This window comes from Streptomyces marincola, assembly GCF_020410765.1.
In the GTDB taxonomy this organism is placed as follows: Bacteria; Actinomycetota; Actinomycetes; order Streptomycetales; family Streptomycetaceae; genus Streptomyces; species Streptomyces marincola.
This window is the reverse complement of sequence record NZ_CP084541.1, coordinates 2837305-3040000: the sequence shown is the minus strand read 5'-3', so window position 1 is coordinate 3040000 and position 202696 is coordinate 2837305. Positions and strand designations below refer to the sequence as shown.

Sequence of the window (202696 nt, the reverse complement as noted above, 5' to 3'; positions counted from 1 at the left end):
AATGGTGAAAAGTACCGCGGGAGCGGAGTGAAAGAGTACCTGAAACCGTGTGCCTACAAGCCGTGGGAGCGTCGCATACCGGGCTTGCCCGGTGTGTCGTGACTGCGTGCCTTTTGAAGAATGAGCCTGCGAGTTTGCGGTGTGTTGCGAGGTTAACCTGTGGTGGGGAGCCGTAGCGAAAGCGAGTCCGAAGAGGGCGATTCTAGTAGCATGCCCTAGACCCGAAGCGGAGTGATCTAGCCATGGGCAGGGTGAAGCGTGGGTAAGACCGCGTGGAGGCCCGAACCCACCAGAGTTGAAAATCTGGGGGATGACCTGTGGTTAGGGGTGAAAGGCCAATCAAACTCCGTGATAGCTGGTTCTCCCCGAAATGCATTTAGGTGCAGCGTCGTGTGTTGCTTGCCGGAGGTAGAGCACTGGATAGGTGATGGGCCTTACCGGGTTACTGACCTTAGCCAAACTCCGAATGCCGGTAAGTTGAGCGCGGCAGTGAGACTGTGGGGGATAAGCTCCATGGTCGAGAGGGAAACAGCCCAGAGCATCGACTAAGGCCCCTAAGCGTGTGCTAAGTGGGAAAGGATGTGGAGTCGCAGAGACAGCCAGGAGGTTGGCTTAGAAGCAGCCACCCTTGAAAGAGTGCGTAATAGCTCACTGGTCGAGTGATTCTGCGCCGATAATGTAGCGGGGCTCAAGTACACCGCCGAAGTCGTGTCGCCGCACCTTGTGTGTGGTGGGTAGGGGAGCGTCGTGTGCTGGGTGAAGCAGCCGCGGAAGCGTGTTGTGGACGGTTCACGAGTGAGAATGCAGGCATGAGTAGCGATTCACACGTGGGAAACGTGTGCGCCGATTGACTAAGGGTTCCTGGGTCAAGCTGATCTGCCCAGGGTAAGTCGGGACCTAAGGCGAGGCCGACAGGCGTAGTCGATGGACAACCGGTTGATATTCCGGTACCCGCCGTGGAGCGCAAGCGCTGAATCTTCTGATGCTAAGCCCGTGAAGCCGCCTGGTGGTGTCTTTGACACTTCTGGGAGTGGTGGAGCCGGTGACCCGAGGGGGTAGTAGGTGAGTGATGGGGTGACGCAGGAAGGTAGTCCAGCCCGGGCGGTGGTTGTCCCGGGGTAAGGGTGTGGCCCGTCGTGCAGGTAAATCCGTGCGACATGAGGGTGAGACCTGATGCCGAGCCGATTGTGGTGAAGTGGACGATCCTATGCTGTCGAGAAAAGCCTCTAGCGATGTTTCATGGTGGCCCGTACCCGAAACCGACTCAGGTAGTCAGGTAGAGTATACCGAGGCGTTCGGGTGAACTATGGTTAAGGAACTCGGCAAATTGCCCCCGTAACTTCGGGAGAAGGGGGGCCGCTTCTGGTGATGGGCTTTACGCCTGGAGCTGGGGGTGGCCGCAGAGACCAGCGAGAAGCGACTGTTTACTAAAAACACAGGTCCGTGCGAAGCTGTAAGGCGATGTATACGGACTGACGCCTGCCCGGTGCTGGAACGTTAAGGGGACTGGTTAGCTGTCTTTCGGGATGGCGAAGCTGGGAACTTAAGCGCCAGTAAACGGCGGTGGTAACTATAACCATCCTAAGGTAGCGAAATTCCTTGTCGGGTAAGTTCCGACCTGCACGAATGGCGTAACGACTTCTCGGCTGTCTCAACCATAGGCCCGGTGAAATTGCAGTACGAGTAAAGATGCTCGTTTCGCGCAGCAGGACGGAAAGACCCCGGGACCTTTACTATAGCTTGATATTGGTGTTCGGTTCGGTTTGTGTAGGATAGGTGGGAGACTGTGAAGCTCGGGCGCCAGCCTGGGTGGAGTCGTTGTTGAAATACCACTCTGATCGTGCTGGATGTCTAACCTGGGTCCGTGATCCGGATCGGGGACAGTGTCTGGTGGGTAGTTTAACTGGGGCGGTTGCCTCCTAAAGAGTAACGGAGGCGCCCAAAGGTTCCCTCAGCCTGGTTGGTTATCAGGTGGTGAGTGTAAGTGCACAAGGGAGCTTGACTGTGAGACTGGCGGGTCGAGCAGGTGCGAAAGCAGGGACTAGTGATCCGGCGGTGGCTTGTGGGAGCGCCGTCGCTCATCGGATAAAAGGTACCCCGGGGATAACAGGCTGATCTTCCCCAAGAGTCCGTATCGACGGGATGGTTTGGCACCTCGATGTCGGCTCGTCGCATCCTGGGGCTGGAGTTGGTCCCAAGGGTTGGGCTGTTCGCCCATTAAAGCGGTACGCGAGCTGGGTTTAGAACGTCGTGAGACAGTTCGGTCCCTATCCGCTGTGCGCGTTGGAGTCTTGAGAAGGGCTGTCCCTAGTACGAGAGGACCGGGACGGACGAACCTCTGGTGTGCCAGTTGTTCTGCCAAGGGCATGGCTGGTTGGCTACGTTCGGGAGGGATAACCGCTGAAAGCATCTAAGCGGGAAGCCTGCTTCGAGATGAGGACTCCCACCCACTTGATGGGGTAAGGCTCCCTGGAGACGACAGGGTTGATAGGCCGGAGATGGAAGCCTGGTGACAGGTGGAGTTGACCGGTACTAATAGGCCGAGGGCTTGTCCTCAGATGCTCGCGTCCACTGTGAATTCTCGGCCGGCGGCTGGTGCCCTTTCAGGGTTCCGGTGGTCATGGCGGAGGGGAAACGCCCGGTTACATTCCGAACCCGGAAGCTAAGCCCTCCAGCGCCGATGGTACTGCATGGGGGACCGTGTGGGAGAGTAGGACGCCGCCGGACAATACGTTGTATGCGGGTAAGGCCCGTCGCCTGGTGCGACGGGCCTTATTCGTTTTCCGGGGCTTGAGGCCAGGGGCGTGGAATTCCTCTCCCTTAGGCGGCCCGGGAAGAAGGACGTTGCGGCGTGCGGGGCGCGGTGCGACCATCGGCGCATGGTGTACACCATCCGTCAGACGCGCCGCGAGGACTGGCAGCTGCTGCGCGACCTGCGCCTCGCCGCCCTCAAGGACCCGGTCGCCCCCGTCGCGTTCTTCGAGCCGTACGACGAGGCGCTGGCGCTGACGCGCGGCGACTGGGAGCGCAGGGCGTCCGGCCGGGCCCGGGTCACCTTCATAGGGGAGACGGAGTCCGGTGTGTGGGGCGGGATGGTCGGCGCCTTCGTCCGGGACGACCACGTCTGGGTCGTGGGCGTCTACATGCGGCCCGAGCACCGCGGCACGGGCCTGGCCGGGGCGCTGATGCGGGCCGCGATCGACTGGGCGGGCGGGCGCGAGACCCGGCTGCGGGTGCACGAGAACAATGCGCGGGCCGCCAGGTTCTACGCCTCGCTCGGCTTCCGCCCGACCGGCGGGGCCGAAATCGATCCCCGGGACCCGGCGTTGAAGGCGTACGAGCTGGTCTTCACGCCGCGGGCGCCCGGCACGGCGGCGCCTTCGGGCGAGAGGGCGGAAGCGTGAGCGCACGGCACGAGCCGCCGGCGTACCTGCGTGCCGACTGCGGCAGTTGCCAGGGGCTCTGCTGTGTCGCGCTGCCCTTCGCCGCCTCCGCGGACTTCCCCGTGGACAAGCCCGCCGGCCGGGCGTGCGCGAACCTGGCGGACGACTCCAGCTGCCGCGTCCACGCCCACCTGCGGGAGCGCGGTTGGACGGGCTGCACTGTCTTCGACTGCTTCGGCGCGGGACAGCGGGTGTCGCGCGAGACGTTCGGCGGTCGCGGCTGGCGGGGCGATCCGGCGGTGGCGGGACCGATGTTCAGGGTCTTCCCCGTGGTGCGGGCCCTGCATGAACTCCTGTGGTACGTGCACCAGGCGCTGGCCATGGAGGCCGCGGCCCCCGTGCACCCCGGGCTGCGGCGCGCGGCCGTCGACCTGGACCGGCGCGCGGGCGCCGACCCGGGCGACCTCGCCGCCCTCGACGTCACCGCGGTCAGGGACGAGGTCAACCCGCTGCTGCTGCGGGCCGGCGAGCTGGTGCGGGCCGGGGTGCCGGGCCCGCACCGCGATCACCGGGGGGCCGATCTCACCGGGGCCAGGCTGCGCGGCGCGGCCCTGCGGGGTGCGAGCCTGCGCGGCGCCCGGTTCCTGGGTGCCGACCTCACCGGCGCCGACCTGCGGGTGGCGGACGTCACCGGCGCGGATTTCCGTGACGCCGACCTGAGCGGCGCCGACCTCACCGGGGCCCTGTTCCTCACCCAGGCCCAGCTGACCGCCGCGCGCGGTGACGGCGCCACCCGGTTGCCGGACGGGCTCGTCCGCCCCGGCCACTGGTCCCGCGGGCGGACCGCCGCCGTCCGCCCGGCCCGGCCGCACGGGCGGCGTTCCGGCCGGCGGGGCGCGGCGCGGCGGCGCTGAGGACGCGGGTGGCGGTCAGCGGGAATCGCAGCCGGCGTACGCCTCGGCGCAGTCCTCGTACGCCTCGGCGGCGCAGTCCCCCGCCGGTGCGCTCCCCGGCGCGGCGTCCGGGTCCTCTTCGATCAGTCGGCGCGGCCCCTGGCCGCGTTCGCCGCAGATGTCGTCGGGGTTGGCGAGCATGCAGCTCTCCAGCGAGAGGCAGCCGCAGCCGATGCACTCGGTCAGCTCGTCGCGCAGGCGCGACAGCTGCCGGATGCGGGCGTCGAGGTCCCTGCGCCAGTAGCCGGAGACCTCGGCCCAGTCCTCCTTGGTCGGCGTGCGGCCCTCGGGCAGCCGTTCGAGCGCGGCGTGGATCGCGCCCAGGGGCATGCCGACGTTCTGCGAGACCCGGATGAACGCCACGCGGCGCAGCATGTCCCGCGGGTAGCGGCGCTGGTTGCCCGAGGTGCGGCGGCTGGAGATCAGTCCGCGGTCCTCGTAGAACCTGAGCGCCGAGGTCGCCACGCCGCTGCGCTGGGCGAGCTGGCCGATGGTGAGTTCCTTGACGATGCGCGGAGCCATGCCGTCATCGTAGCGAAACGTCAAGCTCACTTGAAGTGCATCTCCCGGGTGTGCGGTAGCGTGGGAAATCGCGCGCTGTGGAGGGGAGTTGTGCATGGGGAAGTTGGTGGCCATCAGCGATCTGCATGTGCGGTACGAGGAGAACCGGCACATCGTGGAACGGCTGCGGCCCGACGAGGACGACGACTGGCTCCTGGTGGCCGGTGACGTCGGCGAGATGTTCGAGGACATCGAGTGGGCGCTGAGGCTGCTGAGCGGCCGGTTCGCCAAGGTCGTGTGGGTCCCGGGCAACCACGAGCTGTGGACGCCGCCGGACGACCCGGTGACGCTGAAGGGCGAGGCGCGTTACCGGCGCCTGGTGGAGATGTGCCGCGGCCTCGGTGTGGTGACGCCCGAGGACCCCTTCCCGGTGTTCGAGGGAGCGGGCGGGCCGGCCGTGATCGCCCCGCTGTTCCTGCTGTACGACTACACCTTCCGCCCGCCGGGGACGTTCACCAAGGCCCAGGCGCTCGACGTCGCGGAGGCGGCCGGGGTGGTGTGCACGGACGAGTTCCTGCTGAAGCCCGAGCCGTACGCGGGCGCGGAGGACTGGTGCCGGGCGCGGCTGGCGTTCACCGAGGCCAGGCTGAGGAACGAACTGCCGTCCGGCGTCCCGGTGGTGATGGTCAACCACTGGCCGATGGTGCGCGAGCCCACGCGCGTGCTGCGCTATCCGGAGTTCGCGCTGTGGTGCGGTACCGAGGCCACGGAGGACTGGCCGCGCCGCTTCGGCGCCGCCGCCGTGGTGTACGGGCACCTGCACATCCCGCGGCTGATCCATCACGACGGCGTGCCGCACCAGGAGGTGTCGCTCGGGTATCCGCGCGAGTGGCAGCCGCGCGCGCAGGCGCCGGGCCGGCTGGTGCCCGTCCTTCCCTCGGAGGCGGTGGCGGGGCGATGAGCGGACTGTTCCGCGGGCTGCTGCCCGAGCCGGTCGCGGTCGTGGAGACCGCGCAGGACGTGGCGGACCCGGGCCTGTTCCCCGAGGAGGCGGAACGTATCGCCGCGGCCGTCGACGAGCGGCGCAGGGAGTTCGGGACGGTGCGGTACTGCGCCCGTTCCGCGCTGGCCGGGCTCGGCGGGCCGCGCGTTCCGCTGCTGCCGGGCGAACGCGGTGCGCCGCGGTGGCCGGACGGGTTCGTCGGCACGATGACGCACTGCCGCGGCTACCGGGCCGCGGCGGTGGCCAGGGCGGCGGACATGGACGGCGTCGGGATGGACGTCGAGCCGAACGAGCCGTTGCGCGACTCGGGCGTGCTGAACCTGATCGCGCTGCCCGAGGAGCGGGCCGCGCTGCCCGGGCTGGCCGCGCGGCGGCCCGACGTGGCGTGGGACCGGCTGATCTTCAGCGCCAAGGAGAGCGTCTACAAGGTCTGGTTCCCGCTGACGCGCAAGTGGCTCGACTTCGAGGAGGCGGTGATCGAGCCCGACCCGGACGCGGGGACGTTCAGGGCGCGGCTGCTGGTGCCGGGGCCGGTCGTGAACGGGGTGCGGCTCGGCGGTTTCACCGGCCGCTGGGACGTGCGCGACGGCCTGGTGGGCACCGCGATCGGGCTGGTGCGCGAGCGCGCGGCCGGGCCCGCCGCCGGGCCCGCTGCGGCGCCGGACGGCCCGGACGGCGGGCGCGGCAGCGTAACGGGGGCCGTGCCCTCGTAGCGGTCGTGCGGCCGGTGTCCCGGGCCCTGTCGGCCCGGGACGCCGCGCCGTCATTCGACGACGGTGATGCGGTCGGCCGGGGGCGCCGCGAGCGGGGCGCCGGCCGAGGAGTTGGCGGTCAGGTAGGCGGCGAGGACGGCCATGTCGTCGTTGCCGACGACCGGGTCGGTGCCCTCGGCGAGGGTGGGGAACCCGTCGCCTCCGCCCGCGAGGAACGAGTTGACCGCGACCCGGTAGGTGGCCGCGGGGTCGAGGGGTTCGCCGTTCACCGTGACCGAGCCGGCCACGACGCGGTCGGCGCCCGCCCGGGTGAGGTCGAGCGTGTAGGCGAGCCCCGCGGAGGGCTGGAGGATCTTCGGCGCCGCCTCGTTGGGCCCCGAGACCTGCTCGGTGAGGACGGCGAGCAGCTGCTCGCCGGTGAGGTCGAGGATGTTGACGGTGTTGGAGAACGGCTGCACGGTGAAGCCCTCGCCGTAGGTGACGACGCCGTCGCCCTCGTCCCCCGAGGCGTCGAAGACGAGGTCGGCGCGCACGCCGCCGGGGTTCATGAGGGCCAGGTCGGCGTCCGGGTCCAGCTCCCTGGCGTGGGCGAGCTGCGCGTCGGCGATCAGGTCGCCGAGCGGGAACTCGGGGGTGCCGGCGCCGCGGCCCTCGATGTCCTCGGAGATCCAGCCGATGGGCTCGTTCGCGACCGGGGCGGCAAGACCGTTCCAGTAGGCGATCAGCTCGGTCAGGTCGGGGGCGCGCTCCTGCTCGCGGTCCACGACGCGGTTGGTGCCCTCGACGGACGTGCGCACGATGTCGCGGGTCAGGCGGTCGTACCGCATGTTCAGCTCGGTGAACAGGCGGCCGTTGGAGGCGGCCGAGGTGACCAGCCGGTCGCGGCCCGAGGGGTCGGGCAGGGTGCACACGTAGGGCTGGTGGGTGTGCCCGGTGACGAGCGCGTCGACGCGCGCGTCGGTGCGCGCGGCGATGTCGGTGATCGGGCCCGACAGGCCGCCGCCGGCCGCGTCGCAGTCCGCGTTGTACGCGTCGGCCTCGGGGTAGCCGCCCTCGTGGACGAGCGCGATCACGGCGTGCACGCCCTGGTCGGCGAGTTCCGCGGTGTAGCGGTTGATCGTCTCGACCTCGTCGCGGAACTCCAGGCCCTCGATGCCGGCCCGGGTGACGATGTCGGCGGTGCCTTCGAGCGTGACGCCGATGAAGCCGACGCGGACGCCGTTCAGCCGCCGCACCGTGTAGGGCTCCAGGATGGGCTCGCCGGTGTCCTCGTCCACCACGTTGGCCGCCAGGTAGGGGAAGTCGGCGCCGGTGAACTCGCGCCCCTGCGCGTAGCAGCCGTCCACCGGGTGGCAGCCGCCCTCCTGGAGGCGGACCAGCTCCTCCCAGCCCTCGTCGAACTCGTGGTTGCCGACCCCGGCGACGTCCATCTCCAGCGCGTTCAGCGCCTCGATCGTGGGCTCGTCGTGGAAGAGGCCGGAGAGCAGCGGCGTGGCCCCGACCAGGTCGCCGGCCGCGACCGTGACGGAGCGCTCGTGGCCGCGCCGCGCCTCGCGCAGGCCGGTGGCCAGGTACTCGACGCCGCCGGCCGTGAGGGTTTCGGTGGTGCCGTCCTCGTGCTCGTGGATCAGTTGGCCGCCCGATCCCGACGGCGGTTCGAGCGCGCCGTGCAGGTCGTTGAGGGCCAGGATCTGGAGGTCGACGGTCCGGTCGGGTACCGGCTGCCAGCCGCCCGAGCCGTCGGCCGCGTCGGCCGCGGAGGGCGCGGCGCCGTCGCGCGCCGCCTGCGCGGCGGGGGAGAGGGTGAGGACAGCCGCGGCGGCGGCCAGGGCGGCCACGGTCGCGGTCAGCCTGTACTTCCGTGCGTGCATCAGCGGTTCATCCCTTCGGTCCGGCGGCACCCTAGCGCCGCCGCGCGCGGCCGTCAGGAGGCCGGGCACAACGGGCCGGTGCACTCCGGCTGCGCCCGCACGGGGCCCGTTCGTCCTAGAGTCGCTGCCATGAGCGACGTCTTGGTGCGGGACCTGGTGACGGAGGACGAACGGCAGATCGTGCTGCGGCTGATCGCGGCGGCGGCCCGGGAGGACGGGCAGAGCGCCGTGTCGGAGCAGGGCCGGCTGCTGTTGCGTGGGGGCGCGCGGGCAGGCGTGCGCCACTTGTTGATGCGCCGAGAGGGTGCGCTGGTCGGCTACGCGCAGCTGAACGGCACCGACCCGGTGGAGGCGCCCTCGGGTGAACTCGTGATCCACCCCGACTACCGCGGACGCAGGTACGGCCGCGTGCTCGGCGAGGCGCTGCTCGCGGAGTCGGGGCGCAGGCTGCGGCTGTGGGCGCACGGCGGGCACCCGGCCGCGCGGCACCTGGCGCAGATGCTGGGGCTCACGCTCTTCCGCGAGCTGCGCCAGCTGCGCAGGCCGCTCGGCGGGCTCGACCTGCCGGATCCTGTGCTGCCCGCGGGGGTGCGGGTGCGCACGTTCGAGCCGGGCAAGGACGACGCGGCGTGGCTCGACCTGAACGCGCGGGCGTTCGCGCACCACCCCGAGCAGGGGGCGCTGACGCAGGAGGATCTCGACGCGCGGAAGGCCGAGTCGTGGTTCGACCCGGCCGGGTTCTTCCTCGCCGTGCGGGAGACGGGGGCGGAGGAGGGCGGGCTGGTCGGCTTCCACTGGACGAAGGCGCACGCCGCCGAGGGGCTGGGCGAGGTGTACGTGCTCGGGGTCGCGCCCGGGGCGCAGGGCTCGGGCCTCGGCCGCGCCCTGACCACCATCGGGCTGCGGTACCTGGCGGACCCGGGGCGCGGCCCGGAACTGGACACGGCGATGCTGTACGTGGACGCGGACAACGTTCCGGCGGTGCGCGTGTACGAGGGCCTGGGCTTCCGCACGTTCGAGACCGACCTGATGTACCGGACGGAGTCCTGAGCGCACCGCGTGCGGCCTTCTGGTCGTGCGCCCCCGGCGCGGACAGGGGGCGCCCGATCGGTTAACTCCGTTCACCTCGCTGACGTGCCGTGTTCGTCCGGATGGCGCGAGAATGGAGGTATGACCCAGAAGACGCGACCCAGGCAGGGCCGCTCGCGCACCGTGCCACCGCCGGCGGAACCGAGCGAGCGCGGCGAGCCGGAATCGGTCCCGGAGGCGGCCCTCGACGCGGAACCGGAGGCGGACGCGGGCGCGGCGGCGGACACGAGCGCGCGGGGGGCTAAGGGCGGCGCGGACGGCGCCGGCGCCGAGCTGCCCGCCGACCGCTTCCTGGACCGGGAACGCAGCTGGCTGGCGTTCAACGAGCGCGTTCTGGAGATGGCCGAGGACCCGGCGACGCCGCTGCTTGAGCGGACGAAGTTCCTGTCGATCTTCGCCAGCAACCTGGACGAGTTCTTCATGGTGCGGGTCGCCGGGCTCAAGCGCCGCATCGCCACCGGCGTGGCGACCCGTTCCGTCACCGGCCGGCCGCCCCGCGAGGTGCTGGAGACGATCTGGGAGCAGGCCGGGGAGCAGATGACCCGCAGCGCCGCCTGCTACCAGAGCACGGTGGCGCGGCAGCTGGCCGACGAGGGCATCCACCTGCTGCGCTGGCCCGATCTGACCGAGCAGGAGCAGATCCGGCTGTTCTCGCTGTTCCGGAAGAAGATCTTCCCGGTGCTGACGCCGCTCGCCGTGGACCCGGCGCACCCGTTCCCCTACATATCGGGGCTCTCGCTCAACCTGGCCGTCGTCGTGCGCAACCCGGCCACCGGGCACAAGCACTTCGCCCGGGTGAAGGTGCCGCCGCTGCTGTCCCGTTTCCTTGAGGCGTCGCCGCAGCGCTACGTGCCGGTCGAGGACATCATCGCCGCGCACCTGGAGGAGCTGTTCCGCGGCATGGAGGTCCTCGCCCACCACGTGTTCCGGGTCACGCGGAACGAGGACCTGGAGGTCGAGGAGGACGACGCGGAGAACCTGCTCCAGGCCCTGGAGAAGGAGCTGCTGCGCCGCCGCTTCGGGCCGCCGGTGCGCCTTGAGGTCGAGGAGTCCATCGACGACGAGGTCCTCGACCTGCTCGTGCGCGAGCTGAAGATCCGGCGCGAGGAGGTGTTCGCGGTGCCGGGGCCGCTCGACCTGACCGGGCTCGCGGCGATCGCGGAGCTGGACCGGCCCGAGCTGAAGTACCCGAAGTTCGTCGCCGGGACGCACCGGGACCTCGCCGAGGTGGAGTCGGCCTCGCCCCCTGACATCTTCGCCGCGCTGCGCGAGCGGGACGTGCTGCTGCACCACCCCTACGACTCGTTCTCCACCTCGGTGCAGGCGTTCCTCGAACAGGCCGCGGCCGACCCGGACGTGCTGGCGATCAAGCAGACGCTGTACCGCACCTCGGGCGACTCGCCGATCGTCGACGCGCTGATCGACGCGGCCGAGTCGGGCAAGCAGGTGCTGGTGCTGGTGGAGATCAAGGCCAGGTTCGACGAGCACGCGAACATCAAGTGGGCGCGCAAGCTCGAAGAGGCCGGCTGCCACGTCGTGTACGGCCTGGTCGGGCTGAAGACGCACTGCAAGCTGTCGCTCGTGGTCCGGCAGGAGGGCGAGGACCTGCGCCGCTACGCGCACGTCGGCACGGGGAACTACCACCCGAAGACCGCGCGGTTCTACGAGGACCTGGGGCTGCTGACCGCCGACCCCGAGGTCGGCGCGGACCTGTCCGACCTGTTCAACCGGCTGTCCGGCTACTCGCGGCGCGACAACTACCGGCGGCTGCTGGTCGCGCCGCGCAATCTGCGCGAGGGCCTGATCGCGCGCATCCGCCGCGAGGTGGAGCACCACAGGGCCGGGCGTCCTGCCTGGGTGCGGATGAAGGCCAACGCGATCGTCGACGAGGCCGTGATCGACGAGCTGTACCGGGCCTCGCAGGCCGGGGTGCCCGTGGACATCTGGGCGCGCGGCATCTGCGCGGTGCGGCCGGGGGTGCCGGGTCTCTCGGAGAACATCCGGGTGCGCAGCGTGCTGGGCCGGTTCCTCGAACACTCGCGCGTCTACGCGTTCGGCGGCGGCGGCGAGAGCGAGGTGTGGCTGGGCAGTCCCGACCTGATGCACCGCAACCTCGACCGGCGGATCGAGGTGCTGGTGCGCGTGACCGATCCCGCGCACCGCTCGACCCTCACCCGCCTGCTGGCCACGGGCACGGCGGACAGCACGGCCTCGTGGCACCTCGGGCCCGACGGCCGCTGGACGCGGCACGCGGTGGACGAGGAGGGCCGGCCGCTGCGCAACGTGCAGGAGATGCTGATCGAGGCGCGGAGGAAGCGGCGTGGCGCCTGAGGGCGGGCCCGCGTCCGGGAGCGGGGCGCGTGCGGAGTCCGGGCCGCCCGAGGTGCGGGCGGCGGGGTGCGTGCTGTGGCGCCGGGCGGAGGCGGGCGGGATCGAGTTCGCCCTCGTGCACCGGCCCAAGCACGGCGACTGGTCGCACCCCAAGGGGAAGCTGCAACGGGACGAGGCGCCCGTGGCGGCGGCCCGGCGCGAGGTGCGCGAGGAGACGGGCGCGGAGATCGTGCTCGGTCGGCGGCTGACGACGCAGCGCTACCTGGCGCAGGGGCGGCCCAAGGAGGTCGACTACTGGGCGGCCGAGGCGGTGTCGGGCGAGTTCGTGCCGAACGACGAGATCGACCGGATGCTGTGGCTGCCGCCCGCCGAGGCCCGCGGCACGCTGTCGCACCCGGCGAACCGCGCGCTGCTCGACGAGGCGCTTGCCACGCTGGACGGGGCGCTGTCCCGGCCGGGCGCCGCCTCCGTGCCCGGGGTGTCCGGTGGCGGGCGGTCCGGTGGCGGGTCGTCCGTTCAGGGCCGGGGCCGCGGGGCCTGACGAGGCGCGAGGGCCGGCCAGCGCACCGTGACCTCGCCCTGCCGCCAGCGGCGCGGCCCGTCCGCGAGCGGCCAGCCGCCGGACAGCGAGGCGACCGCGCGCACCCACCGCTGGCGCGCGCCGAGCGGGCCGTAGGGCGCGGCGGCGGCCCAGGCCCGGTCGAAGTCGCGCAGGAACGCGTGCACGGGCTCGCCGGGCACGTTGCGGTGGATCAGCGCCTTCGGGAGCCGTTCCGCCAGCTCGGACGGGGCGCCGAGGCCCGCGAGGCGGGCGGCGAACGTGACGGTCCTCGGCCCCTCGGGGCCGAGCGCCACCCACACGTGCCGGCGCCCGACCTCGTCGCACGTGCCCTCGACCAGCAGCCCGCCGGGCGCGAGCCGGGCGCACAGCCGGGCCCACGCGCCGTTCACCTCGTGCTCGGGGTACTGGCGCAGCACGTTCGCGGCCCGGATCAGCAGCGGGCGTTCACCGCCGGGCAGGGGCAGCTCGAACCCGCCGCGCACGAAGTCGAGGCCCGGCCGCCGGTACCCGGCCGCCGCGGCCACCCGTTCCGGGTCGATCTCCACGCCCGCCACGCGGGTGCCGGGGCGCACGCGCGCGAGGCGGTGCCACAGCTCCACCGCGGTCCACGGCGCCGCGCCGTAGCCGAGGTCGACCGCGAGCGGCGGCCCGGGCGCCCGGCGCAGCGCGGGGCCGTGCAGGTCCGCGATCCAGCGGTCCATGCGCCGCAGCCGGTTGGGGTTGGTGGTGCCCCGGGTCGCCGTCCCTTCCGCCATGCGGACGAGCGTAACGGCCGGGCGGGTGGCCGCAGGGCCGCGTGGGCCGCGTGGGGCGGGCGCGGGTGGAGCCGGGACGAGTGGGCACCCGGCAGGGGAAGAGGATGGCCCGGGGCGTGGTTGCACGGTGCGCGCACCATGCGGATTCGTACGTCGTCAGTCAGGAGGCACGGTGGCACACGTCGGCCGGGTCGCGATGCTCAGCGTCCACACCTCGCCGCTGGATCAGCCGGGCACCGGGGACGCCGGCGGGATGAACGTCTACATCGTCCAGCTGTCCCGCCAGCTCGCCGCGCAGGGGGTCGAGGTCGAGATCTTCACGCGCGCCACGTCCGGCGGCCTGGCGCCCACCGTGGAGCTGACGCCGGGCGTGCGCGTGCGCCACGTGGAGGCGGGGCCTTACGAGGGTTTGAGCAAGGAGGAGCTGCCGTCGCAGCTGTGCGCGTTCACGCACGGCGTCATGCAGGCGTGGGCGGGGCAGCCGCCGGGCTACTTCGACCTGGTGCACTCGCACTACTGGCTGTCCGGGCACGTCGGCTGGCTGGCGGCGGAGCGCTGGGGCGTTCCGCTGGTGCACGCGATGCACACGATGGCGAAGGTCAAGAACGCGTCGCTGGCCACGGGGGACACACCGGAGCCGGCCGCGCGCGTGATCGGCGAGACGCAGATCGTGCAGTCCGCCGACCGGCTGATCGCGAACACCGCGCAGGAGGCGGCCCAGCTGGTCGACCACTACGACGCCGACCCGCTGCGGACCGCGGTCGTGCACCCGGGCGTGAACCTGGGGACGTTCTGCCCCGCGGACGGCAGGGCGGCGGCGCGGGCGCGGCTCGGGCTGCCGCAGGACGCGCTGATCCCGCTGTTCGCGGGCCGCATCCAGCCCCTGAAGGGGCCGGACATCCTGCTGCACGCGGTCAGGGAACTGCTCGACGGCGACCCGTCGCTGCGTTCGCGGCTGTGGGTCCCCGTGGTGGGCGGGCCGAGCGGCAGCGGGCTCGCGCGGCCCGAGCGGATGCAGAAGCTGGCCGCCCGTCTCGGGCTGGCCGACCTGGTGCACTTCTTCCCGCCGGTCGGGCAGGAGCGGCTCGCGGACTGGTACCGGGCGGCGAACGTGCTGATGATGCCGTCGTACAACGAGTCGTTCGGTCTTGTGGCGGCCGAGGCGCAGGCGTGCGGCACGCCGGTGGTGGCCGCGGCGGTCGGCGGGCTGCCCGTGGTGGTGCGCGACGGGGCCACGGGGTTCCTCATCGACGGGCACGACCCGGTGGACTGGGCGGCGGCGCTGCGCGCGTTCGCGGAGCGGCCGGGTCTCTCGGAACGGCTCGGTGCGGCGGCGGCGCGGCACGCGCGGCGTTTCGGCTGGGACACGGCGGCGGCCGGCACTCTCGCGGTGTACCGGCGGGCGGTGGAGGCGCACCGGTTCTCGCGGCGCGGCGGCGGGCTACGATCCGCGCATGGCTGAACGGGACGCGGCCGGCGCGGAGCGGGTGATCGAGGACTACCTGCGCGACGCGGGCGCGGAGTGGGAGCGGGCGGGCCGCGGGCACTTCGTGGTGACGCTGCCGGGGACGCGCAAGCTGTCGACGACGTGTTCGCTGGTGGTGGGCCGGCACGCGGTGTCGGTGAACGCGTTCGTCATCCGGCGGCCGGACGAGAACGAGGCCGGCGTGCACCGCTGGCTGCTGGAGCGGAACACGCGCCTGTACGTCGTGGCGTTCGCGGTGGACCGGCTCGGTGACGTGTACCTCGCGGGGCGGCTGCCGCTCGCCGCCGTCACGCCCGCCGAGGTGGACCGCGTGCTCGGGACCGTGCTCGAACACGCGGACGGCTCGTTCAACACGCTGCTCGAACTGGGTTTCGCGGGCGCGATCAGGAAGGAGTACGCCTGGCGGCGGGCGCGCGGTGAGTCGACGCGCAACCTTGACGCGTTCGCGCACCTGACGCGTCCGCGCGCCGGCGGGGGCGACGCGCGCGCCGGCGGGGACGGCGCGGGGGGCTGACGCGCCGCTGCCTCGCCCGGGGGCCGCTCACGCCCCGGCGGACGGCCGGCGCCCCGCGCGCCGCGGCAGCCGCTGCTCCGCCCAGATGATCTTGCCGTCCGGCGTGTACCGCGTGCCCCACCGGTCGGCGTACTGCGTGACCAGGAAGAGGCCGCGCCCGCCCTCGTCCGTGGCGGAGGCGTTGCGCGGGTGCGGCGAGGTGCTGCTGCCGTCGGAGACCTCGCAGATCAGGGCGCGGTCGCGCAGCAGCCGCAGCCGGATGGGGCCCGCGGCGTGCCGGATGGCGTTCGTGACCAGCTCGGTGAGGATCAGCTCCGTGACGAACGCGGCCTCCGAAAGACCCCAGTCCGCGAGCCGGCGCGCCGCGTCGGCGCGGACGGCCGACACCGCCGCCGGGTCGAACGGCACGTCCCACGTCGCGACCCGGTCGGGCGACAGCACGCGCGTGCGCGCCATGAGCAGCGCGACGTCGTCGGACGGCGGCTCGGGCAGCATCGCGGCGAGCACGTCGTCGCAGGCCGCCTCGGGGGCGCGCGGGGCGCGTTCGAGCGCGGTCCGCAGCAGGTCGAGGCCGGTGTCGATGTCCCGGTCCCTGGCCTCGACGAGGCCGTCCGTGTACAGGACGAGGCCGGTGCCCTCGGCCAGCCGCAGCTCGGCCGTCTCGAACGGCATGCCGCCGACGCCGAGCGGCGGCTGCGCGGGCACCTCGGGGAACTCGACCCGGCCGTCCGGGTGGATCAGCGCCGGCGGCAGGTGCCCGGCCCTGGCCATGGTGCACAGGCCCTCGACCGGGTCGTAGATGGCGTACAGGCAGGTCGCGCCGGTGACGGAGCCCACGTCCTCGCCGTCCGTCTCGTCCCGGTCGGTGCGGTCGGCCAGTTCGTCGAGCCGGCCGAGCACCTCGTCGGGCGGCAGGTCGAGCGCCGCGAAGTTGTACACGGCGGTGCGCAGCCGGCCCATGGTGGCCGCGGCGCGCAGCCCGTGCCCCACGACGTCGCCGACGACGAGCGCGACGCGGGCCCCCGAGAGCGGGATCACGTCGAAGAAGTCCCCGCCGACCGCCTGCGCCGGCCGGTAGCGGTAGGCGGCCTCGACGGCGTTCTGGTCGGGAAGCGCGCGCGGCAGCAGGCTGCGCTGGAGCGTGGCGGCCATGCCGTGCTCGCGCGTGTAGCGGCGGGCGTTGTCGACGCAGACAGCGGTGCGCGCGGCCAGTTCCTCGGCGAGGGACAGGTCCTCGCCGTCGAACGGCTCCGGGTTCTCCGCCCGCCAGAACGCCGCGACGCCGAGGACCGTGTTCCGGGCGTGCAGCGGCGCGGTGACCAGCGAGTGGAAGCCGTGGTCGCGCAGCAGCGCGGCGTGTTCGGGGTCGCCGCCGTGCCACCAGTCGGTGCCGGGCAGGTCGTTCTCGACGACGGCGCGCCCGGCCGCCAGGTTGTCCATCTGCGGCGAGTCGCGCCCGAGCACGACGCGGGACCGCGCCTGCCGCAGCGGATGGCTCTCCTCGACGCCGCCGACGGCCGCGCGGCGCATGGCGGCCGGCGCCTCGCCCGGCGCCTCGCCGTTCAGCACCTCCTCGATGAGGTCGACCGTGACGTAGTCGGCGAAGTCGGGGACGGCGACCTCGGCCAGCTCCTCGGCGGTGCGGCCGATCTCCAGCGTGGTGCCGATGCGCACGCTCGCGGCGTACAGCAGCGACAGGCGTTTCTGGGCGGCCTCGGCGCGGCCGGAGAGCGCGCGCATCTCGGTGGTGTCCCTGAGCGTCGTCACGCCGGTGGGCGGGCCGCCGCCCGGCGGGGCCACCAGCCGGTGGTTGACGGCGAGCAGCCGGCCGCCCGACAGGTGCACCTCGTCCGTCACCTCGCGGTCGGCGGTCAGCAGCGCGAGGGCCGCCCGGTCGAGCCCGAGGTCGCCGACCGGGCGCCCCGGGGCGTCGTCCGGCAGCCCGAGCAGCCGTTTGGCCTCGTCGTTCGCCAGCAGCATGCGGCCGTTCTCGTCGACGATCAGCACGCCCTCGCGCACCGAGTGCAGCACCGTGTCGTGGTGCTCGTACATGCGGGTGATCTCGTCGGGGCCGAGGCCGCGCGTCTGCCGCAGCAGGCGGCGGCTGACCAGGGCGGCGCCGCCGCTGGCCAGGGCGATCACGCCGCCGCCCGTGCCGAGCAGGAGCGGCAGTTCGTCGGTGAGCATGAGGTTGATGCTGCCGACCGTGACGCCGGAGCTGACGAGGCCGACGATCTCGCCGTCCTCGTCGCGCACGGGCAGCGTGACCTGGTGCAGGGGGCCGATGGTCCCGTCGACGGACTCGCGGACCACGCGGCCCTCCCTGGCCGGGCCGATCGTGCCGACGAAGTGCCGGCCGATGCGGTCCTCCTCCGGGTGCGTCCAACGGGTCCCTTCCGGGCTCATCACGACCACGAAGTCCACGTCGGCGCGCTTCCTGATGGCCTCGGCCCGCGGCTGGAGCAGGCGGGTCGGGTCGGGGGAGCGCAGCGCCTCGACGGTGCTCGGGGACGCGGCGACGGCCGCGGCCACCCCGAGGGACCGGTCGAAGGCGGCCTCGGTCTTCACGTGCCGGGACTGCACGACGAGGATCACCACGGCGGCGGCGACGAGCAGCGAGACAAGACCGACCAGCAGGATGAACATCTGCCCCACGACGCTGCGGACGCTGAACACGGAGGAGCCGCGCTCCCGCCCGTTCCGCCGACTCCGCAGTATTGCCCTCATTACCCCATTTTGTACCCATGGTGTTCCACGGGCCGCATCCGGCGGCGCCACCCGGCTCGTCTAACCTCGGGGCATGGCCGACGCACCGTACAAGCTGATCCTGCTCCGCCACGGCGAGAGCGAATGGAACGCGAAGAACCTGTTCACCGGCTGGGTGGACGTCAACCTGACGGACAAGGGCGAACGCGAGGCCGTGCGCGGCGGTGAGCTGCTGACGGACGCCGGGCTGCTGCCCGACGTGCTGCACACCTCCACCCTCAAGCGCGCCATCCGCACCGCGAACCTCGCGCTCGACGCCGCCGACCGCGCCTGGATCCCGGTGCGCCGCTCCTGGCGTCTGAACGAGCGGCACTACGGCGCGCTCCAGGGCAAGGACAAGGCCGCCACGCTCGCCGAGTTCGGCGAGGAGCAGTTCATGAAGTGGCGCCGCTCCTACGACACCCCGCCGCCTGAGCTCGCGGACGGCGCCGAGTGGTCGCAGAGCGACGACCCGCGCTACGCCGCGCTGCCCAGCGAGGTCAGGCCGCGCACCGAGTGCCTCAAGGACGTCGTCGTCCGCATGCTGCCCTACTGGTACGACGCCATCGTGCCCGACCTGGCCACGGGCAGGACCGTGCTGGTCGCCGCCCACGGCAACAGCCTGCGGGCCCTGGTCAAGCACCTCGACGGCATCTCGGACGCCGACATCGTGGGCCTGAACATCCCCACCGGCATCCCGCTGCTGTACGAGCTCGACGCCGACTACCGCCCGGTCGTCCCGCACGGCACCTACCTCGACCCCGAGGCCGCGAAGGCCGCGATCGAGGCCGTGAAGAACCAGGGCAAGAAGTAACCCGTTTTCGCGTACCGGCCCCCGCCCGCGTGCTCCGCGCGGCCGGGGGCCCGTCCGTGCCGCGGCGGCGCGCGGCGGCCCCGTTTCCCGGGCGGCCCTGGCCCGGCCCGGCATAGGGTCGGGGGCATGGGCGACACGGGGGTGCGCGAATCCTGGGAGCACCGGTGGCTGCTGCCGGGGGAGCTGCGGTTCGGCGGCGGGCGCGAACCCGTGCGCCGCACGGGCCGGGACTGGCTGGTCGACACGCTGGCGTTCGCGTGGGCGGTGCTGCTGTGGGCGCTGCTCACCGGCTTCGAGGCCGATGCCGGCCACCTCCCCGCGTGGATCGTCGCGATCGACGCGCCGGCCGGGGCGCTGGCGTGCCTGGCCCTCTGGTGGCGGCGCCGATTCCCGCTGCTGCTCGCGATCGCGATGCTGCCGCTCAGCGTGTTCTCGACGACGTTCGCGGGAGCGCTCACCGTCGTCCTGTTCAACCTCGGGGTGCGCGTGCCGTGGCGCACCGCGCTGCTCGTGGTGGCGGCCCACCTGCTCGTCACGATCCCCTACCTGCTGATCTACACCGTGCCGCACGCGGGCGGGTGGACGGATGCCGCCCTCGCGGTGGCGTTCATCCTGTTCGTCACCACGTGGGGCGCGGGCGTGCGCGCCCGGCGCGAACTCGTGGCGCGGCTGCGGGAGGACGCGCAGCGGGAACGGGCCGAGCACGCCAGGCGGCTGGCGGACGCCAGGCGGACGGAGCGGGAGGCCATCGCCCGTGAGATGCACGACGTCCTGGCCCACCGGATCTCGTTGCTCTCCGTGCACGCCGGCGCGCTGGCGTACCGCACCGGCGCGACGGCGCGCGGCGCCAAGCCGCTGTCGGACGCGGAGATCGAGGACACCGCCCAGCTGATCCGCGACACCGCGCACCAGGCGCTGACGGAGCTGCGCGAGGTGCTGACCGTGCTGCGCGGCAGCCCCGCCGCCGAGGAGGCGCCGCAGCCCGGCGTGGCCGACATCGACGAACTGGTGGCCGAGGCCAGGCGCGCGGGCCAGCGCGTGAGCTGGCGGCGCGCGTGCGACGAGCGGGCGCTCGGCTCGCTGCGGCGCCAGGTGCAGCGCACCGCGTACCGGGTGGTGCAGGAGGGGCTGACGAACGCCCGCAAGCACGCCCCCGAGGCGCGGGTCGAGGTGACGGTGGCGGGCGGCCCCGGCGCGGGCCTCACGGTCGCGGTGCGCAACGCGCTCCCGGTCCGCGGCGGCGCGGATGCGGTGATCCCGGGCGCGGGGGCCGGGCTCGCGGGGCTTGAGGAACGGGTGGCCCTGGACGGCGGCACCATCAGGCACGGCGCACGCGGCACGGCGTTCGACCTCGTGGCCGAACTGCCCTGGCCGCCGCCGACCGCGGAGCGCGGCCCCTGAGCCGGGCCGCCGGAACGGGCACGGGAACGGGCACGGGCCGCCCGGCCGTGCGGCGGGCGGCCCGTGCGTTCGGTCCTCCGGTCCGTCAGATCAGCCGCAGTTCCCCCCGCACTGGCAGGCCGAGCCCGACTGGCAGCCGCAGCTGCAACCTGAGCCGCAGCCGCAGCCGGCCACCAGGGGCAGCGGACGCCGCCCGGACGGCGCGGCGGACGCGGCGGGCACGGGCATCGGGGCGGGTGCGGCAGGTGAGGCAGCCATGGGTCCCTCCTCGGCAGCGGATGTCCTCCGCGGCCATTGGAACCCCCGCGACGGCGGGCGCGGCACCGCGCAGAACGGGCGCGCGGGAGCACACGGTGTCAGACGGTGGCCTCCGGCTCGGGCAGGAACTCGTCGGCGTGCTCGCCGGTGACGAGGTAGACCATGCGCCGGGCGATCGACACGGCGTGGTCGGCGAACCGTTCGTAGTACCGGCCCAGCAGCGTGACGTCCACCGCCGTCTCGATGCCGTGGTGCCACCGGTCGTCCAGCAGGTGGCCGAACAGCGTCCGGTGCAGCGAGTCCATCTCGTCGTCGTCCTGTTCGAGTTGCATGGCCAGGTCGACGTCCTTGGTGATCAGCACCTCGGTGGCCTTGGCCATCAGCCGCTGCGCGAGCTGGCCCATCTCCAGGATGGTGGCCGAAAGCTCCCGCGGCACGGCGGAGTCGGGGTAGCGGAGCCTGGCCACCTTGGCGACGTGCTGCGCCAGGTCGCCGCACCGTTCGAGATCGGCGCTCATCCGCAGCGAGGTGACGACGATCCGCAGGTCCGTGGCCACCGGCTGCTGGCGCGCGAGCAGGGCTATCGCCGCGTTCTCCAAGGACCTGTGCATCTCGTCGACCTTGTCGTCGGCGGCTATGACCGCCTCCGCGAGCTTCAGGTCGGCATCGAGCATGGCCGTCGTCGCACGCCCGATGGCGGACCCGACGAAACGGGCCATCTCGACCAGGTTGTCACCGATCGCGTCGAGTTCCTCGTGGTATGCGTCACGCATGACTTGTCCTTCCTCACCTGCCGGAACCGGTTTGCTGCCGTTCAACGTCTGCCCGGAAAGCAGCCGCCTCCGCCCCGTCAAGTGAACCATCGCTGTCGTCAAGGTGAACTCTCGCGGGCGGCCGGTCGAGCATCTTCGGTCACATCTGTGACCTGCGGGCAAGCCCCGCATAACCTGAGGATATGGACGTGAACGCGGCGGTCGCCGCAGTGGCAGCGATCGCCGGGCTGTGCACCGGTGTCGTCGCCATGCTGGCATTCCGTCTCAGTGAGCGCGAACGCACAGGTCCTTCCGGTGGTGCGCAGCAGCAGGCTGAGGCCGTGCTGCCGCCGGGCGTCGACACGGTGCTGTCGGTGCTGCGCTCCTCCGCCGTCGTGCTCGACGAGAGCGACGGCGTGGTGAAGGCGAGCTCCGCCGCCTACGCGCTCGGCCTCGTCCGCGGCGGTCGGCTCGCCGTCGACCCCATGCTGAAGATGGCCCGCGACACCAGGCGGGACGGCGAGATCCGCGAGACGGAGATCGACCTGCCCAGGCGCGGGCGCGGCCTCGGCCGCGCCGACGTGCTCGCCGTCTCGGCCCGCGCGGCCCCGCTCGGCTCCCGCCTGGTGCTGCTGCTCGTGGAGGACCTCACCGAGGCCCGCCGCATCGAGGCCGTCCGGCGCGATTTCGTGGCCAACGTCAGCCACGAGCTGAAGACCCCCGCGGGCGCCCTGTCGCTGCTCTCCGAGGCCGTGCTCGACGCCGCGGACGACCCCGTCGCCGTCACGCGTTTCGCCGGGCGCATGCAGAACGAGGCGACCCGCCTCACCAACCTCATCCAGGAGCTGATCGACCTCTCCCGGGTGCAGGACAACGACATGCTCGCCGGCGCCGAGCTGGTGCCGGTCGGCGACCTGGTCACCGAGGCGCTGGAACGCTGCCGCCAGCAGGCCGGCAGCAAGCACATCACGATCGCCTCGGGCGGCATCGACGAACTGGCCGTGTGGGGCAACCGCGCCCAGCTCGCCGCGGCCCTGGGCAACCTGGTGGAGAACGCGGTGAACTACAGCCCGCCGCACACCCGGGTCGCCATCGCGGGCGCGCGCGTGCCGTCCTCCTCGGGGGAGCTCGTCGAGATCGCCGTCACCGACCAGGGCGTCGGCATTCCCGAGACCGACAGGGAACGCGTCTTCGAACGCTTCTACCGCGTCGACCCGGCCAGGTCCCGCGCCACCGGCGGGACGGGCCTCGGGCTGGCGATCGTCAAACACGTGGCCGCCTCGCACGGCGGGGAGGTCCAGGTCTGGAGCGCTGAAGGACAGGGCTCCACCTTCACCCTGCGGCTGCCGGAACCCGGCAGCGCGCGGGACCGCCACCTGGCGGCGCGCAAAAAGCGCGACCGCCTCGGTGGCACCCTGCATGAACCGGCGGAGTTCGCCGAGAGCGCCGATGCCGACGCCGAGGCGGAACACCAGCCGCAACCCACCCGCACCAACGATCCCGCCCGGGAGGTCCTCCCGTGACCCGAGTGCTCGTCGTCGAGGACGAGGAGTCGTTCAGCGACGTCCTGTCGTACATGCTCCGCAAGGAAGGCTTCGAGGTCGCCACCGCGGCCACGGGTCCCGAAGGGCTCGACGAGTTCGAGCGCAACGGCGCCGACCTCGTCCTGCTCGACCTCATGCTGCCGGGCCTGCCCGGCACGGAGGTGTGCCGCCAGCTGCGCGGCCGTTCCAACGTCCCGGTCATCATGGTGACCGCCAAGGACAGTGAGATCGACAAGGTCGTCGGCCTGGAGATAGGGGCCGACGACTACGTGACCAAGCCGTTCTCCTCGCGGGAGCTGGTCGCCCGCATCCGCGCGGTGCTCAGGCGCCGCGGGGAGTCGGAGGAGGAGAGCCCGGCCGCCCTGGAGGCGGGCCCGGTGCGCATGGACGTGGACCGGCACGTGGTCACCGTCGCAGGGCGCAAGGTCGACCTGCCGCTGAAGGAGTTCGACCTGCTGGCGATGCTGCTGCGCAACGCCGGCCGGGTCCTCACCCGGATGCAGCTCATCGACCGGGTCTGGGGGGCCGACTACGTCGGCGACACCAAGACCCTCGACGTGCACGTCAAGCGGCTGCGCGCCAAGATCGAGCCCGACCCGGGTGCCCCGCGCTACCTGGTCACCGTGCGCGGCCTCGGCTACAAGTTCGAGCCGTAGGCCGCGGGAGCGCGTGCCTTGTCCGCGGGCAGGCGGTGGCCCGCGGGACGCGGAGGGCCGATGGCCACCTGGCCATCGGCCCTCCGCGTGCGTGCCGCGCGCCGTGCGCGGCGGGCGTCAGCCCTCGATGACGTCCGTGCCGTCCTCGGCGGTGCCGTCCCCCGGGGCGTCCGGGGCGTCGTCGGCGGGGCCGCCGGGCTCCTCGCCCGTGCCGGTGCCGTCCTCGCCCGTTCCGTTCTGCGGTTCCTCGCCGCCGTCCTCGGGCGTCGTCCCGGGGCCGCCGGGGGCCTCCTCGTCGGGGCCGCCGGGCGCCGCGGGCGCGCCGGGCTCCTCCGGGGCGGTGGGCGTCGGCCCCCAGTCCTCGTAGTACTCGAAGCCGTTGGTGTCGCCGACCACGCGGGCGGACAGCGTGATCTCACCCGCCTCGCTCAGCACGAACGAGAGCCCCTGGGCGTTGCCGAGCGCCACGTCCGCGGCGGCCGGGTCGGAGAGGAGGGCCGCCGCGTTGCCCTCGCCGCCCAGGGCGAGGGACCCGCGCGCCGGGACGACCAGGCTGCTCTCGCCCTCGGCCGGTACCAGTTCGAGCGGGGCGCCGCCGTCGGTGAGGACGACGGCGTCCAGGGTCTGGTCCTGGCTGCCGGAGTTGAACAGGCGCGCGCTGATGCCGCCGGGTCCTTCGGGTCCCTCGGGCAGGACCAGGTTGACGTTCTGCACGTCGATGTCGTCGACCGCGGCGGAGGCGTTGTCGGGGTTCACCTGGCCGGTCTCGGCATTCACGCCGGCGCCGCACGCCGTCGCACCGACGGCCGAGAACGCGAAGAAGGCGGCGGCAACGCCGCGTCGAAGGCTGCTGCTCACGGCGGCGGCATCTCCTCGGGCAGAGTCTCTGTTGATCTATCGGGCCTCAGCGTACAGAAGCCTCTTCCGGTATGTTCCGCCGGGCCCGGCCGGAGTCGGCGCAACCTGCCCCGGGCGGTCCTGACCGGCCCTGACCGGCCGGCGGCGCGGCGGATGCGGTGGATGCGGTGGAACGCCAGGACGGGAACGCCCGGGAGCGGGCCGGCGGTGAACGGAAGTGGGCGGGCGGCGAACCTTCAGTGGGCCGCGGGTGGGACATGAGTGGGCCATGAGTGAGTTCGCGGTGATCGGGAGCGGACGACACCGAAATGGCGATCGGGGGACTTTTCCGTTGATCAATTCCCGGGGCCGGGGCGCGTGTCGGATAGCATTCCTAGAATCGTGACAAAACGGACAGAGTTCCGTGGTCAACCGAACTTTCTTGGCCTCTTCCGGGCGTAGATCCACGAACCGTCCCGGTCGTCGAAGGGGGCCCCCACCTGCGGATACCTGCCGCACCGTGCGGCGCGAAGCACGCCACCGGCGCCCTTGTCAACCCCCGAGAGGTGGTCTGACCTGCGGAAACGTCATTCAAAGGGCGGTTCCGCCGTGTTAGCATGGAGGGCCACGGAAGGGGTACCTGTCACATGACGTTCAAGGTTGGCGACACCGTGGTCTATCCGCACCATGGGGCCGCGCTGATCGAGGCCATCGAAACTCGCCAGATCAAAGGCGTGGACAAGACCTACTTGGTGCTGAAGGTCGCCCAGGGCGATCTCGAAGTGCGCGTTCCGGCCGAAAACGCCGAACTGGTCGGTGTGCGCGATGTGGTCGGGCAGGACGGGCTGGACCGGGTCTTCGAGGTGCTGCGCGCCCCGTATGCCGAGGAGCCGACCAACTGGTCCCGCCGCTACAAGGCGAACCTGGAGAAGCTGGCCTCGGGCGACGTCATCAAGGTCGCCGAGGTGGTCCGCGACCTGTGGCGCCGCGAGCGCGAGCGCGGCCTGTCCGCGGGCGAGAAGCGCATGCTCGCGAAGGCGCGGCAGATCCTCGTCAGCGAGCTGGCGCTGGCCGAGGCGACCAATGAGGACAAGGCCGAATCCCTGCTCGACGAGGTTCTCGCCTCCTGATCATCGCATCGACTCGTCACCGTTGTTTTCGGTCAATTCCATCTGATCATTACCGCGGTGGTGGCGTCGTCACTCAACACCAGCTGATCGCCGCTGTGCCATGGGTGCCGCTACCGGTGCCACCGGTACCTGCCGACCCGATCGGGCAATGCCGACGAGCGCGGCCTTTCACTTTCGAACACTGAATCCACCAGCGTGCGACAGCGTGACGCAGCGCCCGGAGGCATTCCCCGATGCCGTACGGGCGCTGCTGTCTGTACGGATCACGGATTGCCCCAGGAATGTGTGCCGGGACCGTGAAGCTCGCTCGATCGGCTGTCACGGAAGGGTCCGATCGTGTGGGCCCGGCACGCTCAGGCCATACCCAACACCACCCTGCAAACAAACCTGCACCCCCAACCAAATGACAGACACCACACCGAAGCCACCCTCGCCGCCGCTCCGCACGGCGGCCGTCATCCCCGCCGCGGGCGCCGGCGTCCGCCTCGGCCCCGGAGCCCCCAAGGCGCTGCGCCCGCTCGGCGGCACGCCGATGCTCGTGCACGCCGTCCGCGCGATGGCCAGGGCCAGGGCCGTGTCCCTGGTCGTGGTCGTCGCCCCGCCGGCCGAGGTCGCGGCGGTCCGCTCCCTCCTCGACGAGCACCCGCCGCCGCCGGCCGTCGACCAGGTGGTCGTGCCCGGCGGCGCCACCCGCCAGGAGTCGGTCGGGCTCGGGCTGGCCGCGCTGCCCGAGGACATCGCGGTGGTGCTCGTCCACGACGCGGCCCGCCCGCTGGTGCCCGCCGACACGGTCGACACGGTCGCCGCGGCGGTCAGGGCGGGCGCCCGCGCCGTCGTTCCGGCCCTGCCGGTGACCGACACGGTCAAACAGGTCGCCCCCGGCGCGCCGGCCGGCGACGGCCCCGAGCCCGTCGTCGCCACCCCCGACCGCGCGCTGCTGCGCGCGGTCCAGACCCCGCAGGGCTTCGACCGGGGAACACTCGACGAGGCCCACGCGCGGTTCGGCGCGGACACCGCGACCGACGACGCGGGCCTGGTGGAACGGCTCGGCGTGCCCGTGGTACTGGTGCGGGGCCACGAGGAGGCGTTCAAGGTGACCCGCCCGCTCGACCTCGTGCTCGCCGAGGCCGTACTCGCCCGCCGGAGGATGAACGATGGCTTCTGAACCGCTCCTCCTGCCGCGCGTCGGCGTCGGCACCGACGTGCACGCGTTCGAGCGTGGCCGCGCGCTGTGGTGCGCGGGGCTGCACTGGCCCGAGGCCGAGTTCGGCCTGGCCGGCCACTCGGACGGCGACGTCGCGGCGCACGCCGCCTGCGACGCGCTGTTCTCCGCCTCCGGCACCGGCGACCTCGGCCGGCACTTCGGCACCGACCGCCCCGAGTGGGCGGGCGCCTCGGGCACCGCGCTGCTCGCCGAGGCGGCGCGGATCGTGCGCGCCGCCGGTTTCGTCATCGGCAACGTCGCGATCCAGGTCGTCGGAGTGCGCCCGCGCGTCGGCCGCCGCAGGGCCGAGGCCGAGGAGGCGCTGGCCGCCGCGCTGGGCGCGCCGGTCTCGGTCTCGGGAACGACGACGGACGGCCTCGGCCTCACCGGGCGGGGCGAGGGCCTCGCCGCCGTGGCCACCGCGCTCGTGGTGCCGGACCCCGGCGCGTCGGACCTGGCGCGTCGGACCTGAGGGCGCCGTACGGCACGGCCTAGCGTGGCGGCACGGTGTTGTGCGAAGTTCGACAGCGCGTGCGGCGCCGCGCGCGAGCCGCGCCAGGGCCGCGTCCGACAACCGTTCAGGAAGGTGCCATCGTGGCAGTCACACTCCCGGAGACCCTCAAGGCCGTGCTCGACGGCAGGACGTTCGTCACCGTCGCGACCATCCAGCCGGACGGCAGCCCGCAGCTGACCCCGGTGTGGATCACGTACGAGGGCGACGACCTGCTGATCTCCACGGTGGTCGGCCGGCGCAAGGAGCAGAACCTGCGCCGGGACCCGCGCGTGGTGGTGCAGGTGCTGCCCGCCGACGAGCCGTACAGCTACGCGACGCTCTACGGCACCGCGACGCTCACCACGGAGGGCGGCCAGGAGCTGATCGACCGGCTGGCGCAGAAGTACGCGGGCACGTCGTACGCGGAGTTCAACCCGGGCAGCGAGCGGGAGGCGCCGCGCGTGGTCGTGCGCATCAGCACCGAGCGGATCGTGGGCCAGGGCATCGTCTGAGCCCCGGCCCGCGGGGCCCGCGGCGGCGCGCCGCCGAGCCGGGCCTCGGGGGCGCCCGGAGGGCGCGGCGGGCGCCCCTCGCCGACTACTCTTGACGCGTGACCCTTCGCCTGTATGACACCAGTGCCCGGAAGATCCGTGACTTCAGCCCGCTCGTGCCGGGCCGCGTCTCGATCTACCTCTGTGGCGCCACGGTGCAGGCGGCCCCGCACATCGGGCACATCAGGTCGGGCGTCGACTTCGACATCATGCGGCGCTGGTTCGCCTACCGCGGCTACGACGTCGTCTTCGTGCGGAACGTCACCGACATCGACGACAAGATCATCGCCAAGAGCGCCGAGCAGGGACGGCCCTGGTGGTCGATCGGCTACGAGAACGAACTGGCCTTCGACGCGGCCTATGCCGCGCTCGGGTGCCTGCCGCCCACCTATCAACCCCGCGCGACCGGTCATGTCCCCGAGATGATCGAGATGATGCGCGGTTTGATCGACCGCGGCCACGCGTACGCGGCCGACGGCAACGTGTACTTCGACGTGCGCAGCTTCCCCGGCTACCTCTCGCTGTCCAACCAGGACCTGGAGCACCTCCTCCAGCCGGCGGGCGAGGGCGAGACGGGCAAGCGCGACCCGCGCGACTTCGCCCTGTGGAAGGCGGCCAAACCGGGCGAGCCCCGCTGGGAGACGCCCTGGGGGAGCGGCCGGCCGGGCTGGCACCTGGAGTGCTCCGCGATGGTGCACAAGTACCTCGGGCGCGCGTTCGACATCCACGGCGGCGGCATCGACCTGGTGTTCCCGCACCACGAGAACGAGCTGGCCCAGTCCAGGTCGGCGGGCGACGAGTTCGCCCGCTACTGGGTGCACAACGCGTGGGTCACCATGAGCGGCGAGAAGATGAGCAAGTCGCTCGGCAACTCGGTGCTCGTCTCCGAGATGGTCAAGCGCTGGCGGCCCGTCGTGCTGCGCTACTACCTCGGCACCCCGCACTACCGCTCGACCATCGAGTACAGCCAGGAGGCGCTGGCCGAGGCCGAGGCGGCGTTCGGCCGCATCGAGGGCTTCCTCCAGCGGGCCGTCGAGCAGAGCGGCGACATCGCGCCGGCCGCCTCCGTGCCCGAGGAGTTCGCCGCCGCGATGGACGAGGACCTCGGCGTTCCGCAGGCCCTCGCCGCCGTGCACACCACCGTCAGGCAGGGCAACGCGGCGCTCGCCGAGGGCGACAGGGAGTCGGCAGCCCTGCTCGGCGCCCGGGTCAGGGCGATGCTCGGGGTGCTCGGCCTCGACCCGCTCGCCGCGCCCTGGGCGGGCGCGGAGGCGGGCGCGCGCGGCGCGGAGCTGTCCGGCGTCGTCGACACGCTGGCCAGGCTGGTCCTGGCCCAGCGGCAGGCCGCCAGGGAACGCAAGGACTACGCGACCGCCGACGCCATCAGGGACGGGCTCAAGGCCGCGGGCCTGGTGATCGAGGACACACCCAACGGCCCCCGCTGGGAGCTGAGCTGACGGCCCACAGGCCGAGAAGGAACCGGTAGCACCCATGCCAGGCAACAGTCAGCGGCCCAACCGCCGCACCAGTCAGAAGAAGGGCCCCCAGACGGGCAGCGGAGGCCAGCGCCGCCGCGGCCTGAAGGGCAAGGGCCCGACCCCGCCCGCCGAGATGCGCACGGGCCACCCCAAGCAGCGCGCGGCCCAGGCCAAGGCGCGGCGGCAGCAGCAGCAGACCTCCGCGCGGCGCGGCGGCCGTTCCCCGGCGGAACTGGTCGTCGGGCGCAACCCGGTGGTCGAGGCGCTGCGCGGCGGCGTGCCCGCCGGGACGCTGTACGTCCAGCAGTTCCTCGACAGCGACGACCGGGTCACCGAGGCGGTCAAGCTCGCGATGGAACGCGGTGACGTGCACCTGATGGAGGCGCCGCGCGCCGAACTCGACCGCATCACCGGCGGGCTGAACCACCAGGGCCTGGTCCTCCAGGTGCCGCCGTACGAGTACGCCCACCCCGACGACCTGGTCGACGCGGCGGCCGACGACGGCGTCGATCCGCTGATCGTCGCCCTCGACGGCGTCACCGACCCGCGCAACCTCGGCGCGGTGGTCAGGTCGGCCGCGGCGTTCGGCGGGCACGGCGTCGTGGTGCCGGAACGCCGGGCCGCGGGCATGACCGCGGGTGCCTGGAAGACCTCGGCCGGCACGGCGGCGAGCACGCCGGTCGCCCGCGCCACGAACCTGACCCGCGCCCTCCAGAGCTACCGCAAGGCGGGTCTCACGGTCGTCGGCCTCGCGGCGGACGGCGAGGCGGACCTCGCCGACGTCGAGGCCCTGGCGGGTCCGCTCGTGGTCGTGATCGGCAGCGAGGGGCGCGGTCTTTCCCGGCTGGTCGGCGAGAACTGCGACATCCGGGTGCGCATCCCGATGCCGGGGGGCGCGGAGAGCCTGAACGCGGGCGTGGCCGCGGGCATCGTGCTCTACGAGGCGGCCAAGCGCCGCCGCTGAGCGCCGCCCGCCGGCGCGCGGGTCCGCCTCCACACCGGGGGCGGACCCGTTCTTGACTGGTCGCGGACAGAGTTCGGTCAAGGCAGTGTCCAAAGGCTCTGTCACTCGGTTAGATGAGTGTGGACACCAGAACACCCCGCGGCCTCTCGGCGGACGAACCGGTGCTGAGCATGGTGAAAGTGCCGTGCGACCCCGCACAAGTCGTCGTGAACCACGCCAGTTTCCGGGTCAGGCTCGCCACTCCGCCGCCGGTGAGCATCACGGTCCCGCACACCGGCCCGCTGCCGCGCGTGCCCGCCGCGGCGCGCCGCAGGCCACCGGTCGTCTGGACCGGCCGCAGCGCACCGGGGGACACGGGTGCCGGAACCCTGATCAGGGCGGCCCGCGAGGCCGGGCACGGCCGTGCGGGCGAGGGCGCGGCCACGCAGGTGCTTCCGCGTGTCGCCCGGGCGCCTCAGCTCGCGGGCGTGGTCGGGCCGCGCTCCCCGCAGCCGCCCGAGCAGACCCGGGTCCTGCCGCGCGTGTCCGCGCGGCCCGGCGGGCCCGAGGAGGACCGGCAGCAGCGCCGGCCGGCACCGGCGAACCGGGCGGCGGCCAGGACCGTCGGGCGGCAGGCGTACCACTCGGGGCGCAACCTGAGCCTCGGGGTCGTCCTGCTGCCGCTGCGGCTGCTCCTGGGCTTCATGTCGATCTACGCCGGGATGGGCAAGCTCACCGACCCCGTGTACTTCGACGGCGGCGTCCGCGGCTCGCTGTACGCGTGGCTCAGCGCGCTCCAGCCCTGGACGGTCGCGGCCCCGCTGCACGACTGGGCGCTGTCGCACCCGGTGGGGGCCGGGCTCACCGTGGCGTTCATCCAGATCATCGTCGGCGTGCTGACCATCTTCGGCCTGTGGCAGCGCGTGGCCGCCGGGCTCGGGGCGCTGCTCTCGCTCGCGCTGCTCGTGACCGTCAGCTGGCGGCAGGGGCCCGCGTTCGACACGCCGGACATCGTGCTGTGCGCCGCCTGGTCGCCGCTGCTGATCGCCGGAGCGCCGGTGTACTCGCTCGACGCGCGGCTGGCCGGCGAGGCGTGGCGCAGGCTGGGCCCGCGCGCGCCCCTGGCCGACCTGCGGCACCGGGTGCTGCGGCGCGGCGCCGCGCTGGCCACGTTGCTGATCGGCACGTCCCTGCTGATCGGTTCGATGCTGGGCAGCGCGGTGCGCTCCGACCAGTTCCCGACGCTGCCCGAGCCCGGCGAGCCGCCGCGCAACCACCTGCCCGGCCGGCCGCTGCCCGGCGAGGAGGCGGAGGAGGAGGACAAGGGCGCGGGCCGCGAGGACGAGGGCGAGGCCGGCGCGAACGAGGGCCGTGCGGCCGAGGACGAGGACGAGCCGGGGGCCGCGGAGGACGAGGCCGGCTCCGCCCCGGGCGCCGCGGACGAAGGACCCGCGGGGGGCGCGGCCACGGGCGGGGCGACGCAGGAGTCGTTCCCGCGCAGCGAGCAGACCGTTCCCGCGCCGCAGCAGCCGTCCGCGCCCGACTCTTACACGCCGCAGGAGTCCCCGGCCGCTCCGCCGACGGGGTCGGCGCCGGGCGACGCGGGCGAGGCGCCCGAGAGCACCGCACCTTCGGACGACGGGGGTGAGCAGGGCAGCCTCGACCCCATCGGCGGGCTGCTCGGTTAGGTGGGATTCTCGGGTAGAGCCGTGGCCGGGCTCCGCGACCGCTGACGTGTGAGGTGTGTCACGGGGAACCGCGGGGCCCGGCCGGACAATCCCGGGGGTGAGCGATTCCATGCACGCCCGGGTGCGCGCCGGCGATCAGGATGCGTTCCGCGAGCTGTTCACCTCCTGTGCGCGGCTCGTCTACGGGTACGCCGTGCGCGCGACGGGGGACCCGGCGCTGGCCGAGGACGTGGTGTCCCTGACGTTCCTTGAGGCGTGGCGGTTACGCGAGCGGCTCAAGGACGAGGGGGACAGCCCGCGGCCCTGGGTGATGGGCATCGCGGTGAACGTGCTGCGCAACACCACGCGGGCCAGACGCCGGCACGAGCGCGCCATGGCGAGGCTCCCGGCCCGCGAGCCGTTGCCCGACTTCGCCGACGATGTGGTCGGACGGCTTGCCGACGCCGAGCAACTGGCGGCCGTGAAGGTCGCGTTGGGGCGGTTGCGGGCGCGCGAGCGCGAGGTGTTCATGCTGTGCGTCTGGTCCGGGCTCGGCTATTCCGAGGCCGCGGTCGCGCTCGGCGTGCGGGTGGGCACGGTCAGGTCCCGCCTGTCCCGGGCCAGGACGCGGCTGCGGCAGCTCACGGACGAGGCGCTGCGGGAACCGGCGCGAACGCGCGGACAAGTATCCGGCGACCGCCGGACCACGGTGGTCCGGTCGACTGGGAAGAGCCAAGCATGATCCGCAGAAACCGACGCCCCGAGGACGAGACGGACACATCCGAACTCGCGGGGCTGCTGCCCGCCCCGGAGCACCCGGAGTTGCCCGCCGACCGCCGGCTGCTGCTCCAGAACCATGTGATGAGCGAGATCCGGCGGAGCGCGCCGTCGCCCGCCAGGCGCCGGTTCGCCGTGGCCGCCGTGCCCGTGGCGACCGCGGCGACCGCGGCGGTCATCGTGGCGGCCGTCACGCTGTCCGGCGGGGACGGCGGTGGGCCCGCGGTGGGGGACGGGAGCGACGGCAGGGGGATGCCGACGCTTGAGCGACTGGCCGCCGCGGCGGCGGCCCAGCCGGAGACGGAGATCAGGGACGACCAGTTCCTGTACGAGACGGGTGTCGTCCGTTCCCCTGATGCCGAGGCCGACGGGGGCGGCGAACTCCACGAGTTCGAGATGTGGACCTCGGCGGACGCGAGCGAGGGCTGGTACACCGACCCGTCGATCGCACCCGAGGGCGGCGTCCTCTTCCACGGCACCCTCCTGCTGCCCGAGGGCGGGCCGGAGGCCGGTGGCATGCGCGACATCACCCGGGACTGCCTCGCCGCGCCGTCCGGGGTCGGTGAGGTCCGGGAGTGCGCGGGGCTGCCCTCGATGCAGGCCATCACCCCGCTGCGGTCGTGGGACGGGTCGCTGGACGCGGACCTGCCGCGGGATCCCTCGGCTCTGCTCGACCGGATCAACGACGAACTGGGCGACCACTACACCGGCGAGACGATCCACCAGCACGCCTTCGACCGGCTCGGCGAGTTCCTCACGCGTCCGCTGATGCCGCCGGAGGCCGCGGAGACGGTACTGCTCGCCCTCGCGGAGATCCCCGGGGTCACCGTCGAGGCGACGACGGACGCGACGGGGCGGGCGGGAGTGGGCGTCACCTGGACCGGCGACAACCTGTACGAGGCGACGTACATCCTCGACGCGGAGACCGGGGCCTACCTCGGGGCGCGAAGCGTGGTGGCGGTCACCGGGGTCGACGAGGTGCCGACGGGCAGGGTCTTCTCGGAACACGCGGTGACCGGGTGGGAGGTCGTCGACGAACTGCCCGAAGACGCGGCGGAGGCGTTGGCGGACTGGTCGCGGCAGTTGAACCCGTAGGTCCCGGACCTCGCGGGGTCCGGCCGGCCACGGGGGCGGCCGGGTCCCGCGACCGTTTCAGCCGGCGTCAGGAAGCGAGGTCGCGGGCCGCCTCGGTGAGGTCCTTCGCGGTGTCGATGGCCCGCCAGTAGGCGCGCTGCGGCAGGGGGAAGCCGGCGAGGCGGCGTTCGCGGGCCAGCCGGGGGAACGTGGTGCGCTCGTGGTCGCCGCGGTCGGGCAGCAGCTTGGTGAACTCGGCGGCGAAGACGTAGACGCCCGCGTTGATGAGGTACGGGGACGGCGGCGCCTCGATGAAGTCGAGCACGTGGCCGAACTCGTCGGTGTCGACGGCGCCCCACGGGATGCGCGGCCTGGCCAGCGCCAGGGTGGCCAGCGCGTCCCGTTCCGCGTGGAACGCGGCCATCTCGCGCAGCGAGAAGCGGGTCCAGATGTCGCCGTTGGTGGCGAACCACGGGTCGGCCGGGCGCGGCAGCGCGGCGGCGGCGTGCTTGAGACCGCCGCCGCGGCCCAGTGGCTCGCTCTCGACGACGGTGGTGACGTGCAGCGGCAGGTCGACGGAGTCGAGCCAGTCCTGGAGGACTTCGGCGAGGTGACCGCAGGAGATGACGGCGTCGGTGATGCCCTCGGCGGCGAGCCAGTTCAGCTGGTGGCCGAGGATCGGGACGCCGGTGCCGGGGATCTCCACCATCGGCTTGGGCCGGTCGTCCGTGTAGGGCCGCAGCCGGGAGCCCTGGCCGCCGGCCAGGACCACGGCCTGCGTCGGCTGCGGTGCGTCGAGCGAGTGTTCCGTCATACCGGCACCCTAAAGCCCGCGTGCGCGGGGCCCGCGAGGGCGTGCGCCCGGTCGACGGGGCGGGCTCGCCGCGCGGTCGGGGCGCCGGCCGGCACCGGCGCCCGGCCCCGCGAAGATCCGGCCGCCCCTGGACCGCACGGCCTAACGTGCGGCGGCGACGCCCGCCGCGTAGGAGGTGTCGCAGACCGGGCGGGCGTGGGCCTGGGCCCGCGTGGTGCTGCCGTACTTCTCCACCGCCGCCTCGCCCAGCGCCTGCGCGATCTCGGCGCAGTGCGGCGCGAGGGCCGGGTCGCGGCTGATGGCCTCCTGGAGGCCGGTCAGCGCGGCCGACGGGTCCTGGCGGCGCAGCGTGGTGACGAGCCGGTCCCGCAGCACCTCCTGCGGGGTCTGGCGCGCCTTCTCCGCGGCGGCGGTGAGCATGTGCGCGTCGGACGAGCCGGACACCCACGGAACGCGGGTGACGGCGAGCGTCCCGGACAGCACCAGGACGACCGGGAGGGCGATGGCGAGACTTCTGCCGATGTGCCGAAGTGCCTGATTCACTGAAGGTCTTCCCTCGCGAGACGAGTGGATGGGGGCTTGTCGAATCGTAGCGAGGGGTAGCGAATTGGTGACATTCGGCCACTCTGACGAGTGACGGAGTCCGGAGAGATTCGAAAGAGGCGTTGACGCGCAAAAGGCCGGGTCTCCGCAACGTGTGCGGAGACCCGGCCCTGCGGCCGGTCGTGACCGGGCGAGGCGGGCGGCCTGCCTCAGTCGCTCAGGCGCTCACCGGAGCCGGCGGCGAAGACGTGGGTCTCGCCGGGCCGCGGCACCACGTTCACCGTGGAGCCCTTCTCCGGAACGTCGCGGCTGTCGACGCGGATGACCAGGTCCTTGGTGTCGCCGCCGATCTCGGCCGTGCCGTAGATGTAGGCGTCGGCGCCGGTCTCCTCGACCACGTTGACGGAGACGGCGAGGCCGGCCTCCTTGCCCTCGTCGGCCTTGGCGAGCCCCGCGCCCTCGCCGCTGCCGGTGACCACGGCGAAGTGCTCGGGACGGCAGCCGACGACCACGGTGGTGTCGCCCTTGCCCTGGGCCTCGGTGAGGGCGGTGCGCTCGACCGGGACCACGCTGTTGCCGAACTTCACGCCGCCGTCGGTGATCGGCACCTCGACCAGGTTCATCGCGGGGGAGCCGATGAAGCCGGCGACGAAGAGGTTGGCGGGCTTGTCGTACATGTTGCGCGGCGAGTCGACCTGCTGGAGCAGGCCGTCCTTGAGCACCGCGACCCGGTCGCCCATCGTCATGGCCTCGACCTGGTCGTGGGTGACGTAGACGGTGGTGACGCCCAGGCGCCGCTGGAGGCCGGCGATCTGGGTACGGGTCTGGACACGCAGCTTGGCGTCCAGGTTGGACAGCGGCTCGTCCATGAGGAACACCTGCGGCTCGCGCACGATGGCGCGGCCCATCGCGACACGCTGCCGCTGACCGCCGGAGAGCGCCTTCGGCTTGCGGTCGAGGTACTCGGTGAGGTCGAGGATCTTGGCGGCCTCTTCGACCTTCTTGCGGATGTCCACCTTGTTCACGCCGGCGATCTTGAGCGCGAAGCCCATGTTCTGCGCGACGGTCATGTGCGGGTAGAGCGCGTAGTTCTGGAACACCATGGCGATGTCCCGGTCCTTCGGCGGGAGGTGGGTGACGTCGCGGTCACCGATGTGGATCGCGCCGCCGTTGACGTCCTCAAGGCCCGCGAGCATGCGGAGCGAGGTGGACTTGCCGCAGCCGGAGGGGCCCACCAGGACGAGGAACTCGCCGTCGGCGATCTGGATGTCGAGCTGGTCGACCGCCGGGGTGTCGGAACCGGGGTAGACCCGGGTGGCCTTGTCGTACGTGACCGTTGCCATGTGTCGTTCGTCTCCTTCTACCGGCAGGAACGTGCCGGACGATCCGAGTAGGAAGGTGTTACGGCCAGGTATATGGACGCGGAGTGAACCTAACTCGAAACGACTGCGAAAGTCAGTAGCTGATGAGCAAAAAAACTCATCACAAGAACGTTTCGCACACGGTCGCGCCCTCCGGCGCCGCCGCGCGCGGCCCGGTGGCCGGTTCCCTGCGGGCTCCGGCGGGGAATCCAGGCGCCGCACCGTGCGGTCCCGTGTAGTCTGGAGCGGCCGTCGCGGCCGGTCACGGTCGTGGAAGCCCGCCGCCTTAGCTCAGCCGGCCAGAGCAGCTGTCTTGTAAACAGCAGGTCGTCGGTTCGAATCCGACAGGCGGCTCCACCCTCCCCGCCACCCCGGACCCGTCCGGCCCTGGCCCGTTTCGGTGTTGACTGTCCTCGTCGACGAACATACAAATAACCGCGCACGTCCCAACAGGATCGATCAGGGGATCACAGATGCGCGACGAGTCCTTCGTCCACCTCCGCGCCGCGGGCACGAGCCTGGTGCTCGACCGTTCGGGAAGCGGGCTGCCCCGGGTCGTTCACTGGGGCGAAGACCTGGGCGAGCTGCCCCAGGACGCGCTCGCCGCCCTCGCGCTGGCCTCGGTGCCGCAGATCGCCTGGAACAACGTCGACGTCGTCGTTCCGCTCGCCGTGCTGCCCGAGCACTCCGCCGGCTGGCTCGGCACCCCGGGGCTCACCGGGCACCGGGCGGGAGCCGACTTCTCGACGGCCTTCGCGGTCACGTCGAGCCGCGTCGAGGGCGGGGTCGTCACCGTGTCCGCCGAGGACGTCACGGCCGAACTCGAACTGCGCCTGGAGATCGAGCTGACCGCCTCGGGGCTGGTCAGGCAGCGGGCCACCGTCACCAGCGGCGCGGGACCCGAGGCCGCGCCGTTCTCGCTCTCCGGGGTCCTGCTGACGCTCCCGGTGCCGGAACGCGCGACGGAACTGCTCGACATGACAGGCCGCCACCTGCGGGAACGCACCCCGCAGCGGCACGAGTTCACCATCGGCACCCACCTGCGCGAGAACCGCAAGGGCCGCACGGGCACCGACGCGGCCACCGTGCACGTGGCCGGCGAACGCGGCTTCGGCTTCCGGTCCGGCGAGGTGTGGGGCCTGCACGTGGCCTGGAGCGGCAACCACCGCTCACTGGCCGAACGCACGCACACCGCCGTGGCGCTGCTCGGCGGCGGCGAACTGCTCCTGGCCGGCGAGGTCGCGCTCGGCGCGGGCGAGTCCTACACCACGCCGTGGGTCTACGGCAGCTACGGGCGGCACGGCCTCGACGAGCTGGCCGCGCGCTTCCACGACCACCTGCGGGCGCGCGCGAGCCATCCGCACGGCCCGCGCCCGGTGACCCTCAACGTGTGGGAGGCCGTCTACTTCGACCACGACCTCGACCGGCTGACGCGGCTGGCCGACGTCGCGGCCGAGACGGGCGCCGAACGCTTCGTGCTCGACGACGGCTGGTTCCGCGGGCGCAGGGACGACCACGCCGGGCTCGGCGACTGGTACGTCGACGAGGACGTGTGGCCCGACGGGCTGCACCCGCTGGCCCGGCACGTGCGCGGCCTCGGGCTCGAATTCGGCCTGTGGGTCGAGCCCGAGATGGTCAACCAGAACTCCGACCTGGCCCGCAGCCACCCCGAGTGGATCCTGTCGACGGGCGACCGGATGCCGCCCGAGGCGCGGCACCAGCAGGTGCTCGACCTCGGCAACGCCGACGCCTACGCGTACATCCTGGAACGGCTCGACGCGATCGTCTCCGAGTACGAGCTCACCTACCTCAAGTGGGACCACAACCGCGACCTCGTCGAGGCCGGGCACGGCCCCACCGGGCGGGCCGGCGTGCACGGGCAGACCGCGGCCGTCTACCGGCTGCTCGACGAGCTGAGGTCCCGCCACCCGGGGCTTGAGATCGAGTCCTGCTCGTCCGGCGGCGGGCGGGTCGACCTCGGCATCCTGGAGCGGACCGACCGCGTGTGGGGCAGCGACTGCATCGACGCGCTGGAGCGGCAGCGCATCCAGCGCTGGACGGGCCTGCTCGTGCCGCCCGAGATGATCGGCACGCACGTGGGCGCGCCCCGGGCGCACACCACGGGGCGCACGCACAGCCTCCAGTTCAGGGCCGGGACGGCGCTGTTCGGCCACTTCGGCATCGAGTGGGACCTGACCAGGGCGACCGCCGAGGAACGCGCGGCGCTGGCGGAGTGGATCGCCCGCTACAAGGACCTGCGGGGGCTGCTGCACAGCGGCGCGGTGGTCCGCGGCGACCACCCCGACCCGGCGCTGTGGGTGCACGGCGTGGTCGCGCGGGACCGTTCGCGCGCCGTGTACGCGCTCGTGCAGGTGGAGACGAGCGTCACCGCGCCCCCCGGTCTGGTGCGGCTGCCGGGGCTCGACCCGGACGCGGACTACCGGATCGCGCCGCTCGCGCCGGGCGACGGCATCGAGGGCTCGGCGGCGACGGCGCTGGCCTGGTGGGCCGAGGGGACGACGCTGCCGGGACGCGTTCTGGAGTCGGTCGGCGTGCGCGCGCCGGTGCAGTACCCGGAGCGGCTGGTGCTGGTGGAGGCGGTCCGCGTCTGAGCGGCGCGCGTCCGCGCCCGGAGCGGCTCAGAACGCGGTCGGCGGTTCGGCCCGGTGGGCGCGGTGCAGCAGGTCGACGAAGTCCGGCGCCTCGGGCAGGGGCGTCGGGCCGATCCGGTGCACCGCGATCCCCGGCGTCCACGAGTTCATGACCACCGCCCCGGCCAGCGCGGGCAGGTCGGCCGGCGTGACCTCGCGGTCGCGCTGCGGGACGCCGAGCCGGTCGAGCCGCCGGCGGAGGATGCCCATCGTGGTGCCCGGCAGCATCCCGGCCACGGGCCAGACCACGGCGGAGCCGTCCCAGAACGCCAGGTTCCAGATCGTCGCCTCGCTGAGCCGGCCCCGGCGGTCGAGGAAGGCCGCGTCGTCGAACCCCCGGGCCGCGGCCTGCCGCAGGAACCACGTCTTGGCCACCTCGCCGACATGCTTGACGGCGGGCAGGACCCGTTCATGGGGAACCGCGTCGAGGGCCAGCGGCCCCTCGGGCCCCGTGGCGGGGGGCTCGGCGCGGACCAGCAGCGAGGGCCGCACGCCGTCCCCCGCCGCGGTGAACTCGCCCGCGGGCGAGAACACCGTGGCCGTCAGGGACAGGTCGGCGGGAGCGGACCCGACCGCGGCCCGCAGGCGGGACCGCACCTCGTCGTCGGGCAGGGCCAGGCCGAACAGCTGGACCGAGGCGGACCGCAGCCGCGCCAGGTGCAGGTCGAGGCCGCGCACCCGGCCGCCGCGCACCTGCATCGCGGTGAAGTGGGCGTAGCCCGCGAACGCGAGGGGCGCGAGATCGGCGGCGTTCGCCGCGCGGCCGTCGCGGTGGACGAGGACAGGGGACGCAGGGGGCGCAGGGGAGGCAGGGGACGCGGAGGACGCGGAAAAGGAGGCCATGGCTCACTCCCGTGGGGTGGCGGCCGTGCGAACGGCCGCTGCGGAATATCCGCCGGTGGAGGCGAAGTTAGCCCTTCACATCGGTGGAAAGGTCAAGCCGGCACGGGACGGTGCGCATGCTGATCGGGGAGCTGTCCGCACGCACCGGGGTCAGTGCGCGACTGCTGCGCTACTACGAGGAGCAGGGACTGCTCGACGCCGGGCGCGCGCCGAACGGCTACCGCGCCTACGCCGAGGACGCGGTGGTCACCGTGCGGCAGATCCGCGCCCTGCTGGACGCGGGCCTGACCACCGGCGTGATCCGCGAGGTGCTGCCGTGCGCCCGCGGCGAGCGGCCGGAGATCGACCTGTGCGTGGACCTGCGGGCCGTCCTCGGTCGGGAGATGGCGGCGATGGACGCGCGCATCGACGCGCTGCGCCGCACTCGCGGCAACCTCGCCGGGTACCTGGCCGGGCCGTGACGTCCGGGCGCGGGCGCTCAGGGCACGAGCACCACCTTGCCGATCGTCGTCCGCGCCTCCAGGGCCCGGTGGGCCGCCGCGGCCTCGGCCAGCGGGAAGCGCTGGACGAGCGGCACCAGGCGGCCGGCCCCCGCGTGCGCGAGGGCCTCCTCCTCCAGCACGCGCAGGTTGCCCGGGCCGCCGATCCGCTCCAGCATCGGCGGGCCGACGACCGTGATCGACTCGGCGCCGCGTTCCCTGAGTTCCTCGGCCGTCACCCGGCCCGCGTCCTGGCGGTCCGCGGCGTCGGGGAACCAGCCGTAGACCAGGTGGAGGCCGCCGGGCCCGAGCAGCCGGACGGCGGAGTCGGCCGTCGCGCCGCCGATGCCCTCGAACACATGGCTGAGGGCGCCGAACGCGGACCTGATCCGGTCCGTCCAGGCCGGTTCCCTGTAGTCGACGGCCAGATCCGCGCCCAGGCCCCGCACGACCCGGGTCTTGGCCGGTCCGCCAGCGGCGCCGACCACCGTGGCGCCGCGCCGTTTGGCGTGCTGCACCAGCAGGGAGCCGATGCCGCCGGCCGCGGCGAGCACGAGCACCGTGTCGCCGGGGCCCGGGTCGGCGAACCGCAGGATGCCCATGGCCGTCCGGCCGGTGCCGATCATGGCGACGGCCCGGTCGGCCGGGAGCCCGTCGGGCAGCACGTGCAGCCGGTCGGGAGTGGTGACGGCGCGCTCCGCGTAGCCGCCGGGCACCGCGCCGAGGTGGGCGACGACGCGCCGGCCGAGCCAGTCGGCCGGCACGCCCTCGCCGGTCGCGTCCACCGTGCCCGCCACCTCGCGGCCCGGCACGGTGGGCAGCTCGGGCAGGGGGAACGGGCCCCTCGTCCCGCCGGCGCGCAGCACGGTGTCCACGACGTGCACCCCGGCCGCGGCCACGGCGATCCTGACCTGCCCGGGCGCGGGTTCCGGCTCCGGCAGGTCCGCAGGGAGCAGGTTCTCCGGTGGGCCGAAGGCGTGCAGACGTATCGCGTGCATGGCGGGACTCCTCGCGGGGCGGGGCGGTGCTGGTTGGCACCCGGTGGTGCCGCCCCAAGGCTCCGACTTCAAGGTCGCTTGAAGTCAAGTGCCGGTCGAGGGCCGGTCGAGGGCGGAGTGTCAGTGGCCGGGTGGATGATGACCGGCATGGCGCAGAGCAAGCAGGGCAGTGCGGTGCGGCCCCCTCGTCCCCCGGTCTTCTCGCTCCCCGAGACCCGGCCGTTCGAGGGGTCCCGGCTCGACCCCGAGGGGGACTACGACGGTGTCGAGTTCGCGGGGCTCGACCTGACCGGCGCGGACGCGCCGGGCGCGCATTTCATGGACTGCGCGCTGCGCGACTGCGTGCTGGACGAGGCGGGGCTGAAGCGCGCCAGGTTCGTGGACAGCCTGCTGTCCGGGGTCAGGGGCGTGGGCACGGTGCTGGCGGAGGCGGAGCTGCGGGACGTGGAGGTGCGGGACGGCCGGTTCGGCGGCGTGCAGCTCGGCGGCGCCACGCTGAACCGGGTGCTGGTGCGCGGCGGCAAAATCGACTTCCTGAACCTGCGGCAGGCCCGGCTGACCGACGTGGCGTTCGTGGACTGCGTACTGGTGGAGCCCGACTTCGGCGGCGCGCGGTGCGAGCGGGTGTCGTTCGACGGGTGCGAGCTGCGCGGCGCGGACTTCCACGGGGCGGCGCTGCGCGAGGTGGACCTGCGGGGGGCGTCGCGCCTTGAGGTGGCGCGCGGCGTCGACCGGCTCTCGGGGGCGGTGATCAGTCCGCCCCAGCTGTTCGACCTCGCGCCCCGGCTCGCCGCGGAGCTGGGGGTGCGCGTCATGGAGTGACCAGCGCGCCGGCGGCTCCTCGCCGCGTGCGCCCGGGCCGTGCACGCCGAGGACCCCCCGGCGGTGGGCCGGGGGGTCCTGGTGCCGAACGGGCCGTCGGCGCGCCGTCCGCGGCCGGCAGGCGGCCTGCGGGGGCGGCGGTCCGGCGGTTCTGAGGGCCGGTCTCAGACGTTGACGCCGAAGTCCTGGGCGATGCCGGCCAGGCCGGAGGCGTAGCCCTGGCCGACCGCGCGGAACTTCCAGTCGGCGCCGCTGCGGTACAGCTCGCCGAAGACCATGGCGGTCTCGGTCGAGGCGTCCTCGGTGAGGTCGTAGCGGGCGATCTCCGCGCCACCGGCCTGGTTCAGCACGCGGATGAACGCGTTGCGCACCTGGCCGAAGTTCTGGCCGCGGTTGTCGGCGTCGTGGATCGACACCGGGAACACGATCTTGTCCACCTCCGGGGGCAGACCCGCGAGGTTGACCTTGATCTGCTCGTCGTCGCCCTCGCCCTCACCGGTCAGGTTGTCCCCGGTGTGCTGGATCGTGCCGTCCGGCGTCGCCAGGTTGTTGTAGAAGATGAAGTGCTGGTCGGACACGATCTTGCCGGCCGAGTTGACACCGAGGGCGCTCGCGTCCAGGTCGAAGTCGGCACCCGTGGTGGTCCTGACGTCCCAGCCCAGGCCGACGGTGACGGCGGTCAGGCCGGGCGCCTCCTTGGTCAGCGAGACGTTGCCACCCTTGGACAGGCTCACACCCATGTAAATCCCCTTGTTCGTATCGCGCAGGGTCGCCTTTGCGATGACGTTACTCTCCCTGGGCCCAACGATGTGAGGGGGTTCGAGGGTTCCGCGCGACTTCGGACGAAAACCGGCGTGCGGGACTGGGCCGACCGGGGGATCATGGGGGGTGTGTCCGGCCCCTACGTCATCCGCGGCTCGGTCTCCCTGCCGGAGTCCGAGCTCCGCTGGCGTTTCTCCCGCTCGTCCGGGCCCGGCGGTCAGCACGTGAACACCTCGGACAGCCGCGTCGAGGTCCTGTTCGACCTCCGCGCCACCCGCGCCCTGCCCGAGGTGTGGAAGCGGCGCGCGCTGGAACGGCTCGCGGGGCGGCTGTCCGACGGGGTGGTGAGCGTGCGGGCCGACGAGCACCGATCGCAGTGGCGCAACCGCGAGACCGCGGCGAAGCGCCTCGCGGGGCTGCTCGCCGAGGCGTCGGCGCCGCCGCCCCCGCCGCGCAGGGCGCGGCGCGTGCCGCGCGGTGTGACCGAGCGGCGGCTCGCGGACAAGCGCAGGCGCGCCGAGGTCAAGCGCGGGCGCGGCGGCGGCCGGGACTGGGACTGAGGCGGGGCCCGGCGCGGGCGGGCCGCCGCCCGCCGCGCGGCGGGAGCGGTCAGGCCAGGTGCCGGTAGCCGCCGCGGTAGTAGAGGAGCGGGCCGCCGGGGACGGCGGGGAGGGCCGCGGTCAGGACGCGCGCGATCACCAGGGTGTGGTCACCGGCCGTCACGCGCCGCTCGGTGCGGCACTCGACCGTCGCGAGCGCCCCCTTGAGCAACGGTGCGCCGGTGGCCGCGCCGCGTATATGGGGTACTTCCTGGAACAGCAGCCGGTCGCTGAGCCGTCCCTTCATCGCGAAACGCCCCGCGATCACGCGGTGCTCCTCCGGCAGCAGGGACGCGGCCCACAGCGGCTGCCGTTCCAGCAGCTCGTCCATCCGGGAGCCGGTGCGCACGCTGACCAGCACCAGGGGCGGGTCGAGGGACACCGACATGAACGCGGTCGCCGTCATCCCGGCCGGGGCGCCGTGCGGCCCCTCCTCGTCGTCGTGCGCGGTCACCAGGACGACGCCCGCGGCGAGCCGGGCGAGGGCGCCGCGGAACTCCTCCTCACTCACCTCCCCAGCATGCCCTTCTCGGTGGGGAACGGACTCGGACGGCTGCGCGGGTAGAGACACGCTCGCAACGGTACGTTCCGCCCCGCGCGGCCCGCATCGGGCCGCGGAACCAGAGCCGTTCACCGGACGTCCTACGTCCCGCGACCGAGCCTTTCCGCGCTGTGACATGGATCACAGTGGGCAACTAATTGCTGACCCTGTGTACCTAGTGGGCAGCACCCTGTGATTCAGTGGCCTGTGTATCTGCACGTGCATTTCGCGCCCGGGGGAGTGATGGAAACGGAGACGGAGCCATACGTGCGCCTCGCCTCGCTGCGGGAGTTGCACCGGGTCGTCGCCCAGCTGAGCACTGCCCGCAGCATGGCGGACACCCTCCAGACCATCGCGGACGGCGCCGTCGCCGCACTCGGGTTCGAACTGGCAGCCGTCAATCTCGTCAGAACCGACGGCGACCTCCTCGTCGCCGCCGTCGCCGGCAGCGACAAGGCGGAGGCCGCCATCGCCGGCCGGACCGGCTCCCGCGAGTCCTGGGAGCGGCGTCTTGCCATGGGAGAACGCTGGGGCGCGCTGCGCTTCATCCCCTACACCGAGGGCTGGGTGCTCGACCACGACGACGTGCCGCAGTGGCACACCACGGGCCCGGCCCCCCGGTACCCCGAGGAGTGGCACCCGATGGACCGCCTCTTCGCCCCCATGTACGCGTCCGACGGCGAGCTGCTCGCCGTCCTCGAAGTCGACCGCCCCCGCAACGGCCGCCGCCCGGGCCCCTGGGGGTGCGAGGCGCTCCAGCTGTACGCCTCGCAGGCCGCGATAGCCATCAGCAACGCCCGCCTGCGCGGCAACATGCAGCGCGCGCTGATCCGGCTCGAACGGGACCAGCAGGCCCTCCGGGCCAGCGAGGAGAGCTTCCGGCAGGCGTTCGAGTACGCGCCGAGCGGCATGGCCATCGCCGAGGTGGGCGGCGAGAACCACGGCCGGCTGATCAAGGTGAACGACGCGCTGTGCCGGCTGCTCGGGCGCTCGGGCCCGGTGCTGCGCCGCTACTGCTTCTCCGACCTGGTGCACCCCGAGGACACCGGGGTGCTGCTGCGCACCTCGGCCGAGGGCGGGCGCGCGGAGCTGCGGCTGGCCCGCCGCGACGGCTCCTACGTGTGGGTCTCCCTGCGGAACTCGGTCGTCGCGGACGCCGCGGACGGCCCGCGGGTGCAGCTGACGCACGTGGAGGACATCGAGGAGCGCAAGCGGCACGAGCTCGCCCTGGCCCACCGCGCCAGCCACGACTCCCTGACCGGCCTGCCCAACAGCGCCGAGCTGCGCGCCCGCCTCGGCGGCCGGATATGCGGCGTGGCGCCCGACCGGTTCGGCCCGGACATCACCCCGGTCGCCGACGGGGCCACGGACGCCTTCGAGGGCATCGGCACGCCGCCCCCGCGCCCCTTCGACCACCACGAGCACGTGTACACGCCCGAGGCGCCCGGCGGGGACGGCAAGGGGCTGGCCGTTCTCTTCTGCGACCTCGACGGTTTCAAGTCCATAAATGACCGTTTCGGCCATGTCTGCGGCGATGCCGTCCTGGTGGAGGTCGCCCGGCGGCTCGAACAGGGCGTGCGGGACAACGACACGGTCGCGCGCCTGGGCGGCGACGAGTTCGTCGTGCTGGCCGAGGGCCTCGGCCTCGCCGAGGCCTCCGACCTCGCGGTCCGGCTGCGCAACGGGATCATCCCGCCGATCCGGGTCGAGGGCAGGGCGGTGCGGGTCGGCGCCAGCTTCGGCATCGGCTGGGCGGCCTGCGGGATGACGACGGAGGAAGTGCTGGAATCCGCCGACCAGCGCATGTATGTCGAGAAGCGCTCCAGGTCCCAGGGCAAGCGGCGCGCGGGCTGACCGGGGCGGCCGGGAGAAGTCGGTGCGTTCGCCCGGACGGGGTAGGCTCGCGCCCGTACGCAGGTGGGGGAAGCGCAGACGAAGGAGCGGGAGTCGATGAGCGCGGGGCACAACGGCAGGGGCACGCCCGATGAGGGCGACGACGACCCGTTCGCCTACCTCTATCGACCCGAGGGAGACCAGCCGCAGCAGGGTCAGGGCCGCCCGGCCCCCCGGCAGCCGTCGTACAACCAGGTCCGCCCGGTGGGGGAGCGGACGTTCGGCGGCCAGCAGGGGTACCGCGGGCAGCAGCAGCCGCCGCAGGCCCGTCCCGACGCCTACTACGCGGCCCCCGAGACCCAGCCGGGCGGCGCGCCGCCCTACGGCGCGGGCCCGCCCCGCCGCCGCGACACCGAGCCGCGCCGCAACGGGCTGCTGATCGGCGCCATCGCCGTGGTCCTCGCGGTCGTGGTCGGCATCGGCGCGGCCATAGTCTTCAGCGGCGGCGAGGACGAGAACCCCGAGGCCGGCGGCGACGCCACGCCCACCGCGCCCGAGGAGGACGACGGCGGCAACGCGGACGACGAGCCGACCGAGGAGCCCACCGACGAGGAGACCGAGTCGGACGGGCCCCCCACCGCCGAGCTGGCCGACCTCCAGCTCGGCAACGGCGCCGCGCTCACCTCCGGCATCGCCGGCGCCCGTTCCCCCGACGGCCAGTACATCTCCGTGCAGGGCGCGCCCAACGCCACGATCACCTGGACGTTCGAGCTGAACGGCGAGCCGGGTCCCTACCGGCTCAACGCCGGCTACGCCGTGATCAGCGACGGCCAGGGCATGGCGTTCTCCGTCAACGGCACCCCGCGCGACGACCTCGTCGAGATGGAGGACTACGCGGACGGGGTCGACGAGTGGGAGAACAGCTGGTTCTCCACCTGGAAGCAGGTGGACCTCCAGGAGGGCGAGAACACCGTGCAGCTGACCTGCGCCGGCTCCTGCGATGTCCTCGTCGACCAGCTCTACATCTCGCCGGTCAACGGCTGAGCCGGGCCTGGGAACCGAGGCGGAGCGGCGCGCGGCAGCGGCCCAGAGCGCTCAGGGGTGCATGCGCGCGCCCTTGAGCACCTTGTCGACCGCGTTGCGCGGCCCGTACACGGCCAGACCCACCAGATCGAGATCGTCTCCGCGCACCGCGCGGACCGCCGTGCGGTTGTCCCGGTCGTTCCCGGTCGAGAACAGGTCGGACGTGAACACCGACCGGGGCAGCGCGCGGCCCAGCGCGCGGCCGTGCGCGGCGGTCAGCGTCTCCTTCGCCCCCTCGAAGACCAGGACGGGCTGGCGGAACATGGGCAGGTACGGGGTGCCGTCGGCGTCGGCGTACGGCTCGCCGACCACCTCGGGGAACGCGTTGCCGAGGCCGCTGACCAGGAACGCCGTCACGTTCAGCCGCTGCCAGGACGCCAGGTCCTCGCGCAGCAGCACGGCGATCTTGGTGTCGAACCGTACCGGGGTGCTGTCGTTCGTCATGGCACAGCAGACTGCCGACCGCCCCGCCGCGCGGTCTTGTACGTTCTTGACATGCTCGACACGGCAGGACGGCGCGCGGCGCGCCAGGAGGTCTCCGCGTGGCGCCCCCGGGTGCCCGGGGTCGCGGAGGTCTTCCACGCCCGGTTCACCGAGCACGCCTACCCCATGCACGTCCACGAGGTGTGGACCCTGCTGATCGTCGACGACGGCGCGGTGCGCTACGACCTGGACCGGCACGAGCGCGGCACCCCGCACGACACGGTGTCGCTGCTCCCGCCGCGCGTTCCGCACAACGGCTCGCCCGCCACCGCGCGCGGCTTCCGCAAGCGGGTGCTGTACCTGGACGGGACCCTGCTCGACGACAGCCTCATCGGCCCCGCCGTGGACGGCCCCGACCTGCGCGACCCGCTGCTGCGCCGGCGCGTCGCGCGGCTCCACGCGGCCCTGGCCCACCGGGGCGACGAGTTCGAGGCGGCGGCCAGGCTCGCGTTCATCGGCGAACGGCTGCGCGCCCACCTGCGGCCCCGGTCCGCCGCCGGTCCGCCGCACGCGCGCGCCGGCCTCGGACACGACCTGCGGGACCTGCTCGACGCGCGCTGGCGCGACGGCCTGAGCCTGGCCGAGGCCGCGCGGCTGCTGCACGCGCACCCCACGCACCTCGTGCGCTCGTTCACCGCCGCCTTCGGGATCGCGCCGCACCAGTACCTGATGGCGCGCCGTGTCGACCGCGCGCGGCGGCTCCTGCTCGACGGGCGCCCGCCGGCGCAGGTCGCGACCGCCACCGGCTTCTACGACCAGTCGCACCTGAACCGGCACTTCAAGCGGCTCACGGGCGTCACCCCGGGACGCTACGCGCGCGGGAGCGGCCCCGGGCGGCGGTGAGGCGGGCCGCGGCGAGGCGGGCCGTGGCGAGGCGGGCGGCGCTGAGGCGGGCCGCACGCGCCAGGCCCGCCGCCTTCGAACGGTCAGCCGGCCGGCTCGTGCGGGCGCGCGAGCACGCGCAGGAACCGTTCCACCGTCTCCGCCATCGCCTCCCGCCCGGCGGCGAGCCACCGGCGCGGGTCGACGCCCTCGGGGTCGGCCGCCAGGCGGGCGCGCACGGCGCCGGTCAGCGCGGCGTTCAGCGCGGTCCCGACGTTGATCTTCGTCAGGCCGGCGGCCACGCCGCGGCGCAACTCCTCGTCCGGCACGCCCGACGAGCCGTGCAGCACCAGCGGCACGCCGAGCGCCCGGCGCAGCCGCGCTATCAGCCCGTGGTCGAGCGCGGCCGTCCGCCGCGTCATCGCGTGGCTGCTGCCCACCGCGACGGCCAGCGCGTCCGCGCCCGTCTCCCGCACGAACGCCACCGCCTCGGCCGGATCGGTCCGCACCCCCGGCGCGTGCGCGTCGCCCGGCTTGCCGCCGACCCGGCCCAGCTCGGCCTCAAGCAGCAGCCCGTGCCGGTGGCAGAAGCGCACGGCCGCCGCGGTGGCGGCCACGTTCCGCGCCCAGGGCAGGCGCGAGCCGTCGAACATCACCGAGCCGAAACCCGCCTCGGGCGCCCGGCGCAGCAGCTCCTCGTCCGTCACGTGGTCCAGGTGCAGGGCGAGCACGGCCTCGTGCCCGCGCGCCAGTTCGACCAGCGCGGCGGCCAGCGGGCGCAGCGCGCCCCCGTGGTGGGCGACGGCGTTCTGCGACACCTGGAGCACCGCGGGCTCGCCCACCGCGGCGGCGCCCGCCGCGATGGCCTGCGCGTGTTCCAGCGTGATCACGTTGAACGCGGCGAGCGCGCCGCCGCGCGCGCGGGCCCCGGCCAGCAGATCGGCGCAGCGGGCCAGCGTCACGGCCGCACCACCCACTCGCCCTTGCGCATGACGCCGCGCAGCGCGAAGTCGCCGTCGAGCACGACGAGGTCGGCGTCCTTGCCGGCCTCGATCGAGCCGACCCGGTCGTCGATGCCGAGCAGCCGGGCCGGCGTCGCGGACAGCGCGACGGACGCGTCCGCCACCGGCAGCCCGTCGACCGTGACCGCCCGCCGCAGCGCGCGGTCGAGCGTCAGCGTCGAGCCGGCGATGGTGCCGCTGCCGACCACGCGCGCGACGCCGTCGGCCACCTCCACCTCCATCGGCCCCAGCGGATAGCGGCCGTCGCCCATGCCCGCGGCTCCCATCGCGTCCGTGATGAGCGCCACCCGGCCGGGACCCGCCGTGCGGAACGCGAGGCCGAGCACGGAGGGGTGCAGGTGCGTGCCGTCGTTGATCAGCTCGACGGCGATCCGTTCGTCCTCAAGGAGGGCCGCGATCGGTCCCGGCGAACGGTGCGCGAGCGGGGGCATCGCGTTGAACAGGTGCGTGGCCACGGTCGCGCCCGCGTCGATGGCCCGCCGGGTCGTCTCGTAGCTCGCGTCGGTGTGGCCGATGGCCGCGAGCACGCCGTTGTCCCGCAGCAGCCGCACCGCGTCGATGCCGCCGGGGAGTTCGGGCGCGAGGGTCAGCATCCGCGCGGTGCCGCGCGCCGCGTCGATGAGCTTGCGCACGTCGGCCGGGTCCGGGTCGCGCAGCAGCGAGGGCTGGTGCGCGCCGCAGCGGTTCTCCGCGATGAACGGGCCCTCGAAGTGCAGCCCGGCCAGGTCGCCCTGCTCCACCAGTTCCGACAGCACCCCCGCCTGCGCGGCCAGGTCGTCCAGGTCGCCGGTGACCGCGGAGGCCACCATCGTGGTGGTGCCGCGGGCGCGGTGGGTGGCGACGACGGTCAGCGCCTCCTCCGCGCTGCCGGGGAAGAACGACGCGCCGCCGCCGCCGTGCACGTGGATGTCGATGAAACCGGGCAGGATCCAGTGCCCTGCCAGGTCGGTCACGGCCGTTCCGCCGGGCGGCGTTCCGCCGGCTGCCGTCTCCCCGCGCGGCGTTCCCGTTCCCGTTCCCGGGCCGTCCGCGGCGAACCGGGTGCCCTCGATCGTGACCTGGCCGCCCTCGACGACCCCGGTGGGCCTGACCACCTTCGCTCCGGTGAGCACCGTGCGCTTCATGACGGGGAGACCTCCGTGGTTGTGGGGAGCGTGCGGCTGTCCCAGGCGATGAGACCCGCGCCCAGGCAGCCCGCGGCGTCACCGAGGGCCGCCGGGACGATCGGGGGAACGCGCTGGAAGGTGGCCTTCGCCGCGAGCGCGGCACGCAGGGGGGTGAGCAGGGTTTCGCCGGCCTCGGCGAGGCCGCCGCCGACGATGACGACCGCGGGGTCGAGCAGGGAGATGCCCGTGAGCAGGCCGTCGGCCAGCGCGTCCACGGCCTCCCGCCACAGCGACCGCGCCCGCACGTCGCCCGCGGCGACCGCGCGGGCGGCGTCGGCCGCCGTCGCTCCCGGCAGACCGGCCGCGGCGGCCCAGGCGCGGCCGACGGCCGAGGCGGACGCGACCGTTTCGAGGCAGCCGTGCTGGCCGCAGCCGCAGCGGGCGCCGCCGGGCCGGACGACGACGTGCCCGATCTCACCGGCGCCGCCGTGCGCGCCGGTCTCCACCCGGCCGTCGATGCCTATGGCACCGGCGATGCCGGTGCCGAGCGCGACGAAGAGGAACCGCCCGTACCCGGCGCCCGCCCCGACGCGGCCCTCGGCGAGGCCGCCGGCGCGCACGTCGTGCCCGAGGCCGACGGGGATGCCGCCGAGCCGTTCGCCGACCAGGCGCCGCAGCGGAACGTCGCGCCAGCCGAGGTTCGCGGCCCAGACGGCCGTGCCCGCCCGTTCGTCCACGATGCCGGGCACCACCACTCCCGCGGCGGCGGGCGGGTGCCCGAAACGCTCGGTGCCCTCGGCCCGCAACTCCGCCGCGAAGTCCAGGATTCCGGCCACCACGGCGTCCGGCCCCCCGGCGCTCGCGGTGGGCCGGCGCGCCTGGTGCAGCGGCTCGTTGTCCGGCCCGGTCAGCGCCGCTTTCAGCACGGTGCCGCCCACGTCGAGGGCGATCACGTAGTTCTCCTGGGGACTCACAGGCGCAAGTCTCGCCCGAGACGGGGGAAGAGGTCTAGTCCACTACGGGCGCGGATGGAACGGCGGCCCGGCGAACGGGCCGTCCCGCCGGGCCGGACGGACCGGTCCCCCACGGCGCCGAGGGCCGTTTCGCCGGGGCGAACGGCTCCGGCCGGGCCGGCCCGCGCGATCAGCCGAGGACGACGGAACGGGTCAGGTTCCGCGGCCGGTCCGGGTCGAGACCCCGGGCCCGCGCGACCACGACCGCGAGCCGCTGGGCGCGGACCAGGTCCGCCATCGGGTCGGTGCCCTCCGGCGTGGTCACCAGCAACGCGCCCGCCGCCCGGATGTCCGCGCCGAGCCCGTCGGGCGGCGTCCCGAACACCCACACGGCGCGCCCGGGAGCCGCGATCGACACCGGCCCGTGCCGGTACTCCATCGCCGGGTAGCCCTCCGTCCACGCGCCGGCCGACTCCCGCATCTTCAGCGCCGCTTCGAGCGCGAGGCCGTACGCGAAGCCCTGGCCGAGGAACGTCCACTGCTCGGCGTCCGCCACGCCCGCGGGCAGCGGGTCGCGCACGGCCGCCTCGGCGTCGCGCGCCGCGTCCGCCACCGTCCGCACCCCGGGCGGCAGCGGGCCGTTCGCTTCGAGCGCCGCCCGGAGGAACGCCAGCGCGCTGGTCGCGAACCGGGTCTGCACCACCGACTCCTCGTCCGCGTAGTCGAGCACCACGACGTGCGGCGCGACCCGCGGCACGGGCGCCGCCGGGTCGGCGGTCACCGCGAGCACCGGCGTGCCGGGCCGCAGCGTCCGCAACGCGCCGAGCAGATCGAGCACTTCGGTGGTCGTGCCTGACCTGGTCAGCGCCACGACCCGGTCGTAGGCCCGGCCGGCGGGGAACTCGGACGAGGGAAACGCGTCCGTCTCCCCCTGCCCCGACGCCTCGCGCAGCGCCGCGTACGCCTGCGCCATGAACCAGGACGTGCCGCAGCCGGTCACCGCGACCCGCTCGCCCGGCCGGGGCAGCGCGCCGGGGGAGCCCGTGCGCGCGTCCGCAGCGGCGCGCCGCCAGCACTCGGGCTGGGTGGCGAGTTCCTGTTCGGTGCGGGTGGGGGTGTTCCCGGCGGCGGGCGCGGGCCGTTGAGGCGTCTCGGCTGGCATGGGGCGGCTCCTCGCGGTGTCGAAGCGGTGTCGGCTCCCGTGGTCCGGCGGGCGGGGCGCACGGCGGTGCCACGGAGGGAAGACTGTCCGCGCCGGCTCATAAAATGTCCGGATGGGCGGGGAAAGCGTGGGAGACGAGGCACACGGGGAACGCGGGGAACGCGGGGAGCGCGCGTCCGGTGAGGTGCCCGCGGAGCGGGGGCCCGAGGGGCCGACCGCGGCGGGGGACGGCGAACGCGGCGCCGCGGCGCCCGAGGCGGCGGCCGGTGCGGACACCGGCGCGGAGGACGCGGTCGGTGGGGCCGGTGGGGAGAACGCGGCCGGTGATCCGGGCGCGGCCGGGTGCGGCGGCGGGCCGGCGGCGGCCGGCGGGCTGTCCGAGCGCGACCTGGCGGTGCTCGCCGTCGAGCGCAGGAGCTGGACCGGCCCCGGCGCCAAGGAACGCGTGATCCGGGAGCGGCTCGGCATATCCCCGACGCGCTACTACCAGTTGCTGAACGCGCTGCTCGACGACCCGCGCGCGCTGGCCCACGACCCGGTGACCGTCAACCGGCTGCGCCGACTGCGCGAGAGGCGCCGCACGCGCCGCTGACCGGCGGGCCCGGGGCGTCGGCAGGGCGGCGGGTAGGGTCATGTACATGGGCAGCCTTCCCGTACCCACCACGGACGCCGGCCGCGCCGGCCTCGCCGCGCTCCTCCGCAGCCCGGAGCGAGCCCTGATCGCCGCCGACTTCGACGGCACCCTGGCCCCCATCGTTCCCGATCCTGAGCAGGCGCGGCCCCACCCCGACGCCGTGCCCGCGCTCGCCGCGCTCGCCGGTCGGGTCGCCGCCGTCGCCATCGTCACCGGCAGGCCCGCCGAGGTGGCCGTCCGCCTCGGCGGCTTCGCCGGCCACCCGGAGCTGGCCGGTCTCGTCGTGCTCGGCGCCTACGGCGCCGAGCGCTGGGAGGCCGCCACCGGGCGGCTGACCACCCCGCCGCCGCACGCGGGCGTCGCCGCCGCCCGCGAGGAGCTGCCCGGCCTGCTCGGCGCGAGCGGCGCGTCGGTCGAGGACAAGGGCAACGCGCTGGCCGTCCACACCCGGCGTGCGCCCGACCCGGCGGGCGCGTTTGCGGCCCTGCGCGCCCCGATGACCGACCTCGCCGCGCGGCACGGCCTCACTCTGGAGCCGGGCCGCTTCGTGCTCGAACTGCGTCCGCCCGGCATGGACAAGGGCGCCGCCCTGACCGCGCTGGTCCGCGAGACCGGCGCGGAGGCGTTGCTCTACGCGGGGGACGACTTGGGCGACCTGGCGGCGTTCGAGGCCGTGGCCGGGCTCCGCGAGAGCGGCGTCGCCGGGCTGCGCGTGTGCAGCGGCAGCGCGGAGGTCGCGGAGCTGGCCTCGGCCGCCGACCTCACCGTGGACGGCCCGGGTGGCGTCGCCGCCCTGCTCGCCGGCCTCGCCGCGCAGCTGCCCCCGCCGTCCGCCGGTTGAGTCCAGCCCCTGCCCGGCCGGGCGGAAACCCGTGACCGGGCGGAACCCCTGGCCGGGCGGGGTCGCCTGCTGACCGAAGGCCGCTGCTCACCGGAGCGCCCCGCCGACCGGCACTCCCGCGCCGCGCCGCAGGCCGCCGGCCGACCGGTGGGCACCGGTCCTGGCGAGGTGCCCGGCCCGCCGATGGGCCGGGCACCTCACCAGGCCCGGCGCCCCGGCCCACCGGGGCGCCGCGGCTCAGGCCGCGCCGGCCGGGGACGCCCCGAGCGCCGTGAGCTGTTCGAGGAACCACGTCTTCGGCGGCAGGGCCGTGGCCGCCGCCGACAGGCGCTTGGTGCGCCGGTCGCGCTCGTCCACGTCCATCGACAGCGCCAGGTGCAGGGCCTGCGCGGTGCCGGCGATGTCGTACGGGTTCACCAGCAGGGCGTCCTCGCCCAGCTCCGCCGCGGCGCCCGCCTCCCGGGACAGCACCAGCGCGCAGCCCCGTTCCGAGACCACGGGCACCTCCTTGGCGACCAGGTTCATCCCGTCCCTGATCGGGTTGACCAGCGCCACGTCCGCCATCCGGTAGGCCGCGAGCGACCGCGCGAAGTCGTCCTTGACGTGCAGCACCACCGGCGTCCAGCCCTCGGTGCCGAACGCCGCGTTGATCTCCTCCGCGACCCGCGACACCTCGGCCGTGTACTCCCGGTACACGGCCAGGTCCTGCCGGGACGGATAGGCGAACGCGATGTGCGTCACCTGCCCCCGCCACCGCGGCCGGTCCGTGAGCAGGCGGCGGAACGCGAGCAGGCCGCGCACGATGTTCTTGGACAGCTCGGTGCGGTCCACGCGCACGATCGTGCGCACGTCACCGACCTGCTCGCGCAGCGCGGCGAGCCGTTCGTCGACGTCGGGCCGGAACGCGCGGTCGCGCAGGAACGCCGCGTCCGAGCCGAGCCCGTGCACGCCGAGCCGGGTGGTGCGGCCCTCGTGGGTGACCTCCCACCCGTTCACCTCGGCGCCCAGCAGGTCGGCGCAGCAGTCGGCGAACGCGCGCGCCCAGCGTTCGGTGAGGAACGCGGCCCGGTCGGCGCCGAGGATGCCGAGCAGCACCCGCCGGGCCACGGCGTCGGGCAGCACCCGGAACAGCTCGGGCGGCGCCCACGGGGTGTGGGAGAAGTGGCCGACGCGCAGGTCGGGCCGGCGTTCGCGGAGCAGTCCCGGCACCAGGGACAGGTGGTAGTCCTGCACGAGCACCGCGGCGCCCGGCGCGGCCTCGGCCGCGAGCGCGTCAGCGAAGGCGGCGTTGTACGCCTCGTAGTGCTCCCACTGCCCCTCGAAACCGGCGTCGAACACCGGCTCGAACGGAGTCTGGTACAGCAGGTGGTGGACGAACCAGAGCACGGAGTTGGCGATGCCGTTGTACGCGGCGTCGAACGTGTCGGGCGGGATGTCCAGCATCCGCACCACCTGGCCGCCGGTGTCGGCCGGGTCGAGGCGCCCGCCGGGGCGCCGCCCGGCGGCGGCGCGGTCCCCTGCGCCGAGCGCGGCGCAGACCCAGGTGCCGGTGCCGGGTTCGAGCGCGCTGAGCCCGGACACCAGGCCGCCGCCGCCGCGCTTGGCGGTGAGCGAGCCGTCCGCGCCGAGGGCGTAGCTGACCGGGCCGCGGTTGGATGCGACCAGGACCTGGCCCGCCGCCCCGGGCCCGCCGGGGGAGCCGTCCCGCGGGGCCGTGTCGTGCGTTCCGTGCGTGTCGTGCTCGTTGTGAGTCACGCGCGTTTGTCTAGCCATTCACTCCGTCTTCCAAACGTGCGTCCCGTCACACCGGCCCCAGTGCCCGCCGCCCGCCGCGGCGCGGTGCGGCGGGCGGAACCGGGTCGCTCGGGGGGCTACGCGGCCCGCCGCGCCGCGTATTCGGGGATGGTGGCCATCGGGGGGCGCTCCTCTGCGTTGATCGGGTGAGTCAGGGCCCGGAAACCGCCCTCGTCGGTGCGTTCGAACTGCGTCAGGCCGAGGCGGATCGGCATCACCGTGCCCGGCAGGCGGCTCTGCGCGGTGCGCATGATGGCCGTGGCCATGCGGCCGAGCGCCTGGCCGTCCTGGTGCCGGTGCTTGCGCACGCCCACGTCGACCTGGCCGAGGGCGTCGAGGCCCGCCAGGTTCAGCGTGTCGATGAGCATGCCCAGCTCCACGCCGTACCCGACGGGGAACGGCAGCTGCTCAAGCAGCGAGCGCCGCGCCGCGTACTCGCCGCCGAGCGGCTGGACCACGCCGGCCAGCAGGGGCCAGTGCAGGTTGAGCAGGGGGCGGGCGACCAGTTCGGTGACGCGACCGCCCTCGCGGGCGCCCGAGGGGTTGTCGCCGAGCGGGCGGTCGTACATCGCCTTGACCATCTGGACGCCGGGCTCGGTGAGCAGCGGCCCGAGGATGCCGGAGACGAACCGCGAGTCGAAGTCCCGCAGGTCCGCGTCGACGAAACAGACGATCTCGCCGCTCGTGGCCAGCAGGGACCGCCACAGCACCTCGCCCTTGCCGGGGACGGCCGGGACGCGCGGGAGTATCTCGTCGCGGTGCACGACCTTGGCCCCGGCCGCCGCGGCGACCTCCGAGGTCCGGTCGGTGGACCCCGAGTCCACCACCATCAGCTCGTCGATCAGTGGCAGGTCGTCCATCAGGTCGCGCCGCAGCGTCTCGACGATCGTCCCGACGGTCGCTTCCTCGTTCAGTGCGGGGAGTACCACGCTGACACTCCCCGCCGCGCCTGCTGCCCGCTTCGCGTGCAACAGCTGCGCCGGTGAGCGGTCAGCGGCGTCCCAGGACCGGCGGGCCAGCCACTCCTCTGCCTCTTCCAGCACGAATGTCGCTCCTGTCGCGTTCGGCCACATTTAACCTGTATGGCCGTATCTGCCCCTTACTGGCGGGGTCCGAACCCGCTGGGGCAGGTTTCTTGAGCTTTCTCGTGGTCTCCCGCGTGTCTCGCGGATCGGACGGCCCGGGCCATTGTCGGGGACGTCCGTTACAGTCTCGGACAGCGCAGGTGTCCTCCGCATATCGGGACCCTGATGCCGACAACTGCACACCGCTCATCCAGAGGGGCAGAGGGAACGGCCCGTAGAAGCCCCGGCAACCCTTCCGCCGGTCTCGTGACGTACACGAGGTCACCGGTGGGGAAGGTGCCAATTCCGTCCCGCGGCGAGATACGTCGCGGGGAAGATGAGGAGAAGGGCCTCGTACCCATGTCCGTGCCGACAGCATCCGGTCCCGCACACAGCGCCACCGGCAGCCACGCGACCGACACCGCACCCCGCGACCACACCCCCGCAGCCGAGAACGGCGCCCCCGCCGTCGATCTCGGCCCCGCCGCCGCGCTCTCCTGCCGCGAGTGCGGGGAGCGCTTCCCGCTCACCCCGGCGTTCGCCTGTACGTCCTGTTTCGGACCCCTGGAGATCGCCTACGACCTGCCGCTCGGCGACCCCGAGGCGCTCCGCCGCCGGATCGAGTCCGGCCCCGCGAGCATCTGGCGCTACGCGCCGCTGCTGCCGGTGCCCGCCGACGTCGCGGACAAGCCCAACCTGAACCCGGGCTGGACCCAGCTGATCAAGGCCGACCGGCTCGCCGCCGAGCTGGGCGTCACCGGCGGCCTGTACCTCAAGGACGACTCGGGGAACCCGACGCACTCCTTCAAGGACCGGGTCGTCGCGAACGCCGTCGAGGCCGCCCGCGCCTTCGGCTTCACCACGCTCTCCTGCTCCTCGACGGGCAACCTGGCCGGCGCCGTGGGCGCCGCCGCCGCCCGCGCCGGGCTGCGCTCGTGCGTCTTCATCCCGCACGACCTGGAGCAGGGCAAGGTCGTGATGGCCTCCGTCTACGGCGGGGACGTCGTCGGGATCGAGGGCACCTACGACGAGGTGAACCGTTTCTGTAGCGAACTGATCGGCGACCCGGCGGGCGAGGGCTGGGGGTTCGTGAACGTGAACCTGCGCCCCTACTACGCCGAGGGCTCCAAGACCCTCGCGTACGAGATCTGCGAGCAGCTCGGCTGGCGGCTGCCCGACCAGCTCGTCGTCCCGATCGCCTCGGGTTCGCAGCTCACCAAGATCGACAAGGGCCTCAAGGAGCTGATCGCCACGGGTCTGGTCGAGGACCGGCCCTACCGGATCTTCGGTGCCCAGGCCACCGGCTGCTCGCCGGTCGCCCAGGCGTACAAGGCCGGGCACGACGTGGTGCGGCCGGTGCGCCCCGACACCATCGCCAAGTCGCTCGCGATCGGGAACCCGGCGGACGGCCCCTACGTGCTCGACATCGCCCGGCGCACCGGCGGCGCGGTCGAGGACGTGTCCGACGAGCAGGTCGTCGACGCGATCAAGCTGCTCGCGCGCACCGAAGGAGTCTTCGCCGAGACCGCGGGCGGGGTGACCCTGGGCGTGACCAGGAAGCTCATCGAGTCGGGCGCGCTCGACCCGGCCCTGACCACCGTCGTCCTGAACACCGGCGACGGCCTGAAGACCCTGGACGCGGTGGCCCCGACCACGGGCCCGTCCGCGATCATCCGTCCGAACCTCGACTCGTTCCGAGAGGCTGGTCTCGCATCATGAGTGTGACTGTCCGAATCCCGACCATCCTGCGCACCTACACCGGCGGCCTGAGCGAGGTCACCGCCGAGGGCGGAACGCTCCGCGAGGTGCTGGACGACCTCGAACGCAACCACAGCGGGATCGCCGCCCGGGTGCTCGACGACGACGGCAGGCTGCGCCGTTTCGTGAACGTCTACGTGAACGACGACGACGTGCGCTTCGCCGATGGCCTGGGCACGTCCACCCCGGACGGCGCAGGCGTGTCGATCATCCCGGCCGTCGCCGGCGGCTGACCCGGCCGCCCCGCACCCGACGCCGCGCGCCGCCCCGCGCCCGTTCCGGGCCCGGGGCGGTCGCGTGTGTCCGGAACGCTAAAGTGGCCTGGCCCGGACGGCGGCCCGTCGGGCAAGGGCGCTCCGCATGTGAATTCACGACACTTCACGCGGACATTGTGCGGAAAATTGGTGCACCAATTGTCGGGTTGATGCTTTTGGTCACCGGCGAAAACTTCAACTTTCAAGCGATATGCGGTTTTTGCCCGTTCTGGCGCCCCAAGAATTCTCTGCCGAATGGCCTGTTGCACTGGGCGTCCGTGCAGATACATTCAGCGGCGGTCGACGCGTTCCGGCGTACACCCCCCGACCGCCCGGGGGTGGGGTCTGAGAGGTCTGACCCGGGCCCGCGAAGTGCGGTCTCGTGAAAGGGCCGGCAAAATGGGGAGTTTGGAATGGCTCAGGGCACCGTCAAGTGGTTCAACGCGGAGAAGGGCTACGGCTTCATCGCGGTAGACGGTGGTGCGGACGTGTTCGTCCACTACAGCGCGATTCAGATGGACGGCTACCGCACCCTGGAAGAGGGACAGCGGGTCGAGTTCGAGATCTCGCAGGGACAGAAGGGGCCACAGGCCGACATGGTCCGAGTGGCAGCCTGATTCGCCGACCGTACCGCGGCACCTCACGCCAGGGCCCGCGTTCCCCCAGGGGAACGCGGGCCCTGACGCGTGCGCGCGCCGGTGCCCCGCGCGCGAGGCGGCTCCGCGGCGGGCGGTGGCCCGGCGCGGGCCGGGGCGCTGACCTGCCGCGCTTCCCTGTCTGCTTGCACTCTCCGGGCCAGAGTGCTAATCATGGCGTTAGCACTCTGAAGGCGAGAGTGACAGCAAGGACCGGTTCGGTGAGGTCCAGGGGACGGCGGCGCAAGGAGCCGCCGGCCACGGGGCCGTCCGTCGCGGGCGCCAGCGCGGTCCGGAGCAATCCACCCCAGTCCTGGGAGGACCACTTCACATGGCCAAGATCATCGCGTTCAACGAGGAGGCGCGGCGCGGCCTTGAGCGCGGGATGAACCAGCTCGCCGACGCCGTCAAGGTCACGCTCGGCCCCAAGGGCCGGAACGTCGTGCTGGAGAAGAAGTGGGGCGCCCCCACGATCACCAACGACGGTGTCTCGATCGCCAAGGAGATCGAGCTGGAGGACTCCTACGAGAAGATCGGCGCCGAGCTGGTCAAGGAGGTCGCCAAGAAGACGGACGACGTGGCCGGCGACGGCACGACCACGGCGACCGTCCTCGCCCAGGCGCTGGTCCGCGAGGGGCTGCGCAACGTTGCGGCGGGCGCCAACCCGATGGCCCTCAAGCGGGGCATCGAGGCGGCCGTCGAGAAGGTCTCCGAGGCCCTGCTGAGCCAGGCCAAGGAGGTCGAGACCAAGGAGCAGATCGCCTCCACCGCCTCCATCTCGGCCGGCGACACCCAGATCGGTGAGCTGATCGCCGAGGCCATGGACAAGGTCGGCAAGGAAGGCGTCATCACGGTCGAGGAGTCGCAGACCTTCGGGCTTGAGCTGGAGCTCACCGAGGGCATGCGCTTCGACAAGGGCTACATCTCCGCCTACTTCGCCACCGACATGGAGCGCATGGAGGCGGAGCTTGAGGACCCCTACATCCTCATCGTGAACTCCAAGGTCAGCAACGTGAAGGACCTCCTTCCGCTGCTGGAGAAGGTCATGCAGTCGGGCAAGCCGCTGCTGATCATCGCCGAGGACGTCGAGGGCGAGGCCCTGTCGACCCTCGTCGTGAACAAGATCCGCGGCACCTTCAAGTCCGTCGCCGTCAAGGCCCCGGGCTTCGGCGACCGCCGCAAGGCCATGCTGGGCGACATCGCGATCCTCACCGGCGGCCAGGTCATCTCCGAAGAGGTCGGCCTCAAGCTGGAGAACGCGACCCTCGACCTGCTGGGCCGCGCCCGCAAGGTCGTCATCACCAAGGACGAGACCACCATCGTCGACGGTGCCGGCGACAGCGACCAGGTCCAGGGCCGGGTCAACCAGATCCGCGCCGAGATCGACGCCTCGGACTCGGACTACGACCGCGAGAAGCTCCAGGAGCGTCTGGCGAAGCTGGCCGGCGGCGTGGCCGTCATCAAGGCCGGCGCCGCCACCGAGGTGGAGCTGAAGGAGCGCAAGCACCGCATCGAGGACGCGGTGCGCAACGCCAAGGCCGCCGTCGAGGAGGGCATCGTCGCCGGTGGTGGCGTGGCCCTGCTCCAGGCCGGCTCGGCGCTGGAGAAGCTGGAGCTGGAGGGCGACGAGGCCACCGGTGCGGCCGCGGTCCGCCTGGCCCTTGAGGCCCCGCTGAAGCAGATCGCGGTGAACGCCGGCCTTGAGGGCGGCGTCGTCGTGGAGAAGGTGCGCAACCTTCCCCAGGGCCACGGCCTGAACGCGGCGACCGGCGAGTACGTCGACCTGCTGGCCGCGGGCATCCCCGACCCGACCAAGGTCACCCGCTCGGCGCTCCAGAACGCGGCGTCCATCGCGGCGCTGTTCCTGACCACCGAGGCCGTCATCGCCGACAAGCCGGAGAAGACCCCGGCCGGTGGCGGCGACGCCGCCGGTGGCATGGGCGGTGGCATGGACTTCTGAGCCACGCGCTCGGAGGCCACGCCGCGCGCACGCGCGCACGGTGCACAAGGGCGGTACCCCACGGGGTACCGCCCTTCGCCGTGCCCGCCCCCGCGACCTGCGGGGGGCGTTCGTCCGCTGCCGGGGGCGGCGCGATCCGCCGGGGCCGTTCCCCCGCGACCGGCCGGGGGCCGCCCGTACGTCCGCGACCCGCCGGGGTGCGTTCTGCCGCAGCCTGCCGGGGCCGTTTCCTCGCGACGCGCCGGAGGCGGTGCGTTCCGCCGGGGGGCACGGCGTGGCGCGGTCGGCCCCGGGGTACTCCGGGGCGGGAGGGGCAGGGCAGCGAGAACACCGGAGGAGTACCCATGCACGCGCTCACCAGGGGACTGCTGGCCGGCGCGGCCGGCACGGCCGCCCTCAACATCGCCACCTACGCCGACATGCTGGTCCGCGGCCGGCCCGCGAGCAGCACCCCCGACCAGGTCGCCGACGAACTCGCCGTACGGGCCGGCATCAACCCGGGCGACGACGAGCACGCGCCGGCGCGCGAGCAGGCCGCGGGCGCCCTGCTCGGATACGTCACGGGGCTCGGCGTGGGCGTCGCGTACGCGGTGTTCCGCGCGGCCGGGTGCTGCTTCCCGCACCGGCTGGCAGGGCCGGCCCTCGCGGCGGCGGCCATGGCGAGCAGCGACGTGCCCGCGGCGGCGCTCGGCGTGACCAGACCGGGCACGTGGCGGGCGGCGGACTGGGCGGCGGACGTGTTCCCCCACCTGGCCTACGGCGTCACCACCGCGTGCGTGTACCGCGCCCTGCGGAACGCCTGACCGCGCCCCGCGCCCTGCGGTAGGGCTCGCGCCCCGCGGCGGTGCCCGGCGCGGGGCGCGTGGTGGTGCCCGCGGCGCGCGGTCGTGCTCGGTGCCGCCCGGGGCGCGTCGTGGCATCTGGTGGCGCGCGGTGGCGTTCCGAGGGGCCCGGCATGCCCTGGCGCGCCCGGGAGGGCGACCGTTGACGCGGGGGTCTGCGAGCCCGGGATTCAGCCGAGGCGGGCCAGCGCGGCGTGCAGGGCCGGAACGACCCGGGCGTCGAGCAGGGCGCGGCGTTCGGCGCCGTACCCGCGCGGAGCCACCTCGACCAGCATGATCAGGTACAGGTAGCAGCGGTAGAGCGCCATCCGCGCGTGCGCGGCCTCATCGAACGCCGTCCTGCCGCCGGCCGCCGCGTACCCCGCGAGCAGCGCGGCGTCGTCCTCGGGCCCGCCCAGCAGGTTGAGCGAGGCCAGTTCGGCCAGCGGGTCGCCCCACATCATGCGCTCGCCGTCGATGAGGGCGCTGATCGCGCCGTCGGCCAGCAGGACGTTGCCCTCCCACAGGTCGAAGTGCACCACCGAGGGCACCGCGACCTCGTCGAGGGCGGGCGCCGCGGCCTCCGCGAGCGCGCGCACGCGGTCGGCCGGCACGGGCAGGGGAACGGCGAAACGTTCCGCGTCGGCGAGCACCGCCGCCAGCATCGCGAGAAACGTGCCGCGCCAGCCGTTCGCGGCCGGTACCGCGCCGCCCGGGTAGCCGAAACGCGGTCCCGCGACGCCGTGCAGACGCCCGGCCAGCACGCCCAGGTCGCGGCGCAGCCGGTCCCGTTCCGAAGCCGGCGGGGGCGCCTGGTGCCAGCCGCTGCCCCGGCACTCGGTCATCAGCACGAAGTCGCGGTCGGCCGCGACCACCTCGGGCACCGGGACCCCCGCCTCCGCGGCGGCCCGGAAGAAGGCGGCCTCGCCGCGCAGCAGGTCCCGTTCGTGGGTGAGGGCCGGGGCGTGCCGCGGCGGCGGCAGCTTCAGCACCAGCCGGGCGCCGTCGCGCAGCCGCAGGCGCAGCAGCGTGTTGTAGGTGCCGCCGGCCATGGGCGCGCACGCGGTCACCTCGGCCGCCGGTATGCCGGCCGTGCCGAGACAGCGTTCCGCGTCGCCGGGCAGGGACGTGCCCGGCAGGGTTGTACCCGGTGCGGACGTGCCCGGCGGTCGCGGGTCGGTCACGCGCGCGCCGCCGTCAGGGCCGCGCGCAGGTGGCCGCCGTGGCGCGTCAGCAGACGGTCGGCCGTGGGCGCGTCCACCTCGCCCAGAATGGTGAGGATCGCGTGCTTCACCTCACCGCCGGTCGCCGTCAGCGCCTCCTCGACCACGCCGGCGGGTGCGCCGGTGGCGAGGTGCACGATGCGCCGCGACCTGGCCCGCAGCTTCTCGTTCGAGGCGCGCACGTCGACCATCAGGTTCCCGTAGGTCTTGCCGAGGCGGATCATGCTGATCGTCGAGATCATGTTCAGCACGAGCTTCTGCGCGGTGCCCGCCTTCAGACGCGTTGAACCGGCGATCAGCTCGGGCCCGACGACGACCTCGATGCCGTGTTCCGCCGCCGCGGCCAGGGGCGAGCCCTCGTTGCACGAGACACCGATGGTGAGCGCGCCCCTGGCGCGCGCGTGCTCGACCGCGCCGACCGCGTACGGCGTGCGCCCCGAGGCCGAGACGCCGACGACGACGTCGTCCGCGGTCAGCCCGCGCGCGTCGAGGTCGTCCGCGGCCAGCCGCTTGCTGTCCTCCGCGCCCTCGACGGCGGACACCATGGCCTCGGGGCCGCCGGCGATGAGGCCGACGACCTCGTCGGGCGAGGTGTTGAACGTCGGCGGGCACTCGCTCGCGTCCAGCACGCCGAGCCGTCCCGCGGTCCCGGCGCCCAGGTACAGCAGGCGTCCGCCGCGCGCCATCCGTTCCGCCGCCGCGTCGATCGCTGCGGCGATGCTCGGCAGTTGTGCGGCGACGGCGCCGGGCACGGTGGCGTCCCCCGCGTTCATGACGCGGGCGATGTCGAGCGTCGTGCGCCGGTCGATGTCGGCCAGGTCGGGGCGGTGTGCCTCGGTCGTCAGCGAATCGAAGTCGGTGGACATCGGAAGCGGCTCTCCGGAGTGGGTGGGTCAGCGGACGCGTGGCGAATGGCGGTGGGCGAGCGCTTCGTAACTCGCGTGCAGCGCGGGCGCGGCGGACTCGTACGTCCGCTGGGCCACGCCGATGAACAGGCAGTCGACCACGAGCAGCTGGCTCGTGCGGCTCGACATGGCGGCCGGCCGCAGCTCGCTCTCGCGAGCGGTCGACGTGGTCAGCACGTGGTCGGCGTACTGGGTGACCTCGCCGTCCGGGCGGCCGGTGATGGCTATCGTCGTCGCGCCGTGGTCGAACGCGGCCTGGAGCGGCTCGATGACGTCCACGGTCCGGCCCGAGTGGGTGATGGCCACGGCGACGTCGCCGGTGCGCAACTGCACCGCGTTCGTGACGGCCAGGTGCGGGTCGGCGTGCGCGTGGGCCACCAGGCCGATGCGCAGCAGCTTCTGCGCGAGGTCCTGGGCGACGAGGGAGGAGGCGCCGATGCCGTACACGTCGATGCGCCTGGCCGTGGCCAGGGCGCCGACGCACGCCTCCAGCTGGGGCACGTCGAGCGAGCCCGCGGTGTCGGTGAGGGTCTGCCGCTCGTCGGCCGTGAGCTTGGCGACGACCTCGCTCATCGGGTCGTCCACGGAGATGTCGGCCGTGACGGCGGGCGCGGCGCCCGACGCCTGCTGCGCGGCGAGGCCTGCCAGGGCGAGCCGCAGGTCGCGGTAGCCGGGGTAGCCGAGCAGGCGGGCGGTGCGCACGACGGTGGCCTCGCTGGTCCCGGTGCGCTCGGCGAGGCCGGTCACGGTGAGCGCGGCGCAGCCGGCGGGGTCGCCCGCGACCGCTTCGGCGACGCGTTGCATGGAACGGGTCATCGAGGGGGCCATGGTCCGCACCTTGGCGGCGAGCGCGGCCGGCTCGGGAGGAGCGAACCGGGGGGTGACGGCGACGGGACGCGGTCTGCCGCTCCGGCGGGCGAAATTTTCCTTCATCGCACTCCTCACAGCTGAAACGTATTTTCGACCGCGCTGGCCCGTCAAGCCCTCCGGGACTCCCGGTCGGGTCGGAAAACGGCCGGAACTCTGGTCCAATGGTCGGTATGGAACAGCCGGCTTCGGAAGAGGCACTGCACCGGGGCAGGGCCTTGGTGCTCGCCGACCTCGCGGCGGACGGTGTGGCCGGCCCCGAGGAAGTGTCCATGCTGGAACAGGCAGTTTCCCACCGCCGCTGGTGGTGCGACCAGTGGCCGGAGGGGGCGGTTTTCGTCACCGGGCTGCTCGCGCAGGACGTTCAGGACGAATTGCTGGCGCGGCGCGGCAGGTGGCCGTTGTGCCCGGTCTGCGTGGAACTGGAACCGCACGCGCTCGACGTCGAACCGGAACTGGGCGAGGACCCGCACTGGGTCTGCGGCGTCACGGGCCGGCCGGTGGCCGCGGTCGGCTCGCTCGCGGGGGCGCGGCAGTGACGGTCTTCATCGATCCGCCCACGTGGCCGGGCCACGGGCGGATGTGGTCGCACCTGGTCAGCGACGTGTCGTTCGCCGAACTGCACGCGTTCGCGGCGCGGCTCGGCGCGCCGCCGCGCGCGTTCGAGCGCGACCACTACGACGTGCCCGCCGAACGCTACCGGGCGGCCGTCGCGCTCGGCGCGGTGGAGGTCGGCAGCAAGGAGCTGGTGCGCCGGTTGAGCGAGGCCGGGCTGCGGCGGCGCAAGCACGGCGCGCGTTCCGGCGCGCGCGGCGAGCCCTGAGGCGCGGGGCGCGAGGGTGCCTTCGGGTACGCGGGCGTGTCCTCGGGCGCGGGGCGTTCTCGGGCGCCGGGGTGCCCGCCGGCGTGCGGGTGGGTCCGGGCGCGGGGGCGGGCGGGGAACGGAGCGGGACGCGGCGCGGCGCCTCGGCCGACGTGCCGCGTTCCCGGGCCGGCGGCGGGCATCCTGAACGGCATGAGCGCACCGCCCACGTCCTCGCCCCTGCCGCCGCACCACGCCGCCGCCCTGCTGCGCCACTTCGCCGACCTGCGCGAAGGCACCCACGGGGGGACGGCGGTCACGAGGGAGCAGAAGGAGGAGCTGTTCGGCCGGGCCGTCGCGCTCCTCGACCCGCCCGCGCGGCAGGTGCTCGCCGAGATCGACAGCCACCTGCTGCTCGGCACCGGCGACCCGGCGGCCTCGGGCGTCCACCGCACCCCCGAGGGCGTGGCGGCGCGGTGGACGCTCAGCTGGCCGGAGCAGCGCGAGGCGGGCGCGCCGCCGCTTGAGCTGTGCGCGCACTACGGGACCGCGTTCCACCACCCGCACCTGAGGGGAGCGACGGTGGGGGAGTGGCCGCTGAACGTGTTCACGGCGGAGCAGGCCGCCGCCGAGATCCCCACCCTGCGCGCCATCGTGGCGGCCGACCTGCACAATCTCGTGTTCCGGCACGACTACCGCATCGTCCCGGCGAGCCGCTGACCGCGAGCCGCCGGTCCGCGGGCCGGTAGCCCGTCCGGTGACCGGTCCGCCTGTCGGGGGTCTGCCGGCCGTGGGGCGGTGCGAGGCGCGGGGCGCGGAGGTGTGCCGGGAATGCGACCGGGCCCGGCTCCGTTGACCGACCGTGTCAGCTCTCCCCACGCCCGCTCCGGGGGCCGCGTTCCGCCTGCCGCTCGCCGTGTACATCCTCGGCGCGGCGGTGTTCGCGCTCGGTACCTCGGAATTCATGCTGTCCGGGCTGCTGCCCGAGGTCGCCGACGACTTGGACGTCTCCATACCCAGCGCGGGCCTGCTGATATCCGCCTTCGCGATCGGCATGGTCGTCGGCGCCCCCGTGCTGGCCGCGGCGACGCAGCGGCTGCCGCGCCGGACCACGCTGGTGGGCCTGCTCGCCGTCTTCACGGCCGGCCACGTGGTCGGGGCGCTCGCACCGGGTTACGGGGTGCTTTTCGTCTGCCGGGTGGTGAGCGCGGTGGCGTGCGCCGGCTTCTGGGCCGTGGGCGCTGCCGTCGCGATCTCCCTCGTGCCACCGCAGGCCCGCGCGCGCACCATGGCCGTGATGCTCGGCGGCCTGAGCATCGCCAACATCGCGGGCGTGCCGGGCGGCGCCGCCCTCGGCCAGAGCCTCGGCTGGCGTTCGGCGTTCTGGGCCGTCGCGCTGATGTCGGCCGTCGCACTCGTCGGCGTGCTCCTCTTCGTGCCGCGCACCTCACCGCAGGACACCGCGGCCCACCGCCCCGCCCTGCGCACCGAACTGCGCGTCTACCGCGACCCCCAGGTGTGGCTCGCGATGACCACGACCGCGCTGTTCGCCGCGGGCACGTTCTGCTTCTTCTCGTACCTCGCTCCGCTGCTCACCGACGTGGCCGGCCTCGACGAGGGCTGGGTGCCCGCCGTGCTCGTCCTGTACGGCATCGGCGCGCTCATCGGAACGGTCGTGGGCGGCCGGCTCGCCGACGCGCACATGTTCGGCACGCTGTACGCGGGCCTCGGCTCCGCCATCGTCGTGCTGGTGCTGATCGCGCTCTTCGCGGAGTACGCGCCGGCCGTGATCGTGCTCTCCGGCCTGTTCGGGCTCGGTGCGTTCCTGTGCTCGCCCGGCCTCAACGCCCGCATCTTCGAGGTCGCCGCCGGCGCGCCCACGCTGGCCGGAGCCACCACCACCTCGTCGTTCAACACCGGCAACACCATCGGCCCGTGGGCCGGCGGCCTCGTCATCGGCGGCGGCCTCGGCTACGCCTGGACCGCGTGGCTCGGCGCGCTGCTCGTGGTCGCCGCGCTGGGCGGCGCGTGGCTCCAGTCCCGCGCCGTCCAGCGCGCCGGGCGCCCGGCGCGCCCGGCGCGCCCGGTCGCCGGAGGCGCGGACGCCGCGCCCCGCGGCGCCGGTCGGCCGACCGGCGTGCCCGAGAGCACCGGCGTGCCCGAGGGGACGCACGCGGGCGAACGCTGAAAGCCGCCGCCCGGCTGAGGTCGTCGGCCGGTGCTCACCCGCGCGGGCGCGCGGGGAGGCGGGCGCCTCGCGCCGAGCGCCGCACGCCCGGCACGGGGCGCCCGGGGCGGCGTCAGCCGGTGAGCAGCCGCAGTTCGCCGTGCACGTTGAAGCGCGCCGTGGCCTCCCAGTGCTCCGCGCCGTACGGGGTTTTGAACAGCCGGGGCAGCGCGAGCAGCCGCCGCAGCACTTCGGCGCGGCCCTCGCGGAACGCCGCGTCGTCCACGAAGTGGTACTCCTGGCGCACCGCCGCCGCATAGGCGGCGTACGCGGCCGGCGGGCCGGCGAGGACGCCGAGGTCGGCGTCGCACAGGACCGCGCCGTTCCTGTCGTCGTCGGCCGGCGCGTGGCCCGCGGTCAACCGGACCAGGCGGGCCACCTCGGGGGCGCGCGAGTCACCGGCGAGCAGGCGTTCGGCGAGCGACGCCGACCGCTCCTCGTTGTCCGGAGCGCGCGGGTCGTACACCGCGTCGTGGAACCAGGCCGCGAGTTCGACCGCCTCCGGATCCTCCGCGAACTCCCGCAGCGGCACCAGCCGTTCCAGCACATCCCGCAGGTGCGTCACCGTGTGGTAGCGGCGGTGCGGCTCGCCCCAGCGGGCCAGCAGCTCCTCGCGCACCGGTGGCGTGAGTGGCGTTTCGCGCTCCGTCGGATCACGACCCATGCCCCCATTGTCGCCCCCCGACCGCCCGCCTGCCCGAGGGCCGGCGGCGCGTCACGCCGGCGCGCGGGAGTCGTCACGCCGACGCGGGGAGTCGTCCCAGCACTCCCCGCAGCCCGGAGCCGACGGTGTCCTCGTCGCCGAGGTCGAGCCCGTGCGTGACCTCGTACCAGGGGCCGAGGCGGTGCCAGAGCAGGGCGCGGTCGCGCAGGTCCCGGGACACCCCGTAGGCGGCGGCGAACGCGGCGGCGAACGAGGGCGGGCCGCCGAACAGCGGCCAGACCACGTCGTTGGCCGGGTCACCGATGTGCGCGTCGCAGAAGTCGATCACTCCGGTGAGCAGGTCCCCCCGGGCCAGCACGTGCTCGGGGCCGAGGTCGCCGTGCACCAGGGCGTGCGCGGGCAGGTCGCGCACCGCCGCGAGCACCGCCGCGCCGGACGCGCGCCGGTCAGCCGGAAGCAGCGGAAGCACCCGCGCGCGGAAGTCCGCCGCGTGGGCCGCGCGCTCCTCGCGCGCCGCACGCGCCGAGGGCGCGCCGTGCCGTACCGCCTCGGCGGCGTCCACCGCGTGCAGCGCCCGCAGGAAAGCGCCGAGGGCGCGGCCGTGCCCGGCACCCGGCGCCGTCAGCGGCCGACCGGGGACCAGGGCGTGCCGGACGACCAGCGGATCGTCGAAGACGACGCGCGGCACCGGAACGGCCAGCGGCAGCGCCGGGGCGAGCCACGGCATCAGACGGGTCTCGGCGCGCAGCCGGCCGGCGACCTCGGGACGGCGCGGGCGGCGTTCGACCCAGCGGCCGTCCACCAGCCGCGCCTCGCTGTCCCAGCCCGCCGTGAACCCCTGCGCGAACTCCTCTTCGGCACACTCCTCTTCCGCGAGCGCCTCCGCGCCGTCCCCCGCGCTGCCCCGCGCGCGTTCCTCCGCCGCTGCCGCGCGCCGGCCGGTTCCGCTCTCCGCCACCGGCACACCGTAGCCCGCGGCCGAACGGGCCCGCCCGGGATTTCCCGGCGGCGCGGGCGCCCCGGCCTCAGGCGGCGGCCGACTCGGCCGCCTCGCGCAACGGCCCCGGCAACGGCTCCGCGTGCAGCACCAACAGCCCCGAGACCGCCCTGGTCAGCGCGACGTACAAGCGGCGCAGGCCCGTTCGCTCGTCCGGCTCCCCCGCGACTATGGCGGCCGGCTCGTCGAGCACCACGTAGTCGTACTCAAGACCCTTCGCCAGCGAGGCGGGCACCAGCGTCAGCCGGGAGTCCGCCGACGTCTCCGTGCCCGGCGCGAGATGCGTGAGACCGGCCGCGGACAGCGCCCCGGCCAGCACGGGGACGCGGGCGTCGGCCGCGATCAGGCCGACGGAGCCCTCGTTGCGCAGCACCTCGGCGCAGGCCGCGGCCACCGCGGCGGACAGCTCGGCCTCCGGCACCGGGCGCACGGCCAACGAGCCCGGTGAGTCGCGCACGGACGTGGCCTCGGACAGCTCGGGCGCGATCGCGGGCAGCAGCCGCGAGGCGTACGCGATCACGGTGCGCGGCACGCGGAAGCCCTGCGTCAGCTCCTCGACGGCCGCCTCCGGCTTCCCCAGGTGCGCGAGCGCGGCGGCCCAACTCGGCGTCGCCCACGGCGTGGTCCCCTGCGCGATGTCACCCAGAACGGTGATGGAACCGGTGCTGCACCTGCGCCCCACCGCCCGGTACTGCATCGGCGACAGGTCCTGCGCCTCGTCGAGCACCACGTGCCCCAGCGAGCCGGTGCGTTCCACCAGGTCCCTGACCTCGTCGATGAGAACCGCGTCGGCGGGCGACCAGCGCGCCGACTTCACGCCGCGCGGCGGCTTCTCCCACAGGATCGCCCGCTGTTCGTCCGCGTCGAGGATCCCGTCGGCCTGCTCGGCCAGGAACGCGGCGTCCGACAGCAGCCGCAGCACCAGTTTCGCCGGATCGACCCGCGGCCAGCAGGACGTGATCGCGGCCTTCACCGCGGGGGTGCGCGCCACGGCGTTCTGCACGCGGTCGTCCGGCGCCTCGCCCGCGCGTTCCATCCGCACCAGAACGGCGTGTGCGATCCGCTGCGGCAACGCCTCGCGGGCCGAGCCGTACCGCAGGTCGCGGGAACGCAACTCCTCTACGATCTCCTCCAGTTCGGGAACGGGGACGCGCCAGTGCCGGGAGCCTCGCACCACGACCACCGGCTCCGTCGGCAGCCGCACCCCTGACCGCACCGCCCGCCGGAGCACCTCGGCCATCCGCGCGTCGCCCTTGAGGGTGGCCGCCCGCGCGGTGTCCGTGCCGCGCACCTCGACGTGCGCGACGAGTTCGTCCACGGTGGCCTGTTTGACCTCCATCTCGCCCAGCGCGGGCAGTACTTGTTCGATGTAGCGCAGGAACGACCGGTTCGGACCGATCACAAGCGTGCCGCTGCGCGCGAGGCGTTCCCTGTGGGTGTACAGCAGGTACGCCACCCGGTGCAGGCCCACGGCGGTCTTCCCCGTGCCGGGCGCCCCCTGGACGCAGATCGAGCCGGAGAGCGAGGTGCGGACGATCTCGTCCTGCTCCGGCTGGATCGTCGCGACGATGTCGCGCATCGGGCCGACGCGCGGCCGTTCGATCTCGCGCCGGAGCAGCGCGCTGCCGCGTTCGGCCTCGGCGGGATCCGACAGGTGCTCGTCCTCGTAGGCGGTCAGGTCGCCGCCGTCGTAGCCGAACCTGCGGCGCAGCGCGATGCCCTGCGGGTCGCGCTTGGAGGCCCGGTAGAACGGCTGCGACACCGGCGCCCGCCAGTCGATGACCATCGGGTCGCCGTCGGCGTCGTGCACGTGGCGGCGGCCGATGTAGTAGCGGTGCCCGCTCCCGCCGTCGTCGTCCACAGCCTGTGCGTAGTCGAGGCGGCCGAAGAACAGCGGAGTGCCGGCCAGGTCGGCGAGAGCCTTGATGCGCAGGTCGACCTCGGAACGCAGCACCTCGGCGTTGACCCAGTTCGCCGTGACGTTGGTCAGGTCGAGGGCTTCGGCGTCGGCGCGCATGGCGCGCAGCGCGGCGCGCGAGGCGGCGAGGTGGTCGCGTTCCGAGTCGAGAGGGGAGCGGGCGGGCACGGCGGAGCCTCCGGTGGTGCGTGGTCGGTGCGGGCTCGCCGGCCGGTTGCCGTCCGGCCGACTCCTGCCGGGCGCCGCGGTCCGGGGCCGGAGGAGGGGAAGCACGGCAGCTTAGGGGCGGCCGGGGCGCGGGGCAAATCCTTTTCGGCGGCAGGGGGCTGGTGGCCGGTGTGCCGGTGCGTCGGTGCGTCGGTCGTGGCGGACCGGTGGCCGGTGGCCGGGAGTTGGGTGTGCGGCGTGGGGCGGAGCCGCGCGCCGGTCGGCTGTCAGTGGTGCCGGTCAGAATGGGCGCATGGAACCTTCGGTGATCGTGCAGGGCATGTGGGACCGGATGCAGGCGAGGGACTGGGCGGGTGTCGGCGCGTCGTTCGCCGAGGAAGCGGTGGTGGAGTGGCCGGTGAGCGCCGAGCGCATCGTGGGCCGGGACAACTTCGTGGCTGTCAACGCGGAGTATCCGGAAGGCTGGTCGATCCGGGTGCTGCGCGTCGTCGCGCACGGCGACGAGGTCGTGTCGGAGGTGGAGGTGCCGCACGAGGAGATGGGCGTGCACCGGGTGGTGTCCTTCTGGACGGTGCGGGACGGCAGGATCGTCCGGGGCCGGGAGTACTGGAGCACGCTGGGCGCGGACCCCGCGCCGCGATGGCGGGCCGCGTACGTTCAGCCCATGTGACCCGGGCGCGCCTGGCCGCGCTCACCGGCCCGGGGCGTGCCGGGGGCGCGGTGAGCGCGGGGGCGGCGGCTACGCGTGCCCGGACTCGGGGCGGCCGAGATGCCGGAGGAAGAAGGCGACCGTCTCCTCGGCGACCCGGGCCCGGGTGAGCCGGCCGCCCGGGTCCGTTTCCAGGAAGTCCTCGTGGCGGACCTCAGGGCCGGCGGAACGCCCCTCCGCCGTGCGGATGCTGTTCAGGTAGGGCGCGATGTGCTCGGGGAACGGGTTGATCGTGTCGGCCTCGCCCCAGCGGATCCCCACCGGGACCCGGACGGCCTTCAGGCTCTCCTCCGTCATCAACCCGCCGAGCGCCGGCGCCACTTGGAAGGCGGCCCGCACCCGGGAGTCGGAGACGTCGGCACCGGCCCCGTCGAGCGCGGCCCGCAGCTCGTGCGCCGGCACCTTCTTCCGCAGCGCCTCCAGGACATCGGGGAACTCCGGGATGGCGGGCATGGGCACGTGCCCCGCCAGCAGAGCGGTCACGGGCACCGGGTCCACCCGCGCGCCTGCCAGCGCCGCGACGGTGTAGCCACCGAGGGAGAACCCCACGGCGCCGACCGGGCCGAGCGGCCCGTCGAGTGAGAGGGTGTCGAGGACGAACGTGACGTCCTTCGGCCGTTCCCAGACGAACAGGAACCCTTCGGGTTCGTAGCCGTCGACGAGATTGTTGCCGTGGTGGTCGATGGCGACCGCCCGGAACCCCGCCTCCGCCAGCGGCAGGGCCAGCCACTCCATGGTGCCCGCGGAACCTCCGGTGCCGTGCGAGACGACGACCAGCGGGGCGGGCGCGGCCAGGGGACGTTCCGGCTCCCACACATGGACGCGCACGGGACGCGGACGTTCCGGATGGCGCAGGTCGCGTCGGGACCCGTCACGCAGTTCGTGTATCCGCGGTTGCCCCCGCGTGGTGGACGTCATGTGCGCATCCTAGAAGCCGGGCCGTGAGCGCTCGCGGCGCCCGGGCCGTTCCCGCCTGGGCGCGCCGCGCGCGGGCACGACGGGCACGCGTGCGGAACGGCGAGGACGGGACACGGACGTGCGCGTGGGCCCGCGGTCTTTCGAAGCGCGTTGAGGGCGGACCGCGGGCCTTGCCCGCATTCCGTGCGGAACGCACGCGGGGGAGAGCCGACGGGGCACAGGGGCGCGGGCCCGCCGTCGTGCGACGCCGGGCCCGCGCGTGGGCGCGACGTGCGCCCGTTCGCTGCTGTCCGGGGCGCGAAGGCCGCCGGCGGGTCAGCAGGTCAGAGCGGCAGCCCGTCGAGGATGCCGGCCAGCTTCACGGGGTCGAGCAGGAAGCCGGTGTGGCTCGTTTCGAGGGTGTGCACCTCGTACGGGTTGTCGGGCGTCAGGGCGTCGGCCTCGGCGATCAGGCGGTCCTGCATCGCCACGGGCAGGGAACGGTCGTGCGCGAGGCGGATGTAGGTCCTGGCGACCGTGCCCCAGGTGTCGGCCCGTACGCGCGCGTCCGACATCATCACCGCGAGGGACTCGTCCGGTTGCAGGATGTTGAGGAACGCCATGAACTGCGCGTCGGTGCCGTCCGCCATGATCGCCGCCTTGAGGGCGCTGAGCAGGGCCGGGTCGGCGCTGCGGTAGTTGGCCCGGCCGACGCCGAGCACGGCGGGGTCGCCGACGTTCAACGCGGCCAGCGGGCCCAGCAGATTGTCGGCGAACTCCGGCTCCTGCATGTACTCGATGGGGTTCGAGCGCTCCACACAGGACCACGCCGAGATGTACACGAGCCGGTCGACCAGGTCGGGGATCTCGTTGCCCACGCCGGTGATCGTCATGCCGCCGAGGCTGGCGCCCACGAGAACCACCGGCCCGTGCTCGGCCACCTTGCGAACGACGTCGACGACCATGTCGACGTTGTCCCGCAGGGCGACCCCGGCCAGGGTCGACGGCTCGGCCGCCCACGCGTCGAGGTCCTGCGGAGCCTGGTAGGCGGCCGGGTACTGCGCGTCGAAGCCGTGCCCCGGCAGATCGACGGCGTAGCTGCGGTGGCCGAGCAGGGTCAGCGCGCGCTGGACCGGGGCCCACATGAACGAGTTCGAGCCGGAGCCGTGCACGAGGACGAACGTGGGGCGCGCGGCGCCGGCCTGCCGGCGCGAGTCGGTGTCAGGGACGGTATTCATACGGTCTGTTCCATGTTCTGTGTCTGGCGGGGCGGCGGGCACGGCGAAAGCCGTTACCCGCCGCGGTGAACCGCCGAAGCCGGAGAAACGATGAACGCGCACGCCACCGGGCCCGGCGCGATGCGGCGCCGTGGGTGGCCGGGGGTGGGGCCGGTGCGGCGGGCGACCGCGGCGTCCCGTCCATCGAGGACGGCACGCGACAGGGAAGCCCCTACCGGCGAGGGTGCGCGTGGATGATCACGGGGCCGACCGACACCCGCGGGGTCGAGCCATGAGACCGCGGTGGTCTCCTGCGGGGTCCATCGGCGGGCACTGGGCGCCGCACGCGTGCGGCGGCACGCGCCTCAGATCGTTCGGCAGCGGACAAACATGTAGACCATGCGGCGATCGTATCCGATCACCGGCCGACCGGTGGCCCGGCCCCGGTGGCCGGCAGTCCGGACGGCGGACTTGGTCGCCGTGCGCCCAGGCGGCTCAGGGTGACTGACCTTGGGGTAACCACGCACTTCAAAGTGGGTTCTTGTGGACATGTTCCCTGCTGCGTGAGCGTGTTCCGCATGAATACGCGATACGAACACATCAGCATTCTCGGCCTGGGAGCCATGGGACGGGCGCTGGCGGACGCGCTCCTCGGCGCGGGCCGCGAGGTCACGGTCTGGAACCGCTCCGCCGGCAAGGCGGGCGAACTGGTCGCGCGCGGCGCGAAAGAGGCGTCGAGCGTCGGAGAGGCCGTCGCGGCGGGCGACTTGACCGTGATCTGCCTGCTGGACGACGCGAGTGTGCGCGAAACGCTCACCCCCGTCCTGAGCGACCTGACCGGCACCACGCTGGTCAACTTGACCAGCGGCTCGGTACGGCAGGCGCGCGCACTCGCCGGATGGCTCGAAGGGTACGGAGTGCGTTTCCTGGCCGGCGGGATCATGGCTGTGCCGCAGTCGGTCGGGACTCCGGGAGCCTTCATCCTCTACAGCGGTCCGCGCGACCTGTTCGACCGCGTCGCTCCGGCGCTCGGCCCCATGGGGCGCGCGCACTGGGTGGGCGAGGACGCGGGGTTCGCGGCGCTGTACGACATGGCCGCGCTCAGCGGCATGTACGGCATCGGTGCCGGTACGGACCATGCCGTGGCGCTGGTCCACGCGGAAGGCGGCGACCTTGGCACCTTCAAGCGCGAGGTGCTGCGGCCGTGGTTGGAGCAGATGCTGCCCCTTACCGTCGACGGCGCGGACGCGAGCGCATCCGTCCCGGACGAGTACAACCCCGCCATGCAGGCGGTCGGCCTGGAGAACATCCTCGCCGCCTCCGGGGAGGCGGGCGTGCCCGCGGAGCTGGCCGGACACCTCAGTGCCTCGCTGTGGCGGATGCGGCGGGCCGTCGCGAACGGCTGAACCCGCGCTCGGGTATCCATGAGTGAGGCGACGCGGCCTGGCTATCATGGGAAGGATGCGTAACCCGCCGTACATCTGTGCCCTCGACGCCGCGATGGATGTCGTCGAGGGCAAGTGGAAGGCGCTCATCCTCTGGGCGCTGGACGAACGGCTGCACCGCTTCGGCGAGTTGCGGCGCAGTCTCCCCGGGATCAGCGAGAAGGTGCTCGCCCAGCAGCTACGCGAGCTGGAGGCGGACGGCATCGTCCGGCGGACCGTGTTCGAGGAGACGCCGCCCCGCGTCGAGTACGAGTTGACCGATGAAGGGGCTGCGCTCTACACGGCACTCGGCGGCCTGGGGGAATGGGGAGCCCAACGCATGCACACGCTCGGAATCGTCCCCACGCACGGCAAGGAGCGGGTCGAGCCCTGAGCAGCGGCTTGCCGCCCGACGCGTGGCGGGCCCTGTCCCGCAGGCCGTGAGCGGCCTACCGCCCGACGCGTGGCGGAGGCTGTCCCGCAAGCCGTGAACCGAAGCTGCGTGTCTTCCGACGCGGCATGCCGACCGGTCCCGCGGGGAGCAGATGATCCGGGCTCACGCGTGGTCCGTGCCGTCGGGTGGCGCGCCGACGCCAGCGCTCGGCTCCGCGGCCATCGGCCGCGGATCCCGCCGCCTGCGGCGGCCGTGCGGCGGCCCGGTCGGACGGTGGCGGTCGCCGACCCGCGCCCCGGTCGCGGGAACCAGCCCCAGGGCTGGTCCGCGACCGGGGCGCCAAGGGCGCGCGGTCAGCGCAGAAGCGCAGCCCACGAGTCCAGTGAACGCATCACGTGCGGCATGCCCTCGGCGGCCGAGGCAACGATGCGCAGTCCGAACTGCCGCTGGGCGGCATGGGCGCCCCGGTGCCCCAGGGCCTGCCACAGCCACCAGGCGATGACCGTGAGCTGACTGCGCAGCAGCCCCGCGAACGCGGATGTATCGGCGCGGCCTCCCGGCGCGCCCTGGGCGAGGTACGCCTCCAGCAACGGCCGGACCACGCGCGGGTCCCCGACGGCTGTGGGCCCGTTGAACGGGGTGGCGAAGCGGAACGCCACATTCACTGCCTCCCACCACGGCACGTCCGCCCTGGCTCCCTCCCAGTCGATCAACGAATAGCCGGTCGCTGTGCGCAGCACGTTGGCTCGGGAGGTGTCGCCGTGCACGAGGACCCTGCCAGGGCCGTCGCGCAGGGCCAGGGCGACCAGCGCGGTGGCGTCTTCGATGACAGGCAGCAGAGACCGCGCCGGGGCGGCCACAGGGTGGTTCGCCGCTTCCGCCTCGGCCACCCACGCGCGCCAGTCGGTGAGTGGATGCAGGGCGGGCTCGTCCTGTGGGCCCGCGTCCCGGTCCGTGCCCAACAGCGCCACGCGGCCCAGCGTGGCGCCCACCCAGCTGGCCGCTTCCGTGGGCGCGGAAGCGGCCACGTCGAGGTGTCTGAGGTCGTGGCCTTCGACCCATTCGCTGACCCGTACCAGCTCGTGGCCTTGCGGGTGGTGCCAGTAGCCGATCGCAGGAGCGGGCGGTTCGACGGGCCGCGGTGAGGGGATGCCGGCCGTCAGGGCGGCACTCTCCAGCCGGTGGACTCGTTCCGCGTGCCGGCGCCGCCATGCGCCGGACAGGCGGTCGGCCTTGACCACCCATCGGCCTCCGGTCGTCGTGAGCACCCAACTGCTCGGCGGCTGCCCGCCGTTGGCCAGCGGGCGCATAGGGCCGCGTGGCCTCCCGAGTCCGAACGCGGAGGCGATAGCAGCGGCAGTCAGCGACATCCGAGCAGTGTGGCGCCCGGGAGGGAGCGGCGCACTCCGATTCGCCGCGCGGCACACAGCCTGATGGCCTTGGCCTGTGTGGCGGGTGAATCAGGGAGCGGGCCGGTCAGGGAAGCCAGTCGACGTAGCGGGTGGGAGCGAGGTGAGCATGCTTGTCGGTGAGGACGTCCCTCTGGACGGCAGCGAACATGCCGGCGGTGGGGTCGGTGACGACAGTGCGTTTGTCGGATGCGTGGGCCAGCGTGATCCGGCCCAGTTCGTCGAGAGGGAAGATGTCCGGGCCGGCGATGGTGCGGATGCCCCCCAGCGGTGGGCCCGCGGCGACGTCCGCGACTACGGCGGCCACGTCCTGGGCGGCGATCGGCTGAATCGGCGTGGCGGGCAGTCGGACGGTGTCCTCGTCGGCCGTCCAGGAGAGGACCGCGTCGATGAACTCCATGAACTGCGTCGCGCGCACGATCGAATAGGGAATCGGCCCGGCCGCGAGAAGGTCCTCCTGGAGGACTTTGGCCCGGTAGTAGTCCAGTTCCGGTACGCGGTTCACGCCCACGATGGACAGCACGACGAAATGGCGGACACCGCTCCTGTGGCCTGCGGCCAGCAGGAGATCCATTGAGGTTCTGAAGAAGGCCGCGGATGCGTCGTCGAAAGTCGGGGAGTTCGTCAGGTTGACGATGACATCGACTCCCGCCACTGCCTCGTCCACGCCCTGGCCGCTGATGACGTCGACGCCGGTGGATTTCGAGTGTGGGACCGCCTCATGCCCGGCGGCGTTGAGGTTGTCGACGACCTGGGAGCCGATCAGCCCGGTCCCACCGATGACTGCGAACTTCATGGCACGCCTTTCGTCGCGTGGTGCGTCCGCACCACCGGACATGATGCCTCGGCCGTCGCCGGGCACCAGGCCGTGGACTCGGATCCGGTCACCGTGTCGTCACCGGACGACGCGTCAGAAATCCTGCCTCATTCGCCCGGCTTTCTTCCTCCCTGTCGCTACGGAATACCGCAGGGTGCAGCGGACGGTGCGGGAGCTGGCCGGCGGGCAATCGAGCAGGACGACACGACGCCGGGTGTGCTCAGTGCTGAATCAGCCCGCCGACGGAGACCGGAGCGACATGGCCGGTCGCTGGGAGGGTCTGCACGAGAGCAATGCCCACATCGACCAGCGAAGAGCGGCGCAGGCCGGCGATGTCGGGTAGGGGAGTCCAGGCCGTTACGGGAGTTTCGCCGTTTGGCTCCGGCCGCAGTTGGCCACCGGTGATACGGACTTGGTAGAGGATGCCGATGTTCTGGTGCTCGATTCCCGAGCGTGCGGCGGGTGCGGGTATTACCCGTGAGTCCACCCCAAGGAGCCGTTCGACCACCGCGTTGTATCCGGTCTTCTCGGCGATCTCCCGGACCACCGTGTCGAACGGGTCCTCCGCATGCTCGATTCCGCCGCCCGGCAGGGTCCAGACGGTTGCCCGGTGGTGGGCAAGCAGCACCCGTCCGTCCTCGATGCACACGGCGTAGGCCGCCAGCCGGGAACTCATCTGCCCACCTCCCGTTGGATTTTATGCCGGTGGTCCGGGGGGTGGGGTTGCCTTGGCGCGTGTCGTGGGGGGTGGTTTGTGCGGGTTGCTGTGCGGTTGGTCTCGGTTTTCGTGTCGGGTTGTGCTTGTTTTCGGTTTTTCGGGTGTGTCGGTGGCTGGTGGTGGGGTGGGTGGGCCTGCCGGTCGCGAGGTGGGGACGCGCCCTGGATTGTCGGGGTGGCGTCTCGCGACCGGCGGGCTTGTTGTGCGTGCCGTTGCCGTCACGTGTTGCACAGCCGGTCCTTCGCACCACGTACCGCTTCCGGGTGGTGGTTTCGGGTCCGGTTGCCGGGGAGCTGGTCGCCGTCGGCCAGTGGGCGCCGTGGCCGGGAGGGACTGTCCCCGTTCGGAGGAGAAGACGGGACCGGCGAGTTCGGGGGGCGCGTCCGGGCGGGTGCCGCCCGTGGGAGGTCGATGCGTTCCGGTGTTGTGTCGCCGTGGCCCGTGAGCGGGTGGAGGGCAACTGGTCCTCCCAGCCGACCGGTTGCCTGCGGTAGCCGCTCGTTGTCGTGCTCACTCGTCGGTGGTCATGGGCTTCCTTTCTGTTTTTGGGGTGTTCGGGCCTTTGGCTCCCCTTGCGGGCCCGGTGGGTATGACACTAGGGGAATGGTTACGGAGAGTGAACGGCGTGTGGGGGTGGTGAGGGGCGCGCGGGTGCGGGGCGCGCGCGGTGGGGTCTCTCGGCCGTACGGGGCGGCGGGAGCGGGCCCGTGCGGCGGGCCGCCGTCGGCGGCGGTCACGATCGCCACGTGGCGCGGTCGCCCCCGCGCAAGGCCGCGGGCCGCCCCGCGCCCCCGCACGACTCGGGCACCTCTCGTGGGCGACCCCACGCGGACGGACCCATGTTGGAGACCCATGCGGACGGACCCGGCCGAGCGGGCGCCCGCCGCCGCGAGGCCGGGACCCGGCGCACGGACGGTAGGGGACGTGGGGAGCGGACCCTGAAGCCCTCCCTGCCCGGCCCGTAAGGGTGAGTCGGCCGCGGGGATGACCATGGGCCGGGCGGCGTTCCGACCGGCGGGCGATGCCCGTCGGGGGCGGGCGGCGGCAAGGTTGAGGCATGAGTACCGCAACTGTTCACCCTGCCGCCGACGCTCCTTCCGCCCTGGTCCGCGCGCCGGGACTGCTCAGTGCCGCGGCCCGCGTCGTGCGGGCCGTGCGGATCGTGGCGGGGACGGCGTTCGAGGTGGCCGTCCTCGGCCGCGTGCCGGACGAACCGCCGGCTCAGACACCGCCCAACTCCTCCTCGTCACCCGCCGCGAACACGTCGCCCGCGTCCATGATCCGGTAGGCGTAGCCCTGTTCGGCGAGGAACCGCTGCCGGTGCGCGGCGAACTCCTGGTCGACCGTGTCGCGCGCGACGACCGAATAGAAGCGCGCCTCGTGCCCGTCCGCCTTCGGACGCAGCACCCGGCCGAGGCGCTGGGCCTCCTCCTGGCGTGAGCCGAACGTGCCCGACACCTGGATGGCGACGGTCGCCTCCGGGAGGTCGATCGAGAAGTTCGCCACTTTCGACACCACGAGGACCGACAGCTCACCGGCCCGGAACGCGTCGAACAGCTTCTCACGCTGGGCGTTGCTCGTGTCCCCCTTGATGACGGGCGCGGAGAGCTGTTCGCCCAGCTCGTCGAGCTGGTCGATGTACTGGCCGATGACGAGGGTCTGCTCCCCGGCGTGCCGGCGCACGAGAGTCTCGGTGACGCGGCGCTTGGAGTCGGTCGTGGCGCAGAACCGGTAGCGCTCCTCAGGCTCCGCCATGGCGTAGGCGAGCCGTTCCGAGTCGGTCAGGTCGACGCGGACCTCCACGCAGTCGGCCGGCGCGATCCAGCCCTGTGCCTCGATCTCCTTCCACGGCGCGTCGAACCGCTTGGGCCCGATCAGCGAGAACACATCGGACTCGCGGCCGTCCTCGCGCACCAGTGTGGCGGTCAGTCCGAGGCGGCGGCGGGCCTGGAGATCGGCGGTGAACTTGAACACCGGAGCCGGCAGCAGATGGACCTCGTCGTAGATGATCAGCCCCCAGTCGCGCGAGTCGAACAGCTCCAGGTGCGGATACACGCCCTTGCGCCGCGTCGTCAGCACCTGGTAAGTAGCGATGGTGACCGGCCGGATCTCCTTGCGGGTGCCGCTGTACTCGCCGATCTCGTGCTCCGACAGCGACGTCCTGCGCATCAGCTCGGACTTCCACTGGCGAGCCGAGACCGTGTTGGTGACGAGGATCAGCGTGGTGGAACGCGCCTGCGCCATCGCCCCCGCGCCGACGAGCGTCTTGCCCGCGCCGCACGGCAGCACGACGACGCCCGAGCCGCCGTGCCAGAAACCGGACACGGCCTGCTCCTGGTAGGGGCGCAGCTGCCAGCCGTCCTGAAGCAGCTCGATCGGGTGGGCCTCGCCGTCGACGTACCCCGCCAGGTCCTCCGCCGGCCAGCCGAGCTTCAGCAGGGCCTGCTTGATCTGGCCGCGCTCGGAGGGGTGGACGACCACGGTGTCCGGATCGACACGGGCACCGACCAGCGGCTGGATGCGTTTGGAGCGAAGCACTTCTTCGAGCACGGGCCGGTCGGTGGTCTGGAGCACCAGGCCGTGCGCGGGGTGCTTGACCAGCGAGAGACGCCCGTACCTGGCCATCGTTTCGGCCACGTCGACCAGCAGCGCCTGAGGCACGGGGTAGCGCGAGTGCGTCACCAGGGCGTCGACGACCTGCTCGGCGTCGTGCCCGGCGGCCCGCGCGTTCCACAGGCCGAGCGGGGTCACCCGGTAGGTGTGGATGTGCTCGGGGGCACGCTCCAACTCGGCGAACGGCGCGATGGCGCGTCGGCACGCCTCGGCCTGTTCGTGATCGACTTCAAGCAGCAGCGTCTTGTCGCTCTGCACGATGAGGGGGCCTGTCACGCTCGTGTCTCTCCTCCGGCCTGGCGGGAACTGGCCAAGCCTCCAGTCTGCCGGATCGACCCGGCAATCCGCCGGGCATCCGCTCGCCAGGTGCTCGCGGTCGGTCGCTCGCCAGGTGCTCTCGGGCGGTAGCCCGCGCCTTCCGGGGAGCGGCGCGTGCCGTCTTTCCGGGAGCGGCGCGGGCCGTCAGTGGGGCGCAGCCGCGCCGCCGACGACAGCGAGGAAGTTGCCGACCAGCGGGGTGGACTCGTCACCGCGCCAGGCCATGGCGACGGTCGTGCGGGCGGAGGCGGGTTCGACGCGGCGGAACACGACGCCTTCGCACCGCATGCGCCGGATGCACGCGGGGGCGAGCGACACACCCATGCCGGCCGCGACCATGGCGCACACGGTCGGCCACTCGACCGCGTGCTGCGCCACGCGCGGTGTGAATCCCGCTTCGGCGCACAGGCCGGTGATCCGGTCGTGCAGTTCGGGGCCCACGGCACGGGGCAGCAACACGAACGGGGAATCCGCCAGCAGCCCGAGCGGAACGGACCGGCGCGCGGCCAGCGGGTGGCAGGCCGGCAGCACCGCGACGAAGGGCTCGGTGAGCACGGTCGCAAACCGGAGCCCTGCCCGGTCCGCGGGCTGTTCGCGCAGGAGGCCCACGTCGATGTCGCGCTCGCGCAGGGCGGTGAGCTGCGGCGCCGAGGTCATCTCCCGCACGTCGAGCCGCACGTCGGGGTACCGCTCGCGGAACCTGCCGAGCAGGCCGGGCAGCACGGTCAGCGCGAGGGACGCGGCGAATCCGATCCGCAGGCGCCCCGTCCGGCCGCTTCCCGCGGCTCGTGCGGCGCTCAGGCCGTCCGCGAGACCGGTCAGGGCGGCGCGGGCCGCGGGCAGGAGCTCGCGGCCGGCCGGTGCCAGCTCGACGCGGCCGGGACCCCGGGTGAACAGCGGGTGCCCGACCTTTTCCTCCAGGCGGCGGATCTGCTGGCTCAGCGGCGGTTGCGCGACGCCGAGCCGGGCGGCGGCGCGGCCGAAGTGCAGTTCCTCGGCGAGTACGGCGAACGCGTGCAGCTGCGACAGCGGCACCTCGGGGTTTTCCTGGACGTATCTCCGCTGGTCACTTAGCGTTTCCGGCATGACGGAACGACGCGCGGTCCTCAGCGGCTCGACGTATGAGGAGCAGATCGGCTATGCCCGTGCCGTGGTCGACGGCGACTGGGTGCACGTGTCCGGTACGACCGGGTTCGACTACGCCACGATGACGATCTCGGACGATGTGGTGGAGCAGGCCGAGCAGTGTCTGCGCACCATCGGTGCCGCGCTTGCGGAGGCCGGCGCCTCGTTCGCCGACGTGGTGCGGGTGCGGTACATGCTGCCGGACCGTGACGACTTCGAGCCGTGCTGGCCCCTGCTGCGCGGTTGCTTCGGGCAGATCAAGCCCGCCGCCACGATGATCGAGTGCGGCCTCGCCGACCCCCGGATGAAGATCGAGATAGAGGTCTGCGCGCGGCGACCGGCCGCGTGAGAGCAGCCCGCCCGGCACAGCCGGCCGTGCCGGGCGGGCACACGGCGGCAGGTCGCGGTGCGGCCGTGCCTCCGCGGCAGCCGTGACCGCCGCCGGACGGTTGTCCCGTGACCGCCGCCGGACGGTTGTCCCGCGACCGTCGTCGGCGGTTGTCGCGCCGCGGAGCCATCGGCCCGGCCGCGTTCGCGCCGCGCACGTGGGCCCGGCGCCGGGACGCCGGGCCCACGTGCGGAAGAGGCCGCGCGTCAGGGGGCGGTCACCTCGACCAGGACCTTCCCGACCGCCCCCGCCTCCACCGCGTCGTGGGCGCGCCCCGTCTCCTCAAGCGGATAGCGGTGCAGCGGAAGCCCCGCCTCCTCGCCGACGGGCAGCGCGCCGTCCCGCAGCGCCGCCGCCACATCCTCGGCGCCGGCCCGCAGGGTCTGCTCGCCCACCGTGTACAGGACGAGGAACTGGTAGCGCACGTTGCGGAACAGGTACGGGCCGAACTCCAGGCGCACCGCGTCATCGCCCCGGTCGTTGCCGTAGACGGCGATGGTTCCCCGGTCGGCGATCACTTCGGCGTCGAGGGCGGCGTTGGCGTTCGCGGCGACCTCGACCACGATGTCGACGCCGTTCGGGGCGATCTTCCGGATCGCGCCGGCCGTGTCCGGGTCGGTGTACTTCAGCACGTGCGACGCGCCCGCCGCGGTCGCGAGCGCCGCCTTGGCGTCCCCGCTGACGGTCGTGATGACCTCGGCCCCCGCCCATCGCGCGAGCTGGATCGCCGCATGCCCCACGGCGCCCGCACCGCCGGAGACCAGCACGGTCCGGCCCGCGAGCGCCCCGGGGGCCAACCGCCGCGGTCCGTCCTCGTGAACGGTGAGCGCGCGGTGCGCGGTGAGGGCGGGAACGCCGATGGCGGCGGCCGTGTCGAAGTCGATGCCGTCCGGGAGCGGCGCCACCCGGTCGGTGGACAGCGTCGTGAACTCCTGGGCCGTTCCTGAGCCGGGCCGGTAGGCGGAGGCCATGAACGTCCAGACCCGGTCGCCCACCCGCAGGTGCTCGACGCCGGGGCCGACCGCGTCGACGATGCCCCCGGCGTCGAGGTGGGGGACCGTTTCCTCGCCGGTGCCGCCGGACGGCCCGTTCTCACGCTGCTTCCAGTCGGTGGGGTTCACGCCCGAGGTCACGACGCGGACCCGGACCTCGCCGGCGTCCGGCCGGCGCGGTTCGCGCTCGACCAGGTGGAGAACGTCGGACGGGCCGCCCTGGTGGTAAACGATGGCTCTCATACCGGGTGCGAACCTGCCGTGCCGGTATGTTGTTCCGCCCGCGCGCCCGGTTACCGCGTTCGGCCCAGCACCGCGGCCCGGCATCGGCTCGGCATCGGCTCGGCCCAGCACCGCGGCCCGGCATCGGCTCGGCCCAGCGCCCCGGCCCAGCGCCGCGGCCCGCCGCCGTCTCGGCCCAGGGGGAGCGGAAGCGCTCAGCGGTGGGCGAGCAGCGTCCTGGCGATGGTGGTCTGCACGGGCGACAGCGCGGGTTCGCCGTCCTCGATGTCCCACAGGCAGTTCTGGAGCACCCGGGCCAGCGACCAGCCCTTGGCGCGGTCCCGGTCCAGGGACAGCACCTCGGTCATGAGGTCGAAGCGCGGCAGGATCTCGGCCGGGTCGAACCGGTTGTCGAGCGCGGGCAGCAGATCGAATCCGGGGTCGCCGACCAGCGGCTCGGGGTCGATCGCGAGCCACGGTTCGCCGCGTTCGCCGCCGGGCGCGGGGGCCAGGACGTTCTCGTAGTGCAGGTCCCAGTGCAGCAACGACTCGCCCGGCTCCGGCAGCAGCTCGCGCGTCGCGGCGGCGCAGTCGGCCAGCAGCCTGCGGTCGTCGTCGCGGGGCAGGCGCGGCAGCAGTTCCGGGGCCTGGGCGACCATCGCGCCGGCCACGTCCCGCAGGTGCCGGACGCCGGGCGGCGGCGGCACGGCCGTCAGGCGGGCGAGGAGCCCGGCCAGCAGCCCGCAGGCGGCGCGGGCGTCGGGCACGTCGTCGAGGCTGCGCGCGGGATCGAGGGCTTCGAGCAGCAGCGAGCCGGTGTCCTCGTCGTGGGCCAGCAGGCGCACCGCGCCGGCGCCGTTCCAGGCGCGCAGGGCGGGCGCCTCGCCCGCGTTCTCCTCGGTGCGCGGGCGGATCTTCAGGGCTGCCGGGGTGCCGTCCTCGCGCTCGACCGGCAGCACCAGGGCCACCATGCCGTGCCGCCCCGGGCCGGTGGGGCGCAACCGCCACTGGTCGAGCACACGGGCGGCGAGTCCGGGCAGGGCCTCGGTCCAGGCACGTCCGGCTTCGCCGTTGAACCGCGCCTGGTACGCGGCCAGTCCGGCGGGAACGGTGATCATGTCGCGCCTCCTCCCGGCAGCGTAGCGACCGGGCCCCCGGACGGGTCAGCCGGTGTCCGCGCTGCCGGTGATGCGGTGCAGGGGGTAGGTGCGCACCTCGTCCGCGGTGTGGTCGAACGCGGTGACGAAGCCCCCCTCCACCCGCACCGGCGACACGACGCGGTGGGCCGCGAGGCCGTCCGCGCCCACGTAGCCGATCCTGACAAGACCGCCGGAACGCGCCGCCGCGCGCAACGTCCGCAACGTCGCGTCCGCCGGCGTGCGCGGCGGCGGGCCCGTGGCCTCCGGCACGCGTGCGGCGGCTGGTGCGCGTGCGGCGCCCGTCGCGGCGTGGTCGCCGGCGCGGATGGCGCGCACGGCGGCGGCGAGAAGCGCGTCGTCGGCACGCGGCGGGGTGTCGGGCGCGGGCTCGGGAGCCGAGCGAGGGGGCGTGCGCCTCGGTTGCGCGCGCAGGGCGACCACCGCGCCCTCCGCCGTCTCCGCGGCGGGCGCGAACCCGAGGTCGCGCAGCCCGGCGAGCAGGGCGTCGGGCGGCGCCGCCGAGACCACCACGGTCGGGGCGAGCCGGGTCAGCCGCAGCCCCTCGGCGCGGCGGTCGGCGAGCAGCTGGGTGAGCAGCGACTCGTCCTCGCACCGCACGTAGCTGCCCGCGGCGCCGACCCGCAGCCGGCCGTGCCGCCTGGCCACGTCGTCGATCAGGTAGGTGAGAGGCTGGGGCACGGGGGTCGCGGACCGCGAGGCGACGAACGCGTGCAGTTCCTCGGCCGTCCAGCCCGCGTCCAGCGCGCGGCGCACCGAGGCGGGTGTGAACCGGTAGACGGTGGCCACCCCCTTGGACTCCACGTCGGCGGCCAGGGCCATCGCCTGCCGCAGCTCGCGGTCCAGCGGGCCGGGGGCCACGGCCGTCAGGTCGGCCTGCACCAGCACGTGGTCGACGGGCGCCGGGAGGTGGGCGGCGAGGAGCGCCGCGGCGGCCTCCCGTTCCGCCCGGCCGGGGAGGTCGCCGAGCACGTGCCCGGCATCGGCCCCGACATCGGCCCCGGCACCGTCACCGGGCTCACCGCCGCGGCCGTTCCCGGCCTCCTCCCCGCCCCTGGTGCCGTTCGCGCTCCCGGCGCCGACGCACGGCGGGGTGGCGCCCTCCGGCGCGTGGGGCAGCAGCGGGCGCGTGAACGAGGCGAGGGCGCCCCGCCCGGTCACGCCCAGCAGCTCCGCCTCGGCGAGCGCCGCCGCGCACAGCTCCCCGCGCGTCTCGTCGGCCAGTCGGCGCGGCAGCTCCCAGTCGATGCGCCGTCGCACGGCGGCGGGATCCGGGGCGTGGCCGGGCGGAACGTCCGCGAGCAGCCGCAGCGTGGCCAGCCGCAGCTCGGCCGCGGGGCCGCGGTCGAGGCCGGGCCCGAGCGCGGTGAGCAGCCTGCCCTTGCCGTCGCGGGTGCCGACGAGCCCCGGCACGCGGGTGCCGGCGAGCCACGCGGTGACCAGGTGCAGCCAGCGTTCCTCGGGCGGCCGGCGGCACCAGGTGTCGTACGCGGGGGTGGGCGCGAACCGTTCGTCCGCCGCCCCGTCCGAGGCGAGCAGCCCGGCGCCGAAGACGAGTTCGAGCCAGAAGGCGGCGTCGGGTTCCGAGGTGTCGAGGGCGACGGCGAGACGTTTGAGGTCGCGGGCGCCGAGGCCGCCGGCCCGGAGCACAGGGGGCGCTTGGTGCTCCCACGCGGTCAGCAGTTCCTCGACCAGCACGAGCGCGGCGCCGGCCGCGCCGGCCGCCGCGGCGTCCACGGCGTCCGGTTCGAACGTCGCGCGCGGCAGCAGCTCGGGCGGGTCGGGGCGCAGCTCCCGGTGCGCCCGGCCGCCGCGCAGGTACAGGGCGACCTCGCGGGGCAGCACGACCGTGCCCGGCGCGGTCGGCATCAGCAGGGCGCGGTCGATCAGCCAGCGCAGGTGCGGCCCCGGCCGTGCGGAGACCTCGCCGTAGGGCGGGCCCCAGGCCAGCCGCTCCAGCACCGCGAGTGCGGGGTCCGGGGCCTCGGCCAGCAGGGCCGTCAGCCGCTCCGGGTCGGTGAACAGGTCGGTGAGAGCCGTCAGGGCGCTCACCGGGTCGTGCGTCGGCGGCAGCCCGGTGCCGGCCAGCAGGTCCTGCATGCGGCTGGGCGAGATGCCGGCCGCGGTCTCCGCGAGGGCGGGGCCGAGGCCGGTGCCGCTGGGCCGGGCGGCGGTCGGCGCGAGCAGTTCCTGGGCCGTGCGGACCAGGCGCAGGGCCTCGGGCCTGCCCCAGAGCAGTGCGCGGGCGCGCAGCGCGGCGAGTGCGCCGGGCAATTGCTTCTCCCCGCCCGGCAACAGTGCGGCCAGAACGGGGTACGGGCAGGGCTGCGGGGCGATGGCCAGCGCCTCCGCGGTCTGGAGGGCGAAGGTGTCGAGCCGGTCGAGCGCGCGCAGCACCGAGGCACGGGCGCCCGCGCGCGTGGCCAGCTGCGAGAGGTCACCGGGCAGCGGCGAGAGCAGGTCGGCCCGGGCGCGCAGCAGCCCGGCCAGCTCCGCGTCGGAGCGGGAGCGCAGCTCGTCGGCGAGGGTACGGGGGCTGGTGGCGGTCATCCGACCAACGGTAGCGGCAGGAGGGCGCGCCACGCACGGGACGCCACGGGATGCCGGCGGACACCGGCTCGCGTCGTCGGCGCCCGAAGCGCGGCCCGCGCCTCCGGTCCCCATCTCCTGCGGGGGGAACACGTTCAGGGGCATCGTTGCACCGTGGCATATGTGCGATCAGTTGAACGCGTAGGCGAGTGGACTCAAGGGGTGAGGGGGCGGCAGACTCGTCAGGCAGCCAACGGAAGGACCGGGAGACACGATGCCGCCGAGGGAGAATCCGACCGCTCGACAGGCGCGCCTGGGTGCGGAGTTGAGGAAGCTGCGGGAGCGGGCCGGCCGGACGGCCCGGGAAGCCGCCGGCATGCTGGGGACCGACCAGGGCAAGATCAGCCACATAGAGTCCGGCCGCATCGGCGTCAGCGAGGAGCGCATCCGGAAGCTGGCAACCTTCTACTCCTGTTCCGATCAGGCGCTGCTCGACTCCCTGTGCGCCATCGCGCGCGAGCACCGCGGCCAGTTCTGGTGGGACGAGTACCGTGGCATTGTTGCCCCTGGCCCGCTGAACGTCGCCGAGCTGGAGCACCACCTCGTCGGCATGCAGATCATGCAGACCGTGACCGTGCCGGGTCTGCTCCAGATCGCGGACTACGCCCGCGCCCTGTTCCGCGGCAACGTCATCGAGCTGCCGCCCGAGGAGGTCGAGACCCGCACCGAGTTCCGCATGCGGCGCAAGGTCGTGCTCGAACGCGAGAACCCGCCGCCGTTCGACGTCTTCATCCACGAGGCCGCCCTGCGGATGCGGTTCGGCGGTCGCGCCGTCGTACGGCGGCAGCTCGAATACCTGATGGCCGCCTCGGAACGGCCCGCGATCACGGTCCGCGTGGTGCCCTTCACGAACGAGGACTTCTTCGAGGCCGTCCAGCCCGTCCTGTACGCCACCGGCGTCGTACCGCAGCTGGACACCATACAGATCGACACCCCGTTCGGCGGCGGATTCCTGGACGCGGAGGCCGACGTGCTGGCCTACCGCGCGTTCTTCGCGCGGGCCCGCAAGGTGTCCCTGGACGCCGACGAGTCCCGGCAGCTCATCCACCACATCGCGCGGGAACTGTGAGGAGTCGGACGATGCGGACCCCGACCGTCGCCGGCACGCGCTGGCAGCGCTCCTCCTTCTCCGGCGGCACCGGGGACAACTGCCTGGAACTGGGCAGAGCGGCCGGCCGCGGCGGCGGGCTGCTGCTGCGGGAGTCCGACGCGCCGTGCGCCGTGCTGACCACGAGCGGTGCCCGCCTGGCCGCGCTGCTGCGGGAGGTGAAGGCCGGGCGGTTCGACCGGCTGGCCCCGGGGCCAGGCCGGGCCGGGTGAACGGGACGGCGGAGCCGGTGAACGCCGCTTCGCCGTCCGGGTCCTCGCGCCCGGCACCCGTCCGGGTCCTCGCGCCCCGGCCCCGTCAGACCGTCTCGGCGCGCGGCGGCTCGCCACGCGCCCCGCTCAGCCCTCGGCCGCCGGGCGCGGACGGCGCGCGCGATAGAGCAGGAACGCCGCGCTGGCCAGAGCGGCGCCGCGCAGCAGCCACGGCCAGTGGTCAGCGAACGCGGCCTCCATGTCCCCGTCCGCGAGCGGCCCGCCCCAGTACCCGGCGGAGCGGCCGAACAGCCACAGCAGATAACCGCCGACGACCACGGCAGGCATGCCGAACGTGGCCCACTGCGCGAGCCTGCGGCTCAGCCGGGGCGACCAGTAGGCGGCCAGCCAGCCGAGGCCGAGCACCACGATCTCGCCGGCCACGGTGCCCGCCACGAGCAGCAGCGCGGCCAGGTACTCGACCGGGCCGCCCACGCGCCGGCCGGTGAGCGCGGCCCGGGCCCACCGGCGCCGGCGCGGCACCGCGGGGTCGGGCACGGCTTCGCGCACCGCCTTCTCGGCCTCGGCGGCGGCCTCGGGATCGAGCGCGTCCCCGGGGTCCGCGTCGGGCGGCGCGGCCGGGGCCCGCAGCATCTCGGGGATCTCGATGCCGCCGAAGAACCGGCCGATCTGGCCGTCCGGCCACGGCTCCTGACGTTCCGATGGCCCGTCAGACTCCTTGTCGAGCAGCCCGCCGCCGAGGCCACCGCCGCCTGCGAGGCCGCCAGTTGGCGTGCCACCGAATCCACCGCCGCCGGGGCCGAGCCCGCCGCCCGGCCCCTCGCCGCCGAGCGGCACCCCGGGGCCCTGCCGGTCCGCGGCGCCGTCGGGCGGGCGCGGCGCGGCGGGCGCGCGTTCCGCGGCCGACGGGCCGGGCGCCGGGCGCGCCGACTCCGCCTCCCGCGCCGGCGGCTGCTCGGAACGCGCCCGCCGGGGCGTGCGCGCGGGCGCGCGCACGCCGCCGGACGGCCGCGGCTCGGGCACGGGCGGCGGTGCCGCGGCCGGCGCGCCGTCACGTTCCGCCGCGGCGGCCACGACCTCTTCCGGCCGGCCCATCCGGCCCAGGATCCGCTTCACCTGCGCGCCGCTCTCCGCGCCACCGGCGGCGGCACGCTGCCTGCCGATCTCGTCCCGCAGCCCGTTCACCAGCGTCGCCCGCTGCTGGGCCGACATCTGTGTCCCGTGCGCCAGGTCTCCGACCCGGCTCAGGTAGTCAAGTACGAGTCGTTCGCCTTCGATTCCCACGCCACTGCCCCTGCGTCGAGCCGACCGGCACCCAGCCTAGAGCCCGTGCCCCCGGGGCGCACCCGGGTCGGCGCCGATACGGAACGGCCGGGTCGGCGCCGAGGTGGAACGACGAGGGGCGTGCGGAACGGCCGGGGAGCGCCGATACGGAACGGCCCGGACGCGCGGATACGGAACGACGCGGGCGCGCCGACGCGGAACGGCCCGGGCGCCGCGGCGGCAAACGGCCGGGGCATCAGGGGGCGTTGCGGCGGAAAACGGCGCCGGTCGCCGCCCCGCGGCACGGCGCGATCCGGATCGGCGCGGCGACGGGCGAACACGGTTCCGGTGGGGGCGTACCGGCGGAACCTGAGGGAACGCCGTTGTTCATCGCAGGTTCACCGAAGGCCGTACAACCCGCTACCCACAGCTCGTTACATGGTGAAGTCCTTGCCGGACACGGACATCACGCACCCCCGGGACCCGGACCATGGCGAGTGGCCTGACGACTTCCACCACGGTCCGAAGTGGCGCGCACCGCCGCGGACCGGGTCTGAAGACCGCACAGCGTTCTTCACTGCCGACATCGACAGCGAGGGAGAGCGCCATGGGCGCCTGGTTGAGCACGACGCAGCCGCCGAGACGGCAGTCGCCCGGTGCGGACGACGAGCCGGCCGGCGGCGCCCTCGTGGACCCGCCCGTGCCCGCGCAGGCCCGCATACCGCTCGGCTCCGACCCGGTCGTGCTGCTCGCGGACGCCGACGAGCGCATCCGGCAGGGCCTGACCGCCCAGCTCGCCAAGTACCAGGTGTCGGTGGTGCATTGCCCCGACGGCGCCGCCGCGCTGCTTGAGGCCGGACTGCGCAAGCCGGACGTGCTGCTCGTGTCCGCCGACCTGCCCGTGATCGACGGGGCGACCGTGCTGCGGCTGGTCCGCCGGCGTCTGTCGATTCCCGTCGTCCTGGGCGTCGGCCCGGACGACACCGCGCAGGTCGGCCCCGCGCTCGCCGCCGGCGCGAGCGCCTGTGTCGCGCGCCCCTACCGGCCGCGCGAGGTCGCGCAGTTGCTCAGTCTCGCCGACCGCGGCAGCCGGGGCTGGGACCAGCCGCTGGTCTGCGGGCCGCTGACCCTCGACCCCAGCACCTACGAGGTGCGGATGCACGGCGTGCCCACGGCGCGGCTGCCGCTGCGGGAGTTCCAGCTGCTCCACCTGCTGATGCTCAACGCCGAGAAGGTCATCACGCGGGACCGGATCAGGGCGGAGCTGTGGGGGGAGGGCGCGCGGCGTTCCAACACCATCACCGTTCACATTAGGCGTCTGCGGGAACGGCTCGGCGACGACCCGCACCACCCGGAGATCATCCAGACCGTGCGCGGCGTCGGCTACCGCCTCGTGCCCCCGTCGAACTGACCCGGCACCCGCCCGTAACCCGGCCGACGCCCGGGTGACGCCCGCTTGACAGCGAGGCGCGGCCGGCCCGGCGCACGCCCCGCGCCGCGCCCGGCCGGCCCCGCGCCCGGCCGCGACGCGGCGGCAGCCGGGTATCTCCCGGGAGGCCGATCCCTTAACGATTCCAGCACTTTTTGTGAAACGGCCGGTTCTGTTAACTCTACCTTTCTGTTCACCTACTGGCCCTCACTGCTTCGCTGGCCGCTCCTACGTTCTCCTCGACACCTTCAAGTCATTGACAACCCGGCCGGCCCGGCTGGGCATGAACAAGGAGCAACGTCCATGCGCAACTGGCGCGCCAAGTCCGCCGCGATAGCCGCGGTGTCCGCCCTGGCCCTGGTCACGGCTTGCAGCAGCGACAACGAGGACGACAACGGCAGCGGCGGCTCCGGCGGCGACGGCGGCACCAGCGAGGAGTCGTCGCTCTCGGGCACCATCTCCGGTGCGGGCGCCAGCTCGCAGGAGGCCGCCCAGGCCGCCTGGCAGGCCGGGTTCAACGAGCTGCACCCCGACGTCACCGTGAACTACGACCCCAGCGGCTCCGGCGCCGGGCGCGAGCAGTTCACCGCGGGCGGCACCGCCTTCGGCGGCACCGACGCCTACCTGTCCGAGGAAGAGGGCGAACTGGCCGCCGCGCAGGAGATCTGCGGCGAGGTCATCGAGATCCCGGTGTACGTCTCGCCGATCGCAGTGATCTTCAACGTCGAGGGCGTGGACTCGCTCAACCTGAGCCCGCAGACCATCGCCGGGATCTTCAACCAGGAGATCACCAACTGGAACGACGAGGCCATCGCGGCCGACAACCCGGACGCCGAGCTGCCCGACCTGGCCATCACGCCGGTCAACCGCTCCGACGACTCGGGCACCACCGAGAACTTCACCGAGTACCTGTCGGTCACCGCCCCCGACGCCTGGCCGCACGAGGTCAGTGACGTCTGGCCGGTCAGCGGTGGCGAGGCCGCGCAGGGCACCTCCGGTGTCGTGCAGGCCGTCACCGGCGGCGAGGGCACCATCGGCTACGCCGACGCCAGCCAGGCCGGCGACCTCGGCACCGTCGCGGTGGGCGTGGGCGAGGAGTTCGTCCCGTACTCGCCCGAGGCCGCCGCCGCCGTTCTTGAGGTCTCCGAGCGCGTCGAGGGCCGCGGCGAGTACGACTTCGCCTACGACCTGGCCCGCGACACCACCGAGGGCGGCGCCTACCCGATCGTCCTGGTGTCCTACGCGATGGCCTGCGCCACCTACGACGACGAGAACACCGCCGAGCTGGTCCGCGAGTACCTGGGCTACATGATCAGCGCCGAGGGCCAGGAGGCCGCGGCCGGTGCCGCCGGCTCCGCGCCGCTGTCGGACGCGCTGCGCACCGAGTTCCAGGCTGCGGTGGACGCCATCTCCGCCGGCTGACCCCGTCCCGGCACCCAGGTCCGGGCGGCCCCTGCCACCAGGCGGGCCGCCCGGACCCGGGCCGTTCGGCGCCGGAGCCCGTTCCGCCGCTCCGTTCGGCCCGGCCGGCCGCCCGGCCCGGTCTCCGCTCCGGCCGCGGGCCCGGCCAGGTGCCCCGGAGTTCCCGCGGCCCGTCCGTTCCGACTTGTCCATGCCCGACATGAGTCCCAGCAGCAGAAAGGGAGAGACAGTGCCTCCCACCACCACGAGCACGCGCACCCGGGGAGCGCCGCAACGGCTGGGGGACCGTGTCTTCTCCGGCGCCTCGGTCGGGGCGGGCGTGCTCATCCTCGTGATCCTCGCCGGCGTCGCCGCCTTCCTCGTGGCCGAGGCGTGGCCCGCCCTGTGGGCCGACTCCTCCGACATCGACGGCGGCGACGGCATCGTCCTGTACATCTGGCCGGTGCTGTTCGGCACGCTGCTCTCGGCGTTCTTCGCCCTGGTGGTCGCCACCCCGCTGGCCATCGCGATCGCGCTGTTCATCACGCACTTCGCGCCGCGCCGGATCGCGTCGCTGCTGGGCTACGTCATCGACCTGCTCGCCGCCGTCCCCAGCATCATCTTCGGCCTGTGGGGCGCGTTCGTCCTGGCGGACCTCACCGTCGAGCCCACCCGGTGGCTTGAGGAGAACCTCGGCTTCATCCCGTTCTTCGACGGCCCCGCGTCGACGACCGGCCGCACCATGCTCGTCGCGATCCTGGTGCTCGCCGTGATGATCCTGCCGATCGCCACGGCCGTCATCCGCGAGGCGTTCCTCCAGACGCCGCGGCTGCACGAGGAGGCGTCGCTGGCGCTGGGCGCCACGCGCTGGGAGATGATCCGCATGGCCGTGCTGCCGTTCGGCCGCTCCAGCATCGTCGGCGGCCTGATGCTCGGCCTCGGCCGCGCGCTCGGCGAGACCATGGCGGTGGCCATCGTGCTCTCCGCCAACCGGGACACGGTCTCCTTCGACATCATCAGCAGCGAGAACCCGTCGACGATCGCCGCGAACATCGCCCTCTCCTTCCCCGAGGCGTCCGGCCTCTCCGTGAACACGCTGATCGCCTCGGGCCTCGTCCTCTTCGCCGTCACTCTCGTGGTCAACATGGGGGCCCGCGCGGTGATCAACCGGCGTCGCGACTTCTCGGGAGCCAACTGATGTCCACCTCGACGACCTCCCTGGGCAAGGGCGACGGAAACCACAACGGCGGCGACGGCAACGGGCCCGGCAACGGTGACCTGAACGACCCGGGCCGGGCCAGGGAACAGGCCGACGCGCTGCTCACGGACATGCCGCTGACCCACGGGTCGCTGCCGCGCCGTGCCGCGCCCCTCGTCCTCCTCGCGGCCGTCGCCGCCGGAGCCCTCGTGTGGCTCGGCGGGTTCGGCCCCGTGCTCGGCGCCATCGTCGCCGCGGTCGGCTACACCGCCGTCATCTACGGCTGGTCCCGCCAGGTCGAGGGCCGGCGCAAGGCGTTCGACCGGCTCGTGACGGCTGTGGTGACCTCGGCGTTCCTGCTCGCGCTGCTGCCGCTGGTCTCGGTGATCACCACCGTGGTCTCCGAGGGCGCGGCCCGTTTCGACGCGGACTTCTTCAACAACTCGATGCTCGGCGTCGTCAACGAGGGCGGCGGCGCGCACCACGCGCTCATGGGCACGCTGATCGTCACCGGCATGGCCGCGCTGATGTCCGTGCCCATCGGCCTGCTGACCGCGATCTACCTGATCGAGTACGGCCGCGGCCGGCTGGCGCGCTGGATCACCTTCTTCGTCGACGTCATGACGGGCATCCCGTCCATCGTGGCCGGCCTGTTCGTCTACGCGCTGTTCGAGCTGATCTACGGGCCGGGCATCCGCATGGGCTTCATGGGGTCCGTGGCGCTGAGCGTGCTGATGATCCCCGTGGTCGTCCGCTCGGCCGAGGAAATGCTGAAGCTGGTGCCGAACGAGCTGCGCGAGGCGTCCTACGCGCTGGCCGTCCCGAAGTGGCGCACCATCGTCAAGGTCGTGCTGCCGACGGCGCTCGCCGGCATCGCGACCGGCGTGACGCTGGCCATCGCCCGCGTCATCGGCGAGACGGCGCCGCTGCTGATCACGGTCGGCATCACCAGGGGCGACAACTTCAACCCGTTCGACGAGCGGATGGCGACGCTGTCGGTCTACTCGTACACCCAGTACTCCACCGCGCCCGGTTTCGCGCAGGAGGCGTTCTTCGACCGGGCCTGGTCCGCCGCCCTCGCGCTGATCCTCATCGTGATGACGCTGAACCTGGTGGCCCGCCTGATCGCCAAGCTGTTCGCCCCCAAGACCCGCGCCTGACGACCGCGCCCAGGACCGAAGAAGAAAGCGAAGCACTGTGGCCAAGCGCATCGAGGTCAAGGGCCTCGACATCTACTACGACAAGTTCCTCGCCGTGCAGGGCGTCTCGATGACGATCGAGCCGCGCTCCGTGACCGCCCTGATCGGCCCCTCCGGCTGCGGCAAGTCCACGTTCCTGCGGACCCTGAACCGCATGCACGAGCTGGTGCCCAAGGCGCGGGTCGAGGGCAAGGTCCTCATGGACAACCAGGACCTGTACGGCGCGAACGTCGACCCCGTCGGCGTCCGCCGCCACATCGGCATGGTGTTCCAGCGGCCCAACCCGTTCCCCACCATGTCCATCTACGACAACGTGGCGGCCGGCCTGAAGCTGAACAACAAGCGCATGAAGCGCACCGACCTCGACGAGCTCGTCGAGCGCTCGCTGCGCTCGGCGAACCTGTGGGAAGAGGTCAAGGACCGGCTGAACAAGCCCGGTTCCGGACTCTCCGGCGGGCAGCAGCAGCGCCTGTGCATCGCGCGCGCCATCGCGGTCGCGCCCGACGTGCTGCTCATGGACGAGCCGTGCTCCGCGCTCGACCCGATCTCCACGCAGGCCATCGAGGACCTGATCACGGAGCTGAAGGAGCAGTACACGATCGTGATCGTGACGCACAACATGCAGCAGGCGCAGCGCATCAGCGACACGACGGGCTTCTTCAACCTCAAGGCGATCGGTGAGCCCGGCGGCCTGGTGGAGATCGACGACACCACGAAGATCTTCACCAACCCGGCCAACAGCGACACCGAGCGCTACGTCTCCGGCCGCTTCGGCTGAGCCACGGGGCGACGCGCCATGCGGAAGCGGCTCCGCGTGGCCGCCGCGGTCACCGCGGCGGTCACCGCGGCGGCCACGCTGCTGATCACCGGCTGCGCCGGTGGCGGCGGCGGTGGCGGCGACGGCCAAGGGGCCGCCGTGCACCGCGGCTCCCTGTCCGGCCGCGTCGAGGGCTCGGGGGCGACGTTCCCCGGGCCGCTGTTCGACCGGTGGACGGCCCACTACACCGGGCACGTGGAGACCGGCGCGCGCGTCGACTACCGGGCGGTGGGCTCGGGCGGCGGCATCGAGCAGTTCCTCGCGGGAACGGTCGACTTCGGCTCGTCGGAACGGCCGCTGCGGCCCGGTGAACTCGACATCGCGGCCGACGTCCGCGGCTGCCCCGCCATCCAGTTCCCCGTCGTGTTCGGCGCGGTGGCCCTCGTGCTCAACGACGACGCGCTGGACGGCCTGGTGCTCACCGCCGAGGTGATCGCCGGCATCTACGACGGGCGGATCACCCGGTACGACGACCCGGCGGTCGCCGCGCTCAACCCCGGGCTCGACCTGCCGGCCGAGCCGATCGTGCCGGTGCGCCGGGGCGACGGCTCGGGCACGACGTACGTGTTCTCGCACTACCTGACCACCGAGGTCCCGTTCTGGGCCGAACGCTACGCGGAGGGCACGGACCTCGACTGGCACGAGGCCACCCTGGACGGCGAGGGCAACGAGGGCGTGGCCGCGGCCGTGCGGGAGCGGCCCGGCGGCCTCGGGTACGTCAACCAGTCGTTCGCGCTGGCCGAGGGCCTCGCCACGGCCCGCGTCGTCAACGAGGACGGCACGCCGGTGGCCCCGACCCTTGAGGCGACCACGGCGGCCTCGGAGGAGGCGGAGATCCCGGACGACTTCCAGTTCGCGATCGACGACATCGGGGGCGGCGGCTACCCGATCACCGGCGCCAACTGGATCTTCGCCCACACGTGCGGCTACGACGACGCGACGGCCGCGCTGCTGCGCGACTTCTGGACCTGGACGCTCACCGACGCCACCGCCGACCGGCACGCGGCCGAACTCGGCTACGCACCGATGGGCCGGGAGCTGAAGGCCCGCGTCGTCGAGGAGATCGGCCGCGTCGGCGAGGCCGACTGACGAGGAGCCGGCCGGCCGACCGTCGGGCGGACCGGCCGGCGGCCGTTCAGCGGGTGCAGCGGGCGCCGTGGGCGCGGGGAGGCTCAGTTTCCGGCGGTGAGGTGCGTCTCCAACTCGTCCAGGATGTGCCCGGCCGCCGTGTAGCCGATGCCGAGGAACCACAGCTGGTCGTCCACGCGGAACGCGCGCCCCTCGCGCACGGCGGAGAGCCCCTCCCACAGCGGCCCGCCGACGGCCGCCTCCTCGCCCGAGGCGTCCGGCGCGCCGTAGGAGGTGTAGAAGACGATGTCGGCGTCGGCCCGGTCGACCTGCTCGGGGCTGACCTCGACCGCGAAGCCGTCCTCCGCCTCGTCCACGACGGCCGGCCTGCCGAGGCCGACGTCGGAGAGGATCGTGCCGATGAAGTTCTCCTCGCCGTACAGGCGCGTGTTGCCGCCCTCGATGAAGCGGACCATGCTGACCTCGGTCCGCGCGGCGGCCTCGGGGCCGCCGACCGCCTCGGTGACCTCTGCCGCGCGCGCCTCGTAGCGGGCGACGACCTCCTCGGCCTCGGCCGAGGCGCCCAGCGCCTCGGCGTGCAGCAGGAAGTTCTCCTGCCAGGGCGCGCCGACGTTCTCGGTGAACACGGTCGGCGCGATCTGCGACAGCTCGTCGTAGCGCTGCTCGTCGCGCACCTTGCTGCCGAGGATCAGGTCCGGGTCGAGCTCGTGGATCGCCTCCAGGTCGGGCTGCGCGATGACGCCGACGTTCTCGATGCCTTCGAGCCGGTCCTGCGGCAGGTAGTCGAGGAACATCGTGCCGGTGTCGGTGCGCACCGCGCCGACGGGCGTGACGCCCAGCGTGATCGCGCTGTCGAGTTCCGCGGTGTCGAGGACGACGACGCGCTCGGGGCGTTCGGGAACCTCGACCGGCCCCATCGCGGTCTCGACGGTCCTCGTGGCCCCCTCGCCGTCCGCCGGCCCGCCGTCCCCGGCGCCACCGGAGTCGTCGGAGCCGCAGGCGGCGAGCACGAGGGCGGCGGTCAGGGCCATGGCGGAGGCGGTGCGGGTGCGGTGCCTGCGGTTCATGTGGACGTCGCTCCTTCTGTGGCGGGTGGGTTCGCTGTGCTGCCGGGGCCGCCCGCGGTCCCGGCCGCCCCGGCGTCCTCGGCGGTACCGGCCGGCTCGGTCGGCGCGCCGCGTCCGGCCGGCCCGCCGCGCCCGGGTGCGCGTTCCGCCGGGCGCGGCGCCGGCGGCCCGGGAACGACCAGGGGCGAGCCGGTCACCGGGTCGGGCACGACGACGGCGTCGAGGCCGAACACCTCGCGCACCAGACCGGCCGTGACCACCGCGTCCGGCCGGCCGCGGGCCACGATCCGGCCGTCCTTCATCGCGACCAGGAAGTCCCCGTAACGGGCCGCCTGGTTGAGGTCGTGCAGCACCGTGACGACCGTGCGCTCCAGGCGCCGCACGAGGTTCAGCACGTCGACCTGGTGCGCGATGTCGAGGAACGTCGTCGGCTCGTCGAGCAGCAGCAGGTCCGTCTCCTGGGCCAGCGCCATCGCGATCCACACCCGCTGCCGCTGCCCGCCCGAGAGCGCGTCCACGGGCCTGGCGGCCAGCGACGCGACATCCGTCAGCTCCATCGCCTCCCGCACGGCGCGTTCGTCGGCGTCCGACCACTGCCGCCACCACCGCTGGTGCGGCTGCCTGCCGCGCGCCACCAGGTCGGCCACCGTGATGCCCTCGGGCGCCGCGGGCGACTGCGGCAGCAGCCCGATCGCCTGCGCGACGCGCCGCGTCGGGATGCGCGCCAGCTCCTGCCCGTCGAGCAGAACGGCGCCGCCGCTCGGGCGCAGCAGCCGCCCGAGCGCGCGCAGCGTCGTCGACTTGCCGCACGCGTTCGGCCCGACGATGACGGTGACCTGCCCGTCGGGCACGTCCAGGTCGAGGCCGTCGACCACGGGGGACGACTCGTCGTAGCCCAGGACCAGGCCCCTGGCGCCCAGCCGGTGACTCATGCGCGACCTCCGGTGCGGTTGCTGACGATCAGCCAGAGCAGGTACGGCGCGCCCACCGCGGCCGTCAGCACTCCGACGGGCAGTTCGGCCGGCGAGAACAGCGTGCGCGCCAGGACATCGGCGACCACGGTGAGGAACGCGCCCACGAGCGCCGAGCACACCAGCGGGATCTGCGCGCCGCCCGTCAGACGGCGCACGATCTGCGGCGCGAGCAGCGCGACGAAGTCCACGGGACCCGCCGCGCCGGTCGCGAGCGCGGCGAGCAGCACGCCGAGCGTCGCGAGGCCGAGCCTGACCCGGCCGAGCCGCACGCCGAGCGCGGTGGCCGTGTCGTCGTCGAGCACGACGGACCGCGCCGCGCGCGCCGCCCACACCACGGCGGGCAGCAGGAGCAGCAGCGCGAACGCGAGGGGCGCGGCCTCGGCGTGGCCGCGCCCGTTCAGTGAGCCGGTCATCCACACCGTCGCCTGCTGCGCGGTCTGCTGGTCGCCCTTGGTCAGGAACAGCTGCGTGACCGAGCGCAGCGCGATCGCGAAGCCGATGCCGATGAGCACGAAACGGGCCGCGTGCAGGCCGCCGCGCCACGCGAAGACGTAGACGAGCGCGGCGGCGGCGAGCCCGCCGGCCACCGACCAGTAGGGCAGCACCGCCGTCGACACCGTGCCGAACGTCATGGCGCCCACCGTCATGGCGGCGGCGCCGTGCGTGACGCCGATGATGTCGGGGCTGGCCAGCGGGTTGCGCGCGACGGTCTGGACGAGCGCCCCCGCCACGCCGAGCGCGGCACCGACCAGCAGGCCGAGCGTCAGTCTCGGCAGGCGCAGCGTGCCCACCACGAACGCGGCCGACGACTCCATGCCGAACGCCGCCCGCAGCGCCTGCCCGGGCGCGACGGCCGAACTCCCCACGCACAGCGACGTCACGCAGGCGGCCAGCAGCAGCACCGCGAGCAGGCCGGCGACCGCCGCGGACCGCCGGTGCAGCAGGAAGGACGCACCGCGCCCGCGGGCCACCGCGTACCCGGCCGCCGCGACGGCAGGCCGCGGACCGCGCACGGCCGCGCCGCTCACGACCGCACCCCCGACCTGCGGACCAGGTACACCAGGAACGGCACCCCGATCAGCGCCGTCATCACCCCGGAGGGCACCTCGGAGGGCGGGAACACCAGCCGTGCCACGACATCGGCGACCAGCAGCACCACCGCGCCGAGCAGCGCCGCCATCGGCAGCACCCACCGGTGCGAGCCGCCCACGAGCGCGCGCGCCACGTGCGGGACGGCCAGCCCGACGAACGCGATCGGGCCCGCCGCGGCCACCGCGGCGCCCGCGAGCACGGCGGCGCCGAGCCCGGCGGTGACGCGCACGAGCGCGACGTTCTGGCCGAGGCCGCGGGCGACGTCCTCGCCGAGCGCGAGCGCGTCGAGGCCCCGGGCCGCGGCCAGCACGAGCAGCGTCCCGGCCAGGAGGAACGGCCAGACGTCGGCGGCGATGGCGGCGTCGCGCCCGGTCAGCGAGCCGACCTGCCAGAAGCGGAACTCTTCGAGCGTGGAGGACCGCGTCGTCAGCACGCCCGCGACGACGGAGGCGAGCAGCGCGTTGACGGCCGCGCCCGACAGCGCGAGCTTGACCGGCGAGGCGCCGCCGCGCCCGCGCGAGGCCACCGCGTAGACGGCGACGCCCGAGACGGCGGCCCCGGCCAGCGCGAACCACACGTAGTCGGTCAGCGCGTGCGCGCCCGCGAACGCGATGCCGAGCACCACGCCGAGCGCGGCGCCCTGGCTGACGCCGAGCAGGCCGGGTTCCGCGATGGGGTTGCGGGTCAGGCCCTGCATCACCGCGCCCGCCATGCCGAGCGCAGCCCCGACCATGCAGCCGATCACCGTGCGCGGCACCCGCATCTCCCGCACCACCTGCACCGCGGGCCCCTCGCCGTGGCCGAACAGGGCCTGCCACACGTCGGCCGGCGCGAGGGAACGGCTGCCGAGCGCCAGGCTGAGCAACGCGGCGAGCGCGACCGCCGCGCACGCGGCGACCAGCAGCGTCGAACGCCGAGCCGCCGCCGGTCGCGCGGTGGCGCGCGCCGGGGCGCGTTCGCGTGGCGGTGGTGTGGTCGTGGTGGCAGGCATGCGCTCCTCGACGGGGCGGTCGGGGCCGGGCGGACGGGCGGGGAGGCGAACGAGCGGCGAACGAGCGGCGAACGAGCGGCGGGCGGCGCGGGGCGGAGAGGAGGCGGGGACGAGGGGGCGACGGGAGGGCGGCGAGGGACGGCGGGAACTCGCTCGCCCCGCGGGGGACTTGTGCGGCCGGACGGTACTTAGGTTAGGCGACCCTAAGCTCTGGCATGTGCTGGAGGCACAATAGCCCTATGCCGCATTCCCCGCAGACAGTTCCGCTGACCGTCGGATTCGATCTCGACATGACCCTCATCGACTCCAGGCCGGGGATCAAGGCAGCGTACGACGCGCTGTCCGCGGAGACCGGGGTGTACGTCGACTCCGACCTCGTGGTCTCGCGGCTCGGGCCGCCCGTGGAGGAGGAGCTGGCCCACTGGTTCCCCGCCGAGGAGGTCGGCGCCACCGCCGACCGCTACCGCGCGCTGTATCCCGCGCACGCCGTGCACGGCACCGACGCGCTGCCCGGCGCGCGGGAGGCCATCGCGGCCGTGCACCGGCACGGCGGACGTGCCATCGTCGTCACCGCCAAGTACCAGCCGAACGCGGAACTGCACGTCGACCACCTCGGGCTCGGCCCTGACACCGTGATCGGCTCGCTGTGGGCCGAGGGGAAGGCGAGCGCCCTGCGCGCGCACGGCGCGCGGGTCTACGTCGGCGACCACGTCGGGGATGTGCGGGGCGCGCGTGCCGCCGGCGCGCACTCCGTCGCCGTGGCCACCGGGCCGTGCGCCGGCGAGGAACTGAGCGCCGCGGGCGCCGACACGGTGCTGCCCGATCTGACCGCGTTCCCCGACTGGCTCGACGCCCACCTCGCGGGCCTCGCCGTCTGACGTCCCGCACCGGCCGGCGAGCCGAGCCCCGGCAGGCCCGATACCGGTCAACGGCCGGGCCGGGTGCCGGTCGACGGCCGGGCGCCCGGGCCTGATCGGTCAGGCGCCCGGGCCGCCGCCCGCCCGCGCCGCGTGGCCGGCCCGCGCCGCGCGGTCCGCCCGGCGCTGGTGCGCCACCGACCGCAGCAGCCCCGCCGCGGCCACGGCGGACCCCACGCCCATCAGCATCGACACCACGTACGCGGCGGTCGGCAGCGGATCGGCCCCGATGAACAGCGGCGTCACCGTCACGACCGTCGCGACCGCACCGACCGCGAACACCACGCCGCCGGCGCGCACCAGACCGTCCCCCGGGCCCGCGGCCCGCGTCCCGCCGCCCGTCGTCGCCCGTTCCGCCATCCGTTCCGTCCCGCGTGCCGCCGGCGCGCGTCCCGTCGCGCGTTCCGTCCGGCGTCCAGGGTCGCAGGTGCGCATACTCGCCGCGCGCCGGGGGCAGTCATCCTCCGAAACGGCCCGGCGGCATCTTGTCACCGGACCGCAGGCGATTAGCCTGGGAGGTGGCGGGTCCGGTCGGCCCGCCACGTTGTCATGACGAGTGCGAGGACGAGGACACGTGCCTACCGGCAAGGTCAAGTGGTTCAACAGCGAGAAGGGCTTCGGCTTCCTTTCCCGCGACGACGGCGGCGACGTCTTCGTGCACTCCTCGGCTCTGCCGGGCGGGGTGGACGGCCTCAGGCCCGGCCAGCGCGTGGAGTTCGGCGTCGTCGCCGGCCAGCGCGGTGATCAGGCGCTGTCGGTCACGCTGCTCGACCCCGTGCCCTCCGTCGCCGCCGCGCAGCGGCGCAAGCCGGACGAGCTGGCCTCCATCGTGCAGGACCTCACCACCCTGCTCGACGGCGTCTCGCAGCAGTTGGAGCGCGGCAGATACCCGGACCGGGCCAGCGGCCGGAAGATCGCCGGCATGCTGCGCGCCGTCGCGGACCAGCTCGACGTCTGAACCCGTCCCCGGCCGGCTCGGTCTCCGAGCCGGCCGCCCGCGCGCGCCGCACCGCCTCACGCCACCGCCGCCCCGCCCACCGGGGCGAGCAGCCCGGGCGGCACCGCGGGCACCAGGCCCTCGCCGGCCGCGCGCGTGAGCAGTTCGCGCACCGCGGCGAACCCCTCCTCGCCCAGTTCCCCGGTGAACTCGTTGACGTACAGGCCGATGTGGGCCTCCGCGACCTCCCGCTCCATCTCCTGCGCGTGCTCCAGGACGTACGCCCGGCTCGCCGCCGGGTCGTCCCACGCCCGCGCGACCGACGCGCGGATCGCGTGCGCGACCGCGCGCAACCGCTCCTCGCCCAGGGACCGCCGCGCCACGATCGCGCCCAGCGGGATCGGGTGGCCTGTCGTGCCCTCCCAGAACTCCCCGAGGTCGGCCAGCCGGTGCAGCCCGTACCGCTGGAACGTGAACCGCGCCTCGTGGATGACGAGCCCGGCGTCCACCCGACCGTCGCGCACCGCCGGCATGATCTCGTGGAACGGCATGATCCGCACCTCGCCCACCCCGCCCGGCACGTGCGCGGCCGTCCACAGCCGGAACAGCAGGTAGGCGGTGGACCGTTCGGCCGGGACGGCGACCGTGCGCCCGGCGAGGTCCGCGGGCCGCGCCTCGCCCGCGGTGAGCACCAGCGGACCGCAGCCGCGCCCGAGCGCGCCGCCGCACGGCAGCAGCGCGTAGCGGTCGAGGATCCACGGCAGCACCGCGTAGGACACCTTGAGGATGTCGCCCTCGCCGCGCTCCGCCATGCCGTTGGTGACGTCGATGTCCGCGAACGCGACCTCGACCGGGGGCGCGTCCGGCACCAGCCCGTGCGCCCAGGCGTGGAAGGTGAACGTGTCGTTGGGGCAGGGCGAGTACGTGATGCCCAGCGTGTCAGTCATGGTCCCTCCAGGTGTCGAGCACCGGCCACGCGGCGGTGAACGCGGACGTCAGCGCCGCGAGCGCGGCCGGGATGCGCCACGCGGAGCGGTCGCGCGGGCCCACCGCGTTGGACACGGTGCGTATCTCGGCCACCGGCACGCCGTGCAGGGCCGCGGCCGTGGCCACGCCGAAGCCCTCCATCGCCTCGGCCGCCGCGCCCTCGTGACGCGCCGCCAGCTCCGCGGCCCGCGCCGCGCTCCCGGTCGCCGCGCTCACCGTGAGCACCGGGCCGAGGGCCGCGCCCGCGGCGGCGGCCAGCGCGACGGCCAGCCGGCCCGGCGGCCGGTGGGCGGCCGTGCCGAAGCCGAGGCTGGCGATGTCCGCGAACCCCTCGGGCGTGTGGCTGCCCAGGTCGGCCGCCACGATCGAGGAGGCCACGACGGTGCCGCCGACCGCGGCGGCCGGCGTGAACCCGCCGCCGATGCCCGCCGCGACCACCAGCCGGTACGGCTCGGCCGCGCCCGCCAGGGCCGTGGCCGCGCCCGCCGCGGCGGCGGCGGGCCCGACGCCCGCGGCCAGCACGTCCACGCGCAGCCGCGTGCCCGCGGGCCGCGCCCGCAGCACCGCGGGCCCCGCGAACGGCGGCTCGCCCGCGGCCTCCGCCCCGCCGGGCACCGCGGCGAGTACCGCGTCCCGCTCCGCGGGGACCGCGGTCACCACCAGCACGCGCCGCACGGCGGCCACCGCGTCAGTCACCGGACTCCAGGTCGACGTTCCACACGCCCTCGAACGAGCCGAACAGCCGCTCCTCGTACTGCGCCTGCGACTGCGAGGACCAGATGGACTCCATGTCGTAGTCCTCACCGACCTGCGCGATCACCAGCCGCAGGTCCCGGCGCTCGGGCAGCGTGCCGGGCGTCTGGTTCTGCTGCTGGTCGTTCTGCCGCAGCCGGTCGACGTCGAACGTCTGGTAGGTGGAGGTGAACGGGTTCGCGTCGTACAGCACCCCGTTGGAGAACACCAGCCAGCCGGTCTCGGCGACCTCGGGGTCCACGCCGACGCGGAAGGTGTCGCCGACCCCGGCCGTGAACACCGGCACGTCCTCGTTGTTCTCCAGGCACGCCCGCGCCCGCTCGGTGCCCAGCGGCCCGTCGTGCCCGTAGCAGTCCTCGGGCGTCTCCCGGGAGGCGGTGTGCGAGCCGAGGGTGAAGTGCGCGTTCGGGCTCGGCTTGTGGCAGGCGGAGAGTGCGAGCAGCGCCAGCGAAACGGTGCCGAGGGCGGCGGCGGTCCGAACGGCCCGGCGGCCCGTGCCGGTGGCGAACGCAGTCATGCGGGCAGGTTAACCGCTGGACGGCCCCTCAGCGGACGCGGGGGTGCGGCGTGCCGCGCCGCGCCGCGGACACCAGGCTGCGGATGGTCGCGACCGTTCCGCACGAGACGATGACGGCCGCCGCCGTCATGCCGACGCTGCCGCTGAGCGGCAGCACGATGCCGACCGCGCCGCCGGCCACCCACGCCAGCTGGAGCGTGGTCTCCGAGCGGGCGAACGCGGAGGTGCGCACCACCTCGGGCACGTCGCGCTGGATCATCGCGTCGAGCGACAGCTTGCCGAGCGCCTGGCAGATGCCCGCCGCCGCGCACACCGCCACCACCGTGACCGCGAGGTAGGCGAAGGCCGCGGTCACCGTGCAGGTCAGGGCGAGCAGCAGCACCGTGAGCAGGATGCGTTCCGGGGAGCGGTCCCGCAGCCAGTTGCCCAGGATGTTGCCCAGCGCGTTCCCCGCGCCCGCGGCCAGCCCCACGACGCCGAGCGACAGCGCGGCGGTCAGCCCGGGCAGCGACTCGTTCCGCAGCAGGAACGCCATGTAGAAGAGGAGGAAGCCGGACAGGGCGCGCAGCGCCGAGTTCGCGATGAGCGCCTGGAACACCGGCGTGTCGACGCCGCGCAGCACACCGCGCGGCCCGTCGTCGCGCTCGCGGGACTTCGCCGCCCGCGCCTCGGCCAGCTCGGCCAGGTGCACCGTGCGCTCCCCGCGCGCCAGGTCGACCTGTCCCGGCAGCCGGAAGGAGAGGAACGCGCCCACGACCGTCACCGCGCACGCGCCGTACAGCGGCCAGCGTTCACCGATGGCGTTGAGGGCCAGCCCGACGGGCGCGGCGGCGCCCGCGGCGATCAGGCCGGTGAGGGTGATGCGGGCGTTGGCCTTCACCAGGGAGATGCGCGACGGGAGCAGGCGGGGGACGACGGCGGCGCGCACGATGTTGTACGCCTTGGAGCACACCATCACGCCCAGGGCCGCCGGATACAGACCGATCCCGCCGGTGACCACCACGGCCGAGATGACGAGGGCGAGCCCGCCGCGCGCCAGCAGCGCGCCGGCCATCGCGGCCCGCCTGCCGTGCGGCAGCCGGTCGAGGAGCGGGCCGATGACGGGCGCGAGCAGCACGAACGGGGCCATCGTCACGGCCAGGTACAGCGCGACCCGGCCGCGCGCCTCGTCGGTCGGCACGGAGAAGAAGATGGTGGAGGCCAGGGCCATCGTGATGAGCATGTCGCCCGCCGAGTGCACCGCGTGCAGCTCGATCAGCTTCGACAGCCCGGACTCGCCCGCGCCGTGCGCGTGCGTCGCGCGGCGGATGCGGCGGCCCACCGCGCGCGGCACCACGGGCAGGGCGCGGCCCGCCGCCCGGACCGTCCGGGCGAGGAACCCGGCGCCGGACGCGCTCTTGATGCGGGACGAGCTGCCTGCGGCCACGGCGCAAGCCTAAAGGCTGAACGCCCCGCAGCTCCCGTCCGCCCGCGCCCCTTTACCGTGGTTCACCGCGATTCACGGCGGGTCGCGGCGCTGTTCCGCCGCATGCGGTGCGGTACGGCCCACGCACCGGCCGCGCGAGCCGTGCGGTAGCGTGGGCGAGCGGTGCGCCTTGCCTCGTTCAGCACGACGTTCGCAGCGGTCCAGTGTCCGCTCCGTCGGCTCCGTTCGCCTCCAGGCGCCCGGCACCGGACAACGGCCTAGGAGTGAGTTCAGTGAGCGACGGACACACGGCTTGCGGGCCGCCCGTGCCGGCGGCGGCGGCGGTGGTGGCGCCGGGGGGCCGGCGGGGCGAGCGAGTCGGCACGGCGAGTGACCACGGGGAGAAGCTGTGAGCGCGGGAATGAGGAGCAGGACCCCCGATCCGCTGTGCGCCGAGGCGGTGGAACTGGCCAGGGCCGCGGCGGAGGAGGCCGCGCACCCGCATCCGCTCGGCGACTACCTGGGCGTGGTCGCCGAGGGCGACCGGCTGGTGACGCACCTGTTCGGGAGCGAGGAGCCGGGCTACCCGGGCTGGCGCTGGGGCGTGACGGTGGCCCGCGCGGCGCGCGCGCGGTACGTCACGGTGGACGAAGTGGCGCTCACGCCGGGGCCCGAGGCGCTGCTCGCGCCGGACTGGGTGCCGTGGAACGAGCGGCTGCGTCCCGGGGACCTCGGCCCCGGCGACCTGCTGCCCACCGCGCCGGACGACGCGCGGCTCGAACCCGGTTTCGTGGGCGACGCACCCGAGGCGGAGCCCGCCGAGCGCGGCACGGTGGCGGACGTGGCGGCGGAACTCGGCCTCGGTCGGCCGCGCGTGCTGTCCCCGCTGGGCCGCACCGAGGCGGCCGAGCGCTGGGAGGAGAACTTCGGGCCCAGGACGCCGACCGCGCAGGCCGCGCCGGCGAGCTGTGTGAGCTGCGGGTTCCTGATGCCGATGGCGGGCGCGCTGCGGCAGGCGTTCGGGGTGTGCGGCAACGAGTTCTCGCCGGCCGACGGGCGGGTCGTGTCGCTCGGGTTCGGCTGCGGCGGGCATTCGGAGGCCGCGGTCGTTCCGCAGCCGCAGCCCCCGGCTCCGCCGGTGATCGACCACATGGGCGCCGACCCGCTGTAACGACCCGCCGCGACGGGCCGCCGCAACGGCCCGCGCGGGCCGGGCCGTTACGGGTGCTCCCGGTGACGGTGCTCCCCGTGACGGCGGGCGCGCGTTCCGTTTCGGCCCGGTCAGGTCCGTTCTGGTTTGCTCTGGTCCGTCCCGGTCCGTTCGGGCTTGCTCAGAGCAGGGCGCGCGCGAGCAGTCCCGCGCCGGAGATGCCGACGACCCACAGCAGCGCGGCGCGCAGTCCCTCCGTCCCGAACCGCCGCCGCAGGGGCCGCCCCGCGAGGAACCCGGCGGCGACGAACGGCAGCAGCGCGAGCCCGGCCCGCACCTGCTCGCCGGTCAGTTCCCCCGAGGCGGCGAGCACGCCGAGCGACATCGCGGCGCCCACGAGGAAGAACCCGCCGAGCGTGGCGCGCACCCGCGCCGCCTCCTCGTGCTGGTAGAGCAGCGCGATGGGCGGGCCGCCGATGGACGTCGTGGTGGCGCCCGCGCCCGACAGCGCGCCCGCGGCCACCAGCGTCACCGGGGTCAGCGGCAGGCGGACCGTGGACACGGTGGCGGCCACCGCGAGCAGCACCATGGCGCCCACCACGGCGCCGAGCGTCTCGGGCGCCAGGGCACCGACCAGCCACGCGCCGGCGAGCGAGCCGGGCAGCCGGGCGGGCAGCCCCCAGGCCAGGCCGCGCCAATGGATGTGCCGCCACTCGGCGGCGATGGTCAGAACGGGCAGCAGCGTGGTCGTGACGATCAGCGCGCCCGGCATCAGGGAGGGCGCGGTGAACGCGACGACGGGCGCCGCGACCAGGCCGAGGCCGAGGCCGACGCCGCTCTGGACGGCGGCGCCGAAGAACACGGCGGCGCCGGTCAGGAGCAGGAACGATATGTCGGGCATCGGGCACCGAAGCTATCACCGGGCCCTCCGGTGCCGCCGGGCCGAGGGTGGCGGGGTGCGGGAACCCGGTACTGTCGCACCCGTGACGACCGACGACCACGACGATCCGTTCGGCACCGCGCGCCTGCGCCACGGTGTCCTGACCGCCTGGACGGCCTCACCGGCCAGGTTCCGCGAGGACGCCAACGCCGAGGAGGACCTGGCCAGGGGCGGCTACCGGGACCGGCTGGTCGTCGAGCTCGCGCAGAACGCCGCGGACGCCGCCGCCCGCGCCGGCGGGCCGGGGCGGCTGCGGCTCACCCTGCGGGACGGCGTGCTCGTCGCCGCCAACACCGGCGCCCCGCTCGACGCGGCGGGCGCCGAGTCGCTGTCCACGCTGCGGGCGTCCGCGAAGCGGGACGCCGAGGGCGCCGTCGGCCGCTTCGGCGTCGGCTTCGCGGCCGTGCTGGCCGTCAGCGACGCGCCCGCCGTCGCGAGCAGGGGCCACGGCGTGCGGTGGTCGCTGACCGAGGCCGCCGACCTGGCCGCCTCGGCGGCGAAGGACAGCCCGCGGCTGCTCGCCGAGCTGGAGCGCAGGGCCGGGAACCGGCACGCCGTGCCGCTGCTGCGGTTGCCGTTCCCGCTGACCGGCCCCGACATCCCCGAGGGCTTCGACACCGCCGTGATCCTGCCGCTGCGCGATGTCGCGGCCGAGGACCTCGCGGCCCGGCTGCTCGACGCCGTGGACGACACGCTGCTGCTGACGCTTCCGGGTCTCGACGAGGTCGCCGTCGAGACCGGCGGCGTCACCCGCACCCTGACCCGCCGCCAGTTCGGCCCCTACACGCAGATCACCGAGGAGCCCGGGCCCGCGGGCAGCGCCGTGCGCTCCACCCGCTGGCGCGTGGCCCGCAGCACGGGCGAGGCCGCGCCCGAACTCCTCGCCGACCGGCCCATCGAGGAGCGCGAACGCCGCCACTGGTCGGTGACCTGGGCCGTTCCCGTGGACGCCGAGGGCGCGCCGACCGCGCCCGCGAGCCCGCCGGTCGTGCACGCGCCGACCCCGACGGACGACGCGCTCGGCCTGCCGGCCCTGCTGGTCGCGTCGTTCCCGCTGGAGCCGACCCGCAGGCACGTGGCGCCAGGGCCGCTGACCGACTTCCTGCTCGACCGCGCCGCCGACGCCTACGCCGGGCTGCTCGCGGACTGGCGCCCGGTGACCGCCGACATCCTCGGCCTGGTTCCGGGGCCGCTCGGCCGGGGCGAACTCGACGGCGCGCTGCGCTCCCTGCTGCTCCAGCGGCTGCCCACCACCGCGTTCCTGCCGAGCGCGGCGGCGCCGCCGGTCGTGGCCGACGTGGCCGACGAGCCGGAGAACGAGGTGCCGGTCGCGCTGCGGCCCCGCGACGCCGAACTGGTCGAACGGGCCGGGGCCGAGACCGTCGCGGTGCTGGCCGAGCTGTTCCCCGTGCTGCTGCCCGCCGGTCTCGAACGGCGCCCCGAGCTGCGCGTCCTCGACGTGTCCCGGGTGTCCCTGGGCGAGGCCGTCGACCGGCTCGCCGGCGTGGAACGCCCGCCCGGCTGGTGGTGGCGGCTGTACGACTCGCTGGCCGGCGTCGACCCCGACCTGCTGACCGGCCTGCCGGTGCCGCTGGCCGACGGCCGCACCACGATCGGGCCGCGCCGCGTGCTGCTCCCGGTGCCCGGCGGCCTCGACGTGGCCGAGCTCGGCCGGCTCGGCCTGAAGGCGGCCCACCCCGAGGCCGCGCACCCGCTGCTTGAGAAGCTGGGCGCCGGCCCGGCCACGCCGCGCGCCGTGCTGGCCACGCCGCAGGTGCGGGCCGCGGTCGCCGCGTCCGCCGACCCCGAGGTGTGGGACGAGGACGCCGTGCCAGCGGCCGAACTCGCCGAGACCGTGCTGGCCCTCGTGCGCGACGCGGGCCTCGAACCGGGCGAGGAACCGTGGCTCGGCGCGCTGGCCCTGCCCGACGAGGACGGCGACTTCACCGCGGCGGGCGACCTGGTGCTGCCGGGCAGCCCGTTCCAGCGCGTCATCCACGAGGGCGAACTCGCCGCCTGCGACGCCGACCTCGCCGCCCGCTGGGGCGAGCAGCCGCTGACGGCGGTCGGCGTGCAGGCCGACTTCGCGCTGATACGGGCCGCGGACGTCGTGCTCGACCCGGACGAGCTCGAACCGCGCGAGGGCGACTGGGCCGAGCCGGACGACGCGGGCCTGCTCGACTCCGTCGACGTGTGGTGCGAGGACGTGCTCGACGCGCTCCCCGAGGCCCCGCTGCCGCCCGTCGCGACCGAGGTCGTGGGCGTGCGCGACCTCGAACTGGTCGCCGAGGAGCACTGGCCCGAGGTGCTGTCCCTGCTGTCCCGCCCGCCGTACCGCGAGGCGCTGACGACCCCGGTGCGCGTGCGCATGCCCGACGGCTCGTTCGAACGGGCCCGCTCCTACACCGCCTGGTGGCTGCGCGGCGCGCCGATCCTGGCCGGCCGCCGCCCGGCCGGGCTGCGGGCCGCGGACGCCGACCCGCTGCTCGCCGGGCTCTACGAGGACGCGGAGACGGCCGACGTCGACGAGGAGGTCCTGCACGCGCTCGGCGTGCGGACCACCGCCCGCGCGCTGCTCGCGGAACCGGGCGGCGCGGCCGATCTGCTCGCGCGCCTGGCCGACCCGGAGCGCGAGGTGACCGCGGCGCAGCTGCACGGCCTGTACGCGCTGCTCGCGGGCCTCGACCCGCAGGACGTGACGCTCCCCGACGAGCTGCGGGCGGTCGTCGACGGCGCGCCCGCCGTCGTGGCCGCCGCCGACGCGCTGGTCGCGGACGCGCCCGACCTGCTGCCGCTGGCCGCCGGCCGCGCGCTGCTGCCCGTGCCGCCGCCGCTGGCCGCCGCGCTGGCCGCGGTCCTCGACGTGCGCACGCTGAGCGCGGCCGTGCCGGCCGAGCCGCCGGGCGGCGGCACCGGGCGCGACGTGCCCGGGGCGGCGTCGGCCCTGCTCGGGCCGCGCACGCCCGAGCGGTACGTCGAGCACGACGAGCTGGTGGTGTCCGGCGTCGAACTCGACTGGCGCCTGACCGCCGAGGGCACGCTGCACGCGGCGACCGTCGAAGGGCTGGCCGCCGGGCTCGCCTGGGCGGCCGGGCAGTGGCCGCGCCGGTTCGAGCTGGCCGCGCTGCTTGAGGACCCGACGCGGGCCGACGAGCTGGAGACGGCGCGTTGGTTCGACTGAGGGCGGCGGCCCGGCGGAGGGCCGCCGCCCTCGCGCTGCCGCTCGCGTGCGCGGCGGCCTGCTCCACGGGCGGCCCCCCGCACGCCGCGGACGGCGGTGCGGGAGGTGAACCCGCGGCCGGGCTGTGGCGGCCGGCGCCCGGCACCGACTGGCAGTGGCAGCTGTCGGGCCCCCTCGACCTCGGGGTCGACGTGCCGGTCTACGACATCGACGCCTTCGAGGCGTCCGCGGCGGACGTCGCCGCCCTGCACGACCGGGGCGTGCGCGTGATCTGCTACGTCAACGCCGGGGCGTGGGAGGACTTCCGCCCGGACCGGGACGCGTTCCCCGCCGGGCTGCTCGGCGAGGGCAACGGCTGGGAGGGCGAGCGGTGGCTCGACATCAGGCAGCGGGACGCGCTGCGCCCGCTGCTCGCCGCGCGCTTCGACCTGTGCCGGGACAAGGGGTTCGACGCGGTCGAGCCCGACCTGCTCGACGGCTGGCTGAACGAGACCGGCTTCCCGCTCACCGCGGGCGACCAGCTCGCCTACAACCGCATGGTCGCGGACCTCGCCCACGAACGCGGCCTCTCGGTGGGGCTGAAGAACGACCTGCCGCAGATCCCCGAGCTGGTCGGGGACTTCGACTTCGCGGTCAACGAGGAGTGCGCCGAGTTCGGTGAGTGCGCGGCGCTGACGCCGTTCATCGACGCGGGCAAGGCCGTCTTCCACGTCGAGTACGCGCTGGAGCCCGAGGAGTTCTGCGCGGAGACGACGAGGCTCGGCCTCAGCTCGATGGCCAAGCGCCTCGACCTCGACGCCTGGCGCGCCCCCTGCTGAGCGCGGGCCGCGGGCCGTTCGGCCGCCGTCCGTCCGGCGGCGTCACTCGTCCTCCGCGGCCCGGCCGCCCGGGCCGAGGCGTCCCCGCTCGATTCCCCGTCGGGGCGTCTCGCTCGGCGGCGGCTCACGCCGCGCGGGGCCGCCTGAGCACCTCGGTCAGGGCCGCGATGCTCTGGTCGCCGCGGCCCGCGTCCGCCGCCCGCCGCACCAGGTCGTGCAGCGGCAGGGCCCACGTGGTGTCGACGTTCGTCTCCCTGGTCAGGTCCTCGTCGTGGGCCCGCGCGGTGAGGAAGAGGTTCACGGACGAGGCGGCGTCGCTGTAGTCGCCGCTGTCGATCTCCCGCGCGTACACGGGCAGCAGCGACTTGATCATGTCGAACCACGCCTCGGAGAACCCGACCATGCTGCTCACCGGGAGCCCGCGCGCCTGGAGCGCGGCGGCGCCCTGGAAGAAGCCGACGAGCGCGGGCAGCAGAGTCGCGCCCACCGCCGACTCGTACAGCGCGGCGAGGTCGGCCTCCTCGCCGAGGAGTACGGTGTCGCCGCCCAGCACCTCAAGGGTCGCCCTGTGCTCGTCGAACACGGACGCGTCGCCGCTGTAGTACAGCAACGTGTCCTTCGCCCCGACGGCCGAGGGCACGTTCTTGACCGCGCCGGCGAGGAAGCGCGCCCCGTGCGCCGCGGCCCAGGCGGCCGTCTCGCGCGCGCCGGAGGGGGTGCCGCTGTTGAGGGTGACGAGGGCGCGCCCCGCCAGCGTGCTCCCGGCCGGCCCGAGGGCCTCGCGGGTGTCCTCGAACCCCGTCAGGCACGCGACGACGAGCGGACTCGCCGCGACGGCGTCCGCCACCGCCGGGGCGTGCGCCGCGCCCTTGGCCACGAGCGGCGCGGCCTTGCCGGGCGTGCGGTTCCAGACGGTCGTCGGGTGCCCCGCCTCGATGAACGCACGCGCCAGCGCCGTGCCCATCGCCCCGAGTCCGATGACGGTCACGGGCGTGCGGCTGTCCCAGATCATGTGTGGCTCCAGTTCCTGTCGGTGACGGAGTCTCCATGCTGGGGCTTTACTTACTCCCCATCAAGTACCTACATTTTTGTGCGGTACCAACATTTCTGTCAGTGGGCGGGCGTCGGCGGACGTCAGCGGGAGGGCCGATGAGACAGCGGAGCTTCACATGCGGACTCGACGCGGCGATCGCCGTCATGGGCGGCAAGTGGAAGGGGCTGATCCTCTTCTCGCTGGGTGAGGGGCCCGTGCGCTTCGGCGCGCTGCGGCGGGCCGTGCCCGGCATCAGCGAGCGCATGCTGATCCTCCAGCTCCGGGAGATGGAGGCGAGCGGCCTGGTGCACCGCGAGGTGCACCAGCAGGTGCCGCCGAAGGTGGAGTACTCGCTGACCGAGTTCGGCCGCTCGCTGAACACCGCGCTCGAACCGCTCGGCGCCTGGGGCGAGGAGCACATGGAACGCATCGAGGCCATTCCCTGAGCACGCGCCCGGCCCTCCCCGCGGAACGCGCCCCGGGGCGCCCGGCGGCCGGGTCAGTCCGGCCGGCCGCCGTCGCCGGCGTCCCGGTCCCTGGCCAGGGCGGCTTCGCGGCGGCGCACGAACCACAGGCCGAACAGGCCGAGGCCGGTGCCCGCCAGGCAGGTCCAGAGCCACCACTCGTGCCCGCGGTCGGCGTACCAGCCCCAGAACGGCGCCTGGGCCGCGAACAGCACGGCCCACACGATGGTCCCGGTGAGCACGGTGGCCACCACGTTGCCCTCCAGGGGCTCGGGAGCCTCCCGCTTGCCGTCCGTCAGATCACCCCAGCGCATGCCCGCAGCCTACCGACCTGGCCGCGGCGGCCCGGAGGCGAGCTACGAGACGCGGGTCACTCGAACGGGCGCACGGGAATGTACAGCGACCGCCGTTCGTCCTATATTTCGTTAGGCAAGCTAATGAGCGATGGCGGTGCTGATGCCCAACGGGAAGCCGGACGAGCCGGACGACACGGACGCGGTGAACACACTGCGCATCGGCGTGCTGCGGCTGTCCCGCCGGATGCGCCACCTGAGCGTGGACCGGACACTGAGTCTCGCCGAGCTGTCCGCGCTCGGCACGCTCGCGCGCTGCGGGCCGATGACGCCGGGCGAGCTGGCGCGCAAGGAGCACGTCCAGCCGCCGTCCATGACCCGGATCATCGCCCTGCTCCAGGAGCGCGCCCTGGTCGCGCTCGAACCGCACCCGGAGGACCGGCGGCAGAAGCTCGTCGCCGCCACCGATCAGGCCGAGGAGATGCTGGCGGCCAGCCGCAGTCAGCGGAACGCCTGGCTGGCCGAGCTGGCCGGGGAGCTGGACGAGGAGGAGTGGGCCGCACTGCGCGCCGCCGCGCCGGTGCTCCACAAGCTTGCGCACCTGTAGGAGAGACAGGACGAACAGCACGAAGGAGAGTTCCCCTTGAGTCCGGGACCCGGAGCAGGCTCCGCACCCGCATCCCTGACCGCGACCGACAAGATATCCACCTTCAGTTCCTTCCGGATACGCAACTACCGGCTGCACTTCTTCGGCTCGTCGGTGTCCAACATCGGCACCTGGATGCAGCGCATCGCCCAGGACTGGCTGGTGCACGAGCTGACCGGCTCGGCCGCCGCCGTCGGCGTCACGCTGGCGCTCCAGTTCCTGCCGATGCTGCTGTTCGGACTGTGGGGCGGCGTGCTCGCCGACCGGTTCGACAAGCGCAAGCTGATGCTCGGCACCCAGGTCCTGCTCGGGCTCACCGGACTGGTGCTCGCCGCGCTGACGCTCAGCGGCCAGGTGCACGTCTACCACGTGTACGCGCTCGCGTTCGTCGTCGGCCTCGCGACCGTCGTGGACAACCCGGCCCGGCAGGTGTTCGTCTCCGAGATGGTCGGCCCGCACCTGCTGCGCAACGCCGTCTCCCTGAACTCGGCCAACTTCCAGTCCGCCCGGCTCATCGGCCCCGCCGTCGCGGGCGTGGTGATCATGGGCGTCGGCAGCGGCTGGGCGTTCCTCTTCAACGGCCTGTCCTTCATCGCGCCCATCGTCGCCCTGCTGATGATGCGCACCTCGGAGCTGACCCCGACCGAACGCGCCCCGCGCGGCAAGGGCCAGCTCCGCGAGGGCCTGCGGTACGTCGGCGGGCGTCCTGAGCTGCTGTGGCCGATCGTGCTGCTCGGGTTCGCCGGCACCTTCGGCTACAACTTCGCGATCTGGCTGGTCGCGTTCACCGACCACGTCTTCCACGCCGACGCCGGCACCTACGGCCTGCTGAACTCGCTGATGGCCGCCGGCTCCGTGGCCGGCGCGCTGCTCGCGGCGCGGCGCGGGAGCCGGCGCATGCGGTTCACGGTGGCGGCCGGGCTGCTGTTCGGCGTCGTGCTGATGGTGGCCGCGTTCGCGCCGACGTTCCTGGTCTTCGCGCTGCTGATGCCGGCGATCGGCCTGGTGAGCATGACGTTCCAGGTCACCGCCAACGCCGGCATACAGCTGCACAGCGACCCGGCGATGCGCGGTCGCGTCATCAGCCTCATGATGATGGTCTTCGTCGGCGGCACCCCCTTCGGCGGCCCGCTCATGGGATGGCTCACCGACACGTTCGGCGCCAGGATCGGCCTGTTCACGGGCGGCGCGCTGTGCGCGGGCGCCGCGGTGGGCGTGGCGCTCGTGCTGGCCCGCATCGGCGGGCTGAGGCTGCGGATCAGCCTGCGCGCGGGGAGCCGGGGCGTGGCGCTCGTGCCGCGCGACCCCGAGGAGCTCGCGGCGGCGTGACCCACGCCGCGTGGGCGGCTCACCCGGCGGACACCCGCCGGGTGAGCAGCATGCCGGGCCACCCGTCGACGTCGAAACGTTCCGCGGCCGTGAACCCCTGGCCGCGGTAGTAGTCGACGAGCCGGCCGTCGTCGCCCGCGTAGCAGTCGACGCGCACGAGGTCGACGCCCTGGCGCCGCGCCTCGTCGACGGCGTGCGCCAGCAGGGCCGCGCCCACGCCGCGGCCGGCGAACGCGCGGTCGGTGGCCAGCAGGTGCACGTACACCTCGGGCTCGTCCGCGGGGGCCAGGTAGGGACCGGGGGAGGGGGTGAGGGTCATGGTGCCGGCCGGTTCGCCCTCGACCTCGGCGATCCACACGGTGCCGGAGGCGAGGATCTCCCGGACCCGCTCCACCGCCTTGGGGCGCGCCGACCACGGCTGGGTGCCCCACTGGCCGGTGCGGCCCCGGGCCGCGAGCCAGGCGACCGCCCCGTCGAGCATGCCGAGTACCAGAGGAAGTTCCGCCGTTGAGCCCTGCCGTATGCGCATGGTGCGTCATTCTGGAGTACGGCGGTGGCCGCCGGAAGGGTGCCGGCGACCGCGCCGAGTGAGCGTGAGGACGCGGAAGGAGGGGGCGCGTATGCGGTTGTTCGCCGCGGCAGTGCCGCCACGGGAGGCCGTCGCCGAGCTGCGCGCGGCCGTGGCGGCGGCTCGCGAGCCGGCCGGGCGGCGGCCCGCGCCGGCGGAGCCGGCCGGCCTGCGCTGGACCGACCCCGCGGGCTGGCACGTGACGGTCGCCTACTACGGCGAGGTCGGGGAGGAACGGCTGCCGGGGCTGCACGAGCGGCTGGCCGCGGTGGCGGCGGCGCGGGAGCCGTTCGTGCTGCGGCTCGCGGGCGGCGGCACGTTCGGGGAACGGGTGCTGTGGGCCGGCCTCGCCGGGCAGACCGCGGCCCTGCACGACCTGGCGGTCGCGGCGTCCGCGGCCGGGCCCGCCGTCGGCGGGTTCGACGCGTACCGCCCGCACCTGACCCTGGCGCTCGCGGCCCGTGGCGCGGCCCCCGGGCCCGCCGTCCCGGGGCCGCCGCTCGGGGCGCTGGCCGCCGCGCTCGGCGGCTTCGCCGGCCGGACGTGGCGGGTGGGGCGGCTGGTGCTGATGCGCAGCGAGGCGGACCACCGGTACTCGGAACGGGCCGCGTGGCCGCTGGGCGTACCGTGAACACCGTGAACGCGAAAACACGCACCCGGATCGTCAGCGCAGCCCTCGTCGTGCTCCTCGCCGTGGTGGCCCTGGCGGCGGTCTTCGGCTAGTGCCGGCTCCGCCGGGCCCGCCCGCGCGGGCCCGGCGGCCGTATCTCACGCGTCCTGCCGGTCCCGGATCGGCACCCCGACGGAGTGCAGGTGCCGGATCGCCTCGCCCCACGAGGCGAACAGCCCTGTCTCGTGGTACGGAACGCCGATCTCCGCGCAGTAGTCGCGCACGATCGGCGCGGCCTTGCGCAGGTGCGGGGTGGGCATCGAGGGGAAGAGGTGGTGCTCGATCTGGTAGTTGAGCCCGCCGAGCGCGATGTCCTTGAACGGGCTGCCCGTGACGTTCCGCGACGTGAGCACCTGGCGGCGCAGGAAGTCGGGGCGGTCGTCGCCGGTGAGCGTGGGCATGCCCTTGTGGTTCGGGGCGAAGCAGCAGCCCAGGTAGACGCCGAAGACCGCCTGGTGCACCAGGACGAAGGCCACGGCCTTGCCGGGCGACAGGACGGTGAACAGGACGCCCACGTAGATCACCACGTGCGCGGTCAGCAGCGAGCCTTCGAGCCAGCGCCGCTTCATCGAGGAGGAGCGCAGCGCGCGGAAGCTGGCGACGTGCAGGTTGAAGCCTTCGAGCGTCAGCAGCGGGAAGAAGATCCAGCCCTGGATCCGGCCGATGAACCGCGGCAGCCCCTTCGCCGCCCTGGCCTGCTCCTGGGACCACACCAGGATGTCGGGGGCGACGTCCGGGTCGAGTTCCTCGTGGTTGGGGTTGGCGTGGTGCCGGGTGTGCTTGTTCATCCACCAGCCGTACGACATCCCGATCCCGAGATTGCCGTACAGCCGGCCGCCGATCTCGCTCGGCCGCCGCGTGCGGAAGATCTGCCGGTGCGCCATGTCGTGCATCACCAGGGCGACCTGCCCGAAGGCGACCGCCATGAACGCCGCCACGAGCAGCTGCCACCAGGTGTTCCCCAGGAGGGCGAACGCGACCCACGAGCCGACGAACGCCACGGTCACCAGCGATATCCGCACCGTGTAGTACCCGGGCCGCCGTTCCATCAGCCCCGCTTCGACGATCCGCCGCGAGAGCCGGGCGAAGTCACTGCCGTTGGGGGTCCCCCGCCGGCCGGCCTCTGCCGGCGCGGCGTCGGCACCCCGCGCCATCTCGATGTTCGTTGTCACCCGGGCAAGTCTTCGGCCCCGGCCGCCTGCCGGGACAGCCGTCTGGGACCCCTCGCGCACGGGTCCCTGCCCCCCGCCCCGGGGTGGTGCCAGGTACACCCCGGGGCGGTCGGGAGCCCGGTGCGGCGCGCGTGCGCGCCCGGGCGCTGCCGCCCGGTCCGGCGCGCCGTTCGCCTGCCGCCGCGTCGGCGGGCCGTCCGCGTGCCGCCGCGTGCGCGTGCTACCAGGCGAACGCCTCGGGCGAGGGCCCGGTGCCGGGGAAGATGTCGTCCAGGCCCTTGAGCAGGTCGTCCGGCAGGTCGAGCGCGACGGCCCGCACCGCCGAGTCGAGCTGCGCGCGGACCCGCGGCCCCACGATCGGGCCGGTCACGGCCGGGCGGGTCAGCAGCCACGCGAGGGCCACCTCGCCGGGGTCGAGGCCGTGTTCGGCGACCAGGTCCTCGTAGGCACGCACCTGCGCGCGCCGCGTCTCGTCGGTGAGCGCGGAAGCCGACCTGCCGCCACCGCTGCGGGAGCCGCCGCCCTCGCGCTCCTTGCGGAGCGCGCCGCCGAGCAGCCCGCCCTGGAGCGGCGACCACGGGATCACGCCGAGGCCGTAGCTCTCCGCGGCCGGCAGGACCTCCATCTCGGCGCGGCGTTCCGCCAGGTTGTACAGGCACTGCTCGCTGACCAGGCCGAGCGAGCCGCGCCGCGCGGCGGCCTCGTTGGCCTGCGCGATGTGCCAGCCGGCGAAGTTCGACGAACCGGCGTACAGGACCTTGCCCTGCTGCACCAGGACGTCGATCGCCTGCCAGATCTCCTCCCACGGCGTTTCCCGGTCGACGTGGTGGAACTGGTAGAGGTCGATGTGGTCGGTCCGCAGCCGCTTCAGGCTGGCCTCGACGTTCCGGCGGATGCTGACCGCCGAGAGCCGGTCGTGGTTGGGCCAGGGCCGGTCGCCCGCCATGTTGCCGTAGACCTTGGTGGCCAGGACGACCTTGTCGCGCCGTTCGCCGCCGCCGGCGAACCACGAGCCCAGGATCTCCTCGGTCCTGCCGCGGTGCCCGTCACCGCCGTAGACGTTGGCCGTGTCGAAGAAGTTGATCCCCGCGTCGAGGGCCGCGTCCATGATCGCGTGGCTGTCGGCCTCGTCGGTGAGCGGCCCGAAGTTCATCGTGCCGAGCACGAGCCGGCTCACCTTCAGTCCCGTGCGTCCCAGCTGTGTGTACCTCATGGTTCCAGCCAACTCGGTGCGCCGCTCGTCGGCAAGTGCTGTCCCGCGCCGCCCCGGCCGGGCGGCAGCGGGCACGGGACCGCGGGATGGAAGCGGTTCGGGCAGCAGACGACCGCGTAGGAGACCAGGTTCCGGGAGGCGAGGTAGTACACCCACGCGACGTCCACCCCGCGGGGAAGGCCGTCACGCGCGTGCGCGAGCCTCGCGCGCAGCGGCAGGCAGGACGGGCCGCCGTCCGGGCGCGTGGCCGGTGGAGCGCCGGCGTGGGTCTCCGCCAACCAGCCGAGGGCGCCTGCCACGGCGTCCCACGTGCGCTCCCGCGCGGTCTGCGCCCGGCGCAGCAACCAGTGACCGGTCATCAGCGGCGGCAGCGTCGAGGCGAGGAACGCCTGCGTCCGCGGGTCGTCCGCCCCGCGACCCGGTCGGCGCAGAGGCTCCTGCCCGTAGGTGTCGCGGCTGCCGCTCCACGGACCGTAGCCGTGCCAGTGTCCTGACCAACTCGTCACCAGTGTCGTCCTCATGGGGATGGGCGGGCCGCCCGCCGCTGGGCCGAGCGGCCCGCCCGGTCGGTGGGTGGGGGAAAGCTACGGGGTCAAGCCGCGCTCGACGGCCCAGCCACGCGCGAACGCGTCGAGTTCGGCGGTGGTGAAGCGCAGCTCACGGCCCGCGCCGCTGTCCTTGCTGTCGCTCAACGCCCACCCGTCGACGCCGGGCAACTCCGCGAGCCGCACGCACGTCTCGTGCTCGCTCCCGAGATTCCCGCCGCAGTAGGCCCGGGGCTGTGCCCCCGAGCCGGAAATGCTGTAGAGGTCCATGGTTTCGTCTCCTCCCGCAGTATGCGTCCGAACCATGGTCCACCCGATACCAGGCAGGGAGGGCCGATATTTCTGTTGTCGGGTGAAAATCATGAACGGTAGGCGTCGGCCCATTCCTCCATGAGCTTCCGGGCGCTGTCCGCGAAATGAGCGTGACGCGTATACGCGTCGAACAGGCTCAGGTGTTCTGCGACGTCCCTGGGGTCCTGGAAGACCATGCGTCCGGTGAAAGTCTCGACGGTTACCAGGCGCCGGTCATAGACGGTGAAGGTGTTCATGGGCCCTCTGGACATGGTCGCACCCGTAGGAATCACGCCAATACGCACGTTCGGTAGATGGGACAGTGACACCAGCCGGTCGATGTGCGCGGCCATGACCTGTGGTGGAGCGATGGCCCACCGAACGGCTTGCTCGGTCAGTAAGAATGTGAACCGTTTCGTGCTGTCGTGCAGTACGGCCTGCCGCTCCAGTTTTCTGGCGACAGTCCTGGAGGTGTCGCCCGGGGAGTGGGTCAGGCTGGCTCTGATGTATTCCGGGGTGGCCAGCAAGCCTGTTGCCATCGCAGGCAGAAAATAGCGGAAGGCACTCGACTTCTGTTCGAGGCCGGCCAACTCCGCTTGGCGCTTGTCAATCCCTCTGCGCCACGACACCCGCTTGCCCTGCCACTCCGTATTGGCCAGCCTTGCCAGCGTCCTCACTTCCGCCGCGATGCCGGCGGGTGGACCGAGGGCGCTCAACAGCAGTTCGACGTCGACAAGGCTGGGCGTGGCCCGGCCGTTCTCGATGTTGCTGAGCTTGGTCTGGGACATCTTGCAGCGCTGGGCCAGCCATACTTGGGTGCGGTTGGCTCTTCTGCGAAGCGTGCGGAGTGTTTCGGCCAGGTCGGTCTTCGACCGGCCGAGTTGCTGCGGGTCAAACGTCAAGGCCCTGCACGTACTCCTCGAAAGAGACGGAATGCTTCAAGGCAATCCGCTTCCATTCCCGGAATGGTGCGAGGTCGCCTTCGTAGACCTTGCGGTTGATCTGTGTGCCGTCCGGGCGGAAATTCAAGTGGGCCAGACGCGTGTCATCGAACAACCACCAGTCCTGACCGGTGAGCGGGAGACCGTGGTCGTCATGGGTCACGTCCAGTACGCGGATGTCCTCTCCGGCGGTGATGTTTCCGGGAATGCCCCATGCGAATTGGTACCGCTGGTAAGCGGTCAATGGCCGGCGGACGACACGGACGCGTCCGATCCTGCGTCCCGAGGTGACGAACCCCCGCACGCGCTCGTGCCAGCGCCTGTTGTGGTCTGCCGGTTTCGCTTCACCTCTCAGGAAGCGCGCGACGTTCTCCTGCTCCCTGGGCATGGAATAGGCGGGCTGCGCCTCGAATCGCCACGCTTCCCGCGCGAAGCCGTCGAAGAACTCGCGCCAGCTCTCACCATCCAAGAGCATGGACCGCCTCCTTCAGGACGGATGCGGGAATCCTCGCCAGGACCTCGCCGTCCGGGGGCCGGAATGCGGGGCATTGGTGCCCCTGCACGACGATGCTGCCGTCCGCCTCGTCCAGGTAGACGTTCGGGCAGTCGTCATCGTCGCAGTTGGGGCCGCCGGCCTTTCCGGTGAGTCGGGTCAGATCGCCTCGCGCCATGGTTCCCCTTTCCGGGACAGGACCGCCTCCTGTGCACGGACGACGTTAGAGCCGCTGCGCGGAGCCCGTCCACGGGACGACGCGAATATGCGCGTTGTCGGGTAAACGATCATCAGCGCGAACACTCACCCGCCGGCGGGCCCGGCGCTCGTAGGACCCGGGCGGGACCGCCGGGGGTGGGCCGGTGGCAGGCTTGGGGGCATGCTCTCCCGGACTCCGTCGCGGTTCCCGATGTCGCGGGCCGCCGCCGGCGGCCTCGCGTGCGTGCTGTTCGCCGCCGCGCCCGCCGCCCTCGCCGCGCCCCGCGCCGAGGAACCGCCCGCGTTCACGATCGCCGATCCCCGCGTCACCGAGTCGAGCGGCCTCGTGGCCAGCCGCCTGCACCCCGGCGTCTACTGGACCCACAACGACCAGGACGCGGCCCCGAACCTGTACGCGGTCGACGGGGCCACAGGCGAGACGGTCGCGACCGTGACGCTGTCCGGCGTGGAGGGCCGCGACCTGGAGGCGATATCCGCCGGCCCGGACGGCACCCTGTACGTCGGCGACATCGGGGACAACTACGACGGCGCGTGGCCCGAGGTGTGGGTCTACCGCCTGCCGGAGCCCGAGCAGCTGGCCGACGCCACCGTGACCCCGGTCGTGCACCGGGTGGCGTACTCGGACGGGCCCAGGGACGCCGAGGCGCTGATGGCGCATCCGGTGACCGGCCGCGTGTACATCGTCAGCAAGAAGCAGGACGGCGGGGCCGCGCTGTACGCGGGCCCGGAGGAGTTGTCCGAGACCGAGGTGAACGTCTTCGAGCGGCAGGCGGACATCGACCTGTGGGTGACGGACGGCGCGTTCTCGCCGGACGGTTCGCGGCTGCTGCTCCGCGGCTACTTCACGGCCCGGATGTACCGCTTCGCGGACGGCGTGCCGGAACCGGTCGAGCGCCGGGTGATACCGCCGGTCCAGCGGCAGGGCGAGTCCGTCACGTTCACGACCGACGGGCGGACGCTGATGTTCGGCACCGAGGGCGAGGGCAGCCGGGTGGAGCCGGTCGGGCTCGCGGGCGACCTGCTGCCGGACAGCGCGCGCGGGGCGGAGGACCCGGAGGAGGGCGACGACGGGCGGGGCGGCGGAACGGGCGGTGACGGCGGTGACGGCGAGAGCGACGGGGGCGGGGACGGGGACGGGGGCGGGGGCGAACTGTCCGTCGGGGTGACGACCGCGGTCGTCCTCGCCCTGCTCGTGGTGCTCGGACTGCGCCGCCTGCTGCGCGCCGGCGGCCGGTCCTGACCGGCCGCGGGGCGGTCGGCGGCGGGTGCGGACGGCCCGGCGGGGCCGGACCGCGGGCCGGTACGCGCCCCATGCCGTCGCGCGCGGTGCGGCGTTAGGGTAACTCCATGTCCGTCACCGCTCGTTCGCCCAGGCGCCCGGGGTCCGCCGCTCTCAGCGACGCGGCCGACGCGCTGCTCGCGCTGTCCAACGGCCGGCGGCTCGCCCTGCTGCACACCGTCACCGAACTGAACGCGGCCTCCGGCCCGGCCGGGCTGTCCGACGTCGCGGGGCGGCTCGGCCTCGATGTGCGGACGGTGTCCAAGGAGGTCGTGCGCCTCACCGAGGCCGGCCTGCTCGACCGGCACGGCGGGGAGCTGACGGCCGACACCGCACGTCTCGGCGAACTCGCCGCCGCGGTGGCCGAGTTCACCGCGCTGTGCCAGGTCGTCCCACCCGGGTCCCCGCTGCGCCGCTACCTGACCCACGGGCGCGTCTCCGCTCTGCCCAAGAACCCGGACGACCTCGGCGCGATGGCCCGCGCCCTGGCCGAGCTGCTGCCCGAGGACAGGTCGCTGACCGAGACCGAGGTCAACGAGATCCTCGGGCAGGCGGGCGACGATGTCGCCGGCCTGCGCCGGCTGCTCGCCGACCAGGGCCTGGTGGACCGGTCGGGCGCCGCCGGGTACCGCCGCCGGCCCCCGGCGGGCGGCGACGCGGCGACCACCGGGCGCTGACCGCCCGGCCCGCGCCGGGCGGCGAGGGCGCCCGGCGCGGACACGGGTCCCGGTGGCCTCAGCGGGCCGAGGGGACCACCAGCGTCACGGACAGCGGCTCGGCGAGGACCGCGGGCAGGGCCGCGTCGACCTCCCGCGCGGTCACATCCCGCAGCGCGGCGAGCAGCGAGGCGACGAACTCCGCCGGCAGGCAGGACTGCTGAGCCTCTGACTGGAGGGCGAGCCCCTGGTCGGGCGGCCCGGTGCGGCGCAGCAGCGCGGTGCGCGCGATGCGCCGGGCCGTGGCGAGCGCGTGCGCCGTCCCGACCTCCTCGTGCGCCCCGCGCACCAGGGCGATCAGCCGGTCGGCGTCCGCCGCGTCGGGTGCCGCCAGCATGACGAACTCCCCGTGCCCGAGGTCGATCACGCAGTCCCAGAGGTATGTCAACGCCTCCCGCACGCGGACGACGCCGTCGACGGCCGAGCTGTAGGGGCCGAAGGCGGCCTGGTTCGCGACGAGGACCGCCGCGAGGGCCCGCACGGTGCCGATCCTGGGGATCGGGCGGCGGATCTGGACGTGGGCGAGTTCGGCGCGCGGTGACTCGACCTCCGTCCACGCGCGGGGTGCCAGGCCGCGCGGGAGGCGGATCGCCAGGTCGCCCGGCATGGCGCCGCCCGCCCGGCCCGGGCCCTGGGGCCGACCCGCGGTGATGGCCACCCCGGCGGCGATTCGGGGGGCGTGGACCGGCGCGTTGTCCAACAGGCGGCGCGCGTCGTCGAGTACACGCGCGGCGAGCCGGTCGGAGCGCAGCCGGGTGGGCTCGTCCGGGGTCGGCTCGGCAGCCCGGAAGGCCCGGGTCGCCAGGGCCGCGATGTCGTGGGACGTCCGCGTGCGCGCGGCGACGGCGCGGACCAGGGCGCGGTCCGCGCCGTCGTCCCTGACGGTGTGGACGAGCGCCTCCCGCACCGCGGCGTGCAGGACAGCGGCGTCCCGCCATACGGCCGGCGGATCGATGGCGGGAGGCGTCACCTCCACCCCCCGCGGCGTGCCGTGGTCCGCCAGCACGCGCGGTGAGCCGCGTCCCGCCCAGAAGTCGAGAACGCGCGGAATCACCAGGGCGTCGCGCACGATGCCGTCACCGGCGCGGCCGGGGAACGCGCCCGTGACCTCCACCCGCATGCGTGGCCGCGGCCCGGCCGTGCCGAAGCACCGCAGGCTGCGGATCGCGTCGTACCGCTGGACGCCGCACACGGTGCCGTCGCGGGCGGCGGACGGCTCGACCGGCCGGCTCACCACGACGCCGTCCCCGGACGGGCGCGGAACGCCGCGGACGGACTCGACGCGAGGAGTTCACCGAACGCGCGCAGGGTGCCCGCGTCGGCCCGGCGCACCGCGTCGAGCACGTCGTCGTGCCGGCCGGCGCGGCCGGGCGCCAGCAGGTCGAGTGCGTCGATGGCGGCGAGTTCCGCGGTGTCGAAGCGTGTCGCCGCCACGGCCTCCCGGGCCAGGCGCAGGTCGTCCGACGGCCCGTGCAGCGCGGGCAGCAGGACGTCGTCCACCAGGTTGGGACGGCGTGCGGCGGTGCCGGCCGGTGCCGTTCCCGCCGCGACCGCGTACAGCTGCCCGCCGCGCACCGGCGCCACACCGCGCGGCGAGACGACGCGGCCGGAGGCCCAGCGCAGCGGGGCGGGCCAGGAACGCCGTTCGAGCAGGCTGCCGCCGAGCCAGGCCGCCGCCGCGACCTCGGGGCCGCTGGGCAGGACCCAGGCCCTCGCGCACGCCCCGGCGTCGCCGCCCCCCGCGTCCCGCGGTTCCTCCGGGGCCCGCCGTTCCCGCGGCAGGAGGGCCGGCGGGCCCGTGGCGCGGTCCCCGCCGGGCACCGCGCCGGGCACCGCTCCGGCGAGCAGGCGGGCGAGGTCGTCGGCGGTCGGCGAGGCGGTGGGGCCCACCACGGCCAGGGCGTGGGCCCGGCCGGCGGGGAACCGGCGGATCGCGTCGGCCACCGCGGGCGGGTCGAGCCCGGCGGCCGTGACGGCGACGGGGTCGAACGTCCGGTCGCCGCGCAGCGCACGGGCGATGTCGAGCCGGGGGAATCCGCGCAGGCGGTCCTCGCGCAGGCCGCGCCGCTCCAGACCGATCAGGGCCCGGGCGGCGGCGATGTGCGGTGCCGTCGCCCTGCGGTCGCCGTCGTCGAGCCGGCGGGCGACGGCGTCCACCACTGCGGCCACCTCCTCCGGCGGGCAGGCGTGGTGGAGCAGCACCGCGTTCTCGCGCGTCTCGCCCCAGGCGAGCGTGCCGAGATCCGGGTCGCGGGCGAACCACACGTGCTCGAACAGGTGGGCGAGGCCGGTGCAGGCCGGGGGGTCGTCGAGGTACCCGCGGTCCACGGCCACGCAGACCACGCTGTAGGGGCTGTCGGGAACCACGCGGACCGAGGCCCGCGCGTTCCCCAGGCGAACGGCCGCCGGCATCAGCCGCCCGCGCTTTCGCTGCCGACGCGGTCCCGCGTCGCCGCCGGGCGGAGGCGGACGTCCCCCATGGCGAGCCCGGCGCAGGCGGCGACCACCGTCACCGCACCGGCCACGAGGAACGTGGCCCTGGCGTCGCTCGCGGCGAACACGCCCCCGATGGCGTACCCGACGAGGAAGAAGGTGTTCACCACGGAGCCCGCCGCGGCGTGGGCCCGGCCCAGCAGCTCCTTCGGCGTTCGCACTTGGACGGAGGTGCGCATCGCGATGTTCTGGTAGGCGTTGGCCACGCCGGCCGCGAACGCCATCACGAGCGTGACGCCGGCCACGGCGACCGCGCCGAACAGCAGGATCGCCAGGCCCATGCCCGCCGCGCCGAACAGGACGGCGCGTTCCGGCGTTTCCCATTCCCTGCGGGTGGCCAGGGCGGCCCCCGCGAGCGCGCCCGCGCCCCACGCGGCGGTCAGCAGGCCGAGCAGCGCGCTTCCCGCGTCCAGTGCGTCCCGCACGAAGAACACCATGGCGACGTTGACCATCGAGCTGGCCGACACGGTGAACACGACCACGGGCAGCACCGCGCGCAGCCGCGGCTGGCGGGCCAGGAACGTCAGCCCGTCCGTCGCGCCCTTCCACCAGGGGCCTTCGCCCCGTTCCACCGGCCGGTGCACGCGCGCGAGGGCGATGGCGCACGCGGCCAGCAGGAACGACACGGCGTCGACGAGCAGCGCGACCCTGATCCCCACGGCCGCCACCAGGACGCCCCCGATGACAGGACCGAGCAGGGTCGAGGCCGCACGGCTCGACTCCAGCAGCCCGTTGGCGCGGGCGGGGAACGCCTCCCCGGCGAGGAGGGGCATGAGCACGATGACCGCGGGTGTGGCGACCGCCGCGCACACCCCCACGACCGCCATGCCGGCGATCAGGCCGGGCGTGCTCGGCCACGCGCTCATCGCCAGCAGGACGACGGCCTGGACGAGCGAGGCGAGGGCGAGCACCCGCGCCGCGTCCCGGCGGTCGAGCAGCGAGCCGGCCAGGGGGGAGAGGAGGACGGCCGGGGCGATCTGGAGGATCAGCAGGGCGGCGACGAGCAGCGACTGCTCGCTGCCCGCGATCTCGACCAGGACGGCGATCGCCGCGATCTCGTCGCCCATGGCCGAGACGAACACGGCGACGAGGAAGACCGCGGCGGCCGTCCGGCCGCGGCCCTCGCCCGGTGGCGTCGCGGCCCTCATCTCTTCCGGCCCGTCATGACGTGGTCGGCGTCGTCGCCGATGGCGTGCAGATCGGTGAACCCCGCCTCGTCGAACAGCTCCGCGAGCTCCGACATCGGCCGCAGCCGGCGCAGTTGCGTGCCCTCCTGGCGCGCGCGGACCGTCCCTGCGGCGTCCACGAGCTCGACGATCCGCTCGACCCGCAGGTGCCGTCCCGCCGCCTCGGCCGTGCGGCGCTCCTCGACCCTGGCGACGTGGGCCTCGTCGACGGGAACGTCGGGCCGCCGCACCCAGCCGGCCGTGGCGCGCAGCGCGGCCGGGTCGCCGGCCGATCCGGTGATCGCGAGCGTGCCGCCCGTTTCGAGCGCGGCGGCGTAGCCGCGCAGTGACGCGCGGGCGAGTTCGTCGTCGATGACGAAGCTGAACGCGTTGAGCGGGCAGTACATCGCCGCGTACCCGCTCAGCGCCCCGTCCAGGGGCGCGAAGCTGCCGCGGTGCACCACGGGGCTGAGCCCCTGGCGTGCCGCGGCGGCCCGGCACCGGGCGGTCATCTCCTCGGAGATCTCCAGCCCGTGCACGGAGTGCCCCGCGCCGAGCAGGCGCAGCAGCAGGCGCCCGGTGCCGCTGCCCAGTTCGAGCGCGGTACCGCCGGCGCGGGCGACGACCCGGGCGAACACCGCGTCCTCACCGAAGTGTTGGTCGGCGATCGCGGAAGCGTACACGGTCCCGATGAGACCGTCGTAAAAACCGGTGGCTGTCATGTCGTGTGGTGAACGCCTTCCTCGGCGTGCTCGCCGGATCAGAACCGGAGGGCGTTGTCGGGCAGTTCCGGGCCGGCTGCCGCGTCCGGGTCCCAGTGCGCGTAGCGCCGGTGCACCGCGTCGAGGTGGCTGCGGTAGAGGTCCATCATGTGCCGCAGGACGACGAACAGCCGTTCCACCTTCGCGGGCGTCAGGTCCCGTTCCTCCGACAGCAGGATGCCGGGCAGCCCGCCGTGGTCGGCCTCGACGTCCTCGGCGTCGTGGGCCCGGAACCGGGCGATCAGGCTGCCGGGCACCCCGTGTCGCTGTTCGATCAGGTCGAGCACGTCGACACCGGGGGCGGCCGGGTCCGCGCCGAGCGCCGGCACCTCGGGCAGCACCAGGGACGCGGCGAACTCCGCGACCCCCTGCCACGCGAACGCGCCGTAGGACTGCGCGTAGGCCAAGGTCTCGACGGCGGCCTGGCTGCGGCGCAGCGCGTCGGTGTCGAACCCGGCGGCCGAGAAGCCGCCGAGGAGCAGTTCGCCGTGCCCCGACTCCGACGCCCGGAAGTCGTCCAGGGCCTCGCGCTGGGCCGGGGTCATGGGGTGCCGGAAAACGGGGTCGGTCGTCCAGACCGCGGCCCGGACCACGAAGTAGGTCTCCAGCAGGAAGCCGAGCGCCAGGCCGCGGTCGCGCCCGGCGGCCAGGTCGCGCAGCAGCGGCGAGCCGGAGACGACGCGGGGGAACTCCCGCCGGAACGCGTCGACGAGCCGGCAGGCGACGTAGGAGCCGGGAACGGAGTCGAGGCGCGCCGCTTCCGGGTCGACGAGCAGGCCGGTGCTGAACAGGCGCTCGATGACGGCGATCGCGTCCGGCTCGCCGCACCCGAGCCAGCCGCGGACGCCGGCGACCAGCTCGTCCGGGGACACGCCGGCCGCGAGGCGGTCCAGGTCGGGCAGCGTGACGCCGCCGGCCGGGAACGCGGCCCGGTACGTGCCGTCCTCGATCCTGACCTCGTGGTCGTCCAGGGCGAAGGAGACATGACGGCTGAACCGCGGGCGCACGGCGTGATCGATGACAGCAACCATGGGTCCTACCTCTCATCGGGCTTGACGAAGATGCGGCCTTGCGTGTCGATGCGGTGGAGCAGGGCCGGGCGGTCGAGCCCGGCCAGGTACGCGTCCGCGGCCCTGGTGGCGCCGGCGAGCTTGCCGTAGTCGTCGATGATGACGAGCCCGCCAGGGGCCACGCGCGGGTAGAGTTCGCGCAGTTCGTGCAGGGTCGACTCGTACTGGTCGGTGTCCAGCCGCAGCAGGGCGATGCGGTCGGGAGCCCGCGCGGGAAGCGTGTCCTGGACGAGGCCGGCGACGCAGTGCACGCGGTCCGCCGGGTAGCCGGCGGCGGTGATCCGCGCGTGCACCTCGTCGGCCGACACGCCCACGTCCATCGGCCCCGGCGCGGCAGATCCGGCGGGCGCCTCCTCGGCGGGCGTGCGCTCCGGGGCCCGCGCCGTTCCCCCCGGCTCCATGAAGCCGTCGTGCTCGCCCGTCCGCTCCCAGCTCCAGCCGAAGGTGTCGAAGAGGAACAGGTCGCGATCGCGCACGCCGTCCCGCAGCAGGGCGAGCGCGGCGAGCAGCATGCTGCCGCCGCGCCACACCCCGCACTCGACCAGGGCTCCGGGCACCCCGGCGGCGATCACGTGCCGCACCGCCGACCACAGGGCGTACTGGGCGGCGGCCGACGTGAGGGTCAGCCCCTCGCACGCGCGGGCCGCCCGCATGAAACCGGTGTCCGCGTGCAGGTCGGGCGCCGCGCCGATGACCTTCGCGACCTCGGCGTTCACGTCGCGCAGCGCCGCGCCGGCGCCGTCGGCGACGACGTGCGCGCGGCGCAGGTGCGCCAGGGCGGCGGGCACGGCCGACTCGCCGGCCGCGCCCACCACGGCGGCCATCGCGTCCGGCAGTTCCCCGGCCGGTGTGCCGCGCGCGATCTCCGCGAGGAGGACGAGCACGCCGGCGTCGGCCCGCCAGAGGTCGAACGGGCGGTCGACGTGCCCCAGCATCAGCTGGCCGTCCTTGACCGCGACGAACGCGCCGTCGTTGAGCCTCACGCGTCCGCCTCCCCGGGGGTGAGCGCCCCCCGCTTGACCAGTTCGCCCAGGAACGCCGTGCACTCGGGACCCGACGGGCCGCCGGCCGCGGCGGCGGCGTTCGCCCACTCCTCGGGGCTGTGCGCGGCGCCGGGGACGAGCCAGGGCAGGAACGCGTCGAGCCACGCGCCGCCCGTGATCCGCAGGATGTGGCCGTTGACCGCGAGGTAGGTGACCCCGTCGGCGGTCAGTGTCCGCGCCACCGACCCCTCCGGCACGGTCAGCGGGCCGGGCGTCGCCGACAGGTCGGGACACGGCCGCGGCGGGGGTATCACCTCGAAGTTCGAGGCGGTGCGCCGCTTGAGGCGGCGGAGCCGCAGGTCGAGGTCGAGTGCCGAGTCGTCGACGAGCCGGGACACGACCTTGCGGACCTGCGCGTCGGTGGAGCGGTCGCCGCCGGGGCCGGCCTCGGGCACCGGCCCGCCCTCGAACCTGCCGGTGCCGAGCTCCGACGCGGCCAGCCGTCGCACGCGGCGCAGCAGCAGCGCGAGGCGGTCGTCCCACTGGTAGTGCGCGAGGTGCAGCGAGACGGCCAGCCTGCCGTCCGACATCGCGCAGTGCCACCGGTCCGAAGGCCAGTACAGAACGGAGCCGGGTCCGCCCTCGACGACCGTCGCGGTGTCCAGGTGGTCCTCGGGGCGGATGGACGCGGGCAGGTTCACCTGCCGCTGCGTCGCCTCCTCGCCCGCGATGCCGGCGAATACCTCGTAGGGCCAGGTGTAGAAGCGTTTGAAGCCGCGCACGACGTACGTGAAGACGCCCGCGGTGTCCTTGTGGACCAGCGTCGGGGCGGTGCCGTAGACCGACGCGATGAGGTGGCAGTCGACGCCGCCCGCCGACCAGCCCCCGGCGGCCAGCACGGGATCGGTCGCGCGGCGCAGGGTCTGCCAGAAGTCCCAGCCGAACTGCTGGAGCGAATTGATGGTCAGGGCGAAGGAGCCGACCGCGGCGAGCATCCGCTCGGCGTAGCGCGCGAAGCTGCCGTCGCGTCCTGCCGACGGCAGGTAGGCGTCCACCCGGGCCGGGGTGACGGTCCCGTCGTCCGCGAACACGCGGACATCCTGCGGGTCGGGCAGCCCGGCGCGCCGGGCCGCCGCCGCGACGGCGAGGCCGAACAGCGTTTCCTCGTCGAGGCGCGGGCCGTCGAGGACGCGCGGCTCCTTCTCCCAGAACGACGCGATGTCCCAGCCGTCGTTCATCGCAGTGACCGCCGCGCGCTCTCGGCGTACGGCGCGATCCTGGGGTCGACGGCGCTCAGCCGTTCGCCGTGGACGCGCACGAACTCCTCCGGGTCCGCCACCTTCTCGGCCTTGAGCAGGGCGGCCAGTTCGCCGCCCTCGGCGCCGGCCCACAGCAGCGCCGCGAGCAGCTGGGTGTCAGGGCCCTTGGCGTAGGCGCGCGAGAAGATCTTGCGGCGGCGGAACTCGGGCACCGAAGGGGCCAGGCGCGCCAGTTCGTCGTCCTCCCGCGCCGCGTCGGCGCGTGCCAGCAGGGCGGAGACCTCGTCGACGGGGTTGTCGCACAGTTCGTCGAGGACGTGGATGAGGTGGATCGAGTCCACCAGGCGCAGGGCCGTGTCGAGCGCGCCGAGGTACAGCTCGCGGTTCGCGCGCCGCAGCATGCCGAGTCCGTCGAGCCACCGCTGCACGTTCGAGGTGTCGTGGAAGGCGGCGGGCAGGTACCCGGCGCCCGGCGCGATGAACTCGTGCGGGCGGTGCGGCGCCGGCCGCGGCGCGTCCGGGTCGCTCCGGCCGGAGCCGGGGGCCGGCGCGCAGCGGACCGACACGGTCACCGCCGGCTTCTCGATCCAGTACAGCTCGTGCACCATCGTCGGCAGGATCGGCGAGACGGCGGCCTCGCGCATCATGCTCCTGCCGGTGGCCGAGAGCTGCCCGAACGTCACGCCGGCGTTCAGTGAGTCCAGGGCCGAGAAGTCGTATTCGAGATGCAGCCGCCGGCCGCTGAGCGCGAGGAACGCCCCTGACGACACGTGCTTGTGCAGCGTCGAGGCGTTCTGGAGCCAGTACAGGACGTCGACCCGCAGGGTCGCGGTGCGGATGACGGTGACGCAGGCGTTGCCGAAGTAGTTCTTCCACGACTGGGGCGGCCAGCCGCGCGGGTCCGACACCAGGTCGGCCAGCAGCAGGCCGGGGTCGGCCCGCGCGATGTCCCGCGCGTCCGCGAGCACTTCGGCCAGGGCGTGCGCCCGGCGGGCGTCGGAGCCGGGTGCTGGGGCACCGGCGGCGGTGTCGGCGGCGACCAGCGCCTCTTCGAGATCGCGGAAGGCGTCCAGGGTCTTCACAGCGGCTTCCTTTCGGCGTTCGGATGCGGCGAGTCGGTCTGTCGGCGTTCGGCGTTCGGCTTTCTGCGTGATGTGTCCGGCGTTCGGGTGCGGTGCGGAAGGCGGCGGCTCAGGTCGGTATGCCATGGGTCCATGGGGCGTCGGCCAGGCGACGTCCGCCGCGGCTGTCGGAGGGAGCTGTCGCCGTCGTCGCCCCCGGGACCAGCACGCGGACCACGGTCCAGTCCGGCCCGCGCAGGGGGAGCCGGACCACGACCGGGCCGGTGCCGCGGTCGGCGAGGCGGCTCACGAGGTGGTCGAACTGCGCGCGCGGGTCCGTGTACGGCACCGGTGGCGCGGCGGCGGCGGGCAGGGCGTCCAGGTAGCGGCGGGCCCGGCCCACGACGGGCCTTCGCGCCCACGCCGCGTGCGCCGGGCCGGCCGGCGCACCCGCGCGGCGCGCCCGCACTCCCTCGAAGTGCACCTGGCACAGCTCCGCGAGGGCGCTGTCCATCGCCTCGTCGAAGGTGAGTCCCGAACCGCTCGCCCGCACCAGCAGGCCCTCTTCTGGGTCGTGGTGGAACGCGTGGACGTCCGGCAGGACGTAGCCCTCGTGCGGCCAGTGGACGGCCCACACCTCTCCCTTGAACGCGCCGGTCAGGCCCAGGCGGTCGAGCGAGGCGGCCGGGTCGAGCCGGTACCCCGGACGCAGGTGCGCGAACGACCCGTACAGGCTGTGCCGTTCCAGGACCTCGCGCAGGCCGCGCAGCGACGCGGCGGCGAGGTCGGGGCCGGCCGCCAGGCCGGTGGTGGTCCCGTCCGTCGGGCGGTCCGCCCCCACGTAGGGGAAGGCGACGAGGGCCCTGGGTACCGCGACGGCGGCGCCGTCGGCGAGGCCGGCGCCGTCGACGAAGGCCACGGGCGGGCCGGCCGCGGCGCCGGCCGCGACGCGCCGCTCCCACGCGTCGCCGTACGGGTGCAGGTCCGCGAGGTCGATCCGGCGCGCGGGGCCGCGACTCGGCGGCAGGCTCCAGTTGGCCTCGTAGGCCGCGTACCGCTCCAGCGCTTCGCCGACGGCGCCCGTGGTCGCGGCCTCTTCCGTCGGGCCCTTGCCGCTGTTGCCCTCCAGGTGGTCCTGGCCGCCGGCGGGGGTGCGGCAGGTGGCGATGTAGCTGCCGGGGACCGAGCCGGGCCCGACGCCGAACCCGCGGGCCATTCCGAACGTCCACGCCTGCGTGCGCGGCACGTCGCGCAGGGGGGTCGAACCGACCGCGTCCGGCGTGCAGAAGCGCACGGTGCGCCCGGTCGCGACGAGGACGGCGCCGCTCGGCGGCAGGGCCATGGCGGTCATGATCGCGCGGACCACGGCGGCCGGGTCCTCGCGGATGCGGAACAGGAGCGGCACGGGGCGGTCGGTGAGGCCGAGCGACGCGAGGCGGGTCTCGAACGCCCAGCGCGCGGCGAAGCCGTCCCCGGTGTCGGAGCCGGGAGCCGTGCCGCGCCCGGGGCCGGTGATGTAGGTGCCTTCGAACGCTTCGCCGACGTGCAGCACGCGCCCATCCCGCACCGGCGGCACGGCGTCCCGTGCGGCGTCGCGGCGGTGGGCGGCCACCACGACGAAGGGAGGGCGTTCCGTCGCGGGCGGTGGCTGCCCGGCGGCGAGGGCGACCCACCGGCCCGCGCCCTGCGCGGTCAGCCGTTCGGCGAGGGCGGTGCAGGCGTGGGCCGTCGCGGGGTCCGAATGGACGAGGATGCCCGTCACCGGCTCGTCCGGCGGTTCATCCGGCGGCTCGGGCGGGGGCGGGGCGGTGGGGGCCACGGGTTCGAGCCACCCGGAGGCCACGGCCCGGTCGAGCCCCATCGACCGGGCGATCGACCGTGCCACCGGGACCTCGTCCCGGTCGTGGGCCCCGGGCGCGATCCGGGCGAGGGAGAGCCGCGGGCCCAGCACGAACGTGCCCGCCCCTCGGGTGGCCGTGACCACCCAAGGGGCGAGACGGTGCCGGAAGCCCGTGGTACCGAGCGGCCCAGTCGCCTGTGCGGCGAGTGGGGTCACCAGGTGCGGGCCGGCCATGGGAGCGGGGACCTCAGTAGGACTTCGCCTGGAGGATGATGGGGTTGTTGTCCAGCTCCATCATTTCCACGGTGAACGGCACGCGGCCGGCCGTGTGGGTCTCCGCGTTGTCGGCGGCACCGGACGCGCTGTCCGTCGTGCCCTTGGCGTCGGGGGTCAGTTCTTCATTCATGATGATGCCTCCCGTTCGGCGCCCGAAAAACTCGATTGTCTCGGGCGGAGGGAATTGCTTTCACTTGAAGGTAGCGACGCGATTACGCGGATGTCAATGAGTGTGCGAGAGGCCAAGTGGGCGTTCGTGCCGTCCAGTTGAGGGCGGCGGAGCGTCGTTTGCTATTCCCGTCCGGTGGGTATCCTGCCGGGTTTTTCCGGCCGCGGACGCGGCGTTCCCCGTCCTGCGCTCACACGGTGGCCATGCCGGATCCGCAGGTCATTCGTGGTGTGTCGAGGTCGTGCGCCTTATTCATTCCGTGTCGTTCGCCATTTTCGGTGGACGCCGCCACGAACTGCCGACCCGTGCGCAGATATCAAGCCACGGTGCTTCGCGTGTGGCCTGGGTGGCGGCGGAATTGAGCAATCGGAAATTTCGTCAATCGTCTGCCGGTCCCCGTCGTCGCCTTGTCGGTCGAATGACCGACAAGGCGAGCCGATTTCCGTGGGGGGCCGCCCGGTATTGTCGGTCGAACGACCCTCGCGGAAAAAAGTGAGAAGTGCATCGCGTCGTCCGTGGTGGGTGTTCCCGTGGCCGGGCGAAGACTCATATGTGCTCTTGCGGGGTCGCGCGACCCGCGCTCCGGCGGTGGGGGCTCAGGCGGAGCCGCTGTCCCGGGCGGGCTCCTCGCACCAGCCCGGCCGCTCCTCGGGGCGGTCGGCGGGGAGCGCGGCGAGGAAGGCCGCGACGCCGTCGAGCACGCGGTCGATGCCGAAGCGCAGTATCTCCTCGGGTGTGCCCTCGAAGACGTCTTCGGGGAGTGACATGACGTGCGGGTACCGCCCGCTGTTCAGCGCGTCCGCTATGAGCGGCCCCTGCGCTCCCCAGAACTCCTCGTCCGTCAGCTGGGACTCGGCCCGCGCCTGGCGCAGCATGACGTAGTGCCGGGACAGGCCGGAGACGTACGCGTCCACGGTCATGATCACGTTGACGCGCTCCCGGCCGGTGAGCCCGAGGCCGTCGAGCGCGGCGAGGAAGTACTCGAAGCCGAGCAGGCCGTTGGGGCCGAGCAGCGGGCGCGCCTGGTTGACCTGGAGGAGCCAGGGGTGGGCGAGGTGCAGTTCGAAGGTTTCGAGGGCGATGCGTTCGAGCGCGGCGCGCCAGTCGCCGCCCTCCGGCTTCGTGACCGGGGCCACGACGTGGTCCAGCATGAGGTCGAGCAGCTCGCTCTTGCCGGGGATGTAGCGGTACAGGGTCATGGTGCCGACGCCCAGCTCGGCCGCCACCCTGCGCATCGAGAGTGCCGCGAGCCCCTCCCTGTCGGCCAGCGCCACGGCGGCGCCGACGATGGCGGACAGGGTGAGGCCCGGCTTGGGGCCCCTGGCCGGGCGTCCCTCGGGACGCCACATCAGTTCGAGGCTGCGGTCGATGTCGCCGCTGCCGCTGCTGTGCGTCGTCATGATGCGCCCATCCTAAGCGCCGGGCGAAAAACTTGGTACGCTGTACGCCATTGTGAGTACACTGTACCCAGTTATGGAGGGGGGACGTATGGCGTCCGCATCGGATCACTCGGTCATCGCCGAGGGCCTGCGCAAGCGGTACGGCGACAAGACCGCGCTCGACGGGCTCGACCTCGCCGTGCCGCGCGGCGCGGTGTACGGACTGCTCGGGCCCAACGGCGCGGGCAAGACCACCTCGGTCCGCATCCTGTCCACGCTGCTGCGCGCGGACAGCGGTCGCGCGCTGGTGGGCGGGTACGACGTGCGGCGCGAGCCGCGCAAGGTGCGCCGGCGCATCGGCATGACCGGGCAGAACCCGGCGGTCGACGAGATACTCACCGCCCGGGAGAACCTGCGGATGTTCGGGCGGCTCTTCCACCTCGACCACGCGACGGCGCGGCGCAGGACGGAGGAGCTGCTGGCCGAGTTCAGCCTGCTCGACGCGGCGGACAAGCAGGTCAAGACGTACAGCGGCGGCATGCGGCGGCGGCTTGACCTGGCGGCCGGCATGATCCTGGCTCCCGAGGTGCTGTTCCTCGACGAGCCGACGACCGGTCTCGACCCGCGCGGGCGCAGCGAGGTCTGGGACTCCGTGCGCGGGCTGACGGCGCTGGGCACGACCGTGCTGCTCACCACGCACTACCTGGACGAGGCGGACAAGCTGTCGGACCGGATCGTGCTCATCGACCAGGGCCGCAAGATCACCGAGGACACCCCGGCCGGGCTCAAGCGGGCCGTGGGCGGTGACCGCGTCGAGGTGGTGGTGTCCGACGCGGCCGACCTGCCGGCGGCGGCCGAGGCCGTCGCGCGTGTCGCCGGGGGCCGGCGGCCCGAGACGGACCATGAGGGCCTGCGCGTGCACGCGCCGGTCAGCGACGGTGTCGCCGCCCTGACCGACGTGGCCGGGACCCTCAGGGAGAACGGGGTGGTCTGCGAGGACATCGGGCTGCGCAGGCCCACGCTCGACGAGGTGTTCCTGCGGCTGACCGGGCAGAGCGGCGCGCGGGAGCCCGACCGGGACCGCGAGGGACACGAGGGACACGAAGGACACGGGAAAGAGGGGGGCACCAGGTGAGTGCGGACACCCGAGCGACGACCGGCGCGACGGCCGGCGCCCTCATCGGGCAGGACGGCCCGGAGCGGCGGGTGTACTGGGCGTTCGTCGACTGCTGGACCATCGTCAAGCGCGAGCTCGTCCACCTGGTGAAGCAGCCTTCGCTGATCGCCTGGCAGCTCGGCTTCCCGATCGTCTCGGTCCTGCTGTTCGTGTACGTCTTCGGCAGCGCCATGGACGTCGGCGACGGCATGGACTACAAGGACTACGCGATGCCGGGCATGTTCGCCATGACGATGGCGTTCGGCTTCATGAACACCGCGATGGCCGTGGTCGTCGAGAAGGAGCGCGGGGTCACCGACCGGTTCCGTTCGATGCCGATGGCGCCCTCGGCCGTCGTCTCGGGCCGCGGCGTCTCCGACGTGCTGCACGCGGCGCTCGACCTGGCGGTGATGGCCGTGATCGCGCTGGCCATAGGCTGGCGTTCTGACGGCTCGCCGCTTGAGACGCTGTACGCGTTCGCGCTGCTGCTCCTGCTGCGGTTCGCCCTCATCTGGATCGGCGTGTGGCTCGGGCTGCTCGTGCCGAACATGGAGGCGGCGGGCAACCTGTTCGCCGTCGCGTTCCCGTTCGGCATGATCTCCTCGGTGTTCACGCCGCCGTCGATGATGCCGGACTGGCTGGGCACCATAGCCATGTGGAACCCGGTCTCCGCCACTGCGAACGCCATCCGCGACCTGTACGGCAACCCGCTGCCCACCGGCGGCAGCTGGATCGAGGAGAACGCGCAACTGATGGCGGTGGTCTGGCCGTTGGTGATCACCGCGATCTTCCTGCCGCTCGCCGTCCGCCGCTACCAGGCGCTCGGCAGGTGACCACGGCCGTGCCCGTACGCGGCGCGGCGCCCGGCGGAGTGCTCCGCCGGGCGCCGCACCGTGCCGCGTCCCGTGTGCTCAGAGGCGCTCGATGACGTAGTCGACGCACGCCGTCAGTGCCTCGACGTCGGCCGGGTCGACGGCCGGGTACATCGCGACCCGCAGCTGGTTGCGGCCCAGCTTGCGGTAGGGCTCGGTGTCCACGATGCCGTTGGCCCGCAGGACCTTGGCGATGGCCGCCGCGTCCACGCCGTCGGCGAAGTCGATGGTGCCGACGACCTGGGAGCGCTGCGCGGGGTCGGTGACGAACGGCGTGGCGACCGCCGACTTGTCGGCCCACCCGTAGAGCCGGCCGGCGGAGTCGGCGGTGCGGCGCACCGCCCAGTCGAGGCCGCCCTGCCCGTTCAGCCAGTCCAGCTGCTCGGCCAGCAGGAACAGGGTGGCGAGCGCCGGGGTGTTGTAGGTCTGGTTCTTGCGGGAGTTGTCGATCGCCGTCGGCAGCGAGAAGAACTCCGGGATGTGCCGGCCCGAGGCCGCGATCCGCTCCGCGCGCTCCAGGGCGGCCGGGGAGAACGCCGCGACCCACAGCCCGCCGTCGGACGCGAACGACTTCTGCGGGGCGAAGTAGTAGACATCGGTCTCGGTGATGTCGACGGGCAGGCCGCCGGCACCCGAGGTGGCGTCGACGAGGACCAGCGAGCCCTCGTCCGCGCCCGGCACGCGGCGGATGGGGGCGGCGACGCCGGTCGAGGTCTCGTTGTGGGTGAGGCCGTAGGCGTCCGCGCCGCGCTGCGCCCGGGGAGCCGGGAGGCTGCCGGGCGTCGAGGTGATGATGGTCGGCTCGTCGAGCCACGGGGCCTTGCTCGCCGCCTTGGCGAACTTCGACGAGAACTCGCCGAACGACAGGTGCTGCGACTTCGCCTCGATGAGGCCGTGCGTCGCGACGTCCCAGAACGCGGTGGAGCCGCCGTTGCCGAGGATCACCTCGTAGTCGGCGGGCAGCGACAGCAGGGAGCGCACGCCGTCGCGGACCCGGCCCACCAGGTTCTTGACCGGTGCCTGGCGGTGGGACGTGCCGAGCAGGGAGCCGCCGGTCGCGGCCAGTGCGTCGAGTGCCTCGGTGCGCACCTTGGAGGGGCCAGAGCCGAACCGGCCGTCGGCGGGCTTGATGTCAGCGGGAATCTGGATATCGGCCACGGCCGGAGCGTAGTCCCTCGGACGCCGAAACCGCACATCCGGCTCGTGACGTGGACACCGGATACCGTCAGCCGAGCCGGACGGGCAGTTCGGCCAGGTCGTTCTGGGTGACGATGGGCATATTGCGCAACTCCTCGTCCGGCACGGCCAGCGCCAGACCGGGGAAGCGCTCGAACAGCGCGGGCAGCGCGACGCGGGCCTCCAGCCGGGAGAGCGACGCCCCCGGGCAGATGTGCGGCCCGTGGCCGAAGCTGATGTGGCGGATCGGGGCCGGCCTGGTGATGTCGAAGCGGTCGGCGGTCGGGCCGTGCTGCGCCTCGTCCCAGCCGATGGCGCTGTAGGAGACGACCACGCCCTCGCCCTTGGCGATCACCGTTCCCTCGACGTCGATGTCCTCGGTGGCGAACCGCATCAGCAGGTGGGAGGCGGGAGTGTTCCAGCGCAGCGTCTCCTCGACCACCGTCTCCCACGGCACCTCGCCCCCGCGGACGAGGGCGAGCTGCTCCGGGTGGTTCAGCAGGGCCCGCACGGCGTGCGTGATGAGGCTGATCGTCGTCTCGTGGCCCGCCGCGACCATGGCCTTGAGGTTGCCGATGACCTCCTCGTCGGTCAGCGGCTCGCCGCCCTCGTCGGCGAGGATCAGCGCGCTGGTGAGGTCGTCGCCCGGGGCGGCCTTCTTGGCCGCGACCATGGCCGTGAAGAACTCGTGCAGCTCGTCGATGACGGCCAGGCGTTCCTCCTGGGGCGTCAGCATGCTGAAGAACGCCTTGTACAGCCGGTGCAGGCGCGGGTGCTCCGCGTGGTCCACGCCCATCAGCTCGCTGACGACGGCCATCGGCAGCGGCAGCGCGAAGGCCGCCTTCAGGTCCACGACGGCGCCGTCCGCGCCCAGGGCGGCGACCCCGTCGAGGAGGTGGTGCGTCTGCCGCTCGATGTAGGGGGTCAGTTCCGTGACCCGGCGCGCGGTGATGGCCTGGGCCGTCTTGGCCCGCAGCCTGCGGTGCTCGGGCCCGTCCACGGTGAACATGCTGCGGCCGGCGTCGATCATGCCGATGAGCGGCCACTGCCGCGTCACCTCGCCCCGCTGCCACAGGTCCCACTGGTCGATGTCCTTCACCAGCCTGGGGTCGGTCAGCAGCTTCCTGGCCTCCGCGTGCCGGGTGACGGTCCACACGACGACGTTCCCGGGGAGTTCGATGCGGGCCAGGGGCGTGATCGCGCGCAGCGCGCGGGTCTCGCTCCGCGGGTCGCGCACGAGCGGGTCGAGGGTGACGACGGGGCAGGTCATCTCTGGCCTCCAACGGCGGGAGTCGGGGTGAACCGGACCGGCAGCGCGGTCATGCCGCGCAGGAACGGGGACGGCCGGCGGGTGAGTTCGTCCTGCGGAACGGAGAGGTCCACGTCGGGCAGCCGGTCGAGCAGCACCTCGATGCCGGTCCTGGCGATCGCCTCGGCGATCTCCTGGGCGGGGAACGGGCAGCGGAACTCGCCGTGCGAGAAGGAGAAGTGGGCGTTGTTGCCGCCCGCGTCGACATGCCCGGGGTGCCGGACCTGCGGGTCGCCGTGCGCGCCCTGGAGGCCGAGCAGCAGCATGTCGCCTGCCTGGAGGCGCTGCCCGCCGAGCTGGGTGTCGCGGGCGACCCAGCGCCCGGCGAGGATCTGGGTGGGCGTGTCCTCCCACAGCACCTCGTTCATGGCCTCGCCGACGCTGTGCCGGCCGCCGGAGAGCGAGGCGGCGAACCGGTCGTCGGTGAGCATCAGGCGCAGCGAGTTGCCGATCCAGTCCGAGGTCGGGAGGTGTCCCGCGGCGACGATCGCCTGGAGGTCGAGGACGTATTCCTCGTCGGTGAACGGCTCGGGGTGCCCGAGCATGCGGGAGGCGACGTCGGCGCCCGGCGTGGCGCGCTTGGCGGCCAGGAGCCGCCGCATGGCCGCGGTGAGGTAGGCGTGGCTGGCGATGGCGTCCTCGCCGCCGTCGGCGAGCGCGTTGATGGCCTGGGCGAGTTCGGGGCCCTCGGCGTCGGGGAACCCGATGACGCGGCCGAGGACGAGGATGGGCAGCAGCTTCGCGTAGTCGCCGATCAGCTCGGCCTCGCCCTGGCCGCAGAACGCGTCGATCAGCGCGTCGGCGATCTGCTCGGCGTGGCGCCGCAGTTCGAACGGGTCGACCGCTTCGAGCGCGGGGGCGACCAGCTCGACGTGCCGCTGGTGCTCGGCGCCGACGGTGTAGTAGATCGAGGGCTGGCGGCGGTTGACCATCGGCAGCAGCGGCCAGTCGGCGGGGATGACCGGCCACTGGTTCCACAGGCCCATGTCCCGGGTGAACAGGTTGGTGTCGCCGGTGACGTGGTGCAGCTCGCGGTAGCCGACCACGAGCCAGGCGGGGATGTCGCCCGGCAGCACGACGGGGACGACGGAGCCGTGCCGCTGCCGCATCTCGCGGTACAGCTCGGCGGGGTCGGTGTGGAACCTCGGGCCGCTCAGCGGCACCGCGTCCGGCCGCGGGGCGGGTGGCTGCGGGTGCTGCGTGTGCTGTGTGGTGGTCACGGGGTGGCGATCTTCCGGGCTGGCTCGGGGGCGTTGGCGGTGGAGAGCGCGTGCAGGTGCTCGACGAGCGTGATCAGGACGTGCTTGCTCGACTCCCTCGACCTGGCGTCGCAGTCGATGAGCGGCACCGTCTCCGGCAGGTCGAGCGCCTCGCGGACCTGCTCGGCGGTGTGCGGCGGCCCGCCGAAGTCGTTGCGGGCCACGATGAACGGCGTTCCGTGGTGCTCCAGGCGGTCGATGGCGTACCAGGAGTCGGCCAGCCGCCTGGTGTCGACGAGGACGACCGCGCCGAGGGTCCCGGTGAACAGGCGGTCCCACAGGAACCAGAAGCGTTCCTGGCCGGGCGCGCCGAACAGGTAGAGCACCGTCTGCTCGTTGAGGCTGATGCGGCCGAAGTCGAACGCCACCGTGGTCGAGGTCTTGCCGCGCACGGCGGAGGGGTCGTCGATCCCCTGGCTCGCCTGCGTCATGACCTCTTCGGTGTTCAGCGGCCTGATGTCGCTGACGGAGCGGACCATGGTGGTCTTGCCGACGCCGAAGCCGCCGACGATCACGATCTTCAGGCCGTTGTCCGTGGCGTCGCCGAGCGGGGCGCCGGCGGCCTGGCGGTCAGAGGTTGCGGAGTCCAACGAGTACCTGCTCAAGGAGATCGGTGTCGGGCAGTTGGGCCGCACTCGTGCCGGTGCCGGTGCGGGGGTGGCGCGCGGTGATCCGGCCGAGGGCGAGCAGGTCGTCGAGCAGGATCTTCGTGATGGAGACCGGGAGGCCGAGGTGGGCCGCGACCTCCACGACGGCCGTGGGGTGCTCGCACAGGCGGAGGATGCGGGCGTGCTCCGACTGCATGCCGGGCGTCGGCGCGCATTCGCTCACCACGAGCGTGACCAGGTCGAAGGCGTTCGTCTCCGCCCGGCTGCGGCCACCGGTCAGGGTGTACAGCCGGTCGGGATCGTCGTTCCTGCCCGGGCGGCTCATGCCGGGCCGCCGCCCTCGGCCGTGTCGGAACGCGGTGGGGCGCTCAGGTGCTCGCCGAGCTGTTCGACGAGCTCGTTCATGTTGTGGCCGATGAGGCCGACGTCCGCGCTGTCGTCGGCCACGATCGCCAGGTGGGCGCCGTCGCCCGCCTCCACGATGAACAGGATGCCGCCGTAGAACTCGGTCATCGACTGGCGGACGCCGCCCGTGCCGTCGCCGAACTCCATGGATGCGCCGTGCGACAGGCTCTGGATGCCCGCCGAGATCGCGGCCAGCTGGTCGGCCTGGTCCTCGGAGAGTTCCGGGGTGCGGCACAGCTTGAGCCCGTCGCGGGAGAGGACGAGCGCGTGCCGGGCGCCCGGTGTGCGCGACAACAGGCTCTCCAGCAGCCAGTTGAGCGGTGCTCCCGAGTTGGGTGCGGTCATGGGTTTTCGTCCTCCGGTTGGGAAGCCGAGGCGGCGGGCGGCGTGGGGGGTGTGTCGCCCTGGCCCCGGACGGCGCGTCGGAACGCGCCGAATCGGGCGGCGGATTCTGCCGGTGAGTGACCCGCGGACGACGTCGGCCGCGGCGTGCGTTGCGTGCTCTGTGGGTGGGCGGCCAGCGTGCGGCCCCGGCGGCGCTTGGGCAGGCCGCTCGTGCCGTACTCGACCTCGACGGTGTCGCTGGAACCGGGGGCGGCGGGGGAGTGCTCGGCGGTGGCGCGCGGCGCGCCGGCGCCCGCGCCGGCGGCCGGGAGGGGCTCGCGCGCGGGCTCGGCGGGCTCGGGCCCGGTCGGCTCGGCGGCCTCCCGGCCGGCCGCGGCCGGCCGCTCCGCGCGGGCGGTCGCGGCCGCGCGGCCCGCCCCGTCCGCGACCCCGTCGGCAGGCAGCACCTCGGCGGCCGGGGCGAGACCGGGCACGTCGGCGGGGGCGGCGGTGGCGCGCGGCCGGCTGAGGAGTTCCTGCGGGATCATCATCAGCGCGCCGGTGCCGCCGCGGGCCGAGGGGCGGAACGAGACGGTCAGGCCGTGCTTGCGCGCCAGGCAGCCGACGACGGCGAGTCCCAGGCGGGTGCCGGACAGGGTGGTGAGGTCCAGCGGCCGGTCGCCGGAGACGGCGCGTTCGGCGCGGCGCAGGGCCACGTCGCTCATCACCAGGCCGCTGTCCTCGACGGTGAGGATGAGTCCGGCCGGCACCTCCTCGGCGTACACGTGGACTTCGGCGGTGGGGGGTGAGAAGTTCGCCGCGTTGTCGAGGAGTTCGGCCAGGGCGTGCATCACGCCCTCGGCCGCGTGGCCGGCGACGGCCACGTCGACCGCCGCGTGCAGCCGCACGCGGCGGTAGCCGCTGATGCGGCCCATCGCCCCGCGCAGGATGCTCTCCATGACGATCGGCTTGGCCCAGCGCCGCCCGGAGCGCGCGCCGGTGAGGACCGCGATGCTGTCGGCGAGCCGGCCGGCCTGCGCGGTGCGGTGGTCCAGGTGCAGCAGGTCGCCGAGCACGTCCTCGTCGCTGTGCCGGTGCTCCATCTCGCGCAGGTCCGCGAGCATGCTGGTGGCGAGGGCCTGCATCCGGCCCGCCGCGTTGGCACTCGCGGCCAGCGCGGCGGCCGTACCGGCCTCGCCGCGGCCGACCTCGACGGCCACGGTGTGCAGGACGCGGCGCAGCGTCTCGTCCTCGGGCCGCTCGGTCGCGGCGAGCGCGCTGTCGGCCGACGCGCCGTCACGCAGCCGCGCGACGAGGGCGGGCACGGTCTCCTCGGCGAAGTGCCGGGCGCGTTCGGCCCGCCGGGCTTCCGTGGCGCGAAGTCGCCGTACCGTGGCGCGGGCGTGCGCCGCGGTGGCCACCGCGGCCGACAGCACCAGCGCGGCGGCGCCCGCACCCCAGGCGGTCGTGTCGCGGAAGGACTCGGGCGCGGCGTAGACCGCCCCCAGCCAGCCGCTTCCTGAGACGATCAGGGAGATGAGAAGGGCGAGCAGCGACTGCCGCAGGGGGGGACGCTCCGTCATGAGCCGGGGAACCTCTTGCGCGGTTGGTCGGGCGGTACCTGTCAATTCGGCAACACTATAGGTGCGTTATGGATACGGGAAGCAAAGAGTGTGATGACTAGAAACACTTGATCGTTAATAGTTTCGCGCATTCCTGGACATGATCGATCACCAGAGGGCCCGGCGCCGCCGCATGGCGCCGCTCTGCCGCACGGTGCACGCTGTCAGGCATGGAGAACGTGACCGAACTGGCGGCGGCGCTGCGTGCCGCCGTGCGCGGCGACGTGGAGTTCGACGCCGCGGCCCGGGCGCTGACCACCATGGACGCCTCCAACTACCGGCGGGTCCCGGTCGGCGTGGTCGCCCCGCGCGACGCCGACGACGTGGCAGCCGCGCTCGCCGTGTGCCGCGCGCACCAGGTGCCCGTCGTGGCCAGGGGCGGCGGCACCAGCATCGCGGGGCAGGCCACGGGCACCGGCGTGGTGCTCGACTTCACGCGGCACATGAACCGGGTGCTCTCCCTCGACCCCGAGGCGCGCTCGGCCGTGGTGCAGCCGGGCGTCGTGTGCGACGCGCTGCGCGCGGCAGCCGCGCCGCACGGCCTGACGTTCGGACCCGACCCCTCGACCCACAGCCGCTGCACGCTGGGCGGCATGATCGGCAACAACTCCTGCGGCTCCCACTCCGTCGCGTGGGGCACCACGGCCGACAACGTCCGCTCCCTCGACGTCCTCACCTACCGCGGCGAGCGCGCGCGCCTCGACCGCGGCGGCCGGGGCGTCTCCCGGCAGCTGCGCGGGGCCGTGGACGAGCTGGTGTCCGGTCATCTCGCGCTGCTGCGCACCGGGTTCCCCGACCTGCCGCGGCGCATCTCCGGCTACGCGCTCGACGAGCTGCTGCCCGAGAAGGGCCGGGACTGGGCCCGCGCGTTCACCGGCAGCGAGGGCACCCTCGGCGTGCTCACCGAGGCCACCGTCCGCCTCGTGGCCGCGCCGGCCGCCCGCGCGCTGGCCGTCCTCGGCTACGCCGACGAGTCCGCCGCGGCCGAGGCGGCGCCCGGGCTGCTCGCCCACGGCCCGCTGACCGTCGAGGGCATGGCGGCCGACCTCGTCGGCGACGCGGCGCGCGCCGCGCTGCCGGACGGCGGCGCGTGGCTGTTCGTCGAGATGGGCGGCGGCCACACCGCGGAGGCCGAGGCGAACGCCCGCGCGCTGTGCCGGGCCGCCGCCGGCGGCACGACCGGGCACGCCGTGCTCGTCGACCCGCTCGACCAGCGCGCGCTGTGGCGCGTCCGCGAGGACGCCTCGGGGCACGCCACCCGCATGCCCGACGGCGGGGAGGCGTGGCCGGGTTGGGAGGACTGCGCCGTGCCGCCGGCCCGACTGGGCGCGTACCTGAGGGAGTTCCGCGGCCTGCTCGCCGACCACGGCCTGCGCGGCGCCCCCTACGGCCACTTCGGCGACGGGTGCGTGCACATCCGCGTCGACTTCGACCTGCTGAGCCCCCGGGGCGTCGCCGCGTTCCGGGAGTTCGGCACCGAACTGGCCGACCTGGTCGCCGCCCACGGCGGCTCGCTGTCGGGTGAGCACGGCGACGGACTGGCCCGCGCCGAGCTGCTGCCCCGCATGTACGGCGACGAACTCGTGGGCCTCTTCGGCACGTTCAAGGACCTCTGGGACCCCGACCGTGCCCTGAACCCCGGCGTGCTCGCCCACCCGGCCCGCCTCGACGAGAACCTGCGCTTCACCCCGCTGCCCGCCGCGCCCGTGCCCGTCGCGTTCGCCTACCCGCACGACGGCGGCGACTTCTCCGCGGCCGTGCGCCGCTGCGTCGGCGTCGCCAAGTGCCGCGAGAGCAGTGTGGCCACGCACGTCATGTGCCCCTCGTTCCGCGCCACGGGCGAGGAGCGGCACTCCACGCGCGGCCGGGCCCGCCTGCTGCACGAGATGCTGGCCGGCGAGGTGATCACCGAAGGATGGCGCTCGACCGAGGTGCGCGACGCGCTCGACCTGTGCCTGTCCTGCAAGGGCTGCCGCAGCGACTGCCCGGTGGGCGTCGACATGGCCACCTACAAGGCCGAGTTCCTGCACCACCACTACGCGGGCCGGCGCCGCCCCGCCGCCCACTACGCGATGGGCCGCCTGCCGCGGTGGCTGAGCCTGGCCGCCGCGCTGCGGCTCGCCCCGGCCGTCAACCTGGCGGGCCGCGTCCCGCCGCTGGCCGCCCTGGCCAAACGGGCCGGCGGCATCGCGCCGGAACGCGCCCTGCCGCGGCTGCCGCGCCGGCCGTTCACCCGCGAGTGGCGGCGGGCCGGGGGCGGGGCCGCCGCGGGCGGCGGGCGGCCCGTCGTGCTGTTCCCCGACACCTTCACCAACCACCTCGCGCCCGAGGCGGGGAGCGCCGCCGCGGCCGTGCTCACGGCGGCAGGGCTGCGCCCCGCCGTGCCGCGCGGCCCTGTGTGCTGCGGCCTGACGTACGTCTCGACCGGCCAGCTCGACCAGGCCCGAGCGGTGCTGCGCCGCACGCTCGACACGTTCGACGGGCTGAACGCCGAGCTGCCCGGGGGAACGCCGGTCACCGTCCTCGAACCGCCGTGCGCCGCCGCGCTGCGCACCGACCTGCCGGAGCTGCTGCCGGACGACCCGCGCGCGCACGCGCTCGCCGGGCGCGTGCGGACGTTCGCCGAGACCCTGAACGAGGGCGCGCCCGACTGGCGGCCGCCGCGCCTTGACCGCAGCGTCGCCGGGCAGACGCACTGCCACCAGCACGCCGTGCTCGGCGACGCGGCCGACCGGCGCTTGCGCGAACGGGTCGGTCTCACCGGCCAGTTGTCCACCGGGTGCTGCGGTCTCGCGGGCAACTTCGGCTTCGAGAAGGGCCACTGGGAGGTCTCCGTGGCCTGCGCCGAGGAGCAGCTGCTGCCCGCCGTGCGGGCCGCGGCCCCGGACGCGGTGCTGCTCGCGGACGGCTACTCCTGCCGCACGCAGCTCCAGCAGCTCGGCGGCCACCGCGCCCGCCACCTCGCGGAGGTGATCGCCGAGGCGCTGCCCGGGCCCGCCTGAGCGCGCGGCCCGGCCCGGCCCGAACGTGGGGCCTCGGCCCCGCCCGAACGCGCGCCCCGGCCGGCCGCCCCGGCCCGGCGGCGCGGCGCGGCCCGGTCGCGCCGCCGGAACATCATTCAGGCATCTGAACCCGGCCCGTGTTCACACTCTTGACGCTGCCATGCCCCCCTCCTATGGTGGCGAAGTCCGTTCAAGAGAATGGCTTTCGTTCGTATATGTGAATCGGCTGGGCCATGCGCATACACGAAATACATGTCACTCCCGTCGCCTTCAAAGACCCGCCGCTGCTCAACGCGTCCGGTGTCCACGAGCCGTGGGCCCTGCGGACCGTCGTCGAAGTCGTCACCGACGAGGGCGTCACCGGCCTCGGCGAGACCTACGGCGACCTGTCGCACCTCGACCGGGTGCGCGCCGCCGCCCGCGCGCTGACCGGCCTTCCCGTCCACGCCCACCACGCACTGCACGCCCGCGTCGCCGCGGCCATCGGCGCGGACGTCTTCACCGACCAGCACGGACTCACCGGTGCGGGATCGCACCAGAAGACCGTCGACGCCGTCTTCTCCCCGTTCGAGGTCGCCTGCCTCGACATCAGGGGAAAGGCCGCGGGGCTGCGCGTCGCCGACCTGCTCGGCGGCCCGGTCCGCGACGCCGTGCCCTACAGCGCCTACCTCTTCTACAAGTGGGCCGGACACCCCGGCGCCGACGAGGACAGGTTCGGGGCCGCGCTCGACCCCGAGGGCATCGTCGCCCAGGCCAGGCTGCTCATCGAGGAGTACGGCTTCACCTCCATCAAGCTCAAGGGCGGCGTCTTCGCCCCCGAGCAGGAGACGGAGGCCGTGCGCGCGCTGCACGACGCGTTCCCCGGACTGCCGTTGCGCATCGACCCCAACGCCGCCTGGACGCCCGCCACTTCGGCGGGCGTCGGTGCTTCGCTCGACGGAGTGCTCGAATACCTGGAGGACCCGGCGCCCGGCATCGACGGCATGGCCGAGGTCGCCGCCCAGGTCCCCATGAAGCTGGCCACCAACATGTGCGTCGTCACCCACGACCACCTGCCGCCGGCCATCGCGCGCGGCGCCATCGGCGTCCTGCTCCTTGACCACCACTACTGGGGCGGGCTGCTGCGTTCCGCCCAAGTGGCCGCGCTGTGCGACACGTTCGGGCTCGAACTGTCCATGCACTCCAACAGCCACCTCGGCATCAGCCTCGCCGCCATGACCCACCTCGCCGCCGCCACGCCCAACCTCACCCACGCCTGCGACACCCACACCCCCTGGCAGGACGGGCAGGACGTCGTGGCACCCGGCGCGCTCCGCTTCACCGGCGGGGCCGTGCCGCTCCCGGACGGCCCGGGGCTCGGGATCGAACTCGACCGCGACGCCCTCGCCGCCATGCACGAGCAGTACCGCCGGATCACCGTCAGGCGCCGCGACGACACCGCGTACATGCGCCGCTTCGACCCGGAGTTCCAGCCGAAACGCGCGCACTGGTAATCCCCCCGGTCACCCCCGTCCCCTTCCCTCCCTCTTAGGAGCCGCGATGTCCGCGTTGGACTGGATCGTGGTCGCTGGCTACTTCTTCGTCGTGGTCGCCATCGGCTGGTGGTCGAAGAGGCGCGTCCACAGCGTCGCCGACTTCTTCACCGCCAGGGGCCGCATCCCCTGGTGGCTGTCCGGCATCTCGCACCACATGTCCGGCTACAGCGCGGTGATGTTCGTCGCCTTCGCCGCCGTCGCCTACAACGACGGCATCACCGTCTACTTCTGGTGGCCGCTGACCATCGGCATCGGCGTCGGCATCGGCGCGTTCCTGTTCGCCGCCCGCTGGAACCGGCTGCGGGCCAAGCACGACGTGAAGTCCCCGCTCGAATACCTCGCCCGCCGCTACAACCTGCCGACCCAGCAGGTGCTCGCCTACAGCGGCGCCGCCCTGAAGGTCGTCGACATCGCCGCCAAGTGGGTCGCGATATCCGTGCTCCTCCAGGGGTTCGCGGACATCCCCCTGGAGTGGGGCATCATCTTCACCGGCATCGCCACCATGGCCTACATGACGGTGGGCGGGCTGTGGGCCGACGTCCTCACCGACATGGGGCAGTTCGTCATCCAGGCCGTCGCCGGGGTGGCCATGCTGATCGCCGTCATGGCGGAACTCGGCGCCGACTTCCCGTTCTCGATGTGGGGCGACCTGCCCGACGGCCGCGGCGACCCCGTCGCGGGCTCGGTCACCACCTGGCTGATCATCGCGTTCCTCTTCGTGAAGACCTTCGAGTACAACGGCGGCATGTGGAACCTGGCGCAGCGCTACATGGCGTCCCCGTCCGGCTCCGCCGCCCGCCGCTCCGCGCTGCTGTCCAGCGCCCTGTGGCTGGTCTGGCCGCTGATCCTCTTCCTGCCGATGATCGCCGCGCCGCTGATCGTGCCCGGCCTCGGCAACGGCGAGGAGTCCTACATCGCGCTCTCCAAGGAGCTGCTGCCCGCCGGCCTCATCGGCCTGATGCTCGCCGGGTTCTTCTCGCACACGATGGCCATGGTCGCGTCCGACTCCAACGTCATCACCGCCGTCATCACCCGCGACATCGCCCCCGTGCTCGTGCCGAAGGTCCGGCGGCTGTCCGAGGCGGCCCAGCTGACGTTCGCCCGGATCACCACGGTCTCCTTCGTCACCCTCAGCATGACGATCGCCATCGCCACCGGCGGGGAGGGATTCGTCCTCGACACCGTGGTCGAACTCGTGGCCGCCACCATGGGGCCGATCTCGATCCCGCTCATGCTGGGCCTGCTGCCCTGGTTCCGCCGCAACGGGCCCACGGCCGCCATCACGTCGTGGGCCGGCGGCCTGATCGTGTGGTACATCGTCCGCTACATCCTGGACGACTCCACCCAGGCCGCCATCGTCGGCCTGCCGCTGCTGACCTCGCTGGTCCTCTACATCGGACTCGGCCTGATCAAGCCCGAGGGCAACGGCGAACGCGACGCGCTCCTCGACTCCCTCAACACCGACCCGGACGACGACACCGGGCAGTCCGCGACCGGCCGCAAGCAGCCGCCGGCCGGCAACCGCAAGGTGTCCGCGACCTGATCCGCGCCACCCCCCACCGAACGGGTCCGCCGCCCCCCGCCCGGGCGGCGGGCCCGTTCCCCCGCGCGGGGCGCGGGGGAACGGCGTACGGGAAACGGCCGGCGCGCCGTTGGCCGTCCGCGCCGGCGCACGATGCCGCGCCCGCCCGCGTGGTGGCGCGCCGGGCGGCGCGCCGGTCCGCCGGTCCGCGCCCGCCTACGCGTCGGCGCCGAAGCCCGGCACCTCGCGCGGGGTGCGCGCCGCCGGGCCCGTGTAGCGCGCGGAGGGCCGGATCAGACGGCCGGTGCGCTTCTCCTCCAGGATGTGCGCCGACCACCCGGCCGTCCGCGCGCACGTGAACATCGCCGTGAACATGTGCGCCGGCACCTCGGCGAAGTCCAGCACGATCGCGGCCCAGAACTCCACGTTCGTGGCGAGCACCCGGTCCGGGCGGCGCGCGCGCAGCTCGGCGAGCGCGGCCCGTTCCAGCGCCTCGGCCACCTCGAACCGCGGCGCGCCCAGCTCGCGCGCCGTCCGGCGCAGCACCCGCGCCCGCGGGTCCTCGGCGCGGTAGACGCGGTGCCCGAAGCCCATCAGGCGCTCGCCCGCGTCGAGCCTGCGCCGCACCCACCCCTCCGCGTCGCCCTCGCGCTCGATCTCCTCGATCATGCCGAGCACCCGGGAGGGCGCGCCGCCGTGCAGCGGCCCGGACATCGCGCCGACCGCGCCCGACAGCGCGGCGGCGACGTCGGCGCCGGTGGAGGCGATGGTGCGGGCGGTGAACGTGGAGGCGTTCATGCCGTGCTCCGCCGCGGAGATCCAGTACGCGTCGAGCGCGGCGACGTGCCGCGGGTCCGGCTCGCCGCGCCAGCGGCGCAGGAAGCGTTCCGTGATGCCCTCGGCCTTGTCGATCTCCCGCTGCGGCACCATCGGCTGCCCGGCGCCGCGCGCGGACTGCGCGACGAAGCTCAGCGCCATCACGGCGGCCCGCGCCAGGTCGTCCCTGGCCTGTTCCGCGTCGATGTCGAGCAGCGGGCGCAGGCCCCAGGCCGGGGAGAGCAGCGCGAGCGCGGCCTGCACGTCCACCCGCACGTCGCCGGAGCGCACCGGGATGGGGAACGGCTCGGCCGGCGGCAGCCCCGGCTCGAACGCGCCGTCCACCAGCAGGCCCCACACCTGCCCGAACGGCACCCGCCCCACCAGGTCCTCGATGTCGACGCCGCGGTAGCGGAGCGTGCCGCCCGCGCGGTCCGGCTCCGCGATCTCCGTCTCGAACGCGACGACTCCCTCAAGACCGGGCACGAACTCCGGCATGTGGCGCACTCCTTCCAGCTCACCGCCGCCGCCCGCGGGTCCCCCGGGCGGGCGGCCGACCCGGCCGTCACCTTAACTCCGGATGTACGCGGACCGGAGAGCGCGGGGCGAAAGTACGCCGCACCCTCCCCGCGGGGGGCGCGTGTTGCAAGATATGGCGCGTGTCCCACGCCGAGAACTCCGAGAGAGCCGACAAGACCGATACCCCCGGCGCCGCGGGGGCGCCGCGGACCCAGCTCGACCCGGCCGCCATGCGGGCGGCGTACCGTGCGGCGGGGCTGGAGGAGAAGGACCTCGCGGCCGACCCGTTCGCGCAGTTCGAGCGGTGGTTCGCCGAGGCGGCGGGCAGCGGCCTGCACGAGCCGAACGCGATGGTGCTCGCCACCGTGGACGAGCTGGCCAGGCCGAGCACGCGCACGGTGCTGCTGAAGCAGTTCGACCGGCGCGGTTTCGTCTTCTTCACCAACCACGGCTCGCGCAAGGGTCGGGACCTGGCCGGCAACCCGCACGTCTCGCTGCTGTTCCCCTGGCACGGCATCGCCCGGCAGGTCGTCGTGCTCGGCAGCGCGGAGCGCATCGGCCGGGCGGAGACGGCGGCGTACTTCAGGACCCGCCCGCACGGGTCCCAGCTCGGGGCGTGGGCCAGCGAGCAGTCCTCCAAGGTGGCCTCGCGCGCGGAGCTCGACCGCCTGTACGCCGACCTGGCGGAACGCTACCCGGAGGGCTCGGACGTGCCCGCGCCGCCGCAGTGGGGCGGCTACCGGGTCGAGCCGCGGTCCGTGGAGTTCTGGCAGGGGCGCGAGAACCGGCTGCACGACCGGCTGCGCTACGTGCGCGCGGGGGACGGGTGGACCGTCGAACGGCTGTGCCCCTGAGCGGGGGCTCGCTCGCGCGCCCGGGCGCGGGCGGCCGGAATGGTCCTCGCGCCCGGACAGCCGCCCCGCCGCGCGCGGGGGCGCGCGGGCGCTCTGCCGCGCGCCGGGGCACAAAAAAACGATCCGCGGGCCTGAGCCCCCGGTGGGCGCGGTGCGCGCCCGCCGGGGAGCCGGCCGGACGATACCGGCGGCCCGCGGATCGGGTGACTGCTTGGGATTGGCCGGCGGTGCCGGCGCGCCACGTGTCGTGGAAACGGCGACCGTTAGGCCGCAGTCACCTCACGCGTCCGGTTGTCATACATCTGCCGAACCACCTCCCTTCTCGTGTACCCCGTACGTTAGGCGCTGCCGCGCGGGGGGCACAACCGAATTTCCGCGAGGTGACGAGATTCGCTGAAACCCTATGTGACGGACGTCACGATGCAGTTGAATGGTCCGGCGCACGCGACCGGCGCTCATTCTCCTGTGCTGGGGGTATCAGGTGACCACTCCTTCCGACATCACGTCCGCGCACGACGTCGGTGACGACCATCTGCTCGCGGCCCTGCTCGACGGCATGGACGCGGCGCTGTTCGCCGTGGACGGCGGCGGCCGGATCACCCACTGGAACCGGCAGGCCGAACGCCTGCTGGGCTGGACCGCCGAGCAGGCGGTGGGCCGCAAGGGCCTCGGCGGCTGGGCGGTGCGGGACGCCGACGCGGCCGACGTGAACGACCGGCTGCTGCGCGTGCTGCGGGCGCCGGGGGACGGGGGCCCGCGCCAGGTGCAGGAGTTCCCGCTGCTGCGGCGCGACGGCGGCAGGGTGCTGGTGCGCGCGCAGGTCACGGCCGTGCGCGGGCCCGACGGCAGAGGCACAGGGGCCTACTGCGCGTTCAGCGAGGTGCACGCGCAGCTCGACCTGGAGCGCAACCTGGCGTTAAGCGAGGCCCTGCTCACCGACGCCGCCTGGGCCGTGCTGGTCGTCGACGCCGACCTGCGCACGGTCGCGGCCAACGACCGCGCCGCCCGCTCCCTCGACGCCACCCCGGTGGACATGCTCGGCGAGCCGCTCGGCGAGTTCATCGGCGCCGGCATCGAGGAGCTGGAGGGCGCACTCGAACACACCCTGGCGGGCCAGGCGCCGGACGGGCCGGTCGAGATGTGGCTCACGCTGCGGGAGGACGACTGCCGCGAGGACGAGTACGGCCTGCCGGTGCCGCGGGACGCGGAGGGCGGGGAACGCTGCCTGCTCGGCGGTTTCCTGCGGCTCGGCTCACCGCTGGCGGCGCAGGCGGCGCCGCTCGGCGTCGCGTGGGTGTTCCAGGACGTCACCCGCACCCGCCGCGCCGCGCGCCGGGTCGCGCGGCGCGCGTTCCGCGACGGGCAGCTCGGCCGCGCGGCGCGGGCCGCCGCGGAGTGCGCCGACCCGATGGAGGCGGCGCGGCTCCACCTGCACTACGCGCTGCCCGGGTTCGCGGAGCACGCGCTGCTCGACGTCGTGGGTCCGCAACGCGATCCGGCGCGCGCGCCCGCGCTCGTGCGGATCGCGCAGAGCCCGGACGCGGACGCGTGCCCGCTCAGCCCCGAGGGGGTCGCCGTCCGCTACGGCGCGGGCCACCCGGCGCCCCAGGCGGTCGAGCGCGGGGTGCCGGTGCGCATGTCGGGCGCCTCGGACGCCGCGGCGTGGGCGGCGGAGCAGCGCTGGCCCGAGGGCACCGAGCACGCGCTGTGCGTACCGCTGCGCAGCAGGGGCCGGGGGCTCGGCGCGCTGACGTTCCTGCGCGGCGGGGGGCGCCGCCCGTTCGACCGGGCGGACACCGCGTTCGCCGAGGACGTCGCGCTGCGGCTGGCCGCCTGCGTCGACCTGGCCCGCGCGACAGGGGGGAGCTGATCCGGCCGCGGGGGCGGAGGGAGCGCGCGTGCACGCGCCCGGGGCAGCGGTGCCCGCGCTCGGGGCAAGCAGTGCCCGCGCCCGGGGCAGCAGTGCCCGCGGGGTCAGCGGTGCCACAGGATGCGGTCGGCGTGCTCGGCGATGACCCGCTCGTTCCACTCGGTGCCGCCGTCGACGTTCGCCGAGCGCAGCAGCGGCGGTTCCGTGCCGCCCGCCGCCAGGCGACCCGCGGCCTCGGCGACGAGGGCCTGGAGCAGCGCGCAGGTCACGACGGTCGAGGCGGGCGCGAACGGCGCGCCGATGCCGGCGGCGGTGAGCGTCGCGTCCCCGACCGGGACGCCGCTGTCGATGACCAGGTCGCAGTGGTCGGCGAGGAACGTGCCCGACGGGTGGCGGGAGGCCGTCTCGGCCGCGTAGGCGACGGAGGTCACACCGATCACGGTGAGGCCGAGCGACCTGGCGTGCGCGGCCATCTCGACGGGCAGCGCGTTCCGCCCGGACAGGGATATGACGACCAGCAGGTCGCCCGCGGCGGCCGGGCTGCTGTCGAGGACGGCGGAGGCCAGGCCGCCGACCCGTTCGAGCGCGCTGCCGAGCGTGGCCGGCATCGTGTCGACGCCGGTCGTGCCCGGCACGGGCAGCGGGTTGACCACGGCGAGGCCGCCCGCCCGGTAGACCAGGTCCTGCGCCGGGAGCGCGGAGTGCCCGGCGCCGTGGACGAACAGCCGCCCGCCGGCCGTGATGGTGTCCGCCAGCAGCGCGGCCCCCTCCGCGATGCGCGCGGCCTGCCGTTCGCGGGCACGGCGCAGCAGGTCGATCGCGGCGTCGAAGAACTGCTCGGCGAGCGTGATGTCGCTCATGTGGAGTGCGTCCCCTTGCTGACCGTGGCGGTGCGGATGCGGTTCCGCAGGAGTCACCGTAATGGTCTGGACCAGTCGGGTGTCAATACGTGTGCGGCCGGCCACTCATCGGGGGGCCGCTTGTCACTCCGGTACGTCAGAATTGGCGGAGGGCCACCGCAACAGACTTCGAGGGGCACTCATGTCCGGACTCATCGACACGACCGAGATGTATCTCCGCACCATTCTGGAGCTGGAGGAGGAGGGCGTGGTCCCGATGCGTGCCCGCATCGCGGAGCGGCTGGAGCAGAGCGGCCCGACGGTCAGCCAGACGGTGGCGCGCATGGAGCGGGACGGCCTGCTGACCATCGCGGGCGACCGGCACCTGGAGCTGACCGACGAGGGGCGCCGGCTGGCGCAGCGGGTCATGCGCAAGCACCGGCTCGCCGAGTGCCTGCTCGTCGACGTGATCGGCCTCGAATGGGAGCACGTGCACGCGGAGGCGTGCCGCTGGGAGCACGTGATGAGCGAGGCGGTCGAGCGCCGCGTGCTCGAACTGCTGAACCACCCGACGGAGTCCCCCTACGGCAACCCGATCCCGGGCCTGGCCGAGCTCGGGGAGGCCGGGGAGGCCGATCCGTTCCTCGGCGAGGGCATGGTGGCGCTGGCCGAGCTGGAAGCGGACGGCGGCAAGACGGTCGTGATCCGGCGCATCGGCGAGCCGATCCAGACGGACGCCTCCGTCATGCAGACGCTGCGCCGGGCCGGGGTGCAGCCGGGCGCCTCGGTGAGCGTGCACGCGGGCGAGGCCGGCGCGGTGCAGGTCGCCAGCGGTGGGGAGGCCGCCGAGCTGCCGCACGACGTCGCGATGCACGTCTTCGTCAACAAGGCGTGAGCCGGCGGGGGCCTGGGCGCCCCCGTCCGGCTGTACTCCCCGGGCGGGGTGGCCGGCCGCTGCCAACGGCCGGCCCCACCCGCCCCGGTGCCGCTCCGGAACCCCGAGTCGTCCGGGCGGCCCCTCCCTTGCCTGGAAATTCCCCCGGGGAAAGCGGGAGCAATCTCGAACACCTGTCGCTCGAAAGGGGCATTCGCGTTAGGCAACGGGGCCGGTGCCGAGGCTCGGCCGGCGGCGTGGCATGCACGCCGTGGGAGCGGGAACACGCGCTGTGCGGCCGTCGGGCGGTGGCGTTTCGAATCATGACATGTATGTGATTCGACTGGGACAGAACCGGGACATTCGACGGCCGATCGTTCGCGCATCCGTGCGATGATTGCGATTCACCGAACGGGCCCAGGGAGGGCTCCAGGGGGAGTTGAACCATGGCAAGAGCAAAGCGCCGCGCCGCGACCCTGGCGGTCGTCGCCGGTCTGATGGCGGTCACCGCGGCCTGTGGCGGCAGCGATGACGACGCGTCGTCCGAGAACGAGGACAACACGAGCACCGAGACCACCGAGGGCGGCGGGGACGACGCCGAGGGCGGCGAGGACAGCGAGGGCGAAGGGGGCTCCGCCACGGCCGACCTGCCGCCGGGGGAGATCGCACAGGCGGCGGGCGAGGCCCTGATCGAAGCCGAGGCGCTGCGCATCGCGACCGTCGGCGACCCGGCCGAGCTCGGCATGGGCATCGACCTCCAGCTCGACCGGGAGGGGACCTGCGTGGGCAGCGTCACCATGCCCGGCATGGGCTCCGTCGAGCTGCTGATGCAGGGTGAGCAGGTCTGGATGAAGCCCGACGCCGAGTTCTGGCAGACCGGTCTCGGTGCCGCCGACCCGGCCGTCATCAGCCTCGTGGACGGCAGCTACCTGCACGGCAGCACCAGCGACGCCGAGCTGGCCCAGATGGCCGGTACCTGCAACCTCGACGCGTTCACCGGGGAGCTGGGTTCGCCCGGCGACGCCGGGGACAACATGACCGCGGGCGAGATCACCGACCACAACGGCGTGCCCGTCATCCCGCTGACCGAGGGAACCGGCGCCCAGGCCACCGAGATCTACGTCGCCGCCGAGGGCGAGCCCTACCCGGTGCTGCTGCGCAGCGAGGCGGAGGGCATGGAGATCGAGTTCAGCAACTTCGACGAGCCGGTGCCCTTCGAGGAGCCGCCGGCCGACCAGGTGCTGAACATCGCCGACTTCCGCGAGGGCAACATCGGCGTCTGAGGCGTCCTTCGCCACCGTGCCCGCCACCGCGGGCCACCGGCTCGCGGCCCGTGCGGCCCGGCCCCGGACCCCCGGGGCCGGGCCGCACGGCGCGTTTCCCGCGCGCCGCCGTTGCGTGAGCGGGGCCGCCGGACATGAGCGGAGCCGCCCGTCCTGAGCAGACAGGAGCGCGCGTGTGAACAGCCCGCCGGCCGTGACCCACCGCGCCGGATTCCGGCGAACGCTGCTGGCCTGCGCGGGACTCGGCGCCGCCGGCACCGGCCTCGCCGGGGCGCGCCTGGCCCTCGCGGGACCCGACCTGTGGCTCGGCCCCGGCCTGCTGTGCGCGTTCACCGGCCTGCTCGCGCTGTACTGGGCGACCGCCAGGATCGAAGCCGACGCGCACGGCCTGCGCTCCCGGACGCTGCTGCGCCGCTGGAGCGTGCCGTGGCACGAGGTCGCCGACCTGCGGGTGTTCGTGAACGAGGCGCCGGCCCCGCAGACGCAGGACCGGCGCCGGGTCGACGCGGCGCTGCGCGGCGGGCGCAGGCGGCGGCTGCCGCAGCCGCGCAGCAGGATCACGCCCGATCCGGACTTCGACGCGCGGCTTGCCGCGCTGCGCGCGCTGCACTCCCGCCACGGCGCCCCCGAGTCCGACCACCTCCCCGTCGTCTCGCACCGCACCGCCGGATTCGGCCCGGCCTGGCGGATCGTCGCGGGTGTCCTGCTGCTCGCGGGCGCGGGCACCGCGGCGTGGTTCGTGCCGGCCGCCGCGTCCCAGGAGCGGGCGTGGCGCTCGGCCGTTCCGTGCGCCGAGGAGACGCCCGCCGCCGAGCGCGCGGAGTGCCTGACGACCGTCGGCGCCGTGATCGAGCGGACGGAGGCCGACCGTTCCCGGGGAGGCGACCGGCTGTACTTCGCCGGCGGCGCGCCCGTGGAGCAAGTCACCGTTCCGTACGAGACCGCGCGGGCGTTCGAGCCGGGCGACCGCGTCGAGGTGACCCTGTGGCGCGGCGAGGTGCGCGGCGTCGTGGGCGATGGCCACGCGTTCCGCGACCACGTCACCGGCGCCGGCGACGTGGCCGTCGTCGCGGCGGCCTGCGCGCTGGCCGCCGGCTGGCCCGCCGCCCGCCTGCTGCTGCGGCTGCGCGCGCGCGGGCTGCCCGACGACGAGGTGGTCCCCTCGGCCCTGCCGTTCGCGGGCGCCCTCGTGGGCACGGCGCTGTGGCTGCTGCCGCTGTGCTACCTGCACCCCATGGACCAGCTCGGCTCGCCCGCGACGGCCGCGTGGACGGCCGCGGGCTCGTCGGCCTCGCTCGCCCTGTTCGCCATGGCCTGGCGCGCCACCCGCGTGCGGGCGCCGGGGGAGGCCGCGGGCGCCCGGCGGGGCGCGGCACCCGCCGGGGACGGGGCGGACGGAAGGGAGGAGGACGTGTTCGTCGCCGCCCGTTTCCTTGAGGCGACCGACTACAACCCGTACCACTTCGGCACGCACGTCGTCCTCGGCGGCGAGGGGCCCGCGGTGACGCCCCACGCGGGCCCCGGCCGGTTCGCGGCGAAACGGATACCGGTGGAACGGCTCACCCTGACAACGGTGCGGCGCGGCCGGGGCGGTGACGGCGGTGTCGTGCCGAAGAGCTGGCACGTCGCGGAGTTCGACGACGCGGGAACGCCGGTCCGCCTGGCGGCTGCCCCCGCCGACCTGGTCCGCGTCCTCGACGCGCTCACCGCTGCGCGCCGGACGGCGGGCACCCCGGCGGCGGACTGATGCGGTGGGCCAACTCCCTTATTCGTATGGGATGATGGAAGGTCGTCCGGTGGCGTCGTGAGCGACGCGGGAAGGCGCGGCGCGCGTCGGCCATGAACCAGGCACATCCGGCGGCCGGGCATTCGTGCGCGCGTGCGATGATGAGGGCCCTTTCGGGGCGTCTGGGGGGAGTTGGAACAGGGTGAACAGGGCGAGAGCGAGACACCGCGCCGCCACCGCGGCGCTGGCCGCGGGCCTCGCGTTCGGCACGGCGGGCTGTGCGGGCAGCGGCCCCTCGCCGTTCGCGAGCGGCGGTTTCGAGGGCCAGGGAAGCGAGGCCGACCCGTCGGGCACGGGCGGGGACGATGCCGCGCAGGGCGGCGAGAACGACGAGGGCGGCGAGAGCCGCGAGGGCGTCGCGACGGTCGACCTGTCGCCCGAGGAGATATCCGTGGCCTCGTACGAGGCGCTGCTCACGGCGGAATCGCTGCGCATGGCGACGACCGAGGGCATGTCGGCCGCCGGCTTCTCCTTCGACCTGCACCTCGACCGGGCCGGTACCTGCGTGGGCAGCGTCACCATGCCCGGCATGGGCTCCGTCGAGTTGCTGATGCGCGACGACTCGGTCTGGATGAAGCCGGACACCGAGTTCTGGGAGTTGACCGCGGGCACCGACGAGCAGGCGCTGATCGGTCTCCTCGACGGCAGTTACCTGCTCGCCGACACCAGCGACCCGGAGGCGGCCGAGATGGCCGAGGTCTGCGACTACGACACGTTGTGGGAGGACTCCGGCCCGGGCGGGAGCGCGGAGGCGAACGTCACGGCCGACGAGGTCACCGACCACGACGGCGTGCCGGTCATCCCGCTCACCGAGCGTGAAGGCGACGAGGTCACCGAGATCCTGGTGGCCGCCGAGGGCGAGCCGTACCCGCTGCTCGTGCGCACCTGGACCGACGGCATGGCCATGGAGGTCGCGTTCAGCGGCTGGAACGAGCCGGTGCCCTTCGAGGAGCCGCCGGCCGACCAGGTCCTCGACATGTCCGACTTCCGGGACGGCGGCTTCGCCGTGTGAGGCGTGCGCGCCGCGGGCCCGGCACCGGGCCCGCGGCGCGCACGTGCCTCAGGACTTGCTGACCGCCGCCATGATCTCCGGCAGCCGCCCGACGGTCATCGGCGCCGCGATCCGCAGCCCCGCCCACGCCAGCAGCAGCCCGTAGCCGGCGCCGAGCGGCAGCACCGCCCAGATCCAGCCGGCCTCCGAGGTCCGCCCCCACACGGTGAGCGCGATCAGCGGGGCGCACAGCACGCCGCCGGCGAGCATGCCGCCCAGGATGCTGCCCCACGCGAGCGCGCCCTGGCCGGGCGCGACGTTCTTCATCGCGTTGTCCTGCGGGATGGAGTACGGATAACGGGCGCTGGTCACCGCACCCACCGCGAGCAGCGCCCCGAGCAGCGCGAGCGCGAGGCCGAGCCCGTCGGGCAGCTGGTCCCACGCCCCGAACGCCGCCGCGGAACCCGTCACGACCAGGCACGTGAACGGCACCCCGATCAGGGCGATCGCCAGCGCGCGGCCCCGCAGCTCCAGGTAGGCGTCCCTGGTGGTCCCGATCGTCTGGGCGACCATCCAGAAGGCGCTGTAGTCCTGGCCGAACTGGTTGTACATCGTCAGTCCGAGCAGCGCGGCCACCCAGCAGGCGTTGTAGACCGACCCGTTCCCCTGCGCGGCGAAGACCACGGGGAGCAGCAGGCCCATGCCGAGCGACATCGCCCAGCCCATCTTGGTCTTCGGGTCGCGCCATCCGTACAGCAGCGTGCGGCGCATCACCGTTCCCGTGCGGCCGCCGGGCAGCCACGCTGCCGGGCCGCGCGCGGGGCCGGTCCGCCCGGCCGCGCGTTCCGGGGCCGGCTGGAGCGTCGAGGAGTCGGGCGCGGTCATCAGCCGGGTCAGCGTGCGGCTCCACCACCGCAGGAGCAGCAGGCACGCCAGAACGGTGCCGCCGAGCCCGTAGGCGACGAAGCCCCACGAGCCCTCGCCCGCGGCCCGCACCGCGTCCACCGCCGAGAGCGGCGGCACCCACCGGGCCACGTCGGCGACCGCGGCCACGGGACCGAGCCCTTCGCCGTCCTCGTCGGCGAGCGAGGCGAAGGCGAGATTGACGCCCTGGAGGCCGAACGCCACCACGATCCCGCTGAGAACGGCCAGGTCGCGCCCCTTGCGGCTGCTCAGCAGGCCCGCGTTGGCGGTGGCGAGCGTGCGCGTGAGGGTCGTGCAGGTCACCAGCGTCAGCGGCACGGCGACCACGGCCACCGCGGCGGCGGCGCCGCCGTGCGCGCCCGGCAGCACGGCCCCGGTCAGCAGCAGCAGCGTGAACAGCGGCCCGGTGCCGACCAGGGCAGCGGTCGCCTGCGCCACGAGCAGCGGGCCGGGCCGCAGCGGCAGCATCACCAGCCGGGACGGGTCGAGCGTCTCGTCGGCGCCGCCGATGAACAGCGGCAGGAACGCCCAGCCGAGCACGATCGTCAGGGCCAGCGCGACGCCGGCGGCCGGCCCGTCCTCGTGCCCGCGCAGCGCGACCATGGTCAGCAGCCCGAGGGCGCCGAACAGCAGGGCCACCGCGATCGACCCCACGAACGCGGCCGAGCGGCCCTTGGACTGCCGCACGCCGTTGCGCAGCAGCGACAGCTTCAGCCGCACGAACGTCGCGGTGACGACGGAGAGCGGAACCTCGCCGGGCGCGGGCGCGGCGGGCCCGCCGAGGACGGGGGAGCGGTCGGCCTCGGGTGCCGCGACGCCGCTCACGCGCCGCCGCCCAGCCAGTCGAGGCGGTTGCCCGCGGGGTTGCCCCGCACGCCCACCAGGCCGAGGAAGGCGTCCTGGAGCGAGTCCGCGTCCCCGCGCACCTCCGCCAGCGGGCCGTGCGCCCGGACCCGCCCGGAGGCCATCACCGCGACCCAGTCGCACAGCGACTCCACCAGCTCCATCACGTGGCTGGAGAACACCACCGTGGCGCCCGAGGCCGTGTACCGCTCAAGCACGCCGCGGATGGTCTGCGCCGACACGGGGTCCACGCCCTCGAACGGCTCGTCGAGGAACAGGACTTCCGGGTTGTGCAGCAGGGCCGCGGCGAGGCCGGTCTTCTTCCGCATGCCCGTCGAGTAGTCGACCACCAGCTTGTGCTGCGCGCCGGACAGGTCGAGCACGTCGAGGAGCTGGTTCGCGCGGCGGTCGACCTCGTCGGCGGGCAGGCCGCGCAGCTGGCCGAGGTAGGTCAGCAGCTCCCGGCCCGACAGCCGTTCGAACAGCCGCAGCCCCTCCGGCAGCACCCCGATGCGGGCCTTGACGGCCACCGGGTCGCGCCACACGTCCTTGCCCGCGATCTCGACGGTGCCGGAGTCGGGCCGCAGCAGCCCGGTGATCATCGACAACGTGGTCGTCTTCCCGGCGCCGTTGGGTCCGACGAGACCTATGAAACGGCCCGCGGGGATGTCGAGGTCGACGCCGGACACGGCGACCTGCTCCCCGAAGCGCTTCCACAACCCCCGTACCCGAACGGCGACCCGGGCCGTGTCCTCCGCCACGGCGGCTTCTGCTGTCGTGTCCTGCTCAGGTTGGTCTTTCATGCCCCATACCCTAAGGGGGCTGTTCGGGGGGGTTCGCGTGCATCTCGGTGCTGCCGCCGCGGGCCTCGCGGCAGGACCCGCTCACCGCCGGCCCACACCCGCCGGCGCCGTCCGGCCCGCCGGTGCCGCCAGACCCGTTCGGCTCGTCTGTGCCACCTGTGCCGTCTGGCTCGTCTGGCCGCACGCGTACCCGAGGGGCGCGAGCAGTTCCTCGGCGTCGGGGAGCCACCGGTTCAGCGGGGTCGGCCGGCGCGCCCACTGGGCCGCGCCGCGGTGGCCCATCCGCGTCGGCGGCGCGACCACCCAGCCGCCCTCGCCGCGCGGCACGAGGCCGAGCCCGGCGGGCGACCAGCCGAACCGGCGCAGCACCCCCGGGGCCTTCGCCGCGCCGCCCGGCAGCACGAAGAACTGCATCCGCCCGAGCGGTGTCGCGGACACCGGTCCCGGCGCGATGCCGATCCGTTCCATCCGGGCCAGGGCGAGGCAGCCCGCGGCCTCCGACACGTCCAGCACGTCGAACGTGCGTCCGGTCGGCAGCAGGATGCCGGCCCTGGGGTGGTGCGACCACAGCCGCCGGGCCTCCGCGGCGCTGCCGGTCGCCTGGGCGGCCCAGTCCCGGCGCAGGGGGTGCGCGCCGGGCGCATCACAGGCCGGATCGGCGCACGAACAGCGCGCCGCGCCCGAATCGGACTCGATCCATGCGCCGGGCAGCACGTCCCAGTGCCGTTCCGTGACGTACCGAAGTGCCTGTTCGAGCGGGTTTTCCGCGAATTGCCTGACCTCGTGCGGGGCCGCGGTCGCCCCGGTGCGTGCGCTGATGTCTTCCACGCCGGGGACAACTCGGCTACTCCATACGGGTTACGGCCGCGCCCGGCCGGGTCTCGCCGGGCCCGCCCGCACGCGGGGCGCATCGGTGCATCCATGGGGGCATACGGGATGGACCGGGCAGCGGCAGGGCAGTGATCAGCGCGAGATCGCCCAGGGGCCCACAGCAAGGGAGCCGCTGATGACTGCCAGACCACTGATCGCCCGCCAGCCCAACGAGCGACTGCTCTCCCTCATCAGGGAGGCGGCCTGCTCCAACGCCGGGCTGGCACGCCGCGTCAACATGTGCGCAGCCGAGCGCGGGCTCGACTTCCGCTACGACAAGACCTCCGTCGCCCGGTGGATCCGGGGCCAGCAGCCGCGCGGCCGGGCGCCGGACGTCGTCGCCGAGGCACTCGGCCGCAAGCTGGGCCGCCCGGTCACCGTGGACGAGATCGGCATGGGCAGCGCCCGCCAGCTGACCTCGTCCGTCGGCCTCCACTTCGCGGCCGGGCTCGCCGAGAGCGTCGAGCAGGCCGCCGAGCTGTGGCACTCGGACGTGACCAGGCGCGAGAACGGCGAGGGGCCGAGCGCCTACGCGTCCGGCGGCTCGCACGTGGCCCCCGCCGCGCTCGTCGAGCCGAGCCGGGACTGGCTGATCACCCCGGCCGACACCGAGGTCGCCCGCACCTCGGGACCGCGCGTCGGCGGCTCCGACGTGGCGGCCGTGGTCGCCACCACGGCCGCGCTCGTGGACCTCGACCGGCGGTGGGGCGCGGGGCACGTGCGGCCCGTCGTCGTCCACTACCTCAACAGCGTGGTGGCGGGACTGCTCGGCGGTTCCTACGGCGAGGCGGTCGGCAGGGAGCTGTTCGCCGCCGCCGCCCGGCTGACCGAACTCGCCGGCTACATGGCGGTGGACACCGGCCTGCCCGGGCTGGCGCAGCGCTACTACATCCAGGCCCTGCGGCTGGCCCAGGCCGCCGGGGACCGGGGCTTCGGCGGCTACGTCCTCGCGGCGGGAATGAGCCATCTCGCGGCGGCGCTCGGCAACCCGCGCGAGGTCATCCAGCTCGCGCGGGCGGCACAGGAGGGGACCAGGGGGCGGGTGACGCCGCGCGCGGAGGCGCTGTTCCTCGCCGCGGAGGCCCGCGGGCACGCGCAGCTCGGCGACCGTTCCGCCTGCCTGCGGGCCGCGTCCGACGCCACGGCGGCGCTCGACCGCGCCGGCGGCACCGACGAGGAGCCGGCGTGGATCGCCCACTTCGACGCCGCCTACCTCGCCGACGAACTCGCCCACTGCCACCGCGACCTCGGGCAGGGCAGGGAGGCGCAGAAACGCGCGGCGGAAGCGCTCGCGGGGCACCCGGAGAGCAGGGCGAGGCGCCGTGCGATAGGGCTGCTCGTGCTGGCCACGGGGCAGTTGCAGGACGGCGAGCTGGCGCAGGCCTGCCATACCGCGACCGAGGCGGGCACGCTGGTCGACGGGCTGCGCTCGGGGCGCGGCGCGGACTACCTGGCGGAGTTCACCGCGCGGCTCGAACCGCACCGCAACGAGGCGGCGGTGCGCGAGTTCACCGCGCTCCGCCGGCCGCGTCCTGAGTGAGTCCCCGCTGACCTGCCGGACTTGACGCCGGGAGGTGACGCGGCGACTCTCCTTGGGGGCCGGTAGCGTGGCCCGGCGAACTGCGTTGAGCGACGAGGAGCCCGCGTGACCAGCCACAACGGAGGGGACAACGAGCCCCGCGAAGGCGTCGTACTGCCGCCGGGCGGCGACGGCACGTGGCAGCAGGGCCGGCCGCAGGACGCGACCGTGTCCGCGCCGTCGCCCGGCCGGCCCTGGGGCCAGCCGTGGGGCCCCGACGCCGCAGGAGCCCCCGATCCGTCAGGACCGCCGGCGCCCCCCGGGCCGCCGCACGGCCGGCACGCCGCCCCGGCGCCCGGCGGCGCGCCCGGTACTCCCAGTGCGCCCGGCGCGCCCCAGGGCGCGCCGCCGCCGTTCCCGCCCGGGGCGGGACCGCGGGCCGGCGCGCCCGCGCTGCCGCGGACGCCCACGCCCCCCAGGCCGCCCGCGCCGCCCGGCGGCGCGCAGACCCCGCCCGGCGGCGGTGACGCCACCCACCGGATACGGCCCGTCGAGACGACGACCCGCATCCGGCGGGTGCCGGGCGGGCCGGCCGGCCCGTCCGCGGCGGGTGCGCAGGACGCGACGCAGTTCTTGCCGCCGGTGCCGGCTGAGGGTGGGGGTGACAGGGCGACGCAGGTGTTCGGGTCCGTGCCGGGGGCCGGTGGCGAGGGCCCGGGGCGGGGCGTTCCGTCCGCGGCGGGTGCGCAGGACGCGACGCAGTTCTTGCCGCCGGTGCCGGCTGAGGGTGGGGGTGACAGGGCGACGCAGGTGTTCGGGTCCGTGCCGGGGGCCGGTGGCGAGGGCCCGGGGCGGGGCGTTCCGCCCGCGGCGGGTGCGCAGGACGCCACGCAGTTCCTGCCGCCGGTGCCCGCGGCCGGTTCCGAGGGCGCCACGCAGCTCATCCCGCCCGTGCCCGCGCACGGCGACCCCGAGTCCACGACGCGGCTGCGCGCCTATCGCGGCCCCGCCGCGCCGCCGCCGCACGGCCGCCGCGGGCCCGCGGGCCCGGCCGGCCACGGCGGCCCGCCGCCGCACGGCCCGGGCCACGGCTTCGACCCGCCGCAGGCCAGGCCGCCCGCCCGGGAGGGCGGCTTCGACAGCCTCTTCAGGTCCGCGGCCGTCACCGAGGAGCCGCCCCCGCCGCGCGGCCCCGGCGGCGGCGGTCCGTCGGCCGGCGCGCCGCGGCGCCGTTCCCCCGTCCTGGTGGCCGCGGCCGTCGTCGTCGGCTGCGCCGTCGTCGGGCTGATCGCGGGCGCGGCGCTCAGCGGCGGCGACGGCGGCTCGGACAGCTCCGAGACCGACACCGCGGAACCCGAGGCCGCGGGCGGCCCCGAGGAGGAGCCGGGCACGGCGGAGGGCGGCGCGGAAGGAGAGGCCGCCGCGGGCGGCGACGGGGAGGACACAGGGCAGGAGGAGACGGCGGACGCCGCGGCCCAGCAGGCCGAGGCGCTGTCCGCGCTGCTCGCCGACAGCAACGACAGCCGCGACGCCGTCATCGCGTCCGTCACCAACATCCGGGCCTGCCAGGACCTGGGGCGCGCCGCGGAGGACCTGCGCGCCGCGGCCGAGCAGCGCAACGGGCTCGTGACCCGCCTCGACGCGCTCTCGCTCGACCGCCTGCCCGAGGGCGACGCGCTCGCGCAGTCGCTCACCGAGGCGTGGCACGCCTCGGCCGAGGCCGACGAGCACTACGCGGCGTGGGCCGACCAGGCCGGCAGCGACCCGCAGGTCTGCCAGGGCGGGCAGGCGCGGCACACCGACCGCGCCTCGGAGGGGGACGCGGCCAGCGGCCGGGCCACCACGGCGAAGGAACGGGCCGCGGCCCTGTGGAACCCGCTGGCCAGGGAACACGGCCTGCCCGAGCGAGCGGCGGCACAACTGTGAGCACTCCGGGCACGGAAAGGACTTCCCGACACGCACGCCGTTCCTCCACCATGGCAGGCATGCCGCTCAACGACATGCCGTGGTGGCGCTGGCGCGCCCACGTGCGCTCCGCGCTCCACATGCTCTCCGACCCCGCCTTCCACCAGAACTGCTGGGTGCCGGGACTGCCGGGCTACGGCGACGTGACGGACGCGGTGTACCGGCTGGTCGAGGACACCTGGCTGGACAACTGGTCGGCGGAGAAGTACGTCGGCACGGTGTTCCGCGACAGCCAGGAGGCGGCGCTCGTGGACGTCGCGGTGCTGCGCGTGCTGCGGATCATGCACCAGGTCGGCGCCGACGCCCCGGTCACGGACTACCTCCAGCACCACGGCTGGCCCGAGGCCGTGCGCGCGGCGCGCGAGGCGCACACGCGGCTCGCGGTCAACGACGGCGACGACCCGGACGCGCCCCCGCGCACGCTGGACGATCTGGCCGCCGCGATGCGCACCGTCTGACACGCGTGTGCCACGCTTGGGCAGCATGACGACCGACCAGTCAGAGCGGCCCGCCGAGCCCGCTCGCCAGTTCGTGCTCACCCTGTCCTGCCCCGACCGGCCGGGCATCGTGCACGCCGTGTCGAGTTACCTGTTCATGACCGGTTGCAACATCGAGGACAGCCAGCAGTTCGGTGACCGGGACACCGGCCTGTTCTTCATGCGCGTGCACTTCTCGGCCGAGGGGCCCGTGACCTGCGAGAAGCTGCGCGCCAGCTTCGCGGCCGTGGGCGACACCTTCCGCATGGACTGGCAGCTGCACCCGGCCGACGAGAAGATGCGCGTGCTGCTGATGGTCAGCAAGTTCGGGCACTGCCTCAACGACCTGCTGTTCCGCGCGCGCATCGGCGCGCTGCCGGTCGAGGTCGCGGCCGTGGTGTCCAACCACACCGACTTCGCCGAGCTGGCCGGCTCCTACGGCATTCCGTTCCACCACATCCCGGTGACCCAGGACACGAAGGCGGAGGCCGAGGCCCGGCTGCTGCGCATCGTGGAGGACGAGGACGTGGAACTGGTCGTGCTCGCCCGCTACATGCAGGTGATCTCGGACGACCTGTGCAAGCGGCTGCCCGGACGCATCATCAACATCCACCACTCCTTCCTCCCCAGCTTCAAGGGCGCCCGCCCCTACCACCAGGCGCACGCCCGGGGCGTGAAGCTGATCGGCGCGACCGCGCACTACGTGACGGCCGAACTGGACGAGGGGCCGATCATCGAGCAGGAGGTGGAGCGGGTCGGGCACGACGTGACCCCGAAGCAGCTGGTCGCGGTCGGCCGCGACGTCGAGTGCCAGGCCCTGGCCCGCGCGGTGAAGTGGCACAGCGAACGCCGGGTCCTGCTCAACGGCAGCCGCACGGTCGTCTTCGGCTGACCGCGGGCGGCGGGGCGGGCCCGCGCGTCACCCGGCCCGCCGTTCGCCCGGCCCGCGCGTTCCCCCGCGCGGGCCGGGGCGCCGGGGTCAGGGGCGGGACAGGGCCGCCGCGGCCAGGAGCAGGTCCTCGATCACCGCGGGATCGCCCTCCACGCCCGAGGCCGCCTCCTCCGGCGTGATCCGCCCGGCCGCGAGCCGGCAGAACACCACGTCGTCGAGCGCCACACGCGCGACCGCCTCCCTCGCCTGCCGCCGCGACACCCCGGCCACGGGCGAGTCCAGCGGGATGTACCAGTGGCCGCCGCCCGCGCCCTCCACCTCCAGGTGCAGCGTGCGGCCGGGTGAGCCCGCCGCCATCAGGCGGGGCGGCGAGACGGCGAGGCCCGCCCTGCGCCGCCCCGCGATGCTGCCGGGCAGGCGGCGCGCCTGGAGGTCCACGAGCAGCCGCAGGTGCGGGCCGTGCGGCGGCTCGTACGGGTACTCCACCGCGTCGGCGATGTCGCAGGCGTGCACCCAGCACGCGAACGCGCGGTCGAGGTAGGCGTCGGAGAGGGCCACGCGCGGCCCGTCCCCGGGGAAGCGGCCGGGGTCGCCGAGCACGGCGCGCGGCAGGGTCCGTTCCCCCGTCCTGCCGCCGAGGTCGGCCGCGGTCCGCACCAGGGCCCTGGTCTGCTCGCGCCACGGCAGCCACGCGGGGCACCGCCCGTCCGCGCCGCCGGCCACCGTCTCCTCCGCGCCCGCCGCCGACTCCCGGCCCGCCGCCGACTCCCGGCCCGCGGCGCCCCGCGGCCCGGCCAGCCCGACGGCGCGGGCCAGCACCCGGTCCGTGCCCAGCATCCCGGCGACGACGCCGGCCACGGTGGTGTGCCGATCGGCCCAGCGGTCCCCGGTGAACCAGTGCAGCGACACCGGCGTGCGCCACTCCTCCTCGGCCATGTCGTGCAGGAGCGCGTCGAGCCGGGCGGCCTCCGCGTCGAACGGCGCCGCCCACGACGGCACCGGCCGCGCCGCGGGGCGGCGGGCGAGGCAGGCGTCGAGCACCTCGTGCCGCAGCCCGGGGTCGAGGTCGAGGCTGCGCCGCGGTTCGAGCAGCGTCGCGGCGTCGCGCAGCCCGAGCGCCTCCTCGGCGCACCGCCCGCAGTCACCGAGGTGGGCCTCGACGCGTTCGGTCTCCTCGGGCGCGCAGGCGTCGAGCGCCCACGCGCCGAGCAGCGCCACGACCTCGCGGTGCTCGCTCCCCGCCGCTTCCCGCGCGGCGGACGGGCGGGGCCCGGGCACCGCCGGCCCGGCCTCCCTCTCCCGCTCCGGTCGTGCGCCGGGTCCTGGCTCGGGTCGCGGCCCCGCTCCCGGCTCCGGCTCCGGAGGAGTGCTCACGCGTGCTCCTGTCCGGGGTGCCCCGGGCGTCGCGGTCCGGCCTCGTCGGGCGAGTAACGGGCCGCGGAGGAGAGCAGTTGCAGGCCGAGGCGAAGCCGGCGGCGGGCCTCGGCCTCGGTGATGCCGAGGCGCCGCGCCATCTCGCGGTAGTTCTGGCGCTGCGACCAGGTCAGTTCGAGCGCCTCGCGCAGCGGCGCGGGCATCGCGGTCGCGATGTAGTCGGCGCGGGCCGCCGTGGACACCGCCCGGATCAGCCGGTCCTGCTCCGCGGGGCTCGCGCCGTCCGCCCCGGGCCCGCCGCGCAGCCGTTCGACGGCCAGCCGGTGCGCGGCCTGGGCGATCCATGAGCGCATCGGGCCCCGGTCCGGGTCGAAGTCGCGGGGCGACTCCCAGATCAGGGCGAAGACCTCACGGGTCACCTCGCCGGTGGCGGCCTCGTCGTCGAGCACGCGCTGCGCCGTCTGGTAGGCGAGCGGCGCGAAGCGGTCGTACAGCTCGGCGAGCGCGGCGGCCTCGCCCTCACGCAGCCGCCGCCGCATGCTCCGGTCCCAGTGGGGTGGCGTCTCGTGCGCCATCCGGCCTCCCTTCCCCCCGGTGCACTCCCCGTCGCCCTCCCGCTACCCCGGCTCTCGCCGCGTCCCACCATGCGGCAACCTTCGGCCCCGCGCGTACGTCAAATGTAGTGTGCGGTGCTGTTCGCGCGCGCCCCCGCGCACGAATCGGCGCCCGGGGACGGCGTGCGCGAGTGAGCGCCGGGAAACTGGGCAGGCCGCAAGGGTAGGGACCCCGAACGGAACGGGCCCCGGCCGCCGCGGTGGACGCGGCGGCGGGAGCGGCCCGAGGAGCGGCGGAGCAGAGGCGAGAGCACAGGAAGGGGCCGCGGGAGCGTGACGGTGAAGGTGCGGGCGGAGCAGCACGGTGGGTGGACCGTGCTGCGCGTCGTCGGCGAACTGGACATCGCGTCCTCCCCGGCCGTGCGCCACCACGTGCACGACGCGGTGGCCGACGGGCGCAGGCAGGTCGTGCTCGACCTGTCCGACGTGTTGTTCTGCGATTCGAGCGGCGTGGGCGTCATGGTGGCCGCGCGCCGCCTCATGCGCTCGTGCGCCGGTGAGTTGCGCCTCATTCTTCCGGCACACGGCGCGGCGGACGGCTCGCACGTCAACCGCGTGCTCGCCGCGCTCGGCGTGCGCCGTCTTTTCGACTGCTACGCCGATCTTGAGGCCGCGACCAGCGGCGCCGGTGCCCCGCTGACTGCCTAACGGCAGGTCAAGACGTTTTTGCACGGTGTTCGAGCCGCGCCTGCCACGGTCGTACAGTTTGCAGAATGCTTACTCCTTTGCGCCGGAATATTCCTGAAGCACTTGTTGTCCGACTCGCCCGTCAATCATGCTGGGAGCAGCCGGGGTTGTGCCTCGGTGTGAGGGGATTTGTTCGCCCGGTTCGGATGGTGTGAACGGTGCAGGAGCTGGAGAAGCAGTTGGAGGTCGCCCCCGAGCCCACGGAGGTGGGCCGGGCCCGCCGCTGGGTCAGGGCGCAGCTGGAGCGGGGGCGGGCCGCGCCCGCCTGCCCCGACGAAAGCCAGCGGGACATCCTGGTCCTGCTGGTCTCCGAGCTGGTGACGAACGCCGTCGTGCACACGGGCAGACCCGCCGTGCTCCGGCTCAGCGCCTGCGGCCGGCGGCCGGGGAGGAACGTTCCGGTGCGGCTCGAAGTGGTGGACGACAGCAGCAGCGCGCCGCGGCCGAGGCGGGCCGAGGGCGAGGACACCGGCGGGCGCGGGCTCGAACTGGTCGATGTCCTGGCCGACCGCTGGGGGTGGCAGGTCGAGGGGCGGGGCAAGCGGGTGTGGTGCGAACTGGACTGCGCGCCCTCGGGGCCGCCCGCCCCGGGGCAGCGCTCGGAGGCCGGAGTGCAGGTGCCGGCCGGGTATTGACGGCGCGTGTCCCCCTGATCACCCTGGGGAAGAGGGTCGCGCGGCCCGTTGGAGGCCGGGCAGCGCGGACCGGGGCGGCGCGTTGCGAGGGGACGCCGAGGCACCGGCTCGGCGAATGCGGGCCGCCCGCCCCTCCCCGCAGGGGGAGGGGCACACTCCCGCTCCCCGCCCGGCGCCGGCGCGCGGTCAGGCGTCGCGCGCGATGGCGCCCGCGATGCGGGGGGCGTCCCGCGCGATCTCGCGCAGCATCCCGCTGATCGGATTGGTGTAGCCGGTGAAGTAGAGCCCGGGCGCGGCCGGGTGGGTGTCGCGGCCGTGGACGAGCGGCCGGCCGCGGCCGTCGAGCACGCCGAGGTGGCCGACGAGGGGTTCGAGCCCGCGCCGGTAGCCGGTCGCGGCGATGACGACATCGGGGGCGAGTGCCTCGCCGTCGGCCAGCACGACCCGCCCGCCGTCGAACGAGGCCACCGCGGCCACCGGCTCTATCCTGCGGCGCCGCACCGCGCGCACGAGACCCGGATCGAGCACGGGGATGGCGCCCTGGCGCACCCGCGAGTACAGGCCGGCCGGCGGGCGCGGCAGGGCGCGCCCGCCCGGTCCCGGCAGCCCGCGCGACAGCGGCCTGGCCAGCTGGTCCACCAGGCGCACCGGAAGCCTGCGGCACAGGATCGCGCCCGCCTGCGACGGCAGGCCGAGGGTGGCGCGGCGCAGGATGTGCGGCGGGGTGCGCACCGCGAGCCGCACCCGGCCCGCGCCGCCGCGCGCGAGGTCGGTGGCTATCTCGGCGCCGGTGTTGCCGACCCCGACCACCAGCACGTCGAGCCCGGCGTAGGGGGCGGGGGAGCGGTAGGAGTTCGCGTGCAGCAGTTCCCCGGTGAACGTGTCGCGGCCCGGCCAGTCCGGCAGGCGCGGCGTGTGGTTGAACCCCGTCGCCACGACGACCGCCGACGCGGGCATGCGGCGACCGCCGTTGGCGCGCAGCAGCCACGGGCCGTCCGGCCCCTGCCGTTCGACGCGGGAGACCTCGACGCCAGGCGCGAAGTCCACCCGGTGGTACCTGGCGTACGCCTCCAGGTAGCGCACGAAGTCGTCGCGCCGCACCCAGCGGCCCGCGGACCTCGGGATCGGCAGGCCGGGCAGCGAGGACCAGCGCCGCGTCGTGTGCAGCCTGAGGCGGTCGTAGTGCCCGCGCCACGAGGCGCCGACGTCACCGGCCTTGTCGAGCACCACGGTCCGCACGCCGCGGTCGGCGAGGGCGGCGGCGACGGCGAGTCCGCCGGGTCCGGCTCCGATGATGTGCACAGGCGGCGACGGCATGTTCATGAGCATACGCAGACGGCCCGCCGCCCCGGCAGGGGTGGCGGGCCGTGTGCTCCTGGGCGGCGCCGTCCCGGGACAGGGACCGGGCGGCGGCGCCCGCCCGGTCACTTGGCGGGCTTGCGCCCCGTGACGCCGAGATGCACCAGGAGGGCCAGGGACGGCTTCAGTTCGGCCTGCTTGGCGCCCAGCGCCTGGAGGCTCTTGGGCTGCGAGGAGACCGCGGCCATCATGGTGACCAGCGAACCGGCGAGCGCCGCCGCCGAAGGCCCCTGCTCGGCGCCGCGCCCCCTGGCGCGCACACCCTCGATGGATTCGGCCAGGGGTTTGACCACGGCCCCCTGCACGCGGGTTCTGATGCGGACGAACCTGCGGTCGCCCTCGGCTGCGCCGAGATCGATGACGCGGAGAATGGCGTCGTGTTTGCGCCAGAAGGTGAGGAAGCCCTCCACCAGGTCTTCCGCGGTCTGCCGACCCGCCTTACCGGCCCAGGAACGCCCCGCGACGAGTTCGGTGAGAGCGGCGCTGTCCCGTACCGCGCCCTCGGCGAGTTCGAGTACCGCGGCTTCCACATCGGGGAAGTACTGATAGAAAGTCGCAGGTGAAGTGCCTGCTTTACGGGCCACGTCGATGACCCTGACGTCCCGGTAGGGAGAGGTCCCCAGCATTTTGCCGAGGCAGTCGAGGAGTTTCTGCCGCGTCGCCTGTCCGCGTCGGCCGGCTACCCGGCCGTCAACGGTCGTCACCTGTCCTGTCATGCCAGTCAGCTTATCGACGCGTGATCTAGGCGCGATTTGATCGCAGCCGAACGAGGGGCGCCGATATCGCGGGCGCGGACCGGTCCGGACTTTTCTCCTCATACCGGCCCCGGGTTCGCCACTGTCGGTACCGGGGGGAAGAATCGACTCGTGGGTCCGCGTTCCGCAGGGGCAATGAGATGCTGCACGGGGGCGGTCGGTGAGCGCCCGTACGGGGAGGTGTCCAGCACATGGTGGAGCAGCTGACGCAGCACGATCCGCGCCGGATCGGGCCGTTCGAGGTGCTCGGCCGGCTCGGCGCCGGGGGCATGGGCCTTGTCTACCTGGCTCGTTCGGCGTCCGGCCGCAGGGTCGCGATCAAAACGGTGCGTACCGAGCTCGCCGAGGACCAGCTGTTCCGGGTCCGCTTCACACGGGAGGTCGAGGCCGCCCGCGCCGTCAGCGGCTTCTACACCGCGGCCGTCGTGGAGGCCGACCCGAGGGCCGCCGTCCCCTGGCTCGCCACCGCCTACGTGCCCGCTCCCTCACTTGAGGAGATCGTCACCGAGAGCGGCCCGCTGCCGCCGCAGGCCGTGCGCTGGCTCGCGGCCGGCATCGCCGAGGCGCTCCAGTCCATCCACGGCGCCGGACTGGTCCACCGCGACCTCAAGCCGTCGAACGTGCTCGTGGTCGAGGACGGGCCGCGCGTCATCGACTTCGGCATCGCGTCCGGCGTCTCCAACACCCGCCTGACGATGACCAACGTGGCCGTGGGCACGCCCGCGTACATGTCGCCCGAGCAGGCCAGGGACTCGCGCAGCGTCAACGGGGCGTCCGACGTGTTCTCCCTCGCCTCCACGCTCGTCTTCGCCGCCACCGGCCACCCGCCCTACCGCGGCGCCAACCCGGTCGAGACCGTCTTCATGCTGCTGCGCGAGCGGCCCGACCTCAGCGGGCTGCCCGACGAGCTGCGGCCGCTGATCGAGTCCCTCATGGTCCACAAGCCGGAGGACCGGCCGAGCCCGGCGGACCTCCAGGAGCAGCTGGCCCCGCACCTGTTCGCGCCGAGCGACGACAGCGGCAGCGCCTCGGCCTGGCTGCCGCCCGGCGCCGTGGCCCTCATCGAGTCCCGGCGCGGCCGTGGCGCGCACACCCCCGTCCCACCGCCGGACGCCCAGTCGGCCAGGACCCCGCGGCCCGGTCCGGCCGCGCCCGCCGCCTCCCAGGCGCCGCCCCCGATGCCGGCGGCGCCGCCCTCCCCGCCGCCGCGCCACCCGGCGCCCCCGGCGGCCGACGACCCGGTGCGGCTGCCGGGCTCGGGCACACCCGTCGGCCCGGGCCCGCAGCGCGGCGAGCCGGCCGCGCCCGGCGACCACCTCGCGCCGTACTCGCCCGACTGGGCCCGCCCGCCCACCGCCGCCACCGCGGCACCCCTCGCCAGCCCCTCCACCGCGCACCCCGGCATGCGGCCCCCGGCGGCCGGGCCGGTCAGGTGGCGGCCCTGGCGCTTCCGGATGAACAACGACCTGTGGGGCTCGCCCGTCGTCCGCGACGGGCTGCTCTACGTCACGTCGCACGAGGTGCACGCCCTCGATGTGGCCAGCGGGCGGCGCCAGTTCAAGACCCGCGACGTCGCCTGGTCGATGGCCGTCACCGGGGGCCGGGTGCTGGCCTCCGACGGCCCGAGCCTGTACGCGCTCGACGCGACGGACGGCTCGGACCGCTGGCGCGTTCCCACCGACACGTGGATCTACGCCCTGCGCGCCGAACGCGGCACCGTCGTCACCGCCACCCGGGGCGGCGGCGTGCAGGCGTGGGAGTCGGGCACGGGCGAGCGGCTCTGGGAGCTGTCCGGTGCCCAGACCGCCTTCGAGACGCGGGACGCGGCGCCCGTCGTGCACGGCGGTGTCGTCCACGCGTGGGTCGAGGGCCTGCTGTACGCGCTCGACGCCAGGACCGGCGCCGAGCTGTGGCGCCACCCCGTGGGCGACACCGCCGCGACCGGCGGCGTTCCGGTGCGGGTCACGCCCACGGGCGACGGGCTCGTCGTAGTGTGCGCGGGGTCGCGCGTGCTCGCCCTCGACGCGGCGAGCGGCGCGGAGCGCTGGCGCTTCGACGCGCCCGCGGCCATCCTGTGCCCGGCCACCTACCAGTCGCCGAGCGGTCGCGCCGCCGGCGTCTACTTCACCGACTACCTGGGCACGGTGTACGCGCTCGACGTGGCCACGGGCGACGACCGGTGGCAGATCGCGACCGAGGGCAGGCAGTCGGTCGAGCCCGTGGTGGTGGCCGACGGGCTGGTGCACCTGGGCAGCGGCAGCGCCATGTACACCCTCGACGCGGTCAGCGGCACGCCGCGCTGGCGCTTCGCCGCCGGTGACACGATCGTGGGCTCGCCCGTGGTCACGCGGGGGCGGCTGCACTTCGGCTCCGAGGACCACTGCCTCTACACGCTCGACGCCGTGAGCGGGCGGCTCAGCTGGAAACTGGAGACCGGGGGCGCCATCACCGGGACCCCGGCGGCGGACAACGGCATGGTCTTCGCGTGCAGCAAGGACCACTGCGTGTACGCGCTCGACGCCGCCCGCGGCACCCGCCAGGCGGCCTGAACCCGGCCGTTCCGCCCAACCAGAGCCCGGCGCCCGTCGGCGGCCCGGCGCCCGTCGGCGGCCCGGCGCCCCGCCGGCGGCCCGCGTCCCCCGCGCGTCCGTGCTTCGTTCATATGTTCGCGAGTGTGTGGCCGGCGCCCAGGCCCCGGCCGCGCGCCGGATCACGGAGAAGCCGGCGTTGCGAGACGCCCAGGCCCCGGTCGCGCGCGACCGCGCGCCGGGGTGGCGGCTGCCCCCGAACGGCCGCCGCCCCCGCGGCCGGCATGTCGCGCGCCACGCTGCGCGCGCCAGGCCGGGCGGTGGTTGACGGGCGTCAGGCCGCGTCGCGCCGGTGCCGGCGCGGGTCTGCCTCGCCCTCGACTGGCTGCTCCCGGTCGCGCGGCCACGGGCCCTGGTGCACCTCGCCGCCCCGGTGCGCGTCGGCCGCGTCGTGACGGCGGTGCGCCCGCCGGCCCTCGGCCGGCGCGAGACCGCGTTCGCGCAGGTGCCGTCCCGCCATCACGCCGGACACCGCGAGCAGGGTCAGGCCCGCGGCGAGCGGCAGGGCGACGGCCCAGCTGATGCCGCCGACGCCGACGGTCAGGCTGTCGTTCACCTGGTACTGGCGGATCAGCCAGAGGGCCGTGAAGCCCAGCGCGCAGATGCCCGCCAGCATCATCAGCAGCCGCGAACGCAGCAGGATGCCCGCCGCCGTGAGCGCGGCGGCGACCAGCATCGGCAGGAACATGCCGTTGAACAGTCCGGCCTCACTCGCGGTGACGCCGTCGCCCGTGGACAGTGATGTCCACTTGATGTGCTGCCCCTCGCGACCGCCGTACCAGTTGAAGAACACGCTGATGATGGCCGCGGCGGCGGCGATGGCGGCGAGCACGGACCCAAGTGTGTTACGCCACATTTCGAGCCTCCCTCGGTGTGGCTGTGATATTCCGGCTCGTCTTCCGACGCTACGTGCCCCCGGCCCGCCCCGCACCCCGAACGGCGGCGGCCCGGTTGCGGGCACTACTCTCCGCCCATGACCCCCGCCGCGCGCACGCTGCCCCTGCTCACCGTCGTGCTCACCGTGGCCGCCCTCGAACTCCTGCGTGTCGCGGGCACCGTGGAATCCGCCTGGTCGGCGCTGCCCCTGCTCGCCGCGGCCGCGTGCGCCGGGCCGCTCGTGTGGTGGCTCGGACCTCGCGGCGCCCTGCCCGCGGCGCTCGGCGCGCTCGCCGCCGCCCGCCTGCTCGTGCAGTTCCCGGGGGCGCGCGTCGCGCCCCTGACGGCGTTCGCCGCCGGGCTCGCGCTCGCCGCGCTGCTGCTCGCCGTGCGCCGGCTCGCCGCCGGCTCGGCCAACGGGCCAGGGCGCGCCGCCCGGGCCGTGGCGCTCGCGGTCGCCGCCGACGTGGCCGTGCGGCTGCCGCTCGACCTTCTCGACCCGGTGTGGCGCGGCGGCGCGGCGGGCTGGGCCTGGGCCCTGCTGCTGGCCGGGCTGCTCGGCGAAGCGGCCCGCCGGCTGCTGCGCGCCGGGGCCGCGGGGACCGGTCCTGGCGGCGGCATGGAACTCGCCCTGCTCGGCCCCGCGCTCGCGCTCTACGCCGTCCCGCTGGCCGCGCCCGCGTTCGTCGCGGCCAGGGGCGGGGCCTCGGTGCCGGGGGCGGGGTGGGCCGTCGCCGCAGGCTCGGTGCTCGGCGTCCTCGCGCTGTCCGCGCCGCACGGCCCGCTGCGCGAGCGCCGCCTGCCCGCGTTCGCGGGGCCGCTCGTCCTGGCCTGCGCGGCCCTGGTGTTCGTGCTGCTGCCTCCGCTGGCCGTGCCCGCCGCGTTCGCCTCGGTCGCCGCGCTGCCCCTCGTGCTCCGCAGGCTGCTCGCCCTGCCGCGCGTGGTCACCGGGTGGGGCGCGCTGGTGGACCTCGCGCTCGCGGGGGCGGGCGCGGCGGTCGGCTACGCGCTGTTCGTGCCGGCCTGGCAGTTCGGCGTCCTGCCCGGCGTCCTGACCGTGGCTGCCGCGTGCGGCCTCGGCCTCGCGGCCCACCGGGCCGGCCGGGCGGCCGGCGCGACGCGCCCCCTGGGCCACGCGTTCGCGCCGGCGCTCGCCGCCGCGCTGCTGCTCGCGGCGGCGCCGCTGCTGACCGCGCTGCGGGCGGGCCCGCAGCCGCTGCCGACGGACACTGCGGGCGGCAGTTACCGGCTGCTGACGTGGAACGTGCACGCCGCCGTCGACGGGAGCGGGGAACTCGTGCCCGACGCAGTCGCGGAGGTCATCGCGGACTCGGGCGCGCACGTCGCGGTCCTCCAGGAGGTGCCGCGCGGCCGGCCGGGCTCGGGCGGGCTCGACCTGGTGACGTATCTGGAACGGCGGTTCGACGCGACGGCCCTGTGGGTGCCGGGCGCCGACCGCCACTTCGGCAACCTCGTGCTGACCTCGTTGCCCGTCACCCGCTCGGAGACCGCGGAACTCCCGCGCGCGGGCGGGGACATGGACCGTTCGTCGGCCGATGTCACCGTGCGGCTGACGGACGGCGAGGAGGCCAGGATCGTGAGCACGCACTTGGACGGCGGCACGGCGCCCGGGCCGCGGCTCGCGCAGCTCGGGCCGCTGCTCGCGGGCGTGCGCGACGACCCGGACGCCGTTCTCGCGGGTGATCTCAACGCCCGGCCCGGCTCGCCCGAGATGGCGGTCGTGACGGACGCGGGACTGCGCAGCGCGCAGGACGAGGTGGGCGACCCGGAACGGGACACGGCCACGTCGCCGCCGCGCCGCGTGGACTGGATCCTGGGCGGCCAGGACATCGGCTTCGGCGACTTCCGGCTCATCGACTCCGACGCCTCCGACCACCTGCCGCTGGCCGTCACCGTCTACCTGGACTGACCGGCGGTCAGAACCGTGGCGGCCGTCGTGCGCACGTCTCCGCGAGCTGGGCGGCGTGCGCGGTGATCCCGGCCCGCACCCGCGCGGACGTCGTGGTACCGCGACCGATGCGGCAACGGCTGGCCATGACAGGGAAGGTACGCGCTGCCGTGCGGCGCGGCGCGCGTGCGGCCGGGGCCGTCCGTCCTCGGGAACGGACCCTGCCCGCCCCGTGCGCGGACTCCGCGCACGGAACGGGCGGCCCGGACGGTCACGCCGCCGGCCCCCACCAGCTGCCTGACCGACCGGGCCGGGACCGGTACCGGCCGGACGGCGCCCCCTCCACGCCGCCCGGCCTTCTCACCGGCACCGGGTCTGTTCGGCGGCTCCCCCGTTACCGCCGAACAGGCCCGAGGGAGGCCAACCGCGCACCCCTGTGCGGTCGGTTACTGATGAGCATGACAGAGGGCAATAAACGAGGAATAAACGCTGGCGACGGCCGGTACGCGGGTCAGCGCGCCGCAGCCTGCGCGGAGGCGGCGCCGGTCGGGGCGCTGGTGCCCCACGTGTCCCCGAGGGGCGCCACGACGAGCGCGGCGGCGCCGAACGCGAGGGCACCGGCGAGGGCGAGCTTACGGACCACAGACATGCGTTTTCTCCTTGGTCGTAGCGATCGGCCGGGCGCCGCATGAACGTTTTGCCCGCCCGGGAACGATCAGGTTCCAGATGATGTTGCCCGAACTCTGTTGATCTGATGTTGCCTTACCTGGGTGGTGCCGCCACGGACGGCCGACGGAGTGCCGCCCGCCCGTGCCGCTTCTGAGCTGCCCGCGCGGGGCAGGGAAAACCGGCCGCAGCGGCGTGCTGACCGCTGCGGCCGGTGTCTCGTGCGGTGCTGAGGTGTTGCTACTTGCCGCCGTCGGCGGGCTCGCTGGTGCCCCACATGTCGCCGAGCGGCTTCACCGCCGGCTCGCCGGGGCCCCGGCCGTCGCCCTGCGGCTTGGATATGGGCTTGTCGGCGTCGGCGGGCTCGCTGGTGCCCCAGTCGTCGCCGAGCGGTTTGACGGTGGGCGAAGAAGTGGCCTTCGTCGTGAGCTTGCCATCCCCCGTAGTCGGCCGGCCGGCGTTGCGCTCTTCCTGCGACCTGGTCTCGCTCAAGATCAGCTCCTTGTCGTGTGTCCATGCCGGCGCGCTGCCCGGTCACTCCCCCGTGGCCCACGGACGGCGCCTGCCGGCCAACCGTCCCCCCGTGAGGCGGTTGGTGCGGACGAGCGTGGCACGCCGGGATAAACGTTCGATGAATGCCCCGTTGTTGGTGGTTTCGGGGACTCAGACGGTAGAAGAGCCCAAAAGGTTGCGAACCTCGGCGGCTTCCGGGCTGCCCTGCTCCTCGTAGGCGCGCAGCGCCTCCTGCCAGCAGGCCCGGGCGCGGCCGTTCTGCCCGGTGCTGTCCAGGGCGCGACCGAGCGCGGTGAGCACGTTGGCCCGCCGCCACGGCCCGCCGATGTCCCGCAGCCGGGCCAGGGCCTGCTCGGCCAGGCTCGCGGCCTCGGCCGGCTCGGCCATGGACAGGCGGGCACCGGCCATGCGGAACAGGGTCATCCCCTCCCACAGCCGCTGCCGGTGGGAGGTGAAACCGCCGAGCGCGGTGGACAGGTGCTGGATGGCGGCGGCGTGCTCCCCGTTCTCCGACAGGGCGCGGCCCAGCGCGTACTGGCCGTTGGCCAGCCGCAGGTCGGAGCCGAGCGCCCGCAGGATGTCCAGGCTCTGCCTGGCCAGCGCGACGGCCTCCTCGGTGCGGCCCATCTGGAGATTGATATAGCTGAGGTTCCCCAGGGCGCTGGCCTCGCTCGGCCGGTTGTCGTCGGAGCGGAACTCGTCGAGTGCCCGCGACAAGTAGGCGTGCGACTCCTCGTGCCGCCCCTGGTAGAGAGCGGTCAGGCCCAGGGCGTTGGCCGCGTGGCCGCACGCCACCGGATCGCCGGATTCCGTGCCGAGGCGCAGGGCGATCACGCCGTGCTCGCGCGAGGACTCGAAGCGCCCGGCGTGGCTGTCCGCCTTCGTCAACGCGACCCGCGCGCGCCCCTCGGCGTGCGAGTCCCCGGCCCGCTGCGCCGCGGCGAGCACCGCGTGCGCGGCCCGTTCGTACTGGAGCGAGAACGCGCCGGACTCCGACAGGTCGAGCGCCACGAGCAGCAGGTCGGCCGCCTTGCGCGGCAGCGACCCGCCGGCCGCGCCCCGCGCGCAGGACAGCAGGCTGTCGGCCTCCGTGAACAGCCACTCCACCGCGGCGGCCGTGGAGTCGAACGCCAGCCCGGGGGACGCGGTGGGTTCCACGTGCGCGGTCAGCCGGTCGCCCGGCCGCTCCAGGCGGTACACCTCCGCCGTCGCCGCCAGGTAGAAGTCGAGCAGCCGGGTGCGCGCCGCCTCCCGCTCGGTGGGCGGTTGCTCGTCGCGCTCCGCGCAGGCCCGCGCGAACAGGCGGACCAGGTCGTGGAACCGGTAGCGTCCCGGCGCGGCCGACTCCAGCAGGGACGTGTCGACCAGGGTCTCAAGGACCGTCTCGGTCGTGTCCACGTCCCGGTCGAGCAGGGCCGCCGCGGCGGCGAGGGACAGATCGGGTCCGTCGGCGAGGCCGAGCAGGCGGAACGCGCGGGCCGCCTCGCGGTCCAGCTGCCCGTAGCCCAGCTCGAACGTGGCCTTCACCGCCTGGTCGCCCGCCTGGAGCTCGTCCAGGCGGCGGCGCTCGTTGCTGAGCTTGCGGGCCAGGGTGGAGACCGTCCAGGTGCGCCGCGCGGCCAGGCGCGCGGCGGCGATCCTGATGGCGAGCGGCAGGAAGCCGCAGGCGGCCACGACGTCCATCGCCGCGTCGCGCTCCGCGTTGACCCGCTCGGGCCCGACGATGCGGGTGAAGAGGGTCAGCGCCTCCTCCGGGCTCATCACGTCGAGGTCGACCAGGTGCGCCCCGGCCAGGTCCACCATGCGCACCCGGCTGGTGATCAGCGCGGCGCAGCCCGGGGTGCCGGGCAGCAGGTGGCGCACCTGGGCGGCGTCGCGCGCGTTGTCGAGCAGGGTGAGGACGCGGCGGCCGTCGAGCAGCGAACGGAACATCGCCGCCCGTTCCGCCTCGCCCTCGGGAATGGCCGAGTCCTGGGTGCCCAGGGCCCGCAGGAAGGCGCCGAGCACGGCGCCCGGGTCGGCGGCGTTGGCGCCCGCGCCCTGGAGGTCCACGTACAACTGCCCGTCGGGGAAGTGCTCGCGGGCCGCGTGCGCGACCTGCACGGCCAGCGTCGTCTTGCCGACCCCGCCGATGCCCGCGACGGCCGAGACGGCCATCACCCGGCCGCCGGACGAGGCCAGTTGAGCGCCGAGTTCGGCAACGAACGCGGCCCGTCCGGTGAAGTCGGGCACGGCGGCCGGGAGTTGCGCCGGTCGGACGACCCGGACCGTGGTGGAGGCGGCGGGCTGAGCGGCCTGCATCAGGCTGGTGTCCGCCGCGAGGATGCGCTGCTGGAGGTCGGCCAGCTCCGCACGCGGCTCCACGCCGAGTTCGTTGATCAGCAGCTCGCGCGTGTCCGTGTAGACCGCGAGCGCCTCGACCTGCCGGCCGCTGCGGTACAGCGCGAGCATCAGCAGCTCCCGCAGCCGCTCCCGCATGGGGTGACTCGTGGTCAGGGCGGTCAGCTCGGACACGGATTCGGCGTGCAGACCGGCCTGGAGGCCGGTGTCGAGCCGCTGCTCCTGGAGCACGAGCCGCTGCTCGGCGAGCTGGGTGCGGGCCACCTCGGCCTCGGGGCCCGGCACACCGCCCAGGGCCTCGCCGTCCCACAGCGCGAGCGCCTTCCCGTACAGCTCGTGCGCGCGCAGCGGGTCGCCGGCCGCCGCCGCCTTCTCCGCCGCGGTCGTCAACTTGGTGACGGTGTCGGCGTCGAGGTCGTCGAACGGCCCGAGCCGCAGCGCGTAGCCGCCCAGCTCGGTGACCAGCACCCCGGTGCGGGGCGCGAAGGTCTTCCGCAGCCGGGAGGCGTAGGTGCGCAGCGCGGCCAGGGCCTGCTGCGGCGGTTCCTCGCCCCAGAGCGCGTTCACCAGCTCCTGAGCGGTGGCCGTGCGCCCTCTTCGCAGCAGCAGCGCGGCCAGCAGGGCGCGTTGCTGAGGGGCCCCGGCGGGCAGGGGCTTCTCCCCCTGCCAGGCGCGAACCGGACCCAGCACGGCGAAGTGCAAGGTAGGCGTGTGACCCCCCGTGGTCCCCTCACCAACGACCATGGTGTCCTCTGCTTCTTACCTCTTCAACGTATGGGGCGAACGTTGGAGTCTATCGGTGTCACACGGCCCCGAGAAAGACCGGGTTCGTCATCGCGGCCATCGGTCCGGGTAGCGCCGGTTCGGCCGACTCCGGTGCGGGATGCCGGACTTCGGCGCGTACGTACGCGGCGTTCGCGACCGTGGTCCGCCACGTGACCGTGCCGCTGCCGTCGGCCGCCAGGGCGCCGGTGCGCAGCACGCCCTGGTCGGTGACCAGCCGCACCACGCCGTCGGGGACGCCGGAGGCGTCGAGCCGGACCGTCACCTTCCGTCCGGGCGGGGCGGGCAGCCGTTCACCGATCCCGGCGTGCCGGCCGCGTTCGTCGGTGACGGAGAACGACAGGCCGACGCCCGAGGACTCCGCGATCCACGAGCGGCCCGCGCGGATGCCCGCGAGCACGGCCTGCCGTGACAGGTCGTCGGCCAGGACGACGGTCTGCGGCAGGCCGACGACGTCGGGCTCGCGGTGCGCGTCGCTGTTGCCCATCGCGGGCAGCCAGCCGCGGCCGTCGCGCAGCAGCGCGTCCCAACTGGCCAGGGACAGCTCGTCCTCCGCGGTCCAGGGCCCGTTCCACACCTCGACGGCGTCGGCGCCGGTGAACCCGAACTTGAAGGCGCAGCCGATGCACGCCGCGTGCGCGTGCGCGGGCACCACGAGGCCGTCGGCGCGGTGGATGCGCCGGACGAACTGGTCGTAGGCGTCGTCGCGGGCGCGGTAGCGCCAGTCGATGAACGTCCCCGGGTCGATGCCGAGGGCGAGGAAGTGGCCGTTGCGCGTGGTGACCTCCTCGCCGCACAGCACCAGCAGGTCATCGCCCCACAGGCCCTGCCACGCGCCGTGCGCGGACGAGGTGTTGTGCTCGGTTGACACGATGAAGTCGAGACCGGCGGCGCGGGCCGCGGCGGCCACGTCGGCCGGCGTGCGGCGGCCGTCGGAGTACACGGTGTGCAGGTGGCAGTCGCCGCGGTACCAGGCGCGGCCCCGGCCCGCCGCGCGCTCGGGCGGGTGGACGGGGCGCGGGGTGCGCCCCGCCCTGCCGCGCGTGAGCGTGATGGTGACCTCGTAGTCCAGGCCCTGCGGCGCGACGGTGTAGGGGCCGAGCACCACGTGCCAGGTGCCGGGGTTGACCGGTCCCGCGAGGTAGCCGGGCGTCGCCTCCTCGGCGGACACGGAGAACTCGGTGCGCGCGCCGCCCGACCAGCCGCGGAAGCCGGCGCCCGGCAGGTCGGTGCCGCGTTCGTCGAACAAGCCGATGTCCAGCGCGTTGCCCTGCGTGCCCGCGGGCACCGCCGGCCGGTCGTAGCGGTAGGACACGGAGATCCTGCGCACGCCGCGCGGCACCCTGACCGGCAGGTGGACGAAGTCGGGCGCGCCCGTCTCCAGGTGGCCGCGCACGGTGCGGGTCTCCTCGTCGCCCTCCCCCCGGTCCGAGGCCGCCGCGAAGTCCACCGGGGCCAGCGTCACGGCGGCGGTCCCCCCGGCCGCCGCGCCGAGTCGGAGCGCGTCGCGTCGTTTCATGGCCGTGTCTCCCGTCGTGTGGGGGCTTACTACGGTTGTCGCGCGGAATCCGGTGAGTGGCCACCGTCACACGCGCAGATGGCGGCCCGGGAAAGAGCGGTCGATGCGCCGGCGCACAGCGAACGACGCCGTACCCGCGCGGAAGGCTCCCTCTTATGCTCGTGGGATGACGACGAGCGCTCAGGGACCGACAGCGAACGCGATGCGGCGCGCCCTGCGCCGGGCCAGGGACGGGGTGTCCCTGGACGTGGCGGAGGCGGCCGTGCTGCTCCAGGCGCGGGGCGATGACCTGGTCACGCTGGCCGGGGCCGCGGCCCGGGTCAGGGACGCGGGTCTCGAAGCGGCGGGGCGGCCGGGAGTGATCACCTACTCCAAGAAGGTGTTCATTCCGCTGACCAGGCTCTGCCGGGACCGTTGCCACTACTGCACCTTCGTGACCGTTCCGGGCAAGCTGCGCCGGGAGGGGCACGGCATGTTCCTGTCCCCGGACGAGGTGCTCGACATCGCGCGCCGCGGCGCGGCGCTCGGCTGCAAGGAAGCCCTGTTCACCCTCGGCGACAAGCCCGAGGACCGGTGGCCCGAGGCCCGCGAGTGGCTGGACGCGGCCGGCTACGACGACACGCTCGCCTACGTGCGGGCCATGGCCGTGCGCGTGCTTGAGGAGACCGGGCTGCTGCCGCACCTGAACCCGGGTGTGCTGTCCTGGACCGACTTCCAGCGGCTCAAGCCCGTCGCGCCCTCCATGGGCATGATGCTGGAGACGACGGCGACCCGCCTGTGGTCGGAGCCGGGCGGCCCGCACCACGGCTCGCCCGACAAGGAGCCCGCCGTGCGCCTGCGCGTCCTGCACGACGCGGGCCGTTCCAGCGTGCCGTTCACCACCGGGCTCCTCATCGGCATCGGCGAGACCTACGAGGAACGCGCCGAGTCCGTCCTCGAACTGCGGCGCGTCGCGCGTGCCTACCGCGGCGTGCAGGAGGTCATCGTCCAGAACTTCCGCGCCAAGCCCGACACCGCGATGCGCGCGATGCCCGACGCGGAACTCCAGGAACTCGCCGCGGCCGTCGCCGTCACCCGCCTGCTGCTCGGCCCCGACGCCCGCGTGCAGGCCCCGCCGAACCTGGTGGACGACGAGTACGCCCTGCTGATCTCCGCGGGCATCGACGACTGGGGCGGCGTCTCGCCGCTCACCCCCGACCACGTCAACCCCGAGCGGCCCTGGCCGCAGATCGACGACCTCGCGCGGCGCACCGCGGCGGCCGGCTTCGAGCTGCGCGAACGGCTCACCATCTACCCGGAGTTCATCCGGCGCGGCGAACCGTGGCTCGACCCGCGCCTGCTGCCGCACGTCACCGCGCTGGCCGACCCGGCCACCGGCCTGGCCCGCGAGGACGCGCTGCCCGCGGGCCTGCCGTGGCAGGAGCCCGACGAGCCGCTGTCCGACACGGGACGCACCGACCTGCACCGTTCGATCGACACCGAGGGCCGCACCGGCGACCGGCGGGCCGACTTCGACGAGGTGTACGGCGACTGGGCCGCGCTCGCCGAGGCCGCCGCGCCCGGCATGGCGCCCGAACGCATCGACGGCGACGTCCGCGCGGCCCTCGCCACCGCGGCGGACGACCCGAGGCGGCTCACGGACGAGCAGGCGCTCGCCCTGCTGCACGCCGAGGGCCCGGCCCTCGACGCCCTGTGCCGCGTGGCCGACGACCTGCGGCGTTCCGTCGTGGGCGACGAGGTCACCTACATCGTCACCCGCAACATCAACTTCACCAACGTCTGCTACACCGGCTGCCGCTTCTGCGCGTTCGCGCAGCGCCGCACCGACGCCGACGCCTACACCCTCTCCCTCGACCAGGTCGCGGAACGGGCCGCGCAGGCGTGGGAGGTCGGCGCCGTCGAGGTGTGCATGCAGGGCGGCATCCACCCCGACCTGCCGGGCAGCGCCTACTTCGACATCGCGCGCGCCGTGAAGGAACGCGTCCCCGGCATCCACGTGCACGCGTTCTCACCGATGGAGGTCGTCAACGGCGCCACGCGCACCGGCCTTTCGGTCCGCGACTGGCTCACCGCCGCCAAGGAGGCGGGCCTGGACTCCATCCCCGGCACGGCCGCCGAGATCCTCGACGACGAGGTGCGGTGGGTGCTCACCAAGGGCAAGCTGCCCGCGGCCACCTGGATCGACGTGGTGTCCACCGCGCACGAACTCGGCCTGCGCTCCTCCTCCACCATGATGTACGGGCACGTCGACCAGCCGCGGCACTGGCTCGGCCACCTGCGCACGCTCGCCCGCATGCAGCGCGCCAACGAGGAGAAGGGCGTGCCGGGCTTCACCGAGTTCGTCACGCTGCCGTTCATCCACACCAACGCGCCCGTCTACCTGGCCGGCATCGCCAGACCCGGCCCGACGCGGCGCGACAACCTGGCCGTCACCGCCATGGCCAGGCTGCTGCTGCACCCGCACATCACCAACATCCAGACCAGCTGGGTGAAGCTGGGCACCGAGGGCGCCGCCGAGATGCTGCGCTCGGGCGCCAACGACCTGGGCGGCACGCTGATGGAGGAGACCATCTCGCGGATGGCCGGCTCCGCGTACGGCTCCTACCGTTCGGTCGCCGACCTGCGGGCCATCGCGGAGGCGGCCGGCCGGCCGTCCCGGCTGCGCACCACGACGTACGGCGAGGTGGGTGCGGAACGCACCGAGCGCGCGCTCGCCGCCGACGGGCACCTGCCCAAGCTGCTGCCGGTGGTGGGCGCGGGAGCCGGGGCGTGACCGGCCCGGCCGGGCACGCGCTGTGGGGGCGCGCGGAGCAGCAGGACTTCCGCAGCCGTGTGCGCGGCTGCCTGCTGGGCGGCGCGATAGGTGACGCGCTGGGCGCGGGCATCGAGTTCGACTCGCTCGCCGCGATACGCGAACGGCACGGCCCGGCCGGCGTCACCGACTACGTGCCCGCCTACGGCAGGCGCGGCGCCGTCACGGACGACACGCAGATGACGCTGTTCACCGTCGACGGCCTGATCCGTGCCCACGTGCGCCGCGACACCGGCGCCTGGCACCCGCCGACCGACGTGCACGCCGCCTACCGCCGCTGGTACGCGACCCAGCGCGAGTGGGGCCCGGACGAACGCCGGGCGGGCGACGGCTGGCTGGCGCGCCAGGAATGGCTGTACGCGCAGCGGGCCCCCGGCCGGGCCTGCCTGAGCGGCCTCGCCGACGCCGCGATGGGCACGGTCGACCGGCCCAAGAACCCCGAGTCCAAGGGCTGCGGAACGGTCATGCGCTCGGCGCCGTTCGGACTGCTCGTGGGGTGGGAGCCGCAACTGGTGTTCCAGCTGGCCGTGGAGTGCGCGGCCCAGACGCACGGCCACCCCACGGGCGTGCTCGCGGCCGGCGCGTTCGCGGCCATCGTGCACGCCCTGGTGCGCGGGGACGACCTCGACACGGCGGTGCAGAAGGCGCTGGTGCACCTCGCGGCCAGGCCGGGGCACGAGGAGACGACCGCCGCGCTGCGGCAGGCGCTCGGCGCGGTGCGGCAGGGCATGCCGAGCCCGGAGCGCGTGGAGTCGCTGGGGGAGGGGTGGACGGCCGAGGAGGCGCTGGCCATCGGCGTGTACTGCGCGCTGGTCGCCGAGGACGTGGGCCACGGGCTGCTGCTCGCGGTCAACCACGGCGGCGACTCGGACTCCACCGGGTCCGTCTGCGGCAACCTGCTCGGCGCCCTGCACGGCGAGACCGCCCTGCCGCCCGCGTGGCTCGCCGAGCTGGAGGGGCGTGCCGCCATCGCGGAACTGGCCGACGACTTCGCCATGGAGATGACGCAGGGGCCGGCCCTGCACGGGCCCGCCGACTCGGCCCGCGTCTGGCTGGAACGCTACCCGCGGGCCTGACGCGCCGCCGCCCGCCCCCGAGGCTCGGGCCGGGCCCTCGGGGGCGCGGTGCCCTCGGGGGCGCGGCGGGGCGCGGGGGCGGGTCTGCCTGCTGCTTGGCGCTTTCTGACGTCATGTGACCTCTTTGACTTCTTGTGGCGCCTCTTGACGGGTGGCGTTCCGTGGTTCAGGGTGCTGGCTCGTATCCAGGTGCCGACGGCCCGTCCCGGGCCGCCGCAAGCGCCCGGCGCCGACCCGGGCGAGGCCACCGGGCGGACCCGCGCGGACACCTCACCGTGCGGAGGCACCGGGCGGAGGCGTTGCGCAGTGGCGTGGTGCGGAGGCACCGGGCGAAGGCACCGAATCCACCGAATCCACCGAATCCACCGAACGCACCGAGCGAGAAGGCGGCAGCACGTGACGCACGACCCGGCCGGACCCGCACCCGACACCGAACGCTCCCCGCACACCGGCCTGACCCGCGCCCACTGGGAGCACACCGCCGACCGGCTGCTCGGCGCGGTGCGCCGCCACGCCCGCCCGGGGAACGCCCTGATCGACCTGCCGGGCCCGCCCAGCGGTTCCGGCACGTGGAGCGACGGACTCGAAGGCTTCGCGCGCACGTTCCTGCTCGCCGCGTTCCGCGCCGCGCACGCCCCCGAGGACGAGGCGGCGCGCATCCTCGCGCCGTGGGCCGAGGGCCTGGCGCACGGCAGCGACCCGGCGGCGCCCCACCGCTGGCCGAGGCCCGCCGACGTCAGGCAGGCGCGCGTGGAGGCCGCGTCCATCGCGATCGGCCTGCACGAGACCCGGCACCTGCTGTGGGACCGGCTGCCCGACCCCGTGCGCGAACGCCTCTGCGACTGGCTCTCCGACCTCGCGGGCGCCGAGGTGCCGCCGAACAACTGGGTCTGGTTCCGCGCGGTCACCGCCGCGTTCCTCCGTTCGGTCGGCGCGCCGCACTCGGCCGCCGACATCGAGCACGCCATCGCGGAGACCGACGGCTGGTACCTGGGCCACGGCTGGTACACCGACGGCCGGCGCACCAACGTCGACCACTACAACGGCTGGGCCATGCACCTCTACCCGCTGTGGTACTGCCGCGTCTCGGGGGCCGACGCGGAGCCGGGACTGCGCGAGCGCTACCGCGAACGGCTGCGCGCGTTCCTCACCGACGCCGCGCACCTGGTGGCGGGCGACGGCGCGCCGCTGCACCAGGGCCGTTCCCTCACGTACCGGTTCGCCGCCGCCGCGCCGTTCTGGAACGGCGTGCTGTTCGGCGCCGACCCGCTGCCGCCAGGACTCGCCCGCCGCGCGGCGAGCGGCATGCTGCGGCACTTCACCGAGCGCGGCGCGCTGGAGCCCGACGGGCTGCTGTCCCTCGGCTGGCACCGGCCGTTCGAGCCCGTGCGCCAGCGCTACTCGGGGCCGGCCTCGCCCTACTGGGCGAGCAAGGGGTTCAGCGGCCTGCTGCTGCCGCCCGACCACCCCGCGTGGACCGTGCGCGAGGCACCGCTGCCCGTCGAGCGGGGCGGCTTCACCCGCGTACTGCCCGCCCCCGGCTGGGTGGTCTCCGGCACCGCGGCGGACGGCGTGATCCGCGTGGCCAACCACGGCACGGAACACAGCAACGGCTACGAGCCGTTCTACTCCCGCGCCGCCTACACCACCCACACCTCGCCCGATGTCGCCGACGACGCGCCCGGCAACAGGACCTCGGTGCTGGCCGCCGACGGGACGCCGTCGCGGCGCGGGCCGCTGCGGCGCGTGCTGGCCGAGGGCCGCACGGCGGTCTCCCGGCACCGCGCGACGTGGCCGGACGAGGAGGCCCGGGACCGGGAGGCGCCGGGCCCGTGGGTGACCGAGGCGGCGGTGCTCAACGGCCCGTGGGAGGTGCGCCTCGTGGCCCTCGCGCCGGGGCGGCGGGTCAGGATCGGCGGCCACGCGCTCGCGGCCGACGAGCCGCCGGCCGGACACGGCGGAGCCGTCCGCCGCGCCGACGGGCTGACCAGCGGCCTGGTCGCGCCCGGCGGCGGGGGCGAGGCGCGGCTGCACCGCGCCGAGGGCGTCAACGCGTTCGGCCGGTACAGCGCCACCCCCGTGTACGAGGCGGCCGGACCGCTGCACGCCGTGGCCGTCTTCCTCGGCGCGACGGCCGACGGAACGCTCCCGCCCGCGCCCGCCTGGGAGACCGCGCCGGCGTCCGCGCCGGGGAGCGTGCAGGTGACCGTCCGCTGGCCGGACGGCAGCACCGACTCGGTGGTGCTGCCCGCGCCCTGAGCACGCGCGCCGCGCCCCCGCGCGCACTTCCGTTCGCTTCGATCGCTTCCGTCCGCCCCCGTGCGCCCTCGTCCGCCGGCGGTGGTCGGCCGCCGGGGGCGCGCGTGCGGGCGCGCGTCCCCCGCGGTCCCGTCACGGGCTGATGGTGATGGCCTCCATGGACAGGCCGCGGCCCGTCGTGCCGACCCGGACGGTGGGGGCGCGCAGCGTGTTCTGCCAGCCGATCCCCGCCACGTGGGCACGCGCGCCCACGGTGCCCGTGCCGACCGAGATCTCGACGGCCTCAAGCCCCAGGGCGAGCCCGGTGGTGCCGATCTCGACCGTCTCCCCCGGAGTGTCGGCGCACTGCCACGCCTGCCAGCCGCGGGAGGCGACGTGGCCCCTGGCGCACAGCTCGCCGACATCGGTCGCCGTGAGCCGGAGCGCCTCCATCCGCAGCCCCTGTCCCGTGGTGCCGGCGACCCCGCCGCCGCAGGTGAACCCGGTGTACCAGCCGAGCCCTTCGACGTGGGCCGTGTAGCAGATGGACCGGGCGGCGGCGTCCGCCGACCCGGCCGGTTCCGCGGCGGCGGCCGGGCCGCCGCCGCACAGCAGGGCGGCGACGGCCGCCGATGTGACCGAACGCTTCAGCACGCGGTTCCCCATCTCGTTCGTGCGAGCGATGACATGACCACGTAATGCTGCCCGCGCCGCCCACCGGGCATCCGCGCCACCGGAACGCCTGCTCCCGGCCGCCCCGCTACATGAGGCGCAGCTGCGTGTCCCGCGACCGCTGCCCGGGCACCGCCCCCACGGCACCGACCGTGCCGGCGCCCAGCCCGTCGAGCCGGTCGAGGAACGGGGAGCGGCGTGCCGCGCGCGCCGCTCCGTGCCGCGCCCGCTGCGCCGCGTGGCTCAGGTACAGCCGCCGCCGGGCCCGCGTCATGCCGACGAACAGCAGCCGCCGTTCCTCCGCCTCGTCCTCCGGGTCCTGCTCCGCGCCCGGCCAGCGCAGCGGCAGCAGGCCGTCCTCGCAGCCCACGACGAACACCACGGGGAATTCCAGCCCCTTGGCCGCGTGCAGGGTCAGCAGCGAGATCCGGTCCGCGCGCGGGTCCCAGGCGTCCACCTCGACCCCCAGCGCGAGTTCGTCCCTGAACCGCTGCTCGTCACCCTCGCAGCGCCGCGCCAGCGGCCACAGCAGCTCGACGGCCGACCGGACCGCGGCGTCCTCGTCCTGCCGCAGCCGCTCCCAGGTGCGACCCGCCGCCAGCGCCGCGAGCACCTCGGGTACCCCGGGGCGGTCCGCGAGCCGGTCGTGCGACCGCTTCTGGAACGGCAGCCCGGCGCGCGTCAGCGCCTCGATCACGGCGCGCGCCTGCCGGTCCGTCCGGTACAGCACGGCGAAGTCGGAGAACCCGAGGCCCTCCGCGCCCTCCGTCTCCGCCCAGCCGCTGTCCCGCGCGTGGAACGTCGCGCCACCGAGCAGCTCCTCGACGGTACGCGCCACGAACGTCGCCTCCGCCTGCTCGCCCCCCGCCGCGTACACGCCGACCGGCGCGCCGCCGTGCGCCCCCAGCGGGCGCAGCACGCGCCCCGGCACCAGCGTGGCGGGTTCGATCACGCGCAGCGCGGCCGTCAGCACGGGCGCGGCCGAGCGGTAGTTGCGGGTCAGCGAGACCGTGCGGGCGCCGGGGAAGTCCTCGCGGAACCGCAGGAAGAACCCCACGTCGGCGCCCCGGAAGCGGTAGATGGACTGGTCGGGGTCGCCGATCGCGGTCAGGTTGCCGTCCGGGGGAGCGAGGTGGCGCAGCAGCCGGTACTGGCGTTCGTCCACGTCCTGGTACTCGTCCACGGAGATCCACCGGTACCGGTCGCGGTAGGCGGCGGCCAGTTCCGGGTCGGCGTCCAGCAGCGCGAGCGGCAGATCGATGAGGTCGTCGAAGTCGACCAGGTCGGGCTGGAATCCGTCCAGTTCCTCGGTGACCGCGAAGTCGGCCACGAGCCCGGCCCGTTCGTGCTGCTCGCGCAGGATGGCCAGGCCGAGTGAGTGGAACGTGGCGATGGTCAGTTCCCGCGCGTGCGCGGGAACGAGCGCGGTGAGGCGTTCGCGCATCTCCTCGGCCGCGCGGCGGGTGAAGGTGATGGCCAGGCAGTGCCGTGCCGGCACGCCGTGCTCGGTGACCAGGCGCGCGATGCGGTGCGTGAGCGTCCTGGTCTTCCCCGTGCCGGGGCCCGCGACGATCAGCAGGGGGCCCTCGGTCACCGCGGCGGCGGCCTCCTGGTCGGGATCGAGGCCGAACGGCGCGCCGTCCGCGCTCGCCCGGGCGCGTTGCGCGGCGGCGTCCGCCGCCGGCTGCGCGCCCGGGCCGCGCTCAGGGCGCGTGGCCGGCCGCCGTTGCGCGGGCACGGCGGCGCCCGCGCCGGTCTCCGTTCCCGCGCCGGTCTCCGTTCCCGCGCCGGTCTCCGTTCCCGCGCCGGGCCCGGCGGCGTCGAACAGCGCGTCGTCGAACAGCGCCGGGGTCGCCCCGGCCGCCCTGCGGCGCAACTCGCCCGGCTCGAACAGCCGGATCACCCCGTACTCGCCGTCGAACCCGGCCTCCCTGATCACCTCTCCGCGCCGCAGCCTCGCCACGGCCTCGCCCAGCGGCTCCGAGTGCGCGGCGATGTCCTCGACCGGAACATGCAGCAGCACGGAGAGCTCGGGCCCGAGCGCGGCGGTCAGCGTGTCGATCTCGCGCAGCACCCGTTTGCTGCGCGGCCCCACCCCCGCGATCTCGCCCACGATCTCCGGCAGCGGCACCAGGCTGTGGAACCCGGCCGCGCCCGCGGGGCGCACCGGCGCGGCCCGATCGGCCAACTCCTCGACGCGGCTGAGCACTCCGACGGTCAGCGGCTTGCCGCACTCGGGGCAGCGACCGCCGAGCGCGATGGTCTCCGCCGGGTCCGTGCGCACGCCGCACTTGCGGTGCCCGTCGGTGTGGTACTTGCCCTCCTCGGGGAAGAACTCGACCGTTCCCGCATGCCCCTTGCCGGTCTCCAGCGCGGAACGGACCGCCCAGTAGGACAGTTCGGTGTCGAAAAGAGTCGTCTCGCGGCCGAGCATGGGCGGCGAGTGCGCGTCCGAGTTGCTGACCAGGCGGTACCGATCGAGTCCCGAGACGCGCCAGTTCATCTCCGGGTCGCTCGAAAGCCCCGTCTCAAGAGCGAAGATGTGCCCCGCCAGGTCGGCGTAGCAGTCCTCGATCGCGTCGAACCCCGACTTCGAGCCGAGCACCGCGAACCACGGCGTCCACACGTGCGCGGGCACCAGGTACGCGTCCGCGCTGCACTCCAGGGCGATCTCCAGCAGATCGCGCGAGTCGAGGCCGAGGATCGGCCGGCCGTCGGACGCGATGTTGCCGATGCGCGCCAGCCGCCGGTTGAACTCGGCGGCGGCGGCCAGATCCGGCAGGTACACCAGGTGGTGCACCTTGCGGGTGCGGCCGTCGCGTTTGTAAATAGTGGAAATTTCCACCGACAGCATGAAGCGCACCGGCCGCGCGGCGAGATTCGGCGGCAGCCGCCTGGAGATGTCCGCGTCGAGATCGTCCCTGAGCCGGTACAGACCGGGCTCGGCGGGGACCAGACTGTCCGTCAGGTGGTCGAACCAGGCCGGGTGCGTCACATCGCCCGTGCCCACGAGCGTGATCCCCTTGCGGCGCGCCCACCAGGTCAGATGCTCAAGGTCGCAATCCCTGCTGCACGCCCGGGAGTACTTGGAATGAATATGCAGGTCGGCATGGAAGCGCATCTGATGCAGAATCTCACAGTGCTCGAAGAACCTTTGACCGGAGGAAACGCCAACGCCGGTGTGGTACGCGTCGGTGACACCGTGCGCCGGCCCGCCGGGCCGTGGACCCCGGCGGTGCATGCCCTCCTCGCCCACCTCGACGCCGTCGGCTACCCGGCCGCGCCACGCCCGCTGGGGATCGACGAGCAGGGCCGCGAGGTCCTGACGTTCGCGCCCGGGGCGACCGTGTGGCCGGAGCGGTTCCCGATGCTCGACCCCGCCGACCGGCTGGCGCGTGTCGCCCGGCTGATCCGGGCGTTCCACGACGCCGTGGCCGGGTTCACCCCGCCGCAGGACGCGCGCTGGAACGCAATGATCCCCGCCGACGGCGCCGAGATCATCGCCCACCACGACCTCGCCCCGTGGAACCTGGTGGTCGAAGAGGCCGCGGACACCTGGACGTTCATCGACTGGGACCTCGCCGCGCCCGGCACCAGGCTGTGGGACCTCGCCTGGGCCGCGCTCGGCTTCGTGCCGCTCTCGGGGAACCCGGAGTTCCGTCGCGCGGACCGGGACGCGGCGGCCAGGCTGCGCCTGTTCGCCGATGCCTACGGCCTCGACGACGAGGGGGAGCGCCGCGCGCTCGTTCCGTTGCTGCGGCAACGCGCGCTCGCCATGTACGACTTCCTCAAGTCCTCGCACGCGGCGGGCAGCCAGCCGTGGGCGCGGCTGTGGGAGGAGGGGCACGGCGACGCCTGGCTCGGACACGCCGACTACGCCGCGGAACGCGCCGAGCTGTGGACGCGGGCGCTGCTGGACTGAGCGCGGGCGCGGCTCACCAGGGCACGGCGAACGCGCGGGCCGGGTTGGCCACGAAGGCCGCCTCGGCCACCTCGGGGCCCAACTCCCGCTCCAGCGACGGACGCAGAACGCCCAGCAGGTGCGGCATGCCCGGGCCCTCCCCGCCGGAGGCCCTGGCCACCGGCCTCGTGGTGTCCGTGCCGAGCAGCACCTGACCGGTGTGCCCGGCACCGACGAGGGCCGCCAGGGTGCCGAGCAGCCGGGCGTCGGTGGCGTGGTGCGCCCGCGCGGGACCGTCGAACGCCAGGTACGCGCCGGTGTCCGCGGCCTGCCGCGGCACCCGCGGGTCGGGGGAGCGCCCGACGTGGCCGAGCACGACCCGGTCCTGCGGCACGCCCAGCGTGCCGCACAGCAGGTCCACCGCGTCGAGCGCGGCCGTTCCGCCCTCCAGGTGCACCGCGACCGGGGCACCCGTCCTGTGGTGCGCCTCGGCCGCCGCGGTCATGACCCGCCGGGCGTGCGCGTCGAGGCCGTGCGGCGCGCCCGCCACCTTGATGAGTCCGGCCCTGGCGGGGCCCGTGGGCCCGTCGGGGTCGTCGTCGGTGTGGAGCCCCCGCGTCAGTTCGGCGACGAACAGGTCCGCGAGCCGCCCGCCGACGCGTTCCAGCAGGGCGGGCGCGTAGTGCCCCGCCTGGTGCAGCCCGGTGGCCGCGACCACGTGCACCCCGGCGGCACGCGAGACTTCCGCGAGCCGCCCGGCCCGGCGCCCCATCCCGAACGGAGTCCACTGCACCACCGCGCCACCCCCGAGCCGTGCGAACGCCCGCGCCTCCGCGACGGCCGCCTCCGGGTCGTCCAGCTCCCGGCCGGCGAGGCGCGGTGAGGCGAGGAAGAGGTGGTTGTGTGCGTCGCACACGCCCAGTTCGGCCGGCGGGACGTCCCCGAGCACGGTCCTGATCGCGGGCTGACTCATGGGAACCGAGCGTACGCGGCGCGCCACCGCGCCCGCCCCCGCCGCCCGGCTTCCAGCAGCCGGGCGGCGCGGGGCAGGGCTCGGGCCCTCGCAAGCGCGGCGATGCTGGCAGTATGGCCAAAGCCTGACAGGCAGTTCCTGCCGGGCGCGGCACTGGCCGCACGCCACACCACGAGGGGGACTCGTGTCCGACCAGAATCCTTACCAGCCGCCGCAGCAGCCTTCGGGGTACGGCTATCCGAGCCAGCCCTCGCAGCCGTCGGGCTACCCGCCGCCGGGCGCGGGCTACGCCCCGCAGCCGGGCTACGGCGGCTACCCGCAGGACCCCAACGCGCCCTTCGGGTACGACCGCATGGGACGCCCGTACTCGAACAAGTCCAAGATAGTCGCCGGCGTGCTTCAGCTGCTGCTCGGTGGCGTGGGCGCGGGCCGCTGGTACACCGGGCACACCGGCATGGCCGTCGCCCAGCTGCTCACCTGCGGCGGGCTCGGGATCTGGGCGCTCATCGACGGCGTCATCTTCCTGGTGAGCGAGGACCGCACCGACGCCCGCGGCCTCGTGCTCAAGGGCTGAACCGGCCATGGCGGCGCGGCGGTTCCGGCACCCGGCGGTCCCGCCGCTCGCCGCCCTGGCGACGGGGCTCGCCGGCGCGGCCTACCTGTGGCACACCGACCCGCACGAGGGCGGCGCGCTGCTGCCGCGCTGTCCCGTGAACTGGGCCACCGGGCTCGACTGCCCCGCCTGCGGCGGCACGCGCATGGCCTACCACCTGCTGCACGCGGACGTGCCGGCCGCGTTCCAGGACAACGCGCTGCTGCTCGTGGCGGGGGTGCCGCTCGGCGCCTGGCTGGGGGGCCGCTGGCTCTGGGAGGGGCTGCGCGGGCGGCGCTACCGGCCGAGGTTCGCGCGGTGGCAGGCGGCGCTGGTCGTCGGGGGCGCCGTGGCGTGGGCCGTGCTCCGCAACCTGGCACAGTGAACGCGGCCCGTGCCGTGTCCGACCCCCCGCTTCGTGAGTGAGGCCGCCGACGTGACGACTTCCGCCCCCGTGCCCACCCCTGACGCTCCGCAACCGTCCGCCGCGGTGCGGATCGAGTACTGCACGCGGTGCCGCTGGCTGCCCAGGGCGGCCTGGCTGGCACAGGAACTGCTCGGCACGTTCGAGGCCGAACTGTCCGAGGTGGCACTCGTGCCGGGCACCGGCGGTGTGTTCCGGGTCAGCGTCGGCGACGAGGTGGTGTGGGACCGGCGTGCGCAGGGATTCCCCGAGCCGACCGCCGTCAAGCGGCTGATCCGCGACCGGGTGGCGCCCGATCGCGCCCTGGGCCACGCGGACCACTGACCTGCCCCGCCCGCTCCGGTCCCGGCCCTCCTGGGCGCGCGCGCACCGGCACGTCCTTCCGCGCCCGGCCCCGTTCACCGGACTCCACGCCCCGCCCTCTCGGCGGCCTCCCCGCCGGGCCCGCCGACCTCCGGTGTCCCCGGACCGGACGCCTCACGCGGCCCCCAGGCCCCCAGGTGCGCTCCCGCGCCTTCGCGGCCCACGCCCGGCATGGCTGGTTCCCGTCCTTGGCAGCGGGGGCGGAACCGGGAATATCCTGTGCCTCGATTGTCGTGGACATGCGCAACTCGTGCATGCCCGTCACGCTTCACGCACCTCACATTCCGCTCATCCACCGGATCGACGAATCCCCCTGGAGGACGCACGTGAGAACGAAGCGCACCACCTCGCGCACAGGCGCCACCCGACGCCTGCGCGCCGCCGCGTCCGTCGCGGGCGGCCTGCTGGCCGCCGCGGCGCTGTTCACCCCGGGTGTCGCGCACGCGGCCTCCCCGGCGGTCGCGCCGGCGGCGGCCGGCACCTTCAGCACCGACCAGCTGGCCGACGCGAGCGAGGCCGTCGACGCCGCGAACATCGCCGGCACCGCCTGGGCGGTCGACACGGAGGCCAACGAGGTCCACGTCCTGGCCGACGAGTCCGTCACCCAGCGGGAGATAGCCGCGATCGAGGCGAGCGCGGACGGCCTGTCCGAGGCGCTGCGCATCGAACGCGTCCCCGGAACGTTCGAGACCTACCTCCAGGGCGGCGACCCCATCTACGCGGATGTCGGCTGGACCTGCTCCGCCGGCTTCAACGTCCGGGCGGGCGGCACGTTCTACTTCCTCACCGCGGGCCACTGCACCGAGGACCCGTACGGCCCCACGCCGCCCTACCCGCTGTGGAACGACGGCGCCAGCTGGATCGGCTTCACCGCCGGCTCGAACTTCCCCGGCGACGACTTCGGCATCGTCCAGTACGACCCGCAGCCGGGCTCCGTGCCGAGCACGGTCGTCGGCGGCGGCACCATCACCGGCTTCGGCAACCCGGTCGTCGGGCAGTCCGCCTGCCGCAGCGGCGTCACCACCGGGCTGCGCTGCGGCAGCGTCACCGGCCTCAACTGGTCGGTGGACTACGGCGGCGGCGACATCGTCCACGGCATGATCAGGACCAACATCTGCGCCGAACCCGGCGACAGCGGCGGCCCGCTGTGGTCGGGCAGCACCGGCCTCGGCCTGACCTCGGGCGGCAGCGGCAACTGCTCCGTCGGCGGCACCACGTTCTTCCAGCCCGTCGCCGAGGCCGCGTCCTACTACGGCGTCACCGTGCCCTGACGGGCACGCCCGCCTTTTCCCGCCCCACCGCGCACGTCCCCGCCCGGCTCGCAGCCGGGCGGGGACGTCCCCGTCCACCGCGTTCCGGCTTGACCGGCCAGGCCGCATCGGGTCGACTGGCAGCGATCCGGGACGGTGGGTCACACGCGAACGGCCCGACGCCAAACCCGGCGGGCGGCCACGGC

Annotated in this window: 183 protein-coding genes, 1 tRNA gene, 2 rRNA genes and 1 riboswitch (1 of these 187 cut by a window edge); of the genes, 93 read left to right on the top strand and 93 right to left on the bottom strand. The window is 74.3% G+C overall.

Annotated features, from left to right (window positions below; genetic code table 11):
- The 4 genes from LC193_RS12965 to LC193_RS12950 all read left to right on the top strand — a co-directional run.
- Nucleotides 1-2556: ribosomal RNA gene (locus LC193_RS12965) — 23S ribosomal RNA — on the top strand (it extends 557 nt beyond the left edge of the window).
- A 54-nt stretch (nucleotides 2557-2610) separates the two neighbouring features.
- Nucleotides 2611-2727, top strand: a 5S ribosomal RNA gene (gene rrf / locus LC193_RS12960).
- 152 nt (nucleotides 2728-2879) lie between these two features.
- On the top strand, nucleotides 2880-3404 hold the full coding sequence (locus tag LC193_RS12955; RefSeq protein ID WP_404819408.1) for a GNAT family N-acetyltransferase: 525 nt from the start codon (nucleotides 2880-2882) through the stop codon (nucleotides 3402-3404).
- Complete coding sequence (locus tag LC193_RS12950; RefSeq protein WP_226074194.1) at nucleotides 3401-4297, top strand: pentapeptide repeat-containing protein; 897 nt, start codon at nucleotides 3401-3403, stop codon at nucleotides 4295-4297. Before LC193_RS12955 ends, LC193_RS12950 begins: the two co-directional genes overlap by 4 nt.
- Nucleotides 4298-4312: 15 nt before the next feature.
- Here the strand turns inward: LC193_RS12950 and soxR are convergent, their stop codons facing one another.
- Nucleotides 4313-4858, bottom strand: a complete 546-nt coding sequence (gene soxR / locus LC193_RS12945) for a redox-sensitive transcriptional activator SoxR (protein ID WP_226074192.1) — start codon at nucleotides 4856-4858, stop codon at nucleotides 4313-4315.
- Nucleotides 4859-4952: 94 nt separating this feature from the next.
- Here soxR and LC193_RS12940 point away from each other — a divergent pair, with 94 nt between their 5' ends.
- A complete protein-coding gene (locus LC193_RS12940; RefSeq protein ID WP_226074190.1) occupies nucleotides 4953-5798 on the top strand; it encodes a metallophosphoesterase family protein in 846 nt (281 codons plus the stop codon).
- Nucleotides 5799-5803: 5 nt separating this feature from the next.
- Nucleotides 5804-6553 (top strand): 4'-phosphopantetheinyl transferase family protein, encoded by a 750-nt coding sequence (locus LC193_RS12935; RefSeq protein WP_226078574.1) that lies wholly within the window; start codon nucleotides 5804-5806, stop codon nucleotides 6551-6553.
- 50 nt (nucleotides 6554-6603) lie between these two features.
- Here LC193_RS12935 and LC193_RS12930 read toward each other — a convergent pair whose 3' ends face one another.
- Nucleotides 6604-8424: a bifunctional metallophosphatase/5'-nucleotidase gene (locus tag LC193_RS12930; RefSeq protein ID WP_226074189.1), complete on the bottom strand. Its 1821-nt coding sequence runs from the start codon at nucleotides 8422-8424 to the stop codon at nucleotides 6604-6606.
- A 129-nt stretch (nucleotides 8425-8553) separates the two neighbouring features.
- On the opposite strand from LC193_RS12930, the gene mshD reads away from it, so the two are divergent.
- The 3 genes from mshD to LC193_RS12915 all read left to right on the top strand — a co-directional run bounded on the left by mshD (nucleotide 8554) and on the right by LC193_RS12915 (nucleotide 12385).
- Nucleotides 8554-9474 (top strand): mycothiol synthase, encoded by a 921-nt coding sequence (mshD, locus tag LC193_RS12925; protein WP_226074187.1) that lies wholly within the window; start codon nucleotides 8554-8556, stop codon nucleotides 9472-9474.
- A 120-nt stretch (nucleotides 9475-9594) separates the two neighbouring features.
- On the top strand, nucleotides 9595-11844 hold the full coding sequence (locus LC193_RS12920) for an RNA degradosome polyphosphate kinase (protein ID WP_226074185.1): 2250 nt from the start codon (nucleotides 9595-9597) through the stop codon (nucleotides 11842-11844).
- Nucleotides 11834-12385, top strand: coding sequence for an NUDIX hydrolase (locus LC193_RS12915; protein WP_404819407.1), 552 nt, complete (start codon nucleotides 11834-11836; stop codon nucleotides 12383-12385). Before LC193_RS12920 ends, LC193_RS12915 begins: the two co-directional genes overlap by 11 nt.
- On the opposite strand, the gene LC193_RS12910 is transcribed toward LC193_RS12915, so the two are convergent.
- Complete coding sequence (locus LC193_RS12910) at nucleotides 12361-13161, bottom strand: class I SAM-dependent methyltransferase (RefSeq protein ID WP_226074183.1); 801 nt, start codon at nucleotides 13159-13161, stop codon at nucleotides 12361-12363. The genes LC193_RS12915 and LC193_RS12910 overlap by 25 nt on opposite strands.
- Here LC193_RS12910 and mshA point away from each other — a divergent pair.
- Both mshA and LC193_RS12900 read left to right on the top strand, forming a co-directional pair.
- Nucleotides 13160-14623 carry a D-inositol-3-phosphate glycosyltransferase gene (mshA, locus tag LC193_RS12905; protein ID WP_404819406.1) on the top strand — a complete coding sequence of 488 codons (1464 nt, stop codon included), beginning with the start codon at nucleotides 13160-13162 and terminating at the stop codon, nucleotides 14621-14623. The two genes, LC193_RS12910 and mshA, sit on opposite strands and share 2 nt — an antisense overlap.
- Nucleotides 14616-15161, top strand: a complete 546-nt coding sequence (locus tag LC193_RS12900) for a type III secretion system chaperone family protein (RefSeq protein WP_226074181.1) — start codon at nucleotides 14616-14618, stop codon at nucleotides 15159-15161. The genes mshA and LC193_RS12900 overlap by 8 nt, the downstream gene beginning before the upstream one ends.
- A 27-nt stretch (nucleotides 15162-15188) precedes the next feature.
- Here LC193_RS12900 and LC193_RS12895 read toward each other — a convergent pair whose 3' ends face one another.
- Complete coding sequence (locus LC193_RS12895) at nucleotides 15189-17888, bottom strand: SpoIIE family protein phosphatase/ATP-binding protein (protein WP_226074179.1); 2700 nt, start codon at nucleotides 17886-17888, stop codon at nucleotides 15189-15191.
- 73 nt (nucleotides 17889-17961) lie between these two features.
- On the opposite strand from LC193_RS12895, the gene LC193_RS12890 reads away from it, so the two are divergent.
- Complete coding sequence (locus LC193_RS12890; protein ID WP_226074177.1) at nucleotides 17962-18720, top strand: phosphoglyceromutase; 759 nt, start codon at nucleotides 17962-17964, stop codon at nucleotides 18718-18720.
- A 126-nt stretch (nucleotides 18721-18846) separates the two neighbouring features.
- Nucleotides 18847-20121, top strand: a complete 1275-nt coding sequence (locus LC193_RS12885) for a sensor histidine kinase (protein WP_226074175.1) — start codon at nucleotides 18847-18849, stop codon at nucleotides 20119-20121.
- Nucleotides 20122-20211: 90 nt separating this feature from the next.
- Here the strand turns inward: LC193_RS12885 and LC193_RS12880 are convergent, their stop codons facing one another.
- Together LC193_RS12880 and phoU are read right to left on the bottom strand one after the other, a co-directional pair.
- Nucleotides 20212-20379: a hypothetical protein gene (locus tag LC193_RS12880; protein WP_226078920.1), complete on the bottom strand. Its 168-nt coding sequence runs from the start codon at nucleotides 20377-20379 to the stop codon at nucleotides 20212-20214.
- Nucleotides 20380-20477: 98 nt separating this feature from the next.
- A complete protein-coding gene (gene phoU / locus LC193_RS12875) occupies nucleotides 20478-21152 on the bottom strand; it encodes a phosphate signaling complex protein PhoU (RefSeq protein ID WP_226074173.1) in 675 nt (224 codons plus the stop codon).
- A gap of 182 nt (nucleotides 21153-21334) precedes the next feature.
- Here phoU and LC193_RS12870 point away from each other — a divergent pair, with 182 nt between their 5' ends.
- Both LC193_RS12870 and LC193_RS12865 read left to right on the top strand, forming a co-directional pair.
- Complete coding sequence (locus LC193_RS12870; protein ID WP_226074171.1) at nucleotides 21335-22654, top strand: sensor histidine kinase; 1320 nt, start codon at nucleotides 21335-21337, stop codon at nucleotides 22652-22654.
- Complete coding sequence (locus LC193_RS12865; RefSeq protein WP_086159907.1) at nucleotides 22651-23331, top strand: response regulator transcription factor; 681 nt, start codon at nucleotides 22651-22653, stop codon at nucleotides 23329-23331. Before LC193_RS12870 ends, LC193_RS12865 begins: the two co-directional genes overlap by 4 nt.
- A gap of 117 nt (nucleotides 23332-23448) precedes the next feature.
- Here the strand turns inward: LC193_RS12865 and LC193_RS12860 are convergent, their stop codons facing one another.
- Nucleotides 23449-24189 (bottom strand): DUF461 domain-containing protein, encoded by a 741-nt coding sequence (locus tag LC193_RS12860; RefSeq protein ID WP_226074169.1) that lies wholly within the window; start codon nucleotides 24187-24189, stop codon nucleotides 23449-23451.
- Between the two features lie 626 nt (nucleotides 24190-24815).
- Here LC193_RS12860 and LC193_RS12855 point away from each other — a divergent pair.
- From LC193_RS12855 to LC193_RS12815, 9 genes are all read left to right on the top strand, one after another.
- Nucleotides 24816-25298 (top strand): CarD family transcriptional regulator, encoded by a 483-nt coding sequence (locus tag LC193_RS12855; RefSeq protein WP_049563928.1) that lies wholly within the window; start codon nucleotides 24816-24818, stop codon nucleotides 25296-25298.
- 403 nt (nucleotides 25299-25701) lie between these two features.
- Nucleotides 25702-26463 carry a 2-C-methyl-D-erythritol 4-phosphate cytidylyltransferase gene (ispD, locus tag LC193_RS12850; RefSeq protein WP_226074167.1) on the top strand — a complete coding sequence of 254 codons (762 nt, stop codon included), beginning with the start codon at nucleotides 25702-25704 and terminating at the stop codon, nucleotides 26461-26463.
- The gene (gene ispF, locus LC193_RS12845) at nucleotides 26453-26974 is read left to right on the top strand and encodes a 2-C-methyl-D-erythritol 2,4-cyclodiphosphate synthase (protein ID WP_226074165.1); all 522 of its coding nucleotides are present in this window, start codon (nucleotides 26453-26455) and stop codon (nucleotides 26972-26974) included. The genes ispD and ispF overlap by 11 nt, the downstream gene beginning before the upstream one ends.
- 122 nt (nucleotides 26975-27096) lie before the next feature.
- Nucleotides 27097-27507 carry a PPOX class F420-dependent oxidoreductase gene (locus LC193_RS12840; protein ID WP_226074163.1) on the top strand — a complete coding sequence of 137 codons (411 nt, stop codon included), beginning with the start codon at nucleotides 27097-27099 and terminating at the stop codon, nucleotides 27505-27507.
- A gap of 98 nt (nucleotides 27508-27605) precedes the next feature.
- On the top strand, nucleotides 27606-29003 hold the full coding sequence (cysS, locus tag LC193_RS12835; RefSeq protein ID WP_226074161.1) for a cysteine--tRNA ligase: 1398 nt from the start codon (nucleotides 27606-27608) through the stop codon (nucleotides 29001-29003).
- 34 nt (nucleotides 29004-29037) lie between these two features.
- Nucleotides 29038-29988, top strand: a complete 951-nt coding sequence (rlmB, locus tag LC193_RS12830; protein WP_226074159.1) for a 23S rRNA (guanosine(2251)-2'-O)-methyltransferase RlmB — start codon at nucleotides 29038-29040, stop codon at nucleotides 29986-29988.
- A gap of 113 nt (nucleotides 29989-30101) precedes the next feature.
- Nucleotides 30102-31655, top strand: coding sequence for a DoxX family membrane protein (locus LC193_RS12825; RefSeq protein ID WP_226074157.1), 1554 nt, complete (start codon nucleotides 30102-30104; stop codon nucleotides 31653-31655).
- Nucleotides 31656-31764: 109 nt separating this feature from the next.
- Complete coding sequence (locus LC193_RS12820) at nucleotides 31765-32376, top strand: RNA polymerase sigma factor (RefSeq protein ID WP_404819534.1); 612 nt, start codon at nucleotides 31765-31767, stop codon at nucleotides 32374-32376.
- Nucleotides 32373-33506 carry a CU044_5270 family protein gene (locus tag LC193_RS12815; protein WP_226074153.1) on the top strand — a complete coding sequence of 378 codons (1134 nt, stop codon included), beginning with the start codon at nucleotides 32373-32375 and terminating at the stop codon, nucleotides 33504-33506. The genes LC193_RS12820 and LC193_RS12815 overlap by 4 nt, the downstream gene beginning before the upstream one ends.
- A gap of 67 nt (nucleotides 33507-33573) precedes the next feature.
- On the opposite strand, the gene LC193_RS12810 is transcribed toward LC193_RS12815, so the two are convergent.
- From LC193_RS12810 to LC193_RS12800, 3 genes are all read right to left on the bottom strand, one after another.
- Complete coding sequence (locus LC193_RS12810; RefSeq protein WP_226074152.1) at nucleotides 33574-34299, bottom strand: nucleotidyltransferase family protein; 726 nt, start codon at nucleotides 34297-34299, stop codon at nucleotides 33574-33576.
- Nucleotides 34300-34440: 141 nt separating this feature from the next.
- Complete coding sequence (locus LC193_RS12805) at nucleotides 34441-34842, bottom strand: hypothetical protein (protein WP_226074151.1); 402 nt, start codon at nucleotides 34840-34842, stop codon at nucleotides 34441-34443.
- Between the two features lie 209 nt (nucleotides 34843-35051).
- Nucleotides 35052-36185 carry an ABC transporter ATP-binding protein gene (locus LC193_RS12800; RefSeq protein WP_226074150.1) on the bottom strand — a complete coding sequence of 378 codons (1134 nt, stop codon included), beginning with the start codon at nucleotides 36183-36185 and terminating at the stop codon, nucleotides 35052-35054.
- Between the two features lie 298 nt (nucleotides 36186-36483).
- On the opposite strand from LC193_RS12800, the gene LC193_RS12795 reads away from it, so the two are divergent.
- Together LC193_RS12795 and LC193_RS12790 are read left to right on the top strand one after the other, a co-directional pair.
- Nucleotides 36484-36560, top strand: a tRNA-Thr gene (locus LC193_RS12795).
- Between the two features lie 116 nt (nucleotides 36561-36676).
- On the top strand, nucleotides 36677-38815 hold the full coding sequence (locus LC193_RS12790) for an alpha-galactosidase (protein WP_226074149.1): 2139 nt from the start codon (nucleotides 36677-36679) through the stop codon (nucleotides 38813-38815).
- Nucleotides 38816-38842: 27 nt separating this feature from the next.
- Here the strand turns inward: LC193_RS12790 and LC193_RS12785 are convergent, their stop codons facing one another.
- Nucleotides 38843-39697 (bottom strand): aminotransferase class IV family protein, encoded by an 855-nt coding sequence (locus LC193_RS12785; protein ID WP_226074148.1) that lies wholly within the window; start codon nucleotides 39695-39697, stop codon nucleotides 38843-38845.
- A gap of 116 nt (nucleotides 39698-39813) precedes the next feature.
- On the opposite strand from LC193_RS12785, the gene LC193_RS12780 reads away from it, so the two are divergent.
- Entirely contained in the window at nucleotides 39814-40158 is a 345-nt protein-coding gene (locus LC193_RS12780) for a MerR family transcriptional regulator (protein WP_226074147.1), read from the top strand.
- Between the two features lie 17 nt (nucleotides 40159-40175).
- Here LC193_RS12780 and LC193_RS12775 read toward each other — a convergent pair whose 3' ends face one another.
- Entirely contained in the window at nucleotides 40176-41174 is a 999-nt protein-coding gene (locus LC193_RS12775; RefSeq protein WP_226074146.1) for a zinc-binding dehydrogenase, read from the bottom strand.
- A 147-nt stretch (nucleotides 41175-41321) separates the two neighbouring features.
- On the opposite strand from LC193_RS12775, the gene LC193_RS12770 reads away from it, so the two are divergent.
- Complete coding sequence (locus tag LC193_RS12770) at nucleotides 41322-41996, top strand: pentapeptide repeat-containing protein (protein WP_226074144.1); 675 nt, start codon at nucleotides 41322-41324, stop codon at nucleotides 41994-41996.
- 164 nt (nucleotides 41997-42160) lie between these two features.
- Here LC193_RS12770 and LC193_RS12765 read toward each other — a convergent pair whose 3' ends face one another.
- Nucleotides 42161-42736: a TerD family protein gene (locus LC193_RS12765; RefSeq protein WP_226074142.1), complete on the bottom strand. Its 576-nt coding sequence runs from the start codon at nucleotides 42734-42736 to the stop codon at nucleotides 42161-42163.
- Nucleotides 42737-42877: 141 nt separating this feature from the next.
- On the opposite strand from LC193_RS12765, the gene arfB reads away from it, so the two are divergent.
- Nucleotides 42878-43318 carry an alternative ribosome rescue aminoacyl-tRNA hydrolase ArfB gene (gene arfB, locus LC193_RS12760; RefSeq protein WP_226078571.1) on the top strand — a complete coding sequence of 147 codons (441 nt, stop codon included), beginning with the start codon at nucleotides 42878-42880 and terminating at the stop codon, nucleotides 43316-43318.
- A 49-nt stretch (nucleotides 43319-43367) separates the two neighbouring features.
- Here the strand turns inward: arfB and LC193_RS12755 are convergent, their stop codons facing one another.
- Nucleotides 43368-43868: a flavin reductase family protein gene (locus LC193_RS12755; RefSeq protein WP_226074140.1), complete on the bottom strand. Its 501-nt coding sequence runs from the start codon at nucleotides 43866-43868 to the stop codon at nucleotides 43368-43370.
- A 273-nt stretch (nucleotides 43869-44141) separates the two neighbouring features.
- Here LC193_RS12755 and cdgB point away from each other — a divergent pair, with 273 nt between their 5' ends.
- Nucleotides 44142-45752 carry a diguanylate cyclase CdgB gene (gene cdgB / locus LC193_RS12750; protein ID WP_226074139.1) on the top strand — a complete coding sequence of 537 codons (1611 nt, stop codon included), beginning with the start codon at nucleotides 44142-44144 and terminating at the stop codon, nucleotides 45750-45752.
- 96 nt (nucleotides 45753-45848) lie between these two features.
- A complete protein-coding gene (locus LC193_RS12745; protein ID WP_226074137.1) occupies nucleotides 45849-46775 on the top strand; it encodes a carbohydrate-binding protein in 927 nt (308 codons plus the stop codon).
- A gap of 51 nt (nucleotides 46776-46826) precedes the next feature.
- Here the strand turns inward: LC193_RS12745 and LC193_RS12740 are convergent, their stop codons facing one another.
- Nucleotides 46827-47258 (bottom strand): DUF2000 domain-containing protein, encoded by a 432-nt coding sequence (locus tag LC193_RS12740; protein ID WP_226074135.1) that lies wholly within the window; start codon nucleotides 47256-47258, stop codon nucleotides 46827-46829.
- A 51-nt stretch (nucleotides 47259-47309) separates the two neighbouring features.
- Between LC193_RS12740 and LC193_RS12735 the strand changes: the two genes are divergently transcribed.
- A complete protein-coding gene (locus tag LC193_RS12735; RefSeq protein ID WP_226074133.1) occupies nucleotides 47310-48140 on the top strand; it encodes a helix-turn-helix transcriptional regulator in 831 nt (276 codons plus the stop codon).
- A gap of 83 nt (nucleotides 48141-48223) precedes the next feature.
- Here LC193_RS12735 and LC193_RS12730 read toward each other — a convergent pair whose 3' ends face one another.
- The 4 genes from LC193_RS12730 to LC193_RS12715 form a co-directional block, all read right to left on the bottom strand.
- On the bottom strand, nucleotides 48224-49081 hold the full coding sequence (locus LC193_RS12730) for a class II fructose-bisphosphate aldolase (RefSeq protein ID WP_226074130.1): 858 nt from the start codon (nucleotides 49079-49081) through the stop codon (nucleotides 48224-48226).
- Complete coding sequence (gene nagA / locus LC193_RS12725; RefSeq protein WP_226074128.1) at nucleotides 49078-50265, bottom strand: N-acetylglucosamine-6-phosphate deacetylase; 1188 nt, start codon at nucleotides 50263-50265, stop codon at nucleotides 49078-49080. The genes LC193_RS12730 and nagA overlap by 4 nt, the downstream gene beginning before the upstream one ends.
- On the bottom strand, nucleotides 50262-51221 hold the full coding sequence (locus tag LC193_RS12720; RefSeq protein ID WP_226074126.1) for an ROK family protein: 960 nt from the start codon (nucleotides 51219-51221) through the stop codon (nucleotides 50262-50264). Before LC193_RS12720 ends, nagA begins: the two co-directional genes overlap by 4 nt.
- A gap of 169 nt (nucleotides 51222-51390) precedes the next feature.
- The gene (locus LC193_RS12715; RefSeq protein WP_226074124.1) at nucleotides 51391-52362 is read right to left on the bottom strand and encodes an SIS domain-containing protein; all 972 of its coding nucleotides are present in this window, start codon (nucleotides 52360-52362) and stop codon (nucleotides 51391-51393) included.
- Between the two features lie 373 nt (nucleotides 52363-52735).
- On the opposite strand from LC193_RS12715, the gene LC193_RS12710 reads away from it, so the two are divergent.
- Together LC193_RS12710 and otsB are read left to right on the top strand one after the other, a co-directional pair.
- Nucleotides 52736-52954 (top strand): DUF3263 domain-containing protein, encoded by a 219-nt coding sequence (locus LC193_RS12710; RefSeq protein ID WP_226078570.1) that lies wholly within the window; start codon nucleotides 52736-52738, stop codon nucleotides 52952-52954.
- A gap of 46 nt (nucleotides 52955-53000) precedes the next feature.
- Complete coding sequence (gene otsB, locus LC193_RS12705) at nucleotides 53001-53837, top strand: trehalose-phosphatase (protein WP_226074123.1); 837 nt, start codon at nucleotides 53001-53003, stop codon at nucleotides 53835-53837.
- Between the two features lie 237 nt (nucleotides 53838-54074).
- Here the strand turns inward: otsB and LC193_RS12700 are convergent, their stop codons facing one another.
- Nucleotides 54075-55502, bottom strand: a complete 1428-nt coding sequence (locus LC193_RS12700) for an alpha,alpha-trehalose-phosphate synthase (UDP-forming) (protein WP_226078569.1) — start codon at nucleotides 55500-55502, stop codon at nucleotides 54075-54077.
- Between the two features lie 206 nt (nucleotides 55503-55708).
- The gene (locus LC193_RS12695; RefSeq protein ID WP_226074122.1) at nucleotides 55709-56674 is read right to left on the bottom strand and encodes a glucosyl-3-phosphoglycerate synthase; all 966 of its coding nucleotides are present in this window, start codon (nucleotides 56672-56674) and stop codon (nucleotides 55709-55711) included.
- Nucleotides 56675-56899: 225 nt separating this feature from the next.
- Nucleotides 56900-57039: riboswitch (SAM riboswitch) on the top strand.
- Nucleotides 57040-57055: 16 nt separating this feature from the next.
- Here LC193_RS12695 and thrC point away from each other — a divergent pair.
- From thrC to LC193_RS12670, 5 genes are all read left to right on the top strand, one after another.
- Nucleotides 57056-58414, top strand: a complete 1359-nt coding sequence (gene thrC / locus LC193_RS12690) for a threonine synthase (RefSeq protein WP_226074121.1) — start codon at nucleotides 57056-57058, stop codon at nucleotides 58412-58414.
- Nucleotides 58411-58686 (top strand): MoaD/ThiS family protein, encoded by a 276-nt coding sequence (locus LC193_RS12685; protein ID WP_226074120.1) that lies wholly within the window; start codon nucleotides 58411-58413, stop codon nucleotides 58684-58686. The genes thrC and LC193_RS12685 overlap by 4 nt, the downstream gene beginning before the upstream one ends.
- 434 nt (nucleotides 58687-59120) lie before the next feature.
- Nucleotides 59121-59324, top strand: coding sequence for a cold-shock protein (locus LC193_RS12680; RefSeq protein ID WP_003949956.1), 204 nt, complete (start codon nucleotides 59121-59123; stop codon nucleotides 59322-59324).
- Nucleotides 59325-59673: 349 nt separating this feature from the next.
- Nucleotides 59674-61302: a chaperonin GroEL gene (gene groL / locus LC193_RS12675; RefSeq protein ID WP_086159938.1), complete on the top strand. Its 1629-nt coding sequence runs from the start codon at nucleotides 59674-59676 to the stop codon at nucleotides 61300-61302.
- Nucleotides 61303-61646: 344 nt separating this feature from the next.
- A complete protein-coding gene (locus LC193_RS12670; RefSeq protein ID WP_226074119.1) occupies nucleotides 61647-62105 on the top strand; it encodes a hypothetical protein in 459 nt (152 codons plus the stop codon).
- Between the two features lie 209 nt (nucleotides 62106-62314).
- On the opposite strand, the gene LC193_RS12665 is transcribed toward LC193_RS12670, so the two are convergent.
- The 3 genes from LC193_RS12665 to LC193_RS12655 are packed head-to-tail and all read right to left on the bottom strand — an operon-like array spanning nucleotide 62315 to nucleotide 65184.
- Entirely contained in the window at nucleotides 62315-63307 is a 993-nt protein-coding gene (locus LC193_RS12665) for a phosphotransferase family protein (RefSeq protein ID WP_226074118.1), read from the bottom strand.
- The gene (gene murQ, locus LC193_RS12660) at nucleotides 63304-64212 is read right to left on the bottom strand and encodes an N-acetylmuramic acid 6-phosphate etherase (protein WP_226074116.1); all 909 of its coding nucleotides are present in this window, start codon (nucleotides 64210-64212) and stop codon (nucleotides 63304-63306) included. The genes LC193_RS12665 and murQ overlap by 4 nt, the downstream gene beginning before the upstream one ends.
- Nucleotides 64213-64239: 27 nt before the next feature.
- Entirely contained in the window at nucleotides 64240-65184 is a 945-nt protein-coding gene (locus LC193_RS12655) for a MurR/RpiR family transcriptional regulator (RefSeq protein ID WP_226074114.1), read from the bottom strand.
- A gap of 98 nt (nucleotides 65185-65282) precedes the next feature.
- Between LC193_RS12655 and LC193_RS12650 the strand changes: the two genes are divergently transcribed.
- The 4 genes from LC193_RS12650 (at nucleotide 65283) to LC193_RS12635 (ending at nucleotide 68108) form a co-directional block, all read left to right on the top strand.
- Nucleotides 65283-65657, top strand: coding sequence for a hypothetical protein (locus LC193_RS12650; RefSeq protein ID WP_404819405.1), 375 nt, complete (start codon nucleotides 65283-65285; stop codon nucleotides 65655-65657).
- Nucleotides 65654-65941 carry a DUF4031 domain-containing protein gene (locus LC193_RS12645; protein ID WP_226074112.1) on the top strand — a complete coding sequence of 96 codons (288 nt, stop codon included), beginning with the start codon at nucleotides 65654-65656 and terminating at the stop codon, nucleotides 65939-65941. Before LC193_RS12650 ends, LC193_RS12645 begins: the two co-directional genes overlap by 4 nt.
- Nucleotides 65942-66133: 192 nt before the next feature.
- Nucleotides 66134-66640 carry a hypothetical protein gene (locus tag LC193_RS12640; protein WP_226074110.1) on the top strand — a complete coding sequence of 169 codons (507 nt, stop codon included), beginning with the start codon at nucleotides 66134-66136 and terminating at the stop codon, nucleotides 66638-66640.
- Between the two features lie 184 nt (nucleotides 66641-66824).
- Nucleotides 66825-68108 (top strand): Cmx/CmrA family chloramphenicol efflux MFS transporter, encoded by a 1284-nt coding sequence (locus LC193_RS12635; RefSeq protein ID WP_226078568.1) that lies wholly within the window; start codon nucleotides 66825-66827, stop codon nucleotides 68106-68108.
- Between the two features lie 112 nt (nucleotides 68109-68220).
- Here LC193_RS12635 and LC193_RS12630 read toward each other — a convergent pair whose 3' ends face one another.
- The 3 genes from LC193_RS12630 to LC193_RS12620 all read right to left on the bottom strand — a co-directional run bounded on the left by LC193_RS12630 (nucleotide 68221) and on the right by LC193_RS12620 (nucleotide 71894).
- Nucleotides 68221-68811 carry an HD domain-containing protein gene (locus LC193_RS12630; protein WP_226074108.1) on the bottom strand — a complete coding sequence of 197 codons (591 nt, stop codon included), beginning with the start codon at nucleotides 68809-68811 and terminating at the stop codon, nucleotides 68221-68223.
- A gap of 73 nt (nucleotides 68812-68884) precedes the next feature.
- Complete coding sequence (locus LC193_RS12625; RefSeq protein WP_226074106.1) at nucleotides 68885-69769, bottom strand: phosphotransferase; 885 nt, start codon at nucleotides 69767-69769, stop codon at nucleotides 68885-68887.
- Nucleotides 69770-69836: 67 nt separating this feature from the next.
- Nucleotides 69837-71894, bottom strand: coding sequence for a HelD family protein (locus LC193_RS12620; RefSeq protein WP_226074104.1), 2058 nt, complete (start codon nucleotides 71892-71894; stop codon nucleotides 69837-69839).
- A 292-nt stretch (nucleotides 71895-72186) separates the two neighbouring features.
- Between LC193_RS12620 and LC193_RS12615 the strand changes: the two genes are divergently transcribed.
- Entirely contained in the window at nucleotides 72187-72564 is a 378-nt protein-coding gene (locus tag LC193_RS12615) for a nuclear transport factor 2 family protein (protein WP_226074103.1), read from the top strand.
- A gap of 69 nt (nucleotides 72565-72633) precedes the next feature.
- On the opposite strand, the gene LC193_RS12610 is transcribed toward LC193_RS12615, so the two are convergent.
- A complete protein-coding gene (locus LC193_RS12610) occupies nucleotides 72634-73521 on the bottom strand; it encodes an alpha/beta hydrolase family protein (protein ID WP_226074101.1) in 888 nt (295 codons plus the stop codon).
- Between the two features lie 323 nt (nucleotides 73522-73844).
- Entirely contained in the window at nucleotides 73845-74738 is an 894-nt protein-coding gene (locus tag LC193_RS12605) for an alpha/beta fold hydrolase (RefSeq protein ID WP_226074099.1), read from the bottom strand.
- Nucleotides 74739-75280: 542 nt separating this feature from the next.
- Here LC193_RS12605 and LC193_RS12600 point away from each other — a divergent pair.
- Both LC193_RS12600 and LC193_RS12595 read left to right on the top strand, forming a co-directional pair.
- A complete protein-coding gene (locus LC193_RS12600) occupies nucleotides 75281-76123 on the top strand; it encodes an NAD(P)-dependent oxidoreductase (RefSeq protein ID WP_226074096.1) in 843 nt (280 codons plus the stop codon).
- Nucleotides 76124-76169: 46 nt separating this feature from the next.
- Nucleotides 76170-76535 carry a winged helix-turn-helix transcriptional regulator gene (locus LC193_RS12595; protein WP_226074094.1) on the top strand — a complete coding sequence of 122 codons (366 nt, stop codon included), beginning with the start codon at nucleotides 76170-76172 and terminating at the stop codon, nucleotides 76533-76535.
- Nucleotides 76536-76888: 353 nt separating this feature from the next.
- On the opposite strand, the gene LC193_RS12590 is transcribed toward LC193_RS12595, so the two are convergent.
- The 5 genes from LC193_RS12590 to LC193_RS12570 form a co-directional block, all read right to left on the bottom strand.
- Complete coding sequence (locus LC193_RS12590; protein WP_226074092.1) at nucleotides 76889-77905, bottom strand: phosphotransferase enzyme family protein; 1017 nt, start codon at nucleotides 77903-77905, stop codon at nucleotides 76889-76891.
- 106 nt (nucleotides 77906-78011) lie between these two features.
- A complete protein-coding gene (locus LC193_RS12585; protein WP_226074089.1) occupies nucleotides 78012-78740 on the bottom strand; it encodes an SDR family oxidoreductase in 729 nt (242 codons plus the stop codon).
- 241 nt (nucleotides 78741-78981) lie between these two features.
- Nucleotides 78982-79437: an NUDIX hydrolase gene (locus LC193_RS12580; protein WP_226074087.1), complete on the bottom strand. Its 456-nt coding sequence runs from the start codon at nucleotides 79435-79437 to the stop codon at nucleotides 78982-78984.
- 1263 nt (nucleotides 79438-80700) lie between these two features.
- Complete coding sequence (locus LC193_RS12575) at nucleotides 80701-82368, bottom strand: DNA repair helicase XPB (RefSeq protein WP_086159949.1); 1668 nt, start codon at nucleotides 82366-82368, stop codon at nucleotides 80701-80703.
- Nucleotides 82369-82554: 186 nt separating this feature from the next.
- Nucleotides 82555-83496, bottom strand: a complete 942-nt coding sequence (locus LC193_RS12570) for a LysR family transcriptional regulator (protein WP_226074086.1) — start codon at nucleotides 83494-83496, stop codon at nucleotides 82555-82557.
- On the opposite strand from LC193_RS12570, the gene LC193_RS12565 reads away from it, so the two are divergent.
- Nucleotides 83495-83884 carry a RidA family protein gene (locus LC193_RS12565; RefSeq protein ID WP_226074085.1) on the top strand — a complete coding sequence of 130 codons (390 nt, stop codon included), beginning with the start codon at nucleotides 83495-83497 and terminating at the stop codon, nucleotides 83882-83884. The genes LC193_RS12570 and LC193_RS12565 overlap by 2 nt on opposite strands.
- 245 nt (nucleotides 83885-84129) lie before the next feature.
- On the opposite strand, the gene LC193_RS12560 is transcribed toward LC193_RS12565, so the two are convergent.
- The 3 genes from LC193_RS12560 to LC193_RS12550 form a co-directional block, all read right to left on the bottom strand.
- On the bottom strand, nucleotides 84130-85158 hold the full coding sequence (locus LC193_RS12560; protein WP_226074084.1) for an NADPH:quinone reductase: 1029 nt from the start codon (nucleotides 85156-85158) through the stop codon (nucleotides 84130-84132).
- 194 nt (nucleotides 85159-85352) lie between these two features.
- Nucleotides 85353-86255: an aminoglycoside phosphotransferase family protein gene (locus tag LC193_RS12555; protein ID WP_226074083.1), complete on the bottom strand. Its 903-nt coding sequence runs from the start codon at nucleotides 86253-86255 to the stop codon at nucleotides 85353-85355.
- A gap of 45 nt (nucleotides 86256-86300) precedes the next feature.
- Nucleotides 86301-88844, bottom strand: a complete 2544-nt coding sequence (locus LC193_RS12550) for a helicase-associated domain-containing protein (protein WP_226074082.1) — start codon at nucleotides 88842-88844, stop codon at nucleotides 86301-86303.
- Between the two features lie 253 nt (nucleotides 88845-89097).
- Between LC193_RS12550 and LC193_RS12545 the strand changes: the two genes are divergently transcribed.
- Nucleotides 89098-89952 carry a helix-turn-helix domain-containing protein gene (locus LC193_RS12545; RefSeq protein ID WP_086159955.1) on the top strand — a complete coding sequence of 285 codons (855 nt, stop codon included), beginning with the start codon at nucleotides 89098-89100 and terminating at the stop codon, nucleotides 89950-89952.
- An 11-nt stretch (nucleotides 89953-89963) separates the two neighbouring features.
- A complete protein-coding gene (locus LC193_RS12540) occupies nucleotides 89964-90203 on the top strand; it encodes a DUF397 domain-containing protein (RefSeq protein WP_226074081.1) in 240 nt (79 codons plus the stop codon).
- A gap of 126 nt (nucleotides 90204-90329) precedes the next feature.
- Here LC193_RS12540 and LC193_RS12535 read toward each other — a convergent pair whose 3' ends face one another.
- The gene (locus LC193_RS12535; RefSeq protein ID WP_226074079.1) at nucleotides 90330-91487 is read right to left on the bottom strand and encodes a hypothetical protein; all 1158 of its coding nucleotides are present in this window, start codon (nucleotides 91485-91487) and stop codon (nucleotides 90330-90332) included.
- A 586-nt stretch (nucleotides 91488-92073) separates the two neighbouring features.
- Between LC193_RS12535 and LC193_RS12530 the strand changes: the two genes are divergently transcribed.
- The 6 genes from LC193_RS12530 to pstS (LC193_RS12505) all read left to right on the top strand — a co-directional run bounded on the left by LC193_RS12530 (nucleotide 92074) and on the right by pstS (LC193_RS12505) (nucleotide 98599).
- Nucleotides 92074-92877, top strand: coding sequence for a response regulator transcription factor (locus tag LC193_RS12530; RefSeq protein WP_226074077.1), 804 nt, complete (start codon nucleotides 92074-92076; stop codon nucleotides 92875-92877).
- Nucleotides 92878-93198: 321 nt separating this feature from the next.
- Entirely contained in the window at nucleotides 93199-94317 is a 1119-nt protein-coding gene (gene pstS / locus LC193_RS12525; protein ID WP_226074075.1) for a phosphate ABC transporter substrate-binding protein PstS, read from the top strand.
- 199 nt (nucleotides 94318-94516) lie between these two features.
- Nucleotides 94517-95494: a phosphate ABC transporter permease subunit PstC gene (gene pstC / locus LC193_RS12520; RefSeq protein WP_404819403.1), complete on the top strand. Its 978-nt coding sequence runs from the start codon at nucleotides 94517-94519 to the stop codon at nucleotides 95492-95494.
- 131 nt (nucleotides 95495-95625) lie between these two features.
- Complete coding sequence (pstA, locus tag LC193_RS12515) at nucleotides 95626-96654, top strand: phosphate ABC transporter permease PstA (protein WP_404819533.1); 1029 nt, start codon at nucleotides 95626-95628, stop codon at nucleotides 96652-96654.
- 37 nt (nucleotides 96655-96691) lie between these two features.
- On the top strand, nucleotides 96692-97471 hold the full coding sequence (gene pstB, locus LC193_RS12510) for a phosphate ABC transporter ATP-binding protein PstB (protein ID WP_226074070.1): 780 nt from the start codon (nucleotides 96692-96694) through the stop codon (nucleotides 97469-97471).
- An 18-nt stretch (nucleotides 97472-97489) separates the two neighbouring features.
- A complete protein-coding gene (gene pstS / locus LC193_RS12505; RefSeq protein ID WP_226074069.1) occupies nucleotides 97490-98599 on the top strand; it encodes a phosphate ABC transporter substrate-binding protein PstS in 1110 nt (369 codons plus the stop codon).
- A gap of 83 nt (nucleotides 98600-98682) precedes the next feature.
- On the opposite strand, the gene LC193_RS12500 is transcribed toward pstS (LC193_RS12505), so the two are convergent.
- From LC193_RS12500 to LC193_RS12485, 4 genes are read right to left on the bottom strand one after another with little or no spacing between them, the layout of a single operon-like run.
- Nucleotides 98683-99666 carry an ABC transporter substrate-binding protein gene (locus LC193_RS12500; protein ID WP_226074068.1) on the bottom strand — a complete coding sequence of 328 codons (984 nt, stop codon included), beginning with the start codon at nucleotides 99664-99666 and terminating at the stop codon, nucleotides 98683-98685.
- Entirely contained in the window at nucleotides 99663-100598 is a 936-nt protein-coding gene (locus LC193_RS12495) for an ABC transporter ATP-binding protein (RefSeq protein WP_226074067.1), read from the bottom strand. The genes LC193_RS12500 and LC193_RS12495 overlap by 4 nt, the downstream gene beginning before the upstream one ends.
- Nucleotides 100595-101668: a FecCD family ABC transporter permease gene (locus LC193_RS12490; protein ID WP_226074066.1), complete on the bottom strand. Its 1074-nt coding sequence runs from the start codon at nucleotides 101666-101668 to the stop codon at nucleotides 100595-100597. Before LC193_RS12490 ends, LC193_RS12495 begins: the two co-directional genes overlap by 4 nt.
- The gene (locus LC193_RS12485; protein WP_226074065.1) at nucleotides 101665-102723 is read right to left on the bottom strand and encodes a FecCD family ABC transporter permease; all 1059 of its coding nucleotides are present in this window, start codon (nucleotides 102721-102723) and stop codon (nucleotides 101665-101667) included. Before LC193_RS12485 ends, LC193_RS12490 begins: the two co-directional genes overlap by 4 nt.
- Nucleotides 102724-102962: 239 nt before the next feature.
- Between LC193_RS12485 and LC193_RS12480 the strand changes: the two genes are divergently transcribed.
- Nucleotides 102963-103601 carry an HAD family hydrolase gene (locus LC193_RS12480; protein WP_226074063.1) on the top strand — a complete coding sequence of 213 codons (639 nt, stop codon included), beginning with the start codon at nucleotides 102963-102965 and terminating at the stop codon, nucleotides 103599-103601.
- 99 nt (nucleotides 103602-103700) lie between these two features.
- On the opposite strand, the gene LC193_RS12475 is transcribed toward LC193_RS12480, so the two are convergent.
- Complete coding sequence (locus tag LC193_RS12475) at nucleotides 103701-104000, bottom strand: hypothetical protein (RefSeq protein WP_226074061.1); 300 nt, start codon at nucleotides 103998-104000, stop codon at nucleotides 103701-103703.
- Between the two features lie 214 nt (nucleotides 104001-104214).
- On the opposite strand from LC193_RS12475, the gene LC193_RS29100 reads away from it, so the two are divergent.
- On the top strand, nucleotides 104215-104598 hold the full coding sequence (locus LC193_RS29100) for a cold-shock protein (protein WP_086159968.1): 384 nt from the start codon (nucleotides 104215-104217) through the stop codon (nucleotides 104596-104598).
- A gap of 56 nt (nucleotides 104599-104654) precedes the next feature.
- Here the strand turns inward: LC193_RS29100 and LC193_RS12465 are convergent, their stop codons facing one another.
- Genes LC193_RS12465 through LC193_RS12450 form a run of 4 tightly spaced genes read right to left on the bottom strand, consistent with a single transcriptional unit; the run spans nucleotide 104655 to nucleotide 108260 of the window.
- Nucleotides 104655-105524: a 1,4-dihydroxy-6-naphthoate synthase gene (locus tag LC193_RS12465; protein WP_226074059.1), complete on the bottom strand. Its 870-nt coding sequence runs from the start codon at nucleotides 105522-105524 to the stop codon at nucleotides 104655-104657.
- Nucleotides 105517-106260 (bottom strand): futalosine hydrolase, encoded by a 744-nt coding sequence (locus tag LC193_RS12460; RefSeq protein ID WP_226074057.1) that lies wholly within the window; start codon nucleotides 106258-106260, stop codon nucleotides 105517-105519. The genes LC193_RS12465 and LC193_RS12460 overlap by 8 nt, the downstream gene beginning before the upstream one ends.
- A complete protein-coding gene (locus LC193_RS12455) occupies nucleotides 106253-106834 on the bottom strand; it encodes a hypothetical protein (protein ID WP_226074055.1) in 582 nt (193 codons plus the stop codon). The genes LC193_RS12460 and LC193_RS12455 overlap by 8 nt, the downstream gene beginning before the upstream one ends.
- A gap of 28 nt (nucleotides 106835-106862) precedes the next feature.
- A complete protein-coding gene (locus LC193_RS12450) occupies nucleotides 106863-108260 on the bottom strand; it encodes an MFS transporter (protein ID WP_226074053.1) in 1398 nt (465 codons plus the stop codon).
- 400 nt (nucleotides 108261-108660) lie between these two features.
- Here LC193_RS12450 and LC193_RS12445 point away from each other — a divergent pair, with 400 nt between their 5' ends.
- Nucleotides 108661-109410: a DUF3027 domain-containing protein gene (locus LC193_RS12445; protein ID WP_226074052.1), complete on the top strand. Its 750-nt coding sequence runs from the start codon at nucleotides 108661-108663 to the stop codon at nucleotides 109408-109410.
- Between the two features lie 160 nt (nucleotides 109411-109570).
- On the opposite strand, the gene LC193_RS12440 is transcribed toward LC193_RS12445, so the two are convergent.
- On the bottom strand, nucleotides 109571-110290 hold the full coding sequence (locus LC193_RS12440) for a sulfite exporter TauE/SafE family protein (protein ID WP_226074051.1): 720 nt from the start codon (nucleotides 110288-110290) through the stop codon (nucleotides 109571-109573).
- On the opposite strand from LC193_RS12440, the gene LC193_RS12435 reads away from it, so the two are divergent.
- Entirely contained in the window at nucleotides 110280-113510 is a 3231-nt protein-coding gene (locus LC193_RS12435; protein WP_404819402.1) for a sacsin N-terminal ATP-binding-like domain-containing protein, read from the top strand. The genes LC193_RS12440 and LC193_RS12435 overlap by 11 nt on opposite strands.
- On the top strand, nucleotides 113507-114328 hold the full coding sequence (locus LC193_RS12430) for an endo alpha-1,4 polygalactosaminidase (protein WP_404819532.1): 822 nt from the start codon (nucleotides 113507-113509) through the stop codon (nucleotides 114326-114328). The genes LC193_RS12435 and LC193_RS12430 overlap by 4 nt, the downstream gene beginning before the upstream one ends.
- Before the next feature lie 124 nt (nucleotides 114329-114452).
- Here the strand turns inward: LC193_RS12430 and LC193_RS12425 are convergent, their stop codons facing one another.
- The gene (locus tag LC193_RS12425; RefSeq protein WP_226074049.1) at nucleotides 114453-115340 is read right to left on the bottom strand and encodes an NAD(P)-dependent oxidoreductase; all 888 of its coding nucleotides are present in this window, start codon (nucleotides 115338-115340) and stop codon (nucleotides 114453-114455) included.
- A 137-nt stretch (nucleotides 115341-115477) separates the two neighbouring features.
- On the opposite strand from LC193_RS12425, the gene LC193_RS12420 reads away from it, so the two are divergent.
- Nucleotides 115478-115807: a winged helix-turn-helix transcriptional regulator gene (locus LC193_RS12420; RefSeq protein ID WP_226074048.1), complete on the top strand. Its 330-nt coding sequence runs from the start codon at nucleotides 115478-115480 to the stop codon at nucleotides 115805-115807.
- Nucleotides 115808-115860: 53 nt separating this feature from the next.
- On the opposite strand, the gene LC193_RS12415 is transcribed toward LC193_RS12420, so the two are convergent.
- The gene (locus LC193_RS12415; protein WP_226074047.1) at nucleotides 115861-116139 is read right to left on the bottom strand and encodes a DUF2530 domain-containing protein; all 279 of its coding nucleotides are present in this window, start codon (nucleotides 116137-116139) and stop codon (nucleotides 115861-115863) included.
- 130 nt (nucleotides 116140-116269) lie between these two features.
- On the opposite strand from LC193_RS12415, the gene LC193_RS12410 reads away from it, so the two are divergent.
- Nucleotides 116270-116725: a MarR family winged helix-turn-helix transcriptional regulator gene (locus LC193_RS12410; RefSeq protein ID WP_086159976.1), complete on the top strand. Its 456-nt coding sequence runs from the start codon at nucleotides 116270-116272 to the stop codon at nucleotides 116723-116725.
- A gap of 36 nt (nucleotides 116726-116761) precedes the next feature.
- On the top strand, nucleotides 116762-118093 hold the full coding sequence (locus LC193_RS12405) for an MFS transporter (protein ID WP_226074046.1): 1332 nt from the start codon (nucleotides 116762-116764) through the stop codon (nucleotides 118091-118093).
- 19 nt (nucleotides 118094-118112) lie between these two features.
- Here the strand turns inward: LC193_RS12405 and LC193_RS12400 are convergent, their stop codons facing one another.
- On the bottom strand, nucleotides 118113-118622 hold the full coding sequence (locus LC193_RS12400; RefSeq protein ID WP_226074043.1) for a GNAT family N-acetyltransferase: 510 nt from the start codon (nucleotides 118620-118622) through the stop codon (nucleotides 118113-118115).
- Nucleotides 118623-118713: 91 nt separating this feature from the next.
- Here LC193_RS12400 and thpR point away from each other — a divergent pair, with 91 nt between their 5' ends.
- Nucleotides 118714-119292 carry an RNA 2',3'-cyclic phosphodiesterase gene (gene thpR, locus LC193_RS12395; protein WP_226074041.1) on the top strand — a complete coding sequence of 193 codons (579 nt, stop codon included), beginning with the start codon at nucleotides 118714-118716 and terminating at the stop codon, nucleotides 119290-119292.
- 137 nt (nucleotides 119293-119429) lie between these two features.
- Here thpR and LC193_RS12390 read toward each other — a convergent pair whose 3' ends face one another.
- The 7 genes from LC193_RS12390 to LC193_RS12360 all read right to left on the bottom strand — a co-directional run bounded on the left by LC193_RS12390 (nucleotide 119430) and on the right by LC193_RS12360 (nucleotide 124164).
- Nucleotides 119430-120485 (bottom strand): fatty acid desaturase family protein, encoded by a 1056-nt coding sequence (locus LC193_RS12390; protein WP_226078566.1) that lies wholly within the window; start codon nucleotides 120483-120485, stop codon nucleotides 119430-119432.
- 238 nt (nucleotides 120486-120723) lie between these two features.
- Nucleotides 120724-121716 carry an aldo/keto reductase gene (locus LC193_RS12385; protein WP_226074039.1) on the bottom strand — a complete coding sequence of 331 codons (993 nt, stop codon included), beginning with the start codon at nucleotides 121714-121716 and terminating at the stop codon, nucleotides 120724-120726.
- Entirely contained in the window at nucleotides 121713-122237 is a 525-nt protein-coding gene (locus LC193_RS12380) for a hypothetical protein (RefSeq protein ID WP_226074037.1), read from the bottom strand. Before LC193_RS12380 ends, LC193_RS12385 begins: the two co-directional genes overlap by 4 nt.
- Nucleotides 122238-122300: 63 nt before the next feature.
- Entirely contained in the window at nucleotides 122301-122531 is a 231-nt protein-coding gene (locus tag LC193_RS12375) for a DUF397 domain-containing protein (RefSeq protein WP_226074035.1), read from the bottom strand.
- Nucleotides 122532-122620: 89 nt separating this feature from the next.
- Nucleotides 122621-123454: a helix-turn-helix domain-containing protein gene (locus LC193_RS12370; RefSeq protein WP_226074033.1), complete on the bottom strand. Its 834-nt coding sequence runs from the start codon at nucleotides 123452-123454 to the stop codon at nucleotides 122621-122623.
- A complete protein-coding gene (locus LC193_RS12365; RefSeq protein ID WP_226074031.1) occupies nucleotides 123444-123968 on the bottom strand; it encodes a DUF6879 family protein in 525 nt (174 codons plus the stop codon). Before LC193_RS12365 ends, LC193_RS12370 begins: the two co-directional genes overlap by 11 nt.
- Entirely contained in the window at nucleotides 123952-124164 is a 213-nt protein-coding gene (locus LC193_RS12360) for a hypothetical protein (RefSeq protein WP_226074030.1), read from the bottom strand. The genes LC193_RS12365 and LC193_RS12360 overlap by 17 nt, the downstream gene beginning before the upstream one ends.
- Before the next feature lie 201 nt (nucleotides 124165-124365).
- Here LC193_RS12360 and LC193_RS12355 point away from each other — a divergent pair, with 201 nt between their 5' ends.
- Entirely contained in the window at nucleotides 124366-125445 is a 1080-nt protein-coding gene (locus tag LC193_RS12355) for a hypothetical protein (protein WP_226074029.1), read from the top strand.
- Nucleotides 125446-125552: 107 nt separating this feature from the next.
- Nucleotides 125553-126161 (top strand): DUF2087 domain-containing protein, encoded by a 609-nt coding sequence (locus tag LC193_RS12350; protein ID WP_226074028.1) that lies wholly within the window; start codon nucleotides 125553-125555, stop codon nucleotides 126159-126161.
- Between the two features lie 58 nt (nucleotides 126162-126219).
- Here LC193_RS12350 and LC193_RS12345 read toward each other — a convergent pair whose 3' ends face one another.
- From LC193_RS12345 to LC193_RS12295, 11 genes are all read right to left on the bottom strand, one after another.
- A complete protein-coding gene (locus LC193_RS12345) occupies nucleotides 126220-127437 on the bottom strand; it encodes a peptidase M16 family protein (RefSeq protein WP_226074027.1) in 1218 nt (405 codons plus the stop codon).
- Nucleotides 127431-128612 carry a serine/threonine-protein kinase gene (locus LC193_RS12340; RefSeq protein ID WP_226074026.1) on the bottom strand — a complete coding sequence of 394 codons (1182 nt, stop codon included), beginning with the start codon at nucleotides 128610-128612 and terminating at the stop codon, nucleotides 127431-127433. The genes LC193_RS12345 and LC193_RS12340 overlap by 7 nt, the downstream gene beginning before the upstream one ends.
- Nucleotides 128612-129841, bottom strand: coding sequence for an MFS transporter (locus tag LC193_RS12335; protein WP_226074025.1), 1230 nt, complete (start codon nucleotides 129839-129841; stop codon nucleotides 128612-128614). Before LC193_RS12335 ends, LC193_RS12340 begins: the two co-directional genes overlap by 1 nt.
- Nucleotides 129838-130542, bottom strand: a complete 705-nt coding sequence (locus LC193_RS12330; RefSeq protein WP_226074024.1) for a methyltransferase domain-containing protein — start codon at nucleotides 130540-130542, stop codon at nucleotides 129838-129840. Before LC193_RS12330 ends, LC193_RS12335 begins: the two co-directional genes overlap by 4 nt.
- Nucleotides 130543-130619: 77 nt before the next feature.
- Nucleotides 130620-131651 carry a hypothetical protein gene (locus LC193_RS12325; RefSeq protein WP_226074022.1) on the bottom strand — a complete coding sequence of 344 codons (1032 nt, stop codon included), beginning with the start codon at nucleotides 131649-131651 and terminating at the stop codon, nucleotides 130620-130622.
- A gap of 5 nt (nucleotides 131652-131656) precedes the next feature.
- Nucleotides 131657-132673, bottom strand: a complete 1017-nt coding sequence (locus LC193_RS12320) for a TylF/MycF/NovP-related O-methyltransferase (protein WP_226074020.1) — start codon at nucleotides 132671-132673, stop codon at nucleotides 131657-131659.
- Nucleotides 132670-133911 carry a hypothetical protein gene (locus LC193_RS12315; protein WP_226074018.1) on the bottom strand — a complete coding sequence of 414 codons (1242 nt, stop codon included), beginning with the start codon at nucleotides 133909-133911 and terminating at the stop codon, nucleotides 132670-132672. The genes LC193_RS12320 and LC193_RS12315 overlap by 4 nt, the downstream gene beginning before the upstream one ends.
- A complete protein-coding gene (locus tag LC193_RS12310; protein ID WP_226074017.1) occupies nucleotides 133908-135014 on the bottom strand; it encodes a hypothetical protein in 1107 nt (368 codons plus the stop codon). Before LC193_RS12310 ends, LC193_RS12315 begins: the two co-directional genes overlap by 4 nt.
- Before the next feature lie 109 nt (nucleotides 135015-135123).
- Complete coding sequence (locus LC193_RS12305; RefSeq protein ID WP_226074015.1) at nucleotides 135124-137067, bottom strand: YcaO-like family protein; 1944 nt, start codon at nucleotides 137065-137067, stop codon at nucleotides 135124-135126.
- 13 nt (nucleotides 137068-137080) lie between these two features.
- Entirely contained in the window at nucleotides 137081-137239 is a 159-nt protein-coding gene (locus tag LC193_RS12300) for a hypothetical protein (RefSeq protein ID WP_226074014.1), read from the bottom strand.
- A gap of 635 nt (nucleotides 137240-137874) precedes the next feature.
- Nucleotides 137875-138678, bottom strand: coding sequence for a TetR/AcrR family transcriptional regulator (locus LC193_RS12295; protein WP_226074013.1), 804 nt, complete (start codon nucleotides 138676-138678; stop codon nucleotides 137875-137877).
- Nucleotides 138679-138766: 88 nt separating this feature from the next.
- Between LC193_RS12295 and LC193_RS12290 the strand changes: the two genes are divergently transcribed.
- Both LC193_RS12290 and LC193_RS12285 read left to right on the top strand, forming a co-directional pair.
- Nucleotides 138767-139792, top strand: a complete 1026-nt coding sequence (locus LC193_RS12290) for an ATP-binding cassette domain-containing protein (RefSeq protein WP_226074012.1) — start codon at nucleotides 138767-138769, stop codon at nucleotides 139790-139792.
- Nucleotides 139793-139836: 44 nt separating this feature from the next.
- Nucleotides 139837-140646, top strand: a complete 810-nt coding sequence (locus LC193_RS12285) for an ABC transporter permease (protein WP_226078565.1) — start codon at nucleotides 139837-139839, stop codon at nucleotides 140644-140646.
- Nucleotides 140647-140724: 78 nt separating this feature from the next.
- Here the strand turns inward: LC193_RS12285 and serC are convergent, their stop codons facing one another.
- The 7 genes from serC to LC193_RS12250 all read right to left on the bottom strand — a co-directional run bounded on the left by serC (nucleotide 140725) and on the right by LC193_RS12250 (nucleotide 147349).
- Nucleotides 140725-141843, bottom strand: coding sequence for a phosphoserine transaminase (gene serC / locus LC193_RS12280; protein WP_226074011.1), 1119 nt, complete (start codon nucleotides 141841-141843; stop codon nucleotides 140725-140727).
- A gap of 67 nt (nucleotides 141844-141910) precedes the next feature.
- Nucleotides 141911-143131, bottom strand: a complete 1221-nt coding sequence (locus LC193_RS12275; RefSeq protein ID WP_226074010.1) for a cytochrome P450 family protein — start codon at nucleotides 143129-143131, stop codon at nucleotides 141911-141913.
- The gene (locus LC193_RS12270; protein ID WP_226074008.1) at nucleotides 143128-144390 is read right to left on the bottom strand and encodes a cytochrome P450; all 1263 of its coding nucleotides are present in this window, start codon (nucleotides 144388-144390) and stop codon (nucleotides 143128-143130) included. Before LC193_RS12270 ends, LC193_RS12275 begins: the two co-directional genes overlap by 4 nt.
- Nucleotides 144387-145019: a GTP-binding protein gene (locus tag LC193_RS12265; protein WP_226074006.1), complete on the bottom strand. Its 633-nt coding sequence runs from the start codon at nucleotides 145017-145019 to the stop codon at nucleotides 144387-144389. The genes LC193_RS12270 and LC193_RS12265 overlap by 4 nt, the downstream gene beginning before the upstream one ends.
- Nucleotides 145000-145362: a DUF742 domain-containing protein gene (locus LC193_RS12260; RefSeq protein ID WP_086159993.1), complete on the bottom strand. Its 363-nt coding sequence runs from the start codon at nucleotides 145360-145362 to the stop codon at nucleotides 145000-145002. Before LC193_RS12260 ends, LC193_RS12265 begins: the two co-directional genes overlap by 20 nt.
- The gene (locus tag LC193_RS12255) at nucleotides 145359-145787 is read right to left on the bottom strand and encodes a roadblock/LC7 domain-containing protein (protein ID WP_226074004.1); all 429 of its coding nucleotides are present in this window, start codon (nucleotides 145785-145787) and stop codon (nucleotides 145359-145361) included. Before LC193_RS12255 ends, LC193_RS12260 begins: the two co-directional genes overlap by 4 nt.
- Nucleotides 145784-147349, bottom strand: coding sequence for an ATP-binding protein (locus LC193_RS12250; RefSeq protein ID WP_226073991.1), 1566 nt, complete (start codon nucleotides 147347-147349; stop codon nucleotides 145784-145786). Before LC193_RS12250 ends, LC193_RS12255 begins: the two co-directional genes overlap by 4 nt.
- A 209-nt stretch (nucleotides 147350-147558) precedes the next feature.
- Between LC193_RS12250 and LC193_RS12245 the strand changes: the two genes are divergently transcribed.
- The 3 genes from LC193_RS12245 to LC193_RS12235 all read left to right on the top strand — a co-directional run bounded on the left by LC193_RS12245 (nucleotide 147559) and on the right by LC193_RS12235 (nucleotide 153468).
- Nucleotides 147559-150390 (top strand): FAD-binding and (Fe-S)-binding domain-containing protein, encoded by a 2832-nt coding sequence (locus tag LC193_RS12245; RefSeq protein WP_226073989.1) that lies wholly within the window; start codon nucleotides 147559-147561, stop codon nucleotides 150388-150390.
- A 233-nt stretch (nucleotides 150391-150623) separates the two neighbouring features.
- Entirely contained in the window at nucleotides 150624-151883 is a 1260-nt protein-coding gene (locus LC193_RS12240; RefSeq protein ID WP_226073987.1) for a glucarate dehydratase family protein, read from the top strand.
- 46 nt (nucleotides 151884-151929) lie between these two features.
- On the top strand, nucleotides 151930-153468 hold the full coding sequence (locus tag LC193_RS12235) for a sodium:solute symporter family protein (RefSeq protein ID WP_226073986.1): 1539 nt from the start codon (nucleotides 151930-151932) through the stop codon (nucleotides 153466-153468).
- 195 nt (nucleotides 153469-153663) lie between these two features.
- Here LC193_RS12235 and LC193_RS12230 read toward each other — a convergent pair whose 3' ends face one another.
- Entirely contained in the window at nucleotides 153664-154761 is a 1098-nt protein-coding gene (locus LC193_RS12230; RefSeq protein ID WP_226073985.1) for a citrate synthase 2, read from the bottom strand.
- 251 nt (nucleotides 154762-155012) lie between these two features.
- Between LC193_RS12230 and pdxH the strand changes: the two genes are divergently transcribed.
- Nucleotides 155013-155636 carry a pyridoxamine 5'-phosphate oxidase gene (gene pdxH / locus LC193_RS12225; RefSeq protein ID WP_226078564.1) on the top strand — a complete coding sequence of 208 codons (624 nt, stop codon included), beginning with the start codon at nucleotides 155013-155015 and terminating at the stop codon, nucleotides 155634-155636.
- Nucleotides 155637-156117: 481 nt separating this feature from the next.
- Nucleotides 156118-157506, top strand: a complete 1389-nt coding sequence (locus LC193_RS12220; RefSeq protein WP_226073984.1) for a PAS domain-containing protein — start codon at nucleotides 156118-156120, stop codon at nucleotides 157504-157506.
- Nucleotides 157507-157610: 104 nt separating this feature from the next.
- Here the strand turns inward: LC193_RS12220 and LC193_RS12215 are convergent, their stop codons facing one another.
- Nucleotides 157611-158366, bottom strand: coding sequence for an SIS domain-containing protein (locus LC193_RS12215; RefSeq protein ID WP_226073983.1), 756 nt, complete (start codon nucleotides 158364-158366; stop codon nucleotides 157611-157613).
- Nucleotides 158367-158547: 181 nt separating this feature from the next.
- Between LC193_RS12215 and LC193_RS12210 the strand changes: the two genes are divergently transcribed.
- From LC193_RS12210 to LC193_RS12195, 4 genes are all read left to right on the top strand, one after another.
- Nucleotides 158548-159240, top strand: a complete 693-nt coding sequence (locus tag LC193_RS12210) for a metal-dependent transcriptional regulator (protein WP_226073982.1) — start codon at nucleotides 158548-158550, stop codon at nucleotides 159238-159240.
- Nucleotides 159241-159665: 425 nt separating this feature from the next.
- Nucleotides 159666-160502 (top strand): hypothetical protein, encoded by an 837-nt coding sequence (locus LC193_RS12205; protein WP_226073981.1) that lies wholly within the window; start codon nucleotides 159666-159668, stop codon nucleotides 160500-160502.
- 175 nt (nucleotides 160503-160677) lie between these two features.
- Nucleotides 160678-162249: a PH domain-containing protein gene (locus tag LC193_RS12200; protein WP_404819401.1), complete on the top strand. Its 1572-nt coding sequence runs from the start codon at nucleotides 160678-160680 to the stop codon at nucleotides 162247-162249.
- Nucleotides 162250-162430: 181 nt separating this feature from the next.
- Nucleotides 162431-163300, top strand: a complete 870-nt coding sequence (locus LC193_RS12195) for a hypothetical protein (protein ID WP_226073980.1) — start codon at nucleotides 162431-162433, stop codon at nucleotides 163298-163300.
- Between the two features lie 48 nt (nucleotides 163301-163348).
- On the opposite strand, the gene LC193_RS12190 is transcribed toward LC193_RS12195, so the two are convergent.
- From LC193_RS12190 to LC193_RS12180, 3 genes are all read right to left on the bottom strand, one after another.
- Nucleotides 163349-165028, bottom strand: coding sequence for a transporter (locus tag LC193_RS12190; RefSeq protein ID WP_404819400.1), 1680 nt, complete (start codon nucleotides 165026-165028; stop codon nucleotides 163349-163351).
- Nucleotides 165025-165849: an ABC transporter ATP-binding protein gene (locus LC193_RS12185; RefSeq protein WP_226073978.1), complete on the bottom strand. Its 825-nt coding sequence runs from the start codon at nucleotides 165847-165849 to the stop codon at nucleotides 165025-165027. Before LC193_RS12185 ends, LC193_RS12190 begins: the two co-directional genes overlap by 4 nt.
- An 81-nt stretch (nucleotides 165850-165930) precedes the next feature.
- Entirely contained in the window at nucleotides 165931-166677 is a 747-nt protein-coding gene (locus LC193_RS12180) for a bifunctional DNA primase/polymerase (protein WP_404819399.1), read from the bottom strand.
- A 178-nt stretch (nucleotides 166678-166855) separates the two neighbouring features.
- Between LC193_RS12180 and LC193_RS12175 the strand changes: the two genes are divergently transcribed.
- The 4 genes from LC193_RS12175 to purU all read left to right on the top strand — a co-directional run bounded on the left by LC193_RS12175 (nucleotide 166856) and on the right by purU (nucleotide 171571).
- Nucleotides 166856-168259, top strand: coding sequence for a transcriptional regulator (locus tag LC193_RS12175; RefSeq protein WP_226073976.1), 1404 nt, complete (start codon nucleotides 166856-166858; stop codon nucleotides 168257-168259).
- Nucleotides 168260-168364: 105 nt separating this feature from the next.
- Complete coding sequence (locus tag LC193_RS12170) at nucleotides 168365-170164, top strand: hypothetical protein (protein WP_226073974.1); 1800 nt, start codon at nucleotides 168365-168367, stop codon at nucleotides 170162-170164.
- 50 nt (nucleotides 170165-170214) lie between these two features.
- Nucleotides 170215-170661 carry an SCO4402 family protein gene (locus LC193_RS12165; RefSeq protein ID WP_086160011.1) on the top strand — a complete coding sequence of 149 codons (447 nt, stop codon included), beginning with the start codon at nucleotides 170215-170217 and terminating at the stop codon, nucleotides 170659-170661.
- Nucleotides 170662-170686: 25 nt separating this feature from the next.
- Entirely contained in the window at nucleotides 170687-171571 is an 885-nt protein-coding gene (gene purU, locus LC193_RS12160; protein ID WP_226073973.1) for a formyltetrahydrofolate deformylase, read from the top strand.
- Between the two features lie 87 nt (nucleotides 171572-171658).
- Here the strand turns inward: purU and LC193_RS12155 are convergent, their stop codons facing one another.
- Together LC193_RS12155 and LC193_RS12150 are read right to left on the bottom strand one after the other, a co-directional pair.
- Nucleotides 171659-172945 carry a zf-HC2 domain-containing protein gene (locus LC193_RS12155; protein WP_226073972.1) on the bottom strand — a complete coding sequence of 429 codons (1287 nt, stop codon included), beginning with the start codon at nucleotides 172943-172945 and terminating at the stop codon, nucleotides 171659-171661.
- On the bottom strand, nucleotides 172942-173520 hold the full coding sequence (locus LC193_RS12150; protein ID WP_226073971.1) for a sigma-70 family RNA polymerase sigma factor: 579 nt from the start codon (nucleotides 173518-173520) through the stop codon (nucleotides 172942-172944). Before LC193_RS12150 ends, LC193_RS12155 begins: the two co-directional genes overlap by 4 nt.
- 312 nt (nucleotides 173521-173832) lie before the next feature.
- Between LC193_RS12150 and LC193_RS12145 the strand changes: the two genes are divergently transcribed.
- Nucleotides 173833-174207 carry an STAS domain-containing protein gene (locus LC193_RS12145; RefSeq protein ID WP_086160014.1) on the top strand — a complete coding sequence of 125 codons (375 nt, stop codon included), beginning with the start codon at nucleotides 173833-173835 and terminating at the stop codon, nucleotides 174205-174207.
- A 197-nt stretch (nucleotides 174208-174404) separates the two neighbouring features.
- Complete coding sequence (locus tag LC193_RS12140; protein ID WP_226073970.1) at nucleotides 174405-174881, top strand: ATP-binding protein; 477 nt, start codon at nucleotides 174405-174407, stop codon at nucleotides 174879-174881.
- Nucleotides 174882-175067: 186 nt separating this feature from the next.
- Here the strand turns inward: LC193_RS12140 and LC193_RS12135 are convergent, their stop codons facing one another.
- Together LC193_RS12135 and LC193_RS12130 are read right to left on the bottom strand one after the other, a co-directional pair.
- On the bottom strand, nucleotides 175068-176198 hold the full coding sequence (locus LC193_RS12135) for a flavin-containing monooxygenase (protein WP_226073969.1): 1131 nt from the start codon (nucleotides 176196-176198) through the stop codon (nucleotides 175068-175070).
- A gap of 107 nt (nucleotides 176199-176305) precedes the next feature.
- Complete coding sequence (locus LC193_RS12130) at nucleotides 176306-176956, bottom strand: TetR family transcriptional regulator (RefSeq protein WP_226073968.1); 651 nt, start codon at nucleotides 176954-176956, stop codon at nucleotides 176306-176308.
- Between the two features lie 230 nt (nucleotides 176957-177186).
- Here LC193_RS12130 and LC193_RS12125 point away from each other — a divergent pair, with 230 nt between their 5' ends.
- A complete protein-coding gene (locus tag LC193_RS12125) occupies nucleotides 177187-179544 on the top strand; it encodes a serine/threonine-protein kinase (protein ID WP_226073967.1) in 2358 nt (785 codons plus the stop codon).
- A 313-nt stretch (nucleotides 179545-179857) separates the two neighbouring features.
- Here LC193_RS12125 and LC193_RS12120 read toward each other — a convergent pair whose 3' ends face one another.
- Nucleotides 179858-180415: a hypothetical protein gene (locus LC193_RS12120; protein WP_226073966.1), complete on the bottom strand. Its 558-nt coding sequence runs from the start codon at nucleotides 180413-180415 to the stop codon at nucleotides 179858-179860.
- 141 nt (nucleotides 180416-180556) lie between these two features.
- On the opposite strand from LC193_RS12120, the gene LC193_RS12115 reads away from it, so the two are divergent.
- Nucleotides 180557-182389 carry an endonuclease/exonuclease/phosphatase family protein gene (locus tag LC193_RS12115; protein ID WP_226073964.1) on the top strand — a complete coding sequence of 611 codons (1833 nt, stop codon included), beginning with the start codon at nucleotides 180557-180559 and terminating at the stop codon, nucleotides 182387-182389.
- A 490-nt stretch (nucleotides 182390-182879) separates the two neighbouring features.
- Here the strand turns inward: LC193_RS12115 and LC193_RS12110 are convergent, their stop codons facing one another.
- The 4 genes from LC193_RS12110 to LC193_RS12095 form a co-directional block, all read right to left on the bottom strand.
- Nucleotides 182880-183017, bottom strand: coding sequence for a hypothetical protein (locus LC193_RS12110; protein ID WP_159029864.1), 138 nt, complete (start codon nucleotides 183015-183017; stop codon nucleotides 182880-182882).
- Between the two features lie 257 nt (nucleotides 183018-183274).
- Entirely contained in the window at nucleotides 183275-183526 is a 252-nt protein-coding gene (locus LC193_RS12105; protein ID WP_226073963.1) for a hypothetical protein, read from the bottom strand.
- Between the two features lie 171 nt (nucleotides 183527-183697).
- On the bottom strand, nucleotides 183698-186631 hold the full coding sequence (locus tag LC193_RS12100; protein WP_226073962.1) for an AfsR/SARP family transcriptional regulator: 2934 nt from the start codon (nucleotides 186629-186631) through the stop codon (nucleotides 183698-183700).
- Nucleotides 186632-186689: 58 nt separating this feature from the next.
- Nucleotides 186690-188189, bottom strand: a complete 1500-nt coding sequence (locus LC193_RS12095; RefSeq protein ID WP_226073961.1) for a CehA/McbA family metallohydrolase — start codon at nucleotides 188187-188189, stop codon at nucleotides 186690-186692.
- A gap of 166 nt (nucleotides 188190-188355) precedes the next feature.
- Here LC193_RS12095 and LC193_RS12090 point away from each other — a divergent pair, with 166 nt between their 5' ends.
- From LC193_RS12090 to LC193_RS12080, 3 genes are all read left to right on the top strand, one after another.
- The gene (locus tag LC193_RS12090; RefSeq protein WP_226073960.1) at nucleotides 188356-190962 is read left to right on the top strand and encodes a bifunctional FO biosynthesis protein CofGH; all 2607 of its coding nucleotides are present in this window, start codon (nucleotides 188356-188358) and stop codon (nucleotides 190960-190962) included.
- Nucleotides 190959-192077, top strand: coding sequence for an ADP-ribosylglycohydrolase family protein (locus tag LC193_RS12085; protein ID WP_226073959.1), 1119 nt, complete (start codon nucleotides 190959-190961; stop codon nucleotides 192075-192077). Before LC193_RS12090 ends, LC193_RS12085 begins: the two co-directional genes overlap by 4 nt.
- 396 nt (nucleotides 192078-192473) lie before the next feature.
- Nucleotides 192474-194336 carry a DUF2264 domain-containing protein gene (locus tag LC193_RS12080; protein ID WP_226073958.1) on the top strand — a complete coding sequence of 621 codons (1863 nt, stop codon included), beginning with the start codon at nucleotides 192474-192476 and terminating at the stop codon, nucleotides 194334-194336.
- 132 nt (nucleotides 194337-194468) lie between these two features.
- Here LC193_RS12080 and LC193_RS12075 read toward each other — a convergent pair whose 3' ends face one another.
- Together LC193_RS12075 and LC193_RS12070 are read right to left on the bottom strand one after the other, a co-directional pair.
- Entirely contained in the window at nucleotides 194469-194969 is a 501-nt protein-coding gene (locus LC193_RS12075) for a hypothetical protein (protein ID WP_226073956.1), read from the bottom strand.
- Nucleotides 194970-195075: 106 nt separating this feature from the next.
- Nucleotides 195076-198108, bottom strand: coding sequence for a UvrD-helicase domain-containing protein (locus tag LC193_RS12070; protein ID WP_226073954.1), 3033 nt, complete (start codon nucleotides 198106-198108; stop codon nucleotides 195076-195078).
- Between the two features lie 3 nt (nucleotides 198109-198111).
- On the opposite strand from LC193_RS12070, the gene LC193_RS12065 reads away from it, so the two are divergent.
- On the top strand, nucleotides 198112-198909 hold the full coding sequence (locus LC193_RS12065) for a phosphotransferase (protein WP_226073953.1): 798 nt from the start codon (nucleotides 198112-198114) through the stop codon (nucleotides 198907-198909).
- 13 nt (nucleotides 198910-198922) lie between these two features.
- Here the strand turns inward: LC193_RS12065 and LC193_RS12060 are convergent, their stop codons facing one another.
- Nucleotides 198923-199861: a phosphotriesterase family protein gene (locus tag LC193_RS12060; RefSeq protein WP_226073951.1), complete on the bottom strand. Its 939-nt coding sequence runs from the start codon at nucleotides 199859-199861 to the stop codon at nucleotides 198923-198925.
- A gap of 184 nt (nucleotides 199862-200045) precedes the next feature.
- Here LC193_RS12060 and LC193_RS12055 point away from each other — a divergent pair, with 184 nt between their 5' ends.
- The 4 genes from LC193_RS12055 to LC193_RS12040 all read left to right on the top strand — a co-directional run bounded on the left by LC193_RS12055 (nucleotide 200046) and on the right by LC193_RS12040 (nucleotide 202511).
- Nucleotides 200046-200435 carry a TM2 domain-containing protein gene (locus LC193_RS12055; RefSeq protein ID WP_226073949.1) on the top strand — a complete coding sequence of 130 codons (390 nt, stop codon included), beginning with the start codon at nucleotides 200046-200048 and terminating at the stop codon, nucleotides 200433-200435.
- 7 nt (nucleotides 200436-200442) lie between these two features.
- Nucleotides 200443-200838 carry a DUF2752 domain-containing protein gene (locus tag LC193_RS12050; protein ID WP_226073947.1) on the top strand — a complete coding sequence of 132 codons (396 nt, stop codon included), beginning with the start codon at nucleotides 200443-200445 and terminating at the stop codon, nucleotides 200836-200838.
- Nucleotides 200839-200889: 51 nt separating this feature from the next.
- The gene (locus LC193_RS12045; protein ID WP_226073945.1) at nucleotides 200890-201201 is read left to right on the top strand and encodes a SelT/SelW/SelH family protein; all 312 of its coding nucleotides are present in this window, start codon (nucleotides 200890-200892) and stop codon (nucleotides 201199-201201) included.
- 365 nt (nucleotides 201202-201566) lie between these two features.
- Nucleotides 201567-202511 carry a S1 family peptidase gene (locus LC193_RS12040; protein WP_226073943.1) on the top strand — a complete coding sequence of 315 codons (945 nt, stop codon included), beginning with the start codon at nucleotides 201567-201569 and terminating at the stop codon, nucleotides 202509-202511.
- The last annotated feature ends 185 nt before the right edge of the window (nucleotides 202512-202696 follow it).

Coding starts and splice junctions, on each gene's coding strand:
- LC193_RS12955 (WP_404819408.1), top strand. CDS start 2,880: ATGGTGTACACCATCCGTCAGACGCGCCGCGAGGACTGGCAGCTGCTG.
- soxR (WP_226074192.1), bottom strand. CDS start 4,858: ATGGCTCCGCGCATCGTCAAGGAACTCACCATCGGCCAGCTCGCCCAG.
- LC193_RS12940 (WP_226074190.1), top strand. CDS start 4,953: ATGGGGAAGTTGGTGGCCATCAGCGATCTGCATGTGCGGTACGAGGAG.
- LC193_RS12930 (WP_226074189.1), bottom strand. CDS start 8,424: ATGCACGCACGGAAGTACAGGCTGACCGCGACCGTGGCCGCCCTGGCC.
- mshD (WP_226074187.1), top strand. CDS start 8,554: ATGAGCGACGTCTTGGTGCGGGACCTGGTGACGGAGGACGAACGGCAG.
- LC193_RS12920 (WP_226074185.1), top strand. CDS start 9,595: ATGACCCAGAAGACGCGACCCAGGCAGGGCCGCTCGCGCACCGTGCCA.
- mshA (WP_404819406.1), top strand. CDS start 13,160: ATGCGGACGAGCGTAACGGCCGGGCGGGTGGCCGCAGGGCCGCGTGGG.
- LC193_RS12910 (WP_226074183.1), bottom strand. CDS start 13,161: ATGGCGGAAGGGACGGCGACCCGGGGCACCACCAACCCCAACCGGCTG.
- LC193_RS12900 (WP_226074181.1), top strand. CDS start 14,616: ATGGCTGAACGGGACGCGGCCGGCGCGGAGCGGGTGATCGAGGACTAC.
- LC193_RS12895 (WP_226074179.1), bottom strand. CDS start 17,888: ATGAGGGCAATACTGCGGAGTCGGCGGAACGGGCGGGAGCGCGGCTCC.
- LC193_RS12890 (WP_226074177.1), top strand. CDS start 17,962: ATGGCCGACGCACCGTACAAGCTGATCCTGCTCCGCCACGGCGAGAGC.
- LC193_RS12885 (WP_226074175.1), top strand. CDS start 18,847: ATGGGCGACACGGGGGTGCGCGAATCCTGGGAGCACCGGTGGCTGCTG.
- LC193_RS12880 (WP_226078920.1), bottom strand. CDS start 20,379: ATGGCTGCCTCACCTGCCGCACCCGCCCCGATGCCCGTGCCCGCCGCG.
- phoU (WP_226074173.1), bottom strand. CDS start 21,152: ATGCGTGACGCATACCACGAGGAACTCGACGCGATCGGTGACAACCTG.
- LC193_RS12870 (WP_226074171.1), top strand. CDS start 21,335: ATGGACGTGAACGCGGCGGTCGCCGCAGTGGCAGCGATCGCCGGGCTG.
- LC193_RS12855 (WP_049563928.1), top strand. CDS start 24,816: ATGACGTTCAAGGTTGGCGACACCGTGGTCTATCCGCACCATGGGGCC.
- ispD (WP_226074167.1), top strand. CDS start 25,702: ATGACAGACACCACACCGAAGCCACCCTCGCCGCCGCTCCGCACGGCG.
- ispF (WP_226074165.1), top strand. CDS start 26,453: ATGGCTTCTGAACCGCTCCTCCTGCCGCGCGTCGGCGTCGGCACCGAC.
- rlmB (WP_226074159.1), top strand. CDS start 29,038: ATGCCAGGCAACAGTCAGCGGCCCAACCGCCGCACCAGTCAGAAGAAG.
- LC193_RS12825 (WP_226074157.1), top strand. CDS start 30,102: ATGAGTGTGGACACCAGAACACCCCGCGGCCTCTCGGCGGACGAACCG.
- LC193_RS12820 (WP_404819534.1), top strand. CDS start 31,765: ATGCACGCCCGGGTGCGCGCCGGCGATCAGGATGCGTTCCGCGAGCTG.
- LC193_RS12815 (WP_226074153.1), top strand. CDS start 32,373: ATGATCCGCAGAAACCGACGCCCCGAGGACGAGACGGACACATCCGAA.
- LC193_RS12810 (WP_226074152.1), bottom strand. CDS start 34,299: ATGACGGAACACTCGCTCGACGCACCGCAGCCGACGCAGGCCGTGGTC.
- LC193_RS12800 (WP_226074150.1), bottom strand. CDS start 36,185: ATGGCAACGGTCACGTACGACAAGGCCACCCGGGTCTACCCCGGTTCC.
- LC193_RS12790 (WP_226074149.1), top strand. CDS start 36,677: ATGCGCGACGAGTCCTTCGTCCACCTCCGCGCCGCGGGCACGAGCCTG.
- LC193_RS12785 (WP_226074148.1), bottom strand. CDS start 39,697: ATGGCCTCCTTTTCCGCGTCCTCCGCGTCCCCTGCCTCCCCTGCGCCC.
- LC193_RS12780 (WP_226074147.1), top strand. CDS start 39,814: ATGCTGATCGGGGAGCTGTCCGCACGCACCGGGGTCAGTGCGCGACTG.
- LC193_RS12775 (WP_226074146.1), bottom strand. CDS start 41,174: ATGCACGCGATACGTCTGCACGCCTTCGGCCCACCGGAGAACCTGCTC.
- LC193_RS12770 (WP_226074144.1), top strand. CDS start 41,322: ATGGCGCAGAGCAAGCAGGGCAGTGCGGTGCGGCCCCCTCGTCCCCCG.
- LC193_RS12765 (WP_226074142.1), bottom strand. CDS start 42,736: ATGGGTGTGAGCCTGTCCAAGGGTGGCAACGTCTCGCTGACCAAGGAG.
- arfB (WP_226078571.1), top strand. CDS start 42,878: ATGGGGGGTGTGTCCGGCCCCTACGTCATCCGCGGCTCGGTCTCCCTG.
- cdgB (WP_226074139.1), top strand. CDS start 44,142: ATGGAAACGGAGACGGAGCCATACGTGCGCCTCGCCTCGCTGCGGGAG.
- LC193_RS12745 (WP_226074137.1), top strand. CDS start 45,849: ATGAGCGCGGGGCACAACGGCAGGGGCACGCCCGATGAGGGCGACGAC.
- LC193_RS12740 (WP_226074135.1), bottom strand. CDS start 47,258: ATGACGAACGACAGCACCCCGGTACGGTTCGACACCAAGATCGCCGTG.
- LC193_RS12735 (WP_226074133.1), top strand. CDS start 47,310: ATGCTCGACACGGCAGGACGGCGCGCGGCGCGCCAGGAGGTCTCCGCG.
- nagA (WP_226074128.1), bottom strand. CDS start 50,265: ATGAAGCGCACGGTGCTCACCGGAGCGAAGGTGGTCAGGCCCACCGGG.
- LC193_RS12715 (WP_226074124.1), bottom strand. CDS start 52,362: ATGCCAGCCGAGACGCCTCAACGGCCCGCGCCCGCCGCCGGGAACACC.
- otsB (WP_226074123.1), top strand. CDS start 53,001: ATGGGCAGCCTTCCCGTACCCACCACGGACGCCGGCCGCGCCGGCCTC.
- thrC (WP_226074121.1), top strand. CDS start 57,056: ATGTCCGTGCCGACAGCATCCGGTCCCGCACACAGCGCCACCGGCAGC.
- LC193_RS12685 (WP_226074120.1), top strand. CDS start 58,411: ATGAGTGTGACTGTCCGAATCCCGACCATCCTGCGCACCTACACCGGC.
- LC193_RS12680 (WP_003949956.1), top strand. CDS start 59,121: ATGGCTCAGGGCACCGTCAAGTGGTTCAACGCGGAGAAGGGCTACGGC.
- groL (WP_086159938.1), top strand. CDS start 59,674: ATGGCCAAGATCATCGCGTTCAACGAGGAGGCGCGGCGCGGCCTTGAG.
- LC193_RS12670 (WP_226074119.1), top strand. CDS start 61,647: ATGCACGCGCTCACCAGGGGACTGCTGGCCGGCGCGGCCGGCACGGCC.
- murQ (WP_226074116.1), bottom strand. CDS start 64,212: ATGTCCACCGACTTCGATTCGCTGACGACCGAGGCACACCGCCCCGAC.
- LC193_RS12655 (WP_226074114.1), bottom strand. CDS start 65,184: ATGAAGGAAAATTTCGCCCGCCGGAGCGGCAGACCGCGTCCCGTCGCC.
- LC193_RS12650 (WP_404819405.1), top strand. CDS start 65,283: ATGGTCGGTATGGAACAGCCGGCTTCGGAAGAGGCACTGCACCGGGGC.
- LC193_RS12640 (WP_226074110.1), top strand. CDS start 66,134: ATGAGCGCACCGCCCACGTCCTCGCCCCTGCCGCCGCACCACGCCGCC.
- LC193_RS12630 (WP_226074108.1), bottom strand. CDS start 68,811: ATGGGTCGTGATCCGACGGAGCGCGAAACGCCACTCACGCCACCGGTG.
- LC193_RS12615 (WP_226074103.1), top strand. CDS start 72,187: ATGGAACCTTCGGTGATCGTGCAGGGCATGTGGGACCGGATGCAGGCG.
- LC193_RS12610 (WP_226074101.1), bottom strand. CDS start 73,521: ATGACGTCCACCACGCGGGGGCAACCGCGGATACACGAACTGCGTGAC.
- LC193_RS12605 (WP_226074099.1), bottom strand. CDS start 74,738: ATGAATACCGTCCCTGACACCGACTCGCGCCGGCAGGCCGGCGCCGCG.
- LC193_RS12595 (WP_226074094.1), top strand. CDS start 76,170: ATGGGAAGGATGCGTAACCCGCCGTACATCTGTGCCCTCGACGCCGCG.
- LC193_RS12590 (WP_226074092.1), bottom strand. CDS start 77,905: ATGTCGCTGACTGCCGCTGCTATCGCCTCCGCGTTCGGACTCGGGAGG.
- LC193_RS12585 (WP_226074089.1), bottom strand. CDS start 78,740: ATGAAGTTCGCAGTCATCGGTGGGACCGGGCTGATCGGCTCCCAGGTC.
- LC193_RS12580 (WP_226074087.1), bottom strand. CDS start 79,437: ATGAGTTCCCGGCTGGCGGCCTACGCCGTGTGCATCGAGGACGGACGG.
- LC193_RS12565 (WP_226074085.1), top strand. CDS start 83,495: ATGACGGAACGACGCGCGGTCCTCAGCGGCTCGACGTATGAGGAGCAG.
- LC193_RS12570 (WP_226074086.1), bottom strand. CDS start 83,496: ATGCCGGAAACGCTAAGTGACCAGCGGAGATACGTCCAGGAAAACCCC.
- LC193_RS12560 (WP_226074084.1), bottom strand. CDS start 85,158: ATGAGAGCCATCGTTTACCACCAGGGCGGCCCGTCCGACGTTCTCCAC.
- LC193_RS12555 (WP_226074083.1), bottom strand. CDS start 86,255: ATGATCACCGTTCCCGCCGGACTGGCCGCGTACCAGGCGCGGTTCAAC.
- LC193_RS12550 (WP_226074082.1), bottom strand. CDS start 88,844: ATGACCGCCACCAGCCCCCGTACCCTCGCCGACGAGCTGCGCTCCCGC.
- LC193_RS12545 (WP_086159955.1), top strand. CDS start 89,098: ATGCCGCCGAGGGAGAATCCGACCGCTCGACAGGCGCGCCTGGGTGCG.
- LC193_RS12540 (WP_226074081.1), top strand. CDS start 89,964: ATGCGGACCCCGACCGTCGCCGGCACGCGCTGGCAGCGCTCCTCCTTC.
- LC193_RS12530 (WP_226074077.1), top strand. CDS start 92,074: ATGGGCGCCTGGTTGAGCACGACGCAGCCGCCGAGACGGCAGTCGCCC.
- pstS (WP_226074075.1), top strand. CDS start 93,199: ATGCGCAACTGGCGCGCCAAGTCCGCCGCGATAGCCGCGGTGTCCGCC.
- pstC (WP_404819403.1), top strand. CDS start 94,517: ATGAGTCCCAGCAGCAGAAAGGGAGAGACAGTGCCTCCCACCACCACG.
- pstA (WP_404819533.1), top strand. CDS start 95,626: ATGCCGCTGACCCACGGGTCGCTGCCGCGCCGTGCCGCGCCCCTCGTC.
- pstS (WP_226074069.1), top strand. CDS start 97,490: ATGCGGAAGCGGCTCCGCGTGGCCGCCGCGGTCACCGCGGCGGTCACC.
- LC193_RS12500 (WP_226074068.1), bottom strand. CDS start 99,666: ATGAACCGCAGGCACCGCACCCGCACCGCCTCCGCCATGGCCCTGACC.
- LC193_RS12495 (WP_226074067.1), bottom strand. CDS start 100,598: ATGAGTCACCGGCTGGGCGCCAGGGGCCTGGTCCTGGGCTACGACGAG.
- LC193_RS12485 (WP_226074065.1), bottom strand. CDS start 102,723: ATGCCTGCCACCACGACCACACCACCGCCACGCGAACGCGCCCCGGCG.
- LC193_RS12480 (WP_226074063.1), top strand. CDS start 102,963: ATGCCGCATTCCCCGCAGACAGTTCCGCTGACCGTCGGATTCGATCTC.
- LC193_RS12475 (WP_226074061.1), bottom strand. CDS start 104,000: ATGGCGGAACGGGCGACGACGGGCGGCGGGACGCGGGCCGCGGGCCCG.
- LC193_RS12465 (WP_226074059.1), bottom strand. CDS start 105,524: ATGACTGACACGCTGGGCATCACGTACTCGCCCTGCCCCAACGACACG.
- LC193_RS12455 (WP_226074055.1), bottom strand. CDS start 106,834: ATGACTGCGTTCGCCACCGGCACGGGCCGCCGGGCCGTTCGGACCGCC.
- LC193_RS12445 (WP_226074052.1), top strand. CDS start 108,661: ATGAGGAGCAGGACCCCCGATCCGCTGTGCGCCGAGGCGGTGGAACTG.
- LC193_RS12435 (WP_404819402.1), top strand. CDS start 110,280: ATGTCGGGCATCGGGCACCGAAGCTATCACCGGGCCCTCCGGTGCCGC.
- LC193_RS12440 (WP_226074051.1), bottom strand. CDS start 110,290: ATGCCCGACATATCGTTCCTGCTCCTGACCGGCGCCGCCGTGTTCTTC.
- LC193_RS12425 (WP_226074049.1), bottom strand. CDS start 115,340: ATGATCTGGGACAGCCGCACGCCCGTGACCGTCATCGGACTCGGGGCG.
- LC193_RS12420 (WP_226074048.1), top strand. CDS start 115,478: ATGAGACAGCGGAGCTTCACATGCGGACTCGACGCGGCGATCGCCGTC.
- LC193_RS12415 (WP_226074047.1), bottom strand. CDS start 116,139: ATGCGCTGGGGTGATCTGACGGACGGCAAGCGGGAGGCTCCCGAGCCC.
- LC193_RS12410 (WP_086159976.1), top strand. CDS start 116,270: ATGGCGGTGCTGATGCCCAACGGGAAGCCGGACGAGCCGGACGACACG.
- LC193_RS12400 (WP_226074043.1), bottom strand. CDS start 118,622: ATGCGCATACGGCAGGGCTCAACGGCGGAACTTCCTCTGGTACTCGGC.
- thpR (WP_226074041.1), top strand. CDS start 118,714: ATGCGGTTGTTCGCCGCGGCAGTGCCGCCACGGGAGGCCGTCGCCGAG.
- LC193_RS12390 (WP_226078566.1), bottom strand. CDS start 120,485: ATGGCGCGGGGTGCCGACGCCGCGCCGGCAGAGGCCGGCCGGCGGGGG.
- LC193_RS12385 (WP_226074039.1), bottom strand. CDS start 121,716: ATGAGGTACACACAGCTGGGACGCACGGGACTGAAGGTGAGCCGGCTC.
- LC193_RS12380 (WP_226074037.1), bottom strand. CDS start 122,237: ATGAGGACGACACTGGTGACGAGTTGGTCAGGACACTGGCACGGCTAC.
- LC193_RS12375 (WP_226074035.1), bottom strand. CDS start 122,531: ATGGACCTCTACAGCATTTCCGGCTCGGGGGCACAGCCCCGGGCCTAC.
- LC193_RS12365 (WP_226074031.1), bottom strand. CDS start 123,968: ATGCTCTTGGATGGTGAGAGCTGGCGCGAGTTCTTCGACGGCTTCGCG.
- LC193_RS12360 (WP_226074030.1), bottom strand. CDS start 124,164: ATGGCGCGAGGCGATCTGACCCGACTCACCGGAAAGGCCGGCGGCCCC.
- LC193_RS12355 (WP_226074029.1), top strand. CDS start 124,366: ATGCTCTCCCGGACTCCGTCGCGGTTCCCGATGTCGCGGGCCGCCGCC.
- LC193_RS12350 (WP_226074028.1), top strand. CDS start 125,553: ATGTCCGTCACCGCTCGTTCGCCCAGGCGCCCGGGGTCCGCCGCTCTC.
- LC193_RS12340 (WP_226074026.1), bottom strand. CDS start 128,612: ATGCCGGCGGCCGTTCGCCTGGGGAACGCGCGGGCCTCGGTCCGCGTG.
- LC193_RS12335 (WP_226074025.1), bottom strand. CDS start 129,841: ATGAGGGCCGCGACGCCACCGGGCGAGGGCCGCGGCCGGACGGCCGCC.
- LC193_RS12325 (WP_226074022.1), bottom strand. CDS start 131,651: ATGGTTGCTGTCATCGATCACGCCGTGCGCCCGCGGTTCAGCCGTCAT.
- LC193_RS12315 (WP_226074018.1), bottom strand. CDS start 133,911: ATGAACGACGGCTGGGACATCGCGTCGTTCTGGGAGAAGGAGCCGCGC.
- LC193_RS12305 (WP_226074015.1), bottom strand. CDS start 137,067: ATGGCCGGCCCGCACCTGGTGACCCCACTCGCCGCACAGGCGACTGGG.
- LC193_RS12300 (WP_226074014.1), bottom strand. CDS start 137,239: ATGAATGAAGAACTGACCCCCGACGCCAAGGGCACGACGGACAGCGCG.
- LC193_RS12295 (WP_226074013.1), bottom strand. CDS start 138,678: ATGACGACGCACAGCAGCGGCAGCGGCGACATCGACCGCAGCCTCGAA.
- LC193_RS12290 (WP_226074012.1), top strand. CDS start 138,767: ATGGCGTCCGCATCGGATCACTCGGTCATCGCCGAGGGCCTGCGCAAG.
- LC193_RS12275 (WP_226074010.1), bottom strand. CDS start 143,131: ATGACCTGCCCCGTCGTCACCCTCGACCCGCTCGTGCGCGACCCGCGG.
- LC193_RS12260 (WP_086159993.1), bottom strand. CDS start 145,362: ATGAGCCGCCCGGGCAGGAACGACGATCCCGACCGGCTGTACACCCTG.
- LC193_RS12255 (WP_226074004.1), bottom strand. CDS start 145,787: ATGACCGCACCCAACTCGGGAGCACCGCTCAACTGGCTGCTGGAGAGC.
- LC193_RS12250 (WP_226073991.1), bottom strand. CDS start 147,349: ATGACGGAGCGTCCCCCCCTGCGGCAGTCGCTGCTCGCCCTTCTCATC.
- LC193_RS12245 (WP_226073989.1), top strand. CDS start 147,559: ATGGAGAACGTGACCGAACTGGCGGCGGCGCTGCGTGCCGCCGTGCGC.
- LC193_RS12240 (WP_226073987.1), top strand. CDS start 150,624: ATGCGCATACACGAAATACATGTCACTCCCGTCGCCTTCAAAGACCCG.
- LC193_RS12235 (WP_226073986.1), top strand. CDS start 151,930: ATGTCCGCGTTGGACTGGATCGTGGTCGCTGGCTACTTCTTCGTCGTG.
- LC193_RS12230 (WP_226073985.1), bottom strand. CDS start 154,761: ATGCCGGAGTTCGTGCCCGGTCTTGAGGGAGTCGTCGCGTTCGAGACG.
- pdxH (WP_226078564.1), top strand. CDS start 155,013: ATGCGGGCGGCGTACCGTGCGGCGGGGCTGGAGGAGAAGGACCTCGCG.
- LC193_RS12215 (WP_226073983.1), bottom strand. CDS start 158,366: ATGAGCGACATCACGCTCGCCGAGCAGTTCTTCGACGCCGCGATCGAC.
- LC193_RS12210 (WP_226073982.1), top strand. CDS start 158,548: ATGTCCGGACTCATCGACACGACCGAGATGTATCTCCGCACCATTCTG.
- LC193_RS12205 (WP_226073981.1), top strand. CDS start 159,666: ATGGCAAGAGCAAAGCGCCGCGCCGCGACCCTGGCGGTCGTCGCCGGT.
- LC193_RS12185 (WP_226073978.1), bottom strand. CDS start 165,849: ATGAAAGACCAACCTGAGCAGGACACGACAGCAGAAGCCGCCGTGGCG.
- LC193_RS12175 (WP_226073976.1), top strand. CDS start 166,856: ATGACTGCCAGACCACTGATCGCCCGCCAGCCCAACGAGCGACTGCTC.
- LC193_RS12165 (WP_086160011.1), top strand. CDS start 170,215: ATGGCAGGCATGCCGCTCAACGACATGCCGTGGTGGCGCTGGCGCGCC.
- purU (WP_226073973.1), top strand. CDS start 170,687: ATGACGACCGACCAGTCAGAGCGGCCCGCCGAGCCCGCTCGCCAGTTC.
- LC193_RS12150 (WP_226073971.1), bottom strand. CDS start 173,520: ATGGCGCACGAGACGCCACCCCACTGGGACCGGAGCATGCGGCGGCGG.
- LC193_RS12135 (WP_226073969.1), bottom strand. CDS start 176,198: ATGCCGTCGCCGCCTGTGCACATCATCGGAGCCGGACCCGGCGGACTC.
- LC193_RS12130 (WP_226073968.1), bottom strand. CDS start 176,956: ATGACAGGACAGGTGACGACCGTTGACGGCCGGGTAGCCGGCCGACGC.
- LC193_RS12125 (WP_226073967.1), top strand. CDS start 177,187: ATGGTGGAGCAGCTGACGCAGCACGATCCGCGCCGGATCGGGCCGTTC.
- LC193_RS12115 (WP_226073964.1), top strand. CDS start 180,557: ATGACCCCCGCCGCGCGCACGCTGCCCCTGCTCACCGTCGTGCTCACC.
- LC193_RS12110 (WP_159029864.1), bottom strand. CDS start 183,017: ATGTCTGTGGTCCGTAAGCTCGCCCTCGCCGGTGCCCTCGCGTTCGGC.
- LC193_RS12100 (WP_226073962.1), bottom strand. CDS start 186,631: ATGGTCGTTGGTGAGGGGACCACGGGGGGTCACACGCCTACCTTGCAC.
- LC193_RS12095 (WP_226073961.1), bottom strand. CDS start 188,189: ATGAAACGACGCGACGCGCTCCGACTCGGCGCGGCGGCCGGGGGGACC.
- LC193_RS12090 (WP_226073960.1), top strand. CDS start 188,356: ATGACGACGAGCGCTCAGGGACCGACAGCGAACGCGATGCGGCGCGCC.
- LC193_RS12070 (WP_226073954.1), bottom strand. CDS start 198,108: ATGCGCTTCCATGCCGACCTGCATATTCATTCCAAGTACTCCCGGGCG.
- LC193_RS12065 (WP_226073953.1), top strand. CDS start 198,112: ATGCAGAATCTCACAGTGCTCGAAGAACCTTTGACCGGAGGAAACGCC.
- LC193_RS12060 (WP_226073951.1), bottom strand. CDS start 199,861: ATGAGTCAGCCCGCGATCAGGACCGTGCTCGGGGACGTCCCGCCGGCC.
- LC193_RS12050 (WP_226073947.1), top strand. CDS start 200,443: ATGGCGGCGCGGCGGTTCCGGCACCCGGCGGTCCCGCCGCTCGCCGCC.